The organism is Streptomyces sp. NBC_01525 (assembly GCF_045040405.1).
In the GTDB taxonomy this organism is placed as follows: Bacteria; Actinomycetota; Actinomycetes; order Streptomycetales; family Streptomycetaceae; genus Streptomyces; species Streptomyces benahoarensis.
Genome location: NZ_CP109397.1, coordinates 1,453,139 through 1,683,824, shown reverse-complemented (window position 1 = coordinate 1,683,824; position 230,686 = coordinate 1,453,139). Strand labels below are relative to the sequence as shown.

The 230,686-nt window shown below is 72.8% G+C and carries 192 protein-coding genes, 1 tRNA gene and 3 pseudogenes (2 of these 196 cut by a window edge); 131 read left to right on the top strand and 65 right to left on the bottom strand.

Features of this window, described 5'->3' with window-relative positions; translation table 11 throughout:
- Together OG422_RS07525 and OG422_RS07520 are read right to left on the bottom strand one after the other, a co-directional pair.
- Window positions 1-553, bottom strand: partial view of a DUF4126 domain-containing protein gene (locus OG422_RS07525; RefSeq protein ID WP_143943153.1) — the 5' portion only. The gene continues 68 nt to the left of window position 1, outside the view; 553 of the gene's 621 nt are visible here — the first part of the coding sequence; it begins with the start codon at window positions 551-553; its stop codon lies beyond the left edge, outside the window.
- Window positions 554-979: 426 nt separating this feature from the next.
- Window positions 980-1,594 (bottom strand): TetR/AcrR family transcriptional regulator, encoded by a 615-nt coding sequence (locus OG422_RS07520; RefSeq protein WP_405741150.1) that lies wholly within the window; start codon window positions 1,592-1,594, stop codon window positions 980-982.
- Between the two features lie 363 nt (window positions 1,595-1,957).
- Here OG422_RS07520 and OG422_RS07515 point away from each other — a divergent pair, with 363 nt between their 5' ends.
- The 3 genes from OG422_RS07515 to OG422_RS07505 all read left to right on the top strand — a co-directional run bounded on the left by OG422_RS07515 (window position 1,958) and on the right by OG422_RS07505 (window position 4,166).
- The gene (locus tag OG422_RS07515; RefSeq protein ID WP_405741147.1) at window positions 1,958-2,443 is read left to right on the top strand and encodes an SAV_6107 family HEPN domain-containing protein; all 486 of its coding nucleotides are present in this window, start codon (window positions 1,958-1,960) and stop codon (window positions 2,441-2,443) included.
- A 292-nt stretch (window positions 2,444-2,735) separates the two neighbouring features.
- Window positions 2,736-3,491, top strand: coding sequence for a bifunctional 2-polyprenyl-6-hydroxyphenol methylase/3-demethylubiquinol 3-O-methyltransferase UbiG (locus tag OG422_RS07510; RefSeq protein ID WP_143944439.1), 756 nt, complete (start codon window positions 2,736-2,738; stop codon window positions 3,489-3,491).
- A 255-nt stretch (window positions 3,492-3,746) separates the two neighbouring features.
- On the top strand, window positions 3,747-4,166 hold the full coding sequence (locus OG422_RS07505; RefSeq protein WP_143944438.1) for a DUF3040 domain-containing protein: 420 nt from the start codon (window positions 3,747-3,749) through the stop codon (window positions 4,164-4,166).
- 370 nt (window positions 4,167-4,536) lie between these two features.
- On the opposite strand, the gene OG422_RS07500 is transcribed toward OG422_RS07505, so the two are convergent.
- The 4 genes from OG422_RS07500 to OG422_RS07485 all read right to left on the bottom strand — a co-directional run bounded on the left by OG422_RS07500 (window position 4,537) and on the right by OG422_RS07485 (window position 10,359).
- Window positions 4,537-6,945: a DUF3488 and DUF4129 domain-containing transglutaminase family protein gene (locus tag OG422_RS07500; RefSeq protein ID WP_405741143.1), complete on the bottom strand. Its 2,409-nt coding sequence runs from the start codon at window positions 6,943-6,945 to the stop codon at window positions 4,537-4,539.
- Between the two features lie 129 nt (window positions 6,946-7,074).
- Window positions 7,075-8,493, bottom strand: a complete 1,419-nt coding sequence (locus OG422_RS07495) for a DUF58 domain-containing protein (protein WP_405741140.1) — start codon at window positions 8,491-8,493, stop codon at window positions 7,075-7,077.
- Window positions 8,493-9,515: a MoxR family ATPase gene (locus OG422_RS07490; protein ID WP_143944269.1), complete on the bottom strand. Its 1,023-nt coding sequence runs from the start codon at window positions 9,513-9,515 to the stop codon at window positions 8,493-8,495. The genes OG422_RS07495 and OG422_RS07490 overlap by 1 nt, the downstream gene beginning before the upstream one ends.
- A gap of 283 nt (window positions 9,516-9,798) precedes the next feature.
- Window positions 9,799-10,359 carry a carbonic anhydrase gene (locus tag OG422_RS07485; protein ID WP_143944268.1) on the bottom strand — a complete coding sequence of 187 codons (561 nt, stop codon included), beginning with the start codon at window positions 10,357-10,359 and terminating at the stop codon, window positions 9,799-9,801.
- A 488-nt stretch (window positions 10,360-10,847) separates the two neighbouring features.
- Between OG422_RS07485 and rsmH the strand changes: the two genes are divergently transcribed.
- From rsmH to OG422_RS07405, 16 genes are all read left to right on the top strand, one after another.
- On the top strand, window positions 10,848-11,807 hold the full coding sequence (gene rsmH / locus OG422_RS07480; RefSeq protein WP_405741136.1) for a 16S rRNA (cytosine(1402)-N(4))-methyltransferase RsmH: 960 nt from the start codon (window positions 10,848-10,850) through the stop codon (window positions 11,805-11,807).
- Window positions 11,804-12,433, top strand: coding sequence for a septum formation initiator family protein (locus tag OG422_RS07475; RefSeq protein ID WP_405741133.1), 630 nt, complete (start codon window positions 11,804-11,806; stop codon window positions 12,431-12,433). The genes rsmH and OG422_RS07475 overlap by 4 nt, the downstream gene beginning before the upstream one ends.
- A gap of 98 nt (window positions 12,434-12,531) precedes the next feature.
- Window positions 12,532-14,562 carry a peptidoglycan D,D-transpeptidase FtsI family protein gene (locus OG422_RS07470; RefSeq protein WP_405741130.1) on the top strand — a complete coding sequence of 677 codons (2,031 nt, stop codon included), beginning with the start codon at window positions 12,532-12,534 and terminating at the stop codon, window positions 14,560-14,562.
- A gap of 18 nt (window positions 14,563-14,580) precedes the next feature.
- Window positions 14,581-16,350: a UDP-N-acetylmuramoyl-L-alanyl-D-glutamate--2,6-diaminopimelate ligase gene (locus OG422_RS07465; RefSeq protein ID WP_405741127.1), complete on the top strand. Its 1,770-nt coding sequence runs from the start codon at window positions 14,581-14,583 to the stop codon at window positions 16,348-16,350.
- A gap of 62 nt (window positions 16,351-16,412) precedes the next feature.
- Entirely contained in the window at window positions 16,413-17,903 is a 1,491-nt protein-coding gene (gene murF / locus OG422_RS07460) for a UDP-N-acetylmuramoyl-tripeptide--D-alanyl-D-alanine ligase (protein ID WP_405741124.1), read from the top strand.
- A gap of 5 nt (window positions 17,904-17,908) precedes the next feature.
- Window positions 17,909-18,973: a phospho-N-acetylmuramoyl-pentapeptide-transferase gene (mraY, locus tag OG422_RS07455; RefSeq protein ID WP_143941705.1), complete on the top strand. Its 1,065-nt coding sequence runs from the start codon at window positions 17,909-17,911 to the stop codon at window positions 18,971-18,973.
- On the top strand, window positions 18,970-20,415 hold the full coding sequence (gene murD / locus OG422_RS07450) for a UDP-N-acetylmuramoyl-L-alanine--D-glutamate ligase (protein ID WP_405741120.1): 1,446 nt from the start codon (window positions 18,970-18,972) through the stop codon (window positions 20,413-20,415). Before mraY ends, murD begins: the two co-directional genes overlap by 4 nt.
- A gap of 54 nt (window positions 20,416-20,469) precedes the next feature.
- On the top strand, window positions 20,470-21,822 hold the full coding sequence (gene ftsW, locus OG422_RS07445) for a putative lipid II flippase FtsW (protein WP_405741117.1): 1,353 nt from the start codon (window positions 20,470-20,472) through the stop codon (window positions 21,820-21,822).
- 6 nt (window positions 21,823-21,828) lie between these two features.
- Window positions 21,829-22,920, top strand: a complete 1,092-nt coding sequence (murG, locus tag OG422_RS07440; protein ID WP_143941703.1) for an undecaprenyldiphospho-muramoylpentapeptide beta-N-acetylglucosaminyltransferase — start codon at window positions 21,829-21,831, stop codon at window positions 22,918-22,920.
- A gap of 21 nt (window positions 22,921-22,941) precedes the next feature.
- Complete coding sequence (locus OG422_RS07435) at window positions 22,942-23,760, top strand: cell division protein FtsQ/DivIB (RefSeq protein WP_405741114.1); 819 nt, start codon at window positions 22,942-22,944, stop codon at window positions 23,758-23,760.
- Between the two features lie 283 nt (window positions 23,761-24,043).
- On the top strand, window positions 24,044-25,270 hold the full coding sequence (gene ftsZ / locus OG422_RS07430) for a cell division protein FtsZ (RefSeq protein ID WP_405741111.1): 1,227 nt from the start codon (window positions 24,044-24,046) through the stop codon (window positions 25,268-25,270).
- A gap of 13 nt (window positions 25,271-25,283) precedes the next feature.
- Window positions 25,284-26,021 carry a peptidoglycan editing factor PgeF gene (pgeF, locus tag OG422_RS07425; RefSeq protein WP_405741108.1) on the top strand — a complete coding sequence of 246 codons (738 nt, stop codon included), beginning with the start codon at window positions 25,284-25,286 and terminating at the stop codon, window positions 26,019-26,021.
- A complete protein-coding gene (locus OG422_RS07420) occupies window positions 26,018-26,737 on the top strand; it encodes a YggS family pyridoxal phosphate-dependent enzyme (RefSeq protein WP_405741105.1) in 720 nt (239 codons plus the stop codon). The genes pgeF and OG422_RS07420 overlap by 4 nt, the downstream gene beginning before the upstream one ends.
- Before the next feature lie 125 nt (window positions 26,738-26,862).
- Window positions 26,863-27,483: a cell division protein SepF gene (locus OG422_RS07415; RefSeq protein ID WP_143941697.1), complete on the top strand. Its 621-nt coding sequence runs from the start codon at window positions 26,863-26,865 to the stop codon at window positions 27,481-27,483.
- A gap of 68 nt (window positions 27,484-27,551) precedes the next feature.
- The gene (locus tag OG422_RS07410; protein WP_405741102.1) at window positions 27,552-27,845 is read left to right on the top strand and encodes a YggT family protein; all 294 of its coding nucleotides are present in this window, start codon (window positions 27,552-27,554) and stop codon (window positions 27,843-27,845) included.
- A gap of 49 nt (window positions 27,846-27,894) precedes the next feature.
- A complete protein-coding gene (locus tag OG422_RS07405) occupies window positions 27,895-29,013 on the top strand; it encodes a DivIVA domain-containing protein (protein ID WP_405741100.1) in 1,119 nt (372 codons plus the stop codon).
- 384 nt (window positions 29,014-29,397) lie between these two features.
- Here OG422_RS07405 and ileS read toward each other — a convergent pair whose 3' ends face one another.
- Window positions 29,398-32,553 (bottom strand): isoleucine--tRNA ligase, encoded by a 3,156-nt coding sequence (gene ileS / locus OG422_RS07400; RefSeq protein WP_405741097.1) that lies wholly within the window; start codon window positions 32,551-32,553, stop codon window positions 29,398-29,400.
- A 514-nt stretch (window positions 32,554-33,067) separates the two neighbouring features.
- On the opposite strand from ileS, the gene OG422_RS07395 reads away from it, so the two are divergent.
- The 4 genes from OG422_RS07395 to OG422_RS07380 all read left to right on the top strand — a co-directional run bounded on the left by OG422_RS07395 (window position 33,068) and on the right by OG422_RS07380 (window position 37,462).
- Window positions 33,068-33,823: a TraR/DksA family transcriptional regulator gene (locus tag OG422_RS07395; protein WP_405741094.1), complete on the top strand. Its 756-nt coding sequence runs from the start codon at window positions 33,068-33,070 to the stop codon at window positions 33,821-33,823.
- Between the two features lie 293 nt (window positions 33,824-34,116).
- A complete protein-coding gene (gene lspA / locus OG422_RS07390) occupies window positions 34,117-34,719 on the top strand; it encodes a signal peptidase II (protein WP_143941082.1) in 603 nt (200 codons plus the stop codon).
- 79 nt (window positions 34,720-34,798) lie between these two features.
- Entirely contained in the window at window positions 34,799-35,740 is a 942-nt protein-coding gene (locus OG422_RS07385) for an RluA family pseudouridine synthase (RefSeq protein WP_143941081.1), read from the top strand.
- 114 nt (window positions 35,741-35,854) lie between these two features.
- The gene (locus OG422_RS07380; RefSeq protein ID WP_405741089.1) at window positions 35,855-37,462 is read left to right on the top strand and encodes a Na+/H+ antiporter; all 1,608 of its coding nucleotides are present in this window, start codon (window positions 35,855-35,857) and stop codon (window positions 37,460-37,462) included.
- Between the two features lie 43 nt (window positions 37,463-37,505).
- On the opposite strand, the gene OG422_RS07375 is transcribed toward OG422_RS07380, so the two are convergent.
- Entirely contained in the window at window positions 37,506-38,588 is a 1,083-nt protein-coding gene (locus tag OG422_RS07375; protein WP_143941083.1) for a mechanosensitive ion channel family protein, read from the bottom strand.
- 165 nt (window positions 38,589-38,753) lie between these two features.
- On the opposite strand from OG422_RS07375, the gene OG422_RS07370 reads away from it, so the two are divergent.
- Window positions 38,754-39,365 (top strand): dienelactone hydrolase family protein, encoded by a 612-nt coding sequence (locus OG422_RS07370; protein ID WP_185993954.1) that lies wholly within the window; start codon window positions 38,754-38,756, stop codon window positions 39,363-39,365.
- A gap of 233 nt (window positions 39,366-39,598) precedes the next feature.
- Here the strand turns inward: OG422_RS07370 and OG422_RS07365 are convergent, their stop codons facing one another.
- The 3 genes from OG422_RS07365 to OG422_RS07355 all read right to left on the bottom strand — a co-directional run bounded on the left by OG422_RS07365 (window position 39,599) and on the right by OG422_RS07355 (window position 42,389).
- Window positions 39,599-40,552 carry a thioredoxin domain-containing protein gene (locus OG422_RS07365; RefSeq protein WP_405741086.1) on the bottom strand — a complete coding sequence of 318 codons (954 nt, stop codon included), beginning with the start codon at window positions 40,550-40,552 and terminating at the stop codon, window positions 39,599-39,601.
- Between the two features lie 196 nt (window positions 40,553-40,748).
- Entirely contained in the window at window positions 40,749-41,618 is an 870-nt protein-coding gene (locus tag OG422_RS07360; RefSeq protein ID WP_405741083.1) for a thioredoxin domain-containing protein, read from the bottom strand.
- 96 nt (window positions 41,619-41,714) lie between these two features.
- A complete protein-coding gene (locus OG422_RS07355) occupies window positions 41,715-42,389 on the bottom strand; it encodes a hypothetical protein (RefSeq protein ID WP_405741080.1) in 675 nt (224 codons plus the stop codon).
- A gap of 361 nt (window positions 42,390-42,750) precedes the next feature.
- Between OG422_RS07355 and dnaE the strand changes: the two genes are divergently transcribed.
- Window positions 42,751-46,299, top strand: coding sequence for a DNA polymerase III subunit alpha (gene dnaE / locus OG422_RS07350; RefSeq protein WP_405741077.1), 3,549 nt, complete (start codon window positions 42,751-42,753; stop codon window positions 46,297-46,299).
- 102 nt (window positions 46,300-46,401) lie between these two features.
- On the opposite strand, the gene OG422_RS07345 is transcribed toward dnaE, so the two are convergent.
- The gene (locus OG422_RS07345; protein ID WP_405741074.1) at window positions 46,402-46,572 is read right to left on the bottom strand and encodes a hypothetical protein; all 171 of its coding nucleotides are present in this window, start codon (window positions 46,570-46,572) and stop codon (window positions 46,402-46,404) included.
- A 272-nt stretch (window positions 46,573-46,844) separates the two neighbouring features.
- On the opposite strand from OG422_RS07345, the gene OG422_RS07340 reads away from it, so the two are divergent.
- From OG422_RS07340 to OG422_RS07325, 4 genes are all read left to right on the top strand, one after another.
- Window positions 46,845-48,128: an NYN domain-containing protein gene (locus OG422_RS07340; protein WP_405741071.1), complete on the top strand. Its 1,284-nt coding sequence runs from the start codon at window positions 46,845-46,847 to the stop codon at window positions 48,126-48,128.
- A 62-nt stretch (window positions 48,129-48,190) separates the two neighbouring features.
- Entirely contained in the window at window positions 48,191-49,201 is a 1,011-nt protein-coding gene (locus OG422_RS07335) for an ABC transporter ATP-binding protein (protein WP_405741068.1), read from the top strand.
- Between the two features lie 58 nt (window positions 49,202-49,259).
- Window positions 49,260-50,114, top strand: a complete 855-nt coding sequence (locus OG422_RS07330; RefSeq protein WP_405741065.1) for an ABC transporter permease — start codon at window positions 49,260-49,262, stop codon at window positions 50,112-50,114.
- 80 nt (window positions 50,115-50,194) lie between these two features.
- A complete protein-coding gene (locus OG422_RS07325; RefSeq protein WP_405741062.1) occupies window positions 50,195-50,884 on the top strand; it encodes an ABC transporter permease in 690 nt (229 codons plus the stop codon).
- 154 nt (window positions 50,885-51,038) lie between these two features.
- Here OG422_RS07325 and ybaK read toward each other — a convergent pair whose 3' ends face one another.
- The 3 genes from ybaK to OG422_RS07310 all read right to left on the bottom strand — a co-directional run bounded on the left by ybaK (window position 51,039) and on the right by OG422_RS07310 (window position 54,139).
- Window positions 51,039-51,554, bottom strand: coding sequence for a Cys-tRNA(Pro) deacylase (gene ybaK / locus OG422_RS07320; RefSeq protein WP_143941070.1), 516 nt, complete (start codon window positions 51,552-51,554; stop codon window positions 51,039-51,041).
- Window positions 51,555-51,623: 69 nt separating this feature from the next.
- Window positions 51,624-52,370: an LON peptidase substrate-binding domain-containing protein gene (locus OG422_RS07315; RefSeq protein ID WP_143941069.1), complete on the bottom strand. Its 747-nt coding sequence runs from the start codon at window positions 52,368-52,370 to the stop codon at window positions 51,624-51,626.
- Window positions 52,371-52,516: 146 nt separating this feature from the next.
- A complete protein-coding gene (locus OG422_RS07310; RefSeq protein WP_405741058.1) occupies window positions 52,517-54,139 on the bottom strand; it encodes an oxidoreductase in 1,623 nt (540 codons plus the stop codon).
- Window positions 54,140-54,410: 271 nt separating this feature from the next.
- On the opposite strand from OG422_RS07310, the gene hisD reads away from it, so the two are divergent.
- The 8 genes from hisD to hisF are packed head-to-tail and all read left to right on the top strand — an operon-like array spanning window position 54,411 to window position 60,219.
- Window positions 54,411-55,760 carry a histidinol dehydrogenase gene (gene hisD, locus OG422_RS07305; RefSeq protein ID WP_143941067.1) on the top strand — a complete coding sequence of 450 codons (1,350 nt, stop codon included), beginning with the start codon at window positions 54,411-54,413 and terminating at the stop codon, window positions 55,758-55,760.
- Window positions 55,757-56,902, top strand: a complete 1,146-nt coding sequence (locus OG422_RS07300) for a histidinol-phosphate transaminase (protein ID WP_405741055.1) — start codon at window positions 55,757-55,759, stop codon at window positions 56,900-56,902. Before hisD ends, OG422_RS07300 begins: the two co-directional genes overlap by 4 nt.
- Window positions 56,899-57,492: an imidazoleglycerol-phosphate dehydratase HisB gene (hisB, locus tag OG422_RS07295; protein WP_405741052.1), complete on the top strand. Its 594-nt coding sequence runs from the start codon at window positions 56,899-56,901 to the stop codon at window positions 57,490-57,492. Before OG422_RS07300 ends, hisB begins: the two co-directional genes overlap by 4 nt.
- Window positions 57,489-57,653, top strand: coding sequence for a hypothetical protein (locus tag OG422_RS07290; protein ID WP_186000424.1), 165 nt, complete (start codon window positions 57,489-57,491; stop codon window positions 57,651-57,653). Before hisB ends, OG422_RS07290 begins: the two co-directional genes overlap by 4 nt.
- Entirely contained in the window at window positions 57,644-58,291 is a 648-nt protein-coding gene (gene hisH / locus OG422_RS07285; protein ID WP_143941064.1) for an imidazole glycerol phosphate synthase subunit HisH, read from the top strand. Before OG422_RS07290 ends, hisH begins: the two co-directional genes overlap by 10 nt.
- Window positions 58,291-59,019 carry a bifunctional 1-(5-phosphoribosyl)-5-((5-phosphoribosylamino)methylideneamino)imidazole-4-carboxamide isomerase/phosphoribosylanthranilate isomerase PriA gene (gene priA, locus OG422_RS07280; protein WP_384599993.1) on the top strand — a complete coding sequence of 243 codons (729 nt, stop codon included), beginning with the start codon at window positions 58,291-58,293 and terminating at the stop codon, window positions 59,017-59,019. Before hisH ends, priA begins: the two co-directional genes overlap by 1 nt.
- 23 nt (window positions 59,020-59,042) lie before the next feature.
- The gene (locus OG422_RS07275; RefSeq protein ID WP_405741047.1) at window positions 59,043-59,444 is read left to right on the top strand and encodes a RidA family protein; all 402 of its coding nucleotides are present in this window, start codon (window positions 59,043-59,045) and stop codon (window positions 59,442-59,444) included.
- A gap of 4 nt (window positions 59,445-59,448) precedes the next feature.
- The gene (hisF, locus tag OG422_RS07270) at window positions 59,449-60,219 is read left to right on the top strand and encodes an imidazole glycerol phosphate synthase subunit HisF (RefSeq protein ID WP_143941061.1); all 771 of its coding nucleotides are present in this window, start codon (window positions 59,449-59,451) and stop codon (window positions 60,217-60,219) included.
- Window positions 60,220-60,280: 61 nt separating this feature from the next.
- Here the strand turns inward: hisF and OG422_RS07265 are convergent, their stop codons facing one another.
- The gene (locus tag OG422_RS07265; protein ID WP_405741044.1) at window positions 60,281-60,913 is read right to left on the bottom strand and encodes a TIGR03085 family metal-binding protein; all 633 of its coding nucleotides are present in this window, start codon (window positions 60,911-60,913) and stop codon (window positions 60,281-60,283) included.
- Between the two features lie 83 nt (window positions 60,914-60,996).
- On the opposite strand from OG422_RS07265, the gene hisI reads away from it, so the two are divergent.
- The 14 genes from hisI to OG422_RS07195 all read left to right on the top strand — a co-directional run bounded on the left by hisI (window position 60,997) and on the right by OG422_RS07195 (window position 77,914).
- Window positions 60,997-61,428 carry a phosphoribosyl-AMP cyclohydrolase gene (hisI, locus tag OG422_RS07260; RefSeq protein WP_405741041.1) on the top strand — a complete coding sequence of 144 codons (432 nt, stop codon included), beginning with the start codon at window positions 60,997-60,999 and terminating at the stop codon, window positions 61,426-61,428.
- Between the two features lie 11 nt (window positions 61,429-61,439).
- On the top strand, window positions 61,440-62,978 hold the full coding sequence (locus OG422_RS07255; RefSeq protein WP_143944687.1) for an anthranilate synthase component I: 1,539 nt from the start codon (window positions 61,440-61,442) through the stop codon (window positions 62,976-62,978).
- A 91-nt stretch (window positions 62,979-63,069) separates the two neighbouring features.
- Window positions 63,070-63,717, top strand: coding sequence for a TIGR02234 family membrane protein (locus OG422_RS07250; protein ID WP_405741037.1), 648 nt, complete (start codon window positions 63,070-63,072; stop codon window positions 63,715-63,717).
- Window positions 63,718-63,802: 85 nt separating this feature from the next.
- Window positions 63,803-64,045 carry an HGxxPAAW family protein gene (locus tag OG422_RS07245; RefSeq protein WP_143944685.1) on the top strand — a complete coding sequence of 81 codons (243 nt, stop codon included), beginning with the start codon at window positions 63,803-63,805 and terminating at the stop codon, window positions 64,043-64,045.
- Between the two features lie 123 nt (window positions 64,046-64,168).
- On the top strand, window positions 64,169-64,633 hold the full coding sequence (locus OG422_RS07240) for a DUF2752 domain-containing protein (protein ID WP_405741034.1): 465 nt from the start codon (window positions 64,169-64,171) through the stop codon (window positions 64,631-64,633).
- A gap of 143 nt (window positions 64,634-64,776) precedes the next feature.
- On the top strand, window positions 64,777-65,586 hold the full coding sequence (gene trpC / locus OG422_RS07235; protein ID WP_143942056.1) for an indole-3-glycerol phosphate synthase TrpC: 810 nt from the start codon (window positions 64,777-64,779) through the stop codon (window positions 65,584-65,586).
- A gap of 16 nt (window positions 65,587-65,602) precedes the next feature.
- Window positions 65,603-65,905 carry a tryptophan biosynthesis modulator TrpM gene (gene trpM / locus OG422_RS07230; protein WP_143942057.1) on the top strand — a complete coding sequence of 101 codons (303 nt, stop codon included), beginning with the start codon at window positions 65,603-65,605 and terminating at the stop codon, window positions 65,903-65,905.
- A gap of 353 nt (window positions 65,906-66,258) precedes the next feature.
- Window positions 66,259-67,521 (top strand): tryptophan synthase subunit beta, encoded by a 1,263-nt coding sequence (gene trpB / locus OG422_RS07225; protein ID WP_143942058.1) that lies wholly within the window; start codon window positions 66,259-66,261, stop codon window positions 67,519-67,521.
- Window positions 67,521-68,348 carry a tryptophan synthase subunit alpha gene (trpA, locus tag OG422_RS07220; protein ID WP_143942059.1) on the top strand — a complete coding sequence of 276 codons (828 nt, stop codon included), beginning with the start codon at window positions 67,521-67,523 and terminating at the stop codon, window positions 68,346-68,348. Before trpB ends, trpA begins: the two co-directional genes overlap by 1 nt.
- Before the next feature lie 128 nt (window positions 68,349-68,476).
- Window positions 68,477-69,286: a DsbA family protein gene (locus OG422_RS07215; protein WP_405741029.1), complete on the top strand. Its 810-nt coding sequence runs from the start codon at window positions 68,477-68,479 to the stop codon at window positions 69,284-69,286.
- A 114-nt stretch (window positions 69,287-69,400) separates the two neighbouring features.
- Window positions 69,401-70,408: a prolipoprotein diacylglyceryl transferase gene (gene lgt / locus OG422_RS07210; RefSeq protein ID WP_405741026.1), complete on the top strand. Its 1,008-nt coding sequence runs from the start codon at window positions 69,401-69,403 to the stop codon at window positions 70,406-70,408.
- Between the two features lie 362 nt (window positions 70,409-70,770).
- Complete coding sequence (locus tag OG422_RS07205) at window positions 70,771-71,511, top strand: VIT1/CCC1 transporter family protein (RefSeq protein WP_405741023.1); 741 nt, start codon at window positions 70,771-70,773, stop codon at window positions 71,509-71,511.
- A 288-nt stretch (window positions 71,512-71,799) separates the two neighbouring features.
- Window positions 71,800-76,461 carry a glutamate synthase large subunit gene (gltB, locus tag OG422_RS07200; protein WP_405741020.1) on the top strand — a complete coding sequence of 1,554 codons (4,662 nt, stop codon included), beginning with the start codon at window positions 71,800-71,802 and terminating at the stop codon, window positions 76,459-76,461.
- Window positions 76,454-77,914 carry a glutamate synthase subunit beta gene (locus tag OG422_RS07195; RefSeq protein ID WP_405741017.1) on the top strand — a complete coding sequence of 487 codons (1,461 nt, stop codon included), beginning with the start codon at window positions 76,454-76,456 and terminating at the stop codon, window positions 77,912-77,914. The genes gltB and OG422_RS07195 overlap by 8 nt, the downstream gene beginning before the upstream one ends.
- Before the next feature lie 195 nt (window positions 77,915-78,109).
- Here the strand turns inward: OG422_RS07195 and OG422_RS07190 are convergent, their stop codons facing one another.
- Both OG422_RS07190 and OG422_RS07185 read right to left on the bottom strand, forming a co-directional pair.
- On the bottom strand, window positions 78,110-78,595 hold the full coding sequence (locus OG422_RS07190) for a PPOX class F420-dependent oxidoreductase (RefSeq protein WP_405741014.1): 486 nt from the start codon (window positions 78,593-78,595) through the stop codon (window positions 78,110-78,112).
- 287 nt (window positions 78,596-78,882) lie between these two features.
- Entirely contained in the window at window positions 78,883-79,401 is a 519-nt protein-coding gene (locus OG422_RS07185; protein ID WP_405741011.1) for a hypothetical protein, read from the bottom strand.
- A gap of 129 nt (window positions 79,402-79,530) precedes the next feature.
- Here OG422_RS07185 and OG422_RS07180 point away from each other — a divergent pair, with 129 nt between their 5' ends.
- Complete coding sequence (locus tag OG422_RS07180; protein WP_405741008.1) at window positions 79,531-80,271, top strand: MBL fold metallo-hydrolase; 741 nt, start codon at window positions 79,531-79,533, stop codon at window positions 80,269-80,271.
- Window positions 80,272-80,490: 219 nt separating this feature from the next.
- Window positions 80,491-81,300 (top strand): trypsin-like serine protease, encoded by an 810-nt coding sequence (locus OG422_RS07175; RefSeq protein WP_143942067.1) that lies wholly within the window; start codon window positions 80,491-80,493, stop codon window positions 81,298-81,300.
- A 156-nt stretch (window positions 81,301-81,456) separates the two neighbouring features.
- On the opposite strand, the gene OG422_RS07170 is transcribed toward OG422_RS07175, so the two are convergent.
- The gene (locus tag OG422_RS07170) at window positions 81,457-83,226 is read right to left on the bottom strand and encodes a glycoside hydrolase family 35 protein (RefSeq protein WP_405741005.1); all 1,770 of its coding nucleotides are present in this window, start codon (window positions 83,224-83,226) and stop codon (window positions 81,457-81,459) included.
- A gap of 208 nt (window positions 83,227-83,434) precedes the next feature.
- Between OG422_RS07170 and OG422_RS07165 the strand changes: the two are divergent.
- Window positions 83,435-84,304: pseudogene (locus OG422_RS07165) on the top strand (helix-turn-helix domain-containing protein); the annotation flags it as partial.
- A 3-nt stretch (window positions 84,305-84,307) separates the two neighbouring features.
- Here OG422_RS07165 and OG422_RS07160 read toward each other — a convergent pair.
- Entirely contained in the window at window positions 84,308-85,726 is a 1,419-nt protein-coding gene (locus OG422_RS07160; protein WP_405741002.1) for an MFS transporter, read from the bottom strand.
- Window positions 85,727-86,073: 347 nt separating this feature from the next.
- Between OG422_RS07160 and OG422_RS07155 the strand changes: the two genes are divergently transcribed.
- The 12 genes from OG422_RS07155 (at window position 86,074) to OG422_RS07100 (ending at window position 97,702) form a co-directional block, all read left to right on the top strand.
- Complete coding sequence (locus OG422_RS07155; RefSeq protein ID WP_405740999.1) at window positions 86,074-87,597, top strand: aldehyde dehydrogenase family protein; 1,524 nt, start codon at window positions 86,074-86,076, stop codon at window positions 87,595-87,597.
- 144 nt (window positions 87,598-87,741) lie between these two features.
- Window positions 87,742-88,662, top strand: coding sequence for a VOC family protein (locus OG422_RS07150; protein ID WP_405740996.1), 921 nt, complete (start codon window positions 87,742-87,744; stop codon window positions 88,660-88,662).
- On the top strand, window positions 88,659-89,495 hold the full coding sequence (locus OG422_RS07145; protein ID WP_405740993.1) for an aspartate dehydrogenase domain-containing protein: 837 nt from the start codon (window positions 88,659-88,661) through the stop codon (window positions 89,493-89,495). The genes OG422_RS07150 and OG422_RS07145 overlap by 4 nt, the downstream gene beginning before the upstream one ends.
- On the top strand, window positions 89,492-90,289 hold the full coding sequence (locus OG422_RS07140; RefSeq protein WP_405740990.1) for an alpha/beta fold hydrolase: 798 nt from the start codon (window positions 89,492-89,494) through the stop codon (window positions 90,287-90,289). The genes OG422_RS07145 and OG422_RS07140 overlap by 4 nt, the downstream gene beginning before the upstream one ends.
- Before the next feature lie 34 nt (window positions 90,290-90,323).
- Window positions 90,324-90,845: a cupin domain-containing protein gene (locus tag OG422_RS07135; RefSeq protein WP_405740987.1), complete on the top strand. Its 522-nt coding sequence runs from the start codon at window positions 90,324-90,326 to the stop codon at window positions 90,843-90,845.
- The gene (locus OG422_RS07130; RefSeq protein ID WP_405740984.1) at window positions 90,845-91,597 is read left to right on the top strand and encodes an SDR family oxidoreductase; all 753 of its coding nucleotides are present in this window, start codon (window positions 90,845-90,847) and stop codon (window positions 91,595-91,597) included. The genes OG422_RS07135 and OG422_RS07130 overlap by 1 nt, the downstream gene beginning before the upstream one ends.
- Before the next feature lie 69 nt (window positions 91,598-91,666).
- Window positions 91,667-92,455, top strand: a complete 789-nt coding sequence (locus tag OG422_RS07125; protein WP_405740981.1) for an SDR family oxidoreductase — start codon at window positions 91,667-91,669, stop codon at window positions 92,453-92,455.
- Between the two features lie 25 nt (window positions 92,456-92,480).
- Window positions 92,481-94,127 (top strand): thiamine pyrophosphate-binding protein, encoded by a 1,647-nt coding sequence (locus OG422_RS07120; RefSeq protein ID WP_405740978.1) that lies wholly within the window; start codon window positions 92,481-92,483, stop codon window positions 94,125-94,127.
- Window positions 94,128-94,174: 47 nt separating this feature from the next.
- On the top strand, window positions 94,175-95,110 hold the full coding sequence (locus OG422_RS07115; RefSeq protein ID WP_405747671.1) for a PDR/VanB family oxidoreductase: 936 nt from the start codon (window positions 94,175-94,177) through the stop codon (window positions 95,108-95,110).
- A gap of 35 nt (window positions 95,111-95,145) precedes the next feature.
- Window positions 95,146-95,367 carry a recombinase-like helix-turn-helix domain-containing protein gene (locus OG422_RS07110; protein ID WP_405740975.1) on the top strand — a complete coding sequence of 74 codons (222 nt, stop codon included), beginning with the start codon at window positions 95,146-95,148 and terminating at the stop codon, window positions 95,365-95,367.
- Between the two features lie 3 nt (window positions 95,368-95,370).
- Window positions 95,371-96,420, top strand: a complete 1,050-nt coding sequence (locus tag OG422_RS07105) for a Rieske 2Fe-2S domain-containing protein (protein ID WP_405740972.1) — start codon at window positions 95,371-95,373, stop codon at window positions 96,418-96,420.
- Between the two features lie 103 nt (window positions 96,421-96,523).
- Window positions 96,524-97,702 (top strand): serine hydrolase domain-containing protein, encoded by a 1,179-nt coding sequence (locus OG422_RS07100; protein ID WP_405740970.1) that lies wholly within the window; start codon window positions 96,524-96,526, stop codon window positions 97,700-97,702.
- 94 nt (window positions 97,703-97,796) lie between these two features.
- Here OG422_RS07100 and OG422_RS07095 read toward each other — a convergent pair whose 3' ends face one another.
- A complete protein-coding gene (locus OG422_RS07095; protein ID WP_405740967.1) occupies window positions 97,797-98,345 on the bottom strand; it encodes a MarR family winged helix-turn-helix transcriptional regulator in 549 nt (182 codons plus the stop codon).
- Between the two features lie 204 nt (window positions 98,346-98,549).
- Here OG422_RS07095 and pepN point away from each other — a divergent pair, with 204 nt between their 5' ends.
- From pepN to pyk, 4 genes are all read left to right on the top strand, one after another.
- Window positions 98,550-101,207 (top strand): aminopeptidase N, encoded by a 2,658-nt coding sequence (gene pepN / locus OG422_RS07090; protein ID WP_405740964.1) that lies wholly within the window; start codon window positions 98,550-98,552, stop codon window positions 101,205-101,207.
- Window positions 101,208-101,752: 545 nt separating this feature from the next.
- Window positions 101,753-103,372 carry a pyridoxal phosphate-dependent decarboxylase family protein gene (locus tag OG422_RS07085; protein WP_405740961.1) on the top strand — a complete coding sequence of 540 codons (1,620 nt, stop codon included), beginning with the start codon at window positions 101,753-101,755 and terminating at the stop codon, window positions 103,370-103,372.
- On the top strand, window positions 103,372-104,781 hold the full coding sequence (locus OG422_RS07080; protein ID WP_405740958.1) for a lysine N(6)-hydroxylase/L-ornithine N(5)-oxygenase family protein: 1,410 nt from the start codon (window positions 103,372-103,374) through the stop codon (window positions 104,779-104,781). Before OG422_RS07085 ends, OG422_RS07080 begins: the two co-directional genes overlap by 1 nt.
- 154 nt (window positions 104,782-104,935) lie before the next feature.
- On the top strand, window positions 104,936-106,372 hold the full coding sequence (gene pyk, locus OG422_RS07075; protein WP_405740955.1) for a pyruvate kinase: 1,437 nt from the start codon (window positions 104,936-104,938) through the stop codon (window positions 106,370-106,372).
- A 257-nt stretch (window positions 106,373-106,629) separates the two neighbouring features.
- On the opposite strand, the gene OG422_RS07070 is transcribed toward pyk, so the two are convergent.
- A tRNA-Leu gene (locus tag OG422_RS07070) sits at window positions 106,630-106,704 on the bottom strand.
- Between the two features lie 95 nt (window positions 106,705-106,799).
- Between OG422_RS07070 and OG422_RS07065 the strand changes: the two genes are divergently transcribed.
- The gene (locus OG422_RS07065) at window positions 106,800-107,459 is read left to right on the top strand and encodes an ANTAR domain-containing response regulator (protein WP_405740952.1); all 660 of its coding nucleotides are present in this window, start codon (window positions 106,800-106,802) and stop codon (window positions 107,457-107,459) included.
- A gap of 138 nt (window positions 107,460-107,597) precedes the next feature.
- Here the strand turns inward: OG422_RS07065 and OG422_RS07060 are convergent, their stop codons facing one another.
- Window positions 107,598-108,071 carry a PaaI family thioesterase gene (locus OG422_RS07060; protein WP_405740949.1) on the bottom strand — a complete coding sequence of 158 codons (474 nt, stop codon included), beginning with the start codon at window positions 108,069-108,071 and terminating at the stop codon, window positions 107,598-107,600.
- Window positions 108,072-108,152: 81 nt separating this feature from the next.
- A complete protein-coding gene (locus OG422_RS07055) occupies window positions 108,153-110,453 on the bottom strand; it encodes an FdhF/YdeP family oxidoreductase (protein WP_405740946.1) in 2,301 nt (766 codons plus the stop codon).
- 271 nt (window positions 110,454-110,724) lie between these two features.
- On the opposite strand from OG422_RS07055, the gene polA reads away from it, so the two are divergent.
- The 4 genes from polA to OG422_RS07035 all read left to right on the top strand — a co-directional run bounded on the left by polA (window position 110,725) and on the right by OG422_RS07035 (window position 116,997).
- Entirely contained in the window at window positions 110,725-113,463 is a 2,739-nt protein-coding gene (polA, locus tag OG422_RS07050; RefSeq protein ID WP_405740943.1) for a DNA polymerase I, read from the top strand.
- A gap of 367 nt (window positions 113,464-113,830) precedes the next feature.
- Window positions 113,831-115,693 carry a lytic transglycosylase gene (locus OG422_RS07045; protein WP_405740940.1) on the top strand — a complete coding sequence of 621 codons (1,863 nt, stop codon included), beginning with the start codon at window positions 113,831-113,833 and terminating at the stop codon, window positions 115,691-115,693.
- Between the two features lie 129 nt (window positions 115,694-115,822).
- On the top strand, window positions 115,823-115,957 hold the full coding sequence (locus OG422_RS07040; protein WP_143944838.1) for an SPW_0924 family protein: 135 nt from the start codon (window positions 115,823-115,825) through the stop codon (window positions 115,955-115,957).
- A 44-nt stretch (window positions 115,958-116,001) separates the two neighbouring features.
- Window positions 116,002-116,997, top strand: coding sequence for a DUF3068 domain-containing protein (locus OG422_RS07035; RefSeq protein ID WP_405740937.1), 996 nt, complete (start codon window positions 116,002-116,004; stop codon window positions 116,995-116,997).
- Between the two features lie 154 nt (window positions 116,998-117,151).
- Here the strand turns inward: OG422_RS07035 and hrpB are convergent, their stop codons facing one another.
- Entirely contained in the window at window positions 117,152-119,749 is a 2,598-nt protein-coding gene (gene hrpB, locus OG422_RS07030; protein ID WP_405740934.1) for an ATP-dependent helicase HrpB, read from the bottom strand.
- A 58-nt stretch (window positions 119,750-119,807) separates the two neighbouring features.
- Complete coding sequence (locus tag OG422_RS07025) at window positions 119,808-120,638, bottom strand: class I SAM-dependent methyltransferase (RefSeq protein WP_405740931.1); 831 nt, start codon at window positions 120,636-120,638, stop codon at window positions 119,808-119,810.
- Between the two features lie 370 nt (window positions 120,639-121,008).
- On the opposite strand from OG422_RS07025, the gene rpsA reads away from it, so the two are divergent.
- Window positions 121,009-122,523 carry a 30S ribosomal protein S1 gene (rpsA, locus tag OG422_RS07020; RefSeq protein ID WP_143944245.1) on the top strand — a complete coding sequence of 505 codons (1,515 nt, stop codon included), beginning with the start codon at window positions 121,009-121,011 and terminating at the stop codon, window positions 122,521-122,523.
- Window positions 122,524-122,691: 168 nt separating this feature from the next.
- On the opposite strand, the gene OG422_RS07015 is transcribed toward rpsA, so the two are convergent.
- Window positions 122,692-123,681: a right-handed parallel beta-helix repeat-containing protein gene (locus tag OG422_RS07015; protein WP_405740927.1), complete on the bottom strand. Its 990-nt coding sequence runs from the start codon at window positions 123,679-123,681 to the stop codon at window positions 122,692-122,694.
- 450 nt (window positions 123,682-124,131) lie between these two features.
- Here OG422_RS07015 and OG422_RS07010 point away from each other — a divergent pair, with 450 nt between their 5' ends.
- The 3 genes from OG422_RS07010 (at window position 124,132) to OG422_RS07000 (ending at window position 126,497) form a co-directional block, all read left to right on the top strand.
- Window positions 124,132-125,079: a proteasome assembly chaperone family protein gene (locus OG422_RS07010; protein ID WP_405740924.1), complete on the top strand. Its 948-nt coding sequence runs from the start codon at window positions 124,132-124,134 to the stop codon at window positions 125,077-125,079.
- A gap of 143 nt (window positions 125,080-125,222) precedes the next feature.
- Entirely contained in the window at window positions 125,223-125,813 is a 591-nt protein-coding gene (gene coaE, locus OG422_RS07005; protein WP_143944999.1) for a dephospho-CoA kinase, read from the top strand.
- 276 nt (window positions 125,814-126,089) lie between these two features.
- Window positions 126,090-126,497, top strand: coding sequence for a tetratricopeptide repeat protein (locus OG422_RS07000; protein ID WP_143943889.1), 408 nt, complete (start codon window positions 126,090-126,092; stop codon window positions 126,495-126,497).
- A gap of 31 nt (window positions 126,498-126,528) precedes the next feature.
- On the opposite strand, the gene OG422_RS06995 is transcribed toward OG422_RS07000, so the two are convergent.
- Window positions 126,529-126,846 (bottom strand): DUF6343 family protein, encoded by a 318-nt coding sequence (locus OG422_RS06995; RefSeq protein ID WP_405747669.1) that lies wholly within the window; start codon window positions 126,844-126,846, stop codon window positions 126,529-126,531.
- A gap of 207 nt (window positions 126,847-127,053) precedes the next feature.
- A pseudogene (locus OG422_RS06990) lies at window positions 127,054-128,549 on the bottom strand (UvrD-helicase domain-containing protein).
- A 469-nt stretch (window positions 128,550-129,018) separates the two neighbouring features.
- On the opposite strand from OG422_RS06990, the gene OG422_RS06985 reads away from it, so the two are divergent.
- From OG422_RS06985 to OG422_RS06970, 4 genes are all read left to right on the top strand, one after another.
- The gene (locus tag OG422_RS06985; protein WP_405740920.1) at window positions 129,019-131,901 is read left to right on the top strand and encodes a DEAD/DEAH box helicase; all 2,883 of its coding nucleotides are present in this window, start codon (window positions 129,019-129,021) and stop codon (window positions 131,899-131,901) included.
- Complete coding sequence (locus OG422_RS06980; RefSeq protein WP_405740917.1) at window positions 131,898-133,607, top strand: hypothetical protein; 1,710 nt, start codon at window positions 131,898-131,900, stop codon at window positions 133,605-133,607. The genes OG422_RS06985 and OG422_RS06980 overlap by 4 nt, the downstream gene beginning before the upstream one ends.
- A gap of 14 nt (window positions 133,608-133,621) precedes the next feature.
- The gene (locus OG422_RS06975) at window positions 133,622-135,523 is read left to right on the top strand and encodes a helicase-associated domain-containing protein (RefSeq protein ID WP_405740914.1); all 1,902 of its coding nucleotides are present in this window, start codon (window positions 133,622-133,624) and stop codon (window positions 135,521-135,523) included.
- Window positions 135,524-135,613: 90 nt separating this feature from the next.
- Window positions 135,614-137,746 (top strand): tetratricopeptide repeat protein, encoded by a 2,133-nt coding sequence (locus OG422_RS06970; protein WP_251076440.1) that lies wholly within the window; start codon window positions 135,614-135,616, stop codon window positions 137,744-137,746.
- 116 nt (window positions 137,747-137,862) lie between these two features.
- Here OG422_RS06970 and OG422_RS06965 read toward each other — a convergent pair whose 3' ends face one another.
- Together OG422_RS06965 and OG422_RS06960 are read right to left on the bottom strand one after the other, a co-directional pair.
- The gene (locus tag OG422_RS06965) at window positions 137,863-139,734 is read right to left on the bottom strand and encodes a CDP-glycerol glycerophosphotransferase family protein (RefSeq protein ID WP_405740910.1); all 1,872 of its coding nucleotides are present in this window, start codon (window positions 139,732-139,734) and stop codon (window positions 137,863-137,865) included.
- A gap of 427 nt (window positions 139,735-140,161) precedes the next feature.
- Window positions 140,162-141,754 carry an FAD-dependent monooxygenase gene (locus OG422_RS06960; protein ID WP_405740908.1) on the bottom strand — a complete coding sequence of 531 codons (1,593 nt, stop codon included), beginning with the start codon at window positions 141,752-141,754 and terminating at the stop codon, window positions 140,162-140,164.
- Window positions 141,755-142,467: 713 nt separating this feature from the next.
- On the opposite strand from OG422_RS06960, the gene OG422_RS06955 reads away from it, so the two are divergent.
- From OG422_RS06955 to OG422_RS06940, 4 genes are all read left to right on the top strand, one after another.
- The gene (locus OG422_RS06955) at window positions 142,468-143,445 is read left to right on the top strand and encodes a zinc-binding dehydrogenase (protein WP_143940248.1); all 978 of its coding nucleotides are present in this window, start codon (window positions 142,468-142,470) and stop codon (window positions 143,443-143,445) included.
- A 120-nt stretch (window positions 143,446-143,565) separates the two neighbouring features.
- Entirely contained in the window at window positions 143,566-144,495 is a 930-nt protein-coding gene (locus OG422_RS06950) for an IclR family transcriptional regulator C-terminal domain-containing protein (RefSeq protein WP_405740904.1), read from the top strand.
- 151 nt (window positions 144,496-144,646) lie between these two features.
- Window positions 144,647-145,087: a hypothetical protein gene (locus OG422_RS06945; RefSeq protein ID WP_143940250.1), complete on the top strand. Its 441-nt coding sequence runs from the start codon at window positions 144,647-144,649 to the stop codon at window positions 145,085-145,087.
- 41 nt (window positions 145,088-145,128) lie between these two features.
- Window positions 145,129-145,767 carry a uridine kinase gene (locus tag OG422_RS06940; RefSeq protein ID WP_405740900.1) on the top strand — a complete coding sequence of 213 codons (639 nt, stop codon included), beginning with the start codon at window positions 145,129-145,131 and terminating at the stop codon, window positions 145,765-145,767.
- Window positions 145,768-145,804: 37 nt separating this feature from the next.
- Here the strand turns inward: OG422_RS06940 and OG422_RS06935 are convergent, their stop codons facing one another.
- Window positions 145,805-147,235, bottom strand: coding sequence for a WGR domain-containing protein (locus OG422_RS06935; RefSeq protein WP_405740897.1), 1,431 nt, complete (start codon window positions 147,233-147,235; stop codon window positions 145,805-145,807).
- Window positions 147,236-147,374: 139 nt separating this feature from the next.
- Here OG422_RS06935 and OG422_RS06930 point away from each other — a divergent pair, with 139 nt between their 5' ends.
- Window positions 147,375-147,836 carry a type II toxin-antitoxin system PemK/MazF family toxin gene (locus OG422_RS06930; RefSeq protein ID WP_405740894.1) on the top strand — a complete coding sequence of 154 codons (462 nt, stop codon included), beginning with the start codon at window positions 147,375-147,377 and terminating at the stop codon, window positions 147,834-147,836.
- A gap of 83 nt (window positions 147,837-147,919) precedes the next feature.
- Here the strand turns inward: OG422_RS06930 and OG422_RS06925 are convergent, their stop codons facing one another.
- The 3 genes from OG422_RS06925 to OG422_RS06915 all read right to left on the bottom strand — a co-directional run bounded on the left by OG422_RS06925 (window position 147,920) and on the right by OG422_RS06915 (window position 150,041).
- A complete protein-coding gene (locus OG422_RS06925; RefSeq protein WP_405740891.1) occupies window positions 147,920-148,462 on the bottom strand; it encodes a DUF1697 domain-containing protein in 543 nt (180 codons plus the stop codon).
- A gap of 37 nt (window positions 148,463-148,499) precedes the next feature.
- Window positions 148,500-149,066, bottom strand: coding sequence for a methylated-DNA--[protein]-cysteine S-methyltransferase (locus OG422_RS06920; protein WP_143940254.1), 567 nt, complete (start codon window positions 149,064-149,066; stop codon window positions 148,500-148,502).
- Window positions 149,067-149,156: 90 nt separating this feature from the next.
- Window positions 149,157-150,041: a glycerophosphodiester phosphodiesterase family protein gene (locus OG422_RS06915; RefSeq protein WP_143940255.1), complete on the bottom strand. Its 885-nt coding sequence runs from the start codon at window positions 150,039-150,041 to the stop codon at window positions 149,157-149,159.
- Between the two features lie 648 nt (window positions 150,042-150,689).
- On the opposite strand from OG422_RS06915, the gene uvrB reads away from it, so the two are divergent.
- Both uvrB and OG422_RS06905 read left to right on the top strand, forming a co-directional pair.
- Window positions 150,690-152,825, top strand: coding sequence for an excinuclease ABC subunit UvrB (gene uvrB / locus OG422_RS06910; RefSeq protein WP_405740887.1), 2,136 nt, complete (start codon window positions 150,690-150,692; stop codon window positions 152,823-152,825).
- 273 nt (window positions 152,826-153,098) lie between these two features.
- The gene (locus tag OG422_RS06905) at window positions 153,099-154,082 is read left to right on the top strand and encodes a TerC family protein (RefSeq protein ID WP_143940257.1); all 984 of its coding nucleotides are present in this window, start codon (window positions 153,099-153,101) and stop codon (window positions 154,080-154,082) included.
- A gap of 100 nt (window positions 154,083-154,182) precedes the next feature.
- On the opposite strand, the gene OG422_RS06900 is transcribed toward OG422_RS06905, so the two are convergent.
- The 3 genes from OG422_RS06900 to OG422_RS06890 all read right to left on the bottom strand — a co-directional run bounded on the left by OG422_RS06900 (window position 154,183) and on the right by OG422_RS06890 (window position 157,413).
- Window positions 154,183-154,839, bottom strand: coding sequence for an MBL fold metallo-hydrolase (locus tag OG422_RS06900; RefSeq protein WP_405740884.1), 657 nt, complete (start codon window positions 154,837-154,839; stop codon window positions 154,183-154,185).
- Window positions 154,840-154,848: 9 nt separating this feature from the next.
- Complete coding sequence (locus OG422_RS06895; RefSeq protein ID WP_405740881.1) at window positions 154,849-155,580, bottom strand: maleylpyruvate isomerase family mycothiol-dependent enzyme; 732 nt, start codon at window positions 155,578-155,580, stop codon at window positions 154,849-154,851.
- Window positions 155,581-155,826: 246 nt separating this feature from the next.
- A complete protein-coding gene (locus OG422_RS06890) occupies window positions 155,827-157,413 on the bottom strand; it encodes an FAD-dependent oxidoreductase (RefSeq protein ID WP_405740879.1) in 1,587 nt (528 codons plus the stop codon).
- 84 nt (window positions 157,414-157,497) lie between these two features.
- On the opposite strand from OG422_RS06890, the gene OG422_RS06885 reads away from it, so the two are divergent.
- Window positions 157,498-158,223, top strand: a complete 726-nt coding sequence (locus OG422_RS06885) for a TetR/AcrR family transcriptional regulator (RefSeq protein ID WP_405740876.1) — start codon at window positions 157,498-157,500, stop codon at window positions 158,221-158,223.
- Window positions 158,224-158,486: 263 nt separating this feature from the next.
- Window positions 158,487-161,492 (top strand): excinuclease ABC subunit UvrA, encoded by a 3,006-nt coding sequence (uvrA, locus tag OG422_RS06880; RefSeq protein ID WP_405740873.1) that lies wholly within the window; start codon window positions 158,487-158,489, stop codon window positions 161,490-161,492.
- Window positions 161,493-161,652: 160 nt separating this feature from the next.
- Here uvrA and OG422_RS06875 read toward each other — a convergent pair whose 3' ends face one another.
- Window positions 161,653-162,618, bottom strand: a complete 966-nt coding sequence (locus tag OG422_RS06875) for a carbohydrate kinase (protein WP_405740870.1) — start codon at window positions 162,616-162,618, stop codon at window positions 161,653-161,655.
- Window positions 162,615-163,691 (bottom strand): LacI family DNA-binding transcriptional regulator, encoded by a 1,077-nt coding sequence (locus tag OG422_RS06870; RefSeq protein WP_405740867.1) that lies wholly within the window; start codon window positions 163,689-163,691, stop codon window positions 162,615-162,617. The genes OG422_RS06875 and OG422_RS06870 overlap by 4 nt, the downstream gene beginning before the upstream one ends.
- 362 nt (window positions 163,692-164,053) lie before the next feature.
- Here OG422_RS06870 and OG422_RS06865 point away from each other — a divergent pair, with 362 nt between their 5' ends.
- Both OG422_RS06865 and OG422_RS06860 read left to right on the top strand, forming a co-directional pair.
- Window positions 164,054-165,061: a zinc-dependent alcohol dehydrogenase family protein gene (locus tag OG422_RS06865; RefSeq protein ID WP_405740864.1), complete on the top strand. Its 1,008-nt coding sequence runs from the start codon at window positions 164,054-164,056 to the stop codon at window positions 165,059-165,061.
- An 84-nt stretch (window positions 165,062-165,145) separates the two neighbouring features.
- Entirely contained in the window at window positions 165,146-165,553 is a 408-nt protein-coding gene (locus OG422_RS06860) for a Rieske (2Fe-2S) protein (protein WP_143939854.1), read from the top strand.
- A gap of 173 nt (window positions 165,554-165,726) precedes the next feature.
- Here OG422_RS06860 and OG422_RS06855 read toward each other — a convergent pair whose 3' ends face one another.
- On the bottom strand, window positions 165,727-166,665 hold the full coding sequence (locus tag OG422_RS06855) for a hypothetical protein (protein WP_405740861.1): 939 nt from the start codon (window positions 166,663-166,665) through the stop codon (window positions 165,727-165,729).
- 237 nt (window positions 166,666-166,902) lie between these two features.
- Between OG422_RS06855 and OG422_RS06850 the strand changes: the two genes are divergently transcribed.
- From OG422_RS06850 to pgi, 12 genes are all read left to right on the top strand, one after another.
- Complete coding sequence (locus tag OG422_RS06850) at window positions 166,903-167,514, top strand: papain-like cysteine protease family protein (RefSeq protein ID WP_143939856.1); 612 nt, start codon at window positions 166,903-166,905, stop codon at window positions 167,512-167,514.
- Window positions 167,515-167,518: 4 nt separating this feature from the next.
- Entirely contained in the window at window positions 167,519-168,364 is an 846-nt protein-coding gene (locus OG422_RS06845; RefSeq protein ID WP_405740858.1) for a hypothetical protein, read from the top strand.
- Window positions 168,365-168,539: 175 nt separating this feature from the next.
- Entirely contained in the window at window positions 168,540-170,624 is a 2,085-nt protein-coding gene (gene uvrC / locus OG422_RS06840) for an excinuclease ABC subunit UvrC (protein ID WP_405740855.1), read from the top strand.
- Complete coding sequence (gene rapZ, locus OG422_RS06835; protein WP_251076400.1) at window positions 170,621-171,583, top strand: RNase adapter RapZ; 963 nt, start codon at window positions 170,621-170,623, stop codon at window positions 171,581-171,583. The genes uvrC and rapZ overlap by 4 nt, the downstream gene beginning before the upstream one ends.
- Entirely contained in the window at window positions 171,580-172,635 is a 1,056-nt protein-coding gene (gene yvcK, locus OG422_RS06830; protein ID WP_405740851.1) for a uridine diphosphate-N-acetylglucosamine-binding protein YvcK, read from the top strand. Before rapZ ends, yvcK begins: the two co-directional genes overlap by 4 nt.
- Entirely contained in the window at window positions 172,626-173,615 is a 990-nt protein-coding gene (whiA, locus tag OG422_RS06825) for a DNA-binding protein WhiA (RefSeq protein ID WP_030282946.1), read from the top strand. Before yvcK ends, whiA begins: the two co-directional genes overlap by 10 nt.
- Before the next feature lie 228 nt (window positions 173,616-173,843).
- Window positions 173,844-174,848 (top strand): type I glyceraldehyde-3-phosphate dehydrogenase, encoded by a 1,005-nt coding sequence (gap, locus tag OG422_RS06820; protein WP_405740848.1) that lies wholly within the window; start codon window positions 173,844-173,846, stop codon window positions 174,846-174,848.
- A gap of 140 nt (window positions 174,849-174,988) precedes the next feature.
- On the top strand, window positions 174,989-176,200 hold the full coding sequence (locus OG422_RS06815) for a phosphoglycerate kinase (protein ID WP_405740845.1): 1,212 nt from the start codon (window positions 174,989-174,991) through the stop codon (window positions 176,198-176,200).
- Window positions 176,201-176,206: 6 nt separating this feature from the next.
- Window positions 176,207-176,983, top strand: coding sequence for a triose-phosphate isomerase (gene tpiA / locus OG422_RS06810; RefSeq protein WP_384589410.1), 777 nt, complete (start codon window positions 176,207-176,209; stop codon window positions 176,981-176,983).
- Between the two features lie 158 nt (window positions 176,984-177,141).
- Window positions 177,142-177,378 (top strand): preprotein translocase subunit SecG, encoded by a 237-nt coding sequence (secG, locus tag OG422_RS06805; RefSeq protein WP_143939863.1) that lies wholly within the window; start codon window positions 177,142-177,144, stop codon window positions 177,376-177,378.
- Window positions 177,379-177,534: 156 nt separating this feature from the next.
- Window positions 177,535-177,870 carry an RNA polymerase-binding protein RbpA gene (locus tag OG422_RS06800; protein WP_078653942.1) on the top strand — a complete coding sequence of 112 codons (336 nt, stop codon included), beginning with the start codon at window positions 177,535-177,537 and terminating at the stop codon, window positions 177,868-177,870.
- Between the two features lie 208 nt (window positions 177,871-178,078).
- Window positions 178,079-179,767, top strand: coding sequence for a glucose-6-phosphate isomerase (gene pgi, locus OG422_RS06795; protein WP_405747667.1), 1,689 nt, complete (start codon window positions 178,079-178,081; stop codon window positions 179,765-179,767).
- A gap of 123 nt (window positions 179,768-179,890) precedes the next feature.
- On the opposite strand, the gene pgl is transcribed toward pgi, so the two are convergent.
- The 5 genes from pgl to tkt are packed head-to-tail and all read right to left on the bottom strand — an operon-like array spanning window position 179,891 to window position 186,488.
- On the bottom strand, window positions 179,891-180,673 hold the full coding sequence (gene pgl, locus OG422_RS06790) for a 6-phosphogluconolactonase (protein ID WP_405740840.1): 783 nt from the start codon (window positions 180,671-180,673) through the stop codon (window positions 179,891-179,893).
- A complete protein-coding gene (opcA, locus tag OG422_RS06785) occupies window positions 180,670-181,698 on the bottom strand; it encodes a glucose-6-phosphate dehydrogenase assembly protein OpcA (RefSeq protein ID WP_143939865.1) in 1,029 nt (342 codons plus the stop codon). Before opcA ends, pgl begins: the two co-directional genes overlap by 4 nt.
- Window positions 181,695-183,227 carry a glucose-6-phosphate dehydrogenase gene (gene zwf / locus OG422_RS06780; RefSeq protein WP_143939866.1) on the bottom strand — a complete coding sequence of 511 codons (1,533 nt, stop codon included), beginning with the start codon at window positions 183,225-183,227 and terminating at the stop codon, window positions 181,695-181,697. Before zwf ends, opcA begins: the two co-directional genes overlap by 4 nt.
- A gap of 4 nt (window positions 183,228-183,231) precedes the next feature.
- Entirely contained in the window at window positions 183,232-184,350 is a 1,119-nt protein-coding gene (gene tal, locus OG422_RS06775; protein ID WP_405740835.1) for a transaldolase, read from the bottom strand.
- Window positions 184,351-184,385: 35 nt separating this feature from the next.
- Complete coding sequence (gene tkt / locus OG422_RS06770; RefSeq protein ID WP_405740832.1) at window positions 184,386-186,488, bottom strand: transketolase; 2,103 nt, start codon at window positions 186,486-186,488, stop codon at window positions 184,386-184,388.
- Window positions 186,489-186,932: 444 nt separating this feature from the next.
- On the opposite strand from tkt, the gene OG422_RS06765 reads away from it, so the two are divergent.
- Together OG422_RS06765 and OG422_RS06760 are read left to right on the top strand one after the other, a co-directional pair.
- Window positions 186,933-187,889 (top strand): heme o synthase, encoded by a 957-nt coding sequence (locus tag OG422_RS06765; protein WP_251076401.1) that lies wholly within the window; start codon window positions 186,933-186,935, stop codon window positions 187,887-187,889.
- 118 nt (window positions 187,890-188,007) lie between these two features.
- Window positions 188,008-188,385: a hypothetical protein gene (locus OG422_RS06760; RefSeq protein ID WP_405740829.1), complete on the top strand. Its 378-nt coding sequence runs from the start codon at window positions 188,008-188,010 to the stop codon at window positions 188,383-188,385.
- 105 nt (window positions 188,386-188,490) lie between these two features.
- On the opposite strand, the gene OG422_RS06755 is transcribed toward OG422_RS06760, so the two are convergent.
- From OG422_RS06755 to OG422_RS06745, 3 genes are all read right to left on the bottom strand, one after another.
- Window positions 188,491-189,483 (bottom strand): heme A synthase, encoded by a 993-nt coding sequence (locus OG422_RS06755; RefSeq protein WP_143939872.1) that lies wholly within the window; start codon window positions 189,481-189,483, stop codon window positions 188,491-188,493.
- Window positions 189,484-189,651: 168 nt separating this feature from the next.
- Window positions 189,652-190,422, bottom strand: coding sequence for an ABC transporter permease (locus OG422_RS06750; RefSeq protein ID WP_143939873.1), 771 nt, complete (start codon window positions 190,420-190,422; stop codon window positions 189,652-189,654).
- Between the two features lie 88 nt (window positions 190,423-190,510).
- Window positions 190,511-191,479, bottom strand: coding sequence for an ABC transporter ATP-binding protein (locus OG422_RS06745; protein ID WP_405740826.1), 969 nt, complete (start codon window positions 191,477-191,479; stop codon window positions 190,511-190,513).
- A 288-nt stretch (window positions 191,480-191,767) separates the two neighbouring features.
- Between OG422_RS06745 and OG422_RS06740 the strand changes: the two genes are divergently transcribed.
- From OG422_RS06740 to OG422_RS06685, 12 genes are all read left to right on the top strand, one after another.
- Complete coding sequence (locus OG422_RS06740; protein ID WP_405740823.1) at window positions 191,768-192,598, top strand: helix-turn-helix transcriptional regulator; 831 nt, start codon at window positions 191,768-191,770, stop codon at window positions 192,596-192,598.
- Window positions 192,595-194,016, top strand: a complete 1,422-nt coding sequence (gene sufB, locus OG422_RS06735) for a Fe-S cluster assembly protein SufB (protein ID WP_143939876.1) — start codon at window positions 192,595-192,597, stop codon at window positions 194,014-194,016. The genes OG422_RS06740 and sufB overlap by 4 nt, the downstream gene beginning before the upstream one ends.
- A gap of 86 nt (window positions 194,017-194,102) precedes the next feature.
- Complete coding sequence (gene sufD / locus OG422_RS06730) at window positions 194,103-195,284, top strand: Fe-S cluster assembly protein SufD (RefSeq protein ID WP_405740820.1); 1,182 nt, start codon at window positions 194,103-194,105, stop codon at window positions 195,282-195,284.
- Window positions 195,281-195,610 (top strand): non-heme iron oxygenase ferredoxin subunit, encoded by a 330-nt coding sequence (locus tag OG422_RS06725; RefSeq protein WP_143939878.1) that lies wholly within the window; start codon window positions 195,281-195,283, stop codon window positions 195,608-195,610. Before sufD ends, OG422_RS06725 begins: the two co-directional genes overlap by 4 nt.
- A 7-nt stretch (window positions 195,611-195,617) precedes the next feature.
- Entirely contained in the window at window positions 195,618-196,382 is a 765-nt protein-coding gene (gene sufC / locus OG422_RS06720; RefSeq protein WP_405740817.1) for a Fe-S cluster assembly ATPase SufC, read from the top strand.
- Window positions 196,383-196,467: 85 nt separating this feature from the next.
- Complete coding sequence (locus tag OG422_RS06715) at window positions 196,468-197,724, top strand: cysteine desulfurase (RefSeq protein ID WP_405740815.1); 1,257 nt, start codon at window positions 196,468-196,470, stop codon at window positions 197,722-197,724.
- Between the two features lie 54 nt (window positions 197,725-197,778).
- The gene (gene sufU, locus OG422_RS06710; protein WP_143939881.1) at window positions 197,779-198,237 is read left to right on the top strand and encodes a Fe-S cluster assembly sulfur transfer protein SufU; all 459 of its coding nucleotides are present in this window, start codon (window positions 197,779-197,781) and stop codon (window positions 198,235-198,237) included.
- Window positions 198,234-198,575, top strand: a complete 342-nt coding sequence (locus OG422_RS06705; RefSeq protein ID WP_030282991.1) for a metal-sulfur cluster assembly factor — start codon at window positions 198,234-198,236, stop codon at window positions 198,573-198,575. Before sufU ends, OG422_RS06705 begins: the two co-directional genes overlap by 4 nt.
- A 120-nt stretch (window positions 198,576-198,695) precedes the next feature.
- The gene (locus OG422_RS06700; protein ID WP_143939882.1) at window positions 198,696-199,016 is read left to right on the top strand and encodes a multidrug efflux SMR transporter; all 321 of its coding nucleotides are present in this window, start codon (window positions 198,696-198,698) and stop codon (window positions 199,014-199,016) included.
- Window positions 199,016-199,555: a TetR/AcrR family transcriptional regulator gene (locus OG422_RS06695; RefSeq protein WP_405740810.1), complete on the top strand. Its 540-nt coding sequence runs from the start codon at window positions 199,016-199,018 to the stop codon at window positions 199,553-199,555. The genes OG422_RS06700 and OG422_RS06695 overlap by 1 nt, the downstream gene beginning before the upstream one ends.
- Before the next feature lie 137 nt (window positions 199,556-199,692).
- On the top strand, window positions 199,693-200,682 hold the full coding sequence (dapD, locus tag OG422_RS06690; protein WP_405740807.1) for a 2,3,4,5-tetrahydropyridine-2,6-dicarboxylate N-succinyltransferase: 990 nt from the start codon (window positions 199,693-199,695) through the stop codon (window positions 200,680-200,682).
- 134 nt (window positions 200,683-200,816) lie between these two features.
- Entirely contained in the window at window positions 200,817-201,719 is a 903-nt protein-coding gene (locus OG422_RS06685; protein ID WP_405740804.1) for an EI24 domain-containing protein, read from the top strand.
- Window positions 201,720-201,815: 96 nt separating this feature from the next.
- Here the strand turns inward: OG422_RS06685 and OG422_RS06680 are convergent, their stop codons facing one another.
- The gene (locus OG422_RS06680; protein ID WP_405740802.1) at window positions 201,816-203,663 is read right to left on the bottom strand and encodes an endonuclease/exonuclease/phosphatase family protein; all 1,848 of its coding nucleotides are present in this window, start codon (window positions 203,661-203,663) and stop codon (window positions 201,816-201,818) included.
- 220 nt (window positions 203,664-203,883) lie between these two features.
- Here OG422_RS06680 and OG422_RS06675 point away from each other — a divergent pair, with 220 nt between their 5' ends.
- Complete coding sequence (locus OG422_RS06675) at window positions 203,884-205,371, top strand: hypothetical protein (RefSeq protein WP_405740799.1); 1,488 nt, start codon at window positions 203,884-203,886, stop codon at window positions 205,369-205,371.
- A gap of 270 nt (window positions 205,372-205,641) precedes the next feature.
- Here OG422_RS06675 and OG422_RS06670 read toward each other — a convergent pair whose 3' ends face one another.
- The 3 genes from OG422_RS06670 to OG422_RS06660 form a co-directional block, all read right to left on the bottom strand.
- Window positions 205,642-206,925 carry a TerD family protein gene (locus OG422_RS06670; RefSeq protein WP_405740796.1) on the bottom strand — a complete coding sequence of 428 codons (1,284 nt, stop codon included), beginning with the start codon at window positions 206,923-206,925 and terminating at the stop codon, window positions 205,642-205,644.
- A gap of 113 nt (window positions 206,926-207,038) precedes the next feature.
- Window positions 207,039-207,311 carry a GlsB/YeaQ/YmgE family stress response membrane protein gene (locus tag OG422_RS06665; RefSeq protein WP_143944643.1) on the bottom strand — a complete coding sequence of 91 codons (273 nt, stop codon included), beginning with the start codon at window positions 207,309-207,311 and terminating at the stop codon, window positions 207,039-207,041.
- A 160-nt stretch (window positions 207,312-207,471) separates the two neighbouring features.
- Window positions 207,472-208,281 carry an NAD-dependent epimerase/dehydratase family protein gene (locus tag OG422_RS06660; RefSeq protein ID WP_405740792.1) on the bottom strand — a complete coding sequence of 270 codons (810 nt, stop codon included), beginning with the start codon at window positions 208,279-208,281 and terminating at the stop codon, window positions 207,472-207,474.
- 342 nt (window positions 208,282-208,623) lie between these two features.
- On the opposite strand from OG422_RS06660, the gene OG422_RS06655 reads away from it, so the two are divergent.
- Both OG422_RS06655 and OG422_RS06650 read left to right on the top strand, forming a co-directional pair.
- Window positions 208,624-209,586: a 5-dehydro-4-deoxyglucarate dehydratase gene (locus tag OG422_RS06655; RefSeq protein ID WP_143944645.1), complete on the top strand. Its 963-nt coding sequence runs from the start codon at window positions 208,624-208,626 to the stop codon at window positions 209,584-209,586.
- Window positions 209,586-210,797 carry a hypothetical protein gene (locus OG422_RS06650; RefSeq protein WP_405740789.1) on the top strand — a complete coding sequence of 404 codons (1,212 nt, stop codon included), beginning with the start codon at window positions 209,586-209,588 and terminating at the stop codon, window positions 210,795-210,797. Before OG422_RS06655 ends, OG422_RS06650 begins: the two co-directional genes overlap by 1 nt.
- Before the next feature lie 67 nt (window positions 210,798-210,864).
- Here the strand turns inward: OG422_RS06650 and OG422_RS06645 are convergent, their stop codons facing one another.
- Together OG422_RS06645 and OG422_RS06640 are read right to left on the bottom strand one after the other, a co-directional pair.
- Entirely contained in the window at window positions 210,865-211,512 is a 648-nt protein-coding gene (locus tag OG422_RS06645; protein WP_143943734.1) for a sortase domain-bontaining protein, read from the bottom strand.
- Between the two features lie 440 nt (window positions 211,513-211,952).
- On the bottom strand, window positions 211,953-212,723 hold the full coding sequence (locus OG422_RS06640) for an IclR family transcriptional regulator (RefSeq protein ID WP_143943733.1): 771 nt from the start codon (window positions 212,721-212,723) through the stop codon (window positions 211,953-211,955).
- 120 nt (window positions 212,724-212,843) lie between these two features.
- On the opposite strand from OG422_RS06640, the gene OG422_RS06635 reads away from it, so the two are divergent.
- The 5 genes and pseudogenes from OG422_RS06635 (at window position 212,844) to OG422_RS06615 (ending at window position 217,864) form a co-directional block, all read left to right on the top strand.
- Complete coding sequence (locus tag OG422_RS06635; protein ID WP_405740786.1) at window positions 212,844-214,397, top strand: aldehyde dehydrogenase (NADP(+)); 1,554 nt, start codon at window positions 212,844-212,846, stop codon at window positions 214,395-214,397.
- 13 nt (window positions 214,398-214,410) lie between these two features.
- Window positions 214,411-214,971 carry a GNAT family N-acetyltransferase gene (locus tag OG422_RS06630; protein WP_405740783.1) on the top strand — a complete coding sequence of 187 codons (561 nt, stop codon included), beginning with the start codon at window positions 214,411-214,413 and terminating at the stop codon, window positions 214,969-214,971.
- Between the two features lie 122 nt (window positions 214,972-215,093).
- Window positions 215,094-215,690 carry a GNAT family N-acetyltransferase gene (locus OG422_RS06625; protein ID WP_143943730.1) on the top strand — a complete coding sequence of 199 codons (597 nt, stop codon included), beginning with the start codon at window positions 215,094-215,096 and terminating at the stop codon, window positions 215,688-215,690.
- A gap of 139 nt (window positions 215,691-215,829) precedes the next feature.
- Window positions 215,830-216,534: a DsbA family oxidoreductase gene (locus OG422_RS06620; RefSeq protein ID WP_405740779.1), complete on the top strand. Its 705-nt coding sequence runs from the start codon at window positions 215,830-215,832 to the stop codon at window positions 216,532-216,534.
- Window positions 216,535-216,797: 263 nt separating this feature from the next.
- A pseudogene (locus OG422_RS06615) lies at window positions 216,798-217,864 on the top strand (aminotransferase class V-fold PLP-dependent enzyme).
- A gap of 127 nt (window positions 217,865-217,991) precedes the next feature.
- Here OG422_RS06615 and OG422_RS06610 read toward each other — a convergent pair.
- The 5 genes from OG422_RS06610 to ectA form a co-directional block, all read right to left on the bottom strand.
- Window positions 217,992-219,311: an alpha/beta fold hydrolase gene (locus OG422_RS06610; RefSeq protein WP_405740776.1), complete on the bottom strand. Its 1,320-nt coding sequence runs from the start codon at window positions 219,309-219,311 to the stop codon at window positions 217,992-217,994.
- 160 nt (window positions 219,312-219,471) lie between these two features.
- Window positions 219,472-220,371: an ectoine hydroxylase gene (gene thpD / locus OG422_RS06605; RefSeq protein WP_143941819.1), complete on the bottom strand. Its 900-nt coding sequence runs from the start codon at window positions 220,369-220,371 to the stop codon at window positions 219,472-219,474.
- A gap of 80 nt (window positions 220,372-220,451) precedes the next feature.
- Window positions 220,452-220,868 (bottom strand): ectoine synthase, encoded by a 417-nt coding sequence (locus tag OG422_RS06600; protein ID WP_405740772.1) that lies wholly within the window; start codon window positions 220,866-220,868, stop codon window positions 220,452-220,454.
- 58 nt (window positions 220,869-220,926) lie between these two features.
- On the bottom strand, window positions 220,927-222,195 hold the full coding sequence (gene ectB, locus OG422_RS06595; protein WP_405740769.1) for a diaminobutyrate--2-oxoglutarate transaminase: 1,269 nt from the start codon (window positions 222,193-222,195) through the stop codon (window positions 220,927-220,929).
- 107 nt (window positions 222,196-222,302) lie between these two features.
- Window positions 222,303-222,866 carry a diaminobutyrate acetyltransferase gene (ectA, locus tag OG422_RS06590; protein ID WP_405740766.1) on the bottom strand — a complete coding sequence of 188 codons (564 nt, stop codon included), beginning with the start codon at window positions 222,864-222,866 and terminating at the stop codon, window positions 222,303-222,305.
- A gap of 453 nt (window positions 222,867-223,319) precedes the next feature.
- Here ectA and OG422_RS06585 point away from each other — a divergent pair, with 453 nt between their 5' ends.
- Window positions 223,320-224,420, top strand: a complete 1,101-nt coding sequence (locus OG422_RS06585; RefSeq protein WP_405740763.1) for an amidohydrolase family protein — start codon at window positions 223,320-223,322, stop codon at window positions 224,418-224,420.
- 114 nt (window positions 224,421-224,534) lie between these two features.
- Here OG422_RS06585 and OG422_RS06580 read toward each other — a convergent pair whose 3' ends face one another.
- On the bottom strand, window positions 224,535-225,479 hold the full coding sequence (locus tag OG422_RS06580) for a bile acid:sodium symporter family protein (protein ID WP_143941821.1): 945 nt from the start codon (window positions 225,477-225,479) through the stop codon (window positions 224,535-224,537).
- Window positions 225,480-225,933: 454 nt separating this feature from the next.
- Between OG422_RS06580 and OG422_RS06575 the strand changes: the two genes are divergently transcribed.
- Window positions 225,934-227,094: an SCO1860 family LAETG-anchored protein gene (locus tag OG422_RS06575; RefSeq protein ID WP_405740760.1), complete on the top strand. Its 1,161-nt coding sequence runs from the start codon at window positions 225,934-225,936 to the stop codon at window positions 227,092-227,094.
- A 211-nt stretch (window positions 227,095-227,305) separates the two neighbouring features.
- On the opposite strand, the gene cobC is transcribed toward OG422_RS06575, so the two are convergent.
- Genes cobC through OG422_RS06560 form a run of 3 tightly spaced genes read right to left on the bottom strand, consistent with a single transcriptional unit; the run spans window position 227,306 to window position 229,708 of the window.
- On the bottom strand, window positions 227,306-228,379 hold the full coding sequence (gene cobC, locus OG422_RS06570; RefSeq protein ID WP_405740757.1) for an Rv2231c family pyridoxal phosphate-dependent protein CobC: 1,074 nt from the start codon (window positions 228,377-228,379) through the stop codon (window positions 227,306-227,308).
- A complete protein-coding gene (locus OG422_RS06565; RefSeq protein ID WP_405740754.1) occupies window positions 228,363-229,184 on the bottom strand; it encodes a sirohydrochlorin chelatase in 822 nt (273 codons plus the stop codon). The genes cobC and OG422_RS06565 overlap by 17 nt, the downstream gene beginning before the upstream one ends.
- Window positions 229,181-229,708, bottom strand: a complete 528-nt coding sequence (locus OG422_RS06560) for a cobalamin biosynthesis protein (RefSeq protein ID WP_143941812.1) — start codon at window positions 229,706-229,708, stop codon at window positions 229,181-229,183. Before OG422_RS06560 ends, OG422_RS06565 begins: the two co-directional genes overlap by 4 nt.
- A gap of 113 nt (window positions 229,709-229,821) precedes the next feature.
- Here OG422_RS06560 and OG422_RS06555 point away from each other — a divergent pair, with 113 nt between their 5' ends.
- On the top strand, window positions 229,822-230,544 hold the full coding sequence (locus OG422_RS06555) for a permease (RefSeq protein ID WP_405747665.1): 723 nt from the start codon (window positions 229,822-229,824) through the stop codon (window positions 230,542-230,544).
- Between the two features lie 20 nt (window positions 230,545-230,564).
- Here the strand turns inward: OG422_RS06555 and OG422_RS06550 are convergent, their stop codons facing one another.
- On the bottom strand, window positions 230,565-230,686 hold the final stretch of the coding sequence (locus OG422_RS06550; RefSeq protein WP_405740751.1) for a VOC family protein. 550 nt of this gene lie beyond the right edge of the window; only the last 122 of its 672 coding nucleotides appear in the window; its start codon lies off the right edge, out of view; its stop codon occupies window positions 230,565-230,567.

The window sequence follows — 230,686 nt, the reverse complement described above, 5'->3', positions numbered from 1 at the left end:
GTCGCAGAGCGCGGCGGATCCGCGACCAAAGCAGGATCACCAGCGCCAGACCGGCGAGCAGCAGCGTCCCGGCGATGACGGCGGCCGCGACCGGGTGGAACACCGCGAACGCGATCAGCCCGGCGACCCCGAGGTCCTCGACGACGCTCACCACGATGTTGCTCGCCGGTTCCGGTGAGGTGTTGACCGCGATCCGTGCCCCCGCCTTGACGAGATGGCTCAGCAGCGCCGTGGAGCCGCCGACCGCGCCCGCCGCCACCTGCGGCAGCGACCCGTCGTGCCCGGCCAGCAGCGCCGCCACGACGCCACCCGCCACGGGCCGCACGACGGTGTGCACGGCGTCCCAGACGGAGTCCACGTACGGGACCTTGTCGGCGACGGCCTCGAAGAGGAAGAGCACCGCGGCGGCGATCAGCACATCGGGGCGCTGCAGCGCGTCCGGCACCTCGTCGGTGACGCCGGTGGCGCCGAGCAGGCCGAGGAGCAGCACGACGGCGTAGGCGTTGATCCCGCTCGCCCAGCCACTGGTGAACACCAACGGGAGTACGGACATGCGGGAGATCGTAGAACAGCGTGCGGACGAGGTGCTCACGCGTGAGTACGGGTACTCAGACGGTGAGATGAGTAGGTACGCGGATGGGCCGCACCCCGCCGGAACGACAGAGTGGGGTGCACCGAAGGGACGCGGCGCCGCACCGCCGGCACGGGGCGGCGGAGCGGCGCGGCATCCCGGACGTACGGGGGAAAACACGGGGGAAGCACGGGGGAGTACGGGGGAAGCACGGGGGATACGGGGGAAGTGCTGCCCTGGTCGGATCGGTGGGGGAACGATCCGCGCCAGGGCAGCGCGCTTCCGCGTCCGGACCCGGGAACGGCGGCGAACCGCGGCACCCCGGGGCGGGACGGTCCCCGGGCCACGCCCCCATGGGAAGCGCCCCGGCAACGTCCCCCGGACAAGCGGCCCGTTCGGGCCCGTCGCTCAGCTCCGGTGGCCGCTCACCCGTCCCTGGAGCAGTCGCGACAGCGCCGCGTGCACCTCGTCGAGGGAGCGGTCCGGCTGGTACGACTGCCAGTCCAGCGCCGCCACCAGCACCATGCCGAACAGCGCCGACGCGGTCAGCGGCACATCGATCTCCTCGCTCAACTCGCCCTCGGCGACGGCCTCCCGCAACACGTCCTCCACCACGGCCACGGCCCGCTCGCGCACCACCATCAAGGTGGACTGCCAGGCTCTGTTGGTGCGCCACAGTTCGGCCACGTAGAGCTGGGTGAGCGCCGGGTAGCGGGAGATGAAGTCCAGACCGGCGCGGATCATCGCGTCCAGCGCGTCGATGCGGGTGCCGCCGCGGCCGGTCACTTTCTCGGCCGCCTCCTGGAGGGAGACCGCCAGCAGTTCGATGCCGTGCCGCAGCAGTTCCTCGAAGAGAACGTTCTTGCTCGCGAAGTTGTAGTAGACCGTGCCCTTCGCGACCCCTGCCCGCTCGGCGATCTCGTCCACTGTGGTGGAGGAGAAGCCCTGTTCGGCGATGAGGGTGACCGCGGCGTCGAAGAGCTTGCGCCGGGTGGCGTCGCGGCGTGAGTGGGAGCTGTCCATGCAGGTGATTGTGCCGGTCCGCGGCCCCTGCCCGCTCACAGGCTCAGCTCCGGGTGCAGGTCCTTCATGCGCACCACCTGCCGCCCGCGGGCCGTCGGCGCGGTCAGCGCCAGCGCCCCGTGGAGCAGCGGCAGCAGGCCCCTGGACGGCGATCGGCGAAGCGGGTTCCGCCGCGAGGCCGATGTCCCGGAATGCCCAGCCGCGCGGGCCCTTGCCGGGTGGCGCCGGGGGCGGCGGCCGGGCGAATCGCGTCTCTTCCGCCGTACTTCTCCGTGAAAGCCCAGGTCGGGGCCGATTGTCAGTGGTGTGCCGCAGGATGGGGGCAACGGTTCCGAACCGGTTTGCGACGACTGGAGGTTCGTCATGGCAGCTCGTCCCGCAACGGGCAGCTCCGCTGCGTACGGTCCCCCGAGCGATGTCCACCCTGTTCTGCGGCGTTCGGCTGCGCCACCCGCCGCCCTCACCCTGCTCGCCCAGGCCCGGCAGGGCCTCACCGAAGCCGAAACCCTGCACTCCCCGAACGAACGCTTCGCGACGGCCCACCTCGCCGCGCTGCGCACCGCCGCCGCGGTGCTGGCCGTCCGGGGCAGGCCCGAGTCCACCCCGCGTCGGCGCCGCCGCATCCGCAGCGCCTGGGAGGTGCTGCCGGAGGTCGCCCCGGAACTGACCGAGTGGAGTGCCCTCTTCGCCGCCGGAGCCGACCGCCGGGCCCGGGCCGAGGCCGGTATACCCGGCGCGGCCGGCAGCCGGGACGCCGACGACCTCGTCCGCGCCGCCGCCCACTTCCTCCGCCTGGTCGAGCGGATGCTGGTGCTCCAGCCGTCCCTGCCGCTTCAGCGGGCGGGGTGAGCTGGGAGGGGATGTACGGGGGCGCGGGGTGGTGACGTCGCCGGGGCTCCGGCCGGTGCCGGCGGGCCGGGCCCGCTCCGGCCGCGGTCCGTCGCCCGGCGCCTCGGGCGCGGGTCCGGGGCCGGGCGCGTGGCCGGGGTTTCCCGCTGGCGTCCGGCCGCCCTCCCGTGCTCCGTCCCGCCCAACCCGGCCGCGACGGAAGCCGCAGGTGGCGCCGCAGACCGAGGTCGGGGTGCGACGCAATAGGGTGGAGGGCGCCTAGTTGTTCTGCCCCTCCGAGGAGCCACCCGCCGTGTCTGACCCGCTGCGCCCGCGCGCATCCCTTCGTACCGCTGTGGTCTGGGAGGTTCTCAAGGACGCCCTGGAGCGCCGGGCCGGGGCCGCCGGGCGCGATGTCCTCGACGTTCTCGACACCGGAGGCGGCACCGGCAACTTCGCCGTGCCCGTCGCCCGCCTCGGCCACCGCGTCACCGTCGTCGACCCGAGCCCCAACGCCCTGTTCGCCCTGGAGCGCCGCGCCGCCGAGGGGGGCGTCGCCGACCGGGTGCGGGCCGTCCAGGGCGACGCCCACGGCCTCTTCGACGTCGTCGAGCCCGGCGGTTTCGACGCCGTCCTGTGCCACGGCGTCCTGGAGTACGTCGACGACCCGGCCGAGGGCGTCCGCAACGTCGTCGCCGCGCTGCGCGACTCCGGCACCCTGAGTCTCCTCGCGGCCGGTCTCGGCGGCGCCGTGCTGGCCCGCGCCCTCGCCGGGCACTTCACCGAGGCCCACCAGGCCCTCACCGACCCGGCCGGCCGCTGGGGCGAAGGCGACCCGGTGCCCCGCCGGTTCACCGCCGACCAGCTCTCCGGCCTGGTCACCGGCGCCGGGCTCCAGGTCGGCGCGGTGCACGGCGTACGGGTCTTCGCCGACCTCGTCCCGGGGGTGCTCGTCGACACCGAGCCCGGCGCGATGGAGGCGCTGCTGAAGCTGGAGGCGGCCGCCGCTGAACAGCCCGCGTTCCACTCGGTCGCCACCCAGCTGCACGTTCTGGCCGAGCGCGGCTGATCGCCACCGGTGGCCGGCCGCCGGGTGCGGTCGGCCACAGCCCACCCGATCAGCCCCTTCTCCCCGTATGATCGAGGGACGACGTTCCGGCATGACGGATGGGCGGGTGGGGAATGCAGGCAGCATCACCACCGGCCGCCCTGGGGGCCAGGACAGTGGACTGGCGCTGAGGGCGGGTTTCACGGGGGCGAATCCCTGCCTATCCTGAAAGGGTCGCCCCCGGTCGCCCCCGCGACCGACGAGTAGGAGGACTCCGTGCCGCTCTCGGAGCACGAGCAGCGCATGCTCGAGCAAATGGAGCGAGCGCTGTACGCCGAAGATCCCAAGTTCGCGACAGCGCTTGAGGGAAGCGGGCTGCGCACGTACACCCGGCGACGGGTCTACCAAGCGGTCGTCGGTTTCCTGGTCGGTATCGGCCTGCTCATGGCCGGCATGGTCGCCCAGCAGATCTGGATCAGCGTCGTCGGCTTCCTGGTGATGCTCGGCTGCGCCGTCCTCGCCGTGACCGGCTGGCGCAAGGCCCCCAAGCCCGGCGAGCAGCGGCCCGGCGCGGCCCCGGGGAAGCGCGGCAGGGCGGGCGGAGCGCCCGCACGACGCCCGTCCGGTGGCCGCCGCTCGATGATGAACCGCATCGAGGACCGCTGGCAGCGCCGCCGCGACGAACAGGGCCACTGAGCCCGAACGTTCCACTCAGCCCTTGACGGGGCCGCCCGCACTCCGAGCGGCCCCGTCCATGCGTCGTGCCCCGGATCCGCCGCGGTCCGCTCGGGGGCGCGGCGGACTCGCGCCCCGGGCCGGAGCCTCGCCGTGCGGGTAGTCGTGCCGGGGTGCGGGCAGCCGCGCCCAAAGGCCCGAGCCCGGCCCCGCACGGGCACCGCGCACCGGACCCCAGCCAGAGCCTCCCTCCATAGGGGCAGCCGCGCCCGGGTGGCAGAGCCCAGCCGTCAGGCGGACCGGCGTAGGACCCACACCGGACCGCTCCCCGCCCGAGCCCCTGGCCGCTGTGCGCCGAGCCCGCAACCCGTCCCCCAGCGATCCCCCCAGGTCACCTCCGTCGCCCACCGGTCTGCAGCACCCCGGCGACGCGACGGACAGCCACCGCCGCCCGGCCGGACGCCTGGCGCCGCCGGAAAGCCGTCCACCGGGCCGCGTACTCCCGGGCCAGCCGGCCCGCCGAGCGCGGCAGCAGGGCCGCACGCCACCGCGCCACGCGGGACGCCTGCGCGCGCAGCGCCGCGCAGACCAGCCGCACGTCCTCGGCCACCCGAGGTGCGGGCCGGGGCCGTGCCGCGTACAGGGACTCCTCGACCGCCCCGGCCACCCGGTGCGCGGCCTCGGCGGCCTGCGGCGGGAGTGCGGCGGTGTCGACGAGATGGTCGGCCGTGCGGCGTGGGGTGAGTGCCTCGTCCGGGGCGATGCCCAGGTCCCAGGCGGTGTCGAGCAGTTCCTGCCAGGCGCTGAGGGTGCCCGCCGGGCCGTCGGTGGAGAGTCGTCGGGTCCGGACCCGGGACCGCCAGAGCCCCGGGAGCGCGGCCACTGCGAGCAGCAGCAGACCGCCCAGCGTGAGGCCGACGGCGGCGAGGACGGAGGGGCCGCCGCCCGAGGAGCCCGAGTCCGGGGCCGTGGGTGCCGCCGCCGTGCAGCCCGTGGCGCCCGACTGGCGGCCGGGGCCGCAGGTCGGGTCCGGCCGCGGGCCGTCTGACGGCGTCGTGGGCCGGGTCGGCTCCTGCGCGGGGGAGCCCGGCGAGGTGTCCTGCGAGGTGTCCGGCAGCGCGTACTCCGGGACGTTGCCGCGGCTCGGCGTGGGCTCGAAACGCGTCCAGCCCACCCCCTGGAAGTACAGCTCAGGCCAGGCGTGGGCGTCCCGCAGGCCGACCGATGTCGTACCGTCGGGCTGCCTGGTGCCCGGGGTGAAACCGACGGCGACCCGCGCCGGGATGCCCAGGGTGCGGGCCATCGCGGCCATCGAGAACGAGAAGTGGACGCAGAAGCCCTCCTTCTGCTGGAGGAACCGCACGATGGCCCGCACCCCGCTGCCCGCCCGCACCTCGGTGTCGTAACGGAAGCCGCCGTCGGTCGCGAACCAGTCCTGGAGCTTGACGGCCTTCGCGTACGGGGTGGCCGCGCCGCGGGTCACCTGCCGGGCCGTCGCCGCGACCACGGGCGGCAGTTCGGCGGGCACCTCGGTGTACTCGCGGCGCAGCGCGGCGGGCGGCGGCGGGGCCTCGGCGAGCTGCCGGGCGGTCGGTCGCACCCGCAGGCTCTCCACCTGGTACTGGAGGCCGCGGGTGTTCTGGCCGCGGTCGCCCACCAGGGTGCGGCCCTGCTCCTCGAAGCGCCACCGCCCGGCGATGCCGACGCGGGACGCCGGGAACGGCATCGGCAGCCAGTTCTGGCCGTACCACTCGGCGGTCGAGATCGAGGTGTTGATCCGGGTGGTGGCGACGTCCGGGGACAGCCCCACGGGCCGCGGCAGCTGCTCGGGCACATCGGTCACCGTCCGCTCGGACGGCTTCCAGGCCGTGCCGTCGAACTGGTCGAGCGCGACGATCCGCAGATACAGATCGCGGGTGTCGCTCGCCGTGGTGCGGTAGTTGAGGACCTCCTTGTCCTCGGGCTGGTTCAGGCTGTTCTGGAGGGAGACCAGCGGGTTGACCGCCGAGATGGTGCCGCCGCCGGCCCCCCCGTCCCGGCCGCCCGTACCGAGCAGCCCGGTGCCCAGCGACGGCAGCGCCGCCGGGACGGCGACGGCGACGCCGAGCGCCAGCACGCCGATCCGCCGCCCGTGCCGCACCGGCGCCGGAGCGGGCGCGTCCGCGGCCTTTCCGGACCCCGGCAACCACCGGGAACTCCGGCCCGCCGCCCCGCCGAACACCCGGCCCCACCGCGACAGCCGGTCGCGGCCCTCGGCCAGCAGGAGCAGCAGATAGCCCGCGGCGGCGATCAGGAACCACAGCCAGCCCGTGCCGCCCGGCGCCAGCCCCGCCGCCACCGAGTAGAGCGCCAGCAACGGCAGCCCGGCGGGCGCGACGCTGCGGTACGTGACCGCCAGCGCGTCCACGACCAGGCCGACCAGCGTCACCCCGCCGACCAGCAGCAGCCGGATGCCCGGCGTGAGCGGCGCCGGGCTGGCGTACCGGCTCACATCGGCGACCCCGGACTGCCCGAGACGGACCAGCTCCGCGACGGCGTCCGGGCCCGGCAGCACCCCGAGAAGCGCCTGCCCACCGGCGTACAGCGCGGTCAGCGTCAGCAGCGCCACCACGGCCTGGACCACGATGACCAGCGGCCGGGGCCACGGCAGCCGCCGCGCACCGGCGCCCGCGGCCGCCACCAGCGCCACCAGCAGCGCCGCCTGCACCATCCAGGCGGCCGGATCGACCAACGGCACCAGCGCACAGGACGCGCAGAGCGTCGCCACGGCCGCCCACAGCGCAGGCCCCCGCCCGCTCATCCGCACCCTCCCGCCCGCACGGCCCGGCCGTTCACGGCGCACCCGGGGCCCGGGCCGCTGCCCGGCGCCCGCCCGTCCGTCGCGACGCGCCGTCCGCGCGCCCCTCCGCCGTTCTGCCGCCCGCTCACATCACGCCTCATGTCCCGCTCCCCGCCCCGCTGCCGCGCCGTCCGTGTCCCCCGGGGCGTACGGCGTGGACGCCGCGCCCGCCCAGAGACCATCGGAGGGTATGCCGCTCGCCCCGTCGGCCGCCCGCCACAGCGCGGGCAGCGAGGCGCCGGGCGCCACCGGCAGGGCCGTCCAGCCCGCCTCGCGGAGCATCCGCAGCCGGTCGTCGAGCGCCGCCGGGCGGGCTCCGGACCGTGCCTCCCAGGAGTTCCGCGCCCAGGCGTCGCCGTCCAGGACGAAGGCGACCGCGGCCGTACTGCGCCGCCGCATCCGCGCCGCCGCCTCGGCCGCCTCCTCGTCCAGCTCGCCGAAGAACGCGATCAGCAGGCCCTCGCCGCCGCGCAGCGCCTCGTACGCCGCCGAGAGCCCCGGCTCCCCGGACGGCTCCACCACGGCCAGGACGTCCAGCAGCAGCCCGGCCGTCGCACCGGCGTCCGTACCGCCCGGCGTGGCGGTGGGGCCCTCCGGGCCGGGGACCGAGGTGCCCGTGTCCGTCAGCAGCCGTACCGGGAAACCGCGCTCCAGCAGATGCGTCGCGGCGGACGCGGCGGCTGCCACCGCCCATTCGAACGCCGACTCCGGACCGGTGCCGCGATGGGCCGCCTCCCGGGTGTCGAGCAGCACCGTGCACCGCGTCCGCTGCGGCTGCTCCTCCCGGCGCACCATCAGCTCGCCGTGGCGCGCCGTGGACCGCCAGTGGACCCGGCGCAGATCGTCGCCGTGGCGGTAGCCGCGCGGAATGACGTCGTCCTCGCCCGTCAGCGCCGCCGAACGCCGCCGCCCCTCGCCGAACCCGGCCGTCTCCCCGGCCATCCGTACCGGCGGCAGCGGCTCCGTGCGGGGCACCGCCGTCAGCGTGTCCGACGAGCCGAAGGCGCAGGTCAGCTCGCACATGCCGAACGGATCCGCCAACCGCAGCTCCAGCGGCCCCAGCGGGAAACATCCCCGCAGATCCGACCGGACGCGGTACGACACCTCCCGGCGCCCGCCCGCCTCGACGCGGTCCAGCACGAACCGCGGCCGCGGCCCGAGCACATACGGGACCCGGTCCTGGAGCATCAGCACACCCGTCGGCAGTCGGGAGAGGTTCTCCACCGACAGCCGCACCCGGGCCTCGGCTCCCACCGGCACCCGGGCGGGCGCGAGCGTACGGCGCGCGGCGACGCGGTAGCGCGTGCGGTGCAGCACCAGGACGCAGACCAGCGGCAGCGCCGCCAGCAGCAGCCCCACCCGCAGCAGATCCGCCTGGCCCAGCAGATACGCGCAGACGGCGGCGGCGACCCCCGCGGCGAGGAACGACCGGCCGCGCGTCGTCAGCCCGGCGAAGGCCGCCCGCAGCCCACCCCGCTCGGCGACCCCCGGGCCGCTCCCGCCGGACATCACCGCTCCCGGAGGCCGGGCGGGCGGCGGTCCGGGGCGTCCGCCCGCGCCTGCCGCGCCGGGTCCGGCACCGGGACGCGGTGCAGGATCTCCAGCACGATCTGCTCCGCGCCGCGGCGGTTCAACTGCGCCTGCGAGGTCGGCAGCAGCCGGTGCGCGAGGACCGGGACGGCCAGCGCCTGCACATCGTCCGGCAGCACGTACTCCCGCCCGGCGAGCGCCGCGGACGCCTTCGCCGCGCGCATCAGATGCAGCGTCGCCCGCGGTGAGGCGCCCAGCCGCAGATCCGGATGGGCGCGGGTGGCCGCCACCAGCTCCACGGCGTACCGGCGCACCGCCTCCGCCACATGGACGCCCCGCACCGCCTCGGTCAGCCGGACCACTTCCTGGGCGCGCGCCACCGGCCGCAGCCCCTCCAGGGGCGACGCCGTGCCGTGCACGTCGAGCATCCGCAGCTCGGCCGCCGGGCTCGGATAGCCGACGGACACCCGGGCCATGAAGCGGTCCCGCTGCGCCTCCGGCAGCGGATACGTGCCCTCCATCTCGACCGGGTTCTGGGTGGCGACGACCATGAACGGGCTGGGCAGCTCGTACGTCCGGCCGTCCATCGTGACCTGCCGCTCCTCCATGGACTCCAGCAGTGCCGACTGGGTCTTGGGGGAGGCGCGGTTGATCTCGTCGCCGATCACGAACTGGGCGAAGATCGCGCCGGGCTTGAACTCGAACTCCTTGCTCTGCTGGTCGAAGACGCCGACACCGGTGATGTCGGAGGGCAGCAGATCCGGGGTGAACTGGATCCGCCGCACCGAACAGTCCAGGGACCGCGCCAGCGCCTTGGCGAGCATCGTCTTGCCGACGCCCGGTACGTCCTCCAGGAGCAGATGCCCCTCGGCGAGCAGCACCGTCAACGCCAGCCGTACGACCTCCGGCTTGCCCTCGATGACCCCCTCGACCGACCGCTGCACCCGTTCGGCAGTGGTGGTCACATCAACGAGGCTCGCTCGCTCGTCATACGTCGTCACCGGCCCTCCTCGGCCCTTCCCCGTGCCCGCGCTGAACAGAGGATTCCTCATCACCGGACCGGCGCCTTCCGTACGGCCCCCGGTCCGCCCCCGGACGTGGCGTCGCACCCGGCCCGAGCCGCGGCGACGCCACCCCCGCATTCTCACCGCCGCGCGCACTCCGCGTCATGGCCTGTGGACAACTGACGGCGTTTCGCCCCGGCGGGTGACCTCCGCCCGCCCGCGTCCGGGCAGCACGAAGCCGGGTACGGGACGTGGTCCCGTACCCGGCGCCGGTGCGGGGTCAGCGCTGGGGGAAGATCTCCCGCAGCAGACCGGTGGCGACGTCGAACACGAAGCCGCGGACGTCGTCCTTGTGGAGCAGGAACGGCGAGGTGCGCACCCGTTCCATCGACTGGCGGACGTCCTCGTCGAGATCCTTGAACGCCTCGACGGCCCACGTGGGACGCTGGCCGACCTCGGCCGCCAGATCGTGGCGGAAGTCCTCGGTGAGGCCCAGCAGACCGCAGTCGGTGTGGTGGATGAGCACCACCGAGCGGGTGCCCAGCGCGCGCTGGCTGATGGTCAGGGAACGGATGATGTCGTCGGTGACCACCCCGCCCGCGTTGCGGATCGTGTGGCAGTCGCCGAGCTCCAGGCCGAGCGCGTCGTGCAGGTCGAGACGGGCGTCCATGCAGGCCACGACAGCGACCTTGAGGACCGGCCGGGCATCCATGCCGGGGTCGCTGAACGCGTCGGCGTACCGCGCGTTGGCCGCGACGAGGCGGTCGGTGACGGTGGTCCCGGCGGGCGCGGCGGTGTCGTCGGCGGCCGGGGACGGCGACGGAGAGGCAGATATGGACATGGCCTCACCGTAGCCCCGGCCGCCGGATCAGGCCGCACCTGGGAGCCTGCATACCGGATGACATCACCCTTTGTGACGTAATCCACATGGAGCGTTACGGTGCCCCGCACGGGTGAGCGGAGGCCCGAACGGCCGCTCCGGGACGCGCGGAACCGGTTGATTGACCGGGGAAGGCGGTGGACTAAAGTGGCGCGAAGTGGGAGGCGTGACGCTCTCCTCGGTCCCCGAAGCCCTCGCGTGTCCACCACACGTACGGTTCGGCCTCCTCCCGCTCCCAGCGGCCTTCCGACGCCAATTCCCCGTCGCCGGAGAGCCACTTCCCCTTCAGAGCGGGCGGGGACCAAGCGGTTCGTGCGGCGCCCCGCCAGCGGCCGGGGACCCACCTGCCGCTCACCCATCGGAAGGCTTATGAGCGAGCGCAGCGAGCGAATCAGAAAGAGGTGCGCCCGCCCCGGATGCGGGTCCGCCCGGCGAAGCGGGGGCCGCGCATGACCGGCAACACTCGCCACGTCCCCGTCATGCTCCGGCGCTGCCTGGACATGCTCGCCCCCGCCCTTGCCGAGCCGGGCGCCGTCGTCGTCGACTGCACCCTCGGCCTCGGCGGCCACAGCGAGGCCCTGCTCGCCACCTTCCCCGCGGCCCGGCTCATCGCCCTCGACCGCGATCCGTCGGCGCTGCGCCTTGCCGGTGAACGGCTCGCCCCGTACGGCGACCGCGCCACCCTGGTGCACGCCGTCTACGACGAACTCCCCGAGGTCCTCGACCGCCTCGGCGTGCCCCGGGTCCAGGGCGTCCTCTTCGACCTCGGCGTCTCGTCCATGCAGCTCGACGAGGCCGACCGCGGTTTCGCGTACGCCCAGGACGCGCCGCTGGACATGCGGATGGACCAGACGACCGGCATCAGCGCCGCCGACGTCCTCAACACCTACGCCCCCGGGGAGCTGGTGCGGATCCTGCGCTCCTACGGGGAGGAGAAGCAGGCCAAGCGGATCGTCGAGGCGGTGGTGCGCGAGCGGGCGAAGGAGCCGTTCCGCAACAGCGCCCGGCTCGTCGAGCTGATCCGCGAGGCACTGCCGCAGGCCGCCAAGCGGCACGGCGGCAACCCCGCCAAGCGCACCTTCCAGGCGCTGCGCATCGAGGTCAACGGCGAGCTGGCGAGCGTGGAGCGGGCCGTGCCCGCCGCGGTGAAGGCGCTGGCGGTCGGCGGCCGGATCGCAGTCCTCGCCTACCACTCGCTGGAGGACCGGATCGTCAAGCAGGTCTTCGCCGCCGGTGCCACCAACACCGCGCCGCCCGGCCTGCCCGTCGTGCCCGAGCAGTACCAGCCGCGTCTGAAACTCCTCACCCGGGGCGCCGAACTTCCCACGGAGGAAGAGGTCGCCGAGAACCGGCGGGCGGCCCCGGCCCGGCTGCGCGGCGCCGAACGCATCCGCGAGGACATCGCGTGACCCCCCGGGGGCGTTCGCCGAAGGGGCCCTCCCGCCTCGCGGCGTTGTTCCCCGGCGGGAGCAGCTCCGCCGCGCGAACGCCCTTCGTCCTGCTGGTCGTCGTCCTCCTCGGCTCCGGTCTGCTCGCCCTGCTGCTGCTCAACTCCGCGCTCAACCAGGGTTCGTTCGAGCTGAGCCGGCTGGAGAAGCGGACCGATGAGCTGACGGACGACCAGCAGGAACTCCAGCAGGCCGTGGACGCCGTCTCCGCGCCGGGCGCCCTCGAACGCCGCGCCCGCGAACTGGGCATGGTGCCGGGCGGCAACCCGGCGTTCCTCGCCCCGGACGGCACGGTCCGCGGCAAGCCGAGCGAGGCGACGGAGGAGCCGCGTCCCCTGCACGCCCCGGCCGGGCCGTCGCTCCCCGGAGCGCTCGGCGCCTCCGCCGCCCAGGGCGCCCACGCGCTGGCCCCGGGCGCCCCGGGGACCGCACCCGCCGGCGCCCCGGCCGCACCGGGCGCCGCCGGTGCCCCCGTGCCGTCCGCCCCGCCCCGTCCGCCCGGCTCACCGGCCCCGGCCGGTTCCGCGGCACCGGCCGCCCCGGCGCCCGCCGCGGCCGGCCCCGCCCCGACGACCTCCGGCAGGTGAAACCCGGTGACGTACCAGGCCCCCCAGCCGTACGACGCAGGAGCGCCCCGGCCGCCCGCGGCCACGGACACCGGCGCCCCGCACCGGCGGGCCGCGTCATGACCGCGCCCAAGGACCCCCGGCGCCGCGTGCCGCGCCCCGCGCAGAGCGGCGGCGCCCGCCGCCCGGCGCCGAAGAGCGGCCGCCCGGCGCCGAAGAGCGGCCGCCCCCCGGCCGCCCGCCGCCCCGCCAAGGCCGCGCCGCCGCGCCGCCCCGCCCGGCCGCGCCCGGCCCCGCGGCCCGCCCGGCCCGCGCCCGCGCTCCGACTGGGCAGCCCCCGGCCCCGGCTGCGGCTGGTCGCCCTGGCGCTGACGCTGGTGATGCTGGTCTTCGTGGTCCGCCTCTTCCAGGTGCAGGCCGTCGACGCCGCCGCGTACGCCGCCAGGGCCAACGTCAACCGCTACGTCCCGGTGACCCTGGCCGCCGAGCGCGGCGCCATCACCGACCGCTCCGGCGTCGACCTCGCCACCACCGTCGACGCGTACGACATCACCGCCGACCCCAGCCTGCTGGCGCTCGACAAGATCAAGACGGCGGGCGCCCCGCAGCGGGCCGCCGCGCTGCTCGCGCCCGTCCTCGGCGAGGACCGCGCCACCCTCGCCGCCAAGCTCTCCAAGCCCTCCTCCCGGTACGTCGTCCTCGCCCGGCAGCAGACCCCGCAGGTCTGGAAGAAGATCAAGGACATGCGGGCGGAGCTGGACAGGAAGGCGGCCGCCGCGCCGAAGAAGGCGCCCGATCCCAACGTCCTGGTCGGGATCTTCGCCGACCGGCACAGCAAGCGCGTCTACCCCAACGACGCCCTCGCCGCCGGTGTCCTCGGCTTCGTCAACAGCGAGGGCAAGGGCGGCGGTGGCCTGGAGGCCCAGCTGAACAAGGAGCTGGCGGGCAAGGACGGCAAGCTCGTCTACGCGCAGTCCGGCGGCCGCCGGGTGCCCACCGCCGACACCCAGGAACACCCCGCCGTCCCCGGTACCGACGTCCGCCTCACCCTGGACCGCGACATCCAGTGGGAGGCGCAGAAGGCCATCACCGAGCAGGTCACCAAGTCCAAGGCCGACCGCGGCTACGTCGTCGTCCAGGACACCCGCACCGGACAGATCCTCGCCCTCGCCAACGCCCCCGGCTTCGACCCCAACCACCTCGACCGGGCCAACCCCACAGCCCTCGGCAACGCCGCCCTCACCGACGCCTACGAACCGGGCTCCACCAGCAAACTCATGTCGATGGCCGCCGTCCTGGAGGAGGGCGCCGCCACCCCCGCGACCCGCGTCACCGTCCCCAACCGGCTGCACCGCGGCGACCGGCTCTTCGCCGACGACATCGACCACGACACCTGGCACCTCACGCTCAACGGCGTCCTCGCCAAGTCCAGCAACATCGGCACCATCCTCGCCACCGGCCAGCTCGGCAGGACCCAGCCCGAGGCCAACCGCGTGCTCCACTCGTACCTCGACAAGTTCGGCATCGGCCGCCCCACCGGACTCGGCTTCCCCGGCGAGACCGACGGCATCCTGGCCAAGCCGCAGGACTGGAACACCTCGCAGCAGTACACGATCCCGTTCGGCCAGGGCCTCTCGCTCAACGCCGTCCAGGCCGCCTCCGTCTACTCCACCGTCGCCAACGGCGGTGAGCGCATCGCCCCCACCCTCATCCGCGGTGCCACCGGACCCGACGGCCACTACCAACAGGCGCCCGCCCCCGAGAAGAACCGCGTGGTGAGCCGGAAGACCGCCCGGCAGCTCGCCACCATGCTCGAATCCGTCGTCGACGACCGCGAGGGCACCGGCGCCGCCGCGAAGATCGACGGCTACCGCGTGGGCGGCAAGACCGGCACGTCCAACCGGGTGGATCCCAAGACCGGCCGCTACCACGGCTACACCGCCTCCTTCGCCGGTTTCGCCCCCGCCGACGCCCCCCGCATCACCGTCTACTGCGCGGTCCAGAACCCCACCAAGGGCAGCTATTTCGGCGGCCAGGTATGCGGCCCCGTCTACCAGCAGGTGATGAAGTTCGCGCTGAAATCCCTACAGGTCCCGCCCAGCGGCAGCGCGCCGCCGAGGCTGCCCGTCACCTTCACGCCAGGCGACTGAAAACGAGGCAACATCGCCGTGACGACCATCACTCCCCACGGAACACCCGAGCCGGCGCACCGCTCCCACCCGGAGCCCTCGCTTCGCCTCGGAGCCGCCGCGCCCGGTACGCTCACCGCCGTGTCACATGCTGAACAGTCCCCCAACGCCCAGAAGGACGCCTCCGGAACGTACCCGGGAGCGCCCCGCCCCGAGGAGGTCCGGCCCACCCCTCTGGCGGTCCTCGCCGAGCAGCTGGGCACCTCCGCTTCCGAAGCGGCAGACGTCCAGGTCACCGGCATCACCCATGACTCCCGGGCGGTACGCCCCGGTGACGTCTACGCGGCACTGCCCGGGGCCCGCCTGCACGGCGCCGACTTCGTCGCCCAGGCCGCCGACCTCGGCGCCGCGGCGATCCTGACCGACCCGACGGGCGAGAAGCGCGCCGCCGGAACCGGCCTCCCGGTCCTCGTCACCGACGACCCACGCGCCCGGATGGGCGCCCTGGCCGTCTCCATCTACGGCGCGCCGGGCGAGGACCTCCTCCAGATCGGCATCACCGGGACCTCCGGCAAGACCACCACGGCCTACCTCGTTGAGGGGGGCCTGCGCGCAGCGCTGTCCCGTGTGGGTGGTGGCGGGCGACGGGAGGGCGGGCTGAAAGCCGCGGCGGCCGCCGCGGGCGAGGGCGCGCTGACCGGGCTGATCGGCACCGTCGAGACCCGCATCGGCGACGAGCGCATCAAGTCCGAGCGCACCACCCCCGAGGCCACCGACCTCCAGGCGCTCTTCGCCGTCATGCGCGAGCGGGGCGTCCGCTCCGTCGCCATGGAGGTCTCCAGCCACGCGCTGGTCCTCGGCCGGGTCGACGGCTGCGTCTTCGACGTCGCCGTCTTCAACAACCTCAGCCCGGAGCACATGGAGTTCCACTCCGGTATGGAGGACTACTTCCAGGCCAAGGCCCGGCTGTTCACCCGGGCCCGCAGCCGCGCCGGTGTCGTCAACCTCGACGACGAGTACGGCAAGCGCCTGGCCCGCGGCCTCTCCGAGGTTCCGGTGACCACCTTCTCCGCCGAGGGCCACCCGGACGCGGACTGGCGTGCCGCCGACGTCGAGATCGGCGCGCTCGGCTCGACGTTCACCGTGCACGGCCCCCACGGCGAGAAGCTGCGGGCCGCCTCGCCGCTCGCCGGTCCGTTCAACGTCGCCAACGCGCTCGCCGCGATCACCGCCCTGGTCGTCGCCGGGATCGACCCGCAGACCGCCGCCGACGGCGTCGCCGCGGTCCCCGGTGTCCCCGGTCGCCTGGAGCGCGTCGATGCCGGTCAGCCGTATCTCGCCGTCGTCGACTACGCGCACAAGACCGACGCCGTCGAATCGGTTCTGCGGGCGCTGCGCAAGGTCACCGACGGCAAGCTGCACGCGGTGCTCGGCTGCGGCGGCGACCGTGACCCGCACAAGCGCGTGCCCATGGGCGCCGCGGTGGCCCGCCTCGCCGACACCGCCGTACTGACCTCCGACAACCCGCGCTCCGAGGACCCGCTGGCGATCCTCGCGACCATGCTCGCGGGCGCCGCCGAGGTGCCGATCCACGAGCGCGGCACCGTCCTCGTGGAGGAGGAGCGCGGCGCGGCCATCGCCGCTGCCGTCGCCCGCGCCGAACCGGGCGACACCGTGATCGTCGCCGGCAAGGGCCACGAACAGGGCCAGGACATCGCCGGAGTGGTCCGCCCCTTCGACGACCGCCAGGTGTTGCGCGAGGCCATCGTGGCCTCGCAGTCCGAGCAACAGCCGAACCACCAGGGATGACACACCGCCATGCGCGCACAACCTTTCCGCTGGTACCTTCCGCCGCTCGCCGGGGGTGACCTGTGATCTCCCTGACCCTCGCCGAGATCGCGAGCATCACCGGCGGGCAGCCGCACGACATACCGGACCCGCAGCTGACGGTCTCCGGCCCGGTCGTGAAGGACTCCCGTGAGGTACGCCCCGGCAGCCTCTTCGTGGCCTTCGCCGGTGAACGGGCCGACGGCCACGACTTCGCCGCGGGCGCCGTCGCCGACGGCGCGACGGCCGTTCTCGCCGCCCGCCCCGTCGGCGTCCCGGCGATCGTCGTCGACGACGTCGTCGCCGCGCTCGGCGCACTGGCCCGCGCCGTCGTCGGGCGCCTGGGCACCAACGTCGTCGCCCTCACCGGCTCCGCGGGCAAGACCAGCACCAAGGACCTGATCGCCCAGCTTCTCCAGCGCAACGGCCCGACGGTGTGGCCGGAGGGCAACCTCAACAACGAGATCGGCCTGCCGCTCACCGCGCTCCGCGCCGACGACACCACCAGCCACCTCGTCCTGGAGATGGGCGCGCGCGGCGTCGGTCACATCCGCTATCTCGCGGCGCTCACCCCGCCCCGGATCGGTGTGGTCCTCAACGTCGGCAGCGCGCACATCGGCGAGTTCGGCGGCCGCGAGCAGATTGCCCTGGCAAAGGGCGAACTGGTGGAGGCGCTGCCCGCAGAGGCCGAAGAAGGGTCCGAAGGGCTTGCACAGGAGGGTGGGGGCGGGCGACGGGCGGGCGGCGTCGCCGTGCTCAACGCCGACGACCCCTACGTCCGCGCCATGGTGCACCGCACGAAGGCCCGTACGGTCCTCTTCGGCGAGGCGCCGGACGCCGACATCCGTGCCGAGAATGTCCGGCTCACGGCGCTCGGACAGCCCGCCTTCACGCTCCACACACCCTCCGGGTGCAGCGAGGTGACCATGCGGCTGTACGGTGAGCACCACGTGTCGAACGCGCTCGCCGCGGCCGCCGTCGCCCACGAGTCGGGCATGTCCGTGGACGAGATCGCCACCGCGCTCTCCGAAGCCGGCACGCTCTCCCGCTGGCGGATGGAGGTCACCGAGCGCGCGGACGGCGTGACGGTCGTCAACGACGCCTACAACGCGAACCCCGAGTCCATGCGAGCGGCGCTGCGAGCGCTGGCCGCGATGGGCGAAGCCGGTAAGGCGCGGGGCGGGCGCACGTGGGCGGTGCTCGGAGAGATGGCCGAGCTGGGCGAGGACGCCCTCGCCGAACACGACGCGGTCGGACGCCTGGCCGTCCGGCTCAACGTCAGCAAGCTCGTGGCGGTCGGTGGCAGGGAAGCCGCCTGGCTGCAAATGGGCGCTTACAACGAGGGTTCGTGGGGTGAGGAGTCGGTGCACGTGTCCGACACGCGGGCGGCGGTCGACCTGTTGCGCAGCGAGCTGCGGCCGGGGGACGTCGTGCTGGTGAAGGCATCCAGGTCGGTGGGGCTCGAACGGGTCGCGGCGGCATTGCTGGACGGTGAGGGCGTACAGGGCGCCGAGAGCGGGTCCGCGACCCGATGAACTCGATGAAGCAGATCCTCTTCTCCGGAATGATCGGGCTCTTCCTGACCCTGATCGGTACCCCGCTGCTGATCAAGCTGCTGGCCAAGAAGGGTTACGGGCAGTTCATCCGCGATGACGGCCCCCGTAGCCACGGCAGCAAGAAGGGCACGCCCACCATGGGCGGCATCTCCTTCATCCTGGCCACGATCATCGCCTACGCCCTGACGAAGGTGATCACCTCCAGCGACCCGACCTTCTCCGGTGTGCTGGTGCTCTTCCTCTTCGCGGGCATGGGCCTGGTCGGCTTCCTCGACGACTACATCAAGATCGTCAAGCAGCGGTCGCTGGGCCTGCGGGCCAAGGCGAAGATGGCCGGCCAGCTGATCGTCGGTATCGCCTTCGCGGTGCTCTCGCTGCAATTCGCCGACCTGCGCGGCGCCACCCCGGCGTCCGACCGGCTCTCCTTCACCCAGGACTTCGGCTGGCAGATCGGCCCGGTGCTCTTCGTCATCTGGGCGCTGTTCATGATCCTGGCGATGTCCAACGGCGTGAACCTCACCGACGGCCTCGACGGCCTGGCCACCGGCGCCTCGGTGATGGTCTTCGGCGCGTACACCTTCATCGGCATCTGGCAGCACCAGGAGTCCTGCGCCAACGCGATCACCGCGGGCCCCGGCTGCTACGAGGTGCGCGATCCGCTCGACCTCGCGGTGGTCGCCTCCGCCCTGATGGGCGCCTGCTTCGGCTTCCTGTGGTGGAACACCTCGCCCGCCAAGATCTTCATGGGTGACACCGGTTCGCTGGCGCTGGGCGGTGCGCTCGCCGGTCTGGCGATCTGCTCCCGCACCGAGCTGCTGCTGGCCGTCCTGGGCGGTCTGTTCGTCCTCATCACGATGTCCGTGGTCATCCAGGTCGGTTCGTTCCGCATGACCGGCAAGCGGGTCTTCCGCATGGCGCCACTCCAGCACCACTTCGAGCTCAAGGGGTGGTCGGAAGTCCTTGTCGTGGTCCGGTTCTGGATCATCCAGGGCATGTGCGTGATCGTCGGCCTGGGTCTCTTCTACGGCGGCTGGCAGGCCGCCAAGTGACCGCGGAATTCGCAGGCGCGTACCTCACCGTCGCCGGTCTGGGCGTGAGCGGCATCAGCGCCGCCCGCGCCCTGGCCGGTCTCGGCGCCCACGTCACGGTCGTGGACGGCGGCGACGGCGAGCGGCAGCGGGCCGCCGCCGCGGAGCTGGAGGGGTGGGCGGTCCGGGAGGTCGCCGAGGGTTCGGTGACCGTCCGCCTCGGCGACGGCGTCACCCTCCCCGAGGGCACCGGCCTCGTCGTCACCTCGCCCGGCTGGAAGCCGGACAGCCCGCTGTTCACCGCGGCCGCCGCGGCCGGGGTGGACGTCGTCGGCGACGTCGAGATTGCCTGGCGGCTGCGCGGCCCGGACGCCGCCGACTGGCTGGCGGTCACCGGTACCAACGGCAAGACCACCACGGTGCGGATGCTCGCCGCGATCCTGGAGGCCGCGGGCCTGCGCACCACGGTCGCCGGCAACATCGGCACCCCGATCATCGACCTCGTCCTCGGCCAGGACTCCGAGCACTACGACGTCCTCGCCGTGGAGCTGTCCAGCTACCAGCTGCACTGGGCCCCGTCCGTACGGGCCCACTCCGGGGCGGTCCTCAACCTCGCCCCCGACCACCTCGACTGGCACGGCTCCATGGCGGCGTACGCCGCCGACAAGGGCCGGATCTACGAGGGCAACACCGTCGCCTGCGTCTACAACGTGGCCGACCGGGCGACCGAGGACCTGGTCCGCGAGGCCGACGTCGAGGAGGGCTGCCGGGCGATCGGCTTCACCCTCGGCACCCCGGGCCCCTCGCAGGTCGGGGTGGTCGACGGCATTCTCGTCGACCGCGCCTTCGTCGAGAACCGCCGGCAGCAGGCCCAGGAGCTGGCCGAGGTCGGCGACGTCACGCCGCCCGCGCCGCACAACATCGCCAACGCCCTCGCGGCGGCGGCGCTGGCCCGGGCGTACGGCGTGCGGCCCGCGGCGGTCCGCGAGGGGCTGCGGGCGTTCCAGCCGGACGCCCACCGCATCCAGCACGTCGCGGACGTCGCCGGTGTGGCGTACGTCGACGATTCCAAGGCGACCAACACCCACGCGGCCGAGGCGTCGTTGGCCTCGTATGAACATCTCGTCTGGATCGCCGGGGGGCTCGCCAAGGGGGCCGCCTTCGACGAGCTGGTGCGTTCGGCCGCGGGGCGGCTGCGCGGGGCGGTGCTGATCGGCGCCGACCGGGCGCTGATCCGCGAAGCCCTGGCGCGACACGCCCCCGATGTCCCGGTGGTCGACCTCGGCCGGACCGACACTGGGGCGATGTCCGAGGCGGTCCGCGAAGCGGCCGCGCTCGCCGAGCCCGGCGACACGGTGCTCCTGGCCCCGGCCTGCGCCTCGATGGACATGTTCGTGAACTACAACAAGCGCGGCGACGCCTTCGCCGACGCGGTGCGCGAGCTCAGCGCATCAGGCCGGTAGCCGCCCGTCCCGCTCCCGTCGAGGATCTGCGGCCCGCACTGTGGAGGGGACGAGATGACGGCCCGATCGGCGAAGGCGGCGCCGCCGCGTCCGCGGCGCACCGTCACCGCGCCGCGGACGCCGCGCGGCGGTCGCCCGACCGGCGGCGGCCCGCGGAGGCTCTACACCCGGGTCCGGCGGGCCTGGGACCGTCCGCTGACGGCGTACTACCTGATTCTCGGCGGCAGCATGCTGCTCATAGTCCTCGGTCTGGTGATGGTCTACTCGGCCTCGCAGATCAAGGCGCTGCAGTCCGGGCTGGCGCCGAGTTTCTTCTTCCGCAAACAGCTGATGGCCGCGGTCATCGGCGGCGTCCTGCTGTACCTCGCCGCCCGGCTGCCGGTGCGGCTGCACCGTGCGCTCGCCTATCCGCTGCTGGCCGTCTCGGTGTTCGCGATGTGCCTGGTGCAGGTGCCGGGGATCGGGGTCGCGGTCAACGGCAACCAGAACTGGATCAGCCTCGGCGGCGCTTTCCAGATGCAACCCAGCGAGTTCGGGAAGCTCGCGCTCGTCCTGTGGGGTGCCGATCTGCTCGCCCGCAAGCAGGAGAGGAAACTCCTGGTGCAGTGGAAGCATCTGCTGGTGCCGCTGATCCCGGTCGCCTTCCTGCTGCTCGGGCTGATCATGCTCGGCGGCGACATGGGTACCGCGATCATTCTCACGGCGATCCTCTTCGGGCTGCTGTGGCTGGCGGGCGCCCCCACCCGGCTGTTCGTCGGCGTCCTGGGCGCCGCCACGGCCATCGGCGCCCTGCTGATCAAGACCAGCGCCAACCGTATGTCCCGTCTCGCCTGCATCGGCGCGACCGATCCGGGCCCCAGCGACCAGTGCTGGCAGGCGGTGCACGGCATCTACGCGCTGGCCTCCGGCGGACTCTTCGGTTCCGGGCTCGGCGCGAGTATGGAAAAATGGGGTGAACTCCCTGAACCGCACACCGACTTCATCTTCGCCATCACCGGGGAGGAACTGGGACTGGCGGGGACGCTGTCGGTGCTCGCCCTGTTCGCGGCTCTAGGCTATGCGGGTATCCGCGTGGCCGGACGCACGGAGGACCCCTTCGTGAGGTATGCCGCGGGAGGTGTGACCACCTGGATCATGGCTCAGACCATGGTCAACATCGGTGCGGTGCTCGGCCTGTTGCCGATCGCCGGTGTCCCGCTCCCGCTGTTCTCCTACGGAGGCTCCGCCCTGCTGCCGTCGATGTTCGCCGTCGGGCTGCTGATCGCCTTCGCGCGTGACGAGCCCGCGGCGCGGGCGGCGCTGGCCGCGCAGGCCATGCGGCGGCCGGGTTCCGGAAGGAAACCGGCCGGGGTGAGATGGAAGACGATGAGACGGCGCGTCACGAGGCGACCGTCCGGAGAGCGGTGAATTTCGGTGCATGTCGTACTCGCCGGTGGGGGGACCGCCGGCCACATCGAGCCCGCGCTCGCCCTCGCGGACGCACTGCGGAGGCAGGACCCGACCGTGGGGATCACGGCACTCGGCACGGAACGCGGTCTGGAGACCCGGCTCGTCCCGGAGCGCGGCTACGAACTGGGACTGATCCCGGCCGTACCGCTGCCCCGTAGGCCCACCCCCGAACTCATCACCGTCCCCGGGCGGCTGCGCGGCACCATCAAGGCCGCCGAGCAGATCCTGGAGCGGACGAAGGCGGACTGCGTCGTCGGGTTCGGCGGCTACGTCGCGCTGCCCGGCTACCTCGCCGCCAAGCGCCTGGGCGTGCCGATCGTCGTCCACGAGGCCAACGCCCGCCCGGGTCTGGCCAACAAGATCGGCTCCCGGTACGCCAAGTACGTCGCGGTCTCCACCCCGGAGAGCAAGCTGCGCGGCGCCCGCTACGTCGGCATTCCGTTGCGCCGCACCATCGCCACCCTCGACCGGGCGGCGGTCCGCCCCGAGGCGCGCGCGGCGTTCGGGCTCGACCCCAACCTCCCGACGCTGCTGGTCTCCGGCGGTTCCCAGGGCGCGCGCCGCCTCAACGAGGTCATCCAGGCCGCGGTCCCGGCGCTCCAGCGCTCCGGTATCCAGGTCCTGCACGCGGTCGGCCCGAAGAACGAACTGCCACAGGTCGACAACATGCCGGGCATGCCCCCCTATGTCCCGGTACCGTACGTGGACCGGATGGACCTCGCCTACGCCGCGGCGGACATGATGCTCTGCCGCGCGGGCGCGATGACCGTCGCCGAACTCTCCGCCGTCGGGCTTCCCGCCGCGTACGTCCCGTTGCCGATCGGCAACGGCGAACAGCGGCTGAACGCCCAGCCGGTGGTCAACGCCGGTGGCGGACTCCTCGTCGACGACGCCCAGCTCACTCCGGAGTGGGTGCAGTCCACGGTGCTCCCGGTCCTCGCCGACCCGCACCGGCTGTACGAGATGTCCCGCGCGGCCTCCGAGTTCGGCCGCCGGGACGCCGATGAGCTCCTCGTCGGCATGGTGTACGAGGCGATTGCCCAGCGGAACAGCTAGACGACGAAAGGCAGGGGGAGCGTGGCCGGACCGACCGCCGCCCGCAGCGGGACAAAGGGGGCGTCGGCCTCCGGCCGGGCCCCCGCCGAACCGGCCCGCGCCGGACGGCGCTTGTGGCCACGCCTCCCCTTCCGTGGACCGGGCCGCCGCGGTCTGATCATCACGCTGATCCTGGCGCTCCTCCTCGGCGGCTTCGCCGTCTGGGCCCTCTACGGCTCGAACTGGCTACGGGTGTCGGGCGTCAAGGCGTCCGGCACCCGGGTGCTGACCCCCGGCGAGGTCGTCGAAGCCGCCGATGCCCCGCTGCGCAGCCCTCTGGTGTCGGTCGATACCGACGCGATCGCCGCCCGGCTGCGCCACCGGCTGCCCCGGATCAAGTCCGTGGACGTGGTCCGTTCCTGGCCGCACACGATCGTCTTGAAGGTGACCGAAAGGGAACCGGAACTGGTCATGCCCGAGGGCGGAAAGTATGTCGAAGTCGACGCCGAGGGTGTCCGTTTCGCGACCGTGCCCGCACCTCCCAAGGGCATCCCCGCACTCCAGCTGGCGGCAGGCGACGCCCCGAGCCTGGACCGTTTCGGCCCCGCCCGACTGCGCCGGGCCGCGGTCGAGGTCGCGTCCGGCCTCCCCAAAACCCTTCACAATGAGGTCAAAGCGGTGCGCGTGACGTCGTACGATGCGATCACGCTCGAACTGGCCGGGAAGCGCACGGTGGTGTGGGGCAGTAGCGAACACGGCCCCCGAAAGGCGGCGGTGCTGGCCGCTCTCCTCAAAGCCGCGCGTGACGCACACCACTTCGATGTATCCGTTCCCAGTGCGCCTGCGGTGTCCGGGAGTTGACGGCCGTTGTCGCAGGCCAGCACCCTGGATGGCTATCACCGCGGGTGATCACATAGGGTGAAAAGAAAAACGGGAGGTTCGGCGTGTTCGTTGAACGTGCGCCACTTGTCGACTTAGTGTCTCGTTCCAAAGGGACTTCGCTCCCAAGGAACACGGATACAAGTAACCCTAAACTTCAACGTTAGGGTTCGGGTCGGCATTACGGACCGTCCCATCGGCATCAGTCGGCGTCCACAAAGAATGTGAGGCGGCGACACGTAACTCGAGGCGAGAGGCCTTCGACGTGGCAGCACCGCAGAACTACCTCGCAGTCATCAAGGTCGTCGGCATCGGCGGCGGTGGCGTGAACGCCATCAACCGGATGATCGAGGTCGGGCTCAAGGGCGTCGAGTTCATCGCGATCAACACCGATGCGCAGGCGTTGCTGATGAGCGACGCCGACGTCAAGCTCGACGTCGGCCGCGAAATGACCCGCGGACTCGGCGCCGGCGCCAACCCGGACGTCGGCCGCAAGGCGTCCGAGGACCACCGCGAGGAGATCGAGGAGGTCCTCAAGGGGGCCGACATGGTCTTCGTGACCGCGGGCGAGGGCGGCGGCACCGGCACCGGCGGCGCCCCGGTCGTCGCCAACATCGCCCGTTCGCTGGGCGCCCTGACGATCGGTGTGGTCACCCGGCCGTTCACCTTCGAGGGCCGTCGGCGGGCCAACCAGGCCGAGGACGGCATCGCCAGCCTCCGCGAAGAGGTCGACACCCTCATCGTCATCCCCAACGACCGCCTGCTGTCCATCTCGGACCGCCAGGTGAGCGTGCTGGATGCGTTCAAGTCGGCCGACCAGGTGCTGCTCTCCGGTGTCCAGGGCATCACCGACCTGATCACCACGCCCGGCCTGATCAACCTCGACTTCGCCGATGTCAAGTCCGTGATGTCGGAGGCCGGTTCGGCGCTCATGGGCATCGGCTCGGCGCGCGGCGACGACCGTGCGGTGGCCGCCGCGGAGATGGCGATCTCCTCGCCGCTCCTGGAGGCGTCCATCGACGGTGCCCGCGGTGTGCTGCTCTCCATCTCCGGCGGCTCGGACCTCGGCCTCTTCGAGATCAACGAGGCCGCGCAGCTGGTCAGCGAGGCGGCCCACCCCGAGGCGAACATCATCTTCGGCGCGGTCATCGACGACGCGCTCGGCGACGAGGTGCGCGTCACCGTCATCGCCGCGGGCTTCGACGGCGGTCAGCCGCCGGCCCGCCGCGACACGGTCATCGGCTCCTCCTCCACCAAGCGCGAGGACCCGGCCCCGGCCCCGAGCCGTCCGGCCGCCCCGCCCGAGCCGCGGTCGTCGTCCTTCGGCGGACTGGGCGCGGTGCCGGTACGGGACGAGGGGTCGGCCCCGGCCGAGACCTCCTCGCTGGGCGACGTCCTGTCCTCGAAGCCCATCACCCCGCAGGTGCCCCCGGCCCGTCCGTACTCGGACACCGCGGCCGAGGAGCTGGACGTCCCCGACTTCCTGAAGTAGCCGAAGCACAGCAGTGATAAAGCAACAGCGGTACGCGAGCGGCGCGCACTTCGCCTTCACCGACAGGTGGGGCGGGGTGAGCGCCGCTCCGTACGATCAGCTCAATCTTGGTGGCGCGGTCGGCGACGACCCCGCGGCCGTCCGCGAGAACCGCGCCCGCGCCGCCCGGGAACTCGGCCTCGCGCCGGAGTCCGTGGTCTGGATGAACCAGGTGCACGGCAAGGACGTCGCGGTGGTCGACGGGCCGTGGTGCGACGGCGACATCCCGTGTGTGGACGCGGTGGTGACCACCCGTCGGGGCCTGGCCCTCGCGGTGCTCACCGCCGACTGCACCCCCGTACTCCTCGCCGACCCGGTCGCCGGGATCACCGGCGCCGCGCATGCCGGGCGGCCCGGGATGGTGGCCGGTGTGGTGCCCGAAACGGTCCGCGCCATGACCGAACGGGGCGCGCGGGCCGACCGGATCGTCGCCCACACCGGACCGTCCGTGTGCGGCCGCTGCTACGAAGTGCCCGCCGCGATGCGGGACGAGGTCGCGGCGGTGGTACCCGAGGCATGGGCGACCACCTCCTGGGGCACCCCGGCGGTGGACGTCACCGCGGGCGTCGCGGCCCAACTCGCCGCCGCCGGCGTACCGGTCCGTGAAGATTCCCACATCTGCACCATGGAATCGGCGGACCACTTCTCCTATCGGCGCGACCGCACCACCGGGCGGCTCGCGAGCTACGTATGGCTGGACGGCGCGTTGTGACGGACCGCAAGACGGAACTGGCCGCCAATCTGGCGCGGGTCGAGGAGCGCATCGCGGCCGCGTGTGCCGCCGCCGGGCGTCGGCGTGACGAGGTCACGCTGATCGTGGTCACCAAGACCTACCCGGCGAGCGATGTGCGGCTGCTCGCCGAACTCGGCGTGCGTCAGGTCGCGGAGAACCGCGATCAGGACGCGGCACCCAAAGCCGTCGAATGCGCCGATCTGCCCCTTACTTGGCACTTCGTCGGTCAATTGCAGACCAACAAGGTCCGCTCCGTCGCCGGGTACGCCGGGCTCGTGCAGTCCGTCGACCGCGCCCGTCTGGTCACCGCGCTTTCCAAGGAAGCGGTGCGCGCGGAGCGGGAGATGGGGTGCCTGATCCAGGTGGCGCTGGACGCCGAGGCGGGGGAGCGGGGCGACCGCGGCGGGGTGGCGCCCGACGGTGTCGCGGCGCTCGCGGAGGCGATCGACAGCGCCCAAGGGCTGCGCCTGGACGGTGTGATGACGGTCGCACCGCTGGCGGGGCCGTACGAGGGGCGCCAGCGGGCCGCGTTCGAGCGGCTCAGGGAAATCTCAACCGACCTGCGCGCCGCTTATCCTGCTGCCACCATGGTGTCGGCAGGCATGAGTGCGGACTTGGAGGACGCCGTGGCGGCCGGAGCGACACATGTGCGCGTCGGCACTGCGGTACTCGGAGTCCGTCCACGCCTCGGGTAACGTCGCCAAGCAAGTCGGACCACAGCACAAAATATGGTCATTCCCGTAAAAAAAGGGGACAGGCCGAGTGGATCCAGGGCGCCCGGTGACGGAGCCGATCCACCACAGAGCGGAGGACGCAGAGAATGGCCGGCGCGATGCGCAAGATGGCGGTCTACCTCGGCCTCGTGGAGGACGATGGGTACGACGGCCGGGGGTTCGACCCCGATGACGAGTTCGAGCCCGAGCTCGACCCGGAGCCCGACCGCGGACGGCGGCAGCAGCAGCAAGTGCAGCCGGAGACACGCCCGGAGCGGGAGGAGCCGGTCAGATCCGTTCAGCCGCCCGCGCAGCGTGAGCCCACTCCGCTGCCCGTGGAAAGCGGACGACCCGCCCGAATCGCCCCCGTGGCATCCATCACACCCGACCGTCCGAATCTGGAGAAGAACGCACCGGTGATCATGCCCAAAGTTGTGTCCGAGCGGGAGCCTTACCGCATCACCACACTGCACCCCCGGACCTACAACGAAGCCCGTACCATCGGGGAACACTTCCGTGAGGGCACTCCGGTGATCATGAACCTCACGGAGATGGACGACACCGACGCGAAGCGACTTGTCGACTTTGCCGCCGGGCTGGTCTTCGGTCTGCACGGCAGCATCGAGCGCGTGACGCAGAAGGTGTTCCTGTTGTCGCCTGCTAACGTCGATGTCACGGCGGAGGACAAGGCCCGTATCGCAGAGGGTGGGTTCTTCAACCAGAGCTGAGACGCAACACCGGGCACACCGAGGCCGCGAGGCCGACACGAGGGATCAGGGGAGAGGGGCGCGCGAAGATGAGTGTCTTTGGGCAGGTGATCTACATCGCGCTGTACTGCTTCCTGATCGTGTTGATCTTCCGGCTGGTGATGGACTACGTGTTCCAGTTCGCCCGTTCATGGCAACCCGGCAAGGCGATGGTCGTCATTCTCGAAGCCGCTTACACCATCACTGATCCGCCACTCAAGCTTCTGCGGCGGGTCATCCCGCCGCTGCGTCTCGGGGGCGTGGCGCTTGACCTGTCCTTCTTCGTATTGATGATCATCGTATACATCCTGATCACCGTCGTGAGGTCGGTGTTGTTGGTGTGAACGATACGGTCTTGCCGATTGCCGACGACTACGTTGAGGTGAAGTAGAGATGCCGTTGACCCCCGAGGACGTGCGGAACAAGCAGTTCACAACCGTCCGCCTCCGAGAAGGCTATGACGAGGACGAGGTCGATGCCTTCCTCGACGAGGTGGAGGGCGAACTGACCCGCCTGCTGCGGGAGAACGAGGATCTGCGCGCGAAGCTGGCCGCCGCCACGCGGGCCGCCGCGCAGAACCAGCAGCAGGGTCTGCGCAAGGGACCCGACCAGCAGGAGCAGCAGCAGCGCGGAGGAGCACCGGTGCCCGCCGCCATATCGGGTCCGCAGCCGGTCGCGCCGCAGCAGCAGGGGATGGGTGGCCCTCCCCAGCTTCCCGGCGGTGCACCTCAGCTGCCCGCAGGTCCCGGCGGACACGGCCCGCAGGCCGGTCCGCACGGCCCCGGCCCGATGGGCCCCGGCGGTCCGATGGGTGGCGGCCCCATGGGCGGCGGCCCCATGGGCGGCCCCGGCGGTCCGCAGCAGCTGCCCCAGGGCGGGCAGCAGCAGAGCGGTCCCGGCGGTGACAGCGCGGCGCGCGTGCTGTCGCTGGCGCAGCAGACCGCCGACCAGGCGATCGCGGAGGCCCGTTCCGAGGCCAACAAGATTGTCGGCGAGGCGCGTTCGCGCGCCGAGGGCCTGGAGCGCGACGCCCGCGCCAAGGCCGACGCGCTGGAGCGGGACGCGCAGGAGAAGCACCGCGTCGCGATGGGCTCCCTGGAGTCCGCCCGCGCCACGCTGGAGCGCAAGGTCGAGGACCTGCGCGGCTTCGAGCGCGAGTACCGCACCCGCCTGAAGTCGTACCTGGAGAGCCAGCTGCGTCAGCTGGAGAACCAGGCGGACGACTCGCTGGCCCCGCCGCGGACCCCGGCGACCGCGTCGCTGCCGCCGTCGCCCTCGATGGCGTCGGCCGGTGCGGGCTCCATGGGCGGTGGCAACCACACCATGGGCGGCGGTCAGTCGATGGGCAGCCACAACGGCAGCTCCGGCGGCGGCCCTTCGTACGGCGGCCAGCAGCAGATGGCGCCCGCGATGACGCAGCCGATGGCTCCGGTGCGGCCGCAGAGCCCGCAGCCGATGGGGCAGGCGCCGTCGCCGATGCGCGGCTTCCTCATCGACGAGGACGACAACTGACGTAGACCGGCGCACCGCGTCGCACACGTTCGGCAATCAGGGCCGGGCCCCGAGGGACATGTTCCCCCGGGGCCCGGCCCTTTTGTGTGCACGGGGCGCGGGGCCTGTGGGGGGGAGCGGGCGGCGGCCCCGAGAAGGGCTTCCCCGGGAGGGCCCCGGCCCCGGCCCGCCTCCAGTGGATGCGCCGTGAACCCGGCTCATCCGAGGCCCCGTCAGCCGGGGTGTGCGTGCCGTCCCCCGTTCGTGCGGCGCTCTTTCGGGGGGCGGTGGCCCGGGGTGGCGCGGCGACGCCGGGCGGGAAATCGCACCGGGCCCCCGGCACACGCGAGGTGCGCCGGGGGCCCGGTGACGTACTGACATACGGCGGCGGTGCCGCCGGGGGTGCTACGCCTTGCGGAGGCGGAAGGAGAGACCCAGGGGCTCGTCCGTGAACAGCTCGCCGTAGCCGCCGGCGTCGTCGGCCGCATCCTGTTCGTGGGTGAAGGCGGTGGCCAGCACCTCGTCGGAGATCAGCGGGGCGTGCTCGGCCAGGGCTGTCCGGAGGTCCGCGTCGGCGGTCTCCCAGCGCAGGGCGATCCGGTCGGCGACGTCCAGACCGCTGTTCTTGCGCGCCTCCTGGATGAGGCGGATCGCGTCGCGGGCCAGACCGGCGCGGCGCAGCTCCGGGGTGATCTCCAGGTCCAGGGCGACAGTCGCACCGGCGTCGGACGCCACCGACCAGCCCTCGCGCGGGGTTTCGGTGATGATCACCTCGTCCGGGGCGAGGGTGACGGTCTCGCCGTCAACCTCTACCGAGGCCTCGCCGTCGCGCAGCGCCAGCGAGAGCGCCGCGGCGTCGGCGGCGGCGATGGCCTTGGCGACCGCCTGGACGCCCTTGCCGAACCGCTTGCCCAGCGCGCGGAAGTTGGCCTTGGCGGAGGTGTCGACCAGCGAACCGCCCATGTCGGAGAGGGCGGCGAGCGAGGAGACGTTCAACTCCTCGGCGATCTGGGCACGCAGGTCCGCGGAGAGACCGGCGAAGCCGTGCGCCGCGACCAGCGCGCGGGACAGCGGCTGACGGGTCTTCACACCGGACTCGGCGCGGGTGGCCCGGCCCAGCTCGACCAGCCGGCGCACCAGCTGCATCTGCACGGACAGCTCCGGGTCGATCAGCCCCGGGTCGGCGAGCGGCCAGGACGACAGGTGCACGGAGTCCGGCGCCTGCGGGGTGACCGGCACGACGAGGTCCTGCCAGACCCGCTCGGTGATGAACGGCGTGAGCGGCGCCATCAGCCGCGTGACCGTCTCGACCACCTCGTGCAGGGTGCGCAGCGCGGCCGGGTCGCCCTGCCAGAAGCGGCGGCGGGAGCGGCGCACGTACCAGTTGGAGAGGTCGTCGACGAAGGGGGACAGCAGCTTTCCGGCGCGCTGGGTGTCGTACGCCTCCAGCGCCTCGGTGACGCCCTCGACGAGGGTGTTCAGCTCGCCGAGCAGCCAGCGGTCGAGCAGCGGGCGGTCGGCCGGGGCCGGGTCGGCGGCGGAGGGCGCCCAGTTCGACGTCCGGGCGTAGAGCGCCTGGAAGGCGACGGTGTTCCAGTACGTCAGCAGGGTCTTGCGGACGACTTCCTGGATGGTGGCGTGGCCCACCCGGCGGGCGGACCAGGGCGAGCCGCCGGCCGCCATGAACCAGCGGACCGCGTCGGCGCCGTGCTGGTCCATCAGCGGGATCGGCTGGAGGATGTTGCCCAGGTGCTTGGACATCTTCCGGCCGTCCTCGGCGAGGATGTGGCCCAGGCAGACGACGTTCTCGTACGACGACTTGTCGAAGACGAGGGTGCCGACGGCCATCAGCGTGTAGAACCAGCCGCGGGTCTGGTCGATGGCCTCGGAGATGAACTGCGCCGGGTACCGCTTCTCGAAGAGTTCCTTGTTGCGGTACGGGTAGCCCCACTGCGCGAACGGCATCGAACCCGAGTCGTACCAGGCGTCGATGACCTCGGGCACGCGGGTGGCGGTGAGCGCGCAGCCCTCCTGGGTGCAGCCGAAGGTGACCGCGTCGATGAACGGGCGGTGCGGGTCCAGGCCCGACTGGTCGGTGCCGGTCAGCTCGGTCAGCTCGGCGAGCGAGCCGACGCAGGTGAGGTGGCCCTCCTCGCAGCGCCAGATGGGCAGCGGGGTGCCCCAGTAGCGGTTGCGGCTCAGCGCCCAGTCGATGTTGTTCTGCAGCCAGTCGCCGAACCGGCCGTGCTTCACGGAGTCCGGGAACCAGTTGGTGTTCTCGTTCTCGCGGAGCAGGGCGTCCTTGACGGCGGTGGTGCGGATGTACCAGGACGGCTGCGCGTAGTAGAGCAGCGCGGTGTGGCAGCGCCAGCAGTGCGGGTAGCTGTGCTCGTAGGCGAGGTGGCGGAAGAGCAGACCGCGGGCGTCGAGGTCGGCGACGAGCGCCTCGTCGGCCTTCTTGAAGAACTCGCCGCCGACGAGCGGCAGTTCCTCCGCGAAGGTGCCGTCCGGACGGACCGGGTTCACCACCGGCAGGCCGTAGCTCTTGCAGACCTTGAGGTCGTCCTCACCGAAGGCCGGGGCCTGGTGGACGAGGCCGGTGCCGTCCTCGGTGGTGACGTACTCGGCGTTGACGACGAAGTTGGCGCCCTCCAGCTCGACGAGGTCGAACGGGCGGCGGTAGGCCCAGCGCTCCATCTCGCGGCCGGTGAACGACTCGCCGGTGGCGCTCCAGCCCTCGCCGAGCGCCTTCTCCCGCAGCGGTTCGGCGACGACCACCTTCTCGTGGCCGTCGGTGGCGACGACGTAGGTGACGTCCGGGTGGGCGGCGACCGCGGTGTTGGAGACCAGCGTCCAGGGCGTGGTCGTCCAGATGAGGAGCGCGGCGTCACCGGCGAGCGGGCCGGAGGTCAGCGGCAGCCGGACGTAGACGGACGGGTCGACGACCGTTTCGTAGCCCTGCGCCAGCTCGTGGTCGGACAGGCCGGTGCCGCAGCGGGGGCACCAGGGGGCGACGCGGTGGTCCTCGGCCAGCAGGCCCTTGGAGAAGATCTCCTTCAGGGACCACCACACCGACTCGATGTAGTCGGGGTCCATGGTGCGGTACGGGGCGTCGAGGTCGGTCCAGTACCCCATGCGGGTCGTCAGCTCGGCGAAGGCGTCGGTGTGCCGGGTCACCGACTCGCGGCACCTGGCGTTGAACTCGGCGATGCCGTACGCCTCGATGTCCTTCTTGCCGTTGAAGCCCAGTTCCTTCTCGACGGCCAGCTCGACGGGGAGGCCGTGGCAGTCCCAGCCGGCCTTGCGGTCGACGTGGTAGCCCTGCATCGTGCGGAAGCGGGGGAAGACGTCCTTGAAGACGCGGGCCTCGATGTGGTGGGCGCCGGGCATGCCGTTGGCGGTCGGCGGGCCCTCGTAGAAGACCCATTCGGGTCGGCCCTCGGACTGCTGGAGGGTGCGGGCGAAGACCTTCTGCTCCTGCCAGAAATCGAGCACGGCGTGCTCCAAGGCGGGTAGGTCGACCTGCGCGGGCACCTGGCGGTACTGCGGCTGCTCACTCATCGGGTTCCTCCGGCGGACACCTGCTGCGTTCTCCGTCCGGAGGGACGAGAGCGCTGCTCCCGCGGTACCACCCTCCTTGGCGGTGGGCCTGCCACCGCCCCCTCATTGGGGTCGCGCTGCCGGTTCTACTCACCCGGGACGCTGCACGGGCTTTCTTCCGGCGGCTCCGGGGTGATCTTCACGTCGCGCACGCCTCCGGGCTCCCACCGTCCCCGGATCGCTGCTGGCTGCCTACGACGCTACTCGTCCCATCGACGCCTGTCGCTGCGCCCAGTGTACGGGGCGACGGGGAGGGTGCCGACCGGGATTTCGGGCGGGGCCCGGCTCCGGAACCCACCCGAACGCGGGCGGGGACGGCGGGCGGTCGGCCCCGTGGTCGGCCGGGTGCGGTGGGGCGGAACCGGGGGCAGAGCGGGGGTATGGACGGTGCGTCCCATTGCCGCACCTCGTGCGGCGATTTATCGTTCCCGTCACGATTCGCGAACTAAATCACATATGTGAAGGGGTCGCGGCCATGGTGGCGAAGAAGTCCGCCGCGAAGAAGAGCACGACGCCCGCCGAAGAGCCCGGTGCGGCCCGTCCGGCCGCTCCACAGGAGGCCGGGGCGACCGCTTCCGGGACCCAGGAGAAGCAGGGCCCGGCCCGGAAGGCCGCGGCGAAGAAGGCCGCGGTCGAGAAGGCCCCGGCCAAGAAGGCGGCGGCGAGGAAGAGCACGGCGCGGAAGACGGCCGCGGCGAAGGCCCCGGCGAAGAAGGCGACCGCCGCGAAGGCGACGGCGAGGAAGACGGGAGCCAAGAAGGTGGCGAAGAAGACCGCGGCCGCGGCGCACGGCACGGACCCGGCGGTACCCGCGGCGCTCATGGCCGCCGCCCCCGACGACCTGGCCGTACGGCCGGGCGAGGACCCCTGGACGCCGGAGGAGGTCGACGAGGCGCGGGCCGGGCTCCTGAGCGAGGCGGAGCGGCTGCGGACCGAGATCGCTGCCTCCGAGGACGCCATCGCGGGGCTGATGCGCGACTCCGGGGACGGTGCGGGCGACGACGAGGCGGACACCGGCACCAAGAACATCACCCGCGAGCACGAGCTGGCGCTGGCCTCCAACGCCCGCGAGATGCTGCTCCAGACCGAACGCGCCCTGGGCCGCCTGGACGCGGGCACGTACGGCCTCTGCGAGAACTGCGGCAACCCGATCGGCAAGGCCCGGATGCAGGCGTTCCCCCGGGCCACGCTCTGCGTGGAGTGCAAACAGAAACAGGAGCGGCGGGGCTGAGGGGGCGCGGGGGCGGGCGGCGTCCCTTACGGGGCGCGCGCGGGGGTGGGGTGCGCCGTCCGGCCCCGGGTGCTCCGGGCCGCATGCGTCCTGACCGCCATCCCGCCCGGGCCACCCGACGCCGTGCCCCGCCGCGGTCCGCCCGGTGCCCGGGCCTGCCCCGGGCGCCCCGCCCCGCGGGCGCCTGTCGCCCGGTGCCCCCGGCCCGGCCGGTCCTCGGGGTGGGTGTCGTACCCTCGTTCCTCAGCCAGGCGTGGTCTGGCGGGGACGCTACGGGCTGAGGGACGCACACAGTGGCAGAGGCGGAGCGCATCACCGGTACGCCGGAATCCGGAGCGGGTTCCGGGGCGGAATCCGACGCGGGCTCGGAGGGGGGACGTCCGGCGGAGCCGGAGCGGGGCGAGAGCCGCGGCAAGCGGCGGATCCCGGCCCTGCTGCTGGTCGCGCTCGTCGCGTACCTGCTGGACCTGGGCAGCAAGCTGCTGGTGGTCGCGAAGCTGGAGCACCACGCGCCGGTCGAGGTCATCGGGACGCTGCTCCAGTTCGAGGTGATCCGCAACCGCGGCGCGGCGTTCAGCATGGGGGAGGCGCTGACGGTCTTCCTCACGATCATCGCGGCGACGGTGATCGTGGTGATCTTCCGGATCGCGCGCAAGCTCTACAGCCTGCCGTGGGCCATCGCGCTGGGGCTGCTGCTCGGCGGCGCCTTCGGCAACCTCACCGACCGGCTCTTTCGTTCGCCGGGCGTCTTCGAGGGCGCGGTGGTCGACTTCATCGCCCCGGCGCACTTCGCGGTCTTCAACCTCGCCGACTCCGCGATCGTCTGCGGCGGCATCCTGATCGTGATCCTTTCCTTCCGGGGCCTGGACCCGGACGGCACGCTCCACAAGGACTGATCCGCCTCCGCGGGCGGGCCCCGGCGCCCGCCGTCGGCCGCCGGGCGGGTCACCCCGGGCGGACTGCCATACTCGTGGGGTGAGCACGCTTCCCGATATCCGCACCCTGCCCGTACCGGACGGCCTGGAGGGCGAGCGCGTCGACGCCGCGCTGGCCCGCATGTTCGGCTTCTCCCGTACGAAGGCCGCCGAGCTGGCGGCCGCCGGCAAGGTCCGGGTCGACGGCTCCGAGGTGATGAAGTCCGAGCGGGTGCACGGCGGCGCCTGGCTGGAGGTCGAGATGCCGCAGGCGGCGGCGCCGGTCGAGATCGTCGCCGAGCCCGTCGAGGGCATGGAGATCGTCCATGACGACGACGACATCGTGGTGATCGTCAAGCCCGTCGGTGTCGCCGCGCACCCCAGCCCCGGCTGGACCGGCACCACCGTCATCGGCGGTCTGGCCGCCGCCGGCTACCGCATCTCCACCTCCGGCGCCGCCGAGCGCCAGGGCATCGTGCACCGCCTCGACGTCGGCACCTCGGGGCTGATGGTCGTCGCCAAGTCCGAGCGCGCCTACACCCTGCTCAAGCAGCAGTTCCGGGAGCGTACGGTCGACAAGCGCTACCACGCGCTGGTGCAGGGCCACCCCGACCCGATGAGCGGCACCATCGACGCCCCCATCGGCCGCCACCCGCAGCACGACTACAAGTGGGCGGTGACCGCCGAGGGCAAGGCGTCGGTCACCCACTACGACCTCATCGAGGCGTACCGCGCCGCCAGCCTCCTCGACATCAAGCTGGAGACCGGGCGCACCCACCAGATCCGGGTGCACATGTCCGCCCACCGCCACCCCTGCGTCGGCGACCTGACGTACGGCGCGGACCCGACGATGGCCAAGCGGCTCGGGCTGACCCGGCAGTGGCTGCACGCGATGCGGCTCGGGTTCGCGCACCCGTCGGACGGCCGCTGGGTGGAGTTCGAGAGCGCCTATCCCGAGGATCTGCAACGGGCGCTGGACACCGTGCGGGACGAGAGTTCCTGACGGTCCGACGGACGCCGGGCCCGGCCAGCAGCGGAACGTGACGGTCCGCTTTCTGTCCGGACATGGCAGGCTTGGGGCGAAAAGTGATCGGTTTCGACCCCGGAGCGTAACCCCGTGGACCAGCTCGCCCTGCTGTTCGTGCTTCTCCTGGGGGCAGTGGTCACGGTCCCCCTCGGTGACCGGCTGGGCCTGCCCTCGCCGGTGCTGATGACGCTGGCCGGTGGTGTCCTCGCGCTCCTGCCGTTCGTCCCCAATGTGGACATCCCGCCGGAGTACATCCTCCCGCTGGTGCTGCCGCCGCTGCTCTACGCGGCGGTGCAGCGCACGTCCTGGCGGCAGTTCACGGCGAACATCCGCCCGATCTTCCTGCTCGCCGTCGCGCTGGTCTTCGCCACCACCGCGGCGGTCGCGGCGGTCGCCCAGGCCGTGGTGCCGGGTATGCCGCTGGCCGCCGCCGTGGTGCTCGGCGCGCTCGTCGCCCCGCCCGACCCGGTCGCCGCGACCGCGGTCGCCGGCAAGCTGGGGCTGCCCCGCCGCATGGTCTCCATCCTGGAGGGCGAGGGCCTGTTCAACGATGTCACCGCGATCGTCCTCTACCACGTCGCCCTCGCCGCGGCCGTCAGCGGCACCTTCTCCGCGCCGGGAGCGGTCAGCTCCCTGGTGCTCTCCGCCGTCGTCGCCCTCGCCGTCGGCCTGGTCATCGGCTGGGTCGCCAACAAGCTGATGGGCATACTCGGCGACCCGACGCTGCAGATCGGCCTGACGCTGCTGGTGCCGTTCGTCGGCTACGTCCTCGCCGAGGAGTTCCACGGCTCCGGCGTCCTGGCCGTGCTGACCTGCGCGCTCTTCCTCGCCGAGTACGCGGTCGACGCCGACGACGTGATGGGCCGCCTCGCCGGTTACACCTTCTGGGAGATCGTCGACACCCTCGTCACCGGCGTCGCCTTCGGGCTGATCGGCCTGGAGATGCACAACGTCGTCGGCGCCGCGTCCGGCCACTGGACCGAACTGCTGCGGGCCGGTGCCGCCGTCGTCGCGGTGGTCGTCGTCGTCCGGCTGGTGTGGCTGCTGCCCGCCGCCTGGCTGGCGAAGCGGATGCACAAGCGCCGCGACTACGACGAGGACATCCCGATGTCGTGGCGGGAGACGCTCATCATGTGGTGGTCGGGGATGCGCGGGGTGGCGTCGGTGGCGCTGGCGCTGGCCATCCCGTACACCGTCGACGGCGGCGGGGACTTCCCGGCGCGTGAGGAGATCCTCTTCATCGCCTTCGCGGTGGTGCTCACCACCCTCATCGTGCAGGGCCTGACGCTGCCGTGGCTGGTGCGGAAGCTGCGGGTGAAGGCCGACACGGAGGCCGAGGACGAGCTGGAGCGGGCGCTGGCGCTCCGCGTCATCAAGGCGTCCAAGCACCGCCTCAAGGAGATCCTGGAGGTCGAGGAGCTGCCCGAGGAGGTCACCGAGCAGCTGGCCCGCCGCGCGTACGACATCGGGGCGCGCATCGCGCCGGACATCGTCGACGACGACCGGCGCGAACACTTCGAGAAGCGCATCACCCGCATGAAGAAGGTGCAGCGCATCCAGAACGAGATGCTGTCCGCCGCGCGCCACGAGGTGCTCGCCGCCCGCAACGAACCGGGCGCCGACCCGGAGATCGTCGACCGGGTGCTGCGCCAGCTCGACATACGCAGCCTGCGCAGCACGCCGGAGGTGCACGAATGATCCCCGCGGGGCCCGGTCCGGTGGCGGGCCGGGCCCCGAGAGGTCAGTGCTCCTCGGGGGTGCGCTGCCGAACCGGCCCCAGGGGCCGGTCGGCGGGGGCCGCCGCGGTGGTGATCCGCGGCAGCGCGTAGGGGTGTTCGGCCGCCAGCCAGGCGATCAGCCGCTCGCGGACCCGGCAGCGCACCTGCCACAGCGCGTCCGAGTCGCGGGCGGTGACCAGTGCGCGGACCACCAGCGTCGACGGCGTGGTGTCCGTGACCAGCAGGCTCCAGGCGCGGCCGTCCCACTCCGGGCACTCCTGGAGGATCCGGTGCAGCTGCTCGCGCATCTCCTCCAGCGGCGCGGTGTGGTCGAGGTGGAGGAAGACCGTGCCGGTCAGCTGGGCACCGCCGCGCGACCAGTTCTCGAACGGCGTGCCGGTGAAGTACGACACCGGCATGGTGATCCGCCGCTCGTCCCAGGTCCGCACGGTCAGGAACGTCAGGGTGATCTCCTCGATCGTGCCCATCTCGCCGTTGACCACGACCGTGTCACCGATGCGCACCATGTCGCCGAAGGCGATCTGGAGTCCGGCGAAGAGATTGCCCAGCGTGGACTGGGCGGCGACACCGGCGACGATGCCCAGCAGCCCGGCCGAGGCCAGTACGGAGGTGCCGACCGTCCGCATCGCCGGGAAGGTCAGCAGCATCGCCGCGGCCGCCACGATGATCACGATCGCGCTGACCACTCGCTGGATCAGCGTGATCTGCGTCCGTACCCGCCGCACCCGCGCCGCGTCGTGCGCGTTGGCGGCGTACCGCGAGTACGACGACTGGACGATGGCCGCCGCGGCGCGCACCGTCAGCCACGCCGACGCCGCGATCAGCACCAGCGTCAGCGCCCGGCCGATGCCCACCTTGTGGTCGCGCACCAGGTCCAGCCCGGTCGCGTCGTACGAACCGCGCAGCAGTGCCGCGCACAGCAGCACCTGCAACGGGATCCGGCAGCGCCGCAGCGCGCCCCACAGCGGGGTCTCCGGGTGGGCGGCGTCGATCCGGCGCAGTACGCGGTCGGCGAGCCAGCCCAGGACGGCCGTGACGACGACCGAACCGCCGATGACGCTCAGCGGGCGCAGTACGTCCTCCAGGGACACGTCGCAATTCCTCCTCGGCTTCGGGGTGCCCGTCCGCCGTACCCCGGGGTCGGCGTACGGCATCAGGGCACGGTACGGCACTCGGCGCGGGGCGGCTGTGACGGGGATCGCGGCGCGGCCTGGCAGGATGGGGGGCTGCGATCCGACCACAAGGATGTGATGTACGTGCCGGCCACCACCGAGCCCGCGACCAGCGGTTCCTCGACGATTGTGCTGTTCCATTCGGTGTGTGGGCTGCGCCCCGCGGTGCATGCGGCCGCCGACCGGCTGCGGGCCGCGGGCCATGAGGTGATCGTCCCGGATCTGTTCGACGGGCGGACCGCGGACTCCGTCGGTGACGGCATGGAGATCAAGGAGGAGATCGGCAAGGAGACGCTGCTGCGGCGCGCGGTGACGGCGGCGGCGCCGCACGCCGACCGCGGTCTGGTCTACGCCGGTTTCTCCTTCGGCGGCGCGGTGGCGCAGAATCTGGCGCTCGCCGACGAGAAGGCCCGCGGGCTGCTGCTGATGCACGGCACCTCGGACATCGCCGAGGACGCCGAGGCCGACGACCTGCCGGTCCAGCTGCATGTCGCGGACCCGGATCCGTTCGAGCCGCACGACTGGCTGACCGCCTGGTACCTCCAGATGCAGCGGGCCGGGGCCGACGTCGAGGTCTTCCGCTACCCGGGCGCCGGCCACCTCTTCACCGACCCGGACCTGCCCGACCACGACCCGGAGGCGGCGGAGAGCGCCTGGCGGACGGCGCTGGGGTTCCTGGCGTCGCTCTGAGATGAGCGGGACGGTCCCCGGGGCGACGTGCAGGATGCCGTCGAGGTTGTCCGAGGTGACGGACGCAGGGCGGCGGTGGCAGCCGCGGCCGTCACGGCGGTACGCGCGAGAGCTGGTCGTGATCGGTCGCGGCCGCTCACCCCACTGACCGGTACGCGCGGCGGGGAGCCTCCGGACGCGCCCGAATCGGAAATTCTTTCGCCCGCTGCCTGGCGGACACCTGCTGCGCTCGCTCAGCGCGCGCTCGGGTCCTTCTCCCCCTTGGCGATGCCGGGCGCGCCACCCGGGGCGCCGCTGTCCTTGCCGCCGCTGGGGTCCTTCTCGCCCTTGGCGATGCCGGGGCCGCCCTTCGCCGGGCCGAACTCCTTGTCGATCATCTTCTTGAAGTTGGCGTCGGCGAGCTGGTTGTACTGCTCCCGCGTCATCCGCTGCTGCGGCACCGGCGGCAGCACCAGCTTCTTGTCGCCGTGCAGGAAGGTCGGGGTGCCCTTGACGCCCTTGCGGCCGAACTGCGCGGTCATGTCCATCGCCCAGCGGTCGTAGGTGCCCTTCTTGACCGCCTGCTCGAAGCCCTTGTTGTGCGCCAGCTCCGGCACCTCGGACGCGATCTTGAGGAGGACGGAGTCCTTGGCGAACGCGTCGTCCTGCTCCTCCGGGTGGTTCTTCAGCGAGTAGAGCGCCGACTTGTACGTGAGGAACGCCTCCGGGCCGACGTTCAGGGCCGCGCCGAGCGCGCTGAGCGCGTTCTTGGAGCCCTCACCGTCCTGGGCGCCGTCGAGGAAGGTGTACATCGTGAAGCGGACCTTGTAGCGCCCGTCGTCGATGTCCTTGATCAGGGAGGCGCCGGAGGACTGCTCGAACGATGCGCACATCGGGCAGCGCAGGTCCTCGAAGACCTCCAGGGTCTCCTTGGCGCTCTTGTCGCCGATCAGGATCTCGGTGCCGTTCTTGCCCTGGGTGTGCGCCGGAGTGACCGACTCGGCCTCCTTGGCGGCTTCCCACCCGGTCGGCTCGGTCGCCTTCACCACGGCGAACCCGGCGCCGCCCGCGACGACCAGCACGCCCGCCACGACGGCGGCGACGGTCAGTTGGCGGCGTACCCGGTCCTTCTTCTTCTGCCGCTCCCGCTCGGCGCGGATCCGCTCACGGGCGGCCGACGGGGCCTTCTGGCTGGTGCCGTTGCTCATCTGTGTCCCGATCCCTCGGTGCTGCGACTGGCAGTTGCGTCGACGGCGTACGCACCGGACGGCGGCGGGCCGCGGTGCGGGGGACGGCGAATCAGCAGGAGGGTGGGGGGCATGCCGGGAGTCTGCCATGTCCACGGCAGACTCCCGAGTCAAGATTTGGCATCGGGCGACGGGCGCGGACCCGCCGCCCGGCGCCTTACTTCACGCCCTTGTCGATGAAGGAGTTGAAGGACTCCGGGGTGGTCGGGGCGACCTTGCTCGGGCCGCTGTCGATGCCGATCACCTTGCCGTCGAGCTTGAGCGTCGGGGTGTTCTTGACGTCGTCGTGCGAGTTGAACTCGACGGACATCTCCAGCGCCCAGCGGTCGAAGACGCCCGACTTCACGCCCTTCTCGAAGTCCTTGTTGCCCTTCAGCGCGGGCACGGTGTCGGCGACCTTGAGCAGGTAGGCGTCGTCGGCGAACTTGTCCGGACCCATCTCGTCCGGGTGGAACTCCTTGGAGAACAGGGCTTCCTTGTACTTCAGGAACGCGTCCGGGCTGACGTTCAGCGCCGAGCCCAGGGCGCTCAGCGCATTCTTGGAGCCGGTGCCCTTGAGGTTGGCGTCCAGGAAGGTCGCCAGATGGAACTGGGCCTTGTACTTGCCGTCCTTGATGTCCTTCCGGACGGTCTCGCCGACGTTCTGCTCGAAGTTGGCGCAGCCGGGGCAGCGCGGGTCCTCGAACAGCTCCAGGGTGTGCTTGGCGTCCGCCTTGCCGATGACGAGGGTGGTGCCCTTGTCGCCGGAGGTGTGCGCGGGCTTGACCAGCTTGGCCTTGGCCGCCTTGGCCCACGCCTTGTTGTCGCCGGCCATGTCGTTCACGGTGGCGGTGGCGCCGGAGCCGCCGTCGCCGCCGGACTTGGCGACCATCACGCCGATGCCGCCGGCGATCGCCAGCACCGCGACGATCGCGCCGCTGACGGTCAGCTGCCGCCGCGTCTTGTCCTTCTTCGCCTGCCGCTCCCGCTCGGCACGCAGCCGCTCGCGCGCCGCCTGCTTGTTGACCTGGTTGTTGCGGTTGCTCATGAGATGTCTCCGTGGAAATCCGTGGGAAGGGTGCGGTGCGTACGGGCGCGTACGCACCCGGGGCGGGCGGTACGCGCGCTGCGGCCCCGTAAGGGCTCAGGCAGCGAGCACGCAGGGCGGTCCACGGCGGACGACGGAGTGCACCAGCAGCGGCGGACGGTGCGCGGACGGGCCGTCGGCACCGCGCCGGACGGCCGGGCGCTCCGGGGCGGGCACCCGCACGGCCATCGCGACGGCGGCCAGCAGCGGCCGGAACGCGAAGTGGGCGACCGCGCCGAGCAGCTGCGCCAGCGCCGCCTCGCCGCGGCGCAGCCAGGCGGCGGCCAGCAGCCCGACGAGCAGATGCGCGACGAGCAGCAGCCAGCCGGCCACGGCGGGGACGGCGAGCAGCGGCCCGGCGCCGCGCCCGGAGAACTGGGCCAGCGGCGTGCCGACGTCACCGCCGCCGCAGAGCAGATCGATGCCCAGGGTGTGCAGCGGACCGGTCACCGGGCCGCCGGACAGGCCGTAGCAGGCGTGCTGGCCGTAGCTGAAGACCGCGTCGGCGGCCAGCTCCAGCGGCAGCAGCAGGGCGGCGATCCGCCCGAAGCCCCGCTCCCGCCCGGCCAGCGCGTAGGCGATTGCGAAGACCCCGGCCGAGACGACGGCGACGGTGGTCAGGGGCAGCGGCATCCGGGTCAACAGCACATGGGACGCCGCGGACAGCGTCACGCACAGCGCTGTGAAAAGCGCCGCACGCACCGCCCGCAGGTGTGCCGCCGAGATGTCCATTGCCAGCGAGTGTGCCATGAACCCGCGCGGGTGTTCCCCGAGGGTGCGGGGCCGGCGCCGTCCCCGTCGGCCCGGGGCCGGTTTCCGCAGCGTGCGCCCGGCTTCCGGGGCCGTTCCCGTGGTGCGCCGACGGCCGTCGGGGCCGGTGCGCCGCGGCCGTCCCGCGGGGCGTCCGCCACCCGCCCGCGAGGGCCGCGGGGCGTTCGCGGAGGCCCGCGTTCCGGGTCGCGGCGGAGCTCCGTTGTCGGTGCCGGGTCGTAGACTTCGAAGCTGCCCACACCATTCGCGGTGCGGCGTCCCGGACGCCGTCCGTCCCCTTGCCGTGCCCTCGTCCGCCGCCCTTCTCCGGAGGTCTCCCGCCGTGGCCAAGCCGCCTTTCACGCACCTGCACGTCCACACCCAGTACTCGCTGCTGGACGGTGCCGCGCGGCTCAAGGACATGTTCGCCGCGTGCAACGAGATGGGCATGACGCACATCGCCATGTCCGACCACGGCAACCTCCACGGCGCGTACGACTTCTTCCACTCCGCGCAGAAGGCCGGGGTCACCCCGATCATCGGCATCGAGGCGTATGTCGCCCCCGAGTCGCGGCGGCTCAAGCGCAAGGTGCAGTGGGGCCAGCCGCACCAGAAGCGCGACGACGTCTCCGGTTCCGGTGGTTACACCCACAAGACCATCTGGGCGGCGAACAAGACCGGTCTGCACAACCTCTTCCGCCTCTCCTCGGACGCCTACGCCGAGGGCTGGCTGCAGAAGTGGCCGCGGATGGACAAGGAGACCATCGCCCAGTGGTCCGAGGGCCTGATCGCCTCCACCGGCTGCCCCTCCGGTGAGCTCCAGACCCGCCTGCGGCTGGGCCAGTACGACGAGGCCCGTAAGGCGGCCGGTGAGTACCAGGACATCTTCGGCAAGGAGCGGTACTTCCTGGAGCTGATGGACCACGGCATCGACATCGAGCGCCGGGTCCGCGAGGACCTCCTCAAGATCGGCAAAGAGGTCGGCATCCCGCCGCTGGTCACCAACGACTCGCACTACACCTACGCGCACGAGGCCACCGCCCACGACGCGCTGCTGTGCATCCAGACCGGCAAGAACCTCTCGGACCCCGACCGCTTCCGCTTCGACGGCACCGGCTACTACCTCAAGACCACCGACGAGATGTACGCCATCGACTCCTCGGACGCCTGGCAGGAGGGCTGCCGCAACACCCTCCTGGTCGCCCAGCAGATCGACACCGACGGGATGTTCGAGAAGCGCGACCTGATGCCGAAGTTCGACATCCCCGAGGGCTACACCGAGGTCACCTGGTTCCAGGAGGAGGTCCGGGTCGGCATGGACCGCCGCTTCCCCGGCGGCGTCCCCGACGACCGCCAGAAGCAGGTCGAGTACGAGATGGACATCATCATCCAGATGGGGTTCCCGGGGTACTTCCTCGTCGTCGCCGACTTCATCATGTGGGCGAAGAACAACGGCATCGCGGTGGGCCCCGGCCGTGGCTCCGCGGCCGGTTCGATCGTCGCGTACGCCATGGGCATCACCGACCTCGACCCGATCGAGCACGGCCTGATCTTCGAGCGGTTCCTCAACCCCGAGCGCGTCTCCATGCCCGACGTCGACATCGACTTCGACGAGCGCAGGCGCGTCGAGGTGATCCGGTACGTCACGGAGAAGTACGGCGCCGACAAGGTCGCCATGATCGGCACCTACGGCAAGATCAAGGCGAAGAACGCCATCAAGGACTCCGCCCGCGTCCTCGGCTACCCGTACGCGATGGGCGACCGTCTCACCAAGGCGATGCCCGCCGACGTCCTCGGCAAGGGCATCGACCTCTCCGGCATCACCGACCCCAAGCACCCCCGCTACAGCGAGGCGGGCGAGATCCGCTCGATGTACGAGAACGAGCCGGACGTCAAGAAGGTCATCGACACCGCCAAGGGCGTCGAGGGCCTGGTCCGGCAGATGGGTGTGCACGCGGCGGGCGTGATCATGTCCAGCGAGCCGATCGTCGACCACGCCCCGGTCTGGGTGCGCCACACCGACGGCGTGACCATCACGCAGTGGGACTACCCCCAGTGCGAGTCGCTGGGCCTGCTGAAGATGGACTTCCTCGGCCTGCGCAACCTCACCATCATGGACGACGCCGTGAAGATGGTGGAGGCCAACAAGGGCATCAAGCTGGACCTCCTGGAGATCCCGCTGGACGACCCCAAGACGTACGAACTCCTCTGCCGCGGTGACACGCTCGGCGTCTTCCAGTTCGACGGCGGTCCGATGCGGTCGCTGCTGCGCCAGATGCAGCCCGACAACTTCGAGGACATTTCCGCCGTCTCGGCCCTGTACCGCCCGGGCCCGATGGGCATGAACTCCCACACCAACTACGCCGAGCGCAAGAACGGCCGCCAGGAGATCACCCCGATCCACCCTGAGCTGGAGGAGCCGCTCAAGGAGGTCCTGGGCCTGACCTACGGCCTCATCGTGTACCAGGAGCAGGTGCAGAAGGCCGCCCAGATCGTCGCCGGGTACTCGCTCGGCGAGGCCGACATCCTCCGCCGCGTCATGGGCAAGAAGAAGCCCGAGGAGCTGGAGAAGAACTTCGTCCTCTTCCAGGCGGGCGCCAAGAAGAACGGCTTCAGCGACCAGGCGATCCAGGCGCTGTGGGACGTCCTGGTCCCGTTCGCCGGCTACGCCTTCAACAAGGCGCACTCCTCCGCGTACGGCCTGGTCACCTACTGGACCGCCTACCTCAAGGCCAACTACCCGGCCGAGTACATGTCCGGGCTGCTCACCTCCGTGCGCGACGACAAGGACAAGTCGGCGGTCTATCTGAACGAATGCCGCCGCATGGGCATCAAGGTGCTCCCGCCGAACGTCAACGAATCGCTGGCCAACTTCGCGGCCCAGGGCGACGACGTGATCCTCTTCGGCCTCACCGCGGTCCGTAACGTCGGCCAGAACGTCGTCGATTCGATCATCCGCTGCCGCAAGGCCAAGGGGAAATACGCCTCGTTCCCCGATTACCTCGACAAGGTCGACGCGGTCGTCTGCAACAAGCGCACCACCGAATCGCTGATCAAGGCTGGCGCGTTCGACGAGATGGGGCACACCCGTAAGGGCCTCACCGCGCAGTACGAGCCGATGATCGACAACGTCGTGCAGGTCAAGCGCAAGGAGGCCGAGGGACAGTTCGACCTCTTCGGCGGCATGGGCGACTCCGCCGACGGGGCTTCCGACGGCCCCGGTTTCGGCCTCGACGTCGAGTTCTCCGACGTGGAGTGGGACAAGACGTACCTCCTCGCCCAGGAGCGCGAGATGCTGGGCCTGTACGTCTCCGACCACCCGCTGTTCGGCCTCGAACACGTCCTGTCGGACAAGGCGGACGCCGCCATCGCCCAGCTGACCGGTGGCGACTACTCCGACGGCTCGATCGTGACCATCGGCGGCATCATCTCGGGCCTCCAGCGCAAGATGACCAAGCAGGGCAACGCCTGGGCCATCGCCACCGTCGAGGACCTGGCGGGCTCCCTGGACTGCATGTTCTTCCCCGCCACCTACCAGCTGGTCTCCACTCAGCTCGTCGAGGACGCGGTGGTCTTCGTCAAGGGACGGCTGGACAAGCGCGAGGACGTGCCCCGGCTGGTCGCCATGGAGATGATGGTCCCCGACCTCTCGGAGGCGGGCGCCAACGCCCCCGTGACGATCACCATCCCGACGCTGAAGGTCACCCCGCCGCTGGTCGAGAAGCTCGGCGAGGTGCTGACCAGCCACCGCGGCTCCACCGAGGTGCGGATCAAGCTCCAGGGCACCCGCAAGACCACGGTCCTCCGCCTCGACCGGCACCGCGTCACGCCCGACCCGTCGCTCTTCGGCGACCTGAAGGTGCTGCTCGGCCCGTCCTGCCTGGCCGGCTGAGCACCTCCGGACACCCGAGGGGCGCGCCCGGTGCGGGCGCGCCCCTCAACTTCTCCACGGCGTACGTCCGTTGGAACGTCGCCGACGGCGGTGTCAGCTGCGTCAGTTGTGCCCGAAGCGCCGCTGGTGCTTGCGCGCGACGTCCGCCGGGCTGCCCTGCGCCGACTGCTGCGACTGCTGGATCGCCTCGATCGTCGACTTCCGGGCGTCCTCGCGGCCCTGGGCCGGGCCGCCCTGCTGCTGCTTACTTCGGTCCTTCTTGTGCTTGGCCATGACCGTGCCTCCTGAGGGGGATCCTGTGATCGGGCCGTGACCAGACTTACACGCGGGACGAAAGCCTGCATTTCCGGCAATTACCATGAGTGATAAGGGGACCCGTGCGCCCCGCCCGCGCCGTCCGCAGGCGCTCCCGCACCATCCGCCACGCCGAAGATCGAGTTCCGACAGTTAACCCCCGTACGGTCGGGCAGACTCGAAGGAAAGCCGAAGGAAACTCGCGCCGGGGGGCGATCGGACTTCAGCACCTCCAGGGAAGAGGGTGGATCGTGGATCGCTGCGTCGTCCTGGTGGACGCCGGATACTTGCTCGGCGCCGCCGCCAGCCTGCTTGCCGGAGAGCCCGCCCGGTCCCGGATCACCGTGGACCACGCGGCCCTCATCCAGGGCCTGCGCCGCCGGGCCGAGGCCGACACCGAGCGGCCGCTGCTGCGGATCTACTGGTTCGACGGCGCCCCCGACCGCGTCCCGCAGCCCGAACACCGGCGGCTGCGGGTCATGCCCCGCGTCACCGTCCGCCTCGGCGCCCTGACTCGCAGCGACGGCCGCTGGGCGCAGAAGGGCGTGGATGCCGCCATGCACGCCGAGCTGACCGAACTCGCCCGCAACCGCGCCTGCTCCGACATCGTCCTGGTCACCGGCGACGGGGATCTGCTGCCCGGCCTGATGTCCGCCAAGGAACACGGCGTCGCCGTCCACCTCTGGGCCGTCCAGGCCGCCGACGGCGACTACAACCAGTCCGAGGACCTGGTCGCCGAGGCCGACGAACGCCGCGTCCTGGACCGCGCCTGGATCACCCGCGCCGTCCGCCCCAAGGAGCTGGGCGGCCCCTGCGCCCCGCCGCCGGTGCCCCGCCCGGAGATCGCCGCGATCCTCTCCGCGCCGCTGCCCGAGTCCGCGGTGGCCGCCGCTGCCGCCGCCACGTCCACCACCGGCACCACCGACCGCCCCCACGACCCGGACGGCGTGGCGGCCCCCGCGCCCGCCCGGCCCGGCGCCCGCGACACCCCGCCCGCCGACACCAACGGCTCGGGCGCCACCAAGGTCGTCCCCACCCCCAAGGACCTCGCCGGTCTCGGCCGCGCCCACTCCACCGCCACCGCGTCCGCCGCACCCCAGACCCCCGCCGCGAGCGCCACCCTTCGCTGGTCATCCGACCGCGGCTGGGTCGAGCGCGGCGGCCCCGCGGGCGAGCCCTCCGAGACCGCTTCGCTGCCCACCCTCGCCCAGCTCACCAGCGCCGAACAGCGCTGGGCCGACCGCGAGGAGGACATCACCGCCGTCAGCGGCGACCCGTTCGAGGTCGGCCAGGTCTTCGCCCGCCGCTGGACCGAACGCCTCTCGGACACCCTCCATCTCCAGCAGCTCTCCACCGAGTACCCGCGTATCCCGCACCGCATCGACGGTGAACTGCTGCGCTACGCCGCCCGCTTCGGCCTCCTCGCCCATAAGGACGACCAGATCGACGAGCACGACCGGTACGCGATCCGGGCCGGGTTCTGGCGCGAGGTGGACCTGCGCACCGCCGCCGGACACACCTCCGTGGCCGAATGACGCCGCCCCGCCCGCCGCCCCGCGAGCCGGGCGCGGCCCGCGGGCGCGTACCCTCGTAGCTCGTGAGCACGGGCACGGAACAGGCGGAGCAGGGCGGGACGGTCTGCGCCGTGCGGGACCTGATCAAGACGTACCCCGCGACGCGCGGGCGCCGCGGCGTGGCACGCACCCCCGCGGTACGCGCCAGCGACGGCATCACTCTCGACATCCGCCGCGGCGAGATCTTCGGGCTGCTCGGCCCCAACGGTGCCGGGAAGTCCACCCTCGTCCGCCAGCTCACCGGTCTGCTGCGGCCCGACTCCGGCAGCGTCCACGTCCTCGGCCACGATGTGGTCCGCCACCCCGAGCGCGCCGCCCGGCTCCTCGGCTACCTCGGCCAGGAGTCCACCGCCCTCGACGAGATGACCGTCGCGCTGGCCGTGGAGACCACCGGCCGCCTGCGGGGCCTGGGCCCGCACGAGGCCCGCGCCGAGCGCGACGCCGTCCTCGCCGAACTGGCCCTCGACGGCCTCGCCGACCGCCCGCTGAAGAAGCTCTCCGGCGGCCAGCGCCGCCTCGCCTGCTTCGCCGCCGTCCTCACCGGCGACCGCCCGCTGCTCGTCCTGGACGAGCCGACCACCGGCATGGACCCGGTCGCCCGCCGCGCCGTCTGGGCCGCCGTCGACCGCCGCCGCGCCGAACGCGGCGCCACCGTGCTGCTGGTGACCCACAACGTCCTGGAGGCCGAGACCGTCCTGGACCGCGTCGCGGTGATCGACCGGGGCAAGGTCATCGCCTGCGACACGCCCGGCGGGCTGAAGGAGCGGGTCAGCGACGAGGTCCGCCTCGACCTGGTCTGGCGCGACCGGCCGCCGTTGGAGGTCCCCGAGGTCGCGGCGCTGGAGTCCGCCGCGCACGTCGCGGGCCGCCGCTGGACCCTGCGGCTCCCCGCCGACCGGGCCCGCGCCGCCGTCGCCGACGTCACCTCCGGTGCCGCCTTCGCGGCGCTGGACGATTTCACCCTCGCCACCCCGAGCCTGGAGGATGTCTACCTCGCACTCGGCGGCCGCGCCGAGGGACTGGTCAAGGCATGAACCGCCGGGGTGTACGGCCGTCGCGCCGCGCCGCCGAACCGAAAGGCAGAGTGAACGCGTGAGTGGGGTTTCCGCGCAGGCCGTGGCCGGGGCGGCACCGACGGGCGGGCGGGCACGGTCCGACGGCACCCCGGACGCGCCCGGCCGGGAGGCGTGGCCCGCCCCGCTGGCCCCGCGTGCCCGGCTGCTGCCCGCGCTCGGCGCCGTCTACCGCGCCCAGCTCTCCCGCGCCCGGGTCGCCCGTATCCCGCTGCTCTTCGTCGCCACTTTCCAGTCCGTCGGGATCATGGTCCTGATGCGTGGGGTGGCCGACGGGCCCGCCGAGGCGCGCGCCGTGGTCGCCGGATCCAGCGTGCTGGTCGTCGCGTTCGTCGCCCTCAACCTGCTGGCGCAGTACTTCGGGCAGCTACGGGCCGGTGGCGGTCTCGACCACTACGCGACGCTGCCGGTGCCGCCCGCCGCCGTGGTGCTGGGCGCGGCCGCCGCGTACGCGTCGTTCACCGTCCCCGGCACGGTCGTCACGGCGGTCATCGGCTGTGTGCTGTTCCAGCTGCCGATGGCGCATCTGTGGGTGCTCGCCGCCGTCCTGCCGCTGGCCGGTGCGGCGCTCGCCGGGCTCGGCGCGTTCCTCGGGCTGCTCGCGCCGCGCCAGGAGCTGGCGACCCTGTGCGGGCAGCTCGGCATGTCGGCGGCGCTGCTGCTCGGCGTGTTGCCCGCCGAGCGGCTGCCCGCGGTCCTCGGCCTCGCCCGCGACCTGCTGCCGTCGACGTACGGCGTGGAGGCGCTGATCCGCACCTTCGACGCGGACCCGGACTGGCTCGCGGTCGGCGCCGACCTGGGCGTCTGCGCCGGGGTGGGGCTGCTCGCGCTGACCGCCGCGACCTGGGCGTTCCGCCGCGCGGCGACCCGCTGACCGGTCGCCCGTCCGGCGACATCGCGCCCGGTCGCCGTCCTGCTGCCGGAGTCACCCTGCCCACCTGGCACGATGACGGGGTGACCGCACCGCTGACGCCACGCGACAACCAACCGCCCGAAGAGCCGCACACCCCGCCGACCGCCTCCGGCGCCGGTTCGTCGGCCGAGCCGCCGGCGCATCCGCCGACCGGGAACGACGCGCCGGTCGACCCGCCGCTCGGCCAGGAGCTGCGCGAGGCCGCGCTGACCGTTCTCGTGCTCGCGCTCGTCGGCGCGCTGCTCGGCCTGCTCTGGCTCTGGCTGGCCCCGCGCATCCCGCTGGTCGCCGACACCCACAACGTCTATCTGAAGGACACCGAGGGCGAGGAGGCGATCGGCGCCGACGGCGTCTTCCTCCTGATCGCGGCCGGTTTCGGCATCGTCAGCGCCGCCGTGCTGTTCCGGCTGCGCCGCCGAGGCGGCGTCCCGCTGGTGATCGCGCTGGCCGTCGGCGGCCTGCTCGGCTCCGTCCTGGGCTGGCAGCTCGGCATGGTGCTGGGCCCGACCGACGACCTCGCCGCACACGCCGCGCAGGTCGGCCCCGGTGTGGTCTTCGACGGACCGCTGCGGCTCCAGGCCATGGGCGTGCTGCTGGCCTGGCCGATCGCCGCGATGGTGACGCATCTGGCGCTGACCGGCCTCTTCGGCCCGCGCGACGAGGAGCCGCCCCTGCCGGGGACGCCGGTGCCGGGGGCGCCGGATCTGGCGAAGGATGATCCGGCGGCCTGAGCGGGCCGTCGGTCGTCGGCCGGGAAGCGCCGCCTGATCGGGAGTGGCCGGGGCGGACGCGGCGCCCGGCCCGGCGCCGTTCGGCCGGGCCGGGCCGTACAACTGAGCCCGCCCGGCCCGATGCCGTTCAGCTGAGCGCCGGGCCCGGTACCGCTCAGCCCCGCCCGATGGCCGCGACCACGGCCCCGGTGAGGGCGACAAGATCCGCCGGGGCCAGTTCGACCTCCAGGCCGCGGCGGCCCGCCGAGACGCAGACCGTGGGACGGCCCTCGGCGGAGGCGTCCACGACCGTCCGCAGCCGCTTGCGCTGGCCCAGCGGGGAGATGCCGCCGCGGACGTAGCCGGTGCTGCGTTCGGCGGCGGCCGGGTCGGCCATCGCCGCCCGCTTGCCGCCCACCGCCGCGGCCAGTGCCTTGAGGTCGAGGGAGCCGGAGACCGGCACCACCGCGACGGTCAGCGCGCCGTCGACATCCGCCAGCAGCGTCTTGAACACCTGCTCGGGCGCGACCCCCAGCGCCTCGGCGGCCTCCTCGCCGTACGAGGCGGCGGCCGGATCGTGGGTGTAGGTGTGCACGGTGAAGGGCACGCCCGCGGCGGTCAGCGCGACCGTCGCCGGGGTGCCGCCCGCCGCGGACTGGGCGCCCTGGGCCTTCTTCGACTTCTTGGACAACTCGTCGGCGCCTTGCGTTCGGGAGCGGGGACCGGGCGCGCGGCCCGGTGTCACGGCCGCGCGGCGAGGTCAGTTGGGGCTGGTCGGCCGCCGGGTCAGCTCCACGGCCGGCAGCGACGGGAGCTTACCGAGCACCGCCGACTCATGGCGCAGGATTTTCAGCTCCTGGCCGAGCCGGTCCGCGGTGTCCGGCGCCGCCAGCAGCCGCTGCTTGGCCGGGACGTCGAGCACCGCCGCCGCGGCGACCAGGTACGACAGCACCGACGGATCGCCCGGCAGATCCTGCCCACCGGCCAGCGTCCGCTCGTTCGCCCAGGCCAGCCGCTTCTGATACGTACGGAACGCCCGGACGACGCCGGACGCGAGGGCCCCGGCGCCCTCGCCGCCGTCCTCGTCCAGCTCCTCCACCTCGGCGGTCAGATACGGCCCGGAGGCGTCCACCGACAGCAGCCGGAAACGGGTGGTGCCCGTGGCCAGGACCTCGTAGCCGGAGTCCTCCTCGGTGGACTTCGCCCGGATCGTCGCCGCGTCGGCGACACAGCCGATGGTGTGGAACGCGGCCATCGGGTCGTCGCCGAACCCGGCGGCGGGCCCGCCCGCGGCCGGAAGCGTGGCGTCCGGCATGCCCTGGGCGGTCGGCGCCACCTCACGGCCGTCGCGGATCGCGATCACCCCGAACCGGCGCTCGTCCTCGGGCAGCTCACCGAGGTCGCGCATCAGCGCCCGGTAGCGGGCCTCGAAGACGTTCAGCGGGAGCACGAGTCCGGGGAACAGCACCGAGTTGAGCGGGAACAGCGGCAGGCGTACAGAGGTCACAGCGGGTAAGCCTAGAGGCTGGGCCGCGCCACCCGGATGCCGGGCGCCACGCCGAGAGCGAAAGCCCCGGTGGCGGCCCCTTACCGGCACCGGGCGCCGCCTGCGCGGGGACGGGCGTCCGCGGCCCGCTCCCGCCGCGCGGCCCGCTACTGCCGCCGCAGCAACCGTGACGCGCCCGCCGCGACCGTCGTGGCCAGGATCCAGCCCGCGATGATCAGCACCGCAGCCACCCACTGCGCCCCGCCCCGTGGGTTCCACGCCGCCCGCTGGTTCAGGTCGATCACCGGCAGCAGCAGATCCAGGACGTACAGATACGGGTTCCACGGCGGCGCCTCGTCGCTTTTGAGGGGCGGGGGCGGCGAGGAGGTGAAGAAGACCGTGCCCAGCGCCCACAGGATCGCCATCCACAGCGCGGCCCGCCCCGGGCGGTAGCCGTACGCCACCGTCCAGTCCTGGAGGAAGCCCCACGCCTTCCCGGCCAGTGGCAGCGTCTCGCGCCGCCGCCGCTGCTTGGCCAGCAGCACCACCCGCGCGTCCGCGTCCTCCCCGCTGGAGCGCAGCGCCGTGGCCAGCATCTCGTACGGCTCCGGCGCGTACTCCGGCGTCGCCGCCGCCACCCACTGCAACCGCGCCGCCAGCGGGAAGTGCCCCCGGGGGATCAGCGTCTCGTACGCGAACCCGGCCATCTGGAGTCCGCCCGCGCCGGGCCAGCTCGCGGAGCGGTCGACGAGGTTGACGACCCGGGCGCCCGAGACGATCACCCGCCCCCGCTGCGGACGCTCCCCGAGAAACCGCAGCTCGGGCGTCTGGATACGGCGCAGCGACAGCTCCTGGTCGGACTCCATCACGAACCGCGCGTGCTCCAGATCGACCGCGTCGCCGAACCGCCCGTCGTCCAGCCGCATCCCGCCCTCGCACTCGAACCGCTGCATCCGCGTCCCGCGCGGCGTGGTGACCGTGCCGTACGCCGGGGTGTGGACCGTGCCGAACGGGGGAGTGGCGCCGGAGGCGAACGGGGAGTTCGCCAGGCCCGCGGCCGTCAGGTGCAGGGTGCGCTCGACGGTCAGCTGCGGGGCGTTCAGCGCGCGGCGGCCGAACGGGTTGCTCAGCCGGCTGCCGCGCAGGCTCAGCGACCCGCCGACGGTCGCGCCGCGCAGCGACAGCTCGCCGTACGACTCCAGCATCTCGGCATGGAGGTCCTGGGTGACGGTCAGCCCGTCCGCCAGGATCGAGCGGCCCTGGCGGTCCTTGTGCACCACCGCCTGGCTCAGCAGCAGATCCGTGCCGATGTGCGCGTCGGTCAGGCGGACGCCGGAGAGCACCACGCACCGCGGCAGATGCAGATCGCCCTCGGTGGTCAGCCGCGCCGCCTCCAGCCGGGGCAGTGCGCAGTTCACCAGCCGCACCGTCGTGAAGTGCGCCTCGGGTAAGACCACCTCGCCCTCGAACCGGCAGTCCCGCAGCTCGACGAATGGCTTGATCGAGCCGCCCGCGACATCGAGGATGTCGGTGATGTACGCGCCGGTGACCTTCAGCGCCGAGACCCGCCCGGGCTGCGCCGGCGGCCCGTCGAGCAGCAGCAGCGCCAGCACCCGCGCGCGTATCCGGCGCTCCGGGCCCCACAGATGGCGGCCGTGCGGATCGTCCCGGGATGGATCCCCGATGTGCAGGTCGCAGGTGCTGCCGTTGCGGAACGCCTGCCACATGCTCCATTCCGCCGAGGTCAGCTGCAGATCCGCCGGTGCGTCCCCGTCCCCGGGCTCGATCACTGTCGTATCCCCCTTTCGTCTCTGTCCGGATACGTCCCGCGCGCCGGCCGCCGTCCGCGCGTCACACCGGTACGCGAAGCGGGAACCGGGGGCGGGCGGCGGGACACGCCGAAGCCGTCACCTGGCCTTTGCCCGCCCCGTGACCTGTTGAACACGCGTGGTCAGGGCCAACTCCGGTCAACTTCACCGGCCCGTCCGGAGCGCATTGTGCGGTGTATCACTGAGTGATACGGCGGGCCGGACCGGAGGGCGGGTCTGAGACACTGGGAGGGTGATCTCCCGAATCGATCTGCGCGGTGACGCCCTTCCCGAGGGCGGCGCCCTGCGCGACCTGCTGCCCCGTGCCGAGTTCGACGTGGAAGCCGCCCTGGAGAAGGTGCGGCCCATCTGCGAGGACGTGCGCCATCGCGGCACCGCCGCGCTGATCGACTGCGCGCGGCGGTTCGACGGTGTCGAGATCGAGCGGGTCCGGGTCCCGGACGAAGCGCTGGGGCGCGCCCTGGCCGAGCTGGACCCGGCCGTCCGCGCCGCCCTGGAGGAGTCCATCCGGCGCGCCCGGCTCGTCCACCGCGAACAGCGCCGTACGGACACCACCACCAAGGTCGTCCCCGGCGGCACGGTCACCGAGCGCTGGGTGCCGGTCGAGCGGGTCGGGCTGTACGTCCCGGGCGGCCTCGCCGTCTACCCGTCGTCCGTCGTGATGAACGTCGTCCCCGCCCAGGAGGCGGGCGTCGAGGGCGTCGCGGTCACCTCGCCGCCGCAGAAAGAGTTCGGCGGCCTGCCGCACCCGACCATCCTCGCCGCCTGCGCGCTGCTCGGTGTCGACGAGGTCTACGCCGCCGGTGGCGCCCAGGCCATCGCGATGTTCGCGTACGGCACCGACGAGTGCCGCCCGGTCAACCTCGTCACCGGCCCCGGCAACATCTTCGTCGCCTCCGCCAAGCGCCTGCTCAAGGGCCGGATCGGCATCGACGCCGAGGCCGGGCCCACCGAGATCGCGGTGCTCGCCGATGCCACCGCCGACCCGCGGCACGTCGCCTCCGACCTGATCAGCCAGGCCGAGCACGACACCCTCGCCGCCGCCGTCCTCGTCACCGACTCCGCCGAGCTGGCCGAAGCCGTCGAGGCCGAGCTGAAGACGCAGGTCGCCGCGGCCAAGCACGTCGAGCGGATCACCGAGGCGCTGGCCGGGCGGCAGTCCGCGATCGTCCTCGTCGACGGTCTCGACGCGGGCCTGACGGTCGTCGACGCGTACGGCGCCGAGCACCTGGAGATCCAGACCGCCGACGCCTCCGCCGTCGCCGCCCGGGTCCGCAACGCCGGAGCGGTCTTCGTCGGCCCGTACGCCCCGGTCTCCCTGGGCGACTACTGCGCCGGTTCCAACCACGTCCTGCCGACGGGCGGCTGCGCCTGCCACTCCTCGGGCCTGTCCGTGCAGTCGTTCCTGCGCGGCATCCATGTCGTGGACTACTCCCGCGACGCGCTGGCCGAGGTCGCCCACCATGTGGTGACCCTCGCCGAGGCCGAGGACCTCCCGGCCCACGGCGCCGCCGTCCTGGCGCGTTTCCCCGAAGGGGAGCGCGAGGACCGCAACGACTGGAAGGTCCCGCAGAGCAAGTGACGAACAGCTCCGACGCGTTCCCCTGGGACGCGCTCCCCATCCGGGACGAACTGCGCGGCAAGACCCCGTACGGCGCCCCGCAGCTGGACGTGCCGGTCCGGCTGAACACCAACGAGAACCCCTACCCGCTGCCCGAGGAGCTGGTCCGGCGGATCGCCGAGCGGGTCGCCGACGCCGCCCGCGACCTCAACCGCTACCCGGACCGCGACGCCGTCGAGCTCCGCACCGAGCTGGCCCGCTATCTCTCCCGCACCGGCGGTCACCCGGTCACCGAGGAGCAGGTCTGGGCGGCCAACGGCTCCAACGAGATCCTCCAGCAGCTGCTCCAGACCTTCGGCGGCCCCGGCCGCGCCGCCCTCGGCTTCGAGCCCTCGTACTCCATGCACGGGCTGATCTCCCGCGGCACCGGCACCGAGTGGATCTCCGGGCCCCGCAACGACGACTTCACCATCGACGTCGCGGCGGCCCGGGCGCTGATCGCCGAGCGCCGCCCCGACGTGGTCTTCATCTGCTCGCCGAACAACCCCACCGGCACCGCCGTCGCCGCCGATACGGTCCTCGCGCTGTACGACGCCGCGCAGGCCGCGCGGGCGGAGACCGGCGGCGCGCTGGTGGTGATCGACGAGGCGTACGGCGAGTTCAGCCACCGTCCGTCGCTCCTGCCGCTGATCGAGGGGCGGCGCAACCTCGTCGTCTCGCGGACGATGTCGAAGGCGTTCGGCGCCGCCGGGCTCCGCCTCGGCTACCTCGCCGCCGACCCGGCCGTGGTCGGCGCCGTCCAGCTGGTCCGGCTGCCGTACCACCTCTCCGCGGTGACGCAGGCGACGGCGCTGGCCGCCCTGGAGCACACCGACACCCTGCTGAGCTACGTCGACCAGCTCAAGGCCGAACGCGACCGGCTGGTCACGGAGCTGCGCGCGGCGGGCTGCGAGGTCGTCGACTCCGACGCCAACTTCGTACAGTTCGGCCGGTTCGACGGCGCGGGCGGCGCGCACGCCGCCTGGCAGGCACTCCTCGACCGGGGCGTCCTGGTCCGGGACAACGGCGTGCCGGGCTGGCTGCGGGTCTCCGCGGGCACCCCGGACGAGAACGACGCGTTCCTCGAAGCGGTACGCGAACTGATGAAGGAGCAGAGCGCATGAGCCGCGTCGGACGCGTCGAGCGCACCACCAAGGAAACCTCGGTGCTGGTCGAGATCGACCTCGACGGCACCGGCCAGGTCGATGTCGCGACGGGTGTGGGTTTCTACGACCACATGCTCGACCAGCTCGGCCGCCACGGCCTCTTCGACCTCACCGTCAAGACCGACGGTGATCTGCACATCGACACCCACCACACCATCGAGGACACCGCCCTCGCGCTCGGCGCCGCCTTCCGGCAGGCGCTCGGCGACAAGGTGGGCATCTACCGCTTCGGCAACTGCACCGTCCCGCTCGACGAGTCCCTGGCGCAGGTCACCGTCGATCTCTCCGGCCGCCCGTACCTCGTGCACACCGAGCCGGAGAACATGGCGCCGATGATCGGCGCCTACGACACGACGATGACCCGGCACATCTTCGACTCGTTCGTCGCCCAGGCGCAGATCGCCCTGCACGTCCACGTCCCGTACGGCCGCAACGCCCACCACATCGTGGAGTGCCAGTTCAAGGCGCTGGCCCGGGCGCTGCGGTATGCCAGCGAACGCGATCCGCGCGCCGCCGGAATTCTCCCGTCCACGAAGGGTGCCCTGTGAACGGCATGTCGACCGCCTTCATCCTGGTCGGTCTCTTCCTCGTCGGTGGCATCTACTCCTTCTGGAAGCAGAAGATGCCCCGCAGCCTGATCACGCTGCTGTCCATCGGCGCGGCGATGTGCCTCGTCGCCGGGGTGATGCGGCTGGAGGTGTGGAATTGACGGCCGCGAAGAAGGTCGTGGTCTTCGACTACGGCTTCGGTAACGTCCGCTCCGCCGAGCGCGCCCTGGCCCGCGCCGGAGCCGAGGTGGAGATCACCGGCGACTACGACCGCGCGATGAACGCCGACGGGCTGCTGGTCCCCGGCGTCGGCGCGTTCGCCGCCTGTATGCAGGGGCTGCGCGACGCCCGCGGCGACTGGATCGTCGGCCGCCGCCTTTCCGGCGGCCGCCCGGTCATGGGCATCTGCGTCGGCATGCAGATCCTCTTCGCCCACGGCATCGAGCACGGTGTGGAGACGGAGGGCCTGGACGAGTGGCCCGGTACCGTCGGCCCGCTGAAGGCCGATGTCGTCCCGCACATGGGCTGGAACACCGTCGAGGCGGCCGACGGCTCCCGCCTCTTCGCCGGTCTGGACGCGGACGCCCGCTACTACTTCGTCCACTCGTACGCGGCGCACGACTGGGAGCTGGAGGTCGGCAACCCGCACATCGCCGCTCCCAAGGTCAGCTGGGCCACCCACGGTGCGCCCTTCGTGGCCGCGGTCGAGAACGGCCCGCTGTGGGCCACGCAGTTCCACCCCGAGAAGTCCGGCGACGCCGGAGCCCAGCTGCTGAGCAATTGGATCGAGACCCTGTGATGGCCCACCCGAAGCTCGAACTCCTCCCCGCCGTCGACGTCCGCGACGGCCAGGCCGTCCGCCTGGTGCACGGCGAGTCCGGTTCCGAGACCGCCTACGGCGACCCGCTCCAGGCGGCGCTGGCCTGGCAGCAGGCCGGTGCGGAGTGGCTGCACCTCGTCGACCTCGACGCGGCGTTCGGCACCGGCGACAACCGCGCGCAGATCGCGGAGGTCGCCCGGGCCATGGACATCAAGGTCGAGCTGTCCGGCGGCATCCGTGACGACGCCTCGCTCGCCGCGGCGCTCGCCACCGGCTGCCGCCGCGTCAACCTCGGCACCGCCGCGCTGGAGGCCCCCGAGTGGGTCGCCAAGGTCATCGCCGAGCACGGCGACAAGATCGCGGTGGGCCTGGACGTCCGCGGCACCACGCTCCGCGGCCGCGGCTGGACCCGCGACGGCGGCGACCTCTACGAGACGCTGGCCCGCCTCGACTCAGAGGGATGCGCCCGCTACGTCGTCACCGACATCAACAAGGACGGCACGCTCCAGGGCCCTAACGTCGAGCTGCTGAAGAACGTCTGCGCGGCCACCGACCGCCCCGTCGTCGCCTCCGGCGGCGTCTCCTCCCTCGACGACCTGCGGACTCTCGCGTCCCTGGTGCCCGAGGGTGTGGAGGGTGCGATCGTCGGTAAGGCGCTCTACGCGAAGGCGTTCACCCTGGAAGAGGCGCTGGCAGCAGTGTCCTGACCGGACGACCGAAAGGCGGCGTGATGACCATCGAGCGCGTATGGACCGGAAGTCCCTGGGAAGAGGCGATCGGCTTCGCCCGTGCCGTGGCCGCCGGCGACCGGGTCCTGGTCGCCGGTACGCTGCCCTTCACCGACGACGGTGTGCTCCAGGGCGAGGGCGACCCCTACGAACAGGCCGGAGCGGCCTTCGGCAACGCCCTGGCGGCCCTGGAACCGTTCGGCCTGGACGCCTCCGCCGTCCTGCGCACCCGGATGTATCTGACCCACGCGCGTGACGTGGACGCGGTGGGCCGCGCCCACCGGGAGATCTTCGGCGCGGCGCCCCCGGTCGCGACCCTGGTCGTGGTCTCCGGCTTCGTCGACTCCCGTGTGCTGGTCGAAGTAGAACTAGAAGCCTTCAAGCAACCCTCCGAAGGAGCCTGACGCCATGACCCTGGCGGTCCGAGTCATTCCCTGCCTGGACGTCGACAACGGCCGGGTCGTCAAGGGTGTGAACTTCCAGAACCTGCGCGATGCGGGCGACCCCGTCGAGATGGCCCGGATCTACGGCGAGGAGGGCGCCGACGAGCTGACCTTCCTCGACATCACCGCCTCCTCCGGCAACCGCGAGACCACCTACGACGTGGTCCGCCGCACCGCCGAGCAGGTCTTCATCCCGCTGACGGTCGGCGGCGGCGTACGCACCGCCGAGGACGTCGACAAGCTGCTGCGGGCCGGTGCCGACAAGGTCGGTGTGAACACCGCGGCCCTGGCCCGGCCCGAGCTGATCCGGGAGATCGCCGAGCGGTTCGGCAGCCAGGTGCTGGTGCTCTCCGTCGACGCCCGCCGGGTGCCCTCCGCCGACGGCGCCGCCACCTCCTTCGAGGTGACCACGCACGGCGGGCGCCGCTCCGCCGGGGTTGACGCCGTCGAGTGGGCGCACCGCGCGGCGGAGCTGGGCGCCGGGGAGATCCTGCTGAACTCCATGGACGCCGACGGCACCAAGGACGGCTACGACACGGAGATGATCGAGGCGGTCCGCAAGCACGTGTCCGTGCCGGTCATCGCCTCCGGCGGCGCGGGCCGCCTCGCCCACTTCGCCCCCGCCGTCGCCGCGGGCGCCGACGCCGTGCTGGCCGCCTCCGTCTTCCACTTCGGCGACCTGCGCATCGGCGAGGTCAAGGGGGCGCTGCGGGAGGCGGGGCATCCGGTCCGCTGACGACGGCGGGCGCGGGGGCCCGGGCCCCCGCGCGTCCGGCCGCGCCACCCAGGTCCGACGCTCAGATCCCCAGATCCGCCTGCCGCGCCCCCGCCACCGCCTCCGGGTCGCCCGTCGGCTCCACGTCCGCGGCCTGCTGGCGTCCGTAGGCGAAGAGGGTCAGTTCGCCGGGCTCGCCGACGACCGTCACCACCGGTGCGCCCCGATGGGCCACCGCCGTGCGCCCGTCCGGGCGCCGCAGCACCAGGCCCACCGGCGATTTCCGGCCCAGCAGCTTCGCCATCTTCTCCAGCCGTGACCACAGCGCGTCCGCGAAGACCGGGTCCAGCTCCCGCGCCGACCAGTCCGGCTGCGCCCGCCGCACGTCCTCGGTGTGGATGTAGAACTCGACGGTGTTCGACGCCTCGTCGATCTGCTTCAGCGCGAACGGCGACATCCGCGGCGGGCCGCTGCGGATCAGCCCCAGCAGCTCCTCGTACGGCTTCGCGGCGAACTCCTCCTGGACCCGCTCCAGCCGGGCCGCCAGCGGCTTGAACAGGAGGCCGCCCGCCGCGTCCGCCCGGCGCTCGCGCACCACCACATGGGCGGCCAGATCGCGGGTGCGCCAGCCCTCGCAGAGCGTCGGCGCGTCGGGGCCGACGCTCTCCAACAGGTCGGCGAGCAGGAGCCGTTCACGCTTCGCATGGGTCGACATGGGGCCAGCCTACGACCGGCCCCGTCGCCTTGCCACGCCGCGGTCCGCCCCGGCACCGGGCCCCCGCACGGCACAATGGCCCCATGAGCAGCCGCGCCACCGACACCGCCGCCCCCGCCCCGCCGGACCGGCCCGCCCCGAACGGCCCCGCCGCCCCCGGCAGCACCGCCCTCGACCCCGCCGTCGCCGCCCGCCTCAAGCACGACGCCGACGGTCTCGTCCCGGCCATCGCCCAGCAGTACGGCACCGGCGAGGTCCTCATGCTCGGCTGGATGGACGACGAGGCGCTGCACCGCACCCTCACCACCGGCCGCTGCACCTACTGGTCCCGCAGCCGCCGCGAGTACTGGGTCAAGGGCGACACCTCCGGCCACGTCCAGCGCGTCCGTTCGGTGGCCCTGGACTGCGACGCCGACACCGTTCTCGTCACCGTCGAGCAGACCGGCGCCGCCTGCCACACCGGGGCCCGCACCTGCTTCGACGCCGACGTTCTGCTCACGGACCGCGACCAGTAGGCTCCGCTGCCATGACCACGGGAACCACCGGCACCGCCACACCGGACCTCGACAGCTTCCGCACCCTCGCCAAGGACCGCCGGGTCGTCCCCGTCACCCGGCGCCTCCTCGCCGACGGCGACACCCCGGTGGGGCTCTACCGCAAACTCGCCGGTGAGCGGCCCGGCACCTTCCTCCTGGAATCGGCCGAGAACGGCCGTACGTGGTCGCGGTACTCGTTCATCGGCGTCCGCAGCGCCGCCACCCTCACCGCCCGCGACGGCCACGCCCACTGGCTGGGCACCCCGCCCGTCGGCATGCCCGGCGGCGGCGACCCGCTGGCCGCGCTCCGCGCCACCGTCGAGGCGCTGCACACCCCGCGTGACCTGCTGGAGGACGCCGGTCTGCCGCCCTTCACCGGCGGCATGGTCGGCTACCTCGGCTACGACATCGTGCGCCGCCTGGAGAAGATCGCCGAGCAGACCGAGGACGATCTGCGGCTGCCGGAGCTGACCATGCTCCTCACCTCCGACCTCGCCGTCCTCGACCACTGGAACGGCACCGTCCTGCTCATCGCCAACGCGATCAACCACAACGACCTCGACACCGGCGTCGACGAGGCGTACGCGGACGCCGTCGCCCGCCTCGACGCGATGGCCGACGACCTCGCCCGCCCGGCCCCGGCGAGCGCCGCGGCGTTGCCGCCGTCCGCGCTCCCGCCGTTCACCGCCGAATGGGGCGGCGCCGCGTACCAGGACGCCGTCGAGGACATCAAGGAGCGCATCCGCGCCGGTGAGGCGTTCCAGGTGGTGCCCTCGCAGCGCTTCGAGACGCCGTGCACGGCGAGCGCGCTGGACGTCTACCGGGTGCTGCGGGCCACCAACCCCAGCCCGTACATGTACCTCTTCCGCTTCGACGGCGACGGCGACCGCAGCGGTTTCGACGTGGTCGGCTCCAGCCCCGAGGCGCTGGTCAAGGTCGAGGACGGCCGGGCCATGGTGCACCCCATCGCCGGGACCCGCCCGCGCGGCGCCGGTGTCCAGGAGGACCAGGCCCTCGCCGACGAGCTGCTGGCCGACCCGAAGGAGCGCGCCGAGCATCTGATGCTCGTCGACCTGGGCCGCAACGACCTGGGCCGGGTCTGCGAGCCGGGCAGCGTCGAGGTCGTCGACTTCATGTCGGTGGAGCGCTACAGCCACGTCATGCACCTGGTCTCCACCGTCACCGGCACCGTCGCCGAGGGCCGTACCGCCTTCGACGTCCTCACCGCCTGCTTCCCCGCGGGCACCCTCTCCGGCGCGCCCAAGCCCCGCGCCCTCCAGATCATCGAGGAGCTGGAGCCGACCCGCCGCGGTCTGTACGGCGGCTGCGTCGGCTACCTGGACTTCGCCGGTGACTCCGACACCGCCATCGCCATCCGCACCGCCCTGCTGCGCGACGGCACCGCGTACGTGCAGGCCGGTGCGGGCGTCGTCGCCGACTCCGACCCGGTCGCCGAGGACACCGAGTGCCGCAACAAGGCCGCCGCCGTGCTGCGCGCCGTCCACACCGCGAACCACCTGGGCACCTGACCCCGGCGCGCCCGTAGGACGCGTCCCGGCCGCCCGCGGCGTCCGGCCACCCCGTGGCCCGGCGTCGCGGGCGGTGCGCGATAGTGGGGGAGTGAGTGCCGCAACCCAGCCCCCCGCCGCCACCGCGCCCGCGCCGTCCGCCCGGCCCCGCAGCGCCCGGCGCAGCCTCGCCGCCGCGCTCCTGCTGGGCGCCGTCGGCTCCGCCCTCGCCCTGCTCGCGTCGGGCCGCGTCTGGTCCCGGGGCACCGCCGCCCTCGCCCAGGGCGATCTGCCGCGCACGGTGACCGGCTCCGACGTCACGGGTGTCCCCGCCGCGCTGGCCATCGTCGGCCTCGCCGCGCTGGTCGCGGTCTTCGCGGTGCGGCGCGCCGGGCGGTACGCCGTCGCCGCGCTCCTCGCCCTCAGCGGCGCGGGCACCGCCGTCGCCGCGGCGGCCGGTTACGGGGACACCTCCGCGCTGCGCGAGCAGGCCGCCACCGCCGTCGGGCTGAGCGGCACGGATGTGCATCACGTCACGCACAGCGTCTGGCCGTGGGTCTCCGTCGCGGGCGGGGTGCTGCTGCTGGCCGCCGGTCTCCTCGCACTGTGCTTCGGCCGCCACTGGCCCGCGATGTCGGGCCGTTACGAGCGCACGCCTGGCGGCGCAGGCGCCCCGCGCCGGGCCGCCGCCGCGGTGGACCCGGACCGTCCGGAGGAACTGTGGAAGTCCCTGGACCGGGGCGAGGACCCCACCCAGTAACGGTGGTTCCCCGGGCATCGGTGACAATGGACCGCGAGGTATCACCGCGCCCCGATCCGGCGCGACAGAGCTACGAGGAGCATTCATGTCGAGCAGTGGCCACGGACACACCCCCGCCGCCTGGACCGGCGTCATCATCTCGTTCATCGGCTTCTGCGTCGCGGGCGCCTTCATGGTGCTGGCGAACGTGCCCGGGTTCTGGGCCGGCATCGTCCTCACCGTTCTCGGCGCGGTCGTCGGCGGTCTGATGCGCCTCGCCGGTCTCGGCTCGGAGCCCAAGCGCTCGGCCGCCCCTGTCGCCGCCGTGGTCCAGCCCCAGGAGGGCTGACCCCGTGGCGCCGGATCCCGGCGCCACTCCCGCACCCTTCGAAGGCGCCGCTTCCCGGGCTCCGTACCCCGTACGGAGCCCGGGAAGCGGCGCCTTCGTGCGTGCCCCGGAACAATCGGCGGGGTGAACGCACCCGTGGCCCCGCCCCGGCCCGCCGCCCCGCGCCCCGGGGCGCCCGCCGCCCGCCGGGGTCCGCTGCGCCGCCTCGCCGCCCCGCTGGGCACGGCCGCCGCCGCGGCCGCCGCCTTCGGCTACGTCGGCGCGGTCGACCCGAACCACCCCGGCCATTACCCGGTCTGCCCGCTGCTGCATCTGACCGGCCTCTTCTGCCCGGCCTGCGGCGGTCTGCGCAGCGCCCACGCGGTCGCTCACGGCGAGTTGCCCGCCGCGCTCGGCGCCAACGCCGTGGCGGTCCTCGCGTACGCCGTCTGCGCGGTGTTCTGGGCGGTCTGGACGGTGCGCGCGGCGCGCGGGCTGCCGATCGCCGGGCCGCGCCCGCGCCCCGTCCACTGGTGGGCGCTGGCCGCCGCGCTGGCCCTCTTCACCCTCGTCCGCAACCTCCCCTTCGGCGCTTTCCTGCGGCCCTGACCCGGCCAGCGGGTGTCCAGGTGAGGGGACTACCGACGGCCGGGTGCGGGACCTGCGGTCGCGGCCGGATACCATAGGGAGTGCCTACGGTGAGTGCCGCCCGGCGCCCGTACCCTCCACCGCTTCAGAAGGAGGCCGCTCGCGTGAGTGTGCTCGACGAGATCATCGACGGAGTCCGCGCCGACCTCGCCGAGCGACAGGCGCGCGTCAGCCTCGACGAGCTGAAGGAGCGCGCCCGCGCCGCCCGCCCGGCCAAGGACGGCGTCGCCGCCCTCAAGGGCGAGAGCGTGACGGTCATCTGCGAGGTCAAGCGCTCCAGCCCCTCCAAGGGCGCGCTCGCCGCCATCGCCGACCCGGCGGGCCTCGCCGCCGACTACGAGGCGGGCGGCGCCGCTGTCATCTCTGTCCTCACCGAACAGCGCAAGTTCGGCGGTTCGCTCGCCGACCTCGAAGCGGTCCGCGCCCGCGTGGACATCCCGGTGCTGCGCAAGGACTTCATCGTCACCGCCTACCAGCTGTGGGAGGCCCGTGCGTACGGCGCCGACCTCGCGCTGCTGATCGTCGCCGCGCTGGAGCAGGAGGCGCTGGTCTCGCTCATCGAGCGGGCCGAGTCGATCGGCCTGACGCCGCTGGTCGAGGCGCACGACGAGGAGGAGGCCGCCCGCGCGGTCGACGCCGGGGCCAAGATCATCGGCGTGAACGCGCGCAACCTCAAGACCCTGGAGGTCGACCGCGGCAACTTCGCCCGGATCGCCCCCGAGATCCCCGACCACATCGTCAAGATCGCCGAGTCGGGCGTGCGCGGCCCGCACGACCTGATCGCGTATGCCAACGACGGTGCGGACGCCGTCCTCGTGGGTGAGTCGCTGGTCACCGGCAAGGACCCGCGCACCGCCGTCGCCGATCTGGTCGCGGCCGGCTCCCACCCCGCGATCCGGCACGGCCGGGCCTGAGGACGGACGCGACCCCATGACCGCCACCGGCAGCCACCGCACCGCCCGGGACACGTCCCCGGGCGCGTTCGGCGTGCCCGCCGGTGCGCACGCCGGGTGCGCGTCGGACGGCCTGCCCGGCCACGGCCCCGCCCTTTCCCTGACGCCCCGGGCCCGCCGTACCGCGCGGCGCGCGGCGGTCCGCTGCGCGCTGCCGCCCTGGCACCGGGGCTGCCGGGCGCCGGCCCGCCGGGTGCACGGCCGCCGGGTCAGGTACCACATCGGCTCCGAGCCCGGCCAGACCAACGGCATGCGATGGCGCCGGGGGCCCGTGCGCTGACGCGTGCGCGCCCCGGCGGTCGGTGTGGCGGTACGCCGCTCCGGTCTGCCGGAACGCCGCCCGGCGGGTGGCCGCGACCGGATCATCGGTCCGGATGCGTACAGCCGGTGCCCTTGCGGGCCGGTTGCTCGTTAGGCACGGCGCGGCGCTTCCACGGCCCGGCGGACGTCCCAAGGCCGTACGGCGACCGGGAGTCACCGGCGGCCGGATCCGTCGGCGTACCGCGCCCCGCGCAACGCCCGCGCGGGCGGCGCATGCCCCCTTTTGCTTCTCCACACCCTTCCCATCTCTTCTCAATCTTTCCGACAGACCCAGTTGTCCGGGGCGAGGGCCCCGGCAGAGGAGTGCGTCAGATGTCCTCCGAATTCTTCGTGCCCGACCCCGAGGGGCTGGTTCCCGGCCCCTCGGGCTACTTCGGTGCCTTCGGCGGCAAGTTCATCCCCGAGGCGCTGGTCGCCGCGGTCGACGAGGTGGCCGCCGAGTACGAGAAGGCCAAGGCCGACCCGGCGTTCGCGGCCGAGCTGAACGAACTGATGGTCAATTACACGGGCCGTCCCAGCGCCCTCACCGAGGTGGCGCGGTTCGCCGAACACGCCGGTGGCGCCCGGGTGTTCCTCAAGCGTGAGGACCTCAACCACACCGGTTCCCACAAGATCAACAATGTGCTGGGCCAGGCGCTGCTCACCAAGCGCATGGGCAAGCCCCGCGTCATCGCGGAGACCGGCGCCGGTCAGCACGGCGTCGCCACCGCCACCGCCTGCGCCCTCTTCGGCCTCGAATGCACCATCTACATGGGCGAGATCGACACCGAGCGGCAGGCGCTGAACGTCGCCCGGATGCGGATGCTCGGCGCCGAGGTCATCGCCGTGACGTCCGGCAGCCGCACCCTGAAGGACGCCATCAACGAGGCGTTCCGTGACTGGGTCGCCAACGTCGATCGCACCCACTACCTCTTCGGCACGGTCGCGGGCCCGCACCCCTTCCCGGCTCTCGTCCGCGACTTCCACCGCATCATCGGCGTCGAGGCGCGGCGGCAGATCGTGGAGCGGGCCGGGCGGCTGCCCGATGCGGCGGTCGCCTGCGTCGGCGGCGGCTCCAACGCCATCGGCCTCTTCCACGCCTTCCTCCCCGACGCGAGCGTGCGGCTGGTCGGCTGCGAGCCCGGCGGCCACGGCATCGCCACCGGCGAGCACGCCGCGACCCTCACCGAGGGCACCCCGGGCATCCTGCACGGCTCGCGGTCGTACGTCCTCCAGGACGAGGACGGGCAGATCACCGAGCCGTACTCGATCTCCGCGGGGCTTGACTACCCGGGCATCGGTCCGGAGCACTCGTACCTCAAGGACAGCGGCCGGGCCGAGTACCGCGCGGTCACCGATGACGCGGCGATGCAGGCGCTGCGGCTGCTGTCGCGCACCGAGGGCATCATCCCGGCCATCGAGAGCGCGCACGCGCTGGCCGGAGCCCTGGAGCTGGGCCGCGAGCTGGGCCCCGACGGCCTGCTGCTGGTCAACCTCTCGGGCCGGGGCGACAAGGACATGGACACCGCGGCCCGCTACTTCGGGCTGTACGACAACGCAGGCGACCGCGCCACCGCGGGCGAGGGGGAGAAGTGATGACGGGGACGACGGGCAACATCGCCCTGCTGGACTCGGTGCTGGCGACGGCGCGCGAGGAGAACCGCGCCGCGCTGGTCGGCTACCTTCCCGCCGGTTTCCCGACCGTGGACGGCGGCATCCGGGCGGCGACCGCGATGCTGGAGGGCGGCTGCGACATCGTCGAGGTGGGCCTGCCGCACAGCGACCCGGTCCTCGACGGGCCGGTCATCCAGACCGCGGACGACATCGCGTTGCGCGGCGGTGTGCGGATCACCGATGTGATCCGCACGGTCGGCGAGGCACACGCCGCCACCGGCGCGCCGGTGCTCTGCATGACGTACTGGAACCCGGTCTACCGCTACGGCGTCGAGCGGTTCGCCGCCGAGCTGGCCGCCGCAGGCGGCGCCGGGTGCATCCTGCCGGACCTGCCGGTCCAGGAGGCCGCGGAGTGGCGCGCGGCCGCCGGGAAGCACGGCCTGGCGACCGTCTTCGTCGTCGCGCCCAGCAGCCGGGACGCCCGCCTCGCCGAGATCACCGCGGCGGGCAGCGGCTTCGTCTACGCGGCGTCGCTGATGGGCGTCACCGGCACCCGCGAGTCGGTCGGCCACGAGGCGCAGGAGCTGGTCCGCCGCACCCGCGCCACCACCGATCTGCCGGTCTGCGTCGGCCTCGGGGTCTCCAACCCCGAACAGGCCGCGGAGGTCGCGCAGTTCGCCGACGGCGTCATCGTCGGCTCGGCGTTCGTGCAGCGGATGCTGGCCGACGAGGACGACCTGGAGGCCGGGCTCGCCGGGGTCCGGACGCTGGCCGGGGAGCTGGCCGCCGGGGTGCGCAAGCGCTCCTGACGCCGCCGTCGGCCGGGGCCGGGCGGGCTGCGGGGTATGTGTGTGCGGCGCGGCGGGTTCCGTCCCCCGATAGGGCGAACATCGGTGCGGAGGGGTGCGGCAGCGCCCCTCCGCTTCGTTTTCCTGGGGTGAGCCAGAAGAACCATGACGGTAAGAGCAACGCCCGTGAGCGGCTGAAGGCACAGCGTGAGACGGAGAAGGCCCGGGCCCGGCGCAACCGCCAGGCGATCGTCGCCGGAGCGGTGGTCCTGGTCCTGGCGGTGGCCGGCGGCATCGCCGTCTGGGCCTCCCACTCCGGCGGGGACGAGGAGAGCGCCAAGCCGCTGGCCGTCCCGAAGGGCGCGCGCGGCGGCGACAAGCCCGCGGTGCCGGTCGGCGCGCCCGGCGCCCCCTCCACCCTGACGGTCTGGGAGGACTTCCGCTGCCCCGCCTGCCAGCAGTTCGAGACCGGCTTCCGCCCGGTCATCCATGAGCTGGAGGACGCCGGGCATCTCAAGAGCGAGTACCACCTCGTCACGATCATCGACGGCAATGGGGGCGGCACCGGCTCCCTCAACGCCGCCAACGCCGCGCTCTGCGCCCAGCACGCCGGTCATTTCCGCGCGTACCACGACGTGCTCTACAGCAATCAGCCGCCCGAGCAGCAGGACGCGTTCGCCGACAAGAAGAAGCTGATCCAGCTCGCGGGCAAGGTCCCGGGGCTGGCCGGCGACGCGTTCACGCACTGCGTCGAGTCCGGTACGTACAACGATTTCGTCCGGCGGTCCAACGACGCGTTCACCAAGTCCGGGTTCCGCGGCACCCCGACCGTGCTGCTCAACGGCAAGGATCTGGCAAAGGAGAAGAACGGGCAGTTCACGCCCGCGGACTTCAAGAAGATGGTGCTCGACGCCAACAAGGGCAAGCCACCGGCCAAGCCCGCCACGCCTCCGCACTGACCGCGCGGCCCACGCCCGCCCGGAACGGTCCCGGCGCTGTGACGGCCTCGTTACGCAGCCGTTGCCGGGCGGGTTGCCGCCGACCCCGCCCGGCGGGGTAGCGTCGTGACTGCCATGGACCTCGCATTCATTCCCAGCCCGTCGGTCGGCGTCGTGCATCTCGGCCCGATCCCGCTCCGGGGCTACGCGTTCTGCATCATCATCGGTGTCTTCCTGGGCGTCTGGCTCGGCAACAAGCGCTGGGTGCAGCGCGGTGGCCGTTCCGGCACGGTGGCGGACATCGCCGTCTGGGCGGTGCCCTTCGGCCTCGTCGGTGGACGGCTCTACCACGTCATCACGACGTACGAGCCGTACTTCGGCAAGGACGGCCATCCGCTCGACGCCTTCAAGGTGTGGGAGGGGGGTCTCGGCATCTGGGGCGCGGTGGCGCTCGGCGCGGTCGGCGCGTGGATCGGCTGCCGCCGCCGCGGCATCCCGCTGCCCGCCTACTGCGATGCGCTCGCCCCCGGTCTCGCCATCGGCCAGGCCGTCGGCCGCTGGGGCAACTGGTTCAACCAGGAGCTGTACGGCCGTCCGACCGATGTGCCGTGGGCGCTGAAGATCAGCGACGACCCGGCGATCGGCCGCATCGGCGGCACGTACCACCCGACGTTCCTCTACGAGTGCCTGTGGTGCCTGGGCGTCGCCGCGCTGGTGATCTGGGCCGACAAGCGCTTCCGCCTCGGCCACGGCCGTGCCTTCGCGCTGTATGTCGCGGCGTACTGCGCGGGCCGAGCGTGGATCGAGGAGATGCGGGTCGACGAGGCGCACCACATCCTCGGCCTGCGGCTGAACGTCTGGACCGCGCTGATCGGCCTGGTCCTCGCCGTCGTCTACATCATCATTTCCGCGCGGCGGGTACCGGGCCGCGAGGAGGTCGTCGAACCGGGCGCCCAGGAGACCCTGGCCGGTGGGGACGCGGACGGCGAGCCGGAGGGCGCGCAGGCGTCGGCGGCCGGGTCCGCGGAGGCGGAGCCCGAGGCCGAGGCCGAGAAGGACGCGGAGTCCGATGCCGGGGGCGCGAAGGAGAAGCGCGCCGACGGCGAGACGAAGACCGCCGGGAGCGGCGGCAAGAAGACCTGAGACCGTGCCGTCGCCCCGGGCGGCGGCCGTATCCCTCCACCGCGCCGGGCGGACCCGTTACGGGTTCCGCCCGGCGCGGTGTCGTATGCGCCCACGGCACAGGCGCAGCGCCCGCGCCCGGCGGCCCCGCGCCGCCGTCCGGCCCGCGCTCACCCGAACGGCTCAGCGCGCCCGTCGGACCGGCTCGCCGTGGCTGCCTGTGAGCGGGATCTCATGGCGGGCGGTCGGGAGAAACCGCAGGTCAGAGAGGTAAGTTCGGCCTTCCTTGCTAGCGGTGGAGGGGGCGTCACGCCTAGTTTCGAGGTGTTGGAGGGGAAAGTGCCGAACAGCGGCCCACACCTCGCCGAAGGGAGTAGGTCCCTATGTCCGTCACCGATGTCATGGATGCTTCGGCGCCCACCCACGTCGCCCACCGCGACAACCACACCCACCGCGACGTCAACGGCGGCTGGCTGCGCCCCGCCGTCTTCGGCGCCATGGACGGGCTGGTCTCGAACCTCGCGCTGATGACCGGCGTCGCCGGTGGCGCGGTCTCCCAGCAGACGATCATCATCACCGGGCTGGCCGGACTGGCCGCCGGTGCCTTCTCGATGGCCGCCGGCGAGTACACCTCGGTCGCCTCCCAGCGCGAACTGGTCCTCGCCGAGCTGGACATCGAACGGGCCGAGCTGCGCAAGCATCCGACGGACGAACGGGACGAACTGGCGGCCCTCTACGTCTCGCGCGGGGTGGAGCCGGAGCTGGCCCGGAAGGTCGCCGAACAGCTCTCCCGCGACCCCGAGCAGGCGTTGGAGATCCATGCCCGTGAGGAGCTGGGCATAGATCCGTCCGACCTTCCGTCGCCCACCGTGGCAGCGGTTTCCTCCTTCGGATCCTTTGCGCTGGGCGCGCTGCTGCCCGTACTTCCGTACCTGTTGGGCGCTTCCGCGCTGTGGCCCGCGGTGATGCTGGCGCTGCTCGGACTCTTCGCGTGCGGCGCGGTCGTGGCGCGGGTGACGGCCCGCTCGTGGTGGTTCAGCGGGGTGCGGCAGCTGCTCCTCGGTGGCGCGGCCGCGGGTGTGACGTACATCCTGGGGACGTTGTTCGGAACCGTCATAGGGTGATGCTCCTCTACAGGGGCTCGCATCATTGTTGAGTTACCCGGCGGTTTCATGTTGCTGACCGCCGGGCATAAGGCCGGGGCGCCACACGGGCAATGTCGCTCGGTGGGCGCCCCGTTTCCGGACCGGGTTGTCCGTCCGCGACCTCACACCGCAGTCACGGTGTCCGCATGTTGGAAGGCTCTATTCGCTTCCTGAGAAGCGAGCCATCCTGTAATCTGCACGAAATTTCGCGGAGGGCCAACGTCGTCCCTCGGCAGTTCCTATGCCACGACGACGTTGGGAGAGCCGATGCGTTCCGCGTCCACGCACTCCGCGACCACCACCGGTGCCACCCGCGCCGCCTGGTCGCCCATGGACGGGCGCCCCGCCCCGCAGGGGATGTACGACCCGCGCAACGAGCACGACGCCTGCGGTGTCGGCTTCGTGGCCACCCTCACCGGCGAGGCCGCTCACGCGCTGGTCGAGCAGGCGCTCACGGTGCTGACCAACCTGGAGCACCGCGGTGCCACCGGCTCCGAGCCCGATTCCGGCGACGGCGCGGGCATCCTCCTCCAGGTGCCGGACGCGTTCCTGCGCGAGGAGGTCACCTTCGACCTCCCCGAGGCCGGCGGATACGCCGTCGGCATCGCCTTCCTGCCCGCCGATGCCCAGCAGGCGGCCGACGCCGTCTCGCAGATCGAGACGATCGCCGATGAGGAGGGCCTGACGGTCCTCGGCTGGCGCGTCGTCCCCGTCGCCCCCGAACTTCTCGGCAACGGCGCCCGCGCCACCATGCCGGCCTTCTCCCAGCTCTTCGTTACGAGCAAGCACAGCGTTACGAGCAAGCACAGCATTTCGAGCAAGCACAGCGTGACGGACGGGACGAGCACCGGGCTGGCGCTGGACCGCAAGGCGTTCGCGCTGCGCAAGCGCGCCGAGCGGGAAGCCGGGGTCTACTTCCCGTCGCTCTCCGCCCGCACCCTCGTCTACAAGGGGATGCTCACCACCGGGCAGCTGGAGCCGTTCTTCCCGGACCTCTCCGACCGCCGCTTCGCATCGGCCATCGCCCTGGTCCACTCGCGGTTCTCCACCAACACCTTCCCGAGCTGGCCGCTGGCCCACCCGTACCGCTTCGTCGCGCACAACGGTGAGATCAACACGGTCAAGGGCAACCGCAACTGGATGCGGGCCCGCGAATCGCAGCTCGCCTCGCGGCTCTTCGGCGACCTGGACACAGACCGGCTCTTCCCGGTCTGCACACCGGACGCCTCCGACTCCGCCTCCTTCGACGAGGTCCTGGAGATGCTGCACCTCGGCGGCCGGTCGCTGCCGCACGCGGTGCTGATGATGGTCCCGGAGGCGTGGGAGAACTCCCCGTCGATGGACCCGGCCCGCCGCGCGTTCTACCGGTACCACTCCACGATGATGGAGCCCTGGGACGGCCCGGCGTGTGTCACCTTCACCGACGGCACGCAGGTCGGCGCGGTCCTCGACCGCAACGGGCTGCGCCCCGGCCGCTACTGGGTCACCGACGACGGTCTGGTCGTGCTCTCCTCCGAGGTCGGCGTCCTCGACATCGACCCCGCCAAGGTCGTCCGCAAGGGCCGCCTCCAGCCGGGCCGGATGTTCCTCGTCGACACCGCCGAGCACCGCATCATCGAGGACGACGAGATCAAGGCGGAGCTGGCCGGGGCCCACCCGTACCAGCAGTGGCTGGACGAGGGCCTGATCGACCTCGCCGACCTGCCCGAGCGCGAGCACATCGTGCACACCCACGCCTCGGTCACCCGCCGCCAGCAGACCTTCGGCTACACCGAGGAGGAGCTGCGGGTCCTGCTCGCGCCGATGGCGAACTCCGGTGCCGAGCCGATCGGTTCGATGGGCACCGACTCGCCGATCGCCGCGCTCTCGGCCCGTCCGCGGCTGCTCTTCGACTACTTCACCCAGCTGTTCGCGCAGGTCACCAACCCGCCGCTGGACGCCATCCGCGAGGAGCTGGTCACCTCGCTGATCTCCTCGCTCGGTCCGCAGGGCAACCTCCTGGAGCCGACCGCGGAGTCCTGCCGCAGCGTCATCCTGCCGTTCCCGGTGATCGACAACGACGAGCTGGCCAAGCTCATCCACATCAACGCCGACGGCGACATGCCCGGCATGAAGGCCGTGACGCTCTCCGGTCTCTACCGCGTCGGCGGCGGTGGCGAGGCCCTCGCCGCGCGCCTGGCGGAGATCTGTGCGGAGGCCGCCGCGGCCATCGAGGCCGGGGCCCGGCTGATCGTCCTCTCCGACCGGCACTCCGACGCCGAGCACGCCCCGATCCCGTCGCTGCTGCTCACCTCCGCCGTCCACCACCACCTCATCCGGACGAAGCAGCGCACCCAGGTGGGCCTGCTCGTCGAGGCCGGTGACGTCCGCGAGGTGCACCATGTCGCGCTGCTGATCGGCTACGGCGCCGCCGCGGTCAACCCGTACCTGGCGATGGAGTCCGTCGAGGACCTGGTCCGCGCCGGGACCTTCCTGCCCGCGGGCACCGACCCCGAGGCCGCCATCCGCAACCTCATCAAGGCGCTCGGCAAGGGCGTCCTGAAGGTCATGTCCAAGATGGGCATCTCGACCGTCGCCTCCTACCGCGGCGCGCAGGTCTTCGAGGCCGTCGGCCTGAACGACGCGTTCGTCGACACCTACTTCCACGGCACCGCCACCAAGATCGGCGGCGCGGGCCTGGACATCGTCGCCGAGGAGGTCGCCGCCCGGCACGCCAAGGCGTACCCGGCGTCCGGCATCGCCGCCAGCCACCGCGCGCTGGAGATCGGCGGCGAGTACCAGTGGCGCCGCGAGGGCGAACCGCACCTCTTCGACCCGGACACCGTCTTCCGGCTCCAGCACTCCACCCGCGCCCGCCGGTACGACATCTTCAAGCAGTACACGGACCGGGTGAACGAACAGTCCGAGCGGCTGATGACGCTGCGCGGCCTCTTCGGCATCAAGGCGGACCGCCCGGCGGTGCCGATCGATGCGGTCGAACCGGCGTCCTCCCTGGTCAAGCGGTTCTCCACGGGCGCCATGTCGTACGGCTCCATCTCCCAGGAGGCGCACGAGACGCTGGCCATCGCCATGAACCAGCTCGGCGGCAAGTCCAACACCGGTGAGGGCGGCGAGGACCCGGAGCGGCTGTACGACCCGGCGCGCCGCTCGTCCATCAAGCAGGTCGCCTCCGGCCGCTTCGGCGTGACCAGCGAATACCTCGTCAACGCCGACGACATCCAGATCAAGATGGCCCAGGGCGCCAAGCCCGGTGAGGGCGGTCAGCTGCCCGGCCACAAGGTCTACCCGTGGGTGGCGAAGACCCGGCACTCGACGCCCGGCGTCGGCCTGATCTCGCCGCCGCCGCACCACGACATCTACTCCATCGAGGATCTGGCGCAGCTGATCCACGACCTCAAGAACGCCAACCCGGCCGCGCGTATCCACGTGAAGCTGGTCTCCGAGGTCGGCGTCGGCACCGTCGCCGCAGGTGTCTCCAAGGCGCACGCGGACGTCGTCCTCATCTCCGGCCACGACGGCGGTACGGGCGCCTCGCCGCTCACCTCCCTCAAGCACGCCGGTGGCCCCTGGGAGCTGGGGCTCGCCGAGGCCCAGCAGACGCTGCTGCTCAACGGGTTGCGCGACCGGATCGTGGTGCAGACCGACGGGCAGCTGAAGACCGGCCGCGACGTGATCATCGCGGCGCTGCTGGGCGCCGAGGAGTTCGGCTTCGCGACCGCGCCGCTGGTCGTCTCCGGCTGCGTCATGATGCGCGTCTGCCACCTCGACACCTGCCCGGTCGGCATCGCCACCCAGAACCCGGTGCTGCGCGAGCGGTTCAGCGGCAAGGCCGAACACGTCGTCAACTTCTTCGAGTTCATCGCCGAGGAGGTCCGCGAACTCCTCGCCGAGCTGGGCTTCCGCACCCTCGACGAGGCCATCGGCCACGCCGAACTCCTCGACACCACGCGGGCGGTGGACCACTGGAAGGCCCAGGGCCTCGACCTCGCCCCGCTGCTGTACGTCCCCGAACTGCCCGAGGGCGCCGTCCGCCACCAGGCCACCGTCCAGGACCACGGTCTGGCGAAGGCGCTGGACAACGAGCTGATCCGGCTCGCCGCCGATGCGCTGTCCGCGGACACCGCCGAGGACGCGCAGCCGGTGCGCGCCCAGGTCGCGATCCGCAACATCAACCGCACCGTCGGCACCATGCTCGGCCACGAGGTCACCAAGAAGTTCGGCGGCGCCGGGCTGCCCGACGACACCATCGACCTCACCTTCACCGGCTCCGCCGGGCAGTCCTTCGGCGCGTTCCTGCCGCGCGGCATCACACTGCGGCTGGAGGGCGACGCCAACGACTACGTCGGCAAGGGCCTCTCCGGCGGCCGCATCGTGGTCCGCCCCGACTGCGGCGCCGACCATCTCGCCGAGTACTCCACCATTGCGGGCAACACCCTCGCCTACGGCGCCACCGGCGGCGAGCTGTACCTGCGCGGCCGGGTCGGCGAGCGGTTCTGCGTCCGTAACTCCGGCGCCACGGTGGTCTCCGAGGGCGTCGGCGACCACGGCTGCGAGTACATGACCGGCGGCAACGCGGTCGTCCTCGGCGCGACCGGCCGCAACTTCGCCGCCGGGATGTCGGGCGGGTTCGCGTACGTCATCGACCTCGACCCCGCCCACGTCAACAAGGAACTGGCCGACGCGGTGCGTCCGCTGGACGGCGCCGACGCGCGGTGGCTGCACGAGGTGGTGCGCCGCCATCAGGAGGAGACCGGCTCGACCGTCGCCGCGAAGCTCCTCGCCGACTGGGACGCCGCCGCTGCCCGCTTCAGCAAGGTCGTCCCGGCCACCTACCAGGCAGTGCTCGCCGCCAAGGACGCCGCCGAGCAGGCCGGACTCTCCGAGTCCGAGACCCACGAGAAGATGATGGAGGCGGCGACCCATGGCTGACCCGAAGGGCTTCCTCAACCACGACCGCGAGGTCGCCACGGCCCGTCCCACAGGCGAGCGCGTCCGGGACTGGAACGAGGTCTACCGGCCCGGCGCCCTGCTGCCGCTCATCAGCAAGCAGGCGTCGCGCTGCATGGACTGCGGCATCCCGTTCTGCCACAACGGCTGCCCGCTGGGGAACCTCATCCCCGAGTGGAACGACTACGCCTGGCGTGACGACTGGAGCGCCGCGTCCGAGCGGCTGCACGCGACCAACAACTTCCCGGAGTTCACCGGCCGCCTCTGCCCGGCGCCCTGTGAGGCGGCGTGCGTGCTCGGCATCAACCAGCAGCCCGTGACCATCAAGAACGTCGAGGTCACCATCATCGACAAGGCGTGGGACAGCGGCGACGTCACCCCGCAGCCGCCCGAGCGGCTCTCCGGCAAGACCGTCGCCGTCATCGGCTCGGGCCCGGCGGGCCTCGCCGCCGCCCAGCAGCTGACCCGCGCAGGCCACACCGTCGCCGTCTACGAGCGCGCCGACCGCATCGGCGGGCTGCTGCGGTACGGCATCCCCGAGTTCAAGATGGAGAAGCGGCACATCAACCGCCGTATCGAGCAGATGCGGGCGGAGGGCACCAAGTTCCGTACGGAGACGGAGATCGGCCGCGACATCGACGCGAAGAAGCTGCGCAAGCGGTACGACGCCGTCGTCATCGCCGCGGGCGCCACCACCTCCCGGGACCTGCCGGTGCCCGGCCGGGAGCTGACCGGCATCCACGTCGCGATGGAGTACCTGCCGCTCGCCAACAAGGTGCAGGAGGGCGATCTGACGGTCGCCCCGATCACCGCCGAGGGCAAGCATGTCGTCGTCATCGGCGGCGGCGACACCGGCGCGGACTGCGTCGGCACCGCCCACCGCCAGGGCGCGGCGTCCGTCACCCAGCTGGAGATCATGCCGCGACCGGGCGAGGAGCGCAGCGCGGGCCAGCCCTGGCCGACCTTCCCGATGCTGTACAAGGTGACCTCCGCGCACGAGGAGGGCGGCGAGCGGGTCTACGCGGTGTCGACCACCCACTTCGAGGGCGACGAGGACGGCAACGTGCAGTGGCTGCACCTGATCGAGGTGGAGTTCAAGGACGGCAAGCTGGAGCAGAAGCCCGGCACCGAGCGGAAGATCCCGGCGCAGCTGGTCACCCTCGCGATGGGCTTCACCGGCACCGACCGGGAGAACGGGCTGGTCGAGCAGTTCGGCCTTGAGGTGGACGCCCGCGGCAACATCGCCCGCGATGCGGAGTTCGCCACCAACGTCCCCGGGGTGTACGCCGCCGGTGACGCGGGGCGCGGCCAGTCGCTCATCGTGTGGGCCATCGCCGAGGGCCGCTCCGCCGCCCGGGGCGTGGACCGCTTCCTCACCGGGGCCAGCGCCCTCCCGGCACCCGTCAAGCCGACGGACCGCGCACTCACCGTGTGACGGTACGTCCCTTCCTGTCCCGTACAACGGCGTACGGCGGCATGGGTCCCGGGAGCGGTACCGGGGCCCATACCGCGACGCCTGCCTGATTCCCCGACCGGCGGGCGGGCGTCGCGCGTCTCATGGCGGGCCGCCCGCCCCCGGCGTGGGGCGGGCGGCCCGTGCCTGCGGCCTGGGGCAACAGCTCCCAGGCCGTTACTCCGCGGCCTCGCCGTCCCCGGCCACCAGCCGGGAGGGGAAGCCGCCGGTGGCGACCGGGCCCCAGCGCCGCGGGGTCACCCGGATCAGCGATTTGCCCTGGTTGCGCATGGCCTCGCGGTACTCGTCCCAGTCCGGGTGCTCACCGGCGATGTTGCGGTAGTACTCGACCAGCGGCTCGACGGACTCCGGCGCGTCGATCACCTCGGCCTCACCGTCGATCTGCACCCACGGGCCGTTCCACTCGTCGGACAGCACGATCACGCTGACCGACGGCGCCCGGCGGGCGTTGCGCACCTTGGCGCGCTCGGGATACGTCGACATGACCAGCCGGCCGGAATCGTCCACGCCGCAGGTCAGCGGCGAGCCCTGCGGAGTGCCGTCGGAGCGGCGGGTCAGCAGGATCGCGCGGTGCCGGGGGCGGACGAACTCCAGCAGCTCGGGCAGCTCGACTCGGGTGTTACGGGCGATGGAAGGACTCATGGCGCGAGCCTAGGGGCTGGAGTGTGCTCCAGGGCTCGCGGTGAGCGGTGCGCCCGGGTGGTGGGGGAGCGGTGCTCCACGGCTGGGGCCGCCCCGTGCCATCGGGCCCGGTCGTGCTCCCCGTGGCCGGGCCCCGCCGTCACCGGAAACGGGCCGGGGCGGGCCGGCCGGGGCACCGCGGCGCCCCACACGCCGCGGTACCCCTGCCGCCCCGCCCCGGCCCGGTGTCCGCCGCGGCGCCGCGGGCAGTGGCGCGGCGCCGTGCGGACGGCCGGTACGGCGGTGGCTCAGCGGTGACCGGCCAGCGGTTTGCCGGTGGCCGCGTCGACGAGGGTGCGGTGGCCCAGCGGCTGCTTGAGGTCCAACGTGACCTTGTCGGTGGCAAGTTGGGCGGTGCACATCTTCTTGTCGTCCTTCTTGCGGCTCCAGCCGGACACCACGATCAGCTTCTCCGACTCGCGGATATGCGCGCCGTACCTCGCGTCGCAGGCGCCGTGGCCGACGGTCACCGTCACCTTCCGTGCCGAGACGCCCGGCCGGTCGGCCCCGGCCAGCGGCAGCAGCGCCTCCTTGTGTCCGGACACCGGCTCGACCTTCGGCCAGTCCCGCACGATGGTGTCGGCGCGCTGCTCGAACGCGTTCTGCTTGCCGGGCGGCGCGGCGCCGACCGTCTGCTTCGCTCCGCCGCACCCGGCCAGCGCCGCACCGGCGGCGGTCAGGGCGGTCAGGGCGGTCAGGGTGCGCCGCACGGTACGGCTCTTCCCGGCGGGGGTGCGGGTGGTCCGCTGTGCTGTGGTGGTCCACATGTCTGCCTCCTCGGGTCACGCATGGGACGGAGCCGGGGCCGATCGGGTTCCGCTTCGTTCGCCGGCCGCACAATCTGCCGACGGCATAAGGCACTTCGCGGGGGCGGCCCGGTCCGTAGCGTCGCCGGTATGACCTCTCTCCGTACGGAACTCCGTCAACTCGCCGACACCGTCTGGCAGCTGCCGTTCGCCGTCGGGCACGTCCATCTCGTCGCGCTGCCCGGCGACGGCTTCGCCGCCGTCGACACCGGCATGCCCGGCTCCGCCCCCGCGATCCTGGACGCGCTCGGACGGCTCGGCGCCGGGCCCCGCGCGCTGCGGCAGATCGTGCTGACCCACTCCCACATCGACCACGTCGGTTCGGCCGCGCCGCTGGTCGCCGCCACCGGCGCCACCGTGCTGGCCGGTGCCGACGACGTCCCGTACATCACCGGCGCCCGCCCCGAACCGCAGGCGCGGCCCACCCCGGCCGAGGCGGCGCTCCAGGCGCAGATCTTCGCGGGGCTGCCCGGCGGGGCGCTGCCCGTGCGGGAGCCCGTCGGGGTGGACGTCCCGCTGCGCGAGGGGGACACGCTCGACGGCTGGGGCGAGCCGGTGCGGGTGCTGCACGTGCCCGGGCACACGCCGGGCGGTATCGCGCTGCATCTGCTGCGCTCGCGGGTGCTGTTCCCCGGCGACCTCATCGGCGCCGTCGACGGCCGGGTGGTCCTCGGTCCCTTCAACGTCGACCGGGAGCGGGCCGAATCGTCGTTCCGCAGGCTCGCCGCCCTCGACGACGTCGACACCGTCTGCGTCCCGCACGGAGATCCCCTGGTCGACGGCGCCCGCGCCGCCCTGGCCGCCGCGACGCCGGACCGCGACTGGCGGTGACGTGACGCCTGGGGCGGCCGGGGCCAAGGGAGTTGGCGGGTGGGCACTCTTGTCACGCTGAGCGTCCGCTCACATAATCACAGAGCGCTTTACGGACTCATCCCCCACTGGGTCCGCAGGCCGCACGGCAGGCTGCCCGTTTCGCAGCCGTGCCGCGCACCGGCTCCGGTGGGGCATGCGTCCGTCGTCGACGTGCAACCCCCCACGAAAGGAAGCCCGTTGCGCAGCTCCCTGAAGCACCTCAAGAGAACCACCGCCGCCGGCGCCGTCGCCCTGGCCGCCTTCAGCCTTCTGCCCGGCACGGCCTTCGCATCGCCCGCCCCCGACAGCTCCGGTTCGGTCGGTACCAAGGTCGTCGGCGGCACCAAGGCCGACCAGGGTGAATTCCCCTTCATGGTCCGGCTGTCGATGGGCTGCGGCGGCGCGCTGTACGCCAAGGACATCGTGCTGACCGCGGCGCACTGCGTCGACGGCAGCGGCCCCAACACCGACATCACCGCCACCGCGGGCGTCGTCGACCTGGAGGACTCGGCCGCCGTCACGGTCAAGTCCAAGGAGGTCCTGCAGGCCCCCGGCTACAACGGCAAGGGCAAGGACTGGGCGCTGATCAAGCTGGAGAAGCCGATCGACCAGCCCACCTTGAAGATCGCTCAGGACGACAAGCTCAACAACGGTGACTTCACCATCGCCGGGTGGGGCGCCGACAAGGAGGGCGGCGACCAGCAGCGCTACCTCCTGAAGGCGACGGTGCCGTTCGTCGACGACGCCACCTGCGAGAAGGCGTACGGCGACGACCTGACCCCGGGCGACGAGATATGCGCCGGGAAGCTCGACACCGGCGGCGTCGACACCTGCCAGGGCGACTCCGGCGGCCCGATGTTCCGCAAGGACGACGCCGGTGAGTGGCTCCAGGTCGGCATCGTCTCCTGGGGCGAGGGCTGCGCCCGTCCCGGCAAGCCCGGTGTCTACTCCGAGGTGAGCACCTTCGCCGCGGACATCCAGAAGGCCGCGGGCGAGCTGGGCGCCTGACCCGTCGGGGGCACGTTCCCCGTCGCGCGGCGGCGGACTTCCCCCGGGTCCGCCGCCGCACCCCCACCGCCCCGGTACCGGCCCGACCCGCCGGTACCGGGGCGGTGCGCGTGGGGGTGCGTACGGGGCCGGGCCCTGCCGTCGCCCGCCCTCCCCTCACGGCACCAACCGCGGCGCCCCTGCCCCCACCGCCCCGGCCAGTTCCAGCAGCAGTACCTCGTTCGGGCCCTCGCGCAGCACCGGCCCCGGTACGTACAGGGTGTGCTGCGGGCCGGCCGACCAGTAGCGGCCGAGGGGGAAGCCGCCGATCCAGGCGAAACCCCTGGTCCAGCCGGGGAGTTCGAGCAGGGCGTCGCCGGTGCCGCCGGGCGGGACGGTGACCGTGCCCCGGTGCAGGCCCCGCGCCCCGGGGCGGGCCGGGCCGAACGGCAGCCGGGCCACCGCCGCCGCGTCCTCGAACGCGTCGAGGCGCAGGCCCCGCGCCCGTACGCGGTGCAGATACTGGCGTTCGTGCAGCACCCCGCCGGTGAGGCCCTTGGGCTCGGCCAGCCGGGGGCCGTAGTTCACCCGGCCCAGGGACTCCACCCACAGCTCCACCTCCGCCGGGCCCGGCACCTCGCCGAGCAGCGCGTCCTCGGTGTCCAGCTCCGGGCCCGGTGCGCCGTCCACGAACGTCACCGCCCGGTCCCGCAGCCCCCGCACCCGCAGCGGATACGGCCGCCGGGGGCCCGGTACCCGCAGTCGGTAGCGGACCAGGCCCCGGTCCACGTCCAGCTCCTCGAAGGCCGCCGGGACGGGCGTCTCCACCTCCGGGCCGCCCAGCGCGTCCAGCACCGCGTCCGGCGCCGCCCACCGGTCGAGGCGTACGCCGACCGGCGTGCTCAGCACCGGCCAGGGCGCCGGCGGCGGGGGCGGCGGGGCGTCCGTGTACGGGGCCAGCGCCTCGCGGAAGAGGGCGAACTTGGCGGTGGGACGGCCGCGTTCGTCGATCGGCGCGGCGTAGTCGTAGGAGGTGACGGTCGGCTGGAGCGGGCCGTCGTGCAGCTCACCGGCGCGGTTGGCGCCCGCGTGACCGCCGAAGCTGGTGCCGCCGTGCGCCATGTAGAGGTTGACGGACGCCCCGCACTCCAGGGCGGCGCGCAGCTCCCGTGCCGCCCGCCCGGGATCGTCCGGCGCGGGCGGCTCGCCCCAGTGCGCGAACCAGCCGCACCACAGCTCCGCGCAGAACAGCGGACCGGACGGCCGGTGGCGGCGGAGCGCGGCGAACGCCTCCCGGGCGCCGGAGCCGAAGTTCACCGCCGCGAGCACGCCCGCCACCGAGCCGCCGGTCAGCATGTGGTCCTCGGGCCCGTCGGAGGTGAACAGCGGCACCGTCACGCCCCGTGCGCCGAGCAGCTCCGCCAGCCACGTCAGATACGCGGCGTCCGTCCCGTAGGAGCCGTACTCGTTCTCCACCTGCACCAGCACCACCGGGCCGCCGACGGTGCACTGCCGGGCGGTGATCTGCGGCAGCAGCACCGTGAACCACCGCTCCACCGCCCGCAGATACGCCGGATCGGCGGTCCGCACCCGGCGGCCCAGCGGCCCGGTCAGCCAGTGCGGCAGCCCGCCGTTCTCCCACTCGGCGCAGAGGTACGGGCCGGGCCGCACGATCGCCCGCAGCCCCGCCCGCCCGGCCGCGTCCAGGAACCGGCCCGGCGCGTCCACGTCCCGTACCTCGCCGGGCCGCGGTTCGTGGAGGTTCCACGGGACGTACGTCTCCACGCAGTTCAGGCCCAGCGCGCGCAGCGTCGCCAGCCGGTGGTCCCACTGGGCCTCGTGGACGCGGAAGTAATGCAGCGCCCCGGACAGCAGCCGCAGCGGCCGCCCGTCCAGCAGGAACTCCCGCTCGCCCACCGCGAACGTGGCCGCCTCGAATGCCCCCATGCCGCCCGCCCTCCGTCGCCGCCGTCCGTGCCGCCCACCCTCGCCCCCTGGCGGGGCGGCGGTCCATGGACAAAGATCGGCGCTGTTTGGACGGAGCGCGGCGCCCGGCGGCGGGCCGCCGCGCGGGAGCGGGAGCGGGGCCGCGGGCCTGTCGTCGCGAGGCGGACGGGAGTGTGGCGACAGGGCCGAGGTGCCGGGGAGGCCGGAGATGTACCACACCTGGATGCGCTACTTCACGCCCACGCCGGTCCACCACCGCCTCGGCCTGGTCTGCCTGGGCGTCGGCCTCCAGCACGGCACGCTCCCGCCGGTCGGCCCGCGCACCCTCCACCACCACGTCGCGCTGGTCATCAGCGCCGGGCGCGGCTGGTACGCGGGGACCGACGGCCGCATCCGGGAGATCACCGCGCCCGCCCTGCTGTGGCTGCTGCCGGGCGTCGTCCACCACTACGGCGCGGACCCCGACAGCGGCTGGGACGAGAGTTTCGTCGGCTTCACCGGACCGGCCGCCGCCACCTACCGCGAGCTGGGCTACATCGAGGCGGACCGCTGCCTGGTGCCGCTCACCGACACCGTCGGGCCGCGCGCCGCCGTCGGCCGGATCGCCCGCGCCGCGCGCCGCGACAACCCGCTCCTGGAGGTGGAGACCTCCGCCGCCGTCCATGAACTCCTCGTCGCGCTGCGCCGGGTCCGCGCCGGTACCGGCGCGGACGGCGACCCGGTGCTGCGGGCGCTGGCCCGCGACGCCTTCGCGCCGCTGTCGGTGGCCGGGCACGCGGCCCGCAACGGCATGACGCCCGCCGCGCTGCGCGCCGCGGTGCGCCGGGCCGCCGGGTGCACGCCCAAGGACTATCTGCTGGGCATCCGGCTGGGCCGGGCCAAGGAGCTGCTGGCGGCGACGGATCTGCCCGTCGCCGCCGTGGCCCGCCGGGTCGGCTACGACGACCCGGCGTACTTCAGCCGTCTGTTCACCCGCCGGGTCGGCGCGCCCCCGGTCCGCTTCCGCGAACGCCAGGGGCGCAGCGTGCCGGGCGGCTGGTCGGACACGGTGCCCGACCCGGACGATCCGCCGGTGCTGCGGTCAGGGGGAGACCTCCTCCAGCGGCCGGTCGCGGGTCTCCTCGGCGAAGAACCCGGCGACCAGCGCACCGGCGGCGGCGACCGCGGCGAGCACCGCGAACACCACGGGCAGACCGGAGGCGGCGTACACCGCGCCGACGACGACGGGCCCGCCGATCACCCCCAGCCGGTTGACCGCACCGCCCGCGGCGCAGCCCAGCGCCCGCATCCGGGTCGGGTACAGCTCCGGTGTGTAGAGGTACAGGCAGACGTTGGAGCCGAAGAAGCAGACCGCGGAGAGTGACGTCCACAGCAGGACGCCGCCCGCGGAGCCGGTGCCCGTCGCGGCGAGGGCGAGCAGGGTGGCCGCGGCGCCGCCCAGGAAGAGCGGGAAGATCCGGCGGCGGCCGATCCGGTCCACGGTGAGCGCGGCGACCAGGCAGCCGGCGAACCCGGCGACGGAGGTGACCGTCGAGTGGAGCAGCGCGTCCCCGAGCGAGAGGCCGAAGCGGCTGCCGTAGATGCTCGGCAGCCAGGACGTGACGCCGTAGTTGACGAAGTATCCGGTGAACCAGAGGGCGGCGAGGACGAGGGTGCGGCGGCGGTAGCGGCCGGTGAACAGGCCCCGGACGCCGGTGGCGGCGCGTTCGGCGGGGGTGGCGGGCACGACCGGGCCGTCACCGGCGGGCGCCGGGGCCGGGCCGGTGACCGGCGGCAGCGGGCGGCCCGTCGCCGCCTCGACCTTCCGCTCGATCAGCGCCATGGTCTCCTCCGCCTCCCGCAGCCGCCCGCGGTCGGCGAGCCAGCGCGGTGACTCGGGGACGGTGCGGCGTACCAGCAGCGCCAGCAGGCTGGGGAGGGCGGCGAGCAGATACATCCAGCGCCAGCCGAGGGCCGGGACGATCCAGGCGGCGCAGAGCGCGCCGACGGTGAGCCCGGCGGGGAAGACCAGTTCGTAGAGGAGGACGAAGCGGCCGCGGCCCAGGCTGCGGGTGATCTCGCTGATGAACGTGGCGGCCACGGGCACCTCACCGCCGATGGCCAGGCCCTGGACGAAGCGGAGCGCCATGAAGGGCGTGGGGCCGGTGGCGGCGGCGAGGGCGGCGGAGACCAGCCCGGACAGGCCGATGCACGCGGCGATGACGGTGACCCGGCCGTAGCGGTCGGCGAGACGGCCGGAGAGCAGCGCGCCGAGCAGCATGCCGACCGAGCCGACGGTCATCACGAGGGTGGCGCCGCCGGTGGACAGCGCCCATTCCTGGCGGAGTTCGGGCATCGCATAGGCGATCAGCAGTTGGTCGAAGGCTTCGAAGAAGGTCACCACGCCGATGACGACGCGGACGGTGGCGTGCCAGCGGGACAGTGGAAGTCGTTCGAACCGGGCGGCGAGCGCGGCGCGGGCGGCGCCGGTCTCGCGGTCCGGGGAGGCGGCAAGGCTCATCCGGGATTCCTCCAGGCCCGCGGTGGGGCGGGAGAGGGGCAGGGCAGGGGAGGGCGAGGCGCGGCGGGCGGCGGTTGGGGGCCGTCAGGCCCCGTCGCCGCACTCCTGCCCGCCCTCCGGGCGACGACGGGAGTGTGACGACAGGTCCTGGATGTCCCGTCCGTAAGCGCAAAGCTTCTAAGCGCTTAAGTTCTACCGACCTCGGGGGCGGGGTCGTCAAGAGGTTGACCACTGAAACTTTTCCCGGCGTGAGGGGTTGCCAGGAAATAGTTAAGTGCTTAGATTTCTGCCGCTGAAGCAATTCGCCCGGCACACGCCCCGCTCAACTCCCGCTCAGGAGGCCCCGGATGACCGTCGACGCGCCGGTGAACGACCTGGTGCCCGCACCGGGCGACACCCCGGACGAGGTGCTCGTCGCGGGGGAGTGGCGGCGCGGCACGGGCGCCCCCGCCGAAACCGTCGACCCGGCGACCGGCCACACCCTGACCACCGTGACCGGCGCGAGCGCCGCCGACGTCGACGCCGCGGCCACCGCCGCCGCCCACGCCGCCGCCGACCCGGCCTGGCGCCACCTGCCGCCGCATCTGCGCGCCCGGCTGCTGCACCGCGTCGCCGCGCTCGTCGACACCCACGCCGACGCGCTCTCCGCGCTCCAGACCGCCGACACCGGCAAGACCCGCGCCGAAACCCTCGCCCTGGTGCGCAGCGCCGCCGCCACCTTCCGGTACGTCGCCGCCGCCGCGGAGACCGCCGAGGACGCCGTCACCCCCTCCCGCGGCGACTACCTCACCCTCAGCCGCCACGAACCGATCGGCGTCATCGGCGCCATCACCCCCTGGAACTCCCCGATAGCCAGCGACGCCCAGAAGCTCGCGCCCGCCCTCGCCGCCGGGAACGCCGTCCTGCTCAAGCCCGCCGAGTGGACCCCGCTCGTCGCCCTGGCCCTCGGCCGGATCGTGCACCGCGCCCTCGCCGACGAGGGGCTGCCGCCCGCACTGCTCTCCGTCCTGCCGGGGCCCGGCACCGTCACCGGCGACGCCGTCGTACGCCATCCGGCCGTCGGGAAGATCGCGTTCACCGGCGGCACCCGCACCGGACGCGTCATCGGGCGGATCGCCGCCGACAAGATCATGCCGGTCTCGCTGGAGCTGGGCGGCAAGTCACCGACCGTCGTCTTCGCGGACGCCGACACCGAAACCGCCCTGGCCGGTGTGTTGTTCGGGATCTTCTCCTCCAGCGGCCAGAGTTGCATCGCCGGCTCCCGCCTCTTCGTCCACCGCTCCCGCTACGATGCCTTCCTCGCCGAACTCACCGACCGCGCCCGCGCGCTGCGCGTCGGCCCCGGCACCGACCCCGCCACCCAGGTCGGCCCGCTCGTCCACCACCGCCACCGCGACCACGTCGCCGCCTACGTCGACCTCGCCCGTGCGGAGGGCGCCCGCGTCCGGTGCGGCGGCGCCGCGCCCGACGGCGAGCGGTACCGCGACGGCGCCTACTACCTCCCCACCGTCCTCGACGGACTGCCGCCCACCGCCCGCGTCTGCCAGGAGGAGATCTTCGGGCCGGTCCTCGTCGCGCTGCCCTTCGACGACGAGGACGATCTCGTCGCCCAGGCCAACGGCACCGCCTACGGCCTCGCCTGCGGACTGTGGACCCGCGACGCGGCCACCGCCTGGCGGGTCGCCGACCGGATCGACGCCGCCACCGTGTGGATCAACACGTACAAGCAGTTCAGCGCGGCCACCCCGTTCGGCGGGATGAAGGACAGCGGACTGGGCCGGGAGAAGGGCCGCGACGGCATCCGCGCCTACCAGCGCCAGAAAAGCCTCTACTGGGGCACCGGCGGACCCCTGCCCTGGGCCGCCGCCTGACCCCCGGCCGTACCCGCGACGGCCCGGCCGCCCGCGCCGCGCCTGCCCGGCGCGAGGCCCCGGCCACCTCTCCGCGCCGGACCTGCTCCCGCTCGCTGTGCCTCTTCCCCGACTTCCCGACCCCGTCCGAAGGATGCCGAACCGATGCCCCACGAGCCCATAGCCCGGCTCCGCGCGCTGCGCGCCGTCGAACTCCGCACCCCCGCCGTCACCGAGGCCACCGACTTCTACCGCGAGGTGTGGGGCCTGGAGACCGTCGATGCCGAGCCCGGCGCGGCCTGGCTGCGCGGCACCGGCCCCGAGCACCACGTCCTCTCCCTCACCCGCGCCGACCGCCCCGCCCTCGGCAGGATCAGCTTCGCGGTCGCCACGCCCGCCGAGATCGACGCCGCCGCCCGCCGCCTGGAGGCCCGCGGCCTCACCCCCGTCCACGGCCCCGGCCCGCTCGGCCAGAGGGGCGGCGGCTACGGCCTCCGCTTCACCGACCCCGAGGGGCGGCTGCTGGAGCTGAGCGCCCACGTCGAGGCCGTCGCCCCGCGCGGCCGCGACGCCGCCGTCCCCGTCGGCGTCACCCACACCGTCCTCAACACCACCGACATCGACGCCGCCGTCGCCTTCTACCGCGACGTCCTCGGCCTGCGGGTCTCCGACTGGTCCGAGCACCAGATGGCCTTCCTCCGCTGCAACGCCGACCACCACTGCCTCGCCTTCAACCAGGCCGACCGGTCGTCCCTCAACCACGTCGCGTACGAGATGACCTCCGTCGACCACTTCATGCGCGGCCTCGGACGGCTGCGCCACCACGGCATCACCCCGCAGTGGGGACCCGGCCGCCACGGGCCCGGCAACAACACCTTCGCCTACTTCACCGACCCGTCCGGCCTGGTCTGCGAATACACCTCCGAGGTCGCCCAGATCGTCGAGGACACCTGGATCGCCCGGGTCTGGCGCCGCACCCCCGAACTCTCCGACCTGTGGGGCACCGCCGGACCGCCGTCCCCCGCCATCCGCCGCCATATGGCCGGAACCCCCGGCCCGCTCACCGCCCCGGAAGGAACCGCATGACCGCCGCATCCGCCACCCCCGCCGCGCCGCCCGCGCCCCGCACCCCGCGCCGGGTCGGCCTCATCGGCTGGGGCGCCATCGGCCGCGTCGTCGGCACCGCCCTCGCCGCCGGGGAGATCCCCGGCGCCACGCTGACCTGCGTCGTCGACAACCGCCCACTCGGCGACACCGCCCCCGCCCCGCAGGTGTCCCTGGAGGAGGCGCTGGACCGCTGCGATCTGATCGTCGAGGCCGCGGGCCAGGGCGTCGTCCGCGCCCACGGCGAAGCGGTCCTCACCGCCGGGGCCGATCTGCTGATCGCCTCCACCGGCGCGCTCACCGACGACGCCCTCACCGCCCGGCTGCGCGCCGCCGGACCGGGCCGCGTCTACTTCACCGGCGGCGCCGTCGGCGGCCTCGACCTCCTCCAGGCCGCCCGCGCCCTCGGCCCGCTCACCGACGTCACCCTCACCACCACCAAACTCCCCGCCACCCTCGAACAGCCCTGGATGGACGCGGAGTTGCTGCGCCGGATGCGGACCGCCACCGGCCCCGTCGAGGTGCTGCGCGGCACCGCCCGGGAGATCCCCGCGAAGTTCCCCCGCTCCACCAACGTCGCCGCCTCCGTCGCCCTCGCCGTCGGCGACCCGGACGCCGTACGGGTCAGCGTCGTCGCCGACCCCGCCGCCCGCCACACCCGCCATGTCGTCGAGGCGTCCGGCGGCCACGGCAGCTACCGCTTCGAGGTCCGCCACCTGCCCGACGAGGCCAACCCCGCCACCAGTCAGGTCGTGCCGTACGCGGTGCTGCGCAGCCTCGCCGCCCTCGCCGGACGCCCCGGGATGATTCTGTGAACGCCCCCTACGACCCCGCCGGACTGCAGGTGGCGGAGACCGGCGCCGGCGGGCCGACGCTGCTGTGCCTGCACGGCATCGGCTCCTCCTCCGCCGCCTTCGCCCCGCAGTTCGCGAGCCTCGGCGACCGGCTGCGGCTGTTCGCCTGGGACGCCCCCGGCTACGGCGCCTCCGCCGACCCCGAAGGCCCCCTGGACCTCGACGGCTACGCCGACACCGCCGCCGCCCTGATCCGCGCCCGAGGCGGCCCGGCCCACGTCCTCGGCGTCTCCTGGGGCGGCGTCATCGCCCTCCGTCTCGCCGCCCGCCACCCGGACCTCGTCGCCTCGCTGATCGTCGCCTCCTCCAGCCCCGGCTCCGGCACCGACGCGGAGAAGGCCGCCGCGATGCGCACCCGCGCCACCGAACTCGCCGCGCTCGGCCCCCGCGCCTTCGCCGAACGCCGCGGCCCCCGCCTGGTCTCCGACGCGGCGCCCGCGGCCCTCGTCCGCCGCGTCACCGACACCATGGCCACCGCCGTCCGGCTGCCCGGCTACGGCCATGCCGCCGAGGCGATGGCCGCCACCGACCTGCGCGGCGAACTGCCCGGCATCGCCGCGCCCACCCTCGTCCTCTGCGGCGACCTCGACCGCGTCACCGGCCCCGGGGCGAGCCAGCTCCTCGCCGGTGCGCTGCCCCGGTCCGCGTACGTGATCGTCAAGGACGCCGGTCACCTCGCCAACCAGGAGCGGCCCGAGGCGTTCGACGCCTGGGTCCTCTCCCACCTCCGCATCACCGCCCGCCTCGGCGCCTGACCCCGACCCCCGTACGAAGAAAGGCAGTTCCGCCATGCCCCTCACCACCGACGCCTACGACAACGGCGACGACCTCGCCGCCTACACCGACTCCCTGATCGCCACCAAGGGCTCCCGCGACCCCGACTGGGACACCCTCGCCTTCCAGACCAAGGCCGGTGAGCAGTACCGCCGCGCCCAGATCCGCTACGTCGGCTCCGGCGCCACCGGAAACCACGACGGCGACCACCGCATCCTGCCGTCCGGCGGCTTCACCTTCTCCACCATGCTGCTGCCGCCCGGCGCCGAGGGCCCCGAGCACACCCACCACGACGTCGAGGAGGCGTTCTTCGTCCTGGAGGGAGAGGTCCGCGTCGGCATCCACCGCGGCGAGGACGAGGCCGAGTACCGCACCCTCGGCTACCGCGACATGATCGTCGTCCCCGCCGGGGTGGCCCGCAGCCTCAAGAACGAGGGCGACACCGACGCGCTGTTCTGCGTCGTCATCGGCACCCGCAAGCCACAGGTCCCCACCTACCCCGCGCACTCGCCGATGCACGGCGTCACCCGCGACTGATGGCCGCCCCCGCAACCGGCATCGTCGTCGTCACCGGCGCCGGCCGTGGCCTGGGGGAGGCCATGGCCCGCCGGGCCGCCGAGGACGGCCACCGCGTCGTCGTCGCCGAACTCGACCCCGCGCGCGGCGCCGCCACCGCCGCCGCGCTCCGCGCCGACGGCCTCGACGCCCACTTCGTCCGCTGCGACGTCGCCGACCCCGCCTCCGTCGACGCCCTCGCCGCCGCCACCGCCGCACTGGGCCCGCTCCACGGCCTGGTCAACAACGCCGGGCTCGCCAACGGCGTCGGCGGCAAGGAGTTCCACGACCTCACCGTCGAGGAGTGGGACCGCCTGATGACCGTCAACGCCCGCGGCCCCTGGCTCGTCGCCCGCGCCCTGCTCCCGCAACTCCTGGCCACCGGCACCGGCCGCATCGTCAACCTCGCCTCCGACGCCGCGCTCCACGGCTCCCCACGGCTGGCCCACTACATCGCCTCCAAGGGCGCCGTCATCGCCCTCACCCGGGCGATGGCCCGCGAACTGGGCGACAAGGGCGTCACCGTGAACGCCGTCGCCCCCGGCCTCACCGCCTGCGAGGCGACCGAGAACGTCCCCGCCGAACGCCATGAGCTCTACCGGCTGGGCCGGGCCGTCTCCCGCCCCCAACGCCCCGACGACCTCATCGGCCTCGTGGCCTTCCTCCTCGGCGAGGAGTCCCGCTACCTCACCGGGCAGGTCATCGCGGTCAACGGCGGCTTCACGATGCACTGACCGAAAGCACACTCAACTCCCTTGGTTTTCAAGCGCGTTGCAGCATCACCGAACCCGGAAGGACCCCTCATGGACCTCGGCCTCGCCGACCGCACCGTACTCGTCACCGGCGGCACCTCCGGCGTCGGCCTGGCCACGGTCCGCGCGCTGCTCGCCGAGGGCGCCCGCGTCGCCACCTGCGCCCGCACCCCCGACTCCCTCACCGCGCTCGCCGACGGCCTCGGCGCCGGACCGGACCGGCTGCTCACCGGCGCCACCGACATCCGCGACGCCGACGCCACCGCCGCCTTCGTCCGCCGCGCCGCCGACCACTTCGGCGGCCTCGACGGCCTCGTCAACAACGCCGGACAGTCCCGGATGAAGCGCCTCGCCGAGACCACCGCCGAGGACTGGCGCGACGAACTGGAGCTGAAGTTCGCCGGCGTCCTGCACACCCTGCACCCCGCCCTCCCGTTCCTCCGCGCCTCCGACGCGGCGGCCGTCGTCAACATCAACGCCGTCCTCGCCAAGGAACCCTCACCCCGCCTGATCACCACCAGCGCCGCCCGCGCCGGGATCCTCAACCTCTCCGCTTCCCTCGCCCGTGAACTCGCCCCCGACGGCATCCGCGTCAACTCCGTCTGCCTCGGCCTCATCGACACCGGCCAGTGGACCCGCCGCCACGCCGCCTCCGGCACGGAGCGCAGCTACGAGGAGTGGCAGGCCGAACTCGCCGCCGACCGCGGCGTCGCCCTCGGCCGCCTCGGCCGCGCCGACGAGGTCGCCTACGCCGTCCTCACCCTCCTCGCGCCCCGCGCCTCGTACATCACCGGCACCGCCCTCGACGTCTGCGGCGGCGTCGCCCGCTCCGCCGCCTGACCCGCACCCACCGGGAGCCCGCACCATGCCCCAGCACAACGGCGGCGATCTGCTCGTCGCCCTCCTGCGCGACCTCGGCGTCGACACCGTCTTCGGCGTCGTCAGCGTGCACAACCTGCCGCTCGTCGAGGCCACAGGCCGCGATCTGCGGTTCGTGCCCGTCCGCCACGAGGCCACCGCCGTCAACGCCGCCGACGGCCACGGACGCGCCCGCGGCGGTATCGGCTGCGCCCTCACCAGCACGGGCACCGGCGCGGGCAACGCCGCCGGTTCGCTGATCGAATCCCTCGCCACCGGCAGCCGCGTCCTGCACGTCACCGGCCAGATCGACAGTCGCCACCTCGGCGCCGGACGCGGCTACATCCACGAGACCCGCGACCAGCTCGGCATGCTCCGCGCCGTCAGCGCCCACGCCGCCACCGTCCCCGACGCCGCCCGCGCCGCACGCGTCCTGCGCGACGCCGCCGACCATCTCCTCGGCCCGGCGGGCGGCCCCGCCAGCGTCGAATGGCCCATCGACCTCCAGTACGCACCCCAGGACCCGGCGGCACTGCCCGCCGCGCGCCCCACGCCGGCGCCCGTCCGGCCCGCGCCCGACGCGCTCGACGCCGCCGCCGACGCCCTGGCCGCCGCCCGCCGCCCCCTCGTCTGGGCCGGCGGCGGCGCCACCACCGCCGGACCCGAACTCGCCGCGCTCCTCGACCGGACCGGCGCCGGACTCCTCACCTCCAACTCCGGCCGCGGCGCCATCCCCGAGACCGACGACCGCTGCATCGGCAACTTCGCCACCACCCCCACCGGCCGCGCCCTCCTCGCCGATGCCGATCTGCTGCTCACCGTCGGCACCCACTTCCGCTCCAACGAGAGCGCCGACTGGAGCCTGGAACTGCCCGCCGTCCACCTCCAGATCGACCACGACCCGGCCGCCCTCGGCCGCGCCTACCCGGCCGCCCACCCGCTGCACGGCGACGCCGCCACCACCCTCGCCGCCCTCCGCGACCGCCTCACCGCCCGGCCCGCCCCGGGTCCCGACCCCGCCTGGACCGTCCGCGTCCGCGAGGCCCGGGAGACCGTACGCGCCGAACTCCGCGACCGCATCGGCCCGCAGGCCGCGCTCTGCGACGCGATCCGCGCCGCCCTGCCGCCCCAGGCCGTCCTCGCCCGCGACGTCACCGTCCCCGCCAGCAGCTGGGGCAACCGCCTCCTCGATATCCACCACCCGCACACCAATGTCTTCCCGCGCGGCGGCGGCATCGGCCAGGGCCTCGGCATGGGCATCGGCGCCGCCCTCGCCACCCCGGACACGCCCACCCTCGTCATGGCCGGCGACGGTGGCCTCGCCGTCCACCTCGGCGAACTCCTCACCCTCGCCCAGGAACGCCCCCGCCTGACCCTCGTCGTCTTCAACGACGGCGGCTACGGCGTGCTGCGCAACATGCAGGACCGCTACTTCGACCGCCGCTCCGGCGTCGACCTGGCCACCCCCGACTTCGCCGCCCTCGCCCACGCCACCGGCCTGCCCTACGCCCGGATAGCCGCCGAGGCCGACGCCGCGCCCGTCCTCACCGCCGCCGCCGCGAGCGACGGCCCCACCCTCGTCGAGGTCGACCTGACCGCCCTGGGCCCCATGAAGACGCCCTTCACCCCGCCCGTCGCGCTGCCCGCCCGGTAAGGAGGACGACCGTGCCCGACACCGCCTTCGACCTGCTCGTCCACCGTATGACCTGGGAGGCCGACGACGTCCTCTCCCTCGACCTCGTCGACCCCGAGGGCACACCGCTGCCGCCCTGGGAGCCCGGCGCCCACCTCGACCTGCACACCGGCGGTCAGGTCCGCCAGTACTCCCTGTGCGGCGACCCGGACGACACCGCCCGCTACCGCGTCGCCGTCCTGCACACCACCGCCTCCCGCGGCGGCTCCGCGCACGTCCACACCGCCCTGCGCCCCGGCGCCACCGTCCGCGTCCGGGGCCCCCGCAACCACTTCGCCCTCGAACCGGCCGCCCGCTACCTCTTCCTCGCCGGTGGCATCGGCATCACCCCGCTGCTCCCGATGGTCCGCCGCGCCCACCGCACCGGCACCCCCTGGCAGCTGCTCTACGGCGGCCGCCGCCGCAGCAGCCTCGCCTTCACCGACGCGCTGGCCGCGCTGGCCGACGGCGCCACCGGCCGCTGCGAGCTGCGCCCCCAGGACGTCCACGGCCACCTCGACCTCGATGCCGCCCTCACCGGCCTCCCGGACGACACCCTCGTCTACTGCTGCGGCCCCGAACCGCTGCTCGCCGCCGCCGAGGAACGCTGCGCCGCCCTCGGCCTCGCCGACCGGCTGCGCACCGAACGGTTCGCCGCCCCCGCCCCGCCCGACGGCGCCCCGGCGCCCGGCGAAGGCCACGGCTTCGACGTCGAATGCCGCCGCAGCGGCCGCACCGTCCGCGTCGAGGACGGCACCTCCATCCTCGACGCCGTCGAGAGCGCGGGCATCGCCGTCCCCAGCTCCTGCCGGGACGGCGTCTGCGGCACCTGCGAGACCCGCGTCCTGGACGGCACCCCCGACCACCGCGACTTCCTGCTCAGCGACGCCGAACGGGCCGCCGGCGCCTCCCTGATGATCTGCGTCTCCCGCTGCGCCGGCGACCGCCTCGTCCTCGACCTGTGACACCCCGCGGCCCGCACCGAACCCCTGGAGAGACCGTGCCCCCGACCCCGTACCTCGAAGTCCACCAGTCCCGCACCCACGAACCGACCCCCTACGAGATCCGGCTCGCCCGCACCCTCGAAGAGATCTTCACCCACGTCGGCCACGAACTGCCCGACGTCGTCGCCGGATTGAACGACCGCCAGGTCCGCACCCCGGACGGCGAGCCCTGGACCGAGCGGTCCTTCCGCGACGAGATGCACCGACTGGGAGCGTGACCCGTGACCGCAGCGACCACCCCGACCACCGGCACCGCCGCCCTTGCCGACCGGTTCTACGCCACCGGGCTGCGCAACCAGTGGCACCCCGTCGTCCCCTCCCGTTTCGTCGCCCCCGGCGGTATGCGCCGGGTCCGGGCGCTCGGTGAGGACTGGCTCCTCTTCCGCCGCGCCGACGGCCGCCTCCACATGCTCGCCGACCGCTGCCCGCACCGCGGCGCCCGGCTCTCCCTCGGCCGCCACCTCGGCGACCGCGTCGCCTGCTGGTACCACGGCGTCGAGGTCGACGGCACCGGCACCGTCACCGCCGTCCCCGGGCTGCCCGGCTGCACCCTCGAAGGCAAACAGCTCGTCACCAGCCCCCCGGTGCGCGAGGTGGGCGGCGCGATCCTCGCCTACTTCGGCGACGCGCTCCACCCCGAGCCCTGCGATCTGACCCTCCCCGAACCGCTCACCGACCCCGGCACCGACGCGTTCCTCTGCTACGCCGAGTGGGACGTCCCCTGGCGCTACGCCGTGGAGAACCTCCTCGACCCGATGCACGGCCAGTTCCTGCACCATGAGTCGCACACCATGGGGGAGGGCGACACCACCGCCAAGTTCCGCATCCGGGAGACCGACCGCGGCTACTTCTTCGAGAAGACCGACCAGCGCGGCGTCAACTTCGACTGGGTCGAACTGTGCCGCACCGGCGTCGACTGGGTCGACCTCTCCATCCCCTACCCGCCGTCCGCCGGACCCGGCGGCCCCTTCGGCATCGTCGGCATGATCTGCCCCGTCGACGAACACCGCAGCGGCGTCTTCTTCTGGCGCTACCGCCACGTCACCGACTGGCAGCGCGACACCTGGCGCTTCCTCTACCGCACCCTCATCGAGGAACGCCACTGGCACGTCCTCGAACAGGACCGCACCATGCTCGAAGCGATGCCGCACGACGCCGACACCGCCGAGAACCTCTACCAGCACGACCTCGGCGTCGTCCGCCTCCGCCGCCTCTACCGCGCCGAGGCGGAGAAGCAGGCGGCCGAACTGACCGCCGCCGGGCACTCCTGACGGTCCAGGCCGCCGCCCCAACTGTCAACCGTGCTCCCCCCGTTCGGCGTCCTGGTCACCGAGGGGCGGACTCCGCCCCTCGGTGACCGGGGGAGGCACACCCATGAAGCAACTGGCCGCACGCACCGTTTCCTGCGCCCTGGCCTGGACGCTGGCCGCCGGAGCGGTGGCGCTCGCACCGGCCGCCCACGCCGCGCAGCCCGAGCGCGACGGACACGGGGCGACCCGCGCCGCGCTGCGCGCCCTCGTCGACAAGGGCGGGCTCCCCGGAGCGGCCGCCACCGTCCGCGACGGCAAGGAGCGCTGGTCCGCCGCGGCCGGCTACGCCGACACCGCGACCGGCCGCGAACGCGCCCCCGGGAGCGAGCACTTCCGCGGGGCCAGCATCACCAAGACGTTCGTCGCGACCGTCCTGCTCCAGCTGGAGGCGGAGGGGAAGCTGAGCCTGGACGACACGGTCGAGGCGTGGCTGCCCGGCCTGGTGCAGGGCAACGGCTACGACGGCAACACGATCACCCTCCGCAGCCTCCTCAACCACACCAGCGGCATCGCCAACCACACCGACGACCCCGCGTTCGCCCACGACGCCACCGGCCTCGGCTTCCCCGAGCACCGCTACGACACCCACACCCCCGAGGAGTTGGTGGCGACGGCGCTGAAGTACCCGCCCCGGCCCGCCCCGGAGGAGAAGCCGTTCTACTCGAACACCGCCTTCGTGATCGCCGGGATGGTCATCGAGAAGGCGACGGGCCGTCCGTACGCCGAGGAGGTGGCGCGCCGCATCATCCGGCCCCTGAAGCTGAGCGGGACCTCGTTCCCCGGCACGTCGCCCCGGATGCCGGACCCGCACCCCGTCGGCTACTCCCGCCTCGATCAGAAGGGCCCTGACGCCGAGATCCACGACGCCACCGAGCAGAACATGACCTGGCTGGGCGCGTCCGGCGACGCCATCTCCACCAGCGGCGACCTCAACCGCTTCCAGCGCGCGCTGATGAAGGGCGCGCTGCTGCCCCCGGCACAGATGACGGAGATGCTCGACGAGGTCCCGGCGGAGGGCGGCACCGGATACGGCCTCGGCGTCGAGTTCGCGCAGCTGTCCTGCGGCGTGAAGGTCGTCGGCAAGAGCGGCAGCACCAACGGCTCCCTCTCCGCGATGGTCGGCACCCGGGACGGGGAACACCAGCTGACGTTCAACGCCAACGGCGACTGGCTGCAGGACAGCTCCCTGTACGTGAACGTCATCGAGGCGGAGTTCTGCGGCAAGGTCCCGTCCACGCGCTGACCCGCCGGAGAACGGCCGTCGACGCGCCGCGCCGCATCCGGCGGCGCCGCGCGTCCACGGCCACCGCCCCGACACCCCCACTCCGCCCGGCCGTTCAGGCCGGCGTCTCCCGCTCCCCGCCCCCGGGCCCGTCCGCCTCCGTGATCGACCGTTCCAGCTTCGACAGCAGCCGGGCCAGCTGGCGGCACTCGGCGGGGGAGAGCCCGGCCAGCATCCGCCGTTCGTTCTCCAGATGCTCGGCGAAGAGCGCGTCGATCGTCGCCAGCCCCTCGTCCGTCAGCCGCGACCGCACCACCCGCCGGTCCTCGGCGTCCCGCTCCCGCACGATCAGCCCGTCCTTCTCCAGCCGGTCGATGCGCAGCGTCACCCCCGCCGACGAGATCAGCCCGGAGTCCGCCAGCTGCCCCGCCGTCCGCCGGTACGGGCGGCCCGCCCGCCGCAGCGCCGTCAGTACGTCGAACCCGGCCACCGACAGACCGTGCGACTCCACCGACGCCGTCAGCCGCGCGCTGTAGCGCAGAAACGTCCGGTGCAGCCGCGCCAGCACCTCCAGCGGCGAGGTGTCCAGCTCGGGCCGCTCCCGCCGCCAGTCCTCGACGATCGCCGCCACCGCGTCCGACCGCTCCACCGACCTGCGCGCCATCTCCGCCCCTCCCGGGCCCCGCCGGGCCACGGTTCGCCCCGCTCACCGGGAATACTTTAGTACTGAGAAGCCGTACCCCTGAAGCTTCCCCGGACGGCCCGCGCGGCCCCGGGGCCCACGCTCCGGAAGGCGCCGCGGCCCTCCTCCCCACGAAGTTGTCCACACCCCGTGCGGCCGAACCGGCGCGTACGGCAGCATGACCCCATGCCCGCACTCCAGCGCGACGAGGCGCAGACCAGAGCCGGACTCCTCGACGTCCGCCACCACTCCATCCACCTCGACCTCACCCAGGGCGAGAAGCACTTCGGCTCCCGCGCCGACATCCGCTTCACCGTCCGCGACGGCGCCGGAGACGCCGCCCCCGTCACCACCTTCTTCGAGGTCAAGCCCGCCGCGCTGCTCTCCGTCACCCTCGACGGCACCCCCCTCGACCCCGCGCTGCTCGACGACAACCGCTTCCCGCTCACCGGCCTCGCCCCCGGCGACCACGAGCTGCGCGTCGAGGCCCGCATGTCCTACTCCCGCACCGGCGAGGGCATGCACCGCTTCACCGACCCCGCCGACGGCGAGACGTACGTCTACACCCAGCTGTTCATGGAGGACGTCCAGCGCGTCTTCGCCACCTTCGACCAGCCCGACCTCAAATCCGTCTTCGCCCTCACCGTCACCGCCCCCGAGGAGTGGTCCGTCCTCGCCAACGGCGTCACCACCCACGAGGGCGGCGGCCTCTGGCGCGCCGCCCCCACCCCCCTCATCTCCACCTACCTCGTCGCCGTCGCCGCCGGACCCTGGCACTCCGTCCGCACCGAACACGCCGGGCTGCCCTTCGGCATCCACTGCCGCCGCTCCCTCGCCCCGCACCTCGACGCCGACGCCGAGGAAATCCTCGACCTCACCCGCCGCTGCTACGACCGCTACCGCGACCTCTTCGACGAGCCGTACCCGTTCGACTCCTACGACCAGGCATTCGTCCCCGAGTTCAACGCGGGCGCGATGGAGAACCCGGGCCTCGTCACCTTCCGCGACGAATTCGTCTACCGCTCCGCCGTCACCGACACCGAACGCCAGACCCGCGGCATGGTCATCGCCCACGAGATGGCCCATATGTGGTTCGGCGACCTCGTCACCCTCCGCTGGTGGGACGACATCTGGCTCAACGAGTCCTTCGCCGAGTACATGGGCTACCAGGTCCTCTCCGAGGCCACCCGCTTCACCGGCGCCTGGGTCGACTTCGGCGCCGTCCGCAAGAGCTGGGGCTACGAAGCCGACCAGCGCCCCTCCACCCACCCGGTGGCCCCCACCCCCGAGGACGTCCCCGACACCGCCTCCGCCCTCCTCAACTTCGACGGCATCTCCTACGCCAAGGGCGCCTCCGCGCTGCGCCAACTCGTCACCTGGATCGGCGAGAAGGACTTCCTCGCCGGTATCAACCACCACCTCACCCGCCACCGCTTCGGCAACGCCACCCTCGCCGACTTCCTCGACTCCCTCGCCCGCCACACCGACCGCGACGTCCCCGGCTGGGCCGCCCGCTGGCTGCGCACCAGCGGCCCCGACACCCTCACCGCCACCGTCGAACCGCAGGACGACACCTGGCAGCTCGCCGTCGAACACCACGGCAGCCGCCCGCACCGCATCGCCGTCGGCCTCTACGACCAGGACGCCACCGACCCGGCCCGGCTGGCTCCGGCCGCACCCGCCCGCCTCGCTCCCCCTGCCCCCGCCCGCCTCGCTCCCCCTGCCCCCGCCCGCCTCACCCTGCGTCGCCGCTTCGAGATCGACATCCCCCAGGAGGAGGGCACCACCCGCCACACCCTCCCCGGGCCCGTCCCCGCCCTCGTCGTCCTCAACGACGGCGACCTCAGCTACACCAAGGTCCGACTCGATCCGGACTCCTGGGACACCGCCGCCCGCGCCCTGTCCGGCATCCCCGCCGCCGACGGCGGCGCGCTCACCCGGGCCGTGCTGTGGAACGCCGCCCGCGACATGGTCCGCGACGGCGACCTGGCGCCCGCCGCCTACCTCGACGCGGCCCGCCGACATCTGCCCGTCGAACCGGACCCGGCGCTCGTCGCCGGTGTGCTGCGGTTCGCCCGCATGCCCGTCGCCGACCACTTCCTCCCCGCCACGGAGCGCCACGCCGCCCTGGGCACGCTCACCGCCCTGAGCCGCGACATCCTGCGCCACACCGAAGGCGCCACCGACTCCGCCGCCGCGAGCCTGCGCCTGACCGCCGTCCGCGCCTTCATCGACAACGCCACCTCTCCCGAGGGCATCCAGGACTGGCTCGACGACGGCAGCGTCCCCGGCGGCCCCGCCCTCGACCCCGAACTGCGCTGGCGCATCCTCGCCCGCCTCGCCACCCTCGGCGCCCTCACCCCCGACCGCATCGACGCCGAACAGTCCCGCGACCCCAGCGCCACCGGCAGCGAGGGCGCCGCCCGCTGCCGAGCCGCCCTGCCCGACCCGGCCGCCAAGGAGGCCGCCTGGCAGTCCCTGTTCACCACCGACGCCGACGCGGCCCCCTCCAACTACCTCTTCACCGCCCTCGCCACCGGCTTCTGGGCCCCCGAACAGCACGACCTCCTCCGCCCCTACGTCGCCCGCTTCTTCACCGACGCGGTCACCCTCGCCACCCACCGCGGCCCCGCCCTCGCCGAGGCCGCCGGCCGGTACGCCTTCCCGGCCTCCTTCGTCGACGAGGAAACGCTCCGCCTCGGGCACGCCTGCCTCGCCACGGACGCCCCGACGCCTGCCCTGCGGCGCCGGCTCACCGACCAACTCGACGATCTCGCCCGCGCGTTGCGCATCCGGTCCGGTCAGACGTCTGCCGCCTCTTCCGGCCGGACAGCTGACGCCTGATCCGGCCCCTCGGGGCGGGCCGTCGGATGGCGCGGCGGCCCGCCCCGGCCTGCCCCGGTCCAGGGAGCTTCCTCGACGGGACGGCTCCCTCGGGCCGGGAAACCGGACACCTGCGGTACCGACCGGGGCTGAACGTCGGGTGCGGGGCACCCCTCCGGGCCCGGGCCGTCGACCGGTCCGGACGTGCGGGCACGGGGCACCCCGCTGGCCCGAGGCGAGGGCCGGGCCGCATGCCACGTGCGGGGCACCCCCGAAACGCCGACCGGGCCGCCCCCCATGGTGCGCCCCTCCGGCCCTGACGCATCGCCCGATCCGGGCCCCGCCGGATGCGACGCGGCTCTCCGTCGCCCCCTCCCCAGCCACCCCGCGTCCTCCCGCCCCACCCGAACACCTGCGGCACCCCCCTCCCACGAACGGGTGGAACGTTCGTCCCCGGTGGCTACGCACCGTACCGGGAAAGTAACTTAGGGCTGCCTAATGGCTGCCCGTCGCGACGACGGAACGGCCCGCTCTCACCCCAACTCTCCACATGGAAGGGCACGTTCATGCCTGTGCCCGCCGCCGACGCCGCCCTCGCGGGCGGTATCGAAGGCCCCCGCGCGCTCCGCCCCCTCCTCGGCACCGTCCTCGACGCCCTCGCCAACGGCGCCGCGGACCGCGCGGGCCCCCTCCCCGCCGGTGGACCGGACGCCGTCGCCCGTACCGTCCGCGCCACCTGCGCCCCCCTCCTCCCCGACGACGGCGACGGCGCGCACGCCGCGCTCGCCACCCTCGTCCGTACCCTGGCCGCCGGCGCCGCCGACCCGGCCGACCCGCACTGCGCCGCCCATCTGCACTGCCCCCCGCTGGCCGTCGCCGCCGCGGCCGACCTCGCCGCGTCCGCCCTCAACCCCTCCATGGACTCCTGGGACCAGGCCCCCGCCGCCTCCGCCCTCGAAGCCCTCGCCACCCGCGAACTCGCCGCCCTCGTCTTCCCCCACGCCCCCCGGTGCGCCCGGACACCGGACGACACCTACGCACCTGGCGACGGCCCGGACGCCCTGCTCACCACCGGCGGCACCGAGTCCAACCAGCTCGCCGTCCTCCTCGCCCGTGAGGCCGCCCGCACCGCCCGGCACACCACGGGATACACCGCGGGGGAGCGGCACGCCCGGGGAGAACGTCCCGCGGCGGCCGTCCGCACCCGCGCCGCCCACGCCGCGGGCCCCGCGCCGGCCGCCACCCTCGCCCCGGTCATCGGCGCACCGCGCCGACCCGTCGACGACCTCCCGCCCGTCACCGGCGCCGCGCCGGACGCGCCCCCGCTCCGTATCGTCTGCGGCGCCAACGCCCACCACAGCATCCACCGCGCCGCCTGGCTCCTCGGGCTCCCCGCGCCCGTCACCCTCCCCACACCCGGCGGCGTGCTCGACCCCGCCGCCGTCGACGCCGCACTCACCCGTCTCTGCGGCCCCGTCCTCCTCACCGCCACCGCCGGTACCACCGACTCCGGCGCCCTGGACCCCCTCCCGGCCCTTGCCGACCTCGCCGACCGCCACGGCGCCCGCTTCCACGTCGACGCGGCGTACGGCGGCGCACTCCTCTTCAGCGACGCCCACCGCACCCTCCTCGCGGGCCTGGACCGCGCCCACACCGTCACGCTTGACCTGCACAAACTCGGCTGGCAGCCGGTCGCCGCAGGGCTCCTCGCCGTCCCCGGCACCGCCGACCTCGCCCCCCTCGACCACCGCGCCGACTACCTCAACGCCGACGACGACACCGAAGCGGGCCTGCCCGACCTCCTCGGCCGTTCCCTGCGCACCACCCGCCGCCCGGACATCCTCAAGGCCGCCGTCACCCTCAAGGCCCTCGGCCGCCGCGGCATCGGTGACCTCGTCGACCGCACCCTGGCCGCCGCCGTCACCCTCGCCGACCTCATCGAGGACCACCCCCACCTCGAACTCCACTCCCGTCCCACCCTCACCACCGTCCTCTTCCGTCCGACCGGCGTGGACGACGCCACCGTCGCCGCGATCCGCCGCACCCTCCTCGCCGACGGGCACGCCGTCCTCGGCCGCGCCGCCACCCCCACCGGACTCTGGCTCAAGGCCACCCTCCTCAATCCGCACGCCGACGCCGGTGACCTCGCCCACCTCCTGAAACTCGTGGAAGGCCACATCCCCTGATGACCACCGAGCACCCCACCGGCGCCGCCCTCACCGACCCCCTCGACCTGGCGGGCATCGGCATCGGCCCCTTCAACCTCTCGCTCGCCGCCCTCGCCCAGCCCCTGACCGGACTACGCACCGCCTTCTACGACCAGCGCCCCGCCTTCCACTGGCACCCCGGCCTCCTCATCGACGGCGCCACCCTCCAGGTCCCGTTCCTCGCCGACCTCGTCACCCTCGCCGACCCCACCAGCCCCTGGTCGTTCCTCAACTACCTCCGCAGCCGCGACCGCCTCTTCCCCTTCTACTTCGCCGAGCGGTTCCACACCCACCGCGCGGAGTACGACGCGTACTGCCGCTGGGTCAGCGAGAACCTCCCCGGACTCCACTTCGGCCACCAGATCGACGCCGTCCGCTGGAACGGCTCCCACGCCGTCTTCGAGATCGACTACACCCACCTCGACGCCGACGGCGAAGCCGAGGCCCTCGGCCGCGGTTACGCCCGCAACCTCGTCCTCGGCGTCGGCACCGCCCCGCACGTCCCGGACGCCCTGCGCCCCCTCGCCGAGGCGCCCACCACGCCCGTCCTCCACTCCGCCGACTATCTCGACCACCGGGAACGGCTGCTCGCCGCCGACCATGTCACCGTCGTCGGCGCGGGCCAGTCCGGCGCGGAGATCTTCCTCGACCTGCTGCGCGCCCGCCCCGAGGGCCGCGAACGCCTCCACTGGCTCGCCCGTACCCCCGCCTTCGCGCCCATGGAGTACAGCAAGCTCGGCCTCGAACACTTCACCCCGGACTACACCCGCTACTTCCACGCCCTGGCCGAACCGGTCCGCGACGCCCTCGTCCCCGGCCAGTGGCAGCTGTACAAGGGCATCGACCACGACACCCTCGCCGCCATCCACGACGAGCTGTACCGCCGCACCCTGCACGGCGGCTGGCCGGACGCTGTCCTCACCCCCGGCGTCCGCGTGGAGACCGCCGACCGCGCCCCCGGCGGCGGCGTCGAACTCCACCTCGCCCACGCCGAACAGAGCGGCCGCACCCGCCTGACCACCGGTGCCGTCGTTCTCGCCACCGGCTACCGCGAACGCCGCCTCGACACCCTCCTCGCCGCCCTCGACCCGCACCTGTGCCGCGACTCCGCGGGCCGCCCCCGCGTCGATGCCGATCACCGCCTGGTCCTCGACCCCGCCGTCACCGGCTCCGTTCACGTCCAGAACGCCGAACGCCACAGCCATGGCGTCGGCACCCCCGACCTCGGCCTCGCCGCCTGGCGCAGCGCCACCATCCTCAACTCCCTGACCGCCGCCACCCCGTACCCGCTCCCCGGCCGCACCGCCTTCACCACCTTCGGCCTCCCGCACCCCACCGCCGCCGCGACAGCCACCCCGCCCTGCCCGGCACCCGCCCGGCGCAGCTGACGCCACGTCATTCGAGGTCCGCACGCCCCGCCCGCCGCTCATCGGAGCGGCGGGACGCGCATTTCCCTACTCGTCAACAACCTTTAAACCAGCGGTCGTTGAGGAGTCATCGCACCACCGTTCTCTACCAGTGGGTACGGCATAGGGTCGCCCCATGCGCCGAGCAAAAATCGTTTGCACACTGGGACCGGCCACCGACACGTACGAGCAGATCAAAGCCCTTGTCGACGCCGGTATGGACATCGCACGCCTCAACCTCAGCCACGGCACCTACGCCGATCACGAGGCGCGTTACGCACGGGTCCGCGAGGCATCCGAGGACACCCACCGCAGCGTCGGCGTCCTCGCCGACCTTCAAGGCCCGAAGATCCGCCTGGGCCGATTCCGTGAAGGGCCCGTACTTCTCGAACGCGGCGATGCGTTCACCCTCACCGTCGAACCCTCCGTGGAGGGCGACCGTCACCTCTGCTCCACCACCTACGACGGCCTCGCCGCCGACGTCACCACCGGCGAACGCATCCTCGTCGACGACGGCAAGGTCACCCTCGAAGTCACCGGCGTCGACGGGCCCCGCGTCCACACCCGGGTCATCGAGGGCGGCATGGTCTCCGACCACAAGGGCCTCAACCTCCCCGGCGTCGCCGTCTCCGTCCCCGCCCTCTCCGACAAGGACGAGGAGGATCTCCGCTGGGCGCTGCGCACCGGCGCCGACCTCATCGCCCTCTCCTTCGTCCGCAGCGGCCGCGACATCGAGGACGTCCACCGCATCATGGGCGAGGAGGGCCGCTTCCTCCCCGTCATCGCCAAGGTCGAGAAGCCGCAGGCTGTCGAGAACATCGACGACATCGTCGCCGCCTTCGACGGGATCATGGTCGCGCGCGGCGACCTCGGCGTCGAAATGCCGCTGGAGGCCGTGCCGGTCGTCCAGAAGCGCGCCGTCAAGCTGGCCAAGCGCAACGCCAAGCCGGTCATCGTCGCCACCCAGATGCTCGACTCGATGATCGAAAACTCCCGGCCCACCCGCGCTGAGGCGTCCGATGTCGCCAACGCCGTCATCGACGGCACGGACGCGGTGATGCTCTCCGGCGAGACGAGCGTGGGGAAGTACCCGGCCGAGACCGTCCGCACCATGAGCCGCATCGTGGAAGCCGCCGAGGAGGACATTCTCGCCAAGGGCCTGTCGCCGCTGACCGACCGCAGCAAGCCCCGCACCCAGGGCGGCGCCGTCGCCCGCGCGGCCGCCGAGATGGGCGACTTCCTCGGCGCGAAGTTCCTCGTCGCCTTCACGCAGTCCGGCGACACCGTCCGCCGCCTGTCCCGCTACCGCTCACCCATCCCGCTGCTCGCCTTCACCCCCGACCCGGCGACCCGTTCGCAGCTCAACCTCACCTGGGGCGTGGAGACCTTCCTCGGCCCGACCGTCGACTCCACCGACGAGATGGTCGCGCAGGTCGACGAGCAGCTGCTGAAGATCGGCCGCTGCGAGAAGGGTGACCTGGTGATCATCACCGCCGGTTCACCGCCCGGAGTTCCCGGCTCCACCAACCTCGTCCGCGTCCACCGCATCGGCGAGGACGACGGCGACAGATAGCGGGGATTCCGCAGCTCACCAGAGGAAAAAGCCGCCCGGGCACGGGCGTTGATGCCGGGCCGAGGTTCTGACTGCCGTTCCTGTCAGCACTTCGGCCCTCTGCGTGCCGTCACCGGCAACCGGGGCGCATACGCGGGTGTGGCACGAAGCGGGGAGCGCCGGTGCCTTGAGAAGAAGGGCTACCGGGCGCGATCACCATGACGAGTGAAGATCACCGATCGGCGGAGCGAAGTCCGGCCTTCGAAAGTGAGGCGAAGTGCCCTGGGTGGGATTCGAACCCACACTGTCGGTGGTTTGAGCACCGTCCCTCTAACCGGTTGGGGTACCAGGGCCTTGGGAATCGAAGGCTGAGAGGCCCCCGTCGTGCTCCCACCATACAGGAGCTGGGTAGGCTAAAGGGGCACCACCTGCCTGAACGAGGAGACCCGTGAGCGCCGCCGAGCCCGAGCAGCCCGCCGCCGATGATGACCGGTCGCACGTCCCCCCGCTGACCACGCGCGTCGTGATCGCCGAGGACGAGGCCCTCATCCGTCTCGACCTCAAAGAAATGCTGGAGGAGGAGGGCTACACCGTCGTCGGTGAGGCCGGTGACGGGCAGAAAGCCGTCGAGCTGGCACGCGAGCACCGCCCGGATCTGGTCATCCTCGACGTGAAGATGCCGATCCTGGACGGCATCTCCGCCGCCGAGCGCATCGCCGAGGAGAGCATCGCGCCCGTCCTGATGCTGACCGCCTTCTCCCAGCGCGAGCTGGTGGAGCGCGCCCGGGACGCGGGCGCGATGGCGTACCTCGTCAAGCCGTTCTCCAAGAGCGACGTCGTCCCGGCCATCGAGATGGCCGTCAGCCGCTTCACCGAGCTGAAGACGCTGGAGAAGGAGGTCGCCGACCTCACCCAGCGGCTGGAGACCCGCAAGCTGGTCGACCGCGCGAAGAGCATTCTGCAGACGCAGTACGGGCTGACCGAACCCGCCGCGTTCCGCTGGATCCAGAAGACCTCGATGGACCGCAGACTCTCCATGCAGCAGGTCGCCGAGGCGGTCATCGAGGACGCCGAGGAGAAGAAGCAGAAGGACCAGCCGGGGCAGTAGCCCGGCCCGTCCGCCCGCGTGGCCCCGTACCGGTGCACGGTACGGGGCCACGCGCGTACCCGGTGGCCGACGCCGGTGCCGGGCGCGCGGGTGAGGGCGACGGGCCGGCACCGACGCGGGGCCCGGACGGGCGTGGCCTCAGCCGCGGTAGGCGTCCGTGGGCGCGTCCCGGAGCATGCAGGTCAGCCGCGCGGTGCAGACCCGCTTGCCCGCCTCATCGCTGATCACGACCTCGTACGTCGCGGTGGAACGCCCCCGGTGCACCGGGGTGGCGACGCCGGTGACCAGACCTGAGCGGACACCGCGGTGGTGGGTGCAGTTCAGGTCCACGCCGACGGCCAGTTTCGACGGGCCGCCGTGCAGCATCGCGCCGACCGAGCCCAGGCTCTCCGCCAGCACCGCGGACGCACCGCCGTGCAGCAGCCCGTACGGCTGGGTGTTGCCCTCGACCGGCATGGTGCCGACGACACGGTCCGGCCTGGCCTCCAGAAGCTCCACGCTCATCCGGCTGCCGAGGTGCCCGGCGGAAAAGAGCGCCGGGAGGTCGAGGCCGAACCCGGCCCACCGGTCGAGGACCTCCTGCGGAAACGTGGTGGTCTGCTGCGCGCCCAAGTGCTCGCTCCGTTCGCTTGCCTGTGCTCGTCGATGATCCGGATGTTCTTATCAGCCCACCCCGGCGCCGCCGGCACTGGGTCACCCCTCCGTCGCCGCACCGTCCTCCTGCGGCCGCTCCAGGCGGATCACCACGGACTTCGACGCCGGGGTGTTGCTGGTGTCGGCGGTGTGATCGAGCGGGACGAGCACATTGGTCTCGGGGTAGTACGCGGCCGCACAGCCCCGCGCGGTCGGGTAGTGCACCACCCGGAACCCGGGGGCGCGCCGCTCGCTGCCGTCCGTCCACTCGCTGACCAGATCGGCGTAGGCCCCGTCGGCGAAGCCGTGCTCCTGGGCGTCCTCGGGGTGGATCAGTACGACCCGGCGGCCGTTCTTGATGCCCCGGTAGCGGTCGTCGAGGCCGTAGATCGTGGTGTTGTACTGGTCGTGCGAGCGCAGCGTCTGCAGCAGCAACCGGCCCTCGGGGACGTGCGGATACTCCACGGGCGCGGCCGTGAAGTTGGCCTTCCCGGTGGCGGTGGGGAAGCTGCGGCTGTCGCGGGGGGCGTGCGGCAGCGTGAAGCCGCCGGGGCGGGCGACCTTGGCGTTGAAGTCCTCGAAGCCGGGGATGACACGGGCGATGCCGTCCCGGATCGTCCCGTAGTCGCGGGCGAACTCCTCCCACGGCGTACGGCTCTGCGCGCCGAGGACGCGGCGGGCCATCCGGGCCACGATCGCGGTCTCCGACAGCAGCTGCGGACCGGCAGGCGCCAGCCGCCCTCGGGAGGCGTGCACCATCCCCATGGAGTCCTCGACCGTTACGAACTGCTCGGCGCCGCCCTGCACATCGCGCTCCGTACGGCCCAGCGTCGGCAGGATCAGCGCCCGCGCGCCGGTCACCGCGTGCGAGCGGTTGAGCTTGGTGGAGACATGCACCGTCAGCCGGGCGCGCCGCACCGCCGCCTCGGTGACGTCGGTGTCGGGGGTGGCGGAGACGAAGTTGCCGCCCATCGCGAAGAACACCTTGGCGTCGCCGTCGCGCAGCGCCCGGATGGCCCGGACGACGTCGTAGCCGTGCTCCCGGGGCGGCGCGAAGCCGAACTCCTTCTCCAGGGCGTCGAGGAAGGAGGGCGCGGGCCGCTCGAAGATGCCCATCGTGCGGTCGCCCTGGACATTGCTGTGCCCGCGTACGGGGCAGACCCCGGCGCCGGGGCGGCCGATGTTGCCGCGCAGCAGCAGGAAGTTGACGACCTCACGGATGGTGGGCACCGAGTGCTTGTGCTGCGTCAGGCCCATCGCCCAGCACACGATGGTGCGCCGCGAGGCGAGCACCATCTCCAGCGCCGCATCGATCTCCTCCTGGCGCAGACCGGTGGCGCGCAGCGTCTCCTCCGGGTCGGCGCCCCGCGCAGCGGCCGCGAACTCCTCGAAGCCGTGCGTGTGCGCGTCGATGAACTCCTGGTCGACGGCGCCCTCGGTCTCCAGGATGCGGCGGCACAGGGCGCGGAAGAGCGCCTGGTCGCCGCCGATGCGCACCTGGAGGAAGAGGTCGGTCAGCGCCGTACCGCCGCCCGCCAGGCCGCGCGGCGTCTGCGGGTTCTTGAACCGTTCCAGTCCGGCCTCGGGCAGCGGGTTGACGGAGATGATCCGCGCGCCCCCGGCCTTCGCCTTCTCCAGCGCGGTCAGCATCCGGGGGTGATTGGTCCCGGGGTTCTGCCCGGCGACGATGATCAGGTCGGCCTTGTAGAGGTCCTCCAGCAGCACGCTGCCCTTGCCGACGCCGAGGGTTTCGGTGAGCGCCGAGCCGGACGACTCGTGGCACATGTTGGAGCAGTCGGGGAGGTTGTTCGTGCCGAACTCGCGGGCGAAGAGCTGGAAGAGGAAGGCCGCTTCGTTGCTGGTGCGGCCGGAGGTGTAGAACACCGCCTCGTCGGGCGAGGTGAGGGCCGTCAGCTCGTCGCCCAGGATGTCGAAGGCGCGCTCCCACGAGACCGGTTCGTAGTGCTCGGCGCCCTCGGCGAGGTACATGGGGTGGGTCAGCCGGCCCTGCTGGCCGAGCCAGTAGCCGCTGCGGTCGGCGAGGTCCGCGACGGGGTGCGCGGCGAAGAACTCCGGGGTGACGCGGCGCAGCGTCGCCTCCTCCGCGACGGCCTTGGCGCCGTTCTCGCAGAACTCCGCGGTGTGCCGCTGCTCGCCCTCGGGCCAGGCGCAGCCGGGGCAGTCGAAGCCGCTCTTCTGATTGACGCGCAGCAGCGTCAGGGCCGTGCGGCGGACGCCCATCTGTTGCTGCGAGATGCGCAGCGCGTGGGTGATCGCCGGGACGCCGACGGCGGAGTGCTGGGGCGCGCCGACCTCGGGCGCGTCCTGTGCCGGATCGGATGCGGGCGGCTTGCCTGCCATGGCGCTCTCCCTAGGGCCGTGTGCCGCCCGGCGCACGGGGGCCGGGCCGGATCGTTGCCGTGCACATCCGATCCTGTCATGGAGCGTGGCGGGCGGGCAGGGGCCTGTGGACAACGCCGCGACGGCGGGGCGGACACCTGTGGAAAACACCGCGCCGGGGCCGCCATGCGCGCGGTGGGGCCGCGTGCCGCCGCCCCTCTCCCAGCCGTCCGCCCGCCGTCCGTCACCGTCGCGGCGGGGATTGTCGGTGGGGCGTGGCAGGATCGGGGGCGTGGCAGCAAAGGCAGCGAAGAAGAGCGAAACGACCGGCACCGCAGCGGCGGGGGACGACCGTCCCCGCCTGCTCCTGATGGACGGGCACTCCATGGCCTACCGGGCGTTCTTCGCCCTGCCCGTGGAGAACTTCACGACCGCCACGGGGCAACCGACCAACGCGGTCTACGGCTTCGCGTCCATGCTCGCGAACACCCTGCGTGACGAGGCGCCCACCCATTTCGCGGTGGCCTTCGACGTCTCCCGCAAGACCTGGCGCTCCGAGGAGTTCCCCGACTACAAGGCGAACCGCTCCAAGACGCCCGACGAGTTCCGAGGCCAGGTCGAGCTGATCGGCGAGCTGCTCGACGCGATGCACGTCAAGCGCTTCGCCGTCGAGGGCTTCGAGGCCGACGACGTCATCGCCACGCTCACCCAGCAGGCCACCGCCGAGGGCTTCGCCGTCTCCATCGTCACCGGCGACCGAGACTCCTTCCAGCTCGTCTCCGACGACGTCACGGTCCTCTACCCGACCAAGGGCGTCTCCGAGCTGACGCGCTTCACCCCTGAGAAGGTCGTCGAGAAGTACGGCCTCACCCCCGCCCAGTACCCCGACTTCGCGGCGCTGCGCGGCGACCCGTCGGACAACCTCCCCGGCATCCCCGGCGTCGGTGAGAAGACCGCCGCGAAGTGGATCAACCAGTTCGGTTCCTTCGCCGAGCTGGTGGAGAGGGCCGAGGAGGTCAAGGGCAAGGCGGGTCAGAACTTCCGCGATCACCTGGAGTCCGTCAAGCTCAACCGCCGGCTGACGGAGATGATCCGCGACGTGGAGCTGCCGTGCAGCCCCGGCGAGCTGGTCCGCGAGGCGTACGACCGCGACAAGCTCACCGTGTTCCTCAACGGCCTGGAGATCCGCAACCAGGGCCTGCGCGACCGGCTGCACGCCGTCGACCCGGGCGCCGGCCAGGGTGCGGAGGAGGCCGTCGCGGCCGGTGGCGTCGAGGTCGACGGCACCGTCGCCGCCGCCGGTGAGCTGGCCCCCTGGCTCGCCGAGCACGGCACCGCCCCGCTGGGCGTCTCCACCGTCGACGTCTGGTCCCTGGGCAGCGGCAGTGTCGCCGAGATCGCGCTGGCCACGGCCGACGGACCGGCGATCTGGTTCGACCCGGCGCAGCTCGACGAGGCCGACGAGCGGGCCTTCGCCGCCTGGAGCGCCGATGCCGACCGCCCCAAGGTCATGCACAACGCCAAGGGCCTGATGCGGGTCTTCGGTGAGCACGGCTGGCGGATCGACGGCGTGGCGATGGACACCGCGCTCGCCGCCTACCTCGTCAAGCCGGGCCGCCGCTCCTTCGCCCTAGACGCCCTCTCCGTCGAATACCTCGGCCGCGATCTGGCCCCGGCCGCCGAGGCGGGTGGCCAGCTGGCGTTCGGCGCCGACGAGGAGGCCGAGGCCGACGCCCTGATGGCCAAGGCCCGTACGGTGCTGGATCTCGGCGCCGCCTTCGAGACCCGGCTCGCGGAGGTCGGCGCCGCCGAGCTGCTGCGCGATGTCGAGCTGCCCACCAGCACCCTGCTGGCCCGTATGGAGCGCGACGGCATCGCCGCCGACCGCGGCTGGCTGGAGCGGATGGAGCAGCAGTTCGCCGGGGCGGTGCAGCAGGCCGTCCAGGAGGCGCACGCCGCGGCGGGCCACGAGTTCAACCTCGGCTCGCCCAAGCAGCTCCAGGAGGTCCTCTTCGGGGAGCTGGGCCTGCCGAAGACGAAGAAAACCAAGACCGGCTACACCACCGACGCCGACGCCCTCGCCTGGCTCGCCGCGCAGACCGAGAACGAACTCCCGGTGATCATGCTGCGCCACCGCGAGCAGTCCAAGCTGCGCGCGACGGTCGAGGGCCTGATCAAGACCATCGCCGCGGACGGCCGCATCCACACCACCTTCAACCAGACCGTCGCGGCCACCGGCCGTCTCTCCTCCACCGATCCCAACCTCCAGAACATCCCGGTGCGCACCGACGAGGGCCGCGCCATCCGCCGCAGCTTCGTCGTCGGTGAGGGGTACGACACCCTCCTGACGGCCGACTACAGCCAGATCGAGCTGCGGGTGATGGCGCACCTCTCCGAGGACGAGGGTCTGATCGAGGCGTTCACCTCCGGCGAGGACCTGCACACCACCGTCGCCTCGCACGTCTTCTCCGTCGCCAAGCACGAGGTCGACCCGGAGATGCGCCGCAAGATCAAGGCGATGTCGTACGGCCTGGCGTACGGCCTGTCGGCGTTCGGCCTCTCGCAGCAGCTGGGCATCCAACCGGACGAGGCCCGCAAGCTGATGGACAACTTCTTCGAGCGGTTCGGCGGCGTACGGGACTACCTCCAGCGCGTGGTGGAGGAGGCCCGTGCCACGGGCTACACCGAGACGATCCTCGGCCGCCGCCGCTACCTCCCCGACCTCAACAGCGACAACCGCCAGCGCCGCGAGATGGCCGAGCGGATGGCGCTGAACGCCCCGATCCAGGGCACCGCCGCCGACATCGTCAAGATCGCGATGCTGAGGGTCGATGAGGCGCTGCAGGCGGCGGGGCTGACGTCCCGGATGCTGCTCCAGGTGCACGACGAAATCGTGGTCGAGGTGGCACCCGGCGAGCGCCAGCAGGTCGAGGAACTGCTCCGCCGCGAGATGGCGGACGCGGTCGCACTGCGCGCTCCGCTGGACGTCTCCATCGGCGTCGGCGCGGACTGGGAGTCGGCCGCGCACTGACGGAACGTCGACCGGGGGAGTGGTTCCGGCGGCCGACGGATGATGAGTCCGCTACTGCCGAACTCGCGGTGGTTCCGGGGCTGTACGCCGTGTGCGTACGGCCCCGGCGCGTATCCGATGGCGACGGGGGCGGATGCCGGGTGAGCCGCGTGCCGCACCCGCCCCGTTCGGCGTCGGCGGGATCACCCACGGCATGCCCGAGAGTGAACGATAAGCGTCTTTTCCTGACCGATACGGTTCACCATCTCGGCCGAGGATGGCGGTAGATGTGCGTCTCCAGGTGTCGTAGTGTCGCGTGCGTTGGCGCGCAGCGGGGCACGCAACGGCGGCTCCGGCGCGGTGGTCCACCGCGGAGGGGAAGGCACGCATGGCAGCCACGTTCGGGCGACGGCTCCGCCGAGGAGCCGGGTCGGCGGCGATCGCGGCCCTGGTGGTGGCCGCCCTGACGGCCTCTCAGGCACCGGGCAGCGTCGACCGCGCCCAGGCGGCCCCGGACCGCGCCCCCGGACCGCCCGCCGACTCCACCGTCGACGGCGACTCGCCCTATTACACGGATCTGCCGCCCCTCAACAGCCCCGTACCGCCCAGCGGTTCACGGAAGAAGCCGGGCCGCCAGGCCGCCATCGGGCCCGCCGAAGCCGGAATCCCCGCCAGCGTCCTCGCCGCGTACCGGAAGGCGGAGGCGAGCGTCGCCGCCACCGACCCCGGCTGCCGACTGCCGTGGCAACTGCTCGCCGCGATCGGCAAGGTGGAATCCGGTCAGGCGCGCGGCGGCGCCGTCGACGCCGAGGGCACCACCCTGCGGCCCATCCTCGGCCCCCAGCTCAACGGCAAGGGCTTCGCCCGCATCACCGACACCGACCAGGGCCGGTACGACGGCGACCTCACCCATGACCGCGCCGTGGGCCCGATGCAGTTCATCCCGTCGACCTGGTCCCAGGGCGGCCCCGACGGCACCGGATGGGGCGCCGACGGCAACGGCGACGGCAAGAAGGACCCCCACAACGTCTTCGACGCGGCGCTCGCCGCCGGTCACTACCTCTGCGGCGGCGGCCGTGACCTGTCCCTCGCCCGCGAGCTGGACCGCGCCGTCCTCGCCTACAACCACTCCGAGGACTATCTGCGCACCGTCCTGTCCTGGTACGCCTTCTACCGCAAGGGCGCCCACGAGGTCCCGGACGGCACGGGCGTCCTGCCCGTCCACCACAGCGGCGGCACCTCCGGCGGCACGGTCTCCCGCCGCGGGGCCGCACCGGCGAAACCGGGCCGCACGGCGGACGACTCCGCGAAGGACGGCGGGAAGGGGGCCGGGAAGAACGCCGGCAAGGAGCAGGGGGAGAGTCGTCCGGGCGCGAACGGCCCCTCCTCGGGCGGCACTTCGGGCGCCACCGACGGCGCACCGGGCACGGGCGGCACGGGCTCCAACGGCGGAACCGGCGGCTCCGGCACAGGCGGCACCAAGCCCCCCACTGACCCGACCGACCCCACGGACCCCACCAACCCCGCACCCCTCACCGTCCTCGAACGCACCGGCGACAAGGACCTCACCGCCACCACGGGCGACACCTTCACCACCCCGCCCCAGGTGCGCGCCAAGGACGGCGCGGGCAAACCCGTCGCCGGTGCCCCCGTGCGGTTCGCCGTCACCGGCACCACCGACGCCCGCTTCCCGGACGGTGCCGCCGACGTCACCGTCACCACCGACAAGGACGGCCTGGCCACCGCCCCGGCGCTGCGCGCGGGCAAGAGCACCGGCACCTTCGCCGTCCGCGCCACCGCCGTCGGCCGCGCCGTCCCGCCCGTCGACTTCTCCGCCACCGTCGAGGCCCCGCCCGCCCCGAAGGCCGACACCCTCACCCGCACCTCGGACGAGGAACTGACCGTGACCGCGGGCGACAGCTACGCGGCCGACAGCATCGAGATCAAGGCCGGCCACCAGGGCGAGGCGGCCGCGGGCGTCCCCGTCACCGCCACCATGGTCACCGACGACCCGGACCACCCGGCCCCGAACACCGCCGGACCGTCCTTCACCGACCCACGGACCACCGGCGCGGACGCGGACACCCCGCAGCGCACCCTGACCGACCTCACCACCGACGCCCACGGCCTGCTGAAACTCCCGGAGATCTTCACCGACGCCGACCACACCGGCACCTTCCGGCTCCGCCTCACCACCGCCGACGGCGCCGTCCTCACCCTCGAACTGAAGGTCACCGCCCCCACCGCCTGACCGTCACCGCGCCGCCACCGCCGTCCCGCCCGCCCCGGGCAGGGCGGCGGTGTCACGTGTTCTCATCTCGGCCGCCCGTTGCTACGGTGCCCCCTCCCTGACGAAGCATCAGCTCTCCGGGAGCCGCCCATGCGCGCCCTCACCGCAGCCGCCGCCGGCCTCGCCGCCGCCCTCCTCCTCGTCCTCACCATCACGGCGATCGGCGCCCCCAGCGGCACCGCCTCCCCCAAGCCGCTGCGGACCACCGTCCCCGCACACCCCTGACGGCGGGGACGTAGCACACCCCGGAAGGGAAGGGACGCACCGCCATGCGCCGCAAAGCCAGCCTGATACTCCTCGCCGCCGCCGTCTTCTTCACCGTGCTCTCCCCGCTGCTGCGCTGGTACGCCTTCCCGCGCCTCGCGAAGGTCCCGCCCAGCCAGTACCAGGACACCGTCCTCGTCGCCGAGCCCGCCACCCTCGTCGACTACAGCACCATGAAGGCCAAGAAGGTCCCCCGGCTCACCGTCGTCCAGACCCTCAAGGGCAACGTCGCCGCCTCCGACCGCATCGAACGGACCGCGGACCGCGACGTCGTCGTCTGGGACACGCTCACCCACATCGTCGGCCCCGACGGCAAAATGGTCTCCCAGATCCCCGAGCGCTACATCTTCGACGCCCATACGCAGGAGCCGGTCCACGCCACCGGCGAGAGCGTCGACGGCGACGCCGTGCGCCGCGACGGCATCGAGTACAAATGGCCCTTCCTCGTCGAGAAGCGCGACTACTCCTACTTCGACGCCCAGACCCGCACCTCCGCCCCCATCCACTACAAGGGCACCCGGACCTTCCATGGCATGGAGGTCTACTACTTCGAGCAGACCATCCCCTGGACCAGGGTGCCGCTCCCCAAGAAACTGCCGATCAAGGGCATCACCGCGGACTCCGTCCGGAAGATGGGCACCACCCGCTGGTACACCACCAAGCGCATGTTCTGGGTCGACCCCGTCACCGGCGCCCCCGTCAACGGCGAAGAGATCCACCAGGAGGAGCTGCGTGGCGGCGACCTGCTCCCCGGCGGCGGCAAGGTCACCGCCTTCGCCGGACACGTCAAGATGCGCCCCGACTATGTCGACGCCGTCGTCGCCCTCGTCTCCTCCCAGCGCACCCTGGTCCTGCTCCTCACCAGCTATCTGCCCTGGGGCTTCCTCACCCTCGGCGTCGCCCTCCTCGCCCTCAGCCTCACCCTGGAGGCCCGCTCCCGCCGCCCCCGCCCCACCGGGCCGACACCCGCCGCACGGCCCGTTGTCAGTGGGGGACCGTAAGGTGAGAACTGGATTGAACGAGCCGCCACCGCCTACGAGTTGACCCCGACCACGCCAATCCGCACCACCTCATCCCCGACCGTCCGCCCCTGTCCCTCGCCTCCCCATCGCCCGTCTCCGCCCGCCCCGCCGGCCTCCCGCCCCACCCCACACATCAGCTCCGGTCCCTCTTCGACCGTGCCGTCGTATACCGCGTCGGCTCCGCCGTCGACGGATCCTCGGGCCACGGATGCTTCGGATAGCGGCCCCGCAGCTCCGCCCGCACGGACCGGTAGCCGTCCCGCCAGAAGGACGCCAGATCCGCCGTCACCGCGGCCGGGTGTCCGGCGGGGGAGAGCAGGTGGACGAGGACCGGCACCCGCCCGTCCGCCACCCGCGGCGATTCCTGCTGCCCGAACATCTCCTGCAGCTTCACCGCCAGCACCGGCTGCGCACCGCCGTAGTCGACCCGTACCCGCGAACCGCTCGGCACCTCGATACGCTCCGGCGCCAGCGCGTCGAAGCGCACCGCGTCACCGGAAGCCCACGGCAACAGCCGCCCCAGCGCCGCCCCGGCGTCGATCCGCTCCAGATCCGCCCGCCGTCGCGCCCGGTCCAGCTCCACGCCCAGCCACTCCCCGGCCCGCTCCAGCAGCGCCGCATCCGACACCTCCGGCCACGGCTCCCCCAACTCCCCGTGGAGAAAGGCCATCCGCTGCCGCAGCGCCACCGCCCCCGCCGACCAGCGCAACAGCCCGACGCCCTCCCGCCGCAGCCCTTCTCCCGCCGCCTCGCGCACCGCCCCCGCGTCCGGTGCCGCCAACGGACGCGTCACCAGCTCGATCGCCCCCAGCCGCTCCACCTCCCGCGCCACGACATCACCGTCCGCCCACCGGACCTCCTCGCCCCGGGAGTACAGCGCCCCCGCCGCCGCAACCGCCGTCGCCTCGTCGATCACCGCCGCCAGCCGCACCCGCGCGGACGCCGACGTCACCGGACGGTCCGCCACCGCGACCGCCAGCCACCGCGCCTCCCGCAACCGCGAACCCGCCTCGCCCGTCTCGGCCCGCGTCCCCGACGCCATCAGAAAACTGCCGCCGCCCCGCGCCCGCGCCACCCGCTCCGGGAACGCCAACGCCGCCACCAGCCCGGCCACCGCATCGTCGTCCCCGGCACCACCGGCACCCGACACCGCACCACCGGAGCGCCCGCGAACCTCCGCGGACCCGGACCCCGCCTCCGCGTCCTCCGGCCCGAGCCCCGCCACCGCCGACGCCAGCCGCCGGGCCTCCTGCCGCCACCGCCCGGCATACGCGTCGCCGCCCCGCCGAGCCTGCCGCCACGCGGCCACCAGATCGTCCCCGTACGACCGCGGCGGCTCCTCGCTCAGCAGCGCTACGACCTCGGCCGCCCGCCGCACGCCCACCTCCCGAGCACCGTCCAGCAACGCCCGCGCCAGCCGCGGATGCACCCCCAGCCGCGCCAGCCGCTGCCCCCGCTCCGTCACCCGGCCGTCCGCATCCACCGCGCCGACCGCGCCCAGCACCTCCCGCGCCGCCGCCATCGCACCCGCGGGCGGCGGATCCAGCAACGCCAGCCCCGCGGTCGACGGATCGCCCCAGCACGCCACCTGCAACGCGAAGGCCGACAGCTCCGCCACCTTGATCTCCGGGTCGGGGAACCGCGGCAACCGCTCGTCCTCCCCCTCCGACCAGCAGCGATACACCGCCCCCGGCGCCTCACGCCCGGCCCGCCCGGCCCGCTGCCGGGCCGCCGCCCGCGACGCCCGCACCGTCGCGAGCGCCCCCAGCCCCCGCGCATGATCCGTCCGCGGCACCCGTGCCAGCCCACAGTCCACCACCACCCGGACCCCCGGAACCGTCAGACTGGACTCCGCGACCGCCGTCGCCAGCACCACCCGGCGCACCCCGTCACCACCGGCCAGCACCGCGTCCTGCACCTCCGCCGGGGCCCGCCCGTGGACCTGCAACACCTCCACGTCCACCCCGGCCAGCAGCCCCGCGACCCGCCCGATCTCCCCGGCGCCCGGCAGAAAACACAGCACATCGCCCGACCGCTCCCGCAGCGCCCGCCGCACCACCCCCGCCACATGCGACAGCAACGCCGGATCCACCCGCATCCCGTGCGCCGGCCGCACCGGACGCTCCGGAGGCGCCCACACGACCTCCACCTCGTACGAGACGCCCTCCGCCGTCACCACCGGAGCCGATCCCTCCGCACCGCCCAGCAGCGCCGCCCACCCCGCCGCGTCCGTCGTCGCCGACGCCGCCACCAACCGCAGCTCCGGCCGCAACGCCGCTCGCACATCCAGCAGGAACGCCGCCGCCGTGTCCGCGTCCAGATGCCGCTCATGGCACTCGTCGAGCACCACCACATCGACGCCTGCCAGCTCCGGATCCCGCTGCAACCGCTGCAGCAGCACCCCGGTCGTCACCACCTCCACGGCCGTACGCGGCCCCACCCGCCGCTCCCCGCGCACCGTGAACCCCACCCGCTCACCGACGCGTTCACCCAGCAGCCACGCCATCCGCCGCGCCGCCGCCCGCGCCGCGATCCGCCGCGGCTCCGCCACCAGCACCCGCCGCCCCGGGCCCGGCCCCACGAGCCCCGCCAACTCCAGCGGCACCAGCGTCGTCTTGCCCGTACCGGGCGGCGCACACAGCACCGCGCTCCCCGGCCCGTCCAGGGCCTCACGCAGCGCGGGCAGCGCGGAACGGGCGGGCAGCAGACTCAGTACGTCATCGCGGATCACCCGCCCAGTCTGCCGCCCCGCCGACCGGACGGGCCCGCCCCCCGTCAGCGCCGCGGACTCACTCCGCCACGCACACGAAGATCGCCGTCCCCGGGATCAGATACCCACGCAACGGTGACCAGCCGCCCCACTCCTGCGTGTTCTCGTCCGGCCACTCCGGCTCCACCAGATCCACCAGCCGGAACCCGGCCGCCACCACGTCCCGCACCCGGTCACCCACCGTCCGGTGATGCTCGACGTACACCGCGTGTCCGCTCTCGTCCTGCTCCACATACGGCGTCCGGTCGAAGTACGACGCGGCCACCGACAGCCCCTCGGGCCCCGGCTCGTCCGGGAACGCCCAACGGATCGGATGCGTCACCGAGAACACGAACCGCCCGCCCGGCCGCAGCACCCGCCGTACCTCGCGCAACACCCGCACCGGGTCGGCGACGAACGGAATCGCGCCATACGCGGAACACGCCATGTCGAATGCGCCGTCCCGGAACGGCAACGCCCCCGCGTCCGCCTCCACCAGATCCACCGCACCGCCCGCGGCCGCACCGTCCGCCCCGTCCCCGATCCGCAGCGCGTGCTGCAACTGCCGGTGCGAGAGATCCAGGGCCACCGGGCGCGCCCCCTGCGCCGCCAGCCAGCGCGCACACTGCGCCGCGCCCGCCCCGATCTCCAGGATCCGCCGGCCCTTCAGCCCCTCGGCCGGACCGAGCAGCCCGGCCCGCTCCTCGTCCAGCCCCTCCGGCCCCCAGATGAACCGGTCGTCCCCGAGGAACGCGCCGTGCTCGCTCTGGTAGTCGTCGGCGTTGCGGTCCCACCAGCCGCGGCTGGCCTGGCTGCTTTCCGTTGCCGAGGCATGACGTCGGGTCGCCTCCGGCTCGTACTCTTGGTTCATCGCGCCCGTCGTCGTAGTCTTCGCTGAGCTTGTAGCAGTAAGGGACGTCGGGGCCCTGGGCCCCGCGGAACATCACGCATGCCGGTAATCGGGCGGTCTGCCCTGGGTGTGCGGCTTCGCGCATTGACCCTGCCCGGCTGCCCCCGTATGCTACAAGTTGCGCTGCGGGCTTGTGCGCCTCAGACGGAGCAGGTCGCGCTCGCATCTGTATGTATGTCCCCTCGGTTTTCGAGGCGTTTCGGTTGGCCCCGGTCTTTACGGGGCTTCCAGAGAGGCGCCTCTGACACTGTCCGGCTTGTGCAGAAGCGATAACGGCTCTCGGCGTAGCAGTACCTACGACTTCAATGTCCGTACCGGAGCCCTTTCCCACATGACGAGCAGCACCGAGACCACCGCCACCACCCCGCAGGTTGCGGTCAACGACATCGGTAACGAGGAAGCCTTCCTCGCCGCGATCGACGAGACGATCAAGTACTTCAACGACGGCGACATCGTCGACGGCGTCATCGTGAAGGTCGACCGGGACGAGGTCCTGCTCGACATCGGTTACAAGACCGAAGGCGTGATCCCCAGCCGCGAGCTGTCGATCAAGCACGACGTCGACCCCAACGAGGTCGTCGCCGTCGGTGACGAGATCGAGGCCCTGGTCCTCCAGAAGGAGGACAAGGAAGGCCGCCTCATCCTGTCCAAGAAGCGCGCTCAGTACGAGCGTGCCTGGGGCACGATCGAGAAGATCAAGGAAGAAGACGGGATCGTCACCGGTACCGTCATCGAGGTCGTCAAGGGTGGTCTCATCCTCGACATCGGCCTCCGCGGCTTCCTTCCGGCCTCCCTGGTCGAGATGCGTCGCGTCCGCGACCTCCAGCCCTACGTGGGCAAGGAGCTCGAGGCCAAGATCATCGAGCTGGACAAGAACCGCAACAACGTGGTCCTGTCCCGCCGTGCCTGGCTGGAGCAGACCCAGAGCGAGGTCCGCCAGACCTTCCTCACCACCCTCCAGAAGGGCCAGGTGCGCTCCGGCGTCGTTTCCTCCATCGTCAACTTCGGTGCCTTCGTGGACCTGGGCGGCGTCGACGGTCTCGTCCACGTCTCCGAGCTGTCCTGGAAGCACATCGACCACCCCTCCGAGGTCGTCGAGGTCGGCCAGGAGGTCACGGTCGAGGTCCTCGACGTCGACATGGACCGCGAGCGCGTCTCCCTGTCGCTCAAGGCGACCCAGGAAGACCCGTGGCAGCAGTTCGCCCGGACCCACCAGATCGGTCAGGTCGTCCCGGGTAAGGTCACCAAGCTCGTTCCGTTCGGTGCGTTCGTCCGCGTCGACGAGGGCATCGAGGGCCTGGTCCACATCTCCGAGCTGGCCGAGCGCCACGTGGAGATCCCGGAGCAGGTCGTCCAGGTCAACGACGAGATCTTCGTCAAGGTCATCGACATCGACCTGGAGCGTCGCCGGATCTCGCTGTCGCTGAAGCAGGCCAACGAGTCCTTCGGTGCCGACCCGACGGCCGTCGAGTTCGACCCGACCCTGTACGGCATGGCCGCGTCCTACGACGACCAGGGCAACTACATCTACCCCGAGGGCTTCGACCCGGAGACCAACGACTGGCTGGAGGGCTACGAGACCCAGCGCGAGGCCTGGGAGAACCAGTACGCCGAGGCCCAGCAGCGCTTCGAGCAGCACCAGGCGCAGGTCATCAAGTCCCGCGAGGCCGACGAGCAGGCTGCGGCCGAGGGCGCTGCGGCCCCGGCGGCCGGTGGCGGCACCGCTGGCGGCGGCACCGCCGGCGGCGGCTCGTACTCCTCGGAGTCGGCGGACAACTCCGGCGCCCTGGCGTCGGACGAGGCCCTGGCCGCGCTCCGCGAGAAGCTGGCCGGCGGCCAGAGCTGAAAAGCTCCCCGCTAGGCACTAGCCGATAGGCGAAGGCCCGCCCCCTCTCGGGGCGGGCCTTCGTCGTTCCCGCACGGAGTGACGGAGCCCAGGGCCGAGCGTCGCGCGCCGGGGCCGCTGTCGCGGCCACGACCTCTGATGCCACCGTGAGCGTACGGTCGCCGCAGGTCAGCCCACCGGAATGCCCGGGTTGGCGACGCCGCGTCCGCCGGTCACGGTGTTGTCGCCCGCGATCGTCACAGGGCACTTCTTCGCGTCGTAGTTCGTGATGTTGAAGCCGTAGCGGCCCTCGCCGGAGGCGCCGCTCAGATCGGACTTGTTGCCCTTGAAGACCGTGCCGCAGCCCCAGCCGGACTCCTGGCTGTGCGTCTCGTAGCCGTTGTTCCTGGTGTGCCGACCGGTGTTCTTCTCGACCAGGACGTCGTTGCCCTTCACATCGACCCAGGAGTCGTCGAAGTGCGCGCCGGTCAGCCCGCTGCCGTCGAAGGTGTTGCCGACGATCTTCGTCCCGGTCGTGCCCTCCTTCACATCGATGTTCTCGCCGCCGACGCCCGGACCGATGGTGTTGTCGAGGACCTGAACGTTGTCGCTGTGATCGTCCGTGCCGCCCGCGCTGCCGACGTACACGCCCTCGCCCATTCCGCTGCCGCCCTTGCCGGTGTCACGGATCGTCGAGTTCTTGATGACCCCGTTCTTGCTGGACTTACGGAAGTGGACGCCTTCCATGTCCAGATCGCGCACGGTCACCGAGTCGATCACGACGCTGTTTGCGCCGTCCATCATGATGCCCTTCTGCCCGCCGGCGACGGTGATGCCCTTGATCGTCCAGTACGAGGCGCCGTTCAGGTGCAGGCCGTAGCCGCCCCCGGCGGTGAGGACAGCCTTGGACGATCCGGTGAGCGTGATCCGCGATCCCGAGTTGCCCGTGGCCGACGTTTTGAAGTTGCCTTTGTACGTACCGTCGGCGAGCTGGATCGTGTCGCCCGGCTTCGCGTCCGTCAGCGCGGACTTGAGCTGCGAGGCGTTCGAGACGTCGATGACGCGGGTGGGGGAGGCGGCGGGCGACCCCGCGGGGGAGGCGCCCGCCGTGCCGGTCAGGGCCGCGCCGACGGCCAGCCCGAGAGCGGCCGAGGCGGTGAGAAGGGGTCCGGTGCGCATTCATCTGCCTTTCCGTATATGAACGTGGGGCGGAAATATGAATCGCGAGGGTGGTCGAGAAGCTAGGGGTGCAGCAGTTCGAGCGTCAAGGGTCCTGCATGGGCATAACTGGAGACGCGATTCATAAGAGTGAACGCAAGATGATGTGCGGGTGCACACGCCGCAGTCTGGTGCACCTTGTGGTTACAGGGGTGCGCCGTTCCCTCGGAGGATGGGAGACTCCGGACCCTCCGTGCCCCTCTGGGGCGTGGTGATTCCCTGGCCGGAGCGCCGGATGCCTGAGTGAGGGAGCGCTGGAGCGCGTTGATCCGACGGCTCGGAAGGCCGGTCCTGGCGCGGAACGATGGCGGGCACATCCTGGCCGGATGCTGTCGGACCCCCGATCACAACCGGGAATGTGGCATCCCGGCCGGACGTTGTCCCACACGGATACAAGGAGGAGCGGACACTGTGTTGAATCCCCAGAGGTTGTACGAATGGGAGCCGAGCGGGCTCGCGGAGGTGGAGACCATCGCCGCCGAGGACTCCGCCGGACTGGTGCTGCTGTACCACTTCGACGGCTACATCGATGCAGGTGAAACCGGCGACCAGATCGTCGAACGGCTCATTGACGGCCTGCCGCACCGCGTCGTCGCCCGCTTCGACCACGACCGCCTCATCGACTACCGCGCCCGCCGACCCCTCCTGACCTTCGACCGCCATCGCTGGACGGCCTACGAAACGCCGCGCATCGAACTGAGGCTCGTCGAGGACACCACCGGCGCGCCCTTCCTGTTGCTGTCCGGGCCCGAACCGGACGTCGAATGGGAGCGGTTCGCCGCCGCCGTCCAGCAGATGGTGGAACGCCTCGGCGTGCGACTCTCCGTCAACTTCCACGGCATCCCGATGGGCGTCCCGCACACCCGCCCCGTCGGCATCACCCCGCACGGCAACCGCACCGACCTCATGCCCGGCCACGCCGACGTCTTCGAAGAGGCGAAGGTCCCCGGCAGTGCCGAAGCTCTGATCGAGTTCCGGCTCGCCGAAGCGGGACACGACGTGCTGGGCGTGGCCGCGCATGTCCCGCACTACATCGCCCGGTCGCCCTACCCGGACGCCGCGCTCACCGCGCTGGAAGCCGTGACCGCCGCCACCGGCCTGGTCCTGCCCGGCGCCGCGCACTCGCTGCGCACCGAGGCGCTCCGCACCCAGGAGGAGATCGAACGGCAGATCTCGGAGGGGGACGAAGAACTGGTCGCGCTGGTCAGCGGGTTGGAGCACCAATACGACGCGGTGGCGGGCGCGGAAGCCCGCGGCAACCTCGTGGCGGAAGCGGTCGATCTGCCGTCCGCCGAGGAGATCGGTAACGAACTCGAACGCTTCTTGGCGGAGCGTGAGGCGGATGGGGGGAATGCTTGACGGGGAGGGGCGCGGGGTGGGGGTGGTTCGAGAGTCTGGACTTGGCCCGTGTGGCCCCCGATCCAGGCAGCTCACGGCCCAGGCGGTCCCGGATGTTGACGGTCCCCGAGCGGGCCGGTGAGCCCTGCGTATAGCGTGGGTCCATGGTGAAGGTGGGACTGACAGGCGGAATCGGAGCCGGTAAGAGTGAAGTCTCGCGGTTGCTGGCCTCCTACGGTGCGGTGATCGTGGACGCCGACAAGATCGCACGCGAAGTCGTCGCACCGGGCACACCCGGACTGGCGGCGGTCGTGGCGGAGTTCGGCGACCGCGTACTGACGAAGGACGGAGCCCTCGACCGCCCCAAGCTCGGCGGCATCGTCTTCTCCGACCCCGCCAAACTGCAGGCCCTCAACGCCATCGTGCACCCCCTCGTCGGAGCCCGCTCCGCCGAACTGGAGGCCGCGGCCGGGCCCGACGCCGTCGTCATCCACGACGTACCGCTGCTCACCGAGAACGGCCTGGCCTCCCTCTACGACCTGATCATCGTCGTCGACGCGGCCCCCGAGACCCAGTTGGACCGGCTGGTACGCCTGCGGGGCATGTCCGAGGACGAGGCGAAAGCCAGAATGTCCGCCCAGGCCACCCGCGAACAACGCCTCGCCGTCGCCGACGTCGTTATCGACAACGATGGGCCGCTGGATGCTTTGGAGCGGCAGGTTCGTGAGGCTTGGGAGCGGTTGGGGGAGGGGTGAGGGTGGGGGAGAGATGTTCTTCGGGGCCTCCCCCGCCCCCCCCGCCCCACCCCGCCCCTCCGCTCCCTCCCCTCTCCGTGCCGCGCTTGTATCAGCGTCGCGTCCCTCTTCGCACTGCGCGGCCCACAGCGAGGCGACGAGGTAATGACGACGGCGCCACGGTCTCCCTCGCCGACCTCGCACCGGGAATGCAGTGGCGGGCGTCGTCGTTGTGCCGGGAGAATCTGACCGGGTGGCCCAGGAGGACCGCTCGGTACGCATCGGAAGGAGGCAGCCGTGCAACAGCGCAGCCCCGAAACCTATGTCATCGACTACCGTGCCGCGGAGCAGTTGCTGGATGCCCGCGATCCTCGCGGCGCGATCCGGCTGCTCGATTCGGTCATCGCCGCGCACCCGGAGAACACCGCTGCACGGCTGCTGCGTGCTCGCTCCTTCTTCCTCGCGGCTCAGCTCCGCCCGGCCGAGCTGGAGTTCCAGATTGTGCTGGAGCGTGAACCGGACAACGCGTTCGCGCACTTCGCCCTGGGACGCACCTTCGAGCGTGCCGGCCGTCCGGAAGAGGCGCAGCGCCACTTCCGTCTCGCCGCGGCCCTCGAACCGAGGCCCGACTTCCTCCAGGCGGCCCGCTTCGGCACCGGCACCGACGACGCCGGTCCCGATCTGCCGCCTGCTCCCGCTGCCTGATCCTGCGCTCCGGGTGCCCTGGGGCAAGGGGCTACGGGGGACGCGCTCTGCCCCGTGGCCCCGAGGGTCGAGGTCGGGTGAAGGCATCGTTCCGCCCATGGTCGGGCTCGTAGGGCGGTATGTCCTTGCCCGGTTGGTAGTGGGGGCCCTGGTGGAGGTGCCGGATGACCACGGCCAGGTCCATGAGGGTCACCAGGGCCAGGGCGGCACAGGCAGCTGCCCAGCCGGGTCTGCCGACCATGACGAAAGCCACGGTTCCGGCGACGGCCCAGACCAGCCCCCAGATGATCAGCCCGAAGCGGATTTTCAGCGGACTACGTGCGTGAAGAGGCTCATTTCCCGTGCGCATTGCCATCCATCTCCCGCATCCATGGTCCTACCGAATCGTCGCGTCGTCACTCACCAATCCGTAGCGTCATGCCACCCTGAGCGGCAGGTCTGAGCCCGTACGAGGGCGGGCCGGCGAGGCGCGAGCCGGTGGTTCTCCGTATGTCTTTGGTTCGCTCTTCATGTCCTCCCGTGCACTCTCCGTGCCCACGCGGAGCGCGGATGCGTGTCAGATGCGGGGATCGCCCGCCGGTTGTCTGTTGATCCAGGACAGGCCGCCGATGTCGAGCCGGGAGCGTGCCCGGGTCACCGCTACGTAGGCGAGGCGGGACTCGTCGGGGTCGACGGGGCCGGGGAGCGGTATCCCGTCGTCGTGCTCGTCCAGATCATCCGGCTCCGTGAAGTCGTCGCCGATACGCACGCTGTCCCATTCGCGTCCCTTGGCGCGGTGTGCCGTGGAGACGGTGACCTCAGCGCACTCCTCTGGCGAGAGCTGGTCCAGGGTGGCCAGGACCGCTTCGCTTCCGTGGGTGTCGACGAGCTCGACAAGCGGCAGCAGGTCCCGGCCCGCCGGGTCGTACTCCGCGTACTCGCGCAGCTCACTCCACGATGCGAAGAGCATCAGCTCCGGATGCGTGGTCGACCGGCCCGATTCCAGATCGTGTGCGGCGTGTGCGAGGGCACGCAGCGCCCCGCTGCCACCGGCGAACGCCACCCTGCGGCCCGCCGCCAGTTGCCGTATCACCTCCCTCATCGCGCCCGCGTCGGACCGGCGAGGATGGCTTGAGGGTCACGGACCGCGGTGAGCTCCGTGGTGCGCCACGGCGCTCCGGTGAGGCGCAGTGGTGCGTTCGCCAGGGCCAGTCAGCGGTTCGCTTCGTGCGCGAGTGCCGGGCCGAAGCGGAAGGAGCGGGAGAGGCGGAGGTGTCGGCCGGGGGATCCGGTCATGATGTCGCGGGCTCCGCGCCAGCCGTAGACGGCCTGTGCGGAGTCGCCGACCAGCACCACTTGGGCGCGGTCCCGCTGTGTGTCAAGGACGTGCTCCATGACCGGGTTGGTGTCCTGGGCCTCGTCCAGGAGGAGAAAGTCGGTGGGGATGACGGGCTCCTGCAGCGCCCACATCTTGAGGTAGTGATCGTGGAGGAACCGCACCGCGCCCCGGTCCGGATTCTGCAGGTCGGCCCATGCCTTGCGGGCGTAGGGGAGGACGGCGTCGGCGAGTCGCCTGTGCAGCGGCTCGGCCTCGGCTCCGCGCAGCGGCGGGACGTGGTGGTACGCGAGGCCGGGATCGTCGGACTGGCAGAAGCGGTTGACGGTGCGCAGCGCGGCACAGGACAGGGCCCGGTTGCTGATCTTGCGGGGGCCGAGGCGTAAGGACATTCCGGGGTCGATGCCGAGAGCAGCACCGGTCCGCCATCCGGAGCGCCGGGGAACGTCCATCCGGGCCCGGTATTTTCTGCCGACTTCGGCGTAGGCGAGGGCGTGCGCAGTGGTGCAGGTGGTCTCCGTGGGGAAGGCATGGGCGGCGTCCCGGGCGAGGGATCTGTTGAAGGCGAGGTAGCGGCCGCGTCGGCCCTGGGCTCGTGCCTCGTGCGCCGGCATCCCGAGCGTCGTGGTCTTGCCCGTCCCGGCGCCTGCCTGGATCACGAGGTGCGAGCCGGTCCGGAAAGCCTCCGCCGCCGCGGACTGTTCGGTGGTGGGCGTGGTGGTGTGGTGGGCGCGCATGAGCATCTCCTCAACGGAATGAATCGGTCACAGAAAGTGACTTCGTGACTCACTGTAACTCCTCGGTCGTCGTTGTGCGAGACCTTTCATGAGCTGTGGACGACTCCCGCGAGGGAAGGCGTGGCATGGCGGGCGTGCGTGGACGCTGATGGGAGAAATCGCAGCTCAGGGGTGATTGTCAGTGGTGTCTGGTTCCATCGGCGGTGGATCAACCGAATCGATCCGCGGACGGAGGATGCTCGCGTCGGAGCGGCGGAGAGCGGAAGGAAGCGGGGGAGGAGGGGCAGTGCGGACGACCGTAGACTCGCAGGCCGGAGCCGGGTGGCGGACCGAGGCCGCCGAACCGGCGAGCCATGTGACAGTGAGTGGTCGATGGGCAGGGGCGGGCGTGGCGGCGGACGACGAGCGGGCGGGACGCGCTGATTCCGCCGGAAGTGCCTCGCCGAGCGCGTCCTCTCCCGTCGGGGGCGTGGCGCGCAGGGACTTGGCGGCGTGCGCCGCGCTCTTCCTGCCCGGTTCGCCGCCGCGTGCCGGGACCGTCGCGTTCTGGCGGCCGGACGGAGCCCCGCTCCCGTGCGGGGAAGCCGACGGAAGCGGAGAAAGGGGAGCCGGGGCGGCCACCGGCGGCGGTCCGCCCGGAGGCACCGTGCAGCTGACCGTCGCCCGACGCCACGGCTACGGCGCACGGAGCCGCACGGTCCCCGCCGTTCTCCTGCCGATAGCTGACGCGCTTCCCCTGCTGCTCGACGCCCGGAGCGACCCCGGGGCCCACCCGGCGACCGCCTGCTGGGGCGCCGCCGCCCTCCACGCGCTGCACCTCGCGGCGCGTGGACGGCTGCTGCCCGGCCTCACCGAACAGGACATCGACGCCTGGCGCGCCGGACCGCTTGACCCGGACGACGCCGCCCATCTCGCCGCCATCGCCGCGGCCATGCCCGGCGAGGCATACGCCACCCCCCTGCCGGGCACCCGCCCGCTGCAGCTCCCCGACCCGGTCGCTCTCGTCCGGCTCTTCGTCGACGCCGTCACCGACACACTGCCGCGTACACCGGGCGCCGCGTTCCTCGCCGGACCCGCCTTCGCCGCCCAGGAGCCGCAGGCGATCCCCGGCACGCGGGAATGGGCGGCCGAAACTGCGGCCGGTGCGGACGCCGGAGTACGCCTCTCCCTGCGACTGGACCTTGCCCCGCACCGGCTCTTCGACAGCCCCGAGGCGCCGCTGCCCGCCACCGGAGGCGACACGGGTGGCCCGGCGGCGGAGCGGAACGCCGCCGCGGCCATCCTCCAGATCCATAACCTCACCGACCCCACCCTGGTGACCGACGCGGCAGACCTGTGGGACGGTGCCGGAGCCGACCGCTTCGGCCCCCGCGCCCGCGTCGACACCCTCCTCGCGCTCCGCCGGGCCGCACGGATCTGGGCACCGCTAGGTCGCCTCCTCGACCGCCCGGTCCCCGACATCCTGCCGCTCGACGAAGACGAACTCACCGACCTGCTGGGCGCGGTGGCACCCCGGCTGAAGGCCGCCGGAGTGGCCGTCCACTGGCCCAGAGAGCTGGCCCGCGGCCTCACGGCCACCGCCGTACTGCGCCCCGCCCCCGGCACCGCTGCCGACGGATTCGGCTTCTTCGACACCAGCCAACTCCTGCGGTTCCGCTGGCAGATGGCCATGGACGGAGTGCCGCTCACCGAGGCCGAGATGGACGAACTCGCCGAGGCGCACCGCCCCGTGGTCAGACTGCGCGACCGATGGGTCCTGGTCGACCCCGCCCTCGTCCGCAAGGCCCGCAAACGTGAACTCGGCCTTCTGAAGCCGACCGATGCCCTGGCCGCCACCCTCAACGGCACCACGGACATCGACGGTGAAGAGGTGGAGGTCGTCCCCCTGGGGGCGCTCGCCGCGCTGCGCGACCGCCTCACCGACCCCACCCACACCCTGCCGCAGCCACCCGCGCTCCGTGCCACCCTCCGCGACTACCAGCTCCGCGGCGTGACCTGGCTCGACACCATGACCTCCCTCGGCCTCGGCGGCTGCCTCGCCGACGACATGGGCCTGGGGAAAACCGTCACCGTCATCGCCCTCCACCTCCAGCGGCGCCCCACCGACCCGGTGCTCGTCGTCTGCCCCGCCTCCCTCCTGGGCAACTGGCAACGCGAGATCGAACGCTTCGCCCCCGGCACCCCCGTACGCCGCTTCCACGGCGCGGGACGCAGCCTCGACGGCGCGGACAGCGGATTCGTCCTCACCACCTACGGGACGATGCGGAGCAGCGCCGCCCAACTGGCCGACCACCCCTGGGCCTGGGTCGTCGCCGACGAGGCCCAGCACATCAAGAACCCTGGTTCCGGCACCGCCAGAGCGCTGCGTGATATCAAGGCGCCCGCCCGCATCGCCCTCACCGGCACCCCCGTCGAGAACAACCTCTCCGAACTCTGGGCCCTCCTCGACTGGACCACCCCCGGGCTCCTCGGGCCCCTGAAAACGTTTCGCGCGCTGCACGCCAGAGACGTCGAAGGCGGCGAAGTCCCCGGCGCCGCGGAGCGCCTCGCGCGGATGGTGCGGCCGTTCATCCTGCGCCGCAGAAAATCCGACCCGGGCATCGTCCCGGAACTCCCGCCCAAGACCGAGACGGACCACCCGGTGGCGCTCGGCCGCGAACAGGCCGCCCTCTACCGGGCGGTCGTCCGGGAAACCCTTGCCGCCATCGAGGGCGCGGAGGGCATCGCCCGCCGCGGCCTGATCATGAAGCTGCTCACCGCGCTCAAGCAGATCTGCAACCACCCCGCCCAGTACCTCAAGGAGGCCGCACCGGGACTCGTCGCCCGCTCCGGCAAGCTCGAACTCCTCGACGAACTGCTCGCCACCATCCTCGCCGAGGGCGGCGCCACCCTGATCTTCACCCAGTACGTCGAAATGGCCCGGCTGCTCGAACATCATCTCCGCACCCGCGGCATCCCGAACCAACTGCTGCACGGAGCGACCCCCGTCGCCCGGCGCGAGGAGATGGTTGACCGCTTCCAGTCCGGCGACGTCCCGGTTTTTCTGCTCTCCCTCAAGGCCGCGGGCACCGGACTGAACCTCACCCGCGCCGGTCACGTGATCCACTACGACCGTTGGTGGAACCCGGCGGTGGAGGAGCAGGCCACCGACCGCGCCTACCGCATCGGCCAGACCCAGCCGGTCCAGGTGCACCGCCTCATCACCGAAGGCACCGTCGAGGACAACATCGCGGACCTCCTCACCGCCAAGAGAGCGCTCGCCGACGCGGTGCTCTCCACCGGGGATACCGCACTCACCGAACTGTCCGACGCCGATCTCGCCGACCTCGTCTCACTCCGGAGGCCCACGTGAGCCCCCGCCCCGCCTCCGGGTACCCCGACCCGTTCGCCGGTGGCCCCCGCCGTCGTCCGGCGGGCCGACAGGTCGCCCCCGGTACCGCTCCGTTCCGCGACCGGCACGCCGCCGGACGCAGAGCGGCCACGGACCGCCTCACCCGCGCCGACCGCTCCCGTACCTTCCCGCCACTGCCACTGCCACTGCCACTGCCACTGCCACTGCCACTGCCACCGCACACCGCGGGCGACACCTTCGCCACCACCTGGTGGGGCCGCGCCTGGCTCGACGCCCTCGAAACCACCGCGCTGGACCCCGCACGGCTGGCCCGCGGCCGCGCCTATGCCCGCGACGGCCACGTCGACACTGTCAACATCACCCCCGGACGCATCCTCGCCACCATCCGCGGCAGCCGACCACGGCCCTACAGCGCCGAGATCCGCCTCCGTACCCTCCCCGACGAGGAGTGGGACACCCTCCTGGAGACCGTCGCCGCCGAACCGGCCCAACTGGCCGCGCTCCTGGCCAAGAAGCTCCCCGAAACACTCGCGGACGGCACCGTTCCGCTGCTGCCGGGGACCGGAGACCTCGCGCCCCGTTGCTCCTGCCCCGACCACGGACGCCCCTGCAAACACGCCGCCGCCCTCTGCTGCCATGTGGCCCGTCTCCTGGACGCGGACCCCTTCGTCCTGCTGCTCATGCGCGGCCGAGGCGAACGCGAACTCCTCGACGAACTCACCCGCCGCAGCGCCGTCCACACCGCTCGCGAGACCCACCCGAACCGTGGGAACCACAAAGCCCACCGGGCCGACGTGCCCCAGGGGGCCGCCGAACCTCACGTAGTACGCCGATCCCGCCCGGCGGCGCTGTCCCCGGCCGACGAGGTCCGCCCCGTAATCTCCGGCCCGGCCCACCCCACCGCCTCCGCGCCGGGCCGCGCCCCACACCGAACGCCACCGGAGAGCCCAGACCCGGCAGCACCGGAGGCCGAGGCCACCCCGGTACCCCACCACGGCCCACCACAGGACCCCGCGCCCCGATCCGCGCACACCCGCCGCGGAGTGCTCGCCCGCGATGCCCTCACCGCTCGACCCCGCCCACCGCTCCCGCCACCCCCGCCGCTCCCCGACGGGCCCGGAAACACCCCGGCGCTCCCCGACGGCACCGGCCTCCCGTTCGACCCCACCGCCCTCGAATTCCTCGCCACCGACGCCGCCGCCCGGGCCCACGCCCGCCTGGCCGCCCTCGGGCAACCCGGCGCCCGCCTCCGTACGAATCCCGACCCGGCCGCCGCACTCACCCCCTGGCAGGACGCCCTCCGCCTCGCGGCCACCGCACACCCCACCGCCGGGCTCACCTCCGCCACCCGCGCCCTCTTCCGTGACCTCGCCGTGGCCACCGGCCGCACCATCGAGGACGTCGCCCGCTCCGTCGCCGCATGGCGCCAAGGAGGCCGCGAAGGGCTGGCCCTCCTCGAAGCCCCCTGGGACCCGCCCGCCGGAGACTTCGACCGCGCCCGCAGCGCCCTGCTCGCCGCAGGCCACCCGCCCCTGCGCCCCGAGCACAACCGCCTCACCGACCCCGACCGCCGCCACCAGCTCCGTTTCGGCCACGACGGCCTCTGGTATCCGTACGAATCCGACCCCGGAGCCGAGGTCTGGTGGCCCACCGGCCCCGCCGACCCCGACCCCCTGACCGCCCTCCGCAACCTCCTCACGCGATGACTAACCTCAATACGGTGGAAGGACTCGACACACTCACCCGCTCTCTCGCACAGCGCACCCCCGAGCAGCTCGCCGCGCTCCTCACCCGGCACGCGGCACCCCTCTCCCTGCGCCCTGCAGCCACCGGACTACGGGACCTCGCTACCGCACTGTGGTCGTACGAAACCCTCCACCACCTGGTGCTACACCTCGACCACCCGAGACTCCAGGTCCTCGCCACCACCGCCCGCATCAGCCAGGACCGCGCCCGCCAGGACGCCCCGGTCCCCGCCGCCCCCTCGTCCGGCGCCGACTACCAGTCCCTCATGGCGCACCGGCTCTCCTTCGCCCGCCTGGCCAGCGAACCCGTCCCGCCCGACGCCACCTACACCGTCCTCGGAGCCACCTCCGGACCCGCCCGGACCACGGCCGAAGCCGCCCTGCGCTCCCTCTGCGACGACGGGATCGCCGCCCTCACCGAGGACGGCCACATCGTCGTCCCGCCCCGGACCGCCCAACTCCTGGCAGCCGCCCCTCTCGGGCCGTTCGCCGCGGCCCCGCCACGCCCCACCCCGCACCCCGCCCGGCCCGGCACCCTCACCGCCCTCCACGACGAATCCGCCGCCGCGGCAGCCACCCTCGCCACCACCGCCGAACGACTGCTCGCCGCACTCGCCACCCAGCCCGCCGCGCTGCGCAAAACCGGCGGCCTCACCGTCCGCGAGACCAAACGCCTCGCCAAGACCGCCGGAGCCACCGAACCCCACACCCGTCTCCTCCTCGACCTCGCCCTCGCCGCGAACCTCATCGCCCTGACCCGCACCCCCTCCGGCATCACCGCCCTCCCCACCGCCGCCTACGACGACTGGCTCACCCGCACCCCCGGCGAACGCCTCGCCCCGCTGCTCACCGCCTGGTCATCCCTGTGGGGCCTCCCCACCCACACCCCGTACGGCGAAACCCCGACCGCCCTCGTCCGCGGTCACGACCGGCACGCCCCCGCCCTCCGGCACGCGCTGCTCGCCGCGCTCGCCACCGTCCCCCTCGGCACCGGAGCCCCCCTTCCCCCGCTGCCGGACGCCTCGCAACCGGCCGGTGACACCACCGCACCCACCCCGCTGCGGGAACTCCTCGATGCCGCCCGATGGCACCGCCCCCTCGCCTTCGACGCGCAGCCACAGATCGAGGACCGTGCCGCCCACACCCTCCACGAAGCCGCCTACCTGGGGCTCATCGCCCACGGCACGCTCACCCCGCTCGGCGACGCCCTTCTCGCCGACCCCCGGCACCTCGAAGCGGCCCTCCACGACCTGCTGCCGACGCCCCTCGACCACGCCCACTTCCAGGCAGACCTGACCGCCGTGGTCCCCGGCCGCCCCACCGTCACCCTCACCGACCTGCTCGCCGCCACCGCCGACCGCGAATCCGAGGGCCACGCCGTCACCTGGCGCTTCACCCCCGCATCCGTACGCCGCGCCCTCGACGGCGGCCGCCGCCCCGCCGACCTCCTCGACGCCCTCACCGAGGCATCGGCCGACGGCCACCTGCCCCAACCCCTCACCTACCTCATCGAGGACACCGCGCGCGCCCACGGCCGGATGCGGGTGGTCCCCGCTGCCTGCTGCCTCCGCTCCGACGACGAGACCCTCATCGCCGAACTCGCCGCCCACCGTGCCCTCCGTCACCTCGGGCTCCGCACCATCGCTCCCACCGTGCTCGTCAGCAACCGCCCGCCCGCCGACACCCTCGAAGCCCTCCGCGCGGCCGGTTACGCCCCCGCCCTCGAATCCGACACCGGCGCCACCGAGGTGGAACGCCTCCCCACCCACCGCACCCACGCCCCCGTACCCACCCGCAACCCCGACGCCACGCTGGCCCTCGCCCGCCGTCTCCTCGGCGCGCCCGACCCGGCCGCCGCGGGTTATCCACAGCCCTGACGTGCCGCCGCCCGCGTCAAGTAGCGTTTCACCGTACGGAGTCGAGCACGGCACAACGGGGAGGGTGAGGCCGGAATGGGGACACACGGCGTGAGCGACGGAAACGTGTCGAACGGCGTCTCGGGCAATGTCCAGGGCACGGTGATCCAGGCCGGATCGATCGGGAGCATCTGGCAGGCCCCAGCGCCTCCGAAAGCCCCCACCCCGCGCCAGGTTCCGGCTGAGCTCCCCCAGTTCGTGGACCGCGAGCCGGTGCTGAAGGCCATCGACCGCTGGACCGGGGACCTCCACGGCGCCCCGCGCGTCGCTGTCCTGAGCGGCATGGCCGGCGTCGGCAAGACCACCACCGCACGCCGATGGGCACACCGGGACGAGACCCGCTTCCCCGGCGGAGCCTTCTACGTCGACTTCGCCGAGTTGCGGAGAGAAGCCGGAGGAGATGTCTCGGCAGGCGTGAGCCAGTGCCTGCGGGCCCTCGGCGTTGAAGACCAGTACCTGCCCCGCACCCTCGGCGAGCTGTCCGCCATGTTCCGCACCCGCACTGCCGGTGACCAGGTGCTCATGGTGCTCGACGACGTGACCGAGCCTGCCCAGGTCCGCGCCCTGATTCCGGGCGCCCCCGGAAGCGTGGTCCTCGCGACGAGCCAAGGGCAACTCGGCGAGCTGACGATGGACGGAGCACAGCTGATGCCCCTGAAACCCTTCACCCCGGAACACGGCCTTGAACTGCTGCGACGCCTGTGCGGGGAGACGCGCATCGCCCCGGACGACGAGGACGCCCGGCGCATCGTGGAGTACTGCGGCGGCTTCCCCGTGGCCCTCCACGTCGCCGCCGCCCGGCTCATGACCCACCCCCGGCTGACCACCACGGTCCTCGCCGCCGAACTCGCCGACGAACACCGACGCCTGCAGGCCCTGCGCATTGGCAAGGAACACACCGTCTCCGCCGTCTTCTCCATCGCCTACGACGGCCTCCCCGCGGAAGAAGCCCGGCTCTACCGGCTCCTGGGCCTGCACCCCGGACGCAGCTGGGACGCCACCTCCGCCGCCGCGCTGGCCGGGACGACACCCGCCGAGGTCCAGGAACACCTCGACAGCCTGGAGCGCGCGAGCCTGGTCACCGCCACGGCCGACAGCCGCTACACCTTCCACGACCTCGTCCGCCTCCACGCCCGCGAGCAGGCCCTCCACACCGACCCCGGCCCCGAACGCACGGAGGCCGTACGGCGGGTGGTGGACCACCTCCTGGCCCGCGCCGCTCAGGCCGACCTCTCCGTGATGGCCGCAAGGATGCGGATCGGGACGTACGTCGAGCGGCTGGACGGCACCGAGGGAGCCCCGGCCTTCGGCGACCGGCAGCAGGCGCTGGACTGGCTGGACGCCTGGCGGAGCGAACTCCTCGCCGCCCAGCGCACCGCCGCGGAGCACGGCTGGCACCGTCCTGCCTGGGAACTCGCCGAGGCCCTCACCGCGCTCTACCTCAACAGGCGTTACCTCCACGACTGGGTCCGGTCCGGGGAGTTGGGCGCCGCCCACGCCGCCGCCGACGGCAATCCGGCGGCCGAGGCCCGGCTGCGTGCCCTCCTGTCCCGCCCGCTGATGGACCGGGACGAACCGGAGCGCGCCCGCGGTGAGCTGGAGACCGCCATCGCCAAGGCCGACGCATCCGGCCACGCCCTGCTCCGCGCCTCCGTCCGGGAGTTCTACGGCCGGTACTGGGACCGCTGCGATCCGGCCCGGGCCATCGCGACATACGAGGAGGCGATGGCGTTCTACCGCGCCGCGGGGGACGCCCGCGGCATCGCCATCGGCCTCTACTTCATGGGCTGCGCCGAAGACGCCGCCGACCGCACCGAACAGGCCCTCGGCACGCTGCGGGACGCCTACGACCGGTTCATGACGCTGGACGACCGCAGGATGGGCGCCCGCGCCCTGGCCGCCATCGGGAGCGCCGAGTACAGGCTCGGCCGGGGCGACGAGGCCGTCGCGTCCCTGGAAGAAGCTGTCGGCATGCTGCGGGAGCGAGGCGCCGTCCACTACGAGGCACCGGCCCGCGAGACGCTGGCCGCGATAGCCGAGGAGCGGGGCGACCGCGAGCTGTCGCGGCGCCACCTGACCGCGGCGCTGGCCATCTACGAAGCGGGCGGAGCGCCCCGAGCGGAAGACCTGCGTCGCCGCCTGGCCCGCACCACGGAGGAAGCCGAGGAGCCGCCCCGGATCTGACCCCGGTGCCCGGCGGCGCGGGCAGCACATGCAGCGGTGCCCCGCCCCGGGCGCCCGCCGTCTCCCGCCCTGTCGGTCACCGGGCCGTGGCGCCGCCGCCCGACAGGCGGTCGTGCTCAGGGCCGGTCCGCGAACTCCCCGGCGACCGGCGTCGTCCGGTACGTATCCGGTTGCGCGGCGGGGCCCAGGTCCTCCGGACCGTCCCGGTGGACGACGCGGAGCACGGTGGCCCCGGCGCGGTCGCCGAGCGTGAAGGTGACGGCTTCCAGGGGGCGCCCCGAGCGCACCAACGCGTAGACGAGCGCCGCCACGACCATGGCACCGTGGCGGTCAGCCGAGAGGGGTGCCACGACGGTCCGGCCGTCGCGGAGCGCCACCCGGCAGCCCGCGTCGGCGACGGACGTCGAGGCGAGCAGACAGCCCGGATAGCGCGAGAACACGTCCGCGATCCATCGGTCGGCGGCGGCAATGGAACCGGCGACGGCGTCACGGACCAGCACGGATGCGCTCTCCGCCAGCGACCGGTCCTGTTCCAGATCGCTGCAGGAGAGATGACGGAATGTGTCGGAGGAGAGCGACGGGCCCGCGGAAGGGAAACCGTCCTCGGTCGCGTTCGCGATCTCCAGGTCTCCCGCGTCCGCGAAGTGGCCGACCGCGGCGGGTGTCCGGCCGATGGCCACCTGTGGCCCGACGGGGGTGTCGCGGACCTCGGTCGTGATGTGGACCGCGGTGATGTCCGGACAAGGGTCCGCCGGGCACGGGGCCTCGGGGGCGAAACGCGGCAGGGGAGAAGACCGTTCGGGGAGGTCGAGGCGGAGAAGGTCGTAGACCGCGGTACGCAGTCGGCGTAGTGCGTGGCCCGGGGCTATGAGAGCCTTCGCCCCGAGTTGGCTGAGGGATTCGCTGTCGGCCGGCCCGCGGACGCTGTCGGCCAGGGCGCGTTCGATCTGCGGACGGAGCGGAGCACCGGGTTCGAGCCGTGGCACTTGCTTACCCAGCTCCGCCATGGGCGTGCCGGGGACGGCCTCGTCCTCGCTGAACGCGCCGAGCAGCAACGGCTTGCCCAGGGCGGCACCGTAGAACGTCACCGAGCCGTGGTCACCGATCAGCAGATCCCCGGCGATCAGCGCGGCCTGCCAGCCGTCCGTCGGCGGGATGCGCAACAGGCCCGCGCTCAGGGGCGAGGCGAGCAGGGACCGGAGCTGGTAGACGCCGTGTGCGGAAACGATGTTGGGGTGGGTCACCAGCGCCACCGCGTAATCGTCCATCGGCAGCTCGGCCAGCAGCCGGGCGGGCAGCGCCGGATTCCGGCCGAGGAGCGACCGGTCACGCCAGGTCGAACTGAGCACGATCAGACGCCGGTTGCCGGTGACGCCGAGAGCCTCGCGGTACGCGGCGCGCAGGCCCACGCCGTTGACCAGTGTGTCGTGGCAGGGATCGCCGATGAGCAGTGTCCGGTCCCTGGTCAGGGGATGAGCGGCCGCCAACTGCTCGGCCTGGTCGGGGTGGGAGACGGCGAGCCACGCCCGGCCGCTGCGCAGCAACGCGTCGGGGACGACACCGGCGAGACGGTCCTGGTCACTCCGGGAATCCGGAACGACCTTGTGGAACCCGACGCCGTGCGGCAGGACCAGGACGGGGGCGGTGTGGCCCTCGACGGCGAGATCGGCGTTCTCGGTGGCCGTGATGACCAGGTCGGGGGAGAGGCCCCGGTACTGGTGCCAGGGCAGTACCCGGGCGCCCACCGACCGGATCAGGTCATGTACCCCGTCGTTGAAGGCGGAGCTGGGGTCGAAGGCGAAGACCAGGTCGACACGCGACTCGTCACGGAAGACCGGTCCCAGGACGTCGAGCACCCGGACGGTGGAGGTGACGGTACGGGCGATGACCACGACAGTGCGCTCGGTAGGGAACGTGCGCCAGCGCTCGGGATCCGCGCCGACCGGCACCCGCAGCGGAGGTATCAGACCGTGGCTGGTGTCGAGCACGTCCCCGCACCCGCACCCGCACCCGCGCGGTTCGCGGTTCGCGGTTCGCGGTTCGCGGTTCGCGGTTCGCGGTTCGCGGTTCGCGGTTCGCGGTTCGCGGTTCGCGGTTCGCGGTTCGCGGTTCGCGGTTCGCGGTTCGCGGTTCGCGGTTCGCGGTTCGCGGTTCGCGGTTCGCGGTTCGCGGTTCGCGGTTCGCGGTTCGCGGACAGCCTGCCATTAGCGCCTTTCACCGGTTCCCGCAACCCCTGTCCGTCCTTGACGCTTCCGTGAATCCACCACCGTAAGTCAGTGGCTGAGACGCCGTCGGAGCAGGTCCGCCCGCCCGTTCCCGCATGGGACCACGCCAAGGGGAACGGGCCGGATGACGCTGGTCAACCGTAGATGAGGCCGGGGGGTGGTGAGGAGCGGTCAGGACGGCGGCTTTCTCTCACCGTTCCGCCGCCGGTTCGGGCCCAGGCTCCGAAGACGGTCCTGGTGTCCGCCCCGGAGGCGAGCCCGGCGGGAGCGGTGGGTTTCCGTCCGTGGGCGACGGCGGGCAGGGCGGCGTCTCACCGTCGGTGGCGCGTGGCCCGTTGGGAAGCGGGTCGGTGGGGGATACCGATCGGCCCGGCGGCAGGGCCGTTGAGGGGAGGGAAGCCGAGGTCGGCGGGGTGATCAGGGGGCGCGGGGAGACGACGGGCAGTCGGCCCCCGGGCAGGGGCGAGCGCCCCGGGCGGGTGCCGAGCGTGGCCGGAGGCGTGAGGTCCGGGTGGCCGCCGTGTGGAGCGGATCGGTTCGTGGCCGAACGCAGCATGCGGTGCACCGACCCCCGGGCGAGGCGGGCGACCGCCGAAGGGCGTGGCCCGGTGCCGCCCGGACGGCGCATGTCCTGGCCGGTGGCGAGCGCCCACGGCGCGTGGACGAGACGGCCGACGGTCCGTTGCAGACCGCGGGCGAGCGCCGGGTCGTCCAGACCGTGGCGCCCCAGCCCGTCGCGCAGCGCCACCGCGGCGTGCGCGGTGACCGACAGCCCCTGGCCGTAAGCGGGAGGCAACGAGGCCACTGCGTCGCCCAGCACCACGAACCCCGTGGGCCAGGACGCCAGCTCCTCGTACCAGCGCCGGTGGCTGGTCGCGTGTCGTGAGAGCCGCACCTCGCTCAACGGCTCGGCATCGGCGAGGAGTTCCCCGATGGAGCCGTCCCCCACCTCACGTGCGAAGGGTACGAACCGGTCGGCGGTGTGCGACGGCTCCTCGCCCGGCGCGCCCGCGAGCGTGACCAGCCAGCAGCCGTCCTCGATCGGGATCAGGCTCGCGCACCGGCCGAGCGCGTGCCCGGCGGCGTCGCGGCCCGCGCTCAGCACCGTGGGATCGCTGCCGGAGGGGGCGCGGAAGACACGGGTGGCGCAGGTGAACCCGTCGTCCACGACCACCTGGCGGACCTCCGGCAGACCCAGCGCGACCAGGCGCTCCGGGGTCCTGGAACGCCGCCCCGTGGCGTCGACCACCAGATCCGCGTCTAGACGACGGGCCTCGCCGCTGAGCGTCTCCCGGATCCGTACGCCCGTGACGTCCTCCGGCGTGCCCGTCAGGCTCTCGGCCTCGGCCCCGTCGAGGAGGGTGACGCCGGGCAGGGTCAGCACCTGCTCGCGGAACACCCGTTCCAGCAGGTCATGGGAGGAGGACAGGAGAGCGCCGGGCGGTGTCCGGCGACGGATCCGGCTTGCCGTGGGGGCGAGATCCGCGGCCGGTGGCAACCGGCGGGCACCGACCTCCAGCAGCCGCCCGGTCACGCCCGGCAGCAGCTCCTCGATCGTTTCTGCAATCTCGGTGGTGAGCAGCGGTGCCTGCCGCGGATGGGGGAGCGCACGCCGCGACGCCGGCCCCTGGGACACCGTCTCCTCCTCGACGACCACCACGTCGGCGTGCCCGGACAGCGCCGCGGCCGCGAGCATGCCCGCGACGCCGCCACCCATCACCACGGCGAGATACGGGTGGGTGAAGTGGAGTCCGCCGCTGCTCGTACCGCTCGGCGTGTTCATGGGCAGCCTCTTTCTCCGCAGGTGCGCGCGACGGCCGGGCGGGCGAGGGGCGCCGGGAGGAACGGAGCCACCACCACCGGGCGTGCCCGGCGCCGCGCGGCGGCCACCACGGCCCAGGAGGCGGCCGTGAACGAGGCCGAAACCGAAGGGAGGGCGGACAGCCTCGCGCGCACGCGGCGGACCTGCGCCGCCAGGGGTAACTCCGGTTGCTGAACGTCCTGACATCGCGGCGCGAACGCCGGTACACCGACGGATTTCCGCATCATGACCCCCCTCAGCCCGTGCACACCCCGCAACCCGCCCGGTGGTGCGCCCCGCCGTCCGCCCGTCGCGCACCCGGTGGGCGGACACCGCCCCGTGGCGGAGTGCGCGCAGCCCCGAGGAGCGCGGCCGTCCCGACCTGGCGACGGCGGACACGACTCCGGATCGTAGGCCGCGGAGATCACATGCGATACCCGCAAGTATCCGAGGGTCCTACGGGAGCCACCCCGCCGATACCGGTGCGTAGATCTGATGCAAAACGACGCAATGGGCGGAAAGCGTACGGGCAGTTTCTCGCGAGGAGAGAAAACCCGGCATGCTTGCTCGTCTGACGCTCCACAACGGGCCGGGAATCCCACCGGGGTTGGCGTGAAATGGTCGGACAGCACCCCGAACGCGGGCGGCGTGCCTACCCTTTCCGGGCACAGCACCGAGACCCCTGAGGGAGAGTCGTGCACGCGATCGTGATGCGAGAATTCGGCGGCCCCGAGGTGCTGCGGACCGAGGAGGTCCCCGAGCCCGAACCCCGCGCCGGTCACCTGGCGGTCGAGGTGAGCCTCGCCGGGATCAACTACGCGGACATGCACGTCCGGGGCAACACCTACCTGGCACCGGTCGACCTGCCGTACATCCCCGGTAACGAGGTCATGGGAACGACGGACGACGGACGCCGGGTCATCGGGCTGTCCCGGGGCGGCGGCTACGCCGAACGCGCCCTGCTGCACCGCCGCGTCACCTGGGACGTCCCCGACGGTATCGGCGACGAGCAGGCCGTGGCCCTGGCACTCCAGGGCAACAGCGCCTGGCACCTGCTCTTCACCACGCTGCGCGTCACCGCCGGGGAGACGCTGGTGGTACCCGCCGCCGCGGGGGGCGTCGGCTCGCTGGCCGTCCAGCTCGCCGCGCACGCCGGGGTCAAGGTCATCGCGCTCGGCGGAAGCGAGGAGAAGCGGAAGCTCGCCGTCGACCTCGGCGCCCACGCGGCCGTCGACTCCACCGCCGACGACCTGACCGAACGGATCCTGGAAGCCGCCGGCGGGCCCGTCCGCGCGGCCCTGGAGATGACCGGCGGTGACACCTTCCACCGCACCCTCGACGCCGTCGCCCCGCGCGGCCGCCTTGCGGTGTACGGGTACGCGAGCGGCGAGATGGCGCAGGTGCCCACCCGCCACCTGATGGAACGGTCCCTGACCGTCTCCGGCTTCTGGCTGCCGCAGCTCTACGGCGACCGGACCGCCCTGCCGACCTCGATGCGGGCGCTGTTCGATGCGGTCGAGGCCGGTACCCTCACCCCGCTCACCGGCGCCCGCTACCCGCTCGACCGGGCGTCGCAGGCCCACCGCGATCTGGCCGCCCGCATCCCCACCGGGAAGCTCATGCTCGACGTCCGGCGCCGGTCCACCGAAGCCGCGCCGGGCAGCGCGATCTGAAACAGGCCCGGGCGGCCACCACCGGTGAACCGCGCGGCACCCGGCGACACCGGGCGCCGCGGACGGCACCACCACCGTGCGCCTGCGGGCGCTGACCACTGGCAGGGGAGAGAGCACACGATGGGCAACCGCATCACCGCGCCCGACGCCGCCGCGGCGGCGACCACCGCCACGCCCGCGGGCCCGCCCCCGGCGGGCGCCACCGTCCGCAGGAAGCCCGCGCGCCGGCCGCGCGTCACCGCGGGCACCGCGCGGGCGACAGGATCCAGCCATGCGGAGCGGGTCTTCCTCGTCCAGACCGCCTTCGCCGAACTCGGCGGCTCCGCCCACGGGCCCGGCGAGATCGCGGAGTTCACCGGCCTGGACGACTCCGTCGTCTACCGCATCCTGCAGTCCGGTATCTATCAGCGGATCTTCGAACGCGTCGACCGTGGCCTCTACCGGCTGCGCACCTCGGCGGCCCAGCTCGCCTTCACCGCCCTCGACCACCGTCTCGACGGCGCCGCCTCGCAGATGGTGCTGCGCGAACTGCGGATGGCCACCGACGGAGGCCTGGCGTTCCTCTACATGGTGGCGCCGTTCTCCGGGGCGCAGCGGCAGTGCGTCGATATGGCCGTCGGCGACTCCGACCTCGCCGAACTCGGCATGACGCCTCGCGATGTGCTGTCCGTGACCCGCTCCCTGCGCACCGGCGCCTCCGGCCGGACGATCCTCGCGTACCTGCCGCAGAAAGTGCAGCAGCGGGTGCTGGCCGAGCCCGTGCCCGACCAGGCGGGGCCCGGGGTCTACCGGGACAACGACGCGCTGAGCGCCTCCCTGGCCGAGATCCGCGACCTCGGCCACGCCTTGGGCTACGAGGAGTGCATGGCCGGGTGGAACTCCTGCGCGGCGCCCATCATCTGGGACGGCGCCATCATGGGGGCGGTGCTGCTGCTCAAGCTGAAGTCGGTGATGCCGGAGGCGCCGGACGGCGTCATCGAGGCGACGAAGGAGGCGGCGGCCGAACTCAGCCGCCACGGCGCGGCCCGTCCGGCGGCCGACGAGGTCTGAGCCGTCGCCCGGCCCCACCCCGGGACGCCCCGGCACCCGCCCGCCGCCTGGCAGGCGGGATTCCGTGACGCGGGTGGTCGGCGCGGCGTACGGTCGGACGGCCGCCGCGCCGACGGCGGCACCGGAACGGCAACGGGGACAAGGGGAACCGATGGACGCGGAGTTGACGGCACTCGCCACGGCCGGGGCGACGGCACTCGTACAGCAGATGGCGACGGAGGGCTGGGCGCAGGTGCGGGGGCGGGCCGCCGCCTTCCTCGCCCGGCGGCGCGGCACGGACGACGAAGAAGCCCTCCGGGACGAACTCGACGCGTCGCGGGACGAGCTGGTCGCCGCCCGGCAGGACGGGGACGAGGATTCGGCCGCCGACGTCACCGCCGCCTTGCGGGGACAGCTGCGCCGTCTGCTGCGCGAGGACCCGGGCGCCGCCGAGGAATTGGTGGCGCTGGTGGAGGAGTGGCGGCCCGCACAGGGCGGTGCGTCGGTCCGCGACGTGCACAACTCCATGAGCGGCTCCGTGCAGCAGGGCATCGTGATCCAGGCCGGGGTGATCTCCCACATCGACAACGGGACCGGTCCCTTCCTGCGCTGATCCCCAGGAGGCCGCGCCCCGCCGACATGCACAATGACGGGGTGCGGCTCCAACCGATCACCTGGGAACGACTGACCGACGCGCTCGCCGAGCGCATCGCCGCCACCCCCGCGCAGGACGACGGCCCCTGGCTGCGGATCGCCGTCGACGGGGCGCCCGCCGCCGACCCGGGGCAGCTCGCCGGGCAGCTGGCGGAGGCGCTGTGGCTGCGCGGCCGGGCCGCCCACCGCGTCGACGTCCACGGTTTCCTGCGCCCCGCCTCGCTGCGGCTGGAGTACGGGCACACCGACCCGGACGCCTACCACGACGAGTGGTTCGACCGGCGCGCCTTGCGGCGGGAGGTGTTCCAGCCGCTGGATCCCGGCGGCACCGGCCGGGTGCTGCCGGACCTGTGGGACCCGGTCGCCGACCGGGCCACCCGCAGCGACTACGTGACGCTGCCGCCCGGCGGCGTACTGCTGCTGCACGGACCGCTGCTGCTCGGCCATGGGTTCCCCTTCGATCTCACGGTGCACCTGAAACTGTCCGCCGCGGCCCTCGCCCGCCGCACTCCGCAGAACGAGCGGTGGACGCTGCCGGCGTTCGCGCGCTACGAGGACGAGACCCGCCCGGCCGACGCCGCGGACGTCGTCGTACGGGCCGACGATCCGCGCCGCCCGGCCTGGAACGGACCGGCCTGACCCGGGCGTGCCGGGGGGCTCCGTGCTGGGGTCCGGCTCAGACCAGCTGCCGGATCTCGCCCCGTACGCGGTAGAAACCCCCGGACGCCGGCGCGAGGCCGTCGACGACGTAACGCGTTCCCGGGCGGCGTATGTGGCGAGGGAACTGCACGTTCCAGGACGGTTCGAAGCCGTCCGACACGACGTGCATCCGCAGCCGCCCGCTCTCTTGGACACACTCCACGACGATGCCGGAGGCGGCGGTGGCCGTCACCGTCTGCACCGTGGCCGACGGGGTGTAGGTGGGCAGCGCGGCGGCCGACTTCACGTCCCGGGCGACCGGGACCGTACCGGCCCGCGCGGCCGCCACGGCGGCGTCGCTCGCGTCCACGCACACCAGCGAACCGTCGGTGGTCACCATGTACAGCTTCTCGTCGAGGTACTGCATCGACAGGGCGGAGCCGCCACCGGTGCCGAGCTTCCACAGTCGGGTGCCGTCCGCGGCGAAGCAGTACACCGAGGACGCCGAGTCGCCCGCGAAGACGTAGCGGCCGCCCGGCGCCGTGGCGCAGGAGTAGACGACCGTGTCGCAGGCGTATGTCGCCTCGATCGCGCCGTCCTTCTTCGCCAGCCGCTGCACCACACGTCGGTCGGTTCCGGCGTAGACCGAAGCGTCCTCCTGCCAGCCGAAGAGCACCGCGCCCTGGGTGGGGGTGTGCCACAGCTCCCGGCTGCCGTCGGCGGCGTACGCGGTCACGCCGCGGCTGTGGCCGTGGTGGACGGCACGGTCGTCGCGCCGCACCATCCAGGCGGCGCTGCCGCTGCTGCGGCGCGACCACTGGTACTCGTCCTCGTGGTCGATGACCGTCAGGCCGCCGTCGCGGTCCGCGACATGGAGGATGCCCTCGCGGATGTCCAGCCAGAAGATGTCGACGTCGGGGGCGATGTCGTACGCGGCGAACGGCAGCTTCGAGGAGAGGTCGTACACCGAGCCGTCGTCGCAGCCCGCGTAGATCCAGAAGTCGTCCGCCACCAGGCACTTGACGCCCGCCGGGAGCTGATAGCGGGCCAGCACCTCGCCGTCGTGGCCCAGGGTGTGGACGTCGCCGTTCTGGTTGCCGACCCAGCAGCGGTCGGCGTCGACGTGGATGCCGAACGCGGCGGAGCCGGTGCGGAACCGCCACAGGACGGGGGCGACCGCGCGCGCCGTCGACGGCGCCGACGCGACCTGGCGACGCGTCACCGGCCGGGCCGCGCGCTGTCCCCGTACCGCCGGGGCGTACCCCTTGCGGACCTTCTCACCGATCTTCTTGGCGGCCGCCGCCTGCGCCTTCTCCGCCGTCGGGAACGTCGAGTGCTGCGCCTGGCCGGCCGCGCCGATCCGGCCGTAGCGGACCGCGACCTCCGTCCCGCTGACCGATACCTCGTAGAACTTGTGCGCCCCGCCGCTCTCCTGGGACAGCTCCAGATACGTCGTGGATTCGGACATGGCGATCCCCTCCCCGGGCGGTCCCGCTGACCTTCCCCGTTGCTGAAAACCGTACGGCCGACCACTGACAACGGGCCTGGACCGAGGCCGCCGCCCGGCCCCTGACGGGCGCTCACCGGGCTGCCGTTAGCGTGAGTCCGTGACGTTTTCGAGCAACGCGACCGGCGACAGCCCGGCGCTCCCCGGCAGCCACGGCCCCCACGCGACGACGGACGCCCTGCCCGCCTCCGTCGGCGCCGTACGGATGTCCTACGCACCCGACCCCGACCGCGACCCGGACCCGGGCGAGATCGTGTGGACCTGGGTGCCGTACGAGGAAGGGGACGGGCGGGGCAAGGACCGGCCGGTGCTGGTGGTCGCCCGGGAGGCGGCGGGGACGCTGCTCGCCGTGCGGCTGTCCAGCAAGCCGCACGACCAGGACCGGGAGTGGATAGCCGTCGGCACCGGGCCGTGGGACCGCGCGGGCCGTGACTCCTGGGTCGACCTGGACCGGGTCCTGCGGCTGCACCCCCAGGGGATGCGCCGGGAGGCGTGTGCCCTGGACCGGGCCCGCTTCAGCCTCGTCGCGCGGCGCCTGCAGGAGCGCTACGGCTGGCGCTGAACCGGCCGGGCCCGCCGTGACCGGCCGCGCAGGCGGTGGCCGGTAACGGCCGGGCCGTTACCGGATGGCCCGGAACCGGCAGGTCAGGACCCGGCCAGCGCCAGGATCTTGGTCACGGTGTTCCAATTCCGGGTGGTGGCGACGACACCGAGCGGGGCCCGGCTCACCGCCTGCGCGAGCTTGGAGCGGCCGATGCCGCCCGGGCAGCGCAGATACAGCTCCCGGCCGATCAGCCGGAAGCTGTCGGGGGCGAACGCCGCCTGGTCGAGGGCGTCCAGCCGCGAGGTGTCGCCGGGCGCCTCGGACAGGAACGTGACGTGCAGGGTCCGTGGCTCCGCCACCGCCTGCGGATACGGATTCGCCGCCACGCCCGCGGCGAACTCCGCACCGGTGCGGACCACCACCGGCACCGTCAGCCCCAGATCGGCGAGGATCTGCTCGCGCAGCAGGCGCGCGGTCTCCTCGGGCGGGGTCCCCGGATCGGCGAAGACGAGGTTGCCCGTCTGCAGGAGGACGGTGACCTCCCGCAGCCCCAGCGACCGCGCCAACTCCAGCTGGCGGGCCTTGGGGAAGGAGTTGTGGCCGCCGACGTTGATGCCGCGCAGCAGCGCGATCTGGGTGGACATGGTGCCGCCTTTCGTGCGCCCGCTCACGGCCGCCCGGTCAGAATAGGGGAGCGGGCAGGACGCCTTCCAGGGCCAGCAGGACGCGCTTGGCCTCCAGACCGCCGCCGAACCCGCCGATCCCGCCGTCGCTGGCCACCACCCGGTGGCAGGGAACGACGACGGGCAGCGGATTGGCGCCCATCGCCGCGCCGACCGCCCGCGCGGCGCCCGGCTCACCGACCCGGTCGGCGAGGTCCTGGTAGCCGACGACGCTGCCGTACGGCACGCCCGCGTCGAGCGCGTGCAGCACACGGGCGTGGAAGCCTGAGGTCAGCGACCAGTCCAGGGGCACGGTGAAGGCGGTCAGCTCGCCGGAGAAGTATGCCGTCAGCTCCGCCACGGCCACGGCCAGGTGCGGTATCTCCGCGCGCGGGGCCGTGCCGAAGATCCCCTCCAGCCGGGCCAGGGCCCGCCGGGTGGTCCGCTCGTCGGCGTGGAAGACCACCTGGGCCAGTCCCCGCTCCGTCGCGGCGAGCAACAGCGGTCCGATGGGCGAGTCCGTCCGCGTCCACGCCCAGTCGCGCCGCGGGGTGTTCCGCGCTGATTCCTGCGCTGCATCCGTCACGCCTTCAGCGTAGGGCGTGGCACCGACAACGCGGCGGCGGGCGGACCCGGGAGCTGGTCCCCGGATCCGCCCGCCAGGCCGTACGGCAGGTCAGAGGCCGCTCTCGCGCAGCGCGGCGCGGATCGTGTCCGCCGTGTTGCTGATGACGCCGTCCGCGCCGGACCCGGCGAGCTTCACCGCCGTGGCGGTGTTGTCGACGGTCCAGGTGTAGACCTCCATCGGGCGGCCGTGCGGCCCGCGCAGCGCGTGCACCGCCCTGATGTACTCCGGGGTGGTCACCGTGTACGACGGGTTGATCTGGTCGCAGAACCGGGCGTACCCGGGCAGCTCGGCGACGGTGGGATTGCCGAGGAATCCGGTCTTGATGTCCGGCCGCAGCAGGTGGACGGTCTTCACCGCGTCACCGTTGAAACTCTGGACGATCAGGCGGTTCTTGACGTGCGCGCGGTCGAGCCATCCCTGGTGGCGCAGCTCGGACAGGACCTGCAGCTCGATGCCCGGGTACAGCTCCGGCGACTTCAGCTCCAGCAGGAGCCGCTGGTGGTTGTGGGTGACCGCGTTCATGTACTGCTTGAGGGTGGGCACCCGCTCGCCGGTGAACTTCGCACTGAACCAGCTGCCCGCGTCCAGCTTCTTGATCTCCTTCAGCGTGAAGTCGGCGACCTTCCAGGGCGCGCGGTCCGGGAACACCTTCTCGACGTCGGTCGTTCGGTTGAGCGTCGTGTCGTGCAGGACGATCAGCTGGCCGTCCTTGGTGCGCTGCACGTCGTTCTCCACCCAGCGGGAGCCGCGCCGGTGGGCCTCGTCGATGGAGGCGAGGGTGTTCTCGGGCGCGTGGGTGGGGGCGCCGCGGTGGGCGACCGTCACGGTTCTGTGGCCGCCGGTGGCGGCCTGTGCGGTGGCTGGAGGGAGGACGAACGTGGACAGACCCAGGAGTGCGCCGGTGAGGGCGGTGGCGACGGTGCGAAGACGCATACGGACTCCTCATGGACGTCGTGGACGTACCGGATGTGAGTGTGCGGAGGCTGGTGCGACGTGGCCTGACGCCGTGCCGGACGGCCAGAGGTTCGCAGCCGGGGGGTACGGAGAGGGAGGCGAGGGATGGACAGAAACTGAACGAGAAGTGGCCGGTGTTCCGTGTTTGAGGCGCGCGGTGACAGGTTGTCCGGAATCGCCGTGCAACAGATGGACGCTCCGGCGCCGTCCAACTTGCCGGAGTGACGGCGAACCCGCATCCCGGCCGACGGTTCGTCACCCCTCGTGCCTGTGACCGGTTTTGGTCTTCCCGGAATACCGGAGCGTGCGACTCCGGATGCTGGTGGGGAACGGGGCGGCCACGGGGGCGGGCGAGGCCCACGGGGCCCGGCGGACCTGGCCGTCGCGGCATGGCTCCGGAGGGCTCAGGCGGCGGCCACGCCCACGGCGCCGGGGTGCTCTCGTGCGGCCGGTCCGCTCCGCCGTACGGGCGTCCGGCCGGGCCGAGGCCGCGTGCGGGCCCGACGGCCGTCCCGGCCCGGGGCCCCACTCGGCCGTCCCGCACCGGCGGTCGCGCCCATCGGAAGAACGCCCTGGTCGGACGGGTTTCCCGGCCGGATGTCAGTGGTGGGTCGTACGGTGGTTTCCATGCGGCCCGTATCGAAGATCGAACGCACGGTGGCGCCTTTCGAGGTCGTCAGCCCCTATCAGCCCAGTGGCGACCAGCCGGCGGCCATCGCCGAGCTGGAGCAGCGCATCCGCGGCGGTGAGAAGGACGTCGTCCTGCTGGGCGCGACCGGCACCGGCAAGTCGGCGACCACCGCGTGGATGATCGAGAAGCTGCAGCGCCCGACGCTCGTCATGGCGCCCAACAAGACCCTCGCGGCCCAGCTCGCCAACGAGTTCCGCGAGCTGCTGCCCCACAACGCCGTCGAGTACTTCGTCTCCTACTACGACTACTACCAACCCGAGGCGTACGTACCGCAGTCCGATACGTACATCGAGAAGGACTCCTCGATCAACGAGGAGGTCGAGCGGCTGCGCCACTCCGCGACGAACTCCCTGATCACCCGGCGGGACGTCATCGTGGTCGCTTCGGTGTCCTGCATCTACGGCCTGGGCACGCCCCAGGAGTACGTCGACCGCATGGTGCCGCTCAAGGTCGGCGACGAGATCGACCGCGACCAGCTGCTGCGCCGCTTTGTCGACATCCAGTACACGCGCAACGACGTGGCGTTCACCCGCGGCACCTTCCGGGTGCGCGGGGACACCATCGAGATCTTCCCGGTCTATGAGGAGCTGGCCGTCCGGATCGAGATGTTCGGTGACGAGGTGGAGGCGCTGTCCACCCTTCACCCGCTGACCGGCGAGGTGATCAGCGAGGACCAGGAGCTGTACGTCTTCCCCGCCAGCCACTACATCGCCGGTCCCGAGCGCATGGAGCGCGCCATCGCCGGGATCGAGGCGGAGCTGGCCGACAGCCTCGCCACGATGGAGAAGCAGGGCAAGCACCTGGAGGCCCAGCGGCTGCGGATGCGTACCACCTACGACATCGAGATGATGCGCCAGGTCGGCTCCTGCTCCGGCATCGAGAACTACTCCATGCACATGGACGGCCGTGAGTCCGGCTCCGCGCCGAACACCCTGCTGGACTACTTCCCCGAGGACTTCCTGCTGGTCATCGACGAGTCGCATGTGACGGTGCCGCAGATCGGTGCGATGTACGAGGGCGACGCCTCGCGCAAGCGGACCCTCGTCGAGCACGGCTTCCGGCTGCCGTCCGCGATGGACAACCGCCCGCTGAAGTGGGAGGAGTTCCTGGGGCGCGTCGGCCAGACCGTCTATCTCTCGGCGACCCCGGGGAAGTACGAGCTGGCGCGGTCCGACGGCTTCGTGGAGCAGATCATCCGCCCGACGGGGCTGGTGGACCCGGAGGTGGTGGTCAAACCCACCGACGGGCAGATCGACGATCTGGTCCACGAGATCCGGGCCCGGACCGAGAAGGACGAGCGCGTCCTGGTCACGACCCTCACCAAGAAGATGGCCGAGGACCTGACGGACTACTTCCTGGAGCTGGGCATCCAGGTCCGCTATCTGCACAGCGACGTGGACACCCTGCGCCGGGTGGAGCTGCTGCGCGAGCTGCGGGCGGGCGAGTACGACGTCCTGGTCGGCATCAACCTGCTCCGCGAGGGCCTGGACCTCCCCGAGGTCTCCCTCGTCTCCATCCTCGACGCCGACAAGGAGGGCTTCCTGCGGTCCGGTTCGGCGCTGATCCAGACGATCGGGCGCGCGGCGCGGAACGTCTCCGGCCAGGTTCATATGTACGCCGACAAGATCACCCCGGCGATGGAGCGGGCGATCGACGAGACCAACCGCCGCCGGGAGAAGCAGCTCGCCTACAACAAGGCCCGCGGCATCGACCCGCAGCCGCTGCGGAAGAAGATCGGCGACATCGTGGCGACCCTCGCGCGCGAGGAGATCGACACTCAGGAACTGCTGGGGTCGGGCTACCGCAAGGGCGCCTCCGGGGCGCCGGGCAAGGCTCCCGTCCCGGAGCTGGGCGGCAAGGCGGCGAAGGGCGGCAAGGGCGCCAAGGCGGGCAAGGGCGCGACGCCGACCGACCGGCCCGCCGCCGAGCTGGCCGAGCTGATCGAGGAGATGACCGAGCGGATGCGGGCGGCCGCCGCGGACCTGCAGTTCGAGGTCGCGGCGCGGCTGCGGGACGAGGTGGGCGAGCTGAAGAAGGAGCTGCGCCAGATGCGGGAGGCCGGTGTGAGCTGATGCCGGGCGCCGCACCGCCACGCCGGGCACCTGCCGGGCGTGGTGGCGATAGGCCACCCCACCAGGCACTTTACCTTTCCATTTACTTTTCCTTGGCGTTCCTTTACCCTTACTCCGCGGAGGGGAGTACTCCTGCAACGACGTCCCCGTCATCACGGATCGCGAGCGTGACGAGATCCCGGGGCGTCGGCCCGGCGGCCTTCGGGAGCCGGGCGGAAGAGACCTCCGGCAGCGACGACGCTGTATGTGCCGTACGACTTTGCCGGAGGAGCAGTGGACGTTTCCCTGACCCTGTGGGCGCTGACCATCCTTGGTCTCAGCGCCCTGATCGCCGCCGATTTCTTCATCGGTGGCCGTACCCCGCACGAGGTCTCCCTCAAGGAGGCCGGAATCTGGACCGGCGTCTGGGTGACGCTCGCTGCGCTCTTCGGGCTCGGGCTGCTGCTGTTCGGCGGCTCCGGTCCGGCCGGTGAGTTCTTCGCCGGTTTCGTCACCGAGAAATCCCTGAGCGTCGACAACCTCTTCGTCTTCGTCCTGATCATGGCGAAGTTCGCGGTCCCGGCGATCTATCAGCAGCGGGTGCTGATGGTCGGCGTGCTGATCGCGCTCGTGCTGCGGGCCGGTTTCATCGGCGCCGGAGCCGCGGTCATCGCCCATTTCTCCTGGGTCTTCTACCTCTTCGGCGCGTTCCTCATCTGGACCGCGTGGAAGCTCGTCAAGGAGGCCATGGCCGGAGCGGAGGACGAGGAGTTCGAGGAGAACCGCTTCCTGAAGACCGTCGAGAAGCGCTTCCCGTCGACCGACACGTACCACGGTACGAAGCTGTTCATCGTCGAGAACGGCAAGCGGCTGATGACGCCGATGCTGGTCGTCATGCTGGCGATCGGCACCACCGACGTCCTCTTCGCCCTGGACTCCATACCGGCGATCTTCGGCCTCACCCAGGACCCGTACATCGTCTTCACCGCCAACGCCTTCGCCCTGATGGGGCTGCGACAGCTCTACTTCCTGATCGGCGGGCTGCTCAAGAAGCTGGTCCACCTCTCGTACGGCCTGTCGGTCATCCTCGGCTTCATCGGGGTGAAGCTGGTGCTGCACGCGCTGCACGAATCGGGGGTCGCCGTGCCGGAGATCAGCATCCCGGTCTCGCTGGGCGTCATCTGCGCGGTCCTCGTCGTCACCACCGCCACCAGCCTGCTGGCCGCCAGGAAGCAGGCGGGCCGGGAGACGGAGCCGCGGGAGACCGCGGGCGTCTGACCGGCGGCGCCGTACGGGCCGGAGCGGGCGATGGGCTCCCGTCACCGGACGGCGCGACGGGCCCCGCACGCCTGAGCGCGGGGCCCGCCGCCACGGGTGGCTACCAGCCGCGCTCGCGCCACTCGGCGAGATGCGGCCGCTCCGCGCCGAGCGTGGTGTCGGCGCCGTGCCCCGGATACACCCAGGTCTCGTCGGGAAGCTGGTCGAAGAGCTTGGCCTGGACGGCATCGATCAGGCTGGCGAAGTGCTCCGCGTCGCCCCAGGTGTTCCCCACGCCGCCGGGGAAGAGGCAGTCCCCGGTGAACACATGGGGAGCGCCGTGCGGGTCGTCGTAGATCAACGCGATGCTGCCCGGGGTGTGGCCGACCAGATGCCGCGCGGTCAGCTCGACCCGGCCGACGCGCAGCACATCGCCGTCCTCGACCGGCACGTCCGTGGGCACCGGAATACCCTCGGCGTCGAACCGCCCCGCGTACGTCCGGGCGCCCGTCGCATCGACCACCTCACGCAGGGCACCCCAGTGATCGCCGTGCCGGTGCGTGGTGACCACCGAGGCGAGGCCGCTGTCACCGATCAGGGTGAGCAGGGTGTGCGGCTCCGCCGCCGCGTCGATCAGCAGCTGCTCATCGGTCGCCCGGCACCGCAGGACATAGGCGTTGTTGTTCGTCGGACCGACCGCGACCTTCGAGATCATCAGGTCGGTCAGCTCGTGCACGTCGGCCGGTCCGCCGACCTTCACTGCTCCGCTGTAGGCCATGACGCCAGCTTAGAGCGGGGGTGCGACAGGCAGCGCGCCGCCGTCGGCGGTCAGCTCGTCCCCCTCGCCGCGCCCGGTGAGCCAGCCGAGCAGCGCCGTGGCCGGGCCCGTCACCACCAACGGCGCGGCTCCCTCGGCCGCCCGGCCGGTGCGCCGCGACCGCCCGTCGGCGGTCCGCAGCTCCAGCGCCGGAAGCTTGGCGTGTCCCGCGAACTTCACGCCGGTCAGAAAGTCCAGCTCGGCGGCGACGAAGGCGGCGGTCAGCCGGTCGAGGGTGTAGCCGATCCCCAGGTCGACGTGGTGCAGTTCCACCTCGCCGAGCCGCCGCAGCGGCAGCCGGTCGGCGCGCTCCACCACGCCGTTGCGCATCTCCACCCGGAAGCCGCGCCGGTCCGCCGGAAGCGCCCGCGCGGCGGCGGTGAACCCTTCCCCGCTCTCCCGCAGATCGTCCAGCTGCGCCGCCAGCGGACGGACCGCGTCCCGCCGGATGTCGGCGTCACGGGTTGCCGCGTCGGCGTACATCGGCGTGGGGACGTCCGTACGCGCCCAGGTGAGGAGGTTGACCAGGGCGTCCGCGTTGCGGGACAGATGGGCCAGGACGTGGCCGCGGGTCCAGTCGGGGAGCAGGGACGGTTCGGTGACCGCGGCATCGTCGAGACCGGCGACGGCGGTGAGCAGCCGCTCGGTGGCCTCGTGGACGGCGGCCACATCGTGCGCGAAATCAGGCGCGGTATCGGTCATGCCCCCGACGCTAGCGCCGGAGCGGCGGCTGCGGGAGACCGCTGGAACCGCCACACCGCGCCCCCGCGCGCCCCGGGACGACACCGGTGCGCCCCGGGGAGGGCCGCCCCAGGGGCACGGCGCCACGACCTGCCGTGCCCCTGGGGCTTCATGCGTATCCGGCCGACCCAGGGGCCGCACCGCGCACGCCGATCGGAGTGCGCCCCCTCCTGCGGAAGTGCGCCTCACCGGGCTCCGGATGCGCCGCTACGCCGGGCCGTCGCAGGGGTCGCCGAACCATCGGCGCAGCGCATCATCCAGCCCGTCCAGCGACGCCGGGGCGCCGTCCCCGGGGGCCGCGTCCACGGCCCACGCCGTGCAGCCGTCGGGGCGTACCAGCAGCCCGGCGGGCGCGGGCCCGGTGGTGCGGGCGGTCAGCACCCGCACCCGGTCCGCGTACCCGGAGGCACGGGCGCGCAGCGCGCTGTCGTCCGCCAGGTCGAGCAACAGGCCGCCCCCGGAACGCAGCCGGTCACCGAGCCGGGTGCCGTCGGAGAACAGCAGGTCGGGGGCGCTGCGGCCGGTCAGGGGATGGTCACCGGGCAGGTCGAGGCGGTGCAGGACGCCGGAGATCCGCTTCGCGAAGAAGGTGGTCGCGTCGACGGTCCCGGCCAGCTCCGTCAGCACCCCGCGCAACGCCCGGGCGTGCGACTCCGGCCGCATCAGCGCCACTTGGGCCCGCGTCCACTCCAGCACCCATGCGCCGAGCGGGTGCCGCTCCGCCGAGTACGTGTCCAACAGGTCCTCCGGGGCCCACCCCTGGACCGTCGCGGCGAGCTTCCAGCCGAGGTTCACCGCGTCGCCGATCCCGAGGTTCAGCCCCTGGCCACCGAAGGGCGCGTGCACATGGGCGGCGTCCCCCGCCAGCAGCACCCGCCCCCTGCGGTAGTCGGGGACCTGCCGGGCGTTGTCCGTGAAGCGGGTCGCCGTCAGCACCTTGGTGACCGTGACGTCGACGCCCGAGGTGTGCCGCAGCGACGCCTGCAACTCCTCGGCGGTGACCGGCGCCCCGCGGTCGGCGGGCGGACCGTCGAACTCCACCGTGAGGATCCGCCCCGGCAGCGGCCCGTGCGCGTAGATGCCGGTGTCCGTTCCGTTCCACCCTGCCTTCAGGCCCTCGCCGCCGGTCATCTCGACAAGCGCCTGATGGCCGGTGATCTCCGGCGGGGTGCCCGGGAACGGGAAGCCCGCGAGACGCCGGACCGTGCTGCGCCCGCCGTCGCAGCCGACCAGCCACCCGGCGCGCAGCACCCCGTTGGTGGTGCGGACGGTCACCTGGTCCGCCGCGGCGTCGAAGCCGGTCAGCTCCACTCCGCGGCGGACGGTGACGCCCAACTCCGCGGCGTGGTCGGCGAGCAGCCGCTCCAGCGCCGCCTGCGGGACGAGCCCGACGTCGTCGGCGGGACCGGCGGCGTGGAAGTCCGGATCGTCGGCGTCCAGGAGGTCGCCGCGGAGCATGATTCCCGCGAAGTGCCCGGCGAAGCGCGGCGGTTGCGCGACGCCGTCGGCCCCCGCCGCCTCCCGCTGCCGCAGGAACGACGCGAACCGCTCCAGGGCCTCGCGCTGCACCTCCTCCAAGGCGGGCAGCAGACCGCGCCGGTAGAGGGATTCCGCGGTCGGTGTGTTGATCGCCCCGGCCTTGATGGTGGCGTCCACCTCCGTCAGCCGTTCCAGGACGACGACGCCGACCTTCGCCAGCGCGAGTTCGCAGGCCAGCATCAGTCCCACCGGCCCGCCGCCCGCCACGACGACCTCCACCTCCGTGTCCGGTCCGGTGCCCGCTGTGGTGTCCATACGCATGTCCCACCCCTGTCCGTGTCGCTGTTGCCGAGGCGAGAGTGTAGTGACTAAAAAAATATGCCGGGTAAAATATTGCGTATGAGTGCGAAGGAAGCAGCGGACCGGGCCGGTGCGGGGGTCGGACGCGAGAGCGGAGCGGCCGACGTGGACCCGGAGGGGGCGGGTCTCACGCTGCGGGAACGCAAGAAGCGGCGGACGCGGCAGCGGATCTCCGGCGAGGCGACCCGGCTCTTCATCGAGCGCGGCTTCGAACAGGTCACCGTCGCCGAGGTGGCCCGCGCCGCCGAGGTCTCCGCAATGACGGTCTTCAACTACTTCCCGCGCAAGGAGGACCTCTTCCTCGACCGCGTCCCGGAGGCCGCCGAAATGCTCGTCCGCGCGGTACGCGACCGGGGGCCGGGCGAGGTCCCGCTCGCCGCGCTGCGGCGGCTCGCGACCGGGCTGGTGGCGTCCGGGCATCCGCTGACGAAGGTGGGGGAGGGGTTCGGGAACTTCTGGCGTACGGTGCTCGACTCGCCCGCGCTGCGGGCCCGGGGGCGCGAGGTCCTGGAGGAGCTGGAGGAACTGCTCGCGGCGGAGCTGGGCCGGGCCACCGGCGCGGCGCCGGGTGATCCGGAGCCCCGGCTCGCGGCCGCGCTGATCGTCGCCGGGTGGCGGGCCGCGTATGCGACGGCGGCGCGGCGGCAGCTCGATGGTGACCCTGCGGAGGTGGTCGCCGTTGAGCAGGCGGCGGTGCTGGAGCGCACCTTCGACGCGCTGGAACGGGCCCTGCCGGTGCTCGGCCGGGAGCGGCGGCCCGGCTGACCTGCGCGGGTGTGGGCGGGGTGGGGAGCGGCGGTGATCGGGAAGGATCCGGCGCCGCCACACGTTCGAGTGAAGCAGGGCAACGACGACCAGAATTCGAATGCGCGTGCTATAGGCTCGTGTGTGGCATCACTCAGACAGTGCCGTGGCGGTCCCCATACCCTTGGGAAGGGGTTCCGCTCCGCACCGCCGCCTCTGCTCATCACCGAGCGGCGGACGCGGTATCGCGGCTCCCCGCCCACTCCAGAAAGGTGCCGACCGGCGTGGCCGACCGTCTCATCGTCCGTGGCGCTCGCGAGCACAATCTCCGCAACGTCTCGCTCGACCTCCCCCGCGACTCCCTCATCGTCTTCACGGGGCTCTCCGGGTCGGGCAAGTCCTCGCTCGCCTTCGACACGATCTTCGCCGAGGGGCAGCGGCGCTACGTCGAGTCGCTGTCCTCGTACGCCCGGCAGTTCCTCGGGCAGATGGACAAGCCCGACGTGGACTTCATCGAGGGCCTGTCGCCCGCGGTCTCCATCGACCAGAAGTCGACCTCCCGTAACCCGCGCTCGACGGTCGGCACCATCACCGAGGTCTACGACTACCTCCGCCTCCTCTTCGCCCGGATCGGCAAACCGCACTGCCCCGAGTGCGGCCGTCCGATCGCCCGGCAGTCGCCCCAGGCCATCGTCGACAAGGTGCTGGAGCTGCCCGAGGGCAGCCGCTTCCAGGTGCTCTCGCCGCTGGTGCGGGAGCGCAAGGGCGAGTTCGTCGACCTCTTCACCGACCTCCAGACCAAGGGGTACAGCCGGGCGCGGGTCGACGGCGAGACGATCCATCTCGCCGAGCCGCCGAAGCTGAAGAAGCAGGAGAAGCACACCATCGAGGTGGTCGTCGACCGCCTGACGGTGAAGGATTCCGCCAAGCGGCGGCTGACCGACTCCGTCGAGACCGCCCTCGGGCTCTCCGGCGGCATGGTCATCCTCGACTTCGTCGACCTGGAGCCCGACGATCCGCAGCGTGAGCGGATGTACTCCGAGCATCTCTACTGCGCCTACGACGACCTCTCGTTCGAGGAGCTGGAGCCCCGCTCCTTCTCCTTCAACTCCCCCTTCGGCGCCTGCCCGGACTGCACCGGCATCGGCACCCGTATGGAGGTCGACCCGGAGCTGATCGTCCCCGACGAGGAGCGCTCGCTCGACGAGGGCGCCATCCACCCCTGGTCGCACGGCCACACCAAGGAGTACTTCGGCCGCCTGGTCGGCGCCCTCGCCGACGCCCTCGGCTTCCGTACGGACATCCCGTGGGCCGGGCTCCCGCAGCGCGCCAGGAAGGCCCTGCTCAACGGCCACCGCACGCAGATCGAGGTCCGCTACCGCAACCGCTACGGCCGCGAGCGCGCCTACACCACACCGTTCGAGGGCGCCGTGCCGTTCGTCAAGCGGCGTCACAGCGAGGCGGAGAGCGACAGCAGTCGCGAGCGCTTCGAGGGCTATATGCGCGAGGTGCCCTGCCCGACGTGTGAGGGCACCCGGCTGAAGCCGATCGTCCTCGCGGTCACCGTGCAGGGGAGGTCGATCGCCGAGGTCGCGGCCATGTCGATCAGCGACTGCGCCGACTTCCTGCGCGAGATGACGCTCAACGCCCGCGAGAAGAAGATCGCCGAGCGGGTCCTCAAGGAGGTCAACGAGCGACTGAAGTTCCTGGTCGACGTCGGTCTGGACTACCTCTCGCTCAACCGCGCCGCGGGCACCCTCTCCGGCGGCGAGGCTCAGCGCATCCGGCTCGCCACCCAGATCGGCTCCGGTCTGGTCGGCGTCCTCTACGTCCTCGACGAACCGTCGATCGGCCTCCACCAGCGCGACAACCACCGGCTGATCGAGACGCTGGTGCGGCTGCGCGACATGGGTAACACCCTGATCGTCGTTGAGCACGACGAGGACACCATCAAGGTCGCCGACTGGGTCGTGGACATCGGCCCCGGCGCCGGTGAGCACGGCGGCAAGGTCGTGCACAGCGGCCCCATGAAGGAGCTGCTGACCAACAAGGAGTCGATCACCGGCCAGTACCTCTCCGGCCGCCGGGCCATCGCGACACCGGAGATCCGGCGCCCCGTCGACCCCGCCCGGCAACTGACGGTGCACGGTGCCAAGGAGAACAACCTCCGCGACATCGACGCCTCGTTCCCGTTGGGCGTGCTGACCGCCGTCACCGGTGTCTCCGGATCCGGTAAGTCCACGCTGGTCAACGACATCCTCTACACCCACCTGGCGCGCGAGCTGAACGGCGCCAAGACGGTGCCCGGACGGCACACCCGGGTGGACGGCGACGACCTCGTCGACAAGGTGGTCCACGTCGACCAGTCGCCCATCGGCCGTACGCCGCGCTCCAACCCCGCGACGTACACCGGTGTCTTCGACAACATCCGCAAGCTGTTCGCGGAGACGATGGAGGCGAAGGTCCGCGGCTATCTGCCGGGGCGTTTCTCCTTCAACGTCAAGGGCGGCCGCTGCGAGAACTGCTCGGGCGACGGCACGATCAAGATCGAGATGAACTTCCTGCCGGATGTGTACGTGCCGTGCGAGGTCTGCCACGGCGCGCGCTACAACCGCGAGACGCTGGAGGTGCACTACAAGGGCAAGTCCATCGCCGAGGTGCTGGACATGCCCATCGAGGAGGCGCTGGTCTTCTTCGAGGCGGTGCCGGCCATCGCCCGTCACCTCAGGACGCTGCACGACGTCGGGCTGGGCTATGTCCGCCTCGGCCAGTCCGCGCCGACCCTCTCCGGCGGTGAGGCGCAGCGCGTCAAGCTGGCCAGCGAACTCCAGAAGCGGTCCACGGGCCGTACGGTCTACGTCCTGGACGAGCCCACCACCGGGCTGCACTTCGACGACATCAGCAAGCTGATCACGGTGCTGTCCGGGCTGGTCGACAAGGGCAACACGGTCATCGTCATCGAGCACAACCTCGATGTGATCAAGACGGCCGACTGGGTCGTCGACATGGGCCCCGAGGGCGGCAACGGCGGCGGCGTGATCGTCGCCGAGGGCAACCCCGAGCAGATCGCCTCGGTCCCGGCCAGCCACACCGGCAAGTTCCTGCGGGAGATCCTCGGCGACCGGGTCAGCGACGCCGCCACCTCGGGCGCCCCCGCGGCGGTGAAACCGGTGAGGAAGGCGACGGCGAAGAAGACCGCCCCCACGGCCACCAAGGCCGCCGCCAAGAAGACCGCGGCGAAGAAGACCGCCGCGAAAAAGACGACCGTCAGGGCCCGCCGGGCCTCCTGACACCTCGTCGGCACCCGGGCCGCCGCCCTCGCCCGCTCCCCGGAGCGGCAGGGGCGGCGGCCCGCTGCGTATCTCCGGGCCGGGCGAGGGCCGCCGCACCCAGCGGGCACATGAGCCGCGCCGCCGCCCCGTACGGCCGAGGCCGCACGTGGTCGACGCCCTACCCGTCCAACTCCGCCGCCCACGGCGGCTGTGCCCCCGCGCGGGCGCAGGTGAAGGCGGCCGCGCGGGCCGCGAAGGTGAGGATGTCGCGCCAGTCGCCCGCGTCGAGCATGGTCACCGCCGGGCGCGAGAGCGCGTCGTGGACGCCGAGCCGGTGCAGCAGCGCCGCGTTGACGGTGTCGCCCGCGCCGATGGTGTCCACCACCGGGACCCGCACACCGGGCACCGACACCGCGGAGCCGTCCCGCGTCCACACCGTCAGCCCGTCGGCGCCACGGGTCAGCACCACCGCGGCGGGCCCGGCGGCCAGCCACTCCAGGACCGCGGACTCCAAGGACCCGTCGCCGTCCGCGTGCTCCGGCCCGGCGTCCGCGAGCCACCCCGCGTCCTCCTCCGACAGCTTCAGCAGCGTCACGTGCGGGAGCCAGGAGCGGAACCGGGCGCGGTAGGCGGCGGGATCGGGGATCAGACCGGGCCGGATGTTCGGGTCCAGCGCGGTGAACACCCCGCGCCCGGCCTCGCGGCGCAGCAGCGTCTCGTACGCCGTCGCGCCCGGCTCCAGCACCAGCGAACAGGTGCCGAAGGAGAGCGCGCGCACCGACGGGGGCAGCGCGTCCGGCACGGTGAACAGGCGGTCGGCGGTGCCCCCGGTGTAGAAGCCGTAGCCCGCCGAACCGTCGGGACCGATGTCCGCCACGGCGAGCGTCGTCGGCTCGTCGCCCCGCTGCACCAGCATGGCGTCCACCCCGGCCGCGTACAGACCGCCGAGGAGCGAGGTCCCGAACGCGTCCCGGGAGATCCGCGAGCAGAAGCCGACCGTGGAGCCGAGGCGTCCCAGGGCGACGGCGGTGTTGTACGGGCCGCCGCCGCGCCGGGGCAGCAGCGCGGGCAGCCCGTCCTCCGCGGGACCGCCTCGCGGACCGGGGACGAGGTCGATCAGTGCCTCACCGGCGACAACGATCACGGGGTGTTCCTTTCCTCGGTGGCCGGGCCGGTCGGCGGTGCCGCGCCCGGCCGGGCGGCGACGGCGCCGTGGGGGAGTTCGGGGCAGCCGCACGAGGTGCGGTGCACCAGCGTGCACGGCAGGCGCACCGTGCGCGGCGCCCGGTCCGGACCGGCCAGCCGGTCCAGCAGCAGCCGGACCGCCGTCGCCCCGATCTCCCTGCCGGGCTGGGCGACGGCAGTCAGCCGGGGGGTGAACAGATCGGCCCAGGAGAAGTCGTCGAAGCAGGCCAGCGCCACGTCGTCCGGGACCCGCAGACCACGGGTGCCCAGGGCGCGCAGGGCACCGATGGTCATCGCGTTGTTGGCGGTGACCAGGGCGGTCGGTGGTCGGTCGGCGGCCAGCACCTGATGGGTGGCGGCCTCGGCGCCCGCCGCCTCGGAGTTGCCGCCCGCCAGCAGCCCGGGGTCGTGGGGCAGCCCGCGCGAGCGCAGCCCCGCGCGGTATCCCGCGACGCGTTCGGTGGTGGTGCTCAGCCCGGGCAGCCCGGCGATCAGCCCGATGCGGGTGTGCCCCAGATCGGCGAGATGTTCGACGAGTTGCCGCATGGACGCCGTGTTGTCCGCGCACACCTGATCGTGTCCGTCGCCGACCAGCCGGTCCAGGAAGACGGTGGGCACGGACCGGCGGGCCAGATAGCCGACCATCTCCGACGGTTCGGCGGACGGCGCGACGATCAGGCCGTCGACCCGCCGCTCGTGCAGCAGCTGGACGACCTTCCGTTCGTGGCCGGGGTCGTCGTGCGGATCGGCGAGCAACAGGCCGTACCCCGCCGCCAGCGCGCCCGCCTCGACGCCCTGGAGGATCTCGGTGAAGTACGGATTGCTGATCGCGGAGACCGCCAGCCCGATGGAGCGGGTCCGCGAGGTCACCAGCGAACGGGCCAGGGTGTTGTGGGTGTAGCCGAGCGCGTCGATGGCGCGGAGCACCGCGGCGCGGGTGGCCTCGCGCACCGGGCGGGTGTCGTTGAGGACGTGCGACACCGTGGCGACGGAGACCCCCGCGTGCCGTGCCACGTCCACCATCGTCGTCATCGGCTCTTCCTTCCGAGCGTGCGGCGCCGCGGCCGGGTGCCGCGGCGGTCCTGGTGCGGCCGGTCCCGTACGGGACCGGAGGGGGCGCGCGGCCGGGCCCCGGGCGCCCCTTACGGGTCCGGCTCCGGACGGGCTCCGGGTGCGAAGCCGGGACGGCCCCGGCCGGTCGGTGCGGTCGCCCGTCGTCGCGTGCGGTGGAAGCCAGGGTGTACGCCGCGGAAACGAGGCGTTGGCACGGGAGTTGGGGCCGTGCGCCCGCCCACCGTAGCCGCCCCGGCCCCACGCGTAAACGCTTGCGCAAGCGTTTACGCGCGGGCTACCTTCCGGACACCGAACCCGCACGACGTCGTGAGGAGGCGCTGATGCGCGCTCTTGTGGTCACCGAACCGGGAACCCTCGACGGCATCGCCGTCACCGAGGTGCCCGATCCCCGTCCGGGGGCCGGTGAGGTACTGGTGCGCGTCGCGTCCTGCGGGCTGTGCGGTACGGACATGCATCTGCTCGACGGCGAACTGCCCGCAGCGCGCTACCCGTTGATCCCTGGGCACGAACTGACCGGCGAGATCGTCGCGTGGGGTGAGGGGGTGACCGCCCCGGCCGTCGGCACCCGGGTCGCGGTCGACCCCAACATGCCGTGCGGCAGCTGCCATTACTGCCGGATCGGCCGCGGCAACCTCTGCGCCGACTACCGCGCGGTCGGCGTCACCCGCGACGGCGGCTTCGCCGAACTGGTCACGGTCCCCGCGAGCTGCGCGTACGCGCTGCCCGACGGGCTCTCGGCGGCCGCCGCCGGGCTCGTCGAACCGCTGTCCTGCGCGGTGCACGGCCTCAACCGGCTGCCCCGCCGCCCCGGGGAGCACTATCTGATCTACGGCGCCGGAACGATGGGCCTGATGATGGCCGCGCTCGTCCGGACCGCCGGTGCCGCCTCGGTGTCGGTGGTGGACGTCAACGCGGACCGGCTGGCCTTCGCCGAGTCGTTCGGCGTCGATGCGGCCGTGACCGACGCGGGTGCCCTGGGGCGCGCGCCCGGGTTCGAGGTGGTCATCGACGCCACCGGCGTCGTCGCGGCCATCGAGGACGGCCTCGGCCGGGTGCGGCGCGGCGGCACGTTCCTCCAGTTCGGCGTCGCCGACCCGGCCAGCACCGCGTCGTTCTCGCCGTACCGCGTCTACCACCACGAGATCGACATCCTCGGCTCGATGGCGGTGCACCACAGCTTCCGGCCCGCCATCGATGTGCTGGCCGCCGGACTGGACCTCGACCCGCTGGTCAGCGACGTCCTGCCGCTCGACGACGCCGACGAGGCGGTACGCCGCTTCCGCGCGGGCACCTGCCGCAAGATCCACCTGGCGCCCGGGTCCGCCTGATGTGGCCGGGCGGGAGGCGGCGCGGGGGTGCCGGTAAGGTCGGACCCCGGTAGACGCCGACCCCGTGACCCCTCTGGAGCAGCCATGAGCCAGCCACCCGCCCGCCGAACCGTCCTGCGTGGCGCCGCGCTGGTGGGCGCCGCGGGCTTCGGGGTGGCGGCGTGCTCCGGCGGCTCGGGCCCGGACTCCGGCGTGCCCACCGAGCCGGTCGAGCTGGGGGCCGCCGCCGAGGTCCCGGTCGGCGGTGCGAAGCTCTACCGCGAGGACCGGCTGGTGGTCTCGCAGCCGTCCAAGGGCACGTTCAAGTGCTTCAGCGCCACCTGCACCCACGCCGGGTGCGTGCTCACCGAGGTGACGAAGGAGGAGGGCGACTGCTCCTGCCACGGCAGCCGCTTCGACGTCACCAACGGCCAGGTGCTCCAGGGCCCGGCCACCAAGCCGCTGCCGGAGGTCCCGATCAAGAACAAGGGTGGCAAGCTGATCGCGGGCTGAGACCGGGGCGCCCTGGGGCGAGGGCGTGTGGCCCTGGCGTGGGGGCGCGCGAGCCGACCGCCCGCGCCCCGGCCGCTGGGGGCGCACAGCCCGGTGGCTCACGCCCCGGCGCGTGCCGCCCACGACGCGCCCCGGGGCACCGGATACGGGCTACGGGCCCGCCTCGCCGCCCGTCACCCCCAGTCCCACACGATCCCCACGATCCCGGGCCGTACGCCCTGCTCCACCAGGTGCACGGCGCGGTGGCGGCCGCTCAGCGTCAGCTCCTGGCGGCCGCCGCGCGGGGCGCCCGCCGACGACTGGGTGAAGCGACGGCACCGCACCGGGAGCGCCGTCTCGTCGAAGCGCACCTGGAGGACGTACTGACCTCCGGCGAAGCGGAAGCCACGGAAGTACTCGGCACTGGGGCCGGCGGTGCCGTCCTCGAAGACGTAGCCGAAAACATGCGTGTCCCCGGCGCGCAGCCGCGTGTCGAACAGCAGCTCCGCGACCACCACCCCTGCCTCGGCGTCACCGCGCACCCGCCCCAGGCGGCAGTTCTCCGCCGCCCGGACCGTCACCCGGGACGGATCGCAGCCCACGTCACCGCGGTGGATGGCCACATAGCGGTCCACGCCGTCCCGGTGCGCCCGGACCACCTGGACCGATTCGCGTGCGTTCAGCTCCCGCCGGGGACCGATGCGCACCCGCTCGTGGTGCCCCACGGTGTGCAGTCCGTCGTCGGCGGGCGTCTCCAGCTCGGTGAAGAGCTGCTGGAGCGCGTCGGCGGGCTCCACCAGCGCCCGGTACGAGCGCGCCGACGGGCGGTCGCCGTCCGTCCGGGTGCCGCTCTCCGGCACCAGCAACCGGTGCAGCGACCGCTCCGGCAGCTCCAGCACCTCCTCCAGGGCCCGCACCGCCCGCAGCGACTCGGGGCGCTGCGGGCGTCGCGCGCCCTGTTGCCAGTAGCTGAGGCTCGTCACCCCCACCTTGATGCCGCGCTGCGCCAGCTTGTGCTGCACCCGGTTGAGGGCCAGGCCGCGGACGCTCAGCGCGCTGCGCAACGCCAGGTGGAAGGGGCCGGTCTTCAGCAATTGCGTCAGCTCGGCCGCCTCGGGAGTGTTCCGTGCCATCTCTCAACCTCCGGCGCGCGGGTGAACGTTCACTACCGGATCGCACGGCGCGCGCCCTGCCCGCGAGTTCACTGCAGTACGCCGGGCACCGGTCGTTCACATCCGGGCCCGTCCGTCCACACCCCCATGTCACCCCGCATTGAAGCGTGTTGACCTGCCTGCGACAACACCCGATGCTCCTTCGCAGCATCCGGATGCGCTCCTCCACACCCCACCGTCCTGTTCGGGAGGAACGCCATGCCCCGCCCCCGCACCGTACGCCGCAGACGGCTGTCGGCCGCCGCGCTCGCCGTGGCCGCGCTGACCGCCCTGCCTGCCGCCTCCGCCACCGCGGCGCCCGCCGCACCCCGTACGTCCGCCCCGCACGCCACCGCGAACAGCCTGGACATCGCCATGCAGGCCCAGGAGAACAGCAACTGGTGCTGGGCCGGTTCCGGCAACACCATCGCCGCCTGGTACGGCCGCGGCTACAGCCAGAACCAGTTCTGCAACGCCGCCTTCCAGCGCCCCCAGAACACCGACTGCCCCAACGACCAGGCCACCCTGGGCAACGTGCAGAACGCCTTCGACTGGATGGGCCTCAACCCCGGCTCGTACGTCAGCGGCTACCTCACGTACGCCACCGTCCGCGGCGAGATCGACGCCCGGCGCCCCGTCGAGACCCGTATCCAATGGGCCTCCGGCGGCGGCCACATGCATGTCCTCTACGGGTACGACGCCGATCGCGGCTGGGTGCGCTGGGGCGATCCCTGGCCGTCCAACAATCGCTACAACTGGGGCGATTACGGCTACTACGTCAACGGAAACGACTTCTCCTGGACCCACTCCCTCTACCGGATAGGAGCCTGAGGTCATGACACGGCGCACCGCCGTCCGGGCCGTCGCCACCGGCGCGCTCGCCACCTCGCTCATCGGCCTCGCCGCCCAGGGGGCCTCGGCCGCCGGGCACCCCGCGGCCCCGGAGGCGCCGCCCCGCGCGAGCGTCGCCGCCGCCCACCGTGCCGCCGCCGGGCCCGAAACGCTCGCCACCCTCGCCCGGTTCTTCGCCCACGACGGGACGCTGACCCCGGCGCAGGCCACCCCGCGCGTCGACAGCCCTACCGTCCCCGTCTACGGGCTGTCCCCGGACTTCGTCCGCGGGACGCCAGGCGCCCCCGTGGCCGGACTGGAGTTCCTCGCCACCAGGGCCGTCGCCTCCGACGGCCGCACCGCCTCGGTGTGGACGGTCCGCCGCGGCGGCTCCTGGAAGGTCGTCAACATCGCCACCGGCGACGATGAGACCCGCGCCGTCGCCGCCGGGTCCCGCCTCGCCGCCGGGGGCACCGTCTTCCATGAACCGCAGATCAACGCCTGGTACGTCCAGCAGGGCGACCGCATCCGACCGCTCGACGCCGAGGCCCGCAAGGCCGTCGGCCCCGGTGGCACCACCGTCGCCGCCTACCGGGAACGGGTCGCGAAGGCGTACGGCGACAAGCTCCCCGGCTCCGCCTACGACCGGCGCGGCGAGGCCGGCGGCTACGGCGCCCCCGCGGCGAAGCGGGCCGCGGGCCCCGGCGAGCATCCCGTGGCCGCCACTGCCGTCGCCTCGGCCGACGGCGACGTCCCGGTGGCCGCCGCCTCGGCCGTCGCCGCTGCCGCCGCCCTGGTCGCGTTGGGCCTGACCGGCACCACCGCGGTCCGCCGCCTGCTCCGCCGCTGACCGGGCGCCCGCCCGTCCGTCTCCCCGCGGCGGGCGGGCCGCCCCGGGCCCGTGTAGAGGCCATGGACCGGGAACACCAGGTCCGCGACCCCCGCTCCCGGACCCTGTCACCGCGGGCCCGTCCCGCTCCGCACGGGCCCGCGGATTGTCAGTGGCGGTCAGTAGGGTGGTGGTCATGGCAGACCCCAGCAGCTACCGACCCAAGCCGGGACAGATCCCCGACTCGCCGGGGGTCTATAAGTTCCGCGACGAGCACGGCCGTGTCATCTACGTCGGCAAGGCCAAGAGCCTGCGCCAGCGCCTGGCCAACTACTTCCAGGACCTGGCCGGTCTCCACCCCCGTACCCGCACGATGGTCACCACCGCCGCCTCCGTGGAGTGGACCGTCGTCTCCACCGAGGTCGAGGCCCTTCAGCTCGAATACAGCTGGATCAAGGAATTCGACCCGCGTTTCAACGTCAAGTACCGCGACGACAAGAGCTATCCGTATCTCGCGGTGACCCTCAACGAGGAGTTCCCCCGCGTCCAGGTGATGCGCGGCGCCAAGAAGAAGGGCGTCCGCTACTTCGGCCCCTACGGCCACGCCTGGGCCATCCGCGAGACCGTCGACCTGATGCTCCGCGTCTTCCCCGTCCGCACCTGCTCCGCGGGCGTCTTCAAACGCTCCGCGCAGATCGGCCGCCCCTGTCTGCTCGGCTACATCGGCAAGTGCTCGGCGCCGTGCGTCGGCCGTATCTCCCCCGAGGAGCACCGCGAACTCGCCGAGGACTTCTGCGACTTCATGGCCGGCCGCACCGGCGCCTACCTCCGCCGCCTGGAGCGCGCCATGCAGGACGCCGCCGAGGAGATGGAGTACGAGCGCGCCGCCCGCCTGCGGGACGACATAGGGGCGCTCAAGCGGGCCATGGAGAAGAGCGCCGTGGTGCTCGCCGACGCCACCGACGCCGACCTCATCGCCGTCGCCGAGGACGAACTGGAGGCCGCCGTCCAGATCTTCCACGTCCGCGGCGGCCGGGTCCGCGGCCAGCGCGGCTGGGTCACCGACAAGGTCGAGGCCGTCACCACCGCCGGTCTCGTCGAGCACGCCCTCCAGCAGCTCTACGGCGAGGAGCGCGGCGACGCGGTCCCCAAGGAGGTGCTGGTCCCCGCGCTGCCCGAGCTCGTCGAGCCGGTCCAGCAGTGGCTCTCCGAGCGCCGCGGCTCCCAGGTCTCGCTGCGCATCCCGCAGCGCGGCGACAAGAAGGACCTGATGGCCACCGTCGGCCGCAACGCCCAGCAGGCCCTGGCGCTCCACAAGACCAAGCGCGCCTCCGACCTGACCACCCGCTCCCGCGCCCTGGAGGAGATCGCCGAGGCCCTCGGCCTGGACGCGGTGCCGCTGCGCATCGAGTGCTTCGACATCTCCCACCTCCAGGGCGATGACGTCGTCGCGTCCATGGTGGTCTTCGAGGACGGTCTCGCCCGTAAGAGCGAGTACCGCCGCTTCCAGATCAAGGGCTTCGAGGGCCAGGACGACGTCCGCTCCATGCACGAGGTCATCGGCCGCCGCTTCAAGCGCTACCTCCAGGAAAAGCAGAAATCGGGGGAGTGGACGGAGGAGCCCGCCGCGCCCGCCGGCGGCGACGGCGAGGCCGGTGCCGCCGAGCGCGCCGAGGCGGCGTCCCCGGAGCCGGACCCGATGGCCGGGCACCCCACGGACGAGGAGGGCCGCCCCAAGCGGTTCGCCTACCCGCCGCAGCTCGTCGTCGTCGACGGCGGCGCCCCGCAGGTCGCCGCCGCCCGCCGCGCCCTGGACGAGCTGGGCATCGACGACGTCGCCGTCTGCGGTCTGGCCAAGCGCCTGGAAGAGGTCTGGCTGCCCGAGGAGGACGACCCGGTCGTCCTGCCGCGCTCCAGCGAAGGGCTCTACCTCCTCCAGCGCGTCCGCGACGAGGCTCACCGCTTCGCCATCCGCTATCAGCGCACCAAGCGCGGCAAACGGCTGAAGTCCTCGCCGCTGGACGCCGTGGCCGGGCTGGGCGAGAGCCGTCGTCAGGCGCTGCTCAAGCACTTCGGGTCGCTCAAGAAGCTCCGGGCGGCCACGGTCGATGAGCTCTGCGAGGTCCCCGGCGTCGGCCGGAAGACCGCCGAATCGGTGCTCGCCTCCCTGGCCGGTGCGACACCCGCCGGACCCGCCGTGAACACCGCCACAGGAGAGATCATTGAGGATGACGGGGCCGCTCCGGCCGCGTTGTCATCGGAACGGGGGCGGGACAGATGAGCACACCGCACCACACGCACGAAACCGCGACATCCGAGAAAGACGGTGTACAGGTGAGTACGGGCACGATGCGCGAGTCCGACCAGGGAGAGAGCGCCGCCATCCCCGAGCTGGTGATCATCTCCGGCATGTCCGGCGCCGGCCGTTCCACCGCGGCCAAATGCCTGGAGGACCTCGGCTGGTTCGTCGTCGACAACATTCCGCCCGAGCTGATCCCCCCGATGGTCGACCTCGGCGCCCGTTCCCAGGGGAACGTCGCCAAGATCGCCGTCGTCGTCGACGTCCGCGGCCGCCGCTTCTTCGACAACCTCAAGGAATCCCTCGCCACGCTCGACGCCCAGAACGTCAAGCGCCGCATCGTGTTCCTGGAATCTTCCGACGAGGCGCTGGTCCGCCGCTTCGAATCGGTACGCCGCCCGCACCCCCTCCAGGGCGACGGCCGGATCGTCGACGGCATCGCCGCCGAACGCGACCTGCTGCGCGAACTGCGCGGCGACGCCGACCTCGTGATCGACACCTCCAGCCTCAACGTCCACGAGCTGCGCGCCAAGATGGACGCCCAGTTCGCCGGTGAGGAGGTTCCCGAGCTGCGCGCCACGGTCATGTCCTTCGGCTTCAAGTACGGCCTGCCGGTCGACGCCGACATGGTCATCGACTGCCGTTTCATCCCCAACCCGCACTGGGTCCCCGAGCTGCGCCCCTTCACCGGTCTGAGCGAAGAGGTCTCCGACTACGTCTTCGACCAGCCCGGCACCAAGGAGTTCCTCGACGGCTACGCCGACCTGCTCCGCATCGTCGCCGAGGGCTACCGCCGCGAGGGCAAGCGCTACGTCACCATCGCCGTCGGCTGTACGGGCGGCAAGCACCGCTCCGTGGCGATGTCCGAGAAGCTCGCCCGGCGGCTCGTGGGCGAAGGGGTGGAAACCGTCACCGTCCACCGCGACATGGGGCGCGAGTGACCGGCCGCGCCCTGCGGCTGCGCCGGGTCCGCAAGCTGGTCCCCGGCGCCCGCCCGCACAAGGGCACGCCCAAGGTGGTGGCGCTCGGCGGCGGCATGGGCCTGTCCGCCTCGCTGGCCGCGCTGCGCCGGATCACCGGCGATCTGACGGCCGTCGTCACCGTCGCCGACGACGGCGGCTCCAGCGGCCGCCTCCGCGACGAGCTGGGCGTGCTGCCCCCTGGTGATCTGCGCAAGGCGCTGGCCGCGCTGTGCGGGGACGACGACTGGGGCCAGACCTGGGCGCGCGTCATCCAGCACCGCTTCCAGAGCGGCGGCGAGCTGCACGACCACGCCGTCGGCAACCTCCTCATCGTCGCCCTGTGGGAACAGCTGGGCGATCACGTCCAGGCGCTCGACCTGGTCGGCAAGCTGCTCGGCGCGCACGGCCGGGTGCTGCCCATGTCCGCGGTCCCCCTGGAGCTGCAGGCCCAGGTCCGCGGCCACGACGAGGAGCGGCCCGAGGAGATCACGACCGTCCGCGGGCAGGCCACCGTCGCGCTCACCCGCGGCGAGGTGCAGTCCGTCCACGTCGTGCCCGAGGCCCCGCCCGCCGTCCCGGAGGTGGTCGCCGCGGTGCGCGACGCCGACTGGGTGGTGCTGGGGCCGGGCTCGTGGTTCTCCTCCGTCATCCCGCATCTGCTGGTGCCGGAGCTGCGCGAGGCGCTGAAGGAGACCAAGGCGCGCAAGGTCCTCTCGCTCAACCTCGCACCGCAACCCGGCGAAACCGATGGCTTCTCCCCGCAGCGTCATTTGGAGGTTTTGGCCCGACACGCCCCTAAACTCGCCTTCGACGTGGTGCTGGCCGACCGGGACGCCGTGCCCGACATCGAAGGTCTGACGACTGCCGCCAAGCAGCTCGTCGGCAGCGAGGTCGAGCTGGCCGAGGTCGCCGCCCAGGGCGACGCCGCCCGCCCGGCGGGCGGCGCCCCGGACCGGCACGACCCCGAGCTGCTGGCCGCCGCGTACGACCGTATTTTTCGGATGCATGGAAGGATCGGCCCATGGCGATGACGGCAGCGGTGAAGGATGAAATCTCCCGGCTCCCCGTCACCCGGACCTGCTGCCGGAAGTCGGAGGTCTCGTCGATCCTGCGGTTCGCGGGCGGTCTGCACCTGGTGAGCGGGCGCATCGTGATCGAGGCGGAGCTGGACACCGGCATCGCGGCCCGGCGGCTCCGCAAGGACATCCTGGAGATCTTCGGGCACTCCTCCGACCTGGTGGTGATGGCCCCCGGCGGGCTGCGGCGCGGCAGCCGGTACGTCGTACGGGTGGTGGCGGGCGGTGACCAGCTGGCCCGCCAGACCGGCCTGGTCGACGGCCGCGGCCGCCCGATCCGCGGGCTGCCCCCGCAGGTGGTGTCCGGCGCGACCTGTGACGCCGAGGCGGCCTGGCGCGGCGCCTTCCTCGCCCACGGTTCGCTGACGGAGCCGGGCCGTTCCTCGTCGCTGGAGGTCACCTGCCCCGGCCCCGAGGCGGCGCTCGCGCTGGTCGGCGCGGCCCGGCGGCTGGGCATCGGCGCCAAGGCGCGCGAGGTCCGCGGCGTGGACCGCGTCGTCGTCCGGGACGGCGACGCGATCGGCGCCCTGCTGACCCGGCTCGGCGCCCATGAATCGGTGCTGGCGTGGGAGGAGCGCCGGATGCGCCGCGAGGTGCGGGCCACCGCCAACCGCCTCGCCAACTTCGACGACGCCAACCTCCGCCGCTCGGCCCGCGCCGCGGTCGCCGCCGGAGCCCGGGTCCAGCGGGCCCTGGAGATCCTCGGCGAGGAGGTCCCCGAGCACCTCGCGGCGGCCGGACGGCTGCGGATGGAGCACAAGCAGGCGTCCCTGGAGGAGCTGGGTGCCCTCGCCGACCCCCCGCTCACCAAGGACGCGGTGGCCGGCCGGATCCGCCGTCTGCTGGCGATGGCCGACAAGCGCGCACAGGACCTCGGTATCCCCGGCACCGAGTCGAATCTCACCGAGGAGCTGGCCGACGGCATGGTCGGCTGACCCCTTCACAAAACCCGCAGAATCCCGTTCCGTCGCAGGTCAGAAGCGGTTTGCCCCCGGTATCCCAGGTGATGCCGGGGGCTTTTCGTGTCCAGGCGTGAGTGTGCGGTGGCGGTCGATGTCAATGTCACGTATGTCTCGCATTGGGGGTAGGGTCGAAGTCGGTCGGGGACATCCCATACAGCTCGCCGGTATCGCTGCCGGCGCACCAACGAGGAGATCGGTTTCGTGACGATCCGCGTAGGCATCAACGGATTCGGCCGCATTGGTCGCAACTACTTCCGCGCGCTCCTGGAGCAGGGTGCGGACATCGAGATCGTCGGTGTCAACGACCTGACCGACAACGCCACCCTGGTCCACCTGCTGAAGTACGACACCATCCTGGGCCGCCTCAAGCAGGACGTCAGCCACACCGACGACACGATCACGGTCGGCAACCAGACGTTCAAGACCATGGCGGAGCGCGACCCCGCCAACCTCCCGTGGGCTGAGCTGGGCGCCGACATCGTCGTCGAGTCCACCGGCATCTTCACCAAGAAGGCCGACGCCGCCAAGCACCTCGCCGCCGGCGCCAAGAAGGTCCTGATCTCCGCGCCCGCCAAGGACGAGGACATCACCGTCGTCATGGGCGTCAACCAGGACCGGTACGACCCGGCCGCGCACCACGTCATCTCGAACGCCTCCTGCACCACCAACTGTGTGGCGCCGATGGCCAAGGTTCTCCTGGAGAACTTCGGCATCGTCAAGGGCCTGATGACCACGGTCCACGCCTACACCAACGACCAGCGCATCCTCGACTTCCCGCACAAGGACCTGCGCCGCGCCCGCGCTGCCGCGGAGAACATCATCCCGACCACCACCGGCGCCGCCAAGGCCACCGCGCTGGTGATCCCGGAGCTGGCCGGCAAGCTGGACGGCATCGCCATGCGCGTGCCGGTCCCCACCGGCTCCGTCACCGACCTCGTCGTCGAGCTGGAGCGCGAGGTCACCAAGGACGAGGTCAACGCCGCCTTCCAGAAGGCGTCCGAGGGCCAGCTCAAGGGCATCCTGGAGTACACCGAGGACGCGATCGTCTCCTCGGACATCGTCAACTGGCCGGCGTCCTGCACCTTCGACTCCTCCCTGACCATGGTCCAGGGCAAGAGCGTCAAGGTCATCGGCTGGTACGACAACGAGTGGGGCTACTCCAACCGCCTGGTGGACCTGACCACCTTCGTCGGCGGCAAGCTCTGATCTCCACCGGCTGAGCCGGCGGGTGCCCCGTGCCATGGGCGCCCACGCACCGAGATGTACGGTCGGGGCTCGTACGACGCGACGACGCGTCGTACGAGCCCCGAGCCATGGCTGATCTGATGCAACGGAGTCATTCCTCAATGAAGACGATCGACGAACTCATCGCCGACGGGGTCGGGGGCAAGCGGGTGTTCGTCCGCGCCGACCTGAACGTGCCGCTCGACGGCGCGACCATCACCGACGACGGCCGCATCCGCGCCGTCCAGCCGACGATCGCCAAGCTCGCCCAGAACGGCGCCAAGGTCATCGTCGCCTCGCACCTGGGCCGCCCCAAGGGCGCCCCGGACCCGGCCTTCTCGCTGGCCCCCGCCGCCGCCCGCCTCAGCGAGCTGCTGGGCCGCGATGTCGCCTTCGCCTCCGACACGGTCGGCGACTCCGCCCGCGCCACCGTTGCCGCGCTGGGCGACGGCGAGGTCGCCGTGCTGGAGAACCTGCGCTTCAACCCCGGCGAGACCAGCAAGGACGACGCGGAGCGCGGCGCCTTCGCGGACCGGCTGGCGGAGCTGGCCGACCTCTACGTCGGCGACGGTTTCGGCGCCGTGCACCGCAAGCACGCCTCCGTCTACGACCTCCCCGCGCGCCTCCCGCACGCCGTGGGCGATCTGATCGCCACCGAGGTCGCCGTCCTCAAGCGCCTCACCGAGGACGTCGCGCGCCCCTACGCCGTGGTGCTCGGCGGCGCGAAGGTCTCCGACAAGCTCGGCGTCATCGACCACCTGCTGGAGCGCGCCGACCGCATCCTCGTCGGCGGCGGCATGGCGTACACCTTCCTGGCCGCCCAGGGCCACGAGGTCGGTATCTCGCTGCTGCAGAAGGACCAGATCCCGGCCGTCCAGGAGTACCTGGAACGGGCCGCGGCCAAGGGCGTGGAGTTCGTGCTCCCCGTCGACGTGCTGGTCTCCGCGGACTTCCCCGACCTGAAGACCAAGGCCCCGGCGCACCCGCAGACGGTCGCCGCCGACGCCATCCCCGCGGACCAGGAGGGCCTGGACATCGGCCCCCGCACCCGCGAGCTGTACGCCTCGAAGCTCGCCGACGCGGCCACCATCTTCTGGAACGGCCCGATGGGCGTCTTCGAACACCCCGATTACGCGGGCGGCACCCAGGCCGTCGCGCAGGGACTGCTGGACTCGTCCGCCTTCACGGTCGTCGGCGGTGGCGACAGCGCCGCCGCGGTCCGTCAGCTCGGCTTCGACGAGAATGCTTTTGGCCACATTTCGACCGGCGGCGGCGCCAGCCTCGAATACCTCGAAGGCAAGACGCTCCCCGGCCTCGCCGCTCTGGAGGACTGAACCACCGTGACTGCTCGTACCCCGCTGATGGCGGGCAACTGGAAGATGAACCTCAACCACCTGGAGGCCATCGCCCACGTCCAGAAGCTCGCCTTCGCGCTCACCGACAAGGACTACGACGCTGTCGAGGTCGCGGTCCTGCCGCCCTTCACCGACCTCCGCTCGGTGCAGACCCTGGTCGACGGCGACAAGCTGAAGATCAAGTACGGCGCCCAGGACGTCTCCGCGCAGGACTCCGGCGCCTACACCGGTGAGATCTCCGGCGCCATGCTCGCCAAGCTCAAGTGCACGTACGTGGCGATCGGCCACAGCGAGCGCCGCCAGTACCACGGCGAGAACGAGGAGATCTGCAACGCCAAGGTCAAGGCCGCGTACAAGCACGGCCTCACCCCGATCCTCTGCGTCGGTGAGGGCCTGGACGTCCGCAAGGCCGGAAACCAGGTCGCGCACACCCTCGCCCAGGTCGACGGCGCCCTCAAGGACGTCCCGGCCGAGCAGGCCGAGACCATCGTGATCGCCTACGAGCCCGTCTGGGCCATCGGCACCGGCGAGGTCGCCACGCCCGAGGACGCGCAGGAGGTCTGCGGTGCGATCCGCGGCCGCCTCGCCGAGCTGTACAGCCAGGAGCTGGCGGACAAGGTCCGCATCCAGTACGGCGGTTCCGTCAAGTCCGGCAACGTCGCGGCGATCATGGCGCAGCCCGATGTCGACGGCGCGCTGGTCGGCGGCGCGGCGCTGGACTCCGAGGAGTTCGTGAAGATCGTCCGCTTCCGCGACCAGTAGCAGCTATGACGACGGGCCCGGCCCGTCGTACCCTGTCGGGGCCGGTCCGGCGCTCAGCGCGCGGTCCGGCCCCGCACGATATCGCCCGTCGTGGTGGTGCCGCGGCCCGTACCGGCGCCCTCGACACCGTCCGTCAGTCCTAGAGAGTTGGTCCAGCCGTGGTCATCGGGTTCTCGGTCGCCCTCATCGTCTTCAGCCTGCTGCTGATGATGCTGGTGCTCATGCACAAGGGGAAGGGCGGCGGCCTGTCCGACATGTTCGGTGGCGGTATGCAGTCCTCCGTCGGCGGCTCCTCCGTCGCCGAGCGGAACCTCGACCGCATCACCATCGTGTTGGGCCTCCTGTGGTTCGCCTGCATCGTCGTGCTCGGTGTCCTGATGAAGCTCGGCAGCTGACATACCGTCGGGGGCGCGGCCTATCATGGGGCGGCGTCCTGGATCGGGCGGTAACTCCCGTCACGGGGCGCGCGTTGGGCCTTTCATAGACCGGAGCGCCCGCAGCGCAGCTGCCGCGCGATGCTGTGCAGCACCATTACGCAGGGAGTTACGACCGTGGCAAGTGGCAACGCGATCCGAGGAAGCCGGGTCGGGGCGGGGCCGATGGGGGAGGCCGAGCGCGGCGAATCCGCGCCGCGTACCCGGATCTCCTTCTGGTGCGCCAACGGGCACGAGACGCAGCCCAGCTTCGCCGGTGACGCGCAGGTTCCTGACACCTGGGACTGCCAGCGCTGTGGTTTCCCGGCGGGCAAGGACCGGGACAGCCCGCCCGACCCGCCGCGCACCGAGCCGTACAAGACCCACCTCGCGTATGTGCGCGAGCGCCGCAGCGACGCCGACGGCGAGGCGATTCTCGCCGAGGCGCTGGCCAAGCTCCGCGGCGAGATCTGACGCCACGCCGCCTGTGCGACCGGCCCGGCCGGGAGGGAACATCCCTTCCCGGCCGGGCCGTTGGCGTTCCCGGCGCCGGGCGGCGCGGTGCGGGGCGCCGTACGGCCGCCCGTGTGCCGACAGCGGACAGACCCCTCATATCGCGCGCTGATCAACTAAATTGGAGGGCGGCGGGGCCGGTACGAGACGAAGAAGGCTGATGTCCGAGATGAACGCAGAAGGCCGCAGCAGGCTCGATCAGATGCCTGAGTGGACGGCGCTGGGCGCACACCGCGCACAGCTGGGCGAACCCCAGCTGCGCGATCTGTTCGCCCAGGAGCCGGAGCGCGCCGGGCGCTACACCATCCGGGTGGGCGACCTGCACATCGACTACTCCAAGCATCTGATCACCGAAGAGACGCTGCTGCTCCTCCGGGAGCTGGCCGCGGCGACGGGCGTGACCGGGCTGCGGGACGCGATGTTCCGCGGCGAGAAGATCAACGTCACCGAGGGCCGCTCGGTGCTGCACACCGCGCTGCGCGCCCCCGGCTCCGCGCTGATCGAGGCCGACGGGCAGAACGTCGTCCCCGCCGTCCACGCCGTCCTCACTAAGATGGCGACCTTCGCCGACCGGGTCCGCTCCGGCGACTGGACGGGCCACACCGGCCGCCGCATCAAGGCGGTCGTCAACATCGGCATCGGCGGCTCCGACCTCGGCCCCGCCATGGCGTACGAGGCGCTGCGCGCCTACACCCACCGCGACCTGGAGTTCCGCTTCGTCTCCAACGTCGACGGCGCGGATCTGCACGAGGCGCTGCGCGATCTGGACCCGGCCGAGACGCTGTTCGTCATCGCCTCGAAGACCTTCACCACCATCGAGACGATCACCAACGCCACCGCGGCGCGCGCCTGGCTGCTCGACGGTCTCGGCGCCGAGGGGGGCACCTCCCGTTCGAGCGGGGCCGAGAGCGGGGGAGAGGCCGTCGCCAAGCACTTCGTGGCGCTCTCCACCAACGCCGAGAAGGTCGCCGCGTTCGGCATCGACACGGTCAACATGTTCGAGTTCTGGGACTGGGTCGGCGGCCGCTACTCCTACGACTCGGCGATCGGCCTGTCGCTGATGATCGCCATCGGCCCGGAGCACTTCCGGGAGATGCTGGCCGGGTTCCACCTCGTCGACGAGCACTTCCGTACCGCCCCCGCCGAGGAGAACGCCCCGCTGCTGCTGGGCCTGCTCGGCATCTGGTACGGCAACTTCTTCGACGCCCAGTCGCACGCCGTCCTGCCGTACAGCCACTACCTCTCGAAGTTCACCGCCTATCTCCAGCAGCTCGACATGGAGTCGAACGGCAAGTCGGTGGACCGCGAGGGCCGTCCGGTGCGCTGGCAGACCGGGCCCGTCGTCTGGGGCACGCCAGGCACCAACGGTCAGCACGCCTACTACCAGCTGCTCCACCAGGGAACGAAGATGATCCCGGCGGACCTCATCGGCTTCGCCCGGCCGGTCGACGATCTGGAGCCCCGGCTCGTCGCCCAGCACGATCTGCTGATGGCCAACCTCTTCGCCCAGGGCCAGGCGCTGGCCTTCGGGAAGACGCCGGACGAGGTGCGCGCCGAGGGCGTCGCCGAGGAGCTGGTGCCGCACCGGACGTTCCGCGGCAACCACCCCACCACCACCATCCTCGCCACCGAGCTGTCCCCGTCCGTGCTGGGCCAGCTGATCGCCCTCTACGAGCACAAGGTGTTCGTCCAGGGCGCGGTGTGGAACATCGACTCCTTCGATCAGTGGGGCGTGGAGCTGGGCAAGGTCCTCGCCAGGCGGGTCGAACCGGCGCTCACGGACGGCGCCGAGGTGCCGGGCCTGGACGCGTCGACGGCCGCCCTGGTCACCAAGTACCGCGAGCTGCGCGGCCGTTGAGCCGGGTCGGCGGGCGGCGCGCCATCCCCGCGCCGTCCGCCCCTGGCCGCCCCCGCCCGGCGGCCGTACGACGAAGGGCTCCCGCACCGGAAGGGGTGCGGGAGCCCTTGTGCGTGCCGTGCGTCAGGCGGAGGCCGGCGGGTAGAGGTCGCGGGGCAGCTGGGAGGCTGCCGCCTCGTCCAGCAGCCACAGGGTGCGGCTGCGGCCCCGTGCACCGGCGGCCGGGGCCTGGATCTCCCCGGCGCCGGAGAGCGCGATGGCCGCGGCCTGCGCCTTGTCCGCACCGGCGGCCAGCAGCCACACCTCGCGCGCCGCGCGGATCGCGGGCAGCGTCAGCGAGACGCGGGTGGGCGGCGGCTTCGGTGCGCCGTGCACCCCGACCACCGTCCGCTCGTCCTCCCGCACCCCCGGCAGCTCCGGGAAGAGGGAGGCGACATGGGTGTCCGGGCCGACGCCCAGCAGCAGGACGTCGAACGACGGCACCGGGCCGTGATCCTCCGGGCCTGCGGCGGCGGCCAGTTCGGCGGCGTACGCCTCGGCCGCGGCGTCCGCGTCGTTGCCGTACGGGCCACCGGCCGGGGCCATGGCGTGGACCCGCGCCGGATCCAGCGGGACGGAGTCGAGCAGCGCCGCGCGGGCCTGCGTCTCGTTGCGCTCCGGGTCGCCGTCCGGCAGGAACCGTTCGTCGCCCCACCACAGGTCGAGCCGGGACCAGTCCAGGGCGTCCCGGGCGGGCGCCTCGGCGAGGGCCGCGAGCAGCCCGTTGCCGTTGCGTCCGCCGGTCAGCACCACGGAGGCGGAGCCCCGGGCGGCCTGGGCGTCCACGATCTTCGTGATCAGCCGGGCCGCCGCGGCCTGCGCCATCAGCTCCTTGTCGCGGTGGACGACGACCTGCGGCGCGCTCACTTGGCGGCCGCCTTCTTCGCCGCGGCCTTCTTCGGCGCGGGCTTCGCCGCCGCCTCCCCGCCGTCCTTCGCGGGCGCCTCCGGCGCGGTCGTCCGCGCCGCCTCGCCCAGCCGGTCCACGCCGTACTTCAGCGCGGCGGCGAAGGTGTCGTCCGGGTCGAGGCGGCGCAGCTCCTCGGCGAGCAGCTCGGAGGTCTCCCGCCGCTTGAGCGCCACCGCACGGTCGGGCTGGCCCTGCATCGACAGGGTGGCCAGCGAACCGTCCGGCCGGTCCAGCACGATCGGCCCGCAGCTCGTCTCCAGCCGCACCGCGGTCAGGCCCGGACCGGACGACACCGTGCGCTCGACGGGGACGTCCAGCCGACTGGCGAGCCACATGCCCAGCAGTTCGCAGCTGGGGTTGAACTCCTCGCCCTCCACCACGGCGGAGGTGACCTCGCACGGCATCTGGTCCAGCGCCGCCGCGAGCATCGAGCGCCACGGCGTGATGCGGCTCCAGGACAGGTCCGTGTCGCCGGGCGTGTAGGTGGCGGCGCGGTCGGTCAGCTGCTGGATGGGCTGCTCGGAGGCGTAGGCGTCGGTGACCCGGCGCTGGGCCAGCGCGCCGAGCGGGTCCTTCGCCGGGTCCAGCGGGCCGTTGACCGCCCACCACACGACGACGGGCGCGTCCGGCAGCAGCAGCGGCAGCACCACCGACTGGGCGTGGTCGATCGCCTCGCCGTACAGCCGCAGCACGACCGTCTCACCCGTACCGGCGTCCGCGCCGACCCGGACCTCGGCGTCCAGCCGTGCCTTGGCGCGGTCGCGCGGCGTGCGGCTGACCCGCTTGATGACCACCAGGGTCCGCGACGGGTGCTCGCGGGACGCCTCGTTGGCCGCCTTCAGGGCGTCGTAGGCGTTCTCCTCGTCGGTGACGATGACGAGGGTGAGCACCATGCCGACGGCCGGCGTGCCGACGGCGCGGCGGCCCTGCACCAGCGCCTTGTTGATCTTGCTGGCCGTGGTTTCCGACAGGTCGATCTTCATGGGCGACGCCAGCTCCGTCCGTCTCGTGCGAGCATCTCGTCCGCCTCGGTGGGGCCCCAGGTACCGGCCGGGTACCGCGCCGGTTTGCCGTGGCGGTCCCAGTACTCCTCGATCGGGTCGAGGATCCGCCAGGACTGCTCGACCTCCTCCAGCCGCGGGAAGAGGTTGGCGTCGCCCAGCAGCACATCGAGGATGAGCCGCTCGTACGCCTCGGGGCTCGACTCCGTGAACGACTCGCCGTACGCGAAGTCCATGGAGACGTCCCGCACCTCCATCGAGGTGCCGGGGACCTTCGAGCCGAAGCGCACGGTCACGCCCTCGTCCGGCTGCACCCGGATGACCAGGGCGTTCTGGCCCAGCTCCTCCGTGGCGGTGTGGTCGAAGGGGGAGTGCGGCGCCCGCTGGAAGACCAGCGCGATCTCGGTGACCCGGCGGCCCAGGCGCTTGCCGGTGCGCAGGTAGAAGGGGACGCCCGCCCAGCGGCGGTTGTCCACCTCCAGCTTGATCGCGGCGTAGGTATCGGTCGTCGACTTGGGGTCGATGCCGTCTTCCTGGAGATAGCCGACGGCCTGCTCGCCGCCCTGCCACCCGGCGGTGTACTGCGCGCGCACCGTCTCCTTGCCGAGGTCGGCGGGGAGCCGCACGGCGCCCAGCACCTTGGTCTTCTCCGCGACCAGCGCGTCCGCGTCGAAGGAGGACGGCTCCTCCATGGCGGTCAGCGCGAGCAGCTGGAGCAGGTGGTTCTGGATGACGTCACGCGCCGCACCGATGCCGTCGTAATAACCGGCCCGGCCACCGATGCCGATGTCCTCGGCCATCGTGATCTGTACGTGGTCGACGTACGAGCGGTTCCACAGCGGCTCGAACATCGTGTTGGCGAAGCGGAGCGCCAGGATGTTCTGGACCGTCTCCTTGCCGAGGTAGTGGTCGATGCGGAAGACCGCCTCGGGCGGGAAGACCTCGTGGACGACCTGGTTCAGCTCCTGGGCGCTCTTGAGGTCGTGGCCGAAGGGCTTCTCGATGACCGCGCGGCGCCACGAGCCGTCCTTCGGGTCGGCGAGCCCGTGGTTCTTGAGCTGCTTGACGACCGTGGGGAAGAACTTGGGCGGCACGGACAGGTAGAAGGCGAAGTTGCCGCCCGTGCCCTGCGCCTTGTCCAGCTCCTCCATCGTCGCCTTCAGCGTCTCGAACGCCGTGTCGTCGTCGAAGTTGCCCTGGACGAAGCGCATCCCCTGGATGAGCTGCTGCCAGACCTCCTCGCGGAACGGCGTACGCGCGTGCTGCTTGACGGCGTCGTGCACCACCTGCGCGAAGTCCTCGTCCTGCCATTCGCGGCGGGCGAAGCCGATGAGGGAGAAGCCGGGCGGGAGCAGACCGCGGTTGGCGAGGTCGTACACCGCCGGCATCAGCTTTTTGCGCGACAGATCGCCCGTGACGCCGAAGATGACCAGGCCCGACGGCCCCGCGATACGCGGGAGCCGTCGGTCCGCGGCGTCACGAAGCGGGTTCGCTCCATGAACTGCGGTCAAGGTGTCAGCCCTCCGAAGGAGCGAGGCGCTTGAGCTCCGCCTCGGTGGACTTGAGCAGGTCGTTCCAGGAAGCCTCGAACTTCTCCACGCCCTCGTCCTCCAGGAGCTGCACGACCTCGTCGTACGAGATCCCGAGCGTCGCGATGGCGGCGAGGTCCGCACGGGCCTGCTCGTACGTCCCGCGGACGGTGTCGCCGGTGATCTGCCCGTGGTCACCGGTCGCCTGGAGGGTGGCCTCCGGCATGGTGTTGACCGTGCCCGGGGCGACCAGCTCGTCGACGTAGAGGGTGTCCTTGTACGCCGGGTCCTTGACGCCGGTCGAGGCCCACAGCGGACGCTGCTTGTTGGCCTGCGCCTTGTCCAGGGCGGCCCAGCGCTCCGAGGAGAAGACCTCCTCGTACGCCTCGTAGGCCAGGCGCGCGTTGGCCAGCGCGGCCTTGCCCTTGAGGGCCTTGGCCTCGTCCGTGCCGATGTTCTCCAGCCGCTTGTCGATCTCGGAGTCGACGCGGGAGACGAAGAACGACGCCACCGAGTGGATCTGCGAGAGGTCCAGGCCCGCGGCCTTCGCCTTCTCCAGGCCCGCCAGGTAGGCGTCCATCACGTCGCGGTAGCGCTCCAGCGAGAAGATCAGCGTGACGTTGACGCTGATGCCCTTGGCGATGACCTCGGTGATCGCCGGCAGGCCCGCCTTGGTGGCCGGGATCTTGATGAGGGTGTTGGGGCGGTCCACCAGCCACGCCAGCTGCTTCGCCTCGGCGACGGTGGGCGTGGTGTGGTGCGCCAGGCGCGGGTCGACCTCGATGGAGACCCGGCCGTCCTGGCCGTCGGTGGCGTCGAAGACCGGCCGCAGGATGTCGGCGGCGTCCCGGACGTCCGCCGTCGTGATCATGCGGATGGCTTCCTCGACGGTGACCTTGCGCGCGGCGAGGTCGGAGACCTGCTGGTCGTAGCCGTGGCCGTCCGAGATCGCCTTCTGGAAGATCGACGGGTTGGTGGTGACACCGACGACGTGCTGCTGGTCGATCAGCTCGGCGAGGTTGCCGGACGTGATGCGCTGGCGCGACAGGTCGTCCAGCCAGATCGCGACGCCTTCATCGGAGAGGCGCTTGAGTGCGTCTGTCATGGGGATTGCATCTCCTACTGGTTCGTGTACCGGCGTCAGCGCGCGGCGGCTTCGAGCGATTCCCGGGCGGCGGCCGTCACCGCGTCGGCGGTGAAGCCGAACTCGCGGAAGAGGACCTTCGCGTCGGCCGAGGCGCCGAAGTGCTCCAGCGACACGATCCGCCCGGCGTCGCCGACGTAGCGGTGCCAGGTCAGACCGATGCCCGCCTCGACGGCGACCCGTGCCTTGACGGACGGCGGCAGCACGCTGTCGCGGTACTCCTGGTCCTGCTCCTCGAACCACTCGACGCAGGGCATCGACACGACGCGCGCCGGGACGCCCGCGGCCTGCAGCTGCTCGCGCGCCTCGACGGCGAGCTGCACCTCGGAACCGGTGCCGATCAGCACGACCTGCGGCTCCGCGGCCGCACCGGAGGGACCCTCGGCGTCGAAGAGGACGTAACCGCCCTTGGCCGCCTCGTCGTTCGCCTCGTACGTCGGCACGCCCTGACGGGTCAGCGCGAGGCCGTGCGGGGCGCCGACGCCGAACTCCTTCGTGTAGCGCTTCATGATCTCGCGCCACGCGATGACGGTCTCGTTGGCGTCGGCCGGACGCACGATGTTCAGGCCCGGGATGGCGCGCAGCGAGGCCAGGTGCTCGACCGGCTGGTGGGTCGGGCCGTCCTCGCCCAGACCGATGGAGTCGTGCGTCCACACGTACGTCACCGGCAGGTGCATCAGCGCGGAGAGCCGGACGGCGTTGCGCATGTAGTCGGAGAACACCAGGAAGGTGCCGCCGTAGATGCGGGTGTTGCCGTGCAGCGCGATGCCGTTCATCTCCGCGGCCATGGAGTGCTCGCGGATGCCGTAGTGGATCGTGCGGCCGTACGGGTCGGCGCCCGGCAGCGGGTTGCCCACCGGCAGGAACGACGACGTCTTGTCGATCGTGGTGTTGTTGGACCCGGCGAGGTCGGCGGAGCCGCCCCACAGCTCGGGCAGGACGCCGCCCAGCGCGGCCAGCACCTTGCCGGAGGCGGCGCGGGTGGCGACCGCCTTGCCGGTCTCGAACGCCGGGAGGTGGTCCTCCCAGCCGGCCGGCAGCTCGCCCGCGGCGATGCGGTCGAACTCGGCGGCGCGCTCGGGGTTGGCGGTCCGCCAGGCGGCGAACGCCTTCTCCCACTCGGCGCGGGCGTCGCGGCCGCGGTCCAGCGCCTCGCGGGTGTGGGCCAGGACCTCGGGGGTGACCTCGAAGGACTGCTCCGGGTCGAAGCCCAGCACGCGCTTGGTGGCGGCGATCTCGTCGGGGCCCAGGGCCGAGCCGTGCGCGGCCTCGGTGTTCTGCGCGTTCGGCGCGGGCCAGGCGATGATCGAACGGGCCGCGATGAACGACGGGCGCCCGGTCTCGGCCTTGGCGGCCTCCAGCGCGCGGGCCAGACCGACCGGGTCCAGGTCGCCGTTGGGCAGCTGCTCGACGCGCTGGACGTGCCAGCCGTACGCCTCGTACCGCTTGAGGGTGTCCTCGGAGACCGCGGTCTCCGTGTCGCCCTCGATCGAGATGTGGTTGTCGTCCCAGAGGAGGACGAGGTTGCCGAGCTTCTGGTGGCCCGCGAGGGAGGACGCCTCGGCGGAGATGCCCTCCTGGAGGCAGCCGTCACCGGCGATGACCCAGATGGTGTGGTCGAACGGGGAGGCGCCCGCGGGGGCCTCCGGGTCGAACAGACCGCGCTCGTAGCGGGCGGCCATCGCCATGCCGACGGCGTTGGCGACGCCCTGGCCCAGCGGACCGGTGGTGGTCTCGACGCCGGTGGTGTGGCCGTACTCCGGGTGGCCCGGAGTCTTGGAGCCCCAGGTGCGGAACGCCTTCAGGTCGTCCAGCTCCAGGCCGTACCCGGCGAGGAAGAGCTGGATGTAGAGCGTCAGGCTGGAGTGGCCGGCGGAGAGGACGAACCGGTCGCGGCCGGTCCACTCCGCGTCGGCCGGGTCGTGCCGCATCAGCTTCTGGAAGAGAAGGTAGGCGGCCGGAGCCAGGCTCATGGCCGTACCAGGATGGCCGTTTCCGACCTTCTGCACGGAATCCATGGCCAGGACGCGGACGGTATCGACGGCCCGCTGGTCCAGATCGGTCCACTCGATGTCTGTGGTGGTCGGCTTGGTGCTCACCCTGAGTCAGGGCTCCTCTCCACATGTCGAATGCCGCGGACGGTATGTCCGCCAGGCGGTGTCGAGCCTACCCCCGCTGGTGCGTGCGTCTTTTCGACGCGGAGTCGGCGGCGCCGCCCGACGGAGTACGCGTCACTGCGGGCAACCGGCTCCGTATCTCCGGCAATCCGGACGCGGGGGATGCGACCCCTGTTCCCCAGACTGACGGGAGCAGTCCGCCTTCGCCTCTTATAAGGGGGAGCAGGGGCCACGGGAGGCGCCGCGGGGCGGGCCGCCCGGCGCCGCCGTCGGGGAACCAACACGAGCGGACCCCCGCGAAGATCGCGGTATGGCCAACGTCTAAAGTGGCGTGGTACGCGCAAGCCTCGCGGTCGCCAGGGCCGGATGTGCTTGCTGGCCTTATCTCCGCGGCGAAAGCCGCAGATGTTACTTCCAGGGGTGTGCGTGACGGCCGTCCAATCCCGTCCTGCGGGGACGCTCTCTCAGAGCCCCGGGAGTCCGAACCCCGGCCACCGGCCGTTCGGCGCCCGCGTCAAGGCGTTCATCGAGCTCACCAAGCCGCGCGTCATCGAGCTGCTGCTGATGACGACGGTGCCGGTGATGTTCCTGGCCGCCGGCGGCGTCCCGGACCTGTGGCTGGTGCTGGCCACCTGCATCGGCGGCTACCTCTCGGCGGGCGGAGCCGCGGCGTACAACATGTACATCGACCGCGACATCGACGCGCTGATGGACCGCACCGCCCAGCGCCCTCTGGTGACGGGCATGGTCTCGCCGCGCGAGTGCCTGGTCTTCGCGACCGCGCTCTCCGTCGGCTCCACCGTGTGGTTCTGGTACCTCGTCAACCCGCTGTCGGCGATGCTCTCGCTGGGCGCGATCCTCTTCTACGTCGTCGTCTACACGATGATCCTCAAGCGGCGCACCAGCCAGAACATCGTCTGGGGCGGCATCGCGGGCTGTATGCCGGTGTTCATCGGCTGGTCCTCGGTGACCAACTCGGTCTCCTGGGCCGCGCTCATCCTCTTCCTGGTCATCTTCTTCTGGACGCCGCCGCACTACTGGCCGCTGTCGATGAAGGTCAAGGACGACTACGAGCGGGTCGGTGTGCCGATGCTCCCGGCCGTCGCGGGCAACAAGGTCGTCGCCCGGCAGATCGTCGCCTACAGCTGGGTCATGGTCGCGGTGTCGCTGCTGCTCCAGCCGCTGGGGTACACCGGCTGGCTCTACACCGTGGTCGCGCTCGCCTGCGGCGCGTTCTGGCTGCGGGAGGCGCACGGTCTGCAGGCCCGCGCCAAGGCCGGTGTCACGGGGCCGAAGCTCAAGGAGATGCGGCTCTTCCACTGGTCGATCACGTACGTCTCGCTGCTCTTCGTCGCCGTCGCGGTGGACCCCTTCCTCCGCTGACCTCGTACGTCCTCGTTTCACGGCCCGTCCGGCGCGCTCCGGGCGGGCCTTCGCGTTGCCGGGGCCTATGCGCGGGCGCCCCTCCCCAAGAGTTCTACCGGTGGGTAGCATCGGGTGCATGGCAGACACCAAGCAGGCGGACGAGCAGCCGGCGGCCGAAGAGCGGACCGACGCGCGGGCGGAGAAGCGGACCGGGCGGCACGCGGCGCGGCTCGCCAAGGAGATGCGGGCCTTCGCGGCCGCGCACGGCGGCAGCGCCGGGGGGCAGCTGGCACACATCGGCCGGGGCCGGGTCCGCGTCGCCCTCGTGGGTGCCGACGGCGAGTGGGGCAACCTCGTCGCCGACTCCCTGACGGAGGCCCGGACGGGCGCCGAACAGGCCGGGATCGCCCTCCAGGACGACTTCGACGGAGACCTCGCCGCCAAGGTGCGCACCGGCCGCTACGAGTGGACCCGGATGGCCGGGATCCAGATCGGCGGCCCGGCCAACGGCTGAGCCCGCCGCCCGGCCGGTCGCGGCCGTACGGAAGGAGCCCACCGGGCGCGTGACCTGCACGCGCCCGGTGGGCTCCTTCCGTACGGGGTGCCCTGGGGGCGCCGGTCAGCCCGCGGCGGCCGGTTCGGCGGGCCGGACCGCTTCGGGGCTGCCGCTCTGCTGCTCCGGCAGGTCCGCGAGCGCCCCGCGGTCCCGCAGCGTCAGGACCACGCGCAGCACCGCGATCCAGACCAGCGTCGAGCCGAGCATGTGCAGTCCGACGACCAGCTCCGGCAGCCCCAGGAAGTACTGGACGTAGCCGATGACGCCCTGGAGGAGCAGACAGACGACGAGGTCGCGGGCGGCGCGGCGGGGCGCGGCGGGCGCCTTGACGGCGCGCAGCGTGAACCACAGGGCGATCGTCAGACCGACGACGATGTAGACGAAGTCGACGTGCAGCTGGGTCACCTCCTGCCAGTTCAGCGGGATGCGGTTGACCTTCCGGGCGTCGCCCGCGTGCGGCCCGGTGCCGGTGACGACGGTGCCGGCCAGCGTCAGCACGGCGGTCGCGCCCAGCAGCACCCAGGCCAGCTGACGCACCGGCCGCGCGACCACGTCCCGGGGCACCTCGTCGCCCTCGCAGGCGCGCCGCCAGGTCACCACGGCCACCGTGAGCAGCCCGGTGGTGAGCAGGAAGTGCGCGGCGACGATGTATGGGTTGAGGCCGGTCAGGACCGTGACGCCGCCGACGACGGCGTTGCCCATGACGATCCAGAACTGCGCCCAGCCGAGCCGGGTCAGCGCCCGGCGGCGCGGGGAGCGGGCCCGGGCGGCGATGATGAACAGGCCGATCACCGCGCAGAGCACATACGTCAGCAGGCGGTTGCCGAACTCGATCAGGCCGTTGATGCCCATCGCCGCCGTCGGCGTCAGACTGTCCGGCGTGCAGCGCGGCCAGGTGGAGCAGCCGAGGCCGGACTGGGACAGCCGCACCGCACCCCCCGTGACGACGATGACGACGGCCATCACGACGGCGGCCAGCGCGGCCCGCCGCACGAAGCGCGCGGACGGCTGGCAGCTGCGGGCGATCAGCTCAAGGGGGTTCAGCGTTTTCGGCACGGGGGACATCGTAGGCGCCCCCTTGTGCAAAGTTTCACGAGGGGTGCATCGCGCTCAAGACGGTGCGTAGCGCGACGAACGGCCGGGGCGCGGGGCGCGGGGGCGTGCGCGGGGCGCGGCCTCCGGCGCTCCGCGCACGCCCCCGCGGCTCCCGTCGGCCCCCTCCCGCTACTCCCAGCGGAAGAACCGTGCCGCCGCGCCCAGCCCGAGCACCGCCCAGACGGCGAGGATGCCGAGGTCGCCCCAGGGGAGCGCGGCCCCGTGCTGGAGGACGGCGCGCAGCCCGTCGGAGAGCGCGGAGATCGGCAGCAGCCCGAGGACCGTCTGCGCCGCCTCCGGGAACTTCGTCAGCGGCACGATGACGCCGCCGCCCACCAGGAGCAGCAGGAAGACGAGGTTGGCGGCGGCAAGTGTCGCCTCGGCCCGCAGCGTCCCGGCCATCAGCAGACCGAGCCCGGAGAACGCCGCCGTCCCCAGGACGAGCAGCGCGGCGACCGCGAGCGGATTGCCCTGTGGCGACCACCCCAGCGCCAGCGCCACCACGGTCAGCAACACGATCTGCAGCACCTCGGTGACCAGCACCGCGCAGGTCTTCGCGGTCATCAGCCCCCAGCGCGGCAGCGGCGAGGCGGCGAGCCGCTTGAGGACGCCGTAGCGCCGCTCGAAGCCGGTGGCGATGGCCTGCCCGGTGAACGCGGTCGACATCACGGCGAGCGCCAGCACACCGGGCGCCAGGAAGTCGACGGTGCTGCCCGCGCCCGTGTCGATGATGTCGACTGCGGAGAACAGCACCAGCAGCAGCGTCGGAATGACGACGGTCAGCAGCAGCTGCTCGCCGTTGCGCAGCAGCATCCGGGTCTCCAGCGCCGCCTGCACACGGATCATCCGCGCCAGCGGCGCGGCACCGGGCCGCGGGGTGAACGTACCGATCGCGGTCATGCCCGCAGCTCCTTGCCCGTGTTTTCCAGACTGTGCTTTCCCGGGGGACGACCCCCGGACCCCCGGCCGGACGGCGTACGGCGCCGGCTCATCCCCGCAGCTCCTTGCCTGTCAGGTCGAGGAAGACATCCTCCAGGGTGTGACGTTCGATGGCGATGGCGTCGGGCAGGACGCCGTTCTGGGCGCACCAGGAGGCGACGGTGGCCAGCATCTGGGGGTCGACGGTGCCGGTGACGCGGTAGCTGCCGGGGGCCGGTTCGGCGGTGGTGCTGTCCTCGGGCAGCGCCTTGCGGAGCGACGCCAGGTCGAGCCCGGGCCGCCCGGTGAAGCGCAGGGTGTTCTCCGCACCGCCCCGGCACAGCTCCTCGGGGGTGCCCTGGGCGATGACCCGGCCGCCGTCGATGATCGCTACATCGTCGGCCAGCTGCTCGGCCTCGTCCATGAAGTGCGTGGTCAGCACCACGGAGACGCCGTCGGTACGCAGCTCGCGGACGAGGTCCCAGGTGGCGTGGCGGGCCTGCGGGTCGAGGCCGGCGGTCGGTTCGTCCAGGAAGACCAGCTCGGGGCGGCCGACGACGGCCATCGCCAGGGCGAGCCGCTGCTGCTGGCCGCCGGAGAGCCGCCGGTAGGTGGTGCGCCCGCAGCTGCCCAGGCCCAGCCGGTCGATCAGCAGCCCGACGTCGACGGGGTCGGCGTGCAGGGACGCGGTGTGCCGCAGCATCTCCTCGGCGCGGGCGCCGCTGTAGACGCCGCCGGACTGCAGCATCACGCCGATCCGGGGCCGCAGCCGCGCCGCGTCGGCGACCGGGTCCAGGCCCAGCACGCGGACGGTTCCGGCGTCCGGGCGGCGGTAGCCCTCGCAGATCTCGACGGTGGTGGTCTTCCCGGCGCCGTTGGGGCCGAGCAGGGCGGTGACGCCGCCGCGCGCGACGGTCAGGTCGAGGCCGTCCACCGCGGTCTTGGGCGACCGGGAGCCGTACCGCTTGACCAGGCCGGCGACCTCGACGGCGGGCGCGCGGCCGGGGGTCCGGGGGCTCCCCGGGGAGGTGCTGGGCATGCCCGGCAGTCTACGGAGCGCCCGGCGGACACCCGCCGCCGGGCCGGTCGACAGGGGCGGGGGCCGACGGGAGGGTGGCCGCCCCCGGGTGAGGCGGTTGGGCGAAGATTTTTTCCGCGGGTTCGCGGGCGTCCGCGCGAAGATCGCGGTCCGCGTCCGTCCCGCTCAACAGAGGGCTTCTGGGCCTCCGGGCACCCCTTGTTTAGGTGACCCTAAGTGATCGAGGACACCGTTGGGTGGCCCCGTCGAGGGTTGTCGTGGCTCGCGGAATTACGCAACAATGGCGTTGTGAAAAACGCGAGCGAGGAGCGGAAGGGATCCCCGGCCGGTACGGCTGCCGGGGCGCGCCCGGTCGTGTCCGAGCAGCCCGCCCGGGGCGCCGCCGCCCCGCAGGACGAGCAGCAGGGCACCCGCAACCGCGTCGCCCGCTCCATCCTCGACCATGGTCCGTCCACCGCCGCCGAGCTGGCCCTGCGCCTGGAGCTGACCCAGGCGGCCGTCCGCCGTCATCTGGACGCGCTGGCTGCCGAGGGCGTCGTCGAGCCCCGCGAGAAGCGGGTCTACGGCACCCGTGGCCGGGGCCGCCCCGCCAAGGCGTTCGCCCTCACCGACTGCGGCCGGGACGCCTTCGACCAGTCCTACGACGAGCTGGCCGCCGACGCCCTGCGCTGGATCGCGCGCAGCGGCGGCGAGGAGGGCGAGGCGGCAGTCGCCGCGTTCGCCCGCGCCCGGCTGGCCGCGCAGGCCGAGGGGTACCGCAAGGCCGTCGAGGCCGCCGGGCCCGAAGAACGCACCCGGGCCCTCGCCGAGGCATTGACCGCGGACGGGTACGCTGCTACGGCGCGCAGCGCGCCCAATTCCCAGCTCGGTGAACAACTCTGCCAGCACCACTGCCCGGTCGCCCATGTCGCCGAGCAGTTCCCGCAGCTGTGCGAGGCGGAGACCGAGGTCTTCTCCCGTCTGCTGGGGACCCATGTACAGCGGCTCGCCACCATCGCCCACGGCGACGGGGTGTGCACGACCTTCATCCCGAAGGCGGGCGCGCACGGCACCACCGCGCCCGACACCACGAAGACCACCACAGCATCTGCAAGCACGGCCGGGAGGAACCCCGCATGACGCTCCCCACGGAGACTGCCCACCCCGAGCTCGACGGACTGGGCAAGTACGAATACGGCTGGGCCGACTCCGACGTGGCCGGCGCCTCCGCCAAGCGCGGTCTGTCCGAGGACGTCGTCCGCGACATCTCGGCCAAGAAGAACGAGCCGGAGTGGATGCTCAAGCTCCGTCTCAAGGGCCTGAAGCTGTTCGACAAGAAGCCCATGCCCAACTGGGGCTCCGACCTCTCGGGCATCGACTTCGACAACATCAAGTACTTCGTCCGCTCCACCGAGGCGCAGGCCGCCTCCTGGGAGGACCTGCCCGAGGACATCAAGAACACCTACGACAAGCTGGGCATCCCCGAGGCGGAGAAGCAGCGCCTGGTCGCCGGTGTCGCCGCGCAGTACGAGTCCGAGGTCGTCTACCACCAGATCCGAGAGGACCTGGAGCAGCAGGGCGTCATCTTCCTGGACACCGACACCGCGCTGAAGGAGCACCCGGAGCTCTTCCAGGAGTACTTCGGCACGGTCATCCCGGTCGGCGACAACAAGTTCGCGTCGCTGAACACCGCGGTCTGGTCCGGCGGGTCTTTCATCTACGTCCCCAAGGGTGTCCAGGTCGACATCCCGCTGCAGGCGTACTTCCGGATCAACACCGAGAACATGGGCCAGTTCGAGCGGACGCTGATCATCGTCGACGAGGGCGCCTACGTGCACTACGTCGAGGGCTGCACCGCCCCGATCTACAAGTCGGACTCGCTGCACTCCGCGGTCGTCGAGATCATCGTGAAGAAGGGCGGCCGCTGCCGCTACACGACGATCCAGAATTGGTCGAACAACGTCTACAACCTCGTCACCAAGCGCGCCGTCGCCTACGAGGGCGCGACGATGGAGTGGATCGACGGCAACCTCGGCTCCAAGGTGACCATGAAGTACCCCGCGGTCTACCTCATGGGTGAGCACGCCAAGGGCGAGACGCTGTCCATCGCCTTCGCGGGCGAGGGCCAGCACCAGGACGCCGGTTCCAAGATGGTCCACATGGCGCCGAACACCTCCTCCAACATCGTCTCCAAGTCGGTGGCGCGTGGCGGTGGCCGCACCTCGTACCGCGGTCTGGTCGAGATCGGTGAGGGCGCGGCGGGCTCCAAGTCCAACGTGCTGTGCGACGCGCTGCTGGTCGACACCATTTCCCGCTCGGACACCTACCCCTACGTCGACGTCCGTGAGGACGACGTGTCGATGGGCCACGAGGCGACCGTCTCCAAGGTGAGCGAGGACCAGCTCTTCTACCTGATGGCCCGTGGCCTGACGGAGTTCGAGGCGATGGCGATGATCGTGCGCGGCTTCGTCGAGCCGATCGCCAAGGAGCTCCCGATGGAGTACGCGCTGGAGCTCAACCGGCTGATCGAGCTGCAGATGGAAGGCGCGGTCGGCTGACGGCCACGGCACACCCCTGACCGACGCGGCGGCCTTCCTCCGGGAGGGCCGAGTATCGCAACGAGAAAGCGAGCACGACGACAGCCATGGCTGAGGCTCAGAACATCCCGGCGGGTTCCACGACCACCGGTTCCATCGCGGTGGCCGCGGAGTCCACCGTCGCCACCCGCATGAGTGCGCCGCCGTCCTACGACGTGGCGGACTTCCCGGTGCCGCACGGCCGGGAGGAGGAGTGGCGGTTCACCCCCCTCGCCCGCCTGAAGGGCCTGCACGACGGCACCGCGGTCGGCGACGGCGGCATCCTCGTCACCGTCGAGGCCCCGGCGGACGTCACCCAGGAGACCGTGGACCGCGACGACCCGCGGGTCGGCAAGGCCGGCACCCCCGTGGACCGCGTCGCCGCGCAGGCGTACACCTCCTTCGAGAAGGCGCACGTCGTCACCGTCCCCAAGGACACCCAGCTCACCGAGCCGATCCGGATCGGTGTGCAGGGCCAGGGCGGCACCGCCTTCGGCCACCAGGTCATCGAGCTGGGCGCGTTCGCCGAGGCGGTCGTCGTCATCGACCACACCGGCGACGCCACCCTCGCCGCCAACGTCGACTACCTCCTCGGTGACGGCGCCAAGCTGACCGTCGTCTCCGTCCAGGACTGGGACGACACCGCCGTCCACGTCGGCCAGCACAACGCGCTGATCGGCCGCGACGCGAGCTTCAAGTCCGTCGTCGTCACCTTCGGCGGCGACCTCGTCCGGCTGCACCCGCGGGTCGCCTACGCGGCGCCCGGCGGCGAGGCGGAGCTGTACGGCCTGTACTTCACCGAGGCCGGTCAGCACCAGGAGCACCGCCTCATGGTCGACCACTCGGTGCCCAACTGCCGCTCGCGCGTCACGTACAAGGGCGCCCTCCAGGGCGACGACGCGCACGCGGTGTGGATCGGTGACGTCCTCATCCAGGCGTCCGCCACCGGCACGGACACCTACGAGCTCAACCGCAACCTCGTCCTCACCGACGGCGCGCGGGTCGACTCGGTCCCCAACCTGGAGATCGAGACCGGCGAGATCGTCGGCGCCGGTCACGCCTCGGCGACCGGCCGCTTCGACGATGAGCAGCTGTTCTACCTGATGGCCCGCGGCATCCCGGCCGAGGAGGCCCGCCGCCTGGTCGTGCGCGGCTTCTTCGCCGAGCTGATCCAGCAGATCGGCCTGCCGGACGTCGAAGAGCGGCTGATGCGCAAGATCGAGGCCGAGCTGGAAGCGGCCGCGGCATGAGCTACGTACGTGTGGCGACACTGGGCGAGCTGGCGGAGGACACCCCGAAGCGGGTGGAAATCGACGGCACGCCGGTCTCCCTCGTCCGTACCGAGGGCGAGGTGTTCGCGATCAACGACATCTGCTCGCACGCGAACGTCTCCCTGTCGGAGGGCGAGGTCGAGGACTGCTCGATCGAGTGCTGGCTGCACGGATCGAGCTTCGACCTGCGCACCGGCAAGCCGTCCGGCCTCCCCGCGACGCGTCCCGTCCCCGTTTACCCCGTCAAGATCGAAGGAGAGGGCCCGGAAGCCTCCGTGTTCGTCTCCGTCACCCAGGAGTCCTGAGTTCCCCATGGCAACGCTTGAGATCCACGACCTGCACGTCTCCGTCGAAGCCGAGAACGGCCCGCGCGAGATCCTGAAGGGCGTCGACCTGACCGTGAAGCAGGGCGAGACGCACGCCATCATGGGCCCCAACGGCTCCGGCAAGTCGACCCTCGCGTACTCCCTCGCAGGTCACCCCAAGTACACGATCACCGGCGGCACCGTCACCCTCGACGGCGAGGACGTCCTGGAGATGTCCGTCGACGAGCGCGCCCGCGCCGGTGTCTTCCTCGCCATGCAGTACCCGGTCGAGGTCCCCGGCGTCTCCGTCTCCAACTTCCTGCGCACCTCCGCCACCGCCGTCCGCGGCGAGGCCCCCAAGCTGCGGCTGTGGGTCAAGGAGGTCAAGGCGGCCATGGAGCGGCTCCAGATGGACCCCGCGTTCGCCGAGCGCAACGTCAACGAGGGCTTCTCCGGCGGTGAGAAGAAGCGCCACGAGATCCTTCAGCTGGAGCTGCTCAAGCCGAAGATCGCGATCCTCGACGAGACCGACTCCGGCCTCGACGTCGACGCGCTGCGCACCGTCTCCGAGGGCGTCAACCGCGTCCGCGAGAGCGGCGAGGTCGGCACCCTGCTGATCACCCACTACACGCGCATCCTGCGCTACATCAAGCCCGACCAGGTCCACGTCTTCGCGGCCGGCCGCATCGTCGAGTCCGGCGGTGCCGAGCTGGCCGACAAGCTGGAGGCCGAGGGCTACGAGGAGTACACGAAGGGCGGCGCGACCCTGTGAGCGACGCACGCGAGGCCACCGGCCTGCGGACGACCTGCGACCCGCAGGTGCGCCTCGCGGGCGCAGCAGAGGAAGGGGCAGGGGCGTGACACAGATTCCGGGCCTCCTCGACACCGAGGCGATCCGCAAGGACTTCCCCCTCCTGGACCGTCAGGTCCACGAGGGCAAGAAGATCGTGTACCTGGACAACGCGGCGACATCGCAGAAGCCGCGCCAGGTGCTCGACGCGCTGAACGCCTACTACGAGCGCCACAACGCCAACGTCCACCGCGGTGTGCACGTCCTCGCCGAGGAGGCCACGGAGCTGTACGAAGGCGCCCGCGACAAGGTCGCCGCCTTCATCAACGCTCCGAGCCGCGACGAGGTGATCTTCACCAAGAACGCCTCCGAGTCGCTCAACCTCGTGGCCAACATGCTCGGTTGGGCCGATGAGCCCTACCGGGTGGACCACGACACCGAGATCGTCATCACGGAGATGGAGCACCACTCCAACATCGTTCCGTGGCAGCTGCTGTCGCAGCGCACCGGCGCGAAGCTGAAGTGGTTCGGCCTCACCGACGACGGGCGGCTCGACCTCTCCAACATCGACGAGGTCATCACCGACCGCACCAAGGTCGTCTCCTTCACCCTGGTCTCCAATCTCCTGGGCACCATCAACCCGGTGGAGACGATCATCCGGCGGGCCCAGGAGGTCGGCGCGCTGGTCGTCATCGACGCCTCGCAGGCCGCCCCGCACATGGTGCTGGACGTCCAGGCCCTCCAGGCCGACTTCGTGGCCTTCACCGGCCACAAGATGTGCGGCCCGACCGGCATCGGCGTCCTCTGGGGCCGCCAGGAGCTGCTGGAGGACCTCCCGCCGTTCCTCGGTGGCGGCGAGATGATCGAGACCGTCTCGATGCACTCGTCGACGTACGCTCCGGCGCCGCACAAGTTCGAGGCGGGGACACCCCCGATCGCGCAGGCCGTGGGCCTCGGCGCGGCCGTGGACTACCTCACCGCGATCGGCATGGAGAAGATCGCCGCGCATGAGCACGCGATCACCGAGTACGCCGTCAAGCGGCTGCTGGAGGTCCCGGACCTGCGGTTCATCGGCCCGTCCACGACCGAGGACCGCGGGGCGACGATCTCCTTCACGCTCGGCGACATCCATCCGCACGACGTCGGCCAGGTGCTCGACGAGCAGGGCATCGCGGTCCGGGTCGGCCACCACTGCGCGCGGCCGGTCTGCCTGCGGTACGGAATTCCTGCGACCACCCGTGCGTCGTTCTATCTGTACTCCACCCCGGCCGAGGTCGACGCCCTGGTCGAGGGCCTGGAGTACGTCCGCAATTTCTTCGGTTAGACAGACAGAGCGGTAGACCACGCACAGCGGATGAGGACGAGGACTGACTGAGCCGTGAAGCTGGATTCGATGTACCAGGACGTCATCCTGGACCACTACAAGCACCCGCACGGGCGCGGTCTTCGGGACGGCGATGCCGAGGTGCACCACACCAACCCCACCTGCGGGGACGAGATCACCCTGCGGGTGCGGCTGGACGGCACGACCGTCGCGGACGTGTCCTACGACGGCCAGGGCTGCTCCATCAGCCAGGCCAGCGCCTCGGTGCTCAACGACCTGATCGTCGGCAAGCAGCTCGGGGAGGCGCAGCGGATCCAGGAGACCTTCCTGGAGCTGATGCAGTCCAAGGGCAAGGTCGAGCCGGACGACGCGATGGAGGAGGTGCTGGAGGACGCCGTGGCGTTCGCCGGCGTCTCGAAGTACCCGGCACGGGTGAAGTGCGCCCTGCTCAGCTGGATGGCCTGGAAGGACGCCACGGCCAAGGCCCTCTCCGAGGAGGCGAAAACCGCATGACCGACACGCCCGAGAACACCCTGACCAAGCCGGCCTCGGAGGAAGAGGTCCGCGAGGCCCTGTACGACGTCGTCGACCCCGAGCTGGGGATCGACGTCGTCAACCTCGGCCTGATCTACGGCATCCACATCGACGACGCCAACATCGCCACCATCGACATGACGCTGACGTCCGCGGCCTGCCCGCTGACCGACGTCATCGAGGACCAGGCGAAGTCCGCCACGGACGGCATCGTCAACGAGCTGAAGATCAACTGGGTCTGGATGCCCCCGTGGGGTCCCGACAAGATCACCGACGACGGCCGCGAGCAGCTGCGCGCCCTGGGCTTCAACGTCTGACCGACGCCCCGTCACCCCGTACGGCCGTGCCTTCCGAACACCTCGGAGGGCACGGCCGTCGGCGTGTGCGGCCCCCCCCGGATGTGTACATCTGTACATATCGCCGGTTAGGCTCGCGCCATGGCCTATCTGACGCTGGCCGGGGCGATCCTCTCGGAGATCCTGGCGACCACCGCGATGAAGTACAGCGACGGCTTCAGCAGGCTGTGGCCCTCGCTCGCCTCCCTGGCCGGGTACCTCGTGGCCTTCACCCTGCTCGCCCGGACCCTCCGATCGATGAGCGTCGGCACGGCGTACGCGATCTGGGCCGGGGCCGGCACGGCGGTGATCGCGGCGATCGGCATGATCTTCCTGGGCGAGAACACGAGCCCGCTGAAGATCCTCGGGGTGCTGCTGGTCATCGCGGGCGTCGTGGTGCTCCACATGGGCGGTGCGCACTGATGGCCCGTCGGCACGACCCCGAACGGCGGCAGCGGATCATCGACGCGGCGATCGGCGTGGTCGCCGCCCGCGGCATCGCCGGGCTCAGCCACCGCGCGGTCGCCGCCGCCGCCGATGTCCCGCTCGGCTCGACGACGTACCACTTCGCGACCCTCGACGATCTTCTCGTCGCCGCGTTGGAGCAGGTCAACGCCGGGTGGCTGGCGGACTTCGGCCGCTGGGTGGACGGGCTGGACGGCGACGCCCCGGCGGCCGACGACGTCCTGCGGCTGGTCGCCGACACGCTCGCCGGGGACCGCACCCGGGTGGAGCTGGAGTACGAGCTGTATCTGGCGGCGCTGCGCCATCCGCGGCTGCGGCCGCTCGCCGCCGACTGCCTCGACGAGATGGCACGGCTGCTGGCCCGCCGCACCGGCGATCTGCCCACCGCCCGCGCCCTGGTGGCCTTCGCCGACGGACTGATGCTCCAGCACCTGCTGACCGGCCGCCCCTTCGAACCGGATGCGCTGCGGGACGGGTTGACGGCGGCGTTGGTCTGAGGGGTGGGCGCTGCGGGCGGGCGTGAGCCCCCGTATCGGGTAGGCGCGGGGCCCCGGGCCGGGTCAGGCTCCGGGCGCCGGGCCCGAGCGATGAGACCGGTTCGCCTCGGCGGGGGCCCTCCGGTTAGGTTTTCGGCATGACCGATGCTGCTACCTCTCGTACGACCGGCGCCGTCGCCGCCGGGCTCGCCACCGTCACGCCCGACGGCACCGTCCTCGACACCTGGTTCCCCGCGCCCGCCCTGGACGCCGCGCCCGGCCCGGCCGGTACCGAGCGGCTGACCGCCGAGCAGGCGGCCGAGCTGCTGGGCGAGGCCGCGCCGCAGGCCATCGGCCCGGACCCGGTCCGCGGTGTCGAGGTCGTGGCCGTCCGCACGGTCATCGCCTCGCTCGACGACAAGCCGCTCGACGCGCACGACGTCTACCTGCGCCTGCACCTGCTCAGCCACCGGCTCGTCACGCCGCACGGCCTGAGCCTGGAGGGCCAGTTCGGGCTGCTGTCGAACGTCGCCTGGACCTCGCTCGGCCCGGTCGCCGTCGACCAGGTGGAGACGGTCCGCCTCAACGCCCGCGCCGCGGGCAAGCACCTCCAGGTCACCAGCGTCGACAAGTTCCCGCGGATGACCGACTACGTCGCGCCCGCCGGGGTGCGGATCGCCGACGCCGACCGGGTGCGCCTGGGTGCCCACCTCGCGGCCGGTACCACCGTCATGCACGAGGGCTTCGTCAACTTCAACGCCGGTACGCTCGGCACCTCCATGATCGAGGGCCGGATCAGCGCGGGCGTCGTCATCGGCGACGGCTCCGACATCGGCGGCGGCGCCTCCACGATGGGCACCCTCTCCGGCGGCGGCAAGCAGATCATCGCCATCGGCGAACGCTGCCTGCTCGGCGCCGAGTCCGGCATCGGTATCGCCCTCGGCGACGAGTGCGTGATCGAGGCCGGTCTCTACGTCACCGCCGGGACCCGCGTCACGCTCCCCGACGGCCAGGTCGTCAAGGCCCTGGAGCTGTCCGGCGCCGACAACATCCTCTTCCGCCGCAACTCCACCACCGGAGTCGTCGAGGCCCGCCCGAACAAGGCGACGTGGGGCGGCCTCAACGAGGTGCTGCACAGCCACAACTGAGCGGCCCCGGCCATGCGCTGAGAACGCCCCCGTACCGCCGTGTACGGGGGCGTTCGCGTGCGCCCGCGCGGGGAGCACGCAGGGTTGTCCACAGCCCTACCGGCCGGGCGCGGGCCGAACGTAGGGTTTGCGGTATGCGTGATCTTGTAGCGGGGATGCGGTATCTGACCAGGGGACAGCGGTGGGTCGCCGGGCACGGGCGGTGGTGGGGGTTCGGGATGATCCCGGCGCTCATCGCCCTGGTGCTCCATGCGGCGGCGCTGACCGCCCTGGCGCTCTTCTCGGGGGACCTCGCGGCCTGGGCCACGCCGTTCGCGGACGGCTGGGGCGCGCCGTGGCAGGGGCTGCTGCGCGGCCTGTTCGTGGCGCTGCTCGTCGCCGGCGGGTTGATGCTCTCCGTGCTGACCTTCACGGCGGTGACGCTGCTGATCGGCGACCCGTTCTACGAGTCCCTGTCGGAGCGGGTCGAGGCATCCGAGGGCCGCTGCCCGAGCGCACCGGACCGATCGCTGTGGCGGGAGATCTGGATCGCGCTCTGCGACAGCGTCCAGGTGCTGCGGCGTGCGGCGCCGTTCGGCATCGCGCTGTTCGTGCTGGGCTTCGTGCCGTTCATCGGGCAGACCGTCGTCCCGGCCGTCGGCTTCTGCGTCTCCGGCTTCTTCCTCGCCGTCGAGCTGACGTCGGTGGCGATGCAGCGCCGCGACATACCGGTGCGCGAGCGGCTGCGCCTGCTCGGCGGCCGCAAGGCACTCGCCGTCGGCTTCGGCACGCCCGTCGCCCTGCTGTTCCTCATACCCTTCGCCGCGGTGTTCCTGATGCCGGGCGCGGTGGCCGGGGCGACGCTGCTGGTACGCGATCTGGTGCCGGACGAGCGCGCGCCGGGCGCGGCGGACGGGCCGGGCGCCGAGGTGCCGGTCGCCGTCGCCGGGCCGGTGGGTGCGGGTGCGCCGCCGCAGGCCGGTGCGTCCGGCGCGGTCGGTACGGGCGGCGGGTTCGGGCCGCCGCCCGCGCCGTTCACCCCCGGCCCGGGGGCGTGACGGGGCCAGGGGCGCCGGTGGCGGCGGACGTACCGCTGCGGCCTGTCGGACCACGGCGGTCGGCCGGGTGGGCACCGGCGCCCCGGGCGGGGCGGCTCAGGGGCGGATCCGCAGCACCTGCGGGTCGTGGTCGCTGGCCTGGTCGGCGTACTCCGCGTTGAGGTGCACCACGTCGTAGTCGGTGTTGCTCAGATGCGGGCCGGTGAGCATGTGGTCGAGGACCTGGGAGTTGCCGGAGTAGACATAGCCGTAGCGTTCCGCGCGGGGCAGGCCGCCCACCTGGTCGGTGAGGACACCGCCCGCGGTGAGGGTCTTGAGGGCGGGGGAGAACTGGTAGTCGTTGAGGTCACCGGCGACCACCACGTCGGCCTTGGGGTCCTTGGCCAGCAGGTCCTTGACGAAGCCGTTCACCAGGCGGGCCTGGGCGGTGCGCTGCTTCTCGGAGCTCCGGGCGGGCTGCTGGAAACGGCTGTCGAGGCCCTGGTCACCGCCCTTGGAGTTGAAGTGGTTGGCGACGACGAACAGGCGGCTGTCCGGGCGGCCCTTGACGGCGAACCGGCCCACCAGCGGTTTACGGCTGTCCTGCCACGCCGGGTCGGTCGGCGCGATCCGCCCGGGGGACGCCGACAGTGTGGCCCTGCCGTGGTCGGCGCGGGCCTCGACGGGAGTGGTGGCGTCACCGCCCGGGATGTCGGTGAAGTCCACCGTCGCGGGGTTGTAGAGGAACGCGACCCGGATGTTGCCGCCGGGCTGCCCGCCGTCCTTGTCGTTCTCGGGGTCGATCTGCCGCCACCGATAGGCCGGGCCGCCGGCCGCCTCGACGGCGGCGGTCAGCTTCTTCAGCGTGGCGTCCGCGGTGACCGTACCGTCGTCGGTCGGCCCGCTGTCGTCCTGGACCTCCTCCAGGGCCACCACGTCCGGCGCGGCGAGGTTCTTGACCAGCCCCTTCGCCAGCCGGTCGAACTTCGCCTGCGGGGTGGCGGGGGAGAGGTTCTCGACGTTGTACGTCGCGACGGCGACCTCGCCGGGCCGGGAGGCGCGGGTCGTCTCGGGCGCCGGGGCGTGGCCGGTGACCTTCCCCAGCGTTGTGGCCTGGAGGGTGTAGCCGCCGAAGTTGTCGTAGTCCAGCGGGCCTTCGGTGGTGCCGCCGAGGGTGGTGCCGACGTCGGCCGCCGGGAAGGGGTGCGTATCGAGCGGCAGCAGCGAACCGACCTTGATCCGGGCCGGGTTGGGGTCGGCGTACGAGCCGTAGAGGACGCCGCCGCGGGCGGTGCGGGAGTGCTTCGGGTCGGCGGTCACCCACAGCTCGTGGTGGGTGTTGGTCGGGCCGACGACGGGCGCGTCGGCGACCGAGACCCGCATGCCCTCCAGGGACTCGTACAGGTCCAGGGCGTAGGAGCGGGGGCGCAGCGGCAGCGACTCGATGCTGCCGCCGTCCGCGTCGGGGGCGTAGTCGCTGGGTATCGCGGCGGCGTCGAGGCGGACGGGGGCGGGCAGCGGGCGGCCGGACGCGGTGACCTGCCAGGTGGCGCCGGTCAGCTCGGTGACGGACTGGAGCCCGGCGTCCTTTCCGCCGGGGTGGTACTCCTCGACCGTGCCGTCGAGGGTGACCGCGTCACCGACGGCGGCCTGCGGTGTCGTCTTCCCGGTGAAGACGAAGAGCGCCTCGCTGGTTGCCGGGGAGTCGTCCGGCTGCGGGTCCTGCACCCAGAAGCCGCGGGCGGAGCCGAAGGTGCGCAGCGCGGTGACGACGCCGGGTACACCGGAGACCTGCTTCCCGGCGAGCGGGGAGAGGCGGGTGGTGCCCTGGATGTCGTGGATGCGGGTACCGGCGGCGTGGGCGGTCTGCGGGAGCGCCACCAGACCGGCGGCGAGGGCGGCGGCCACCGCCGCGGCGACGGTGACCGGTCTGCGGAGCGGGCGGCGGGACGGCGAGGACGGCATGGCAGGCGCCTCCGGAGGGCGGGAGAGGGTGGGGGCGGAGCGGGGTGAGGCGCGTGATCCGCGTCTTCTACGCGCGTCAATCTCTTGTGTGCCCAGGGGAGTTGTCAAGGTGTTCCGGATGACCGGGAGCGGGCCGCGGGGTGAACCGTCCGGCATGCGGGGAATTCCGTCTACGCTGGGGCGCGCACGAGCCGAAGTCCCCCGAGGAGCTGAGCCCCAGATGTCCGCAGACCGCCCGACCCTGCCGCCGGTGCGGCTGCACTCCGAAGCGGAATTGGCCCGGGACGCGCTGAGCGCTCCCTTGATGGCGCGGGCGGCGCAGCTCGCCCGCTGGGCCGAGCGGGGCGTCCCCGTCGGCGTCGGCGGCGAGATCCTGGAGGAGTCGCTGGGCGCCGCCACCGAGCACCTGGGGCTCGCCGCCGACGAGGACGGCCCCGGGCTCACCGCCGAGGCGTGGCAGCTTGCCGTCGACACCGGTCTCGTCGAGGTCGAGGAGACCGAGGAGACCGGCGAGGGCGACGACGCGGAGGACAGCGCGGCCGTCGGCCTGGCCAAGCCCGGCGAGGAGCTGACGCAGCTCACCGGCGGCAGCCCGCAGGACGTCCTCGACATCTGGCTCGGCGGCATGGAAACGGTGCTCGCCGACGCGGTCGCCCCGGACCTCGCCGACCTCGCCGATCAGCTTGCCGACGGTGGCGAACTGGACCTCGACGCCCTCGACTGGAACCCCGAGGAGGAGGCCGAACTCCTCGACGGCATCCTCGGCAACCTCTACCTGCTGACCGCGCTCGGCGACGCGCCCGGCCAGAGCGTGCCGCTGCCCGCACTCGCCGCCTCCATGATCGTGCCCGACGACATGGAGGAGCCGACCGACGACATCCTCGAAGAGGTCTCCGAGGCGATGATGCGCCTGGACGACCAGTTCCGGGTGCTGGAGCCCATCGGCCTGGTGGCGTACCAGCCGGTCGACGAGGCGCTCATCGAGGAGCTGGACGACGCGGGCGACACGGTCCGCGCCGCCGAGCCGCTGACCGACGAGGACGTCACCCGCTACGGCATGGTCCGGCTGACCCCGCTCGGCGTCTACGCGGTCCGCGCCCGGATGCAGGAGGCGGGCGTGTACGCCCCGGCCGTCGGAGATCTCCGGGACGCCGCCGCCGGGACGCTGCTGGACGCGCTGCCCGACTACCCCGAGGACCTGGCGCGGGAGGAGTCCGAGCAGTGGCTCGCGTCCCGTACGCCGCTGGACGCCGCGCGGGAGCTGCTGGTGGCGGCCCGCGGTGACGACGAGGGGGCCCCGCTGCGCAGGCTCGCCGCGCAGCAGACGCTGGCGCTGGTCGGCGCGGACGCCGAGCCCGCGCTCCGGGAGGTGCTGGACGACCGGCAGCTGGGCGGGCTGGCCCGGGTCTGGCTGGCGGAGCGGGGGTTCGCCGACATCCCCGAGCCGTCCCAGGACATGATCTTCTGGCTGACCGTCGACACCATCGCCGCCCAGCTGGGCACCGCCGAGGAGGACACCGACGAGCTGCGTGACCTGATCGTGGGGCTGACGGGGCAGCACAGCGGCTTCTTCGACGCGGTCTGGCAGGTGGACCACCCGGCGACGCCCGACGTCCTGGAGGCGATGGGCCGGCTGCACCCCGACCGGAAGGCCGCCAAGGAGGCGCGGACGGCCGCCTTCAAGGCGCGGTCGCGCGCGGAGGACTGACGGACGGCAGCCCCGTACGGCGGGCGGCGCGGACACCGGGGGTGTCGGCGCCGCCCGCCGGTGTGTTGGCGGTGGGGCGGGGCGCCGTGCGGATGGCCGGGGCTCCCGGGGCGTGGCACCCCGTTCAACCGGCGTGCCACGCCCGGCCCGCCGAGGGGCTCCGCGTCCCCGCGTTCGTCCTGGCGACGGGCGCCGGGGCGCGGGTGGCGGAGGACTGAGCGGCGAGCCCCAGGAGGGTCACCCGCTGCCCGGTGCCCCCGCCCCCTCACCTCACAGCGCCCCACCCCCCGGCTTGATCATCCCGCGGACCGTGCGCGCGTCGACGAACTCGCCCAGCGCCGTCATCTCCCACTCGCCGGAGTACTGGCGAATGAGCTTGGCCATCAGGACGCCGGTGCGGGGCTCGGCCGAGGTGAGGTCGAAGCGGACCAATTCCTCGCCGGTCCGGGCGTCGGCGAGTCGGCAGTACGCCTTGGCGACGTCGGTGAACTTCTGGCCGGAGAAGGAGTTCACGGTGAAGACCAGGCCTGTCACCTGCGGCGGGAGCCCGCCGAGATGGACGGTGATGGCCTCGTCGTCGCCGGAGCCGTCGCCGGTGAGGTTGTCGCCGGAGTGCTGGATGGCGCCGTTGAGAACGGAGAGCTTGCCGAAGAAGCAGTTGTCGATCTTCTTGCGGTCGGGGCCGTAGGCGATGACGGAGGCGTCCAGGTCGATGGACTTGCCGCGGAACGCGGGCTCCCAGCCCAGGCCCATCCGGACCGAACCGAGCAGCGGGTGGCCGCCCTTGACCAGCGAGACCGTCTCGTTCTTCCGCAGGCTGACCCGGCCCTTGTCCAGATTGACCTTCCCGGCGGCGGGCGGCGCCGGAGCGGCCGCGGGCACCGGGGGAGCGACGCCCGGCGGCGGGGCCAGCGGGGCCGGGGCGCCGGTCGGCGGTTCCCACTGCCCGGCGGGCGGCGGCACGGGAGCGCCCTGCGGCGGGGCGGGGGCCGCGGCGGGCGGCGCGGGCGGTGCCGCCAGGGGCGCGGGGGCCGCGGCCGGAGGTGCGGGTGTCGTCGGTTCCTCGACGCTGACGCCGAAGTCGGTGGCGATACCGGCGAGCCCGTCGGCGTACCCCTGGCCGACGGCGCGGACCTTCCAGGCGCCGTTGCGGCGGTAGATCTCGACGACGACCAGCGCGGTCTCCGGGCCGAGCCCGGGCGGGGTGAAGGAGGCGAGGACGGCGCCGCTGTCCGCGTCGCGCACGGTGCCGGTCGGCTCCGTACCGGCGAAGGTGGCGCCGGGGGCGTCCGGGCTCGCGGTGACGACGATCTTCTCGATGTCCGCGGGGATCGCCGTGGTGTCGACGGTGATGGCGTCGCCGCCACCGGGTGCCCCGGCACCGTGGGTCACCCCGGGGCCGCCGCTGGGCTGGTTGTAGAAGACGAAGTCGGCGTCGGAGCGCACCTTGCCTGCGGCGGTGAGCAACAGGCCCGAGACGTCCAGCCGCACGGGGGCGGTGACGTCCACCGCCACCCGAGCGGCGCCGAGCGGGAGATTCGAGCCAGGAGTCATTGCGGTCATGCCAGCAGTAACGAACGGCTCGCTTTTGCGGTTCCATTACCCGCCCCGTCCGGGGGAGGCCGGTTCCGTGTGCCCCGCCGGACCGGCTCCGGCGAGGCGGCCGTTCAGCGGCGCTCGCGGGAGTTGCCGAAGAGCAGCCGGTAGAGGATCAGCAGCACGAGGGAGCCGGCGATGGCCGCGACCCAGGTGGACAGGTCGAAGACGTCCTTCGGTATGGGGCGGTCCAGGATCTTGACGGACAGCCAGCCGCCGACGAACGACCCGACGATGCCGGTGAGCGTGGTGCCCACCAGCCCGCCCGGGTCCCGGCCCGGCAGCAGGATCTTGGCGATGACGCCCGCGATCAGCCCCAGGACGATCCAGCTGACGATACCCATGGTGTGATTCCTCGTTCCTGCGCGCCGCGGCGCCGTGGCGCCGGTGTGACGTGCGGTTTCCGTATCTGACGTGTCGCCCTCAAGGACGCCGTGAAGGGGGTGCGAGTTCCCTCGTACGGCGGATCGGACGACGGACCGCCCGACCGTACGACGCGCCTGCTCAGTGCGGCCAGCGGGGCGGGTCGGTGCAGAACGCGCCGCCCAGGTGCGCATGCGCCGGATCGTCCGGGTCCAGCTCCCCCTGAGCGGCGATCAGCGCCGCCGCGTACGGCTCGGAGTCGTCCTGCGACTCGTACCCCAGGGCACGGGCGGTCGACAGGTCCCACCACAGGCGGGTGTTGGCGGACGAGGCGTAGGCGACGGTGTGGCCGATGTTCTCGGCGGTGAGGGCGGCGTGCAGCAGCCGGGCGCAGTCCGCCGGGCTCAGCCAGATCGACAGCATCCGCACGCTGGTCGGCTCGGGGAAGCAGGAGCCGATGCGCAGCGAGACCGTCTCGATGCCGTGCAGGTCGTGGTAGAGGGAGGCGAGGTCCTCGCCGAACCCCTTGGACAGGCCGTAGAAGGTGTCGGGGCGGCGCGGGGTGCCGATCCCGATCGCGGCCGAACCGTCGGCCGGGCGCGGGGTGAAGCCGACGGCGTGGTTGGAGGAGGCGAAGACGACGCGGCGCACGCCCTCCTCGCGGGCCGCCTCGTAGAGCTGGTGGACGCCCTCGATGTTGGCCCGCAGGATCTGGTCGAACGAGGCTTCCAGGGAGATCCCGGCGAGATGGATGATCGCGTCGACCCCGCGCACCGCCGCGCGCAGCGCCTCACGGTCGGCGAGTGGCGCGGTGATCGCGTCGGGCGCGTCCGGCACCGGGCGCTCGTCGAAAAGGCGGAGCCGGTACCCGTACGGGGGCAGCAGTTCGCGCATCAGGGTGCCGAGGCCGCCTGCGGCGCCGGTGAGCAGGACGGTGCGGGGTGCGGGCATGGCGGACCTCCGGCGGAACGGCGTGGCCCCCGGAACGCCGACGGCATGCGGATGCGGATGACATTCAGAGGTGTGGACACGGTCGTCAGCACCGTAGGGAGCGTGATCAGCGGTGGTCAATACGCCGACGGTGGCGAGGTGTTCGGTGGGCGTGTGGGCCGGTGGGGCCCCTTGACCGGCGGCTGCGGGCTGCTCTAGCGTGGCGCCGTTCAGAGATATGGACGTCGGTCAGAGACGTGCACGGCGGGTGGTGGGTCGCCGCGCGTCCGCGGCCGGATCCGCAGTCCGCCGGTGCCGCGGGGGCTTCGCGCCGCGGTACGCACCGCACGCCAGGGAGAGCCCGTGACCTCAGCCTCGCCGCTCGCCGACCGCCTCGACGGAGTGCTGTTCTTCCCCGTGACCGCCTACGCGCCCGACGGCGAGGTGGACCTGGATGCCTGCCGCGCCCATGTGCGGCGCGGCGTCGAGGCCGGGGCGGGCGCCGTCTTCGCCTGCTGCGGCACCGGGGAGTTCCACGCCCTGACGCCCGAGGAGTTCGCGGCGTGCGTCGGCGTGGCCGTCGAGGAGACCGCGGGCCGGGTGCCGGTGGTCGCCGGTGCGGGCTACGGCACGGCGCTCGCCGTCCGCTTCGCCCACCTCGCCCGCGAGCGCGGCGCCGACGGACTGCTCGCCATGCCGCCCTACCTCGTCAACGCAGGTCAGGAGGGGCTGCTGCGCCACTATCGGGCCCTGGCCGCCGCCACCGACCTGCCGGTCATCGTCTACCAGCGGGACAACGCCGTCTTCACCCCGGACACCGTCGTCGCGCTCGCCCGCACCCCGGGCGTCATCGGCCTCAAGGACGGGCTGGGCGACCTCGAACTGCTCCAGCGCATCATGAGCGCCGTCCGCACCGAGGCCGCCGGTTCCGGCTTCCTCTACTTCAACGGCCTGCCCACCGCCGAACTCACCGGCCCCGCCTACCTGGGCCTGGGCGTGCGCCTGTACTCCTCCGCCGTCTTCGCCTTCGCACCCGAGATCGCCCTCGCCTTCCACCGCGCGCTCACCACCGGCGACCGGGAGACCGTCGACCGCCTGACGGACGGCTTCTACCGCCCCCTCGTCGACCTGCGCAACCAGGGCCACGGCTACGCCGTGTCCCTCATCAAGGCGGGCGTACGGCTGCGCGGCCTGGACGCGGGCGAGGTCCGGCCGCCGCTCGCCCCGCCGGACCCCCGGCACGTCGACGAGCTGCGCGCCCTGCTCGACCGCGGGCTCTCGCTGCTGCCCGGTGCGGGCGGCCCGGTGGACGGGGGCCGCGCCTGATGCGCGCCGCCGCCTTCCTCTACCCCTGGGACGTGGCCGGCGACCCCGGGGCCGCGCCGCGCCTCGCCGATCTGGGCATCCGTCAGGTCACCCTGGCCGCCGCCTACCACTCCACCCGCGCGCTGACCCCCCGCCACCCGCACCACCGCGTGGTCACCGCCCGCCACTCCGCCGTCCTCTACCCGCCCGACCCGAAGCGCTGGGCGGGCCGGGCGCTGCGCCCCGCCGTCCAGGACTGGATGCCGGACCCGGACCCGTACGGGTCGGCCGCGGCGGCGCTGGCGGACGCCGGGATCGAGGTGCACAGCTGGGTCGTGCTGGCCCACAACTCCCGCCTGGGCGAGGACCATCCGGACACCTCCGTCCGCAACGCCTACGGCGACCGCTACCCCTGGGCGCCGTGCATCGCCCGCCCGGAGGTCCGCGACCATCTCGTCACGCTCGCCGCCGAGGCCGCCGTACGGCCCGGGGCGCACGGCACCGAGCTGGAGTCCTGCGGCTGGTACGGCATGGCGCATCTGCACGCCCACGACAAGGTGGCCGGGGTGGAGCTGACCGGCGCCGCGCAGTATCTGATGTCGCTCTGCTTCTGTACGGAGTGCCGCCGCGGCTACGCCGGACTCGGGCTGGACGCCGAGGAGTTGGGCGGTGCGGTGCGCCGGGCGCTGGAGCCGCTGTGGGCCGGGGCGGCGCCGCCCGCCGCCGCAGCGGACCGGGCGGGGGAGTGGGCCGCCGTCGAGGCGCTGCTCGGCGTCGGCCGGGCCGCCGTGGTGCGGGCCTGGCGCGCGCGGGCGGCCGGGGGGCTGCGGCGCGCCGCCGTCGCCGCCGTCCGGGAGGCCGCCGCCCCCGGCTTCCGGGTGCTGCTCCACGCCGACCCGGCCGCGCACCGCTGCGGCGCCAACGCGGGCACCGACCCGGCCGGGGTGTTCGGATATGCCGACGGCGTGGTGGTGCCGTGCGGCCCGGACGCGGCACAGCGGGCCGACGCGCTCGGGCCGTTCGCCGCCGCGCCGGACGCGGCCGGTGCCACCCTCGCCGCCAACTTCACCGTCGTCTCCGGCATGGGCGGCAGCCCCGCCACCCTCGCCGCGGACGCCGCGCACGCCGCCGCACTGGGCGCCGGGGAACTCCGCCTCTACCACGCGGGCCTGGCGAGCGACCGGGACCTGGCCGCCGTCGGCGCCGCGCTGGAAACCCTGTCGGCGCGCTGACGGTACGGCGGGACCGGGGCGGCTCCCGCGGGCCGCCCCGGCCGTCTGTGGCCCCCCTGGGCGGTGGCTATCCGGCGCCGGTGAGATGGGCGGACACGACGACGCCGCGCTCCGCGTCCCCACAGGTCAGCAGGCGCAACTCCGGCCGGGCGGCGGCATCGTGGGTGATGTCGTCGAGGACGGCGTCCCGCTCATGGGGCGCGACCGCGTCGACGGTGAAGAGCGCGGTCCGGCCGTCCGCGCGGCGGACCTCGACGGTGCCGCCCGGCGGCAGCGCGGCCAGGCCCCGGAAGGCGGCGGGCCCGGCCGTGGCGGCGGCGCGTCCGGTGACGACGGCGGTGCCGGGGGAGCCGGGCGGGACGCCGTCGCGGTCCCAGCCCGCCAGTCCGGGCCGGTCGGCGGGCGGCTCCCGGAGCGCGCCGCGGGCGTCGTGGCCGAGACCGGTCAGCGGGGCGTCGATCCCGGCGGCCGGTACGCGGACGCGGACCGGCGGGGAGGGCGGCAGCGGGGCGGCGTCCCGGGCTCCGGTGCGGGCCGCCGGGCCGCCGAGTCCCGGGGCGGCGGGCGGCCGCTGCGGTGCGGTGGCCCGGGCACCGACGGCTATCAGCCAGCCCCCGGCACCCACCGCGGCCAGCGCCAGCACCACCGTGCCGTTGCCCGTCCGGCCGCGCGACCTGCGCCGTCGTTCCCCGGCGGTCCCGGGCGCGCCGGACATGTCAGGCCCGCCCGGCGGCGCGGTGGCGCGGCCCGCGGGCACCGGCGGGGCGCCCCGGAGCGGCCGTACGGCGCGCGGCGTCAGGCGCGCGCCCCGGGCCGGTGATAGCCGGTGCGGCGCCTATGTGCGGGCAGGTGGCGTACACGACGAACCTCCGAGGTACGGACGCGGCGCCCCGTGCGCCGTCGGAACGTCGGGTTCCGTACCTGTTCCCTCCGAGATAAACCGCCCGGCGCGTCGCGAGCCTGCTGACGTCATGTCAGAACGCCCCCGGCCGCGCGGCCCGTCGCCCGCCGGTTCCGTGATCTTCGCAGGTCGGACAGTGCGCCAACGGCGTGTCGGGGCCGCCCGGGGCACGCTGGGGTGAACGGGTGAGGCGCCACGGGCGCGCCACCGCTCCGCCCGCAGGTGGCACGGCGTGGCGCGCCTCGCGGCCGTACTCAGAGCCTGCGGGTCGCCAGCAGCAGCCGGTCGCGGGCATCGAAGAGGGTGTCCTTGAGCAGCTGCTCGTGATCGGGCGTCAGCCGCGCCACCGGCACCGAGCAGCTGATCGCGTCGCGCGCCGGGGTCCGGTAGGGGATCGCGAGGCCGAAGCACCGCAGCCCCAGCGTGTTCTCCTCGCGGTCGACCGCATACCCCTGCTCGCGGACCGCGTGCAGCTCCTCGATCAGCCGCTCGCGGTCGGTGATCGTGTGCGCGGTCAGCGCCGCCAGCTTCGCCGGAAGCAGCTCCCGGACCTGCTCATCGGAGTAGGTGGCCAGCAGCGCCTTGCCCAGCGACGTGGAGTGCGCGGGCAGCCGCCGCCCGACCCGGGTGAACGGCCGCAGATAGTGCTGGGACTGACGGGTCGCGAGGTAGACCACGTTGACGCCGTCCAGCCGCGCGAGGTGGATGGTCTCGGTGGTGTCGTCGGAGAGCCGGTCCAGCGTCGGCCGCGCCGCCGCGACCACGTCGTCGCCGTCGATGTACGACGTGCCGACGAGCAGCGCGCGGACCCCGATGCCGTACCGCGTACCGGTCGCGTCGGTCTCCACCCAGCCCAGCTCGACGAGGGTGCGCAGCAGCATGTAGAGACTGGACTTGGGGTAGCCGACGGCTTCTTGGACGGAGGCGAGACTGTGCATACCGGGGCGGCCCGCGAAGTACTCCAGCAGCTCCACCGTCCGTACCGCGGACTTGACCTGCGCTCCACCCGTCTCCGCAGCTGACATCGCCCTTGACCCCTCTGATCGGCCCGCCCTAGAGTCCCAGAGATTCAGCATCCGGGACACCGTTCACCATATCGAACGGTGTCCGGCCTGCGGCAAGAGCGCGCTCGGGAGGAATACGCGGTGGCTACAGCGGCGGCAGCACCAGTCTGGAGTGTCGACCCCCGAACCGGGAAGCGGCGCGAACAGGTCGCGGTGGAGGCCACCGCCGCCGAGGTGGACGCGGCGGTCCGCGCCGCCCGCGCCGCCCGCCCGGCCCTCGCCGCCCGCACCGCCCGCGCCGCCCTGCTGCGCCGCGCCGCCGACCTGCTGGACGCCACCGGCGCCCGCGTCATCGAGGCCGCCGACGCCGAGACCGCGCTCGGCCCCGGCCGCCTCACCGGCGAACTGGCCCGCACCACCTACCAGTTGCGGGCCTGCGCCGACGCCGCCGACGAGGGCGCCTTCCTCGACGTACGGATCGACCACGCCGACCCGTCGCTCACCCCGCCCCGCCCCGATCTGCGCCGCCACAAGATCCCGCTGGGGCCGGTCGCCGTCTACGCCGCCAGCAACTTCCCACTCGCCTTCTCGGTGCCCGGCGGCGACACCGCCAGCGCCCTGGCCGCCGGGTGCCCCGTCGTCGTCAAGGCCCACCCCGACCACCCGGCCACCTCCGAACTGGTCGCCGCGCTGCTGCGCCGCGCCGCCGCCGAGACCGGTCTGCCCGAGGGCGTCGTCGGTCTGGTCCACGGCTTCGACGCCGGGGTGGAGCTGGTACGCCATCCGCTGATCGCCGCCGCCGGGTTCACCGGCTCGGTCCGCGGCGGCCGCGCTCTCTTCGACGCGGCGGCCGCCCGCCCGCACCCCATCCCCTTCCACGGCGAGCTGGGCAGCCTCAACCCCGTCGTCGTCACCGAGGCGGCGGCCGCCGAACGCGCCGCGGAGATCGGCGTCGGCCTCGCCGCGTCGATGACGCTCGGCGTCGGCCAGTTCTGTGTCAAGCCCGGCCTCGCCCTCGTCCCCGAGGGACCGGACGGAGACCGGCTGCTGACCGCGCTCACCGCGGCCGTCAGCGACACAGAGGCGGGCGTCCTCCTCGACCACCGGATGCGCGACGCGTTCGTGGACGGCGTCCGCGCCCGCGCCCAACTGCCCGGCGTCGAGGCCCCGGTGACCCCCGGTGCGGGCGGCGACCACACCGTCGGCGCCGGATTCCTGACGCTGCCGGCCGCCCGCCTCCTCGACGACCCCGCCGCCTACGCCCTCCTGCTGGAGGAGTGCTTCGGCCCGGTGACCGTCGTCGTCCGTCACACCGGAGACGACGAGGCCGCCGCGGTCCTCGCCCAGCTGCCCGGCAACCTCACCGCCACCCTCCACCTCTCCGCCGAGGAGAGCGCCGGCCAGGACCCGGCGGCCCGCGGCGCCCGGCTCCTCGCCGAGGCCACCGCACTCGCCGGACGCATCGTCGTCAACGGCTGGCCCACCGGCGTCGCGGTCGCCCCCGCTCAGCACCACGGCGGCCCCTATCCGGCCACCACCTCCACCGCCACCTCGGTCGGCGCCACCGCGATCGAACGCTGGCTGCGCCCGGTCGTCCACCAGGACACTCCGGATGCGCTGCTTCCGGTGGAGCTGCGGGAGGGGAATCCGCTGGGGCTGCCTCGGTGGGTGGACGGGCGGCCTGAACGGGGTTGAGGGAGGCTGGCTGGTGAGTGCTGACGGAGGGGCGTGCCCTGGGCGGGCCCGCCCGGTGGATCCCGCCGAGGCGCGTGGCCTGACGATCCGGGTGGGCGGCGCCGTGGATCTCCAGCCCGTCGCGGCGCTGCACGCCCGTGCCCGCGTCGCGTACGACCGGGCCCGCCACCCCGGTGCCGATCCCGATCCGGGCGCTCACCGGTCCGCCGCCCATCACGCCTGGCGCCACGCGCTGGCCGGGCCGGGTGCCCGGATGCTCTGCGCCGAGCGGGGCGGGGCGGTCGTCGGCGCCGCCTGCCATGGCCCGACCGCCGCGCCCGGCACCGTCGTCCTCCACCAGCTCCACGTCGATCCCGCCCACTGGGGCACCGGCGTCGGCCACGCCCTGCACACCGCATGCCTGCGGGCGTGGCGGACGGCCGGGCACACCGCCGCCACCCTCGACGTCCTGTGGCACAACGGCCGCGCCCGCGCCTTCTACACCGCCCGCGGCTGGCACCCCGACCCCTCCCGGGGGCCCGCCCCCGACGCCACCCACCTCACGCTGACGCTGCGGCTCCGGGACGACACCTAGGGGTGCCCGCGGAACCGCGCCGTCCGCCCGGACGCCCCTCCACGGAGCGGGACTTCGCGGTCCGTCGGCCGTACCCGGGCCCCGCCGTACCGCCCAAGATCACCCGGTGCAGAATGACCCGTATGCCGATATCGAACGTGCCGTTGGCGGCCACCCTCGACGATGCCCCGCTGATCAGCCGGACCCTGGTCCGCGCCTTCGACGACGATCCGATGATGTGCTGGTTCTTCCCCGACGACGCCACCCGTGAGGCGTCGCTGGGCCGGTACTTCACCACGCTCTTCACCCGGCAGTACGCCCACGCCGGGGTGTGCGAGCGCACGGGTGCGGCGGTGTCGTTCTGGGTGCCGCCGGAGACGCAGGACCGGGCCGTGCCCGACGCGGAGACCATCCAGGAGCTGACGAACATCCTCGGCGACCGCGCGGGCCTGTTCGGCGAGGCGGTCGAGGCCGCCGCCGCGCACACCCCCGCCGAACCGCACTGGTCCCTGGCGCTCCTCGGCGCCGACCCGGCCGTCCAGGGCCAGGGCCACGGCGCCGCCCTGCTCCGCTCCGGCCTCGCCAAGGCCGACGCGGCGGGCCTCCCCGCCTACCTGGAATCCTCGAAGCCGGCCAACCTCCCCGTCTACGAGCATTTCGGCTTCACCGTCCGCGAGGAACTGACCCTGCCGGGCGGCGGCCCGACCCTCTGGACGATGTGGCGGGAACCGGCCGCGTAGGACCCTCCCGGTGACGGCGCCGGGCCCCACGGCCCGGCGCCCTCCCGCCCCTCCGTACGGGGCCGACCCGCCCGCGGAATAACCCACCGCTCATCCGGGTTGTGCCGAATCCGGTCCCCGTACGAGGAAAGAAACCCCCATGCGCGTCGAAATCTGGTCCGACATCGCCTGCCCCTGGTGCTACATAGGTAAGGCCCGCTTCGAGGCCGGGCTGGCCGGGTTTGCGGGGCGGGACGGGGTTGAGGTGGTGCACCGGTCCTTCGAGCTGGATCCGGGTGCGCCCGCGCCGACGGATGTGCCGGTGCTGGAGATGCTGGCCGCCAAGTACGGCGTCAGCCGGGGGCAGGCCGAGGCGATGGAGGCGCGGGTCGCCGACGCCGCGCGGGGTGAGGGGCTGGGATACCGGTCGGACCGGGTGCACGGGAACACCTTCGACCTCCACCGGCTGCTCCACCTCGCCAAGGCGCACGGGGTGCAGGACGCCTTGCTCGGGGTGTTCTACCGTGCCAACTTCGCGGAGGCGCGGCCGCTCGGTGACCGGGAGACCCTGGTGGCCCTCGCCGCCGAGGCCGGGGTGCCCGCCGAGGAGGCCGCCCGGGTGCTGGCCGATCCGGACGCCTACGCCGACGCGGTGCGCGCCGACGAACGCGAGGCGGCCGAACTGGGCGCCACCGGCGTCCCGTTCTTCGTCATCGACCGCCGCTACGGCATCTCCGGCGGGCAGCCCGCCGAGGTCTTCCGGGAGGCCCTGGAACGCGCCTACCAGGAGGGCGCTGTGCAGCCGCTCGCGTCCGGTGACGCCGGGGTCTGCGGCGATGACGGTTGCGCGGTGCCCATGGCGTAGGCGCGCGCCCGGGGTAAGCGGTACGGGGCATGCCACCGGGGCCTCGCCCCGCCCGCCGGGGCGAGCCCCGCCGCCCAGGGGAGCCCCGCTCCACGCCGCTCGGGCGAGCCCCGCCGCCAAGCCCGGCGCCCCGGCCCCGGCCCGCCGCCCGGACGCCCCCGCCGCCCGGACGCCCCCGCCGCCCGGAGGAGTGCGTCGCCCGGAGGGCCCCCGCCACCCCGGGCCCCATGGACGCCACGCCCCCATCCCCGCACAGTGGTCTCATGCAGCGGCACACCTCACTCGGCGGAGCCGAGTTCGCGCCCGGGACCCCGTATCTCAACACCGCCTCGGGCGGGCTGCTTCCGGCCCGCTCGCGGGCCGCCGTGTGCGAGGCCGTGGCGGAGGCCGCCACGTACGGCACGATGGGGCGCGAATACTTCGGCCCGGCGGAGGAGGCGCGGCGGGGGTTCGCCCGGTTGCTGGGGGTGCCGGCCGAGCGGGTCGCCGTCGGCAGTTCCGTGGCGGTGCACTCCGCGTTCATCGCCACCACGCTGGAGCCGGGCGCGGAGGTCCTGGTCCCGGAGGGGGACTTCAGCTCGCTGGTGAACCCGCTCGCCACCACCCCCGGCCTCACGTTCCGCACCGCCCCGCTCGACGGTCTCGCCGAAGCCGTGCGGCCCACCACCTCGCTGGTCGCGTTCAGCGCCGTGCAGTCGCTCGACGGGCGGATCGCCGACCTCGACGCGGTCCGCGACGCCGCCCGCGCGCACGGCGCCCGTACCTTCCTCGACGTCACCCAGGCCGCCGGCTGGCTACCGCTGCGCCCCACCGGCTTTGACTACCTCGCCTGCGGCGCCTTCAAATGGCTGCTCTGCCCGCGCGGCACCACCTTCCTGGCGTTCGGCGACGGCGCCCTCGGCGACGACGGGCCGCGGCCCCGGCACGCCGGATGGGTCACGGGGGAGGACCCGGCCGCGTCCTGCTACGGCCCGATCGCCCGGCCCGCCGCCACCGCCCGCCGCTACGACGAACCGCACGCCCTGCTCTCCTACGTGGGCGCCGTCGCCTCCTCGCCCTGCTCGACGAGGTCGGCGTGGCCGCGGTGCACGCCCACAACACCGCGCTGGCCGACCGCTTCCGGGCCGGGCTGACCGCCCGGGGCCTTGACCCCCGCCCGGCGCCCGGCTCCGCGATCGTCTCCGTCGCGGGCCCACCCGGCGCCGCGGACCGGCTGGCCGCCGCGGGCATCCGCGTCGCGGTCCGCGGCGGCCTGCTGCGCTTCGCCTTCCACCTCTACAACGACGCCGACGAGGTCGACCGCGCCCTGGAGGTCATCGGCGAGGCGTGAACGGACGGGCGCCGGGCGCCCGGCCGGGGCACGCCTCGCACACGGCCCGGCCCCACCGCGCGCCCGGCCGGCGCCCGCGCCCCGGCCCCGCCGCACGCCGCGCCCCGCCTCGTGCCCGGCCGCCCGCTCACACCTCCCCGCGCACCATCCGCAACAGCCGGTCCAGCACCGCCCCGTCGCTCACCCGCAGTCCGTCGTGCTCCCACTCGTTGGTCGCCCACACCCGCATGGAGCGGATGCGGTCCGCCGCCGCCAGGGAGTGCGTGGTGTCGACGTACATGTCGTCGAAGTAGACCGCGGCGGCGGCCGGTACGTCGTTGACCGCCAGCTGTCCGGCGTCGTACAGGTCCGGCCAGTCACGCCGTTCGGCCAGCTCCTGCGCGGTCTCCTTGAGCGGGCGCAGCGCCGGGTCGGTGTCGAAGAGCCACGGGTACATCATCTCGCCGGTGAAGTAGAGCGGCCCGGCGCCGTCCAGCACGGTGTCGACGTCGAACTGCGGATACGCCGTCAGGCCGTCGCGTACCCGCTGCGCCGCCCACGCCGTCGGGCCCGGGTCCACCGACCGCTGCCCGTAGATCGCCTCGTGGACCACCGCGAACAGCGGCGCCGCGGCGTGCGACAGGTGTGCCCGGGCGCCCTCCAGGAACGCGTCGCCCAACTCCCGCCCGGCCGGGCCCGTCACCCACGCGTCGGCGAGCAGATGGTGCAGGACGTGCGAGCCGTTGCCGCTGCCCAGCAGCATGCCCAGCGCCTGGAACGCCCGTGGCGTCAGGATCCCGCCGCCCGGCAGCCGTACCTCCCGCTCGCGCAGATACGCCGCGATCTCCCGCGCCGCCGCCACATCCCGCGGATACCGGGCGTAGTGCGCGGCGTTCTTCCGGGCCACCCGCGGATACGCTGCCCGGTAGACGTCCTCGGCGCTCGCGTCGAGACCGGGCAGCCCGCCGGTGACCAGCGCCTCGCGCAGCCCCTCGGGCGCCTGCGACAGATACGCGACGGTGCAGAAGCCGCCGAAGCTCTGCCCCAGCACGCTCCACGGGGTGCCCGGGCCCGCCAGTCGGCGGCGGAACAGCTCGGCGTCCCGCACGATCGCATCGGCGCGGAAATGTGCCAGGTATCCGGCCTGTTCCCGGGGCCCGCCGCGCAGTGGCAGCGTCTGCCGGTTGGCGGGCGTCGAGCGTCCGGTGCCCCGCTGGTCGAGGAGGAGGACCCGGTAGTCCTCCAGCGCCCGGCCCAGCCACGACTCCCGGCCCAGCGGACGCGGCGCGGCGTTGCCCGGCCCGCCCTGGAGGAACATCAGCCACGGCAGCGCGGCGTCCTCGCGGCCCGCGGCCACCACCTCCCGGCCGTACACCTCGATGCGTTCGCCGCCCGGGTCGGCGTGGTCCAGCGGCACGTCCAGCACATGGTCGGTCAGGGTCACCCCGGGCAGCCGGTCGACGTTCATGAACCCGTCCTCACTCCTCATCATCGGTGCGCCCGCCACCGCCGGACGGGCACGAACACCGCGGTCAGGCTAGGGGCTGTCCCGTCATCCCGGCGGGCGCACGGCGCGGCCGCCGCACAGACCCAAGCTGTGCGACGGCCGCGTGCGTCCGGCGGATGCGTCACCGCACCGGCGTGAACTCCCGGGCGCCGATGTAGTCCGGGCGCGGCACCGGCGCCGCGAACGGCTCCACCGCGGCGTTCTCCACGCTGTTGAAGACGATGAAGACGTTGCTGCGCGGGTACGGCGTGATGTTGTCACCGCTGCCGTGCATCGCGTTGCAGTCGAACCACGTCGCGGAGCCCGCCTTACCGGTGAACAGCCGGATGCCGTGCTTGTCCGCCATCTTCGTCAGCGCCTCGTCCGACGGGATACCGGCGTCCTGCATCTGTAGCGACCGCTTGTAGTTGTCCTTCGGTGTCTCGCCCGCGCACCCCACGAAGTGCCGGTGCGAACCGGGCATGATCATGAGGCCGCCGTTGGTGTCGAAGTTCTCGGTGAGCGCGATCGACACCGACACGGCCCGCATGCTCGGCAGCCCGTCCTCGGAGTGCCAGGTCTCGAAGTCCGAGTGCCAGTAGAAACCGGACGCGCCGAAACCGGGCTTGACGTTGATCCGCGTCTGGTGGACGTAGACGTCGGAGCCGAGGATCTGACGGGCCCGGCCCACCACACGCGGATCAGAGACCAGCCGGGCGAACACCTCACTGATCTTGTGCACCTCGAACACGGACCGGACGCTCTGCGACTTCGGCTCGACGATGGAGCGCGGATTCGCGCGCATCTCCGGGTCGCCCACCAGCCGGTCCAGTTCGGTGCGGTACACCGCGACTTCGTCCGCCGTCAGAAGTTCCCCGATGGCGAAGAAACCGTCGCGTTCGAAGTCGCTCAGTTCGGACGGCTGGAACGGGCCAGCCGCGCCGGACTGCGACCACACCACCGGGTCCTTCCGCGGGGTGATCACCTCGGAGGTGCCGCGGCTCGGGTACAGGTCGGCGGTGCGCTCGGGTGCGATGGTCATGGTGTTGCCTTCCTCTCCTCTCGTACGTGCTCCGTGGATGCCGGGTGCCGTCCGTCAACTACCGGACGCAAGGGCGTCGTTCACGCCTGGGGCGTGTCTGTGCCGTCCTCGGTGAGCAGGGGGTAGATGCCGTTCTCGTCGTGGTCCTCGCGGCCGGTGACCGGCGGGTTGAAGACACAGACGCAGCGGAAGTCCGTCTTGGGCCGCAGGGTGTGCTTCTCGTGGCCGTTGAGCAGGTACATCGTGCCCGGCGCGATCCAGTGCTTCTCGCCGGTCTCGTCGTCGGTCAGCTCGGCCTCGCCCTCCACGCACAGGACCGCCTCGATGTGGTTGGCGTACCACATCGACGTCTCGGTGCCCGCGTACAGCGTGGTCTCGTGGAGGGAGAAGCCGACGCGCTCCTTGGCGAGCACGATGCGCTTGCTCTCCCAGGTGCCGGAAGCCGCCTTGACGTGGCGGTCGGTGCCCTCGATGTCCTTGAACGAGCGAACGATCACGGTGAGTCGGTGCCTTTCTGTGGAACGGTGACGAAGGGGTGCCGGGCGCGACGCGCGGTCAGACGCGGTCGCGGACGGCGCGGGCGAGGATCCGCAGACCCTCGTCCAGATCTTCGGGGGTGGTCGTCAGCGCCGGGAGGAGCTTGACGACCTCGCTCTCCGGCCCGGAGGTCTCGATCAGCAGACCCAGGTCGAAGGCGCGCTTGGCGATCTTGTTGGCGAGGCTCTTGTCGTGGAACTCCAGGCCCCACACCAGCCCGCGCCCGCGGTACTCGACGACGGCTTCGGGGTGCTCCTCGGCGATGGCCTTCAGGTGCGACTCGACGATCTCACCACGGGCCAGCGTCTGCTTCTCCATCTGCCCGTCGGCCCAGTACGTGTCGAGCGTCGCGGCGGCGGTGACGAACGCCGGGTTGTTGCCGCGGAAGGTGCCGTTGTGCTCGCCCGGCTCCCACAGGTCCAGCTCCGGCTTGAACAGCGTGAGCGCGAGCGGCAGTCCGTAGCCGCTGATGGACTTCGAGACGGTGACGATGTCCGGCACGATGCCCGATTCCTCGAACGAGAAGAACGCACCGGTGCGGCCGCAGCCCATCTGGATGTCGTCGACGATCAGCAGCATGTCCTGCCGGTCGCACAGGGCGCGCAGCTCGCGCAGCCACTCCGGGCGGGCGACGTTGATGCCGCCTTCGCCCTGGACCGTCTCGACGATGACCGCGGCGGGCTTGTTCAGCCCGGAGCCCGAGTCCTCCAGCAGCCGCTCGAACCAGAGGAAGTCCGGGGTGGTGTCGTTGAGGTAGTGGTCGAACGGCATCGGGGTGCCGTGCACCAGCGGGATACCGGCGCCCGCCCGCTTGAAGGCGTTGCCGGTCACCGCGAGCGAGCCGAGCGACATGCCGTGGAAGGCGTTGGTGAAGGACACGATCGACTCGCGGCCCTTCACCTTCCGGGCGAGCTTGAGCGCCGCCTCGACGGCGTTGGTGCCCGTCGGGCCCGGGAACATGACCTTGTAGGGCAGGTCACGCGGGCGCAGGACGATGTTCTGGAACGATTCCAGGAACGCCCGCTTGGCCGTCGTCGACATGTCCAGGCCGTGGGTGACGCCGTCCCGCTCGATGTAGTCGATCAGGGCGCGTTTGAGGACGGGGTTGTTGTGGCCGTAGTTGAGCGAACCGGCCCCGGCGAAGAAGTCCAGATAGATGTGGCCGTCCTCGTCGGTCATGCGGCTGCCCTGCGCACGGTCGAACACGGTCGGCCAGCTGCGGCAGTAGCTCCGCACCTCCGACTCGACGGTCTCGAAGACGCTCAGATCGGGCTGGGTGATGGTCACAGCATGCTCCTGGGAGATGAGTGGCGTGGGGTCTTGCGAAGTCTTGGGTGCGGGCGCCTCCGGACGGTGGCACCGGGTGCCGCCGTGGGACCCGCGGGGTGATGCGGTCAGAGACAGAGGGCGGGTGTGGTGAACGGGCCTATGCGGTGCAGGACCTCCGGCTCGTGCCCCTGCTCCGGGAAGAGCGCCGCGTCGAACAGCACCTCGCGGCGGTGGGGGGCGCCGTGGCGCTCGGCGAACGAGGAGAAGAGCCGGTTGGACGCGGCGTTGTCCGCGGTGATCGTCGTCTCCAGGCGGCTCACGCCCTGCTCCCGCGCGATGCGGGTGGTCAACCCGTCCAGCAGGGCGGCGGCGAGGCCGCGCCCGCGGTGCGCGTCGTCGACGGCCACCTGCCACACGAGGAGGGTGTCCGGACGGTCGGGGCGGATGTAGCCGGTGACGAAGGCGGCCGGCGCTCCCTCGTCGTCGCGGGCGACGACGGAGGTGGCGGCGAAGTCACGGCACCACAGCAGGTAGCTGTAGGAGGAGTTCAGGTCCAGTGTCCGGGAGTCGCGGGCGATTCGCCAGATCGCGGCTCCGTCCTCCACGCGTGGGGTGTCGAGCTTGAAACCCTCCGGCAATTCCTTGATTTCGCTTCGGGCACGTGCATGGTCTGCTTGTGCGGCGGTCATGGAAATTAAATTTACCGAGGGAAAAAGCAAATTGCATCGCGGGCAGGGGTTACGTCGTCGGGGACCTTTATGTTATCGCGCGGGGGCGCCCGAGCGCGCGGAAGCCCGGCAAGATGTATGCTTTTGTACCGGAAATCTCGGGCGAAGCGGGCGACGTGTGGAGTCGGTCACAGGTCCGTAACGTCCCCGAGATCGATCCGAATTCCGACTCCCGGCGCTAGCAGAATCTTGGCGTTTGAGGTCGGGAAAAGCGGGAAGGAGAATACGGGAAGCTGGCATCCAAAGAATTGGGAATTTGCCAGCGGAAGGTTCCTCGCAAGGTTGCCGCAGGCATCGCGAGATGGACTGCCAGGAAAGCACACAAGACACTTCCGTTTACGGAAATCGACCGGCGTGCGCCGCTTCACGCGGGCGCGCGGACGGCGGGCGTGAGCTTGCGCATAAAGTGCCGTCATGACGTCGAAGAGTGAAGGTGCGGCGTTGCACCTCAAGGGGCGGATCCTGGTCGGGCCGGACGACGTGCGCGACGAGATGTGGGTCGTCGGCGGCCGCGTCACCCATGAACGCCCGCGCACCACCCGGGAGTTCACCACCGTCGAGGGCTGGGTGCTGCCCGGTCTCGTCGATGCCCACTGCCACGTCGGGCTCGACGCCCACGGCCCCGTCGACGCGGCAACCGCCGAGAAGCAGGCGCTCACCGACCGCGACGGGGGCGCGCTGCTGCTGCGCGACGCGGGCTCCCCGTCCGACACCCGCTGGATCGACGACCGCGCCGACCTGCCCCGGATCATCCGCGCCGGACGCCATATCGCCCGCACCCGCCGCTACATCCGCAACTACGCCCACGAGATCGAGCCCGAGGACCTCGTCGCCTACGTGGCGCAGGAGGCGCGGCGTGGCGACGGCTGGGTCAAGCTCGTCGGCGACTGGATCGACCGCTCCACCGGTGACCTGGAGTCCTGCTGGCCGCCGGGCGAGGTCGCCGCCGCCATCGCCGAGGCCCACCGGCTCGGCGCCCGCGTCACCGCGCACTGCTTCGCCGAGGACTCCCTCGCCCCGCTGGTCGAGGCGGGCATCGACTGCATTGAGCACGCCACGGGGCTGACCGAGGAGACCATCCCGCTCTTCGCCGAACGGGGCGTGGCGATCGTGCCGACCCTCGTCAACATCGCCACCTTCCCGGACCTGGCGGCGGGCGGCGAGAAGAAGTTCCCGCGCTGGGCCGACCACATGCGCCGCCTGCACGCCCGCCGCTACGACACCGTACGGGCCGCCTACGACGCCGGGGTACCGGTCTTCGCCGGGACGGACGCGGGCGGTTCGCTGGCGCACGGCCTGGTCGCCGAGGAGGTCGCCGAGCTGCGCAAGGCCGGACTGCCTGCGGTGGCGGCGCTCTCCGCGACCACCTGGGGCGCCCGCGACTGGCTGGGCCGCCCCGGCCTCACCGAGGGTGCCTCCGCCGACCTGGTCGTCTACCCGGAGGACCCGCGCGCGGACGTCCGGGTGCTGGCCGCGCCGCGGCGGGTGGTGCTGCGGGGGCGGGTCATCGGGTGAGGGCGGCACCGGGTGCCGTGCGGGGAGGCGGGCCGGTGAGCGGCGCCGGGCGCGTCCGGCCGGGCGCCGTGTCCTGCCCGGCCCGGGGCCGCGGCCCGCTCCCGCGCCGGACCCCTACGCCTCCCGCGCCTCCCGGCGTCCCGTGCGGGCCATCCACGCGGCGACCAGCGCGCCCGAAATGTTGTGCCAGACGGAGAACACCGCGGCGGGCAGCGCGGCCGCCGGGCTGAAGTGTGCGGTGGCCAGCGATGCGGCCAGGCCGGAGTTCTGCATGCCGACCTCGAAGGCCATCGCCCGGCTCGCCGGACGGCCCAGCCGCGCCAGCTTGCCCGCGCCGTAGCCGAGTGCCAGACCAAGACCGTTGTGGAGCAGCACGGCGACGATCACCAGCAGCGCCGCGTCCTTGATCGCGGCGGCGCTGCCGGAGACCACGGCGAGCACGATGGCGGCGATGGTCACGGCGGAGATCCACGGCAGCGCCCGCAGCGCCTTGTCGACGTACCGCCCGGCCACCAGCCGCACCAGCAACCCGGCCACCACCGGCAGCAGCACCGTCTTGAGGATGTCGGTGACCATCACCCCGGCGTCGACGTTCAGGAACTGCCCGGCGAGCAGCAGCGTCAGCGGGGGCGTGATCAGCGGCGCCAGGACGGTGGAGACGGTGGCGACGGAGACCGACAGCGCCACATCGCCGCGGGCCAGGAACGTCACGACGTTGGACGCGGTGCCGCTGGGCGCGCAGCCGACCAGGATCACACCGGCCGCCAGCTGCGGCGGCAGGTCCAGCACGGTGGCGATCAGCCAGCCGAGCCCCGGCATGATCACGTAGTGCGCCACCAGGCCCAGGCCGACCGCCCAGGGCCGCTTGGCGACGGCCGTGAAGTCCGGCGGCGTCAGGGTCAGCCCCATCGAGAACATCACCACACCGAGCAGCCACGGCACCGCGGGCGCCCAGCCGGTGAAGTGCGACGGCCACAGCAGCCCCAGCGCACCGGCGGCGATCACCAGCAGCGGGAAGACCGTGACGGCGCGCCGGGCCGCGCGGTCGGACGAGGGCAGGTCGCCGTGGGCCGTCGCGGAGTCGCCGCCGCCCGGGGGCGGTACGGCGGTGTCCGCGGCGGGCCGCTCGCCCTGCTCGCCGGAGGGTTCTCTCGGGGGATTCGTCTGCTCGTTCGACACGGCGGCACTGTAGCCGCCACCTGCGTGTAGGGGGCAACGGATCCGGATGGTGGACGTCGGGTCGCCGCCGTGCCCGTGTCGCCTGCGCTCACTGGTGCGGCTGATGGGTGCCACGTTCGCGGATGTCCCGTGAGGCGACTGTGGCACGCGGGCCCCCTGCGTCAGGGGATTCGAATGAGAATCCGAAAATCACTCATAAGGATGAACTCACCATTCGTGGCTGACTGTTCACCCTGCGTGCGTACAGTATGGATGGGTCGAGGTCACCGGCCGTCGCGATGTCCCCCATTGGCGCGGGCGGTGGCTCCATTTCTCTGTGGGGGGTTCCACACACGTGTCCACCAGCTCTACCAGCCCGTCCGGCCTGCCCGCTTCCCCGCGGACCGGACCCGAGTCCCCGGCGTCGGCGCGTCGTCCCGCGCGCCGCCTCGCCGCCGTCGCGGCCGCCACCGCCCTCGCCGCCGGTCCCACGCTCCTTCTCGGCGCCGCCCCGGCACACGCCGCCGACCACGGCACCGCCGGTGCCGCCGTGCTCCGCACCGGTCTGGACGTCAGCCTGCTCAACAAGGCCGTCACGCTGCCGCTGAACGTCACCCTCAACGACGTGCACGCCCCGGCCGACGCGAAGAAGACGGCGCTCAGCGTCGACCTGGACGGCGTCGACGGCGGCAAGCCCTTCTCGGTGCTGCGCGCGGACGTCGCCACCGCGCGGGCCACCGCCGACGCGGACGGTGCCGAGGGCTACAGCAACCTTGTGCACGCCAAGGTCCATGTCCCCGGTCTGCCGCTGCTCTCCCTCATCGAGGTCGAGAAGGTCACCTCCCACGCCGTCTGCACGGCGGGCGAGCGCCCCACCGCCACCTCGAACGTGCTCGGCACCGTCAAGATCCTCGGCAAGACCGTCACGCTCACCGCGGGCGGCACCACCGAGGTCAAGGTCCCGGGCGTGGGCGATGTCCGCCTCGACCTCTCCAAGACGCAGACCACCTCCAAGAGCGCGGCGGCCACCGCGCTCGACCTCAAGGTTGCCGTCAACCCGCTGAAGCTGAACGTCGCCGAGGTCAACGGCCGCGTCCGGCTCGCCGAGGCCAACTGCACCACCCCCGGCGCCCCGGACCCCGGCCAGGGCACCGCGGGTGGCTCCACGACGGGCGGCTCGGGCGGTTCCACGGACGGCGGCGCGACGACCGGCGGCCAGAACGGCGGCACCACGGGCGGCGACGGCGGCTCCACCGCCGGCGGCAACGGCGGCGCCACCACCGGTGGTTCGGGCTCCGGCGGCCAGGACGGCGGCTCCTCCGGCTCGGGCGGTCACGACGGTGGCGCCTCCGGCTCCGGCGGCTCCGACCCGCGGCCCCAGGGCGGCGGCGACCTCGCCGAGACGGGCAGCAGCTCCGCCACGCCGTACCTCGCGGGCGGCGCCGCGGTGCTGCTCCTCGCGGGCGCCGGTTCGGTGGTCTACGCCCGCAAGCGCAAGGCCGCAGTGAGCGGCTGACACGACCCCGTATGCCGGGCCGGTGCCGTGGGGGCGCCGTCCCGGCGTACGGCCCGGGCGCGGTTCGCAACCCCGTGCCCGCCTCCGGTCCGTCTCCCCTCCCTGGCGGAAGGGGACCGGCACCAAGGCGGGACGGACAGCGCCCCGTGCGGGGCCGACCAGGTGGCGGTCGGCCCCGCACGCTTGCTGTGACGGCGGGCCCAACGGCCCCTCAGCCCAAGCCCCTTCCCGCCCCCACCTTCGCCACCGCCTCCGCCAGAGCCGCCGTGAAGCGGTCCGTGGTCTCCCGGTCCCGGACCGCCAGCCGGAGCCAGTCGGGCCCCAGGCCCGGGAACGTATCGCCGCGGCGTACCGCGAAACCGCTCGCCCGCAGCGCCTCCCGTACCGCCGCCGCCTCCGCCAGGCGGATCAGGACGAACGGGCCCTCGGCCGGGCCGATGACCGTCACGTCCGGGAGTTCGGCCAGTCGTGCCACCAGGTGGGCGCGGTCCGCCGCCGTCCGATGCGCGGCGGCCGCCGCCTCCGCCAGGGCCGTCGGGCCGGAGCACGCCTCGGCCGCCGCCAGCGCGGGCGACGAGACCGGCCACAGCGGCTGCGCCCGCTCCAGCTCCGCCACCGTCCCCGGCTCCGCCAGGACGTAGCCGATCCGCAGCCCGGCCAGCCCCCACGTCTTCGTCAGGCTGCGCAGCACCACCAGGCCGGGCAGATCCGTCCGCCCGGCCAGCGACTCCCGCTCGCCGGGCACCGCGTCCATGAACGCCTCGTCCACCACCAACGTCCGGCCCGGCCGCGCCAACCGCGCCAGGACGCCTGCCGGGTGCAGCACCGATGTCGGGTTGGTCGGATTGCCGACGACGACCAGATCGGCGCCGTCCGGTACCGCCGCCGGATCCAGCCGGAAACCGTCCCGCTCGGAGAGCACCACCCGCTCCACCGTGTGCCCGGCGTCCCGCAGCGCCGCCTCCGGCTCGGTGAACTGCGGATGCACCACCACCGGACGGCGCGCCCGTACCGCCCGCGCCAGCAGCACGAAGGCCTCCGCCGCGCCCGACGTCAGCAACGTCCGCGCCACCGGCAGCCCGTGGCGTGCCGCGACCGCGCGCCGCGCCGCCGTCCCGTCCGGATACGCCGCGAGCCCGTCCAGCGAGGCGACGAGTTCCGCCTTCAGCCACGCCGGGGGCGTCCCCGTGCGGACGTTGACCGCCAGGTCCGTCAACGCGGCGGCGTCGCCCCGCACTTCGGCGTCCCCGTGGTGGCGCAGATCGGGCTCAGTGGACGGCGACACGGTGCTCCGCCTCCGCCCGGACCGCCTCCCGGTAGCGCGCCACCACCGCGTCGGCCACCTCCGCGACCGCGCCGACCGGTTCGGCGCACGCCACCTCGGACTCCGGGTGTGCCGCGCCCCAGCCCTCGGTCTGCAGCCGCAGCCGCTCCTGCTCGTCGCCGGGCAGCGGGAAGCACGGCAGCACCACGATCCGCCCCGGTGCGTCCGGTCCGGGCACCGCCGCGCCCAGCACCCGGCAGCGCTCCAGCCCCGTCGGCACGTCCGGCGCCGCGTACGACAGGAACGCGGTCTCCACCCCGGCCAGGCCCCGGCCCTCCCACAGCAGCCGGGCGCCCCGCGCCACCTCGGCGTTGGCGTACGGATCGCCGGAGCCGCCGCCCACCAGCAGCACCGTCGTCCGGGCCCGGTCGCGGGGGCGCCGCGCCCCGCCGCCGCCCAGCGCCTCGTCCAGCCGCCGCTCCCACGCGCCCAGCAGCAGCGGATGGCCGTCCGGCGCCTGCCCGCGGACGAACGACAGTCCCGCATGGCGCGCCGTGGCCGCCGTCAGCTCCGCGGACAGTCCGCGCCGTGCCGGGCCCTCGGATATCAGCGGCACCGTGACGATCTCCGTCGCGCCCCGGGCGGCGAGCCCGTCGACCGCCTCGGCGAGCGGCAGCGCCGACGGCGCCCGCCCGGTGAAGCCGGCCGCCGCCGGTATCCCGGGGCAGCGCTCGGCGACCGCGTCCAGCAGCGCGCGCAGGGCCTGCGCCCCGCCGTCGTCACGGTCGCCGTGACCGGCGATGAGCAGGGCGGGAGGGGTGGTCACAAGGTCTCCTTGGGGGCCGTGTGTCGGCGGGGCCGGTCCGGGGCCGAGCCGGGTGGGGAAGGGACGACGATAACCGAGGGGCGGCCCCGCTCCGCGCCATGATGGCCGGTCGCCGACGCCACCGCGCAGGTGGCCCGCGACGGCCCCTCGGGTGGCGCCGACTTCCGCTTACCGACGAGCAGTTGGGCGCCGGGCCCGGCCGCCAGCAGGGCCGCCGCCTCCGCCACGCTCGGCGTCCCGACGGCGTCCAGCGCCACCGCCGAACCACCGCCCGGCACCCGCACACCGGACAACTCCCTGGCCGAAAACGTACGCAGCGCCACGCCCAGCCGCCGGGCCGCGCCGACCAGCCCCGGCTCGGCCGCCTTCGCCTCGACGGTCGCCAGCGCGGCCACCGTCCCGCCCGCCTCGGCCAGCGTGGCGCGGACCAGCGCCAGCACCTCGGCCTCCGCGACGCCCCGCCCCGCCCCGACGCCCACGTACCGCGCGGGGCCCGGGGCCGTCACCGTGCCCCCGCCGGGCACCGCGCGAAGGTGCGGGAGCGGCGGCGCGTCAGTAGGAAGGGGGCAGAGCCGGGGGCGAACCGGCGGGAAGGGGTGCGGCGGTGCCGGTCCTCATCGCGTTCGGCGCGGTCCTGATGACGCTGCTGGGCGGCTGGGTCGCCCAGCGCGTCACCGACCGCCGCCACCTCGTGCTGGGGCTCGCCGGCGGCCTGATGCTCGGCGTCGTCGGGCTCGATCTGCTGCCCGAGGCGCTGGACGCCGCCGGGCGCCCGGTCTTCGGCGTCCCGCTCGCCCTGCTCTGCTTCGTCCTCGGCTTCCTCGCCGCGCACGCCCTGGAACGCCTCCTCGCGGTGCGCCGCGCCGCCCGCGGCAGCGGCCCGCCGGGCGCCGCCGGGGCCGTCGCGCCGAACGGCGGCCGCATCCCGCAGGTGGGACTGACCGCCGCCACCGCGATGGTGCTGCACAGCGTCATGGACGGCTTCGCCCTCGGCCTCGCCTTCCAGGCCGGGCGCGGCATGGCCACGGCCGTGGCGCTCGCCGTCATCGCCCACGACTTCGCCGACGGCTTCAACACGTACACGATCACCAGCCTGTACGGGAACGCCCGGCACCTGGCGCTGCTGATGCTCGGCGCGGACGCGGCGGCGCCGCTGCTCGGGGCGGCCGCGACGCTGGTGGTCACCCTTCCGGAGCAGTGGCTCGGCGGCTATCTCGGGTTCTTCGGCGGCGTCCTGCTCCATCTGGCGACCTCCGGCATCCTGCCCGAGGCCCACCACGCCCACCCGGCGCTGCCCACCCTGGCCTGCACGGTCGCCGGGGCGGGCGCCATCTGGCTGGTCGTCGGCCTCGCGGGCTGACCGGCCCGCCGCCACCGCGCTCATACCGCGAGGGCCCCGTGCCCCAGCCGCACCGCGCCGCGCGGACCCCGCACCACCGCGGTCAGCGCGGCCGGCCCGGCGGCCGCCGGGGCGTCCGGCCACCGCCCGCCGATCGCCGCCA

Coding starts and splice junctions, on each gene's coding strand:
- OG422_RS07520 (WP_405741150.1), bottom strand. CDS start 1,594: ATGGACAGCTCCCACTCACGCCGCGACGCCACCCGGCGCAAGCTCTTC.
- OG422_RS07515 (WP_405741147.1), top strand. CDS start 1,958: ATGGCAGCTCGTCCCGCAACGGGCAGCTCCGCTGCGTACGGTCCCCCG.
- OG422_RS07500 (WP_405741143.1), bottom strand. CDS start 6,945: ATGAGCGGGCGGGGGCCTGCGCTGTGGGCGGCCGTGGCGACGCTCTGC.
- OG422_RS07495 (WP_405741140.1), bottom strand. CDS start 8,493: ATGTCCGGCGGGAGCGGCCCGGGGGTCGCCGAGCGGGGTGGGCTGCGG.
- OG422_RS07485 (WP_143944268.1), bottom strand. CDS start 10,359: ATGTCCATATCTGCCTCTCCGTCGCCGTCCCCGGCCGCCGACGACACC.
- rsmH (WP_405741136.1), top strand. CDS start 10,848: ATGACCGGCAACACTCGCCACGTCCCCGTCATGCTCCGGCGCTGCCTG.
- OG422_RS07470 (WP_405741130.1), top strand. CDS start 12,532: ATGACCGCGCCCAAGGACCCCCGGCGCCGCGTGCCGCGCCCCGCGCAG.
- mraY (WP_143941705.1), top strand. CDS start 17,909: ATGAAGCAGATCCTCTTCTCCGGAATGATCGGGCTCTTCCTGACCCTG.
- ftsW (WP_405741117.1), top strand. CDS start 20,470: ATGACGGCCCGATCGGCGAAGGCGGCGCCGCCGCGTCCGCGGCGCACC.
- OG422_RS07415 (WP_143941697.1), top strand. CDS start 26,863: ATGGCCGGCGCGATGCGCAAGATGGCGGTCTACCTCGGCCTCGTGGAG.
- OG422_RS07410 (WP_405741102.1), top strand. CDS start 27,552: ATGAGTGTCTTTGGGCAGGTGATCTACATCGCGCTGTACTGCTTCCTG.
- OG422_RS07405 (WP_405741100.1), top strand. CDS start 27,895: ATGCCGTTGACCCCCGAGGACGTGCGGAACAAGCAGTTCACAACCGTC.
- ileS (WP_405741097.1), bottom strand. CDS start 32,553: ATGAGTGAGCAGCCGCAGTACCGCCAGGTGCCCGCGCAGGTCGACCTA.
- OG422_RS07395 (WP_405741094.1), top strand. CDS start 33,068: ATGGTGGCGAAGAAGTCCGCCGCGAAGAAGAGCACGACGCCCGCCGAA.
- OG422_RS07370 (WP_185993954.1), top strand. CDS start 38,754: ATGTACGTGCCGGCCACCACCGAGCCCGCGACCAGCGGTTCCTCGACG.
- OG422_RS07365 (WP_405741086.1), bottom strand. CDS start 40,552: ATGAGCAACGGCACCAGCCAGAAGGCCCCGTCGGCCGCCCGTGAGCGG.
- OG422_RS07360 (WP_405741083.1), bottom strand. CDS start 41,618: ATGAGCAACCGCAACAACCAGGTCAACAAGCAGGCGGCGCGCGAGCGG.
- OG422_RS07355 (WP_405741080.1), bottom strand. CDS start 42,389: ATGGACATCTCGGCGGCACACCTGCGGGCGGTGCGTGCGGCGCTTTTC.
- OG422_RS07345 (WP_405741074.1), bottom strand. CDS start 46,572: ATGGCCAAGCACAAGAAGGACCGAAGTAAGCAGCAGCAGGGCGGCCCG.
- hisB (WP_405741052.1), top strand. CDS start 56,899: ATGAGCCGCGTCGGACGCGTCGAGCGCACCACCAAGGAAACCTCGGTG.
- priA (WP_384599993.1), top strand. CDS start 58,291: ATGGCCCACCCGAAGCTCGAACTCCTCCCCGCCGTCGACGTCCGCGAC.
- OG422_RS07275 (WP_405741047.1), top strand. CDS start 59,043: ATGACCATCGAGCGCGTATGGACCGGAAGTCCCTGGGAAGAGGCGATC.
- hisF (WP_143941061.1), top strand. CDS start 59,449: ATGACCCTGGCGGTCCGAGTCATTCCCTGCCTGGACGTCGACAACGGC.
- OG422_RS07265 (WP_405741044.1), bottom strand. CDS start 60,913: ATGTCGACCCATGCGAAGCGTGAACGGCTCCTGCTCGCCGACCTGTTG.
- hisI (WP_405741041.1), top strand. CDS start 60,997: ATGAGCAGCCGCGCCACCGACACCGCCGCCCCCGCCCCGCCGGACCGG.
- OG422_RS07255 (WP_143944687.1), top strand. CDS start 61,440: ATGACCACGGGAACCACCGGCACCGCCACACCGGACCTCGACAGCTTC.
- OG422_RS07245 (WP_143944685.1), top strand. CDS start 63,803: ATGTCGAGCAGTGGCCACGGACACACCCCCGCCGCCTGGACCGGCGTC.
- trpM (WP_143942057.1), top strand. CDS start 65,603: ATGACCGCCACCGGCAGCCACCGCACCGCCCGGGACACGTCCCCGGGC.
- trpB (WP_143942058.1), top strand. CDS start 66,259: ATGTCCTCCGAATTCTTCGTGCCCGACCCCGAGGGGCTGGTTCCCGGC.
- trpA (WP_143942059.1), top strand. CDS start 67,521: ATGACGGGGACGACGGGCAACATCGCCCTGCTGGACTCGGTGCTGGCG.
- lgt (WP_405741026.1), top strand. CDS start 69,401: ATGGACCTCGCATTCATTCCCAGCCCGTCGGTCGGCGTCGTGCATCTC.
- OG422_RS07205 (WP_405741023.1), top strand. CDS start 70,771: ATGTCCGTCACCGATGTCATGGATGCTTCGGCGCCCACCCACGTCGCC.
- gltB (WP_405741020.1), top strand. CDS start 71,800: ATGCGTTCCGCGTCCACGCACTCCGCGACCACCACCGGTGCCACCCGC.
- OG422_RS07195 (WP_405741017.1), top strand. CDS start 76,454: ATGGCTGACCCGAAGGGCTTCCTCAACCACGACCGCGAGGTCGCCACG.
- OG422_RS07190 (WP_405741014.1), bottom strand. CDS start 78,595: ATGAGTCCTTCCATCGCCCGTAACACCCGAGTCGAGCTGCCCGAGCTG.
- OG422_RS07185 (WP_405741011.1), bottom strand. CDS start 79,401: ATGTGGACCACCACAGCACAGCGGACCACCCGCACCCCCGCCGGGAAG.
- OG422_RS07180 (WP_405741008.1), top strand. CDS start 79,531: ATGACCTCTCTCCGTACGGAACTCCGTCAACTCGCCGACACCGTCTGG.
- OG422_RS07170 (WP_405741005.1), bottom strand. CDS start 83,226: ATGGGGGCATTCGAGGCGGCCACGTTCGCGGTGGGCGAGCGGGAGTTC.
- OG422_RS07160 (WP_405741002.1), bottom strand. CDS start 85,726: ATGAGCCTTGCCGCCTCCCCGGACCGCGAGACCGGCGCCGCCCGCGCC.
- OG422_RS07155 (WP_405740999.1), top strand. CDS start 86,074: ATGACCGTCGACGCGCCGGTGAACGACCTGGTGCCCGCACCGGGCGAC.
- OG422_RS07150 (WP_405740996.1), top strand. CDS start 87,742: ATGCCCCACGAGCCCATAGCCCGGCTCCGCGCGCTGCGCGCCGTCGAA.
- OG422_RS07145 (WP_405740993.1), top strand. CDS start 88,659: ATGACCGCCGCATCCGCCACCCCCGCCGCGCCGCCCGCGCCCCGCACC.
- OG422_RS07135 (WP_405740987.1), top strand. CDS start 90,324: ATGCCCCTCACCACCGACGCCTACGACAACGGCGACGACCTCGCCGCC.
- OG422_RS07130 (WP_405740984.1), top strand. CDS start 90,845: ATGGCCGCCCCCGCAACCGGCATCGTCGTCGTCACCGGCGCCGGCCGT.
- OG422_RS07125 (WP_405740981.1), top strand. CDS start 91,667: ATGGACCTCGGCCTCGCCGACCGCACCGTACTCGTCACCGGCGGCACC.
- OG422_RS07120 (WP_405740978.1), top strand. CDS start 92,481: ATGCCCCAGCACAACGGCGGCGATCTGCTCGTCGCCCTCCTGCGCGAC.
- OG422_RS07115 (WP_405747671.1), top strand. CDS start 94,175: ATGACCTGGGAGGCCGACGACGTCCTCTCCCTCGACCTCGTCGACCCC.
- OG422_RS07100 (WP_405740970.1), top strand. CDS start 96,524: ATGAAGCAACTGGCCGCACGCACCGTTTCCTGCGCCCTGGCCTGGACG.
- OG422_RS07095 (WP_405740967.1), bottom strand. CDS start 98,345: ATGGCGCGCAGGTCGGTGGAGCGGTCGGACGCGGTGGCGGCGATCGTC.
- pepN (WP_405740964.1), top strand. CDS start 98,550: ATGCCCGCACTCCAGCGCGACGAGGCGCAGACCAGAGCCGGACTCCTC.
- OG422_RS07085 (WP_405740961.1), top strand. CDS start 101,753: ATGCCTGTGCCCGCCGCCGACGCCGCCCTCGCGGGCGGTATCGAAGGC.
- OG422_RS07080 (WP_405740958.1), top strand. CDS start 103,372: ATGACCACCGAGCACCCCACCGGCGCCGCCCTCACCGACCCCCTCGAC.
- pyk (WP_405740955.1), top strand. CDS start 104,936: ATGCGCCGAGCAAAAATCGTTTGCACACTGGGACCGGCCACCGACACG.
- OG422_RS07055 (WP_405740946.1), bottom strand. CDS start 110,453: ATGGCAGGCAAGCCGCCCGCATCCGATCCGGCACAGGACGCGCCCGAG.
- OG422_RS07045 (WP_405740940.1), top strand. CDS start 113,831: ATGGCAGCCACGTTCGGGCGACGGCTCCGCCGAGGAGCCGGGTCGGCG.
- OG422_RS07040 (WP_143944838.1), top strand. CDS start 115,823: ATGCGCGCCCTCACCGCAGCCGCCGCCGGCCTCGCCGCCGCCCTCCTC.
- OG422_RS07035 (WP_405740937.1), top strand. CDS start 116,002: ATGCGCCGCAAAGCCAGCCTGATACTCCTCGCCGCCGCCGTCTTCTTC.
- OG422_RS07025 (WP_405740931.1), bottom strand. CDS start 120,638: ATGAACCAAGAGTACGAGCCGGAGGCGACCCGACGTCATGCCTCGGCA.
- rpsA (WP_143944245.1), top strand. CDS start 121,009: ATGACGAGCAGCACCGAGACCACCGCCACCACCCCGCAGGTTGCGGTC.
- OG422_RS07015 (WP_405740927.1), bottom strand. CDS start 123,681: ATGCGCACCGGACCCCTTCTCACCGCCTCGGCCGCTCTCGGGCTGGCC.
- coaE (WP_143944999.1), top strand. CDS start 125,223: ATGGTGAAGGTGGGACTGACAGGCGGAATCGGAGCCGGTAAGAGTGAA.
- OG422_RS06995 (WP_405747669.1), bottom strand. CDS start 126,846: ATGCGCACGGGAAATGAGCCTCTTCACGCACGTAGTCCGCTGAAAATC.
- OG422_RS06960 (WP_405740908.1), bottom strand. CDS start 141,754: ATGAACACGCCGAGCGGTACGAGCAGCGGCGGACTCCACTTCACCCAC.
- OG422_RS06950 (WP_405740904.1), top strand. CDS start 143,566: ATGGGCAACCGCATCACCGCGCCCGACGCCGCCGCGGCGGCGACCACC.
- OG422_RS06945 (WP_143940250.1), top strand. CDS start 144,647: ATGGACGCGGAGTTGACGGCACTCGCCACGGCCGGGGCGACGGCACTC.
- OG422_RS06935 (WP_405740897.1), bottom strand. CDS start 147,235: ATGTCCGAATCCACGACGTATCTGGAGCTGTCCCAGGAGAGCGGCGGG.
- OG422_RS06925 (WP_405740891.1), bottom strand. CDS start 148,462: ATGTCCACCCAGATCGCGCTGCTGCGCGGCATCAACGTCGGCGGCCAC.
- OG422_RS06915 (WP_143940255.1), bottom strand. CDS start 150,041: ATGCGTCTTCGCACCGTCGCCACCGCCCTCACCGGCGCACTCCTGGGT.
- uvrB (WP_405740887.1), top strand. CDS start 150,690: ATGCGGCCCGTATCGAAGATCGAACGCACGGTGGCGCCTTTCGAGGTC.
- OG422_RS06900 (WP_405740884.1), bottom strand. CDS start 154,839: ATGGCCTACAGCGGAGCAGTGAAGGTCGGCGGACCGGCCGACGTGCAC.
- OG422_RS06895 (WP_405740881.1), bottom strand. CDS start 155,580: ATGACCGATACCGCGCCTGATTTCGCGCACGATGTGGCCGCCGTCCAC.
- OG422_RS06890 (WP_405740879.1), bottom strand. CDS start 157,413: ATGGACACCACAGCGGGCACCGGACCGGACACGGAGGTGGAGGTCGTC.
- OG422_RS06885 (WP_405740876.1), top strand. CDS start 157,498: ATGAGTGCGAAGGAAGCAGCGGACCGGGCCGGTGCGGGGGTCGGACGC.
- OG422_RS06870 (WP_405740867.1), bottom strand. CDS start 163,691: ATGACGACGATGGTGGACGTGGCACGGCACGCGGGGGTCTCCGTCGCC.
- OG422_RS06865 (WP_405740864.1), top strand. CDS start 164,054: ATGCGCGCTCTTGTGGTCACCGAACCGGGAACCCTCGACGGCATCGCC.
- OG422_RS06860 (WP_143939854.1), top strand. CDS start 165,146: ATGAGCCAGCCACCCGCCCGCCGAACCGTCCTGCGTGGCGCCGCGCTG.
- OG422_RS06855 (WP_405740861.1), bottom strand. CDS start 166,665: ATGGCACGGAACACTCCCGAGGCGGCCGAGCTGACGCAATTGCTGAAG.
- OG422_RS06850 (WP_143939856.1), top strand. CDS start 166,903: ATGCCCCGCCCCCGCACCGTACGCCGCAGACGGCTGTCGGCCGCCGCG.
- OG422_RS06845 (WP_405740858.1), top strand. CDS start 167,519: ATGACACGGCGCACCGCCGTCCGGGCCGTCGCCACCGGCGCGCTCGCC.
- uvrC (WP_405740855.1), top strand. CDS start 168,540: ATGGCAGACCCCAGCAGCTACCGACCCAAGCCGGGACAGATCCCCGAC.
- rapZ (WP_251076400.1), top strand. CDS start 170,621: ATGAGCACACCGCACCACACGCACGAAACCGCGACATCCGAGAAAGAC.
- whiA (WP_030282946.1), top strand. CDS start 172,626: ATGGCGATGACGGCAGCGGTGAAGGATGAAATCTCCCGGCTCCCCGTC.
- OG422_RS06815 (WP_405740845.1), top strand. CDS start 174,989: ATGAAGACGATCGACGAACTCATCGCCGACGGGGTCGGGGGCAAGCGG.
- pgi (WP_405747667.1), top strand. CDS start 178,079: ATGAACGCAGAAGGCCGCAGCAGGCTCGATCAGATGCCTGAGTGGACG.
- opcA (WP_143939865.1), bottom strand. CDS start 181,698: ATGAAGATCGACCTGTCGGAAACCACGGCCAGCAAGATCAACAAGGCG.
- tal (WP_405740835.1), bottom strand. CDS start 184,350: ATGACAGACGCACTCAAGCGCCTCTCCGATGAAGGCGTCGCGATCTGG.
- OG422_RS06760 (WP_405740829.1), top strand. CDS start 188,008: ATGGCAGACACCAAGCAGGCGGACGAGCAGCCGGCGGCCGAAGAGCGG.
- OG422_RS06750 (WP_143939873.1), bottom strand. CDS start 190,422: ATGACCGCGATCGGTACGTTCACCCCGCGGCCCGGTGCCGCGCCGCTG.
- OG422_RS06745 (WP_405740826.1), bottom strand. CDS start 191,479: ATGCCCAGCACCTCCCCGGGGAGCCCCCGGACCCCCGGCCGCGCGCCC.
- sufB (WP_143939876.1), top strand. CDS start 192,595: ATGACGCTCCCCACGGAGACTGCCCACCCCGAGCTCGACGGACTGGGC.
- sufD (WP_405740820.1), top strand. CDS start 194,103: ATGGCTGAGGCTCAGAACATCCCGGCGGGTTCCACGACCACCGGTTCC.
- OG422_RS06725 (WP_143939878.1), top strand. CDS start 195,281: ATGAGCTACGTACGTGTGGCGACACTGGGCGAGCTGGCGGAGGACACC.
- sufC (WP_405740817.1), top strand. CDS start 195,618: ATGGCAACGCTTGAGATCCACGACCTGCACGTCTCCGTCGAAGCCGAG.
- OG422_RS06705 (WP_030282991.1), top strand. CDS start 198,234: ATGACCGACACGCCCGAGAACACCCTGACCAAGCCGGCCTCGGAGGAA.
- OG422_RS06700 (WP_143939882.1), top strand. CDS start 198,696: ATGGCCTATCTGACGCTGGCCGGGGCGATCCTCTCGGAGATCCTGGCG.
- OG422_RS06695 (WP_405740810.1), top strand. CDS start 199,016: ATGGCCCGTCGGCACGACCCCGAACGGCGGCAGCGGATCATCGACGCG.
- dapD (WP_405740807.1), top strand. CDS start 199,693: ATGACCGATGCTGCTACCTCTCGTACGACCGGCGCCGTCGCCGCCGGG.
- OG422_RS06685 (WP_405740804.1), top strand. CDS start 200,817: ATGCGTGATCTTGTAGCGGGGATGCGGTATCTGACCAGGGGACAGCGG.
- OG422_RS06680 (WP_405740802.1), bottom strand. CDS start 203,663: ATGCCGTCCTCGCCGTCCCGCCGCCCGCTCCGCAGACCGGTCACCGTC.
- OG422_RS06675 (WP_405740799.1), top strand. CDS start 203,884: ATGTCCGCAGACCGCCCGACCCTGCCGCCGGTGCGGCTGCACTCCGAA.
- OG422_RS06670 (WP_405740796.1), bottom strand. CDS start 206,925: ATGACTCCTGGCTCGAATCTCCCGCTCGGCGCCGCTCGGGTGGCGGTG.
- OG422_RS06665 (WP_143944643.1), bottom strand. CDS start 207,311: ATGGGTATCGTCAGCTGGATCGTCCTGGGGCTGATCGCGGGCGTCATC.
- OG422_RS06660 (WP_405740792.1), bottom strand. CDS start 208,281: ATGCCCGCACCCCGCACCGTCCTGCTCACCGGCGCCGCAGGCGGCCTC.
- OG422_RS06650 (WP_405740789.1), top strand. CDS start 209,586: ATGCGCGCCGCCGCCTTCCTCTACCCCTGGGACGTGGCCGGCGACCCC.
- OG422_RS06645 (WP_143943734.1), bottom strand. CDS start 211,512: ATGTCCGGCGCGCCCGGGACCGCCGGGGAACGACGGCGCAGGTCGCGC.
- OG422_RS06640 (WP_143943733.1), bottom strand. CDS start 212,723: ATGTCAGCTGCGGAGACGGGTGGAGCGCAGGTCAAGTCCGCGGTACGG.
- OG422_RS06625 (WP_143943730.1), top strand. CDS start 215,094: ATGCCGATATCGAACGTGCCGTTGGCGGCCACCCTCGACGATGCCCCG.
- OG422_RS06620 (WP_405740779.1), top strand. CDS start 215,830: ATGCGCGTCGAAATCTGGTCCGACATCGCCTGCCCCTGGTGCTACATA.
- OG422_RS06610 (WP_405740776.1), bottom strand. CDS start 219,311: ATGAACGTCGACCGGCTGCCCGGGGTGACCCTGACCGACCATGTGCTG.
- thpD (WP_143941819.1), bottom strand. CDS start 220,371: ATGACCATCGCACCCGAGCGCACCGCCGACCTGTACCCGAGCCGCGGC.
- ectA (WP_405740766.1), bottom strand. CDS start 222,866: ATGACCGCCGCACAAGCAGACCATGCACGTGCCCGAAGCGAAATCAAG.
- OG422_RS06585 (WP_405740763.1), top strand. CDS start 223,320: ATGACGTCGAAGAGTGAAGGTGCGGCGTTGCACCTCAAGGGGCGGATC.
- OG422_RS06555 (WP_405747665.1), top strand. CDS start 229,822: ATGACGCTGCTGGGCGGCTGGGTCGCCCAGCGCGTCACCGACCGCCGC.